Below are 227,430 nucleotides of genomic sequence, written 5' to 3'. Positions count from 1 at the left end.
GGGGTCAAGGGTGGCAAATAACATGTCCTTGGCCATGACATGCGCCCCGGTCATGCGATTGAACAGGGTGGATTTTCCGGCGTTGGTATACCCCACAAGCGCAACAATGGGATACGGAACCTTGGCGCGCGCAGCTCGGTGCAGTTCGCGGGTTTTCACAACCTTTTCAAGTTGTTTGCGCAGGCGGTTCAACTGGTCGTCGATGGCGCGCCGGTCGGCTTCGATCTGGGTTTCGCCGGGGCCGCCGACAAAGCCAAGTCCGCCACGCTGGCGTTCCAGATGGGTCCAGGCCCGCACCAGCCGTGTGCGTTGATAGGACAGCGCGGCCATTTCCACCTGCAACACACCCTCGCGGGTGGCGGCCCGATCCGAGAAGATTTCCAGAATAAGCCCCGTACGGTCCAGAATCTTGACCTTCCACTCTTTCTCCAGATTGCGCTGTTGCACCGGGCTGACGGGGCCGTCGATCAGCACCAGATCGACCTCGGCCGCGTCAAGTTTGGCGTGCAATTCTTCCAGCTTGCCCTTGCCAAAAAGTTTGCCGGGATGGGGCGCTGGCAGGCGCACGATATCAGCCCCCACCACTTCAAGGTGCGGCAGGGCTTGGGCCAACGAAACAGCTTCCACAAGCGCCGGACCGGCATCGCGCCGGTCCCGGTCTGACGTCAGCTCGGGGTGGAAAACCCAGGCCCGCGTGGGGCGTTCTTCCCTGTCGATGAAGTCAGTCAGCTTTCTTCGCCATCATATAGGTTGATGGGCTGCCCTGGCATGATTGTGGAAATCGCGTGCTTATATACAAGCTGCGATTGCCCATCGCGGCGCAGAAGGACGCAGAAATTATCGAACCATGAAATGACGCCCTGAAGCTTCACGCCATTGATCAAGAAGATCGTGACCGGAACCTTGGACTTGCGAACATGGTTCAGAAATACGTCCTGCAGGTTCTTGTTGTCGGCAGCCATCGCTTTTTTCCTTTTTTCTCTCGTGCTGCCGGACCCCGGCAGGATTTCGTCTTTGGGCCACTATGGCGCGGGGGTTTAACCTTTTCCACCCCCTTTTTTGGCGGTTTTATCAAGCTCATGCTGCTCTGACCACCGGCGAAAGCCGCAATGCGGAAGCACGCGCAATGCGTGCATAATGCACATATGTTGCAGCGCGCGTGTCAGCGCCGCCAACTGTCAGGATTCAATAGCGCGACGATCGCCAGCATCTCGAGCCGCCCAAGGATCATCGCCCCTGCCAGAACCGCCTTGGCCGGGTTGCCAAGTTCGCTATAGAAGATCGGTTCCGACGCCGCGATTTGTGCAACGGGTCCGGTGGTGGTCAGCGCCGCGATAGTCAGGGTCATGGCGCTTTCAAAATCCTGCCCCAGCAGCGAAAACAGGCCCATCACCAGTGCGACGGACATCGACATCAGCATGAAAAACACCCACGCCATATAGGCGCCCCGCCCGCGGATATGCCGCGCTTCGTTTCCGGAACCGCCGATCGACGAGGGATAGACCAGCTTCTCCATCTCGCGCAGGCCGTGGACGTATAGGGCATAGACCCGCATGAGCTTAGCGCCGCCCGCAGTGGTGGCGACGCCCCCGCCGACCAAGGCCAACCCCATAAGGATCAGGCCTGGGGTCTGAAGGCCGGACCAGTCGCGGCTGACGCCCCAAGCTGCGCTTTCGAACCCGGTGGTGGTCAGAAAAGACAAGACGGTGAAAAAACTTCCCCAAAGCGAGGCAATGCCGGCCAGCCAGTTTGCCTCCTCGTCGACCTCATACGCGCCCACCCAGTGGCGCAGAAACAGAAACAGCGGGACGGTGACGACGATCGCAAGGGCCATACGCATCTCGGGGTCTTTGTAAAGACGCCGCCGCCGCTCGCCCTCTTGCATGTCCGACGCGAAGGTCAGGCGCGAGATTGCAAAGACCAGAAAAAAAGCCATCAAGACCTCGCCGGGATAGCCCGCGCCGCCACCTGCTGGGCCGCCGACTGGGGATATGCCACTGGTCGACATAATGGACATTGCATGACACAGCGCGACAAACCCGCTGTCACCAGCCACGATAAGCCCAATCCACAAGGCAAGCGTCAGGCCGGTATACACTGGCCCAAGACGCACACCATAGGTGCGGATCCGGTCAGAAAAATCGGCAACGCGGATGATCTGACTGATCCCTGCACCAAACCGCGAATCGCCCGCGGCAGCCATGCCACGCGCACCAAACCGCGCCCGCACCTCGAACCCGCCCAGCGACATGGGCGCCAAAATGGCAATTGCGCCCACCCACATGAACAGCCCGCCAAGCCAGCCAACCAATGCACGCCACAAATGGACCGACCGGGCCATCCGCTCGGTACCCTCAAACAGGGTCGCCCCGGTGGTGGTCAGGGCCGATACCATTTCGACATAGGCGTTCAGAAAAGATGTGGTGCGCACGGCCTGATGAAATGGCACAGCCAGCATAATTGGAAGCAGCACGAACAGGCCCAACAGCGCCATCAGGTGGCGTCGGTGCCGTGTTGATCGCGGCTGATCGGCCATCGCCATCGCAAGAAACGACGTTAGAAACCCAAACAGCAACGCGCCATAGAAGAACACTCGCGCTTCATAGAAGTCTCCGATCACCCAACCAAAGCCCGCTGGCAACAGCATCGCAAGCGAACTGATCCCCATCAGGATCACAAGCAGCGGTAGTTTGGCGATTTGGGTCATCATGACGGTGGCCTTATTCGGGCAGCAGGGTCAGAAAAAATCGATCGAGACCTGAAGCAGGCGTTCGACCTCGGGCACGTCAGCTGCCATTGAGAACAGGACCACCACGTCGCCCTCTTCGATTTGCGTCCTGCCGGTCGGTTTCACCACCTTTTCACCCTTCAAAATCGCCCCGACCAACACACCTTCGGGGAAATCGACATCACGCACGGCCTTGCCCGCAAGCGGCGACGTGGACAGGACCTGCGCCTCGATCACCTCGGCCTCGGCGTCGCCCAGCGAATAGACCTCGCGCACCTTACCGCGCCGGATGTGGCGCAGGATCGAACTGACGGTTTGTGTCCGCGGGTTGATATAGGCGTCAATATTCAAAGGGCCCATAAGACCGACCAACGAGGGGTCATTGATCAAACAGATGGACATCGGGCAGCCCACCGCCTTGGCTCGGACCGAGGCGAGTAGATTCACCTTGTCGTCATCCGTCACGCACAGAATCGCATCAGAACGCGGCACACCGGCTTCTTTCATCAACTCCATGTCCATGCCGTCGCCATGCAGCACGACCGTGCGTTCCAGCGCATCGGCGGCATGTTCGGCGACCGCGCGATCGTATTCGACGACCTTAGCGCGCACGCGGTCAGTGCGGTTTTCAAGCTCACGCGCCACCGCAAGCCCGACATTGCCGCCCCCCAGAATGACAATGCGATCCTGTCGTTTCACGGATTTGCCAAACACCTCTAGTGTGCGATTGACGTCCTCGGTCCGCGTGGTGACATAGATCTGGTCGCCCGCGAAAAGCTGGTCGCCCGCGTCGGGTGCAAACAAGGTACCATCACGGCGGATACCCACCACCACGGCGCTGAGGGTGGAAAACAGGTCCGTCAACTGGCGCAAGGGCGTGTTCACCACAGGGCATTCATCAGTGATCTGCAACCCCATCAGTTGCACACGGTTATCAATGAAGCTTTCGATATCGAAGGCCGAGGGCGCGCGCAGTCGTTTCAAAACCGCCTGCGCAACCTCGCGTTCAGGGCTGATCACAACATCGATAGGCAGGTGATCGCGCCGGTAAAGATCGGCATAGATTGCATCAAGATAGCTTTGCGCGCGCAGCCGGGCGATCTTGCGCGGCACCCGGAAGATTGAATGCGCCACTTGGCAGGTGACCATGTTCACCTCGTCCGAATGGGTGGCGGCGATGATCATGTCGGCATCGGGCGCACCGGCCCGTTCAAGCACATCGGGATATGACGCATGCCCGGCAATCCCCTGCACGTCCAGCGTGTCGGTCGCCCGCGCCACAAGGCTTGCGTTATTGTCGACCACGGTCACGTCGTTTTTTTCGTTTGAAAGGTGACGCGCGATTTGCCAGCCCACTTGGCCTGCACCGCAAATGATGACCTTCATCCGGTTCTCCCTGATGTCACGCAAAATCCATGCCAGATGCCCCGGGCACGGTCAATGCCCGCGCCATGCGCTGGGGCTGGTCGTGCAGCGTTCAGGCGATCATGCCTCTGCCCCCGCGTCTGCATTCGTTTCGTCTTCGTCCCCGGCGACATAAGCCACGCGCGCGCCCGCCTTCGAGCCTGTCACGACCCCCAATGATTTCAGCTTTCGGTGCAGGGCTGATCGTTCCATCCCCACGAAATTCGCGGTGCGCGAGATGTTGCCGCCGAACCGGTTGATCTGGGTCAGAAGATATTCTCGTTCGAATGCCTCGCGGGCTTCGCGCAGGGGCATCATCGCAAGCGCACCCGACACGGTCACGCCCTGATCCCCAACATCGTCGCCCGCGCTTTCCTGCCCGCGAAGGTCAGCGGCTTGGATCGGGCCGGTCCCTTCGCCCAGGATAAGCACCCTTTCGATCATGTTCTTCAACTGACGCACGTTGCCCGGCCACTGCATGGTTTGCAGCATCGCCTCGGCATCCTCGGCCAATTCGCGCAAAGGCAAGCCCTGATCGCGGTTCAACACCTCCAGGAAATACCGCGCCAGAAGGGGGATATCCTCGCGCCGTTCACCCAGCGGCGGCACCGCAATCGGCACCACGTTTAGCCGATGATACAGTTCTTCACGGAACCGCTCTGCTTCGATTTCTGCCAATAAATCGCGATTTGTCGAAGAGATCACCCGCAGATCGACCGACACCTTGTCATTGCCGCCCACACGCTGAAACCGCTGGTCAACCAGAACGCGCAGGATCTTGGATTGCGTGCCCAACGGCATGTCTGCAACCTCGTCGAAATAGAGCACGCCGCCATTGGCCTCTTCCAGCAACCCCGGCTCAACCCCGCGCTCCATACTTTCGCGGCCAAACAAAACCTCTTCCATCCGATCTGCTTCGATGGAGGCCGAACTGACCACCACGAAGGGCGCTGCGGCCCGGTCGGAATTGGCGTGAATGAAGCGTGCTGCAATTTCCTTACCCGCGCCCGCCGCCCCGGACAGAAGCACACGGCCATTGGATTTTGTCACCTTTTCAAGGTTTGATTTCAGGGCCTTAAACGACGTACTTACCCCAACCATCTCGGTCGGGTGAGTGTCCTTGCGCTTCAATTCTGTGTTTTCACGACGCAGGCGGCTGGTTTCCATTGCGCGGGTGATCACCACCATCAACTGGTCGATGTTGAACGGCTTTTCAATGAAGTCGTAAGCCCCCTGTTTGATCGCCGCCACGGCAATTTCGATATTCCCGTGGCCCGAAATGATGACGACCGGCACTTCGGGATGTTCGCGTTTGACCATCTTCAAAATGTCGATCCCATCCATCGCCGAGTCCTTCAGCCAGATATCCAGGATCATCAATGACGGTAATGCGTCCTTGACCGCCGCCACCGCCTCGTCTGACGTTCCCGCAAGACGGGTCGAAAACCCCTCGTCCTCAAGAATATCCGAGATAAGTTCGCGGATATCGCGTTCGTCGTCGACTATCAGAATATCACTCATGCTGCCCCCCTTTTTGACTGCTCTGTTTGCCCGGTATCGGCGGGCAGGAATACACGTGCCATCGCGCCACGATGCGTGTCGTTTGGATCAAAGGCGGGCGCGTCTTCCAATGTCAGGCGCCCGCCATGCTCTTCAATAATTTTCTTAACAATCGGAAGCCCCAATCCAGTGCCTTTGTCGCGCGTGGTCACGTAAGGCTCGAACAGGCGCGCGCGGTCTTCCGGCAGACCGATACCGTTGTCAGCAATCGTAACCTCGATCCCGCCCTTTACGGGCACCATATCCACACGTATTTCGGGCGAATGACCCTCGGGCGCACCGGTTTCCTGCAAAGTTTCAATGGCTTCTCCCGCGTTCTTGATCAGGTTTGTCAACGCCTGCCCGATCATGGTTGCGTCAATCTCGACCTCAATGGGCCCGTCCAGAATACCCGCTCGAATGGCCACGCCTTCCTGCCCGGCCTGTTGCAACACCACCGCATCGCGAACCAATTTTACAATGTCGGTCGAGCGGCGTTCGGGTTCCGGCATTCGCGCAAATTTGGAGAATTCATCGACAATCCGGCGCAAGTCATTGGTCTGGCGCACGATCACGTCGGTGTATTGTTCCAAAGCCTCGACGTCGATCCCGTCCACCCGGCTGAACTTGCGCTTTATGCGTTCCGCGGACAGTTGGATCGGGGTCAGCGGGTTCTTGATTTCATGCGCAATGCGGCGAGCGACATCGCCCCAGGCGGCCATCCGCTGGGCAGACACAAGATCCGTTACATCGTCGAATGCAACCACATATCCTTCTAGCCCACCATCACGATTACGCCGCGTGGCGATCCGCACCAGCAGATTTTCCTGCTTACCGCTGCGCGACAGGCGAAGCTCAGTCTGAGCGGTTTCGCGCCCGCCGGATGCGACCTCGTCCAAGAGGGGTTGGAATTCAGGCACGACCAGCGAAAGCTCATGCGCCTGCACGGCCTCGTCGCTGACCGCCAGCACATCTTCGGCGGCGCGGTTCACGAACGTCACCTGCCCGTCGGCATTCAGCCCGATCACGCCGCCCGTTACCGACCCAAGGACACTGTCAAACAGGCGGCGGCGACGTTCGATCTGTTCGGTGTTTTCCAAAAGGCGTTCGCGCTGCGCTTTCAGCTGAATGGTCATCTTGTTGAAATATCGCCCCAGCATCGCGATTTCGTCGTCGCCCTCTTCTTCAATCACCCGTACGTCCAGATCACCGCGGCCGACGCGCTGCGCGGCACCCGCAAGCCGCCCCACAGGGCGGGCCAGACGTTCGGCAAACGACATTCCCATCCAGATCGCGGCCAAAATCAAAATGACTGCAAAGCCCAGATAAATCAGGCCAAATTGGAACAGGCGCTGCCCGCGCTGGGACTCCAACTGGTTATAGACCCGCGCGGCTTCTTGCGTTTCATCGACAAGATCTAGGATTTCGCCATTTACATCACGGGTCAGTTGGATCAGGTGATCCGGGAAACCGTCCAGCTTCATCAGCACGCGAAACTCGTTGTTCCGCCAGTCTTCGATCACCACGGTTTCGCCTGCCAGCGCGCGGTCAAGGTCGACTTTAGTGGGTTGTTCATAATCAAAAAGGTATGACCCCCCGCCCCGGACCCGGATGATGCCATTGGCATCGATCACATAGGCTTCGCGCAAACCGCGCTGGATGCGCGATTGCCCCTGCGTCAGAAGCGAGCCAAGCTCGGCATCCGTCAATAGCGCCTGAGTTTCCCGCTGGCGTTCCAGAAACTGTGCGATGGCCTGGCCGTCCTGCACCAATCCGTCCCGGCTTTCCTGCTTGTATGCCTGCGCGGCGGAAAGTGAGTTGCCAACGACGGTGCTTACCCGATCAGAAAACCACCCTTCTAACCCCATGTTCAGGGTCAGCATCGCGAAGATGGCCACAAGGATCGTCGGGCTAAGCGCAAGGACCGCGAACACCATCGTCAGCCGCAGATGCAAACGCGACCCCGCGCTTTCCTGTCGGCGTGCGACGATCATGCGACTGACACCCGCCAGCACCAGCCCCGCCGTCAAAATCACATAGACCGCATCGGCCAGAAGGATCAGCCGCAGCGTATTGCTGTCGGCACGTTGGGCAAAGGGACCAAGGGTCATGAAGGTGACGATGACCAGAACCGGTCCCAGCACCACCATTCCAAAGGCACCCAAGGATCTGAACCTGCGCCAACGGCGCATGGACAGGTATTGGTCCAACCTTGACTTCCGTATCGCGCGTCGCGCCACTTGCTCGCCCTTACGCTTCTTGGCCGCGTTACCGCGGCGACCGCCTGTGTGGTCGGGTCTTGTGCCCGATTGCCACGCTATGTTGCCCTTTTACATCAACTTGCGGCGGCGTGTCACCTCGATTTCCAACTCGGTGATCTTTTTTCGCAAGGTATTGCGGTTGATGCCCAGCAAATCGGCAGATCTGGCCTGATTGCCGCCGGTCGCATCAAGGGCAATCTGGATTAGCGGAAGCTCGACTTCGCGCAGAATCCGTTGATACAGACCCGGCGGAGGCAGCGTTCCCTGATGCAGGTCGAAATAGCGTTGCAGATGCCGCCCGACCGCATCCGACAGGCGTTCATCGGCAAGATTGAGCGTATGTGCAGGCGATTGCGCAGCCCCTGTCAGGGCCATTTCCACCTCGGCCGCCGCGATTTCGTCATCCGCGCTGGTCACCGCCAATCGGTTCACAAGGTTCTCAAGCTCGCGCAGATTGCCCGGCCAGACAAAGCGGCGAAGGGCCTTGACCGCGTCGGCTGAAAACTGCCGGGGGGGGCGTTCGTCGCGGCTGGCGTGCGTTAGGAAGTGATCGGACAGCGCCGCGATGTCGTCCAAACGCTCGCGCAGGCTGGGCACGGCGATCACGACACCCGCCAGCCGGTAATAAAGATCATCGCGAAAAATCCCCTGCGCCGCAGCGTCGGCCAGATCCCCCTGCGATATGGCAACCAGTCGCGGCGCATCGGAGTCCATCTTGTCAATCGCCCGCGACAGCCGCGCCTGTAGATCGGGGTCAGAATCTTCCACCCCGTCAAAAACGATAGTTCCGGCCCCGGCGCGGCGCAGGGCAGCTTCGACCCCGCCCGCCGGAGTCAGGTCATCCGGAGTCGCCACGACGAACGGTGCCGCGCGCCTGTCCGAATAATCATGCAGCGCCCGCGCGATCAGGGATTTTCCGGTGCCGCTTTCCCCCGTGATCAGCACCGGCAGATCAGTATTCACCACCCGCGCGACCAGACGATAAAGCGTCTGCATCGCGGGGCTGTGTCCGATCAGGGGCAAGTCGGAGATATCGTCAATCTCGGCGGCGACGCCATCATCCCCCCCCCGCGCACCGGGTCGCAGCCGTTTGCGTTCTAACGCCTTTGCAGTGCGTTTCATCAGGTCGGGCAGATCGAAGGGCTTGGGCAGATAGTCGAACGCCGCGCCCTCGGCGGCCTGAATGGCGGTCATGATCGTGTTCTGCGCCGAGATCACGATTACGGGCAAATCGGGGCGGCGCTGGACGATCTGCGGCAAAGCCTCGAGCCCGTTTCCATCGGGCATCACGACATCCGAGATCACGACATCCCCGCGCCCCTCGTCCACCCAGCGCATCAGCGTAACCATCGAGCCCGTTGCGTGCACCCGGCACCCCGCGCGGGTCAAGGCCTGTGTCAGCACGGTGCGGATCGTGCGGTCGTCATCGGCAACAAGAACGGTTCCGTCCATGGTCAATCCTTCTCGTGGTTGTCCGGGGGTGTCACGGGCAACGAGATCCGAAACACCGTCCGCCCCGGCTGGCTGTCCACCGAGATCAGCGCGCCGTGGTCCCCAAGGATTTTCGACACCAGCGCAAGGCCAAGCCCGGTCCCGTTTTCGCGGCCCGATACGAAGGGGTCGAAGACGTGTTCAGCAATATCGGGCGGCAAGCCGGGGCCGGTATCAGACACCTCGACCTGAAGCGGCAGGCTGGCCTGTGCGCCGCCCGGTCGCCGCAGGCGCAACCCCCCCTCGTAAAACGTGCGCAGGGTGATCTGACCCGTGCCACGACACGCTTCGGCGGCATTTTTAAGGAGGTTCAGAAAGACTTGCTGCATCTGGTCGCCATCCACCCAAACATCCGGCAGCGACGGATCATAGGCGACAGAGATCGTCATGCCCTGCGCAAACCCCACCTGCGCCGTGGCGCGGGCGCGATCAAGAATGTCGTGGATGTTCACGGGTTGGCAAGCGGGCGGGCGCAAATCGCCGAACTGCTCCACTTGGTCAAGCAGCGCCACCACCCGGCGGCTTTCGGCCACGATCAAGTCGGTCATTTCGCGATCCTCGGGCGGCAGCGACATGGCCAGAAGTTGCGCAGCCCCGGTGATCCCGGCCAGCGGGTTCTTGATTTCATGGGCCAGCATCTCGGCCATGCCGATCGCCTGACGTGCCGCCACGGTCGCACCCTGGACCCAGCCCAGATGCTCGGCCCCACTGCGCGGTTGCAACAGGACCAGCACATGTTCCTGCGCCCTATCCTGCGCCCCCGTCGCGTCTGGCAGGCAGGCAATTTGCACGTTCACCTCGCGCGTCGGGCCATCGCCAAGCCGCAGTTGCGCCCCGTCCACGAAATATGACCCGCCCGAGCGGCGCACCCGCGCAATCGCGCCCTCGACATCGCCCGAGAACGCCAGCCGTGCCTGCACCGGCGCCCCGCGCAGGCTGCGTTCAGACAGGTTCAGGAACGCCTCGCCCGCGCCGTTCAGGCGCAGCACATTGCCTGCCCCGTCCAGCTCCAGCGCCGGCACGGGCAGGGCCGCCCAAAGATGCGCGTCGCCCCTCATGCCGCGCGCCGTTCGGTGGTGATGGCGTCGGGCAGCATGGCCTGAACCTCGGCGGTATTGCGCGAGGACAGGATGCGGCGGCGCAGATCCGGATCAGTGCCTGCATCATCCATATACCAGCCCAGATGTTTGCGGATCACCCGCGCGCCCAGATCGGGGCCATAAAAATCAAGACTGGCGCGGTAGTGGTCAGTGACCATTTGCGCCAGCGCGTCACCTTGCGGAATGGTTGGCGAGGGGGTGCCCCAAAGGTCATGCGCGACCTGTGCCAGCAGCCACGGGCGCCCACCTGCGCCGCGCCCGATCATCACCCCATCCGCGCCACTGTCTGCCAGCGCCTGACGGGCGGTTTGCGTGTCCACGATGTCGCCATTGGCAATGACCGGGATGCCTACGGCGTCTTTGACCGCCCGGATCGCAGCCCAGTTGGCCCGTCCCTTGTAGAACTGACATCTTGTGCGGCCGTGAATGGTGATCATCTTGATGCCAGCCGCCTCGGCGCGCTGCGCGAGTGTTGCGGCGTTCAGGCTGTCATCGTCCCATCCCAGCCGGGTTTTCAACGTCACCGGGGTGGACACTGCGCCCACGATTGCCTCGATCAAGCGGAGTGCGTGGTCCAGATCGCGCATCAGCGCCGAGCCCGACATGCCCCCTACCACCTTTCGGGCGGGGCATCCCATGTTGATGTCGATGATCCGGGCGCCGTTCTGTTCAACCATGCGCGCGGCCTCGCCCGCCCAGTAGATATCGCGCGCGGCCAGTTGAACGGCAGTGTTTGCGTGCCCAAAGCCCAGCTCGGCCCGTTCGCGCACGCCGGGTTTGGCCTGCACCATCTCCTGGCTTGCCACCATCTCTGATACCACCAGCCCCGCGCCGAAGCCGCTGACCAGATTGCGAAACGGCAGGTCGGTGATCCCGGCCATCGGGGCCAGAAGAACCGGAGGGTCAAGACACAGGTTATCTGATCCGATCGACATGCCTAATCCTTGTGCAACACGCGCAGGCTGCGTGACACCCTGCGAAATATCAACTCCTGGCACGGTAAGCGAGGACTGGTTTTAAATTCTGCCTATTTTTTGAGCAGTATTTTCGGCCATCCCTGCCCCCATTGTCCTTTTTTTCACCAACGCCTAAACAGTGCCCATGGAAATTGCTGCCATCATCGTCGCCGCCGGGCGCGGCACCCGTGCCGGGACGGGGTTGCCCAAGCAATGGCGCACGATTGCCGGTGCTCCGGTCGCGCTGCACACGTTGACGGCATTTCAACGTCACCCAAGAATTTCTCGCTGCCTGCTGGTCATTCATCCCGACGATCACACCCACGCGCAGGCCGTTCCGGGGGTTCAGGTGATCCACGGCGGCGCCACGCGGGATGCCAGCGTTCTGGCGGGGCTTGAGGCGCTGGCCGATGACCCGCCCGACCTTGTGCTGATCCACGATGTGGCCCGCCCGCTGGTTAGCGCGACCGTGATTGACGGCGTGATCGAGGCGCTGGCGGACGCGAAGGGCGCGGCCCCTGCACTGCCCGTCACCGATGCGCTGTGGCGTGGGGAAGACGGGCGCGTGACCGGCACCCAGCCGCGTGATGGGCTTTATCGCGCGCAAACGCCGCAAGGCTTTCACTTCGCCCCGATCCTTACCGCTCACCGCGCCCACGAAGGCAGCGCGGCGGATGATGTCGAGGTCGCCCGGCTGGCTGGGCTGGACGTTACCATCACGATGGGCGATGAGAGCAACTTGAAGATCACCACGCCCGACGATTTCGCCCGGGCCGAGCGGTTGATCGGCGACAGGACAAAGGAACAGGCCATGGATATTCGTCTGGGCAACGGGTTTGACGTGCATGCGTTTGAAGATGGCGATCACGTCATCCTGTGCGGCATCCGCGTTCCGCATGACCGCGCCCTGAAAGGCCATTCCGACGCCGATGTGGGGATGCACGCCCTGACCGACGCGATCTATGGCGCGCTGGCAGAAGGCGATATTGGCCGACACTTCCCACCTTCGGAGGCGCAATGGAAAGGCGCGGACAGCGAGATTTTCCTGCGCCACGCGGCCGAACTGACCCGCACGCGCGGCTATCGGCTATCCAATGCCGATGTGACCCTGATTTGCGAGCAACCGAAGATCGGGCCCCACGCGGGTGCAATGCGACAACGGCTGGCCGATATCATGGGGGTCGAGGTGGGCCGGGTGTCGGTCAAGGCGACGACCTCGGAACGTTTGGGCTTTACCGGACGCGGCGAAGGCATCGCCGCGATCGCGTCGGCCACGCTGATCGGGGGCTGATCCATGCAAAAAACGACCGCAAAGCTGATCGCGACCTTCTTCTATGCCGGGCTGATGAAACCCGCGCCGGGCACCTGGGGCACCTTGGCCGCTCTGCCCGTTGCGTGGCTTCTGCACCTGATCGGCGGGCCGATTGCCCTGACCGGAGCGACCATCGTCGCCTATTACCTTGGCCTGAAAGCGACCGAGGCTTATACCGCCGGGTCCGACAACCACGACCCCGGCGAGGTTGTGATTGACGAGGTGGTGGGCATGTGGATCACGCTGTTCCCCGTGTCGTTCGGGGCCAAGATGATGGGCGCCGATATTCTGGCCCTGTATCCCGGGTGGATCGTGGGCTTTCTGGCGTTTCGCTTCTTTGACATCACCAAGCTGGGGCCGATTGGCACGGCGGACCGGCGGGGCGACGCCACGGGGGTCATGCTGGACGATGTCTATGCCGGTATCGCGGCCGCGATCACGGTTATTCTTGCAGCCTACGGCGTTCATGCGTTTATGATGTAGGCCATGGAAGACCCTGTCCAACCCGCCGACCTGCTTGAGCTATGCCGCCACAAGGGGCTGACAATCGCCAGTGCCGAAAGCTGCACGGGCGGCATGGTGGGGGCATCGCTGACCGATGTGGCGGGCAGCTCGGACGTGTTTGATCGTGGCTTCATCACCTATTCCAACGCCGCCAAGCGCGATCTTCTGGGCGTCCAACAGGCGACGCTTGAGGCGCATGGCGCGGTCTCGGAACAGGTCGCGGGCGAGATGGCGCAGGGGGCTTTGGCGGCATCGAACGCCGATCTTGCGCTGTCTGTTACCGGCATCGCCGGGCCGGGCGGGTCCGATCACAAGCCCGAAGGCCGCGTCTGTTTCGGGGTCGCGACGGAAGCGGGTTGCGTCACCCAAACGGTCGAGTTCGGCCCGCGCGGCCGGGCTAAGGTGCGCGCCGCAGCTACGCAACATGGGCTGGACCTTCTAGCGCAAGCGGCCAAGAACATCGGCGCAGGTTGACGCCCACGGCCCACATCTCTTGAAAGCGCGCCCATGGCGCGACATAAACAGGCACATATTCAAAAGGTAGACGAGAACATCATGGACACAGGCTTCTGGATCAGCAGCGGGGCGATTGCCGCCCTTTTGGTGCTATCGGCCTTCTTCTCGGGATCTGAAACGGCCCTGACGGCGGCATCGCGCGGCAAGCTTCGGTCGCGTGCGGATCGGGGCCACCGCGGCTCTGAACGCGCCCTGTCCATCACCGAGGATAACGAGCGGCTGATCGGATCAGTCTTGCTGGGCAACAACCTTGTGAACATCCTTGCAACATCGCTTGCGACGGCACTGTTTACCCGGTTGTTCGGTGACAGCGGCGTGGCACTGGCCACGCTCGTCATGACGCTTTTGGTGCTGATCTTCGCCGAGGTTCTGCCCAAAACCTATGCGATCACCATGCCCGAAGATGCCGCAGCGAAGGCGTCGGGGCCGATATCCATTGTGATCTTGCTGTTTTCACCCATCGTGTCCGCCGTGCGTGTTATCACGCGCGGATTGCTCAGCCTATTTGGCGTGAAAACCGATCCTGACAGCCAAATTCTGGCGGTGCGCGAGGAAATCATGGGCGCCATCGCGTTGGGCCACTCGGAAGGCGCTGTCGAAAAAGAGGATCGCGACCGACTGCTGGGTGCGCTGGACCTTGGCGACCGCGCGGTTGAGGAAATCATGCTGCACCGCAGCCAGATCGAGATGGTCGATGCGTCGGCCCCACCGTTGGAAATCCTGGAACAGATATTGGCTTCGCCCCACACACGTCTGCCCGTCTATCGCGACGAGCCGGAAAACATTATTGGCGTGATCCATGCCAAGGACTTAAGCCGCGCCATGTATTCGGCGCAGGCAGAGGGCAAGCCGGTCAACGAATTCGATGTCTTGCAAGTGGCAACCAAGCCATATTTCATTCCCGAGACAACCACGCTTGACGACCAGATGCGGCAATTCCTGCGCCGCCATACCCATTTCGCGCTGGTCGTGGATGAATACGGATCGCTTGAAGGGCTGATCACGCTTGAGGACATTCTGGAAGAGATCGTCGGCGAAATCACCGACGAGTTCGACAACCAATCCGAACTGGACATCGAACGCGCCAATGACGGTAATTATCTGGTCGATGGCGCAGTGACGATCCGCGACCTGAACCGCGCCAATGACTGGAACCTTCCCGATGACGAGGCCAACACCATCGCCGGGCTGGTCATCCACGAAGCCCAGATGATCCCCAACGAAGGGCAGGTGTTTTCCTTCCACGGCTTTAGGTTCGAGGTCATGAAGCGCGATGGTAACCGGGTCGCGATGTTGCAAATCCGCCCGCTGTGAGCTCGGCGTGATGCGCGGGTTTGTCGCTGGAATTACGCTTGCAACTGATAGGCATAAGGCGGTTAGCTGTGGAAAATCGAACTGGTATCGGAGCCTGTCATCATGACCCCCCTCAAAACAACCGCTTTACTGTGTGCGCTTCTTTCAACTGCGCCTGCCGCGCTGGCCCAGAGCGACAGCCAAGATCCACTTTTTAAGCAACTCGCTGGAAAAGCCTTCGTGGGCGAAACGGGCATGGCCATCAAACTTGAAACCGACGGCACCATAAGCGGCGGCAACGACTCGTTCCAATTCGGCGGCACATGGACGGTTGAGGACGGCAAATATTGCCGCACCCTGACAGAACCCACGCCCGAGCCCATGCGCTCGACCGGGTGTCTGGAGATTCAGATCGACGGCGATCAGGCAACTCTGACCAGCGAAGACGGCGTCACGCGCACCTATACATTGCGCTAGCCGTGCGTGATCGGGGCGCTTAGCGCCCCTTGAACAGCGACCCGAAAATGCCACGCACGATGCGCCGGCCTGTGGTGCCTTTCAGCTCTTTCATCACCACGTCGACCACGGCGCCGCCAAGCCCTTCATCGGCCTTTTGGCGCGGCGACCGGCGCGAAGTTGACCGCCCCACCTTCGACCCGGAATAACGACGCCCGGCGCGATATTCGCGTTCCGCGGCGCTTTCGGCTTCTTCTTCCAGCCGCTCAGCTTCTTCGGCAGCTTTCGCAGCGTCCGTCGCGCGTTTGGTCAACACCTCATAGGCGCTTTCGCGGTCCTGCAGGGCTTCGTATTTTCCGGCAATGGGGGATGCGTCGATCAGCGCCTTACGCTCACGCGCCTCAATCGGACCAAGTTGCGAGCTTGGCGGGCGGATCAACGTGCGTTCGACCACCCCCGGCGCGCCTTTGGCTTCCAGAAACGAGGTCACAGCCTCGCCCACACCGACTTCGCGGATGACATCCTCGGTCGAGAAACGCGGATTGTCGCGATAGGTTTCCGCTGCGTGACGCAATTCCCGGCGATCTCTGGCGGTAAACGCACGCAGGGCGTGCTGAATACGGTTACCAAGCTGACCCAAGATATCCTCGGGCACGTCGGCCGGGTTTTGGGTGACGAAATACACGCCTACGCCCTTGGACCGGATCAAGCGCGCAACTTGTTCGACTTTGTTGACCAGCGCCTTGGGTGCGTCGTCGAACAGCAGATGCGCCTCGTCGAAGAAGAATACAAGCTTGGGCTTGTCAGGGTCGCCGACCTCGGGCAATTCCTCGAACAATTCGGACAAAAGCCACAGAAGGAAGGTTGCATACAGGCGCGGGGCGCCCATCAGTTTATCAGATGCCAGGATCGAGATGCGCCCGCGCCCATCGGTGTCCGTTCGCAAGATATCAGCCAATTCCAGCGCGGGTTCGCCGAACAGTTTGTTTCCCCCCTGATTTTCCAGGACCAACAACGCCCGCTGGATCGCCCCCACCGAACTGGTCGAAACATTGCCGTATCGCAGCGAAAGATCTTTCGCGTTTTGTCCCACCCAGACCAACAAGGCTTGTAAATCTTTCAAGTCCAGAAGCGGCAACCCCTGCTCGTCGGACACACGGAAGGCGATATTCAACACCCCTTCCTGCGCTTCAGTCAGTTCCAGAAGGCGCGACAACAGAAGCGGCCCCATCTCGGTGACGGTGGTGCGGATCGGGTGACCCTGTTCACCAAAAAGGTCCCAGAAGGTCACTGGGAATGCGTCATACGAGTAGTCATCAAAGCCGATCTTACCCGCGCGGCTGGTGAAGGCGTCGTGCAACTTGAACCCATCAGACCCGGCCTTGGCCAGCCCCGACAGATCGCCCTTCACATCCGACAAGAACACTGGCACGCCCTGCGCTGCGAAGCTTTCAGCCATGATCTGCAAGGTGACGGTCTTGCCGGTGCCGGTCGCCCCAGCAACCAGCCCGTGACGGTTTGCATATTTCAACAAAAGCCCCTGTTTGGTAGCATAGTCCTTGCCCCCGCCACCAATGAAAATTGCACCGTCCATTTATGTGTCCCCTCGAGCCGGAAAAACCTGTTTGGGGAACAATACTATCTTAACCCATTTGTGCCAGACTGGAGTTGCCCCGAAGATCATGGTCTATCTGGGGTTGACATCCTCCCTGTCAGACTTGCCTCGCCTTCGGGCGGGGCTTTTTTCTAAACAGGTCACTAAAAATACAGCGTTTGGCGGTATCGTGGATTTTCAAGCAAAAACCGACACTTTCAACGAAAATTCCGTCTCAAAAAAACTTGACCCCTGCGACCAAGTGACATAGCGTCTGGGTCAATAAGCCGGTCAGTCCGGCAGGGAGAGAGTGTTGAAAAGGGTCTGCCTCGCGGGCCCTTTTCGACATTTCGCCACTTTGTGCGCAAGATCCCGCCTTCACAATCGGCCCGCAAAGCGTGATTGGTTTTGCACCTGACACTGCTTTCGGGTCGTGATATTCACGCAGTCAATGTGACCTGAAAAGAAACGTAAGGATCGAAAATGAAGGCTGAGCTGATGAAAACCCTACCCGTTGTCGCGCTGCTCGCGCTGGCGACCCCGGTATTTGCACAAGACACAACCGAAACGGAAGGCGCGGCCGATCAACCAGCCGCCGAGGTAACCGAAGACGCCCCTGCACAATCCGCCGACCAACCCAACCTTGATCTGGGCCAGCCAGTCGGTGATGGCAGCCGCCAACCCGGCCAGACTTACATTGAAAAGGTCACTGGTGATTGGGAACGCAAATGCATCACCTTGCCTGAAGGCCAAGGCGATGATCCCTGCCAGATGTATCAATTGCTGAAAGACGACAAGGGCAATTCAGTCGCCGAAATTTCGTTGGGCCGTTTGCCCGAAGGCGGCCAGGCAACGGCAGGCGCGACCGTCGTGGTGCCGCTTGAAACACTTCTGACCCAGCAACTGACAATCTCGGTCGATGGCGGTCAGGGCAAGCGCTATCCGTTCCGGTTCTGCGCGCAGCCCGGCTGCGTGGCCAATATCGGCTTCACACAGGCCGAAATCGACGGCTTCAAGCGGGGCGCCAAAGCCACGGTCAGCATCGTACCAGCCGCAGCCCCCGACCAGAAAGTTAACCTGACCATGTCGCTGGACGGTTTCACACAATCCTACGACGAACTGTCTGTGCCGACGCAGCAAGAGCAGTAAGCATTTAAAGAAACAAGAAAACGCCGCCCGTCAGAGGCGGCGTTTTTTTTGTGGCCCGCGCCGTTTGTTGCGCAACCGGTCAGACCGAGCGCAAAGCCAGCACGGCATTCAAACCGCCAAACGCAAAGGCGTTGGACAGGACCGCATCAACTTTGGCATCCCGCGCGACGTTTGGCACGACATCCAGCGCGCATTCGGGGTCCGGTTCCTGATATCCGATCGTGGGGGCAATCACGCCGTCGCGTAATGCCATGATACAAGCCAGAAGCTCGACCGCACCGGTGCCGCCGATCAAATGTCCGTGCATCGACTTGGTGGACGAGATCATAAGCACGTCGGCGTGGGGCCCGAACGCATCCGCCACTGCCGCGCATTCCGTCTTGTCGTTGGCCGCCGTGCCGGTGCCATGAGCATTGATATAGCCGACATCGCCGGGGTTTAGGCCAGCGTCCTTCATCGCCCCCACAATCGCACGCGAGGCACCTTGTTTGGACGGCATCACAATATCAGCGGCGTCCGACGTCATGGCGAAGCCCACCACTTCGGCCAATATCTCGGCCCCGCGGGCACGGGCGTGATCATAGTCCTCAAACACAAATACGGCCGCGCCTTCACCCTGCACCATGCCGTTGCGGTTGGCAGAAAAAGGTCGGCAGGCGTCCTTGGACATGACGCGCAGCCCTTCCCACGCCTTGATGCCGCCGAAACATAGCATCGCCTCGGAGCCGCCGGTGATCATCACGTCGGCCATTCCTGTGCGGATCGTCTGCATCGCCTGCCCCATCGCGTGGTTCGAACTGGCGCAGGCGGTGGCGACGGTGAAGCTTGGCCCCTTCAGGTTCCATTCCATCGAGACATGGCTGGCCGCCGCATTGTTCATCAACTTGGGCACGACGAACGGATGCACCCGGTTCTTGCCGTCGGCGTAAACGGTGCGATAGTTTTCATCCAACGTATTCATCCCGCCGCCCGACGTGCCCAGGACCACACCCGATCGCGTCGCAAGCTCGCCCGAGAATCCAAGGCCCGACTGGCCGATTGCCTCGCGCGCAGCCAACAGGGTGAACTGGGTGAACCGGTCATAGAGTGCAATTTGTTGGCGGTTGAAGTTCGCCTCGGCCTCATACCCCTTGATCTGCGCACCGATGCGGATGGACAGGCGGTCGACATCCTGAAACTCAAGATCGCCAATGCCACAGCGGCCTTCGCGCATAGCTTCAAGCGTTTCTCGCACATTGCGGCCAAGGGCGTTGATCGTCCCCTGCCCGGTGATAACAACGCGTCGCATTTTTCTTGTCACCTTCAGGTTTTCTGCGCGGCAACCAGCCCCTGCACCGCGTGAACGATGGCCGACACCGACGAGATATCAAAATCCCCTTCGGTCGGATCATTGGCGTTGAAGGGCACTGTGATGTCGAATGCCTCTTCTATCGCGAAGATACTTTCCACGACGCCAAGACTGTCGATGCCGATATCCTCAAGCGATTGATCCATCGAGATATCGCTTGGTTCGATCATCGCCTGTTCGGCCAGAATGACAATCACGCGGTCGTTGATGCTGTCCGACATGACATTCCCTTTCGCGGTCACAAGTATCTAGTTCTTGTCCACAAGCTTTGAAACCGTTTTCTGAAGCTCGCGCAAGGTCTGGGCCAGCCTTGGAAGGCGGCGCAACTCGCGGCGAATGGCCATCTCGGTTTCGATCTTCACAGCGGGGCTTCCCAGAACGGCACGTCCGGCGGGCACATTGGTATAGATGTTGGTGCCACCACCAGCAATCACGTCGTCACCGATGAAGATATTGTCGCTGACGCCGACCTTACCGCCCAGGACGACCCGGTTGCCGATCTTGGCCGATCCCGAAACGCCGACATTGCCACACATCATCACATCCTCACCCACATCGGCGTTGTGGCCGACCTGAACCTGGCAGTCGATCTTGGTGCCACGCCCGATCCGGGTGGCGCGCACCGTGCCTCGGTCGATGGTCGAGGTCGCACCAAGTTCAACATCGTCACCAACCTCGACCCCGCCAAGCGAATGCACGCGCGCCCAGTGGTGACTGCCTACAACCGGCACATCCGTGTCGCGCGCGCCCATGCCACCACGCAGGCTTTCCACCGCGCTTTCCTTCTCTAGCGTCACATAAGAGAACCCGTCGCCGCCAACGACCGAGTTAGACTGCCCAATATAGCGATCTCCGATGGTGCACAGATGCGCAATCCGCGCGCCGGGGTGCAGCACAAGATCCTCTCCGATCTCCGTGCCATAGCCGATAGATGCATGAGCCGCGACCTGCGCGCGCGCGCCGATGGTGACATTCGCCCCGATCACCGCCAATGGCCCGATGCGCGCGCCCGGACCGATTTTTGCGGTTTCGTCAATAACAGCGGTCGGGTGAATGCCCGCGGCAATGCCAAGACCCGGGTCCAACGCGCGGGTCAGAAGCGGCATCGCGGCCTTGCCCCGGTTCAGACAGATCGCACCATCCAGCCCCAGCGCCTGCCAATCGGCCCCGTCCCACAAAAGGGCTGCACGGGCGCTGCCTTGTGCGATGCCATCGGCGTATTTCGGGTCCATCGCCAATGCCAACTGATCCGGCCCGGCTTCGGATGGTTCCGCCGCACCGACCAGAACGATCTCGCCATTACCCATGACCTCAGCCCCCAACGAGGCGGCGATTTCTGAAAGAGTGAACTGCATCTGATCCCCTTGTCCTGATGGGGCGATCCGGCCCACCATCTTTGCGAAAGGATTACCCCTCTGCGCCGCGAAGCGCCACCCCGGCATTTTGCAATGCCTGCCACAATTTGGCGTCACGACCATAGATATCGCGACGATAGTTCACGCGCCCCTTCACGGGCGCAATCGCGGTGCGATAAACCAGATGCACCGGTACGGGCTGATCAAGGTCAATCCGCGTCTCGCGCCCCGTATTCAGCACCGAATGGAACTTGCCTTCAGGGTCCGCAGTCTGCTTGGACAACAGCTCATAGGCAAAGTCGAACGGATCGCTTAGCCGGATGCACCCATGGCTGAACGCCCGCACCTCGCGCCCGAACAGGCTTTTTGACGGTGTGTCGTGCAGATAGATATTGTATTTGTTCGGGAACATGAACTTGACCAATCCAAGCGCATTCCGCTTGGAGGGCGGTTGTTTGATCGCGAACGGAAAGGATTTGGCTGAAAACGCCTTGAAGTTCACCCGCGAACGGTTGACCACCCGGCCCCGACTGTCGATCAGTTTAAGGTGGCTGACAGCGTTAGGGTTGCGTTTCAGCATCGGCAGATACTCTTTCGTGGCGATCGAGCGGGGGACGTTCCAGGTCGGATTCACCACCATGAATTCCATTACATCCGAGAATTCGGGACTGCGAAGGTCATGCTGGTTTTTGCCGATGACCGAACGAGTCGCGAAGGTGACGCGGCCATGATCAACCAGTTCGGCGCTGAAATCGGTCAGGTTCACCCAAACATGACGGTCGCCGCGGTCGAAATTGGTCCAGCGCTCCCGCTCCATCGCGACAACGATTGAGCCAAGGCGGTTTTGCAATGACTGGTTGATCTGGGCCATTGTGCTGGCACCCGCAACGCCGTCGGCAGTCAGACCATGATCTTGTTGAAACAGTTGCACAGCGGTCTGGATCGCCGCGTCATAAGATTGGCTAGCGGATCGGTTCAGATAACCCATACGGATCAACCGGTTGCGCAGAGCAACGACCGCCGCGCCGGATTGGCCGGGCTTCAGCGATTTGGCGGGCACTGTGGGGCCCCAACCGCCATTTGCCATCAGACCTTCAAGCTTCAGTTTTTCCTTCATCAGCCGGGCATATTCCGGCGCTTTGGGCGGCAGTGTCTTGAAGTAATGGTGTGGATCAGCGTCTGCCAATGCCGTCAGAAGTGTGGTGCCACTTTTGCGCGGCACCTTGCGAACGATGCCGCTGTCGACCTTTGATGGGGTCAGAACACCACTGTTGATATCCTGCGCATAAGCCACGAACAGTTGGGACATCGCGACTTCAAGCCGGCCAAGATCGCGCAGACTGGCGACACCTTCCAACTGGCGCATCACGGCGGCTGTGTCATAGTCGGGCAATCCGTGATCCGGCGCCCGCTTCATGGCCCTGAACAACGCGCTGCGCCGCGCGGTGGACGCCTCGTCGTTATCGGTCCAGATCGGTTGAAAACCGGTGCTTCGGTAGTAAGCCGCGATTTCTTCGTTCTGTGCTGCGGCTTCAGCGATGGCTTGCGCAAAGGCAGACACGCTGATGCCTGAGGTCAGGCCATCAAGTTGGGTGTGCGTTTGTATCCGCATTTGAGCCTGCGTCTGTACGGGTACGCCCGTCAGCACGACAGCCAAAATTACAGAAATCCCCGCCGAAGGAAAAAGGCGACGAGCTTGTCGTAGCGTCTTGGAAGTCATGTCCTGCCCAAAATAGTGAACTTGCGATCTAATAGCTGATCATCCACAATTGGTAAGGCTAAGTCCATTCACAATCAGGGTAAAACCCGACCTTTCAACGGTCGACGCGCCACCGCCCAGCCGGTGACGCATTTGCGCCACAATTAACCAATACTTCACGGTTTTCAGCAGTTTTTTGCCGATTTCTCTTGAACAAGTGAAACACCCCAAATCCGCTCTTGGCCCTCGAATCGAGTTGTGCCATAAAGTCCACGAGCCTGGGGAAGAGGCTAAACTACTTGTTAACCCGATGGGACAACGATCCCGTTGAGGGGCTGCAAAACAGGCAAGCGATGGGACACGCTGGAACATGACTATCGACACTTCGGTCGGATCCAATTCCGTTATGACTCGCCGCGGTTTGCTGGGCGCATTTGCCGCCACAGCCGTAAGTGCCGCACCGATGTATGCCAATGCCGCGGGCTTTCTGCGCGGCGGGGGCGATGTGCGAAGACTCGCCATGTATTCGGGACGCACAGGTGAAACGATCAACATGATTTATTGGATCGAAGGCAAATATATCAAAGATGCCTTGAAAGAGATCAATCACTTCATGCGCGATTGGCGCACAGATCAGGCAATTTCGATCGACGCACGCACCGTCGACATCATGGCCGCCGCTCACGGACTTATGGGCGCGCGCGAACCTTACATGATGCTGTCGGGCTATCGCTCGCCCAAGACCAACGCGATGCTGCGGTCTCGGTCGCGCGGGGTTGCCAAGAACTCGCTGCACATGAAGGGGCAAGCCGCCGACCTGCGGCTGAAGTCCCGCTCCGTCAACCAGATGTTCAAGGCGGCTGTGGCCTGCCGTGGCGGCGGTGTTGGAAAATATTCCGGTTCCAACTTCGTTCACATGGATTGCGGCGTGGTTCGCAGTTGGGGACGTTAAGGCAGCTTGCCCTGACCACCGTTCTGTTGAACGCGAAAGGCCCACCGATTTGGCGGGCCTTTTCTTTTGGACGAGTTTAAGTCGGAGAACAGTTTCAGCCTTTCTTTGGCATCAACCGCCCCGGCTCGTTCGTTTCCAGATAGGCTTCCTGCTCTGACGTCAGGTCAATACAGTCGTAGCCCGTCACCATCGGCCGAACATGCGCACGGAAGCCATGGCCGACAGTCAGCAGATAGACATGGATCACCACGAAGGCTGCGATCACATAGGCCGCCAGAAGATGAACATTGGCAATCACGTACAGCATGAAGGTCGACCCTTCGTCCGCCGCCCAGAAGTTATAGGTAAGATACAGCAGACCTGACCCCCAGATTGCCGGGAACACCACCACTTTCAGACCAAAATAAGTCAACGCTTGAAGCGGGTTATGTTTGCGCCAGAAGATCTTTTGATAGGGCGGTTCTTCACCGCGGAACACACCATAGGCATAGAACCGGGCCATTTTGAACAGCCCTTCGATCTGCGGGATGAACTGCCGCCACGTTCCGGTGGTAAACAACCAGAACGTCGCGAAAATCCAAATAGCCAACAAAACCAACGCGGCCAACGTGTGCAACATGACCGCCGGGCCGAACGGCAGCAGTGAATGCAGACCGTTCAAACCAAAGCCCGTGAACATCAGGATCATGATCATCACCATCTGCGTCCAGTGCCATAAGCGTTCAAACCGCGGGTAAACCTTTACGAAGCGTCTAGCCATGATCTGTGCCTCCTTTGCGGCCACCAACGATGCGCAGGATAATGTGGATGCCGACGCCAAGAACGGTCAGCAAAAACAAAGCCATCCCCGCCAAGCCGACCGGCGAGCGGGGGTCGGTCCCCGGCATATAGACCGCCGCGATCCCGTCCAGCCGCCCGTCTTCCGCGTGACAGGACCCGCAATTCAGCGCATCCTTGGCCGGCGCGACCATATGGGTGATTGGCCAATACATCTGCGTGTCGACAAAATCGAAATTCCCGGAATATTCCTGCCCTGCGGCTTTCATCCCGGCCTCGATCGCCTTGGGCCAGTTGAAGTTGGTCCAGAACGCCGTGTCCGTGGTCGGACCCCAGACATGGGAATAGGCCAGCTTGTTGCTGCCGGTGTCATAAGCTTGGCGCCCCTCCATCCGTTTGAAGGGCCAGATCCGGCTGTCGGCGCCATCTGCGGTCCCATTGATACGGTTAACCTCGACCGTGGCGGTCGGGTCAATCACCTCGTCCGTGGCGTATTCCACATGGCCGTTGAACCAGGCATAGTGGGGCACGACATCCTCTTCCCACTCGAAATCACCCTTGGTGGACAGATAGGTGTGCAGCGCTTGGCCATCGGATTGGATGAAATTGCTTTCATGCATCGGCTTGCCCGCCGCATCCAAACGTCCGGCTGTGGACCAGTCCCAGAAGGTCTTGGTAGCTACGCCGCCGCGTGCGAATTCGGGGATGTGGCAGGTTTGGCAGGCCACCTTGTCGGTGTGGTCATTCAGCTTCATCCCCTTGATGTCCATCGGATGCGGGTCGCTGTCATGGCAGCTTTCGCAGGTTGCTGCGGTACGCACAGCGCCGGGCTTACCGCGCCCGACAACGTCTTTGGCCACGGTGTCATAACGTGATCCAGCCCAACTGTGCTGATCTTCCACATGGCAGTTTGAACAGGTGAAGTTCAGCCCGTCCTGCGCCATATGCACGTCCACCTCTTTTGAAGGGGCATACAGAACCGAACTGAGGTCGCCATGTTTTACGTTATCGCCGCCGCCGCCATAGAAATGGCAGTTGCCGCAGTTATCGCGCCCCGGCTTCCCGACCGATTGTGCGGCCTTGGTCAGATCAACCGGCCAAGCCAGCGCGCCGGTGATCGTCGTGGTGCCCGGCTTCACCGGATCCAGTGGTGGGTTGCCAGCACCGGTCGAGGTCTTGGTGTATTGCCCTGATCGGTCGTGACACACCAGACAATCGGGCGCGACGCCCGCCTCGGCCGGTGTGACCGACATATCATCCCAGCCATAGCCTGCGTGACAGGATGTGCAGCGTGCCTCGTTCCCGGCAACGTTGCCACAGAACGCATTGATCACATTGGCTTTCCCTAAGGTCTGCCCACTATCGCTTTCGTAATTCCACGTAAAATGGATTGCGTGCATGATCTGATCATCAGCCGAGTTGTGGCAACTGATACAGGCCTGCGTCACCTCGGTGCCGGTTGCAAATTCCTTTTGCAAGACCTTAAGCTTGGAGTGATCCACCGTCGCCGTCGTCGGGATTGGTGGTGGCGCGGGTGGCGGTGTCGGAGTTGCGTTTTCGCCTTGAGCTTGCGCCGCGTGGCTTATCACGGCAGCAAGGACCAAGGCGAACACAACCGTCAGGTAGTGTCTCATGGCTGATTTCTCCCCTACTCCGGTTCGCGCGGCGGAGGATATATTCGCTATTCTATATCTTTATATATTTAACGCACACAGGGAACGAGCCAAAATGCCGCAGGCAGTCGACAAGGCCCCACCGGGCTGCGTTGATGATTGACCACCCCGCGACCCTTTGGCATCGTCACGCAATATTTGACGAGGTGCCGATGAAACCCTTTCTGATCCTGCAATTACGCCCGGAAGCTGACGCCTCGGACGATGAATTCCGCGCCTTTCTTGAAAATGGCGGTCTGACTGCGGACCAGGTGCATCGCATCCGACTGGATCAACAGGAGATCCCCGCGGATTTGTCGCTTGACGACTATTCCGGCGTGATTGTCGGTGGTGGTCCCGGCTGCGTGTCTGACCCCCCTGCGAAAAAGACCCCGGTCGAGGCCAAGATCGAGGCCGATTGCCTGTCCCTGATGCCGCAGATCACTGACCGTGACATCCCGTTTCTGGGGTGTTGTTACGGCATCGGTATCCTTGGCGCACATCTTGCCCCCGGATCGGTGTCGAAGGAACGGTTCGGCGAACCGGTCAGTGCCAGCGCCTGCCGGGTGACGGATGCTGGCCGCCGCGACCCGCTTCTGGCCAATATTCCCGATGCGTTTGAAGCCTTCGTGGGCCATAAGGAAGCGATGCAACACCTGCCAAAGGGATGCGTGCAGCTTGTCACCTCGGCCACCTGCCCGTTTCAAATGGTTCGCTTCGGCCAAAACGTCTATGCCACCCAGTTTCACCCCGAAGCCGACGCCCAGAGCTTCGAGGCCCGGATCGGCATCTACAAACACCACGGTTATTTCCCACCCCAAACTGCCGAAACGCTGGTCGCGATGGTCCACGCGGCAAACGTGCACGCACCAGCCAATATTCTAAGGAATTTTGTGGTTAGGTACCGAAGATAGACAGCATCATTTCCATTGGCCGGGTGAACCTAACAAGATTGGCGCTGCGCGGCCCCAAACATGACAAAGCAGTCCATCAATCTTCCATCTTTTCATACAAAAGTATTCCATCACTCTCGACCGCCGGACAAACCGTTTCAAGCCCAGCACATTTTTCATACCGTTCAAGATGGACGTCGTTGCTAAGGTGTAGATCAGGATTTCTTGGTAGCCTAGATGCCAGAAGAACCATCTACCGTATCCGCCGTCCGTACCCAGAGACAGTCGCATCACAATAGCTAAATCTACATCGCTGCCAGGTCGATTATCACCTCGCGCCCGACTTCCATAAAGTAGGACTTGCAGTATCTCGGGATGTTTTGACCTGCCAACTGCAGATCGCTTTAATGTCTGACGCTGGAAGAACGTAGGACAGTAACAATGCGCGAGAACACTCGACAGCTCTCTTAAGCGTTTCTAATGAGGTGAATGGTGCACCCGAAATGAGGTGAATGGTGCACCCGAGAGGATTCGAACCTCTGGCCTCTGCCTTCGGAGGGCAGCGCTCTATCCAGCTGAGCTACGGGTGCCAGTGACTTATCGTCTGTCGGGGATATAGGGCATCGACCTACCCCCCGCAACATGAAAAGATCATCGATTCAAGATGCTTTTCGCAAGACACATTTATCTATGCCAGTATGCAAAACGGCGCATCAGCTATCAGAAATGTTACAAGATAAAATCGTTCCAGTGTACGGAATCAACACCCATAATGGCAATTTCGAAGTCATGAATTGCGTCACCATCAACGTCACCGCGAATTAACGAATGCTTACCCGCTTCTTCCACCCAAACAGAATGCGCCCGCGCGCCATTGGTTGAGAAACCGAATTGTTGGTTCCCATCTGCATTTGTGTTCGCATCAATCTTGCGAAGATGTAAATCATCCTCGCCACTATCGAATTGATATACCCGATCACGGAGTTGTCCATTTACGCTGTCGTTTATATTTCGAAAGACAAAGACATCGCGATCGTGATCCACACCTGCGAAAAGGATATCTTTACCGGCCCCACCATCAATAATATCACGCCCGCTACCACCCCTTAGTGCGTCGTCTCCAGCTCCACCATACAGTCTATCATTGCCAGCATTACCAAAAATTTTGTCATTTCCAGCGCCACCGAAAAGTGCATCATTATGTGAACCACCGACCAACTTGTCGTTTCCGGCGCGGCCTACCAGCCGATCATGTCCAGCATTCCCCACCAAAACGTTGTCATCGCTGTTACCCATCAGCCGGTCACTGACATCTCCGCCCCGTATGTGTTCAATGTCGACGATTGTGTCGGTGCCATATCCAGTATTCTGCGGCCCAGTGTGACCTAAGTCGACAAAAACGCGGCTCGCCCCGGAAAACACAATCCAGTCCGACCCCGCCCCTCCATCATACAGGTCGTTCCCGGCCGCCGCATAAAGCTTGTCGTTTCCTGCATTCCCATAAACCTTGTCTGAACCCGATTGCCCGTACAACCGATCATTCCCACCACCGCCAAACAGCCCGTTTGAGGTCTGATTGCCGATAATTTTGTCGTTGCCCTGCCCACCAATGGCCCTTTCAATGACCGTACCGACAGCGAGAGCCAGATTTCCGACCAATCCACCGATATTGGATAATGTGGGGGCGCCACTCGCAGCGGACGAAATTGTAAGGTTAATCAGCTGATTCGCAGACCAGCCCGAAAAATCAAGCGTATCCCAGCCCCCACCATCGGCAATGGTATAGGCTTTCTGCGTGCCGAATTCCGCCATCCGGCCAAACACCGGATCATCTGACGTCGAAATGGTCGAATTGAAGCCATAGATGGTGTGGTCGGTAAACGCATTCGAGGTGCCGAATGTCTTGCCGTCATAAGATTGCTTCCCATACATCCGGTCCAGAGCCAACAAGTCGGCCGCCATGAACGTTTGAACCTCGGCATAACTGGCCCTGATGTTAGGGTTATCGGTTTGAGGGAAATAAGACATGATGCTGTTTTGCCAACTGTCGTTGGAAAAACGCGCGCTTTCAGGGAAACTGGCATCGCCATTGTACAAGCCTTGATGACCCAAACCTAGCGCATGCCCGATCTCATGCAGAATGGTTTGAAAGATATAGTCGTCCTGCGCGTTGGACCAGCCGTCCCAACTGTAGTCGATATTGACATACGCCTTATTTATGAACCCGTCACCGTTCCAATCTTCCCAAAAAGCGAAAGCCCCAAGATAAGAATCACCAAAAACGATGTCGCCATTCGACGAGCCGGTCTCCTTGAAGTTGATCCCAGTCACATTCGACAGATAATCGAATGCCTTGCGCACCAATTGCTGGCGGCCAAACGAAAGGCCCGCGAACTCGTAAGAGCTATATCCAACATTATAGGTGATCGTCCCATATTGCGCACTGCTTCCGCCGCCGGTCAAATTCCATTTTGCGGATGACCCACCAGATTGATGCCAAAACCCGTTTGCCAGATACCCCGACAATGCAAACAACGTCCCATTTGCCATTTTTTCTACCTATCAATCGTTTACTGGCGTCGCGCCGTTGACCACAAAAAAGCCTTTTGCCTCCGTAGGCGTATCCAAGCCGGACACGCAGATGCAGCTGTGACGCACAACACGAACAAATTCAATTTAACGTTGCGAAAACCAGATGGAGGGTCGCCGCGCCATTTTCCCTAGTCATCAGGTATTCTCTTTTTAAATGCCATAGAAAATTACAACTTCTAAATAAGAATATCATCAAACGTCATCGCCCTAGCAACAATGCTATTTTGATCTTGTCATTGCGTATAGCGAAGCCACAACGCAGTTTGATCCACGTTCATCATCGCCAGCATAAATATTAAAAAGAGCGTTTGCATCGGCAAACGCTCTTTTCAAGTTCAATATTCCAAAACGTCGAATTAACGTTTCGAGAACTGGTAGCTCTTACGGGCTTTAGCCTTGCCGTATTTCTTCCGTTCCACAACGCGCGAGTCGCGAGTCAGGAAGCCAGCGGCTTTCAAGGCGCCGCGCAGGCTGGGTTCGTAAAGCTGAAGCGCTTTCGAAATCCCATGTTTCACGGCACCGGCCTGACCAGACAGACCGCCACCTTTGACGGTGGCAACCACATCAAATTCGCCTTCTACGCCGGCAATCTGCTCTGGCTGGCGGACGATCAGTTGCAGAACGGGACGTGCGAAGTAAACGCCCATCTCTTTGCCGTTCACGGTGACCTTGCCGGAACCCGGCTTGATCCATACGCGGGCGACAGCGTCTTTACGCTTGCCGGTGGCATAGGAACGGCCCAACTCGTCGCGAACGGGTTCGCGGGGAGCGGCAATCTCGGCCACGGCCTCGGTGCCTTCGGCAACGGCGTTCAGGTCTTCGAGTGTTTTGATCTCATCAGTCATGATCAGCCCTCACGCGTATTTTTGGAGTTCATGGATTTGACGTCCAGCACTTCAGGGCTTTGCGCCTCGTGGGGATGCTCGGCGCCGGCGTAAATGCGCAGGTTGGTCATTTGCTGACGGCTCAGCGGTCCGCCCGGCAACATGCGCTGCACGGCTTTAGTCAACAGACGCTCGGGATGTTCGCCGTCGAGGATCTGACCAGCGGTGCGGGACTTGATACCGCCCGGATAGCCAGTGTGCCAATAGTGCACTTTGTCGGTGCGCTTCTTGCCGGTCATTTGAACTTTGTCCGCGTTGATCACGATGACATTGTCACCCATGTCCATATGCGGTGTGAATGTGGCTTTATGCTTGCCACGAAGACGCGTTGCGATAATCGACGCAAGACGACCCAGCACGACGCCGTCGGCGTCGATGATGATCCACTTTTTGTCGATATCTGCAGGCGTTGCAGAGAAGGTTTTCATTGATTCAGCCCTGATTGGGTTTCGGATGCGCTGGTTCTAGATGTTTTGGCCGCGGGGTCAAGGGCTGCTTTCGTCAATAAATTATTAAAAAACAAGGGGTTAAAATTAAGGTATCATTATACCCCACAAATATCAGCCAATCGAAGGACCAATCCCGTCTTACTCCGGCAAACAGACCTCGTTTCGCGCGATGGCTTTGCCGGTGCGATAGATCAACCCCAGCACCACAAGCACAAGAACGACCAACACGATCATGCCAATGGTCTGGTGCGCGCGCGACCCGTCCAGTTGTGAAAACCGGAATGACGCAATCGACAATGCCGCCAACGGGAAACTAAGCGCCCACCAGCTGAGTGCAAAGGGCAACTTGGCCAGTCGCGGGACTTGCGCCACAACCAATGCCGCAAAGATATAGCCGGAATTCAGCAGGATACGAGCAAAACCATCCACGACCCCGGTCATGCTGACATAGGCAAGAAACGCGACAGCGGGTGGCGCAATCAGGATCACCATGGTCGGAAACAGCCGCGCGGCAATCGGGTCGTGGAAAATCAGCCGGTTCATCACGAGGGTCAGCAGCACCACCCAGAAGATCAGACAGCCCGAGAAGAATAGCCACGAAATCTCGATATAGCCAAGGCGTGCGCCCAGTATTGGCACGATAACGTTGCCCACCGCGGGAATGAACCATGCAGGCGTCAGGTGGCCCACCTGAAAGCTGCGGTGGCTGATCCAGCCCGTCACCACGGCAATGGTCAGAACACCCTGCCCCACGACGCCAGCCAGCCACACCCATTCCGCCAGCATCGGGTTATAGCTGTGGATCGCGGTTGCCAACAATAACAGCGATATCGTGATGGTGGGAAAGAACGCGACTTTTACCGGGTGATGCCATTCCTCGGCCACCATTGCGGGATAACGCATGGCCTTGGCGATATAAAAACCCGACACGACCAGCAGGATGGCGACCCCGATCAAAAGCACCAGAGACGAGGCATGGGCCAGCCACGGAAAAGCCGGTACGCCTGCGTGCAGCGCAAGTGTCAGCCCGAAAAGCCCCATCAGAATGGCGTAGAACGTAACAGGGAAATGTGCCAGCCGGCTGGTCTCGGCCGGTGGTGTGATGGGATCGGGCGGGGTGGTCGAAGGATGGGACATCGTAGCCTCGTGTCGATATATTCAACTTTTTGGTGCGCCAATCCCCAGCCGCGGTCAACCCCGTTCCGGCGGGATCGAGTAGGTCAAACTGGCGCGGGCAACTGGTGCGTCGTTGCCTTCGGAATGGATCATCACATCCCCCACCGCCAAAACACGGCCCAGCTTGTGCAGCCGGGCATGGGCCACCAAATCAGTGTCGGCGGCAGGTTTGCGCATGAAATCGATGGAACAATTGGTCGTAACCGCCAGCGCCTTTGGTCCGATCATCGCAAGGATCGCCAGATAGATCGACACATCGGCCAGCGCAAACATCGTCGGGCCGGACACGGTGCCACCGGGGCGTAGATGCTTGTCACCAATCCGGGTGCGCACGGTCACTTGCATCGGCGCCAGATCGGCAATCTCGAAATCGGGAGCAACCTGGGGGAAGGCTTCCTCCATAAAGGTTTGCAGTTCATTGCGTGACATTTTCAATTGCATGGTTTCCCCCCGAGATTTTCCCGCCTATCGTGTGCCGGAACGTGACTGGAGGACAAGATGGCAGACCCACTTCTGATCAGAGAGGACGCAGCGTCAGTTGCTCGTTTGACCCTGAACAACCCCGGCGCGCTGAATGCGTTGTCGGACGCAATGCTCGCCGCCCTGAAGGCGGAATTCGAAGCATTGGCCGATGACACCTCGATCCGCGCAGTCGTGATCGAAGGCGCAGGCAAGGTCTTTTGCGCAGGCCACGACCTGAAGGAAATGACTGCCGGACGCCAGGCCGAGGATGGCGGCGCGGCCTATTTCAAAGACCTTTTTGACCGCTGCGCCGAGGTCATGTGCATGATCCCCCGCCTGCCCCAGCCTGTCATTGCCCAAGCGCACGGCATCGCCACCGCCGCAGGCTGTCAGCTTCTGGCAACATGCGACATGGCTGTGGCCGCCGAAGGCACGCGGTTTGGCGTGAACGGCGTGAATATCGGCTTGTTCTGCTCGACCCCCATGGTGGCCCTGACCCGTAACGTGCCACGCAAGGTCGCATTTGAAATGCTGACTACCGGCGAATTCATCGACGCCACCCGCGCGCGCGAAGTCGGGCTGGTCAACCGCGTCGTCCCGCACGATCAGTTGCGCGCGGCAACCGACGAGCTTGCTCAGACAGTGGCCTCGAAGCTCGGCGCGGCGGTCAAGATCGGCAAGGCGAGCTTTTACGATCAGGCCGATATGTCGCTTGAGGCCGCCTATGCCTTCGCCGGTGCCGCGATGGTCGAAAACATGATGCTGCGCGACACCGAGGAAGGCATTAGCGCCTTCATCGAAAAACGCAAACCGGACTGGGATCAATCCCGCTAACCCCCTAATCGCGAAGGCCACCATGCCCTATCTGATCCTCTTGTTGGCGGTTATCGCCGAAACCATCGGCACGACCGCCCTTCAGGCCAGTCAGCAATTTTCACGCCTGTGGCCTTCGGTGACAGTGGTGGTGGCGTATGCGATCAGCTTTATCTTGTTAAGCTGGACGCTGAAATACATGGCGGTTGGCATCGTCTATGCAATCTGGTCGGGGCTGGGGATCGTGTTGATTGCGATCATCGGATATGCGCTTTTTGGGCAAAAGCTGGACCTGCCCGCGCTGCTTGGGCTGTCCATGATCCTTGGTGGTATCCTCATAATTCACCTGTTTTCGCAGGCCGCCCCGCATTGACAGGTGGGCGTGCAGCTCACAGAAATTAACGCGCACCGGATTTTGGGGTGGATTTCATGGCCCAACCAAGCTATGCGCGGCTCCTGACCTCGAACACATTCATTATGTTTCCCCTTTAAGGTGGCCCTATGGACCTGCGCAATATCGCGATCATCGCACACGTTGACCACGGCAAGACGACCCTTGTTGACGAGCTTCTGAAACAATCCGGTGCGTTCCGGGAAAACCAGGCCGTCGCTGAACGCGTCATGGATTCTGACGATTTGGAGCGTGAGCGTGGGATCACCATTTTCGCCAAGCCTACATCGGTCGAATATAAAGGCACACGGATCAATATCGTCGACACCCCCGGACACGCTGACTTCGGTGGCGAGGTTGAGCGGATCCTGTCGATGGTCGATGGCGTTGTTTTGCTGGTGGACGCCGCGGAGGGGCCGATGCCGCAGACCAAGTTCGTGACCTCGAAAGCCTTGGCGCTGGGTTTGCGCCCCATCGTCGTCCTGAACAAGGTCGATAAACCGGACGCGGAACCTGACCGCGCGCTGGACGAATGTTTTGATCTGTTCGCCAGCCTTGGCGCAGATGACGACCAGCTGGACTTTCCGCATATGTATGCCTCGGGCCGCAATGGCTGGGCGGATGCGGAACTGGACGGGCCGCGCAAGGATTTGCACGCGCTGTTCAACCTGATCGTGAACCACGTCCCTGCCCCGCGCCAACTGGCCCATCAGGACGAAGATTTCTCGATGCTGGCGACCACGCTGGGGGCCGACCCATTCGTCGGCCGCCTGCTGACCGGTCGCGTAGAAACCGGGCGGCTCAAGGTTGGTGCCACCGTGCAAGCCCTGTCGCGCGTCGGCCAGAAGATCGAACAGTTCAGGGTCACTCGTATTCAGGCGTTCCGTGGTCTGGGGCAACAAGACATCGACGAAGCACTGGCAGGCGATATTGTATCGCTGGCGGGTATGTCAAAGGCGACCGTGGCCGACACGATCTGCGCGTTGGCCGTGGATGAACCGCTGGATGCCCAACCCATCGACCCGCCCACCATCACCGTGACTTTCGGCATCAATGACAGCCCGCTGGCGGGCCGCGACGGCAAGAAAGTTCAATCGCGCGTCATCCGCAACCGGTTGATGAAAGAGGCCGAAAGCAACGTCGCGATCAAGATCGCTGACACCCCCGGCGGCGAGGCGTTCGAAGTCTCGGGCCGCGGCGAATTGCAGATGGGCGTGCTGATCGAGAACATGCGCCGCGAAGGGTTCGAGCTGTCGATCTCGCGCCCGCAGGTGATCATGCGTGAAGAAAACGGCCAGACCGTAGAGCCAATCGAGGAAGTCACCGTAGACGTGGACGACGAATACTCCGGCGTGGTGATCGAAAAACTGACGGGATCGCGCAAGGGCGAGTTGACCGAGATGAAGCCCGCAGGCGCTGGCAAAACCCGGATCATCGCCCATGTGCCGTCGCGCGGGCTGATCGGCTATCATGGCGAGTTTCTGACCGATACACGCGGCACCGGCGTTCTGAACCGCGTGTTCCACGGCTGGGCACCGCACAAAGGTGATATTCCGGGCCGTCGTGCGGGGGTTTTGATCTCGATGGAAAACGGGACCTCGGTCGCCTATGCGCTTTGGAACCTCGAAGATCGCGGCCGCATGTTCATCGGCGCGCAGGAAAATGTTTATCAAGGCATGATCATCGGCGAACACAGCCGCGAAAATGATCTGGAAGTGAACCCGTTGAAAGGCAAGAAACTGACCAACGTGCGCGCCTCGGGCACGGATGAAGCCGTGCGGCTGACCACCCCGATCACGATGTCGCTGGAAGAGGCTATCGCCTATATCGACAACGATGAACTGGTTGAGGTGACACCGAACAACATCCGGCTGCGCAAACGCTTCCTGGATCCGCATGAACGCAAACGACACGCGCGGTCGACGGATCAGTAAAGCTTACGATTGAAACACGAAAGCCCCGGCGTTTATCCGGGGCTTTTTCGTTTTATCGGCGGGTCATTCGTCCGTCTCGACAATCAACAATTCGCGCTCAGATGCGCCACGGGCATGGCTCAGCGCCTCTTGATAGTCGGGCGAATGATAACAGCCCTCAGCCGCCGCAACGCTGGGAAATTTCGCCACGACATTGCGGGGACGTTCCTTACCCTCCAACTGCACATAACGCCCGCCGCGCGCGATGAAACGTCCGCCATGTTTGGCAATCGCGGGTCCGGCAAGGGCTGCATATTTGCCATAAGCCTCATCATCGGTAACGGTTACATGGGCAATCCAAAGGGCGGGCATCGTGTTTCTCCTGCAATAAAAAAGGCCGCGTAAGTCAGCAGACGATACGCGGCCAATCAGATTTTGCAATGGGGCCTGTCAGCCCGCGATGGCAGCCTCGGCAGCGGCCACAGCGGCCTTGGCCCCGGAGAAATCCTGCCCCCCGCCTTGGGCCAATTCAGGGCGGCCACCACCGCCCTTTCCGCCCAGTGCCGGAACGGCCGCCTTGACGAGATCAACCGCCGACACGCGGTCGGTCATATCCGGCGTCACTCCGGCGGCAACGGCAACCTTGCCGTCATTGTCTGAAATGATCAGAACCGCACCTGATCCAAGCGCGTCTTTCTGTTCATTCACAAGTGTTTGCAGGTCTTTCCCGGCGACACCGGCGATGGTCATGGCAAGGAAGTTCACGCCATTGACGTCCTTGGCTTCCGCCCCGGCCCCCGCAGCTTTTGCCAATTCGCGTTTCAACGCCGAAATCTCGCCCTGCAACGCCTTACGGTCGTCCAACAACGCCTTGACGCGATCCACAACCTCGTCCGGCTTGGCCTTCAACATGCCTTGCAGTTCCGAGGCTCGGGCAGCTTCTGCTTCGATATACGCAACGGCGGTCTTGCCGGTCAGCGCCTCGATCCGGCGAATGCCCGCCGCGCTGGCCCCTTCAGACAGGATAACGCAAACGCCAATGTCGCCAGTCTGTTTGACATGGGTGCCGCCGCACAGTTCAATCGAATAGGTCTGACCGTCCGTGCCCTTGCCCGTGGGCGAATGCCCCATCGACACGACGCGCACCTCGTCGCCATACTTCTCGCCAAACAACGCCTGCGCGCCCATGTCGCGCGCGTCATCCGGCGTCATAATCCGCGTCTCAACCGGCGCGTTTTGCCGGATATAGGTGTTCACCTCGCGCGCGATGTTTCCAAGCTCGCGCGACGACACCGCCTTGTTGTGGCTGAAATCGAACCGCAGACGATCGGGCGCATTCAGCGACCCGCGCTGTGCCACATGATCACCCAACTCGCTACGCAGCGCTTCGTGCAGCAGGTGCGTGGCCGAGTGGTTGGCGCGGATTGCCGTGCGGCGCAGATGATCGACGGCCAGTTCGGCCGCCTGCCCTTTGGCAACCTCGCCCTCGTCAACCTTGGCAAAATGGATAAACACATCCGCAACCTTTTTCGTGTCGGTGATGTGCGCCGATCCGGTGTCGGTACGGATCAGACCGCTATCGCCAACCTGACCGCCCGCTTCGGCATAAAATGGCGTTTGGTTCACGACAATCTGAACTTCGTCGCCCGCCTTTGCGCTGTCGGTCAAACCGCCGTCTGATACAAGCGCAAGCACCTGCCCTTCGGCATGTTCGGTGTCATAGCCCAAAAACTCGGTCACGCCATGCTGTTCGGCCAGATCGAACCAGATGGTCGCATCGGCTGCCTCGCCCGATCCTGACCACGCGGCCCGCGCACGAGCCTTCTGTTCGTTCATCGCTGTGTCAAAACCAGCTTGATCGACCCCACGTCCCTTTTCGCGCAGCGCATCCTGGGTCAAATCCAGCGGGAAGCCATAAGTGTCATAGAGCTTGAACGCCGTTTCACCCGGCAGATCTACGCCTTCAGGCAAGTCCGTTACCTCATCATCCAGCAGCTTCAAACCGCGGTCGAGCGTCTTCTTGAAACGCGTTTCTTCGTTTAGAAGCGTTTCTTCAATCATGGTCTGCGCGCGGCCAAGTTCGGGATAGGCCTGCCCCATCTGCGCCACAAGTTCGGGCACCAAGCGGTGCATGATCGGGTCTTGCGCACCCAGCAAATGAGCATGGCGCATGGCGCGACGCATGATCCGACGCAGCACATAGCCGCGCCCTTCGTTGGACGGCAACACGCCATCCGCCATCAAAAACGAAGTCGAGCGCAAATGGTCCGCAATCACCCGATGATGCACATTCTTGTCGCCATAGGGGTCGACATTGGTCGCGTGGGCCGATGCTTCGATCAGTGCCTTGAACAAGTCAGTATCATAATTGTCGTGGCTGCCTTGCAGAAGTGCGCCGATACGCTCCAGCCCCATGCCGGTATCAATCGACTGCATCTCCAACGTTTTCATCGAGCCATCGTCGAACTGTTCGTTCTGCATGAAGACGATGTTCCAGATCTCGATGAACCGGTCGCCATCTTCGTCGGCGCTGCCCGGAGGCCCACCCCAGATATGGTCGCCGTGATCATAGAAAATCTCGGTGCAGGGACCGCAAGGGCCTGTTGGGCCCATCTGCCAGAAATTGTCGGCCGTATCGATGCGGATGATCCGATCTTCCGGCACGCCGACCTTTTTCCAGAGCTCGAACGCTTCGTCATCTGTGTGATACACGGTCGTCAACAGCCGCTTGGGGTCAATGCCGAATTCTTTCGTGATAAGATCCCACGCAAACGGGATCGCCTCATCCTTGAAATAATCTCCGAAACTGAAATTGCCTAACATTTCGAAAAACGTGTGGTGGCGGGCGGTGTAGCCCACGTTATCCAGGTCATTGTGCTTGCCACCTGCACGCACACATTTCTGGGCTGTGGTCGCACGGGTGTAATCGCGCGTTTCGATCCCCGTAAACAGGTTTTTGAACTGCACCATGCCCGAGTTGACAAACATCAGCGTCGGGTCATTGCGCGGCACCAAAGGCGAGCTGTCGACCACTTCGTGCCCGTTATCTTTGAAATATGTCAGGAAGGTCGCGCGGATGTCGTTAAGGCTGGCCATGATATCTTGTCTCTGAAAGGGCGGTCACCTTCGTTTACAGTCGCCAGCCCCCCCTGTCCACCGGGGCACAGTGCAAAAAGAAAGGCCGGGCAAAAACCCGGCCTTCGTCATGTGCCGTTGGTTTGATCAGGCTTCAAGCAGCCCATCATCATCCGCACCTTTTTCACCTTCGGGCATATCGAAATCCAGCCCGTGGGCGGCACGGATCTTGTCTTCAATCTCAAGCGCGGTGCGGGTATTTTCGCGCAGGTAATTCTTGGCGTTCTCACGGCCCTGGCCGATGCGTTCGTCGCCATAGCTGAACCAAGATCCCGATTTCTCGACCACACCGGCCTTGACTCCTAGATCCAGCAGTTCACCCATCTTCGAGATGCCTTCGCCATACATGATGTCAAATTCAACCTGTTTGAAGGGTGGCGCGACTTTGTTCTTGACGACTTTGACGCGCGTTGCGTTGCCGACAACCTCGTCCCGGTCCTTGATCGCACCGATCCGCCGGATATCCAGCCGTACCGAGCTGTAAAATTTCAGTGCGTTGCCGCCCGAAGTGGTTTCCGGGCTGCCAAACATGACACCGATTTTCATGCGAATCTGGTTGATGAACACAACCGTACATTTGGAACGCGAGATCGAGCCGGTCAGTTTGCGCATCGCCTGGCTCATCAACCGGGCCTGCACGCCCACGCTGCTGTCGCCCATATCGCCTTCCAGTTCCGACCGCGGCGTCAAGGCTGCAACCGAGTCGACCACGACCATGTTCACAGCCCCCGACCGCACCAGCGTGTCCACAATTTCAAGCGCCTGTTCGCCAGTGTCGGGCTGGCTGATCAGCAACTCATCCAGATCAACGCCCAATTTTTTGGCATATTGCGGATCAAGCGCGTGTTCAGCATCGACAAAAGCGCAAACCCCCCCCTTTTTTTGTTCTTCGGCAACGCAGTGCAGCGTCAGCGTTGTCTTACCCGAGCTTTCCGGCCCATAAACCTCGATAATCCGCCCTTTGGGCAATCCACCTATACCAAGCGCGATATCCAGCCCCAAAGATCCGGTCGATGTCGAAGCAATCTCGGCAACAGGATTGTCCGCCCCAAGCTTCATGATCGACCCCTTGCCAAACTGCCGTTCGATCTGCGCCAATGCGCTATCAAGCGCCTTTTGTTTGTCACCGTCACGTTTCATGTCAAAGATATCCGCCGTTGCCATTTCTTATCATCCCTTATTCCACACCCGCGGACGGGCGGCAATCACGCTCGTGTTCTGCTCTTGTTCTCAAATCCGTTATGAGCACAAATCAGGAACATTTCAAGTCTTGTTTTCAGCAACGACTCTTGCACAGGATTGGTAACCGAAGTGTTAACAACAACAAATAGCCCGCAAACCGCTTGTAAATAGGGATCTCAAAATCGTTCAATGCAGTTGTCGTTGGACCGTTGCAGTGAGATCCGTCAACGAAAACGGTTTGGGCAGGAATACTGAATTCGGGATGCGTGATTGGTGTTCTGACACCGAATCCTCTGCGTAGCCCGAAACGAAAACAACCTTCACACCCGGCCGATCTTCCAACGCCTTGGCAACCCAAGTCGGGCCATCCATCCCCGGCATGATCACATCGGTGACGAATATATCAACAGTCAAGGTTGTATCTTCCAGCGTTTTCAATGCCTCTTCGGCATTTTCAGCTTCCAGCACGGTATAGCCCCGCATCCGCAAGGCCCGCGACGCAAACGCACGTACCGGGGCTTCGTCCTCCACCAATAAAACGATACCATCATCACCGTCGGCAAGGTTGTGGGTAGGCTTGGGCACCCCCCGCGTGCCATCAGCATACCCCCGTTGGGTCGACGCGACATTCGGCGCCTCGGTCGTCGTTGGTTTCGCCGATACAAAGGGTCGCCCGTCCGACGCGAAATCACCTTGGGCAGCCCCCCCGTCTGTGAACAATTGATCATCAGTGCTGAGCGAGTCCAGTGTTGCCAGTATCTGCGGTTCCATTGATGCCTCTGACGCACGACTATGGGGGATACCCACGTCGTGGCCAGAATTTCCGAATGCGGCAGGATTATTGTACGCTTCAATCTGTCCGGCGCCATCTTCCGGCGCTAGATCAGAATCGTGGTACGCGGGAAAATACAGGGTAAACGTCGTGCCTGTTCCAGGGATCGAGTCCACGAATATGAACCCTCCCATCTGCTTTACGATGCCGTAGGCCATCGACAGGCCTAATCCGGTGCCTTTTCCGGCCCCTTTGGTGGTAAAGAACGGTTCGAAAATTTTATTGATCTTATCGGTCGGAATGCCGGTTCCCTGATCAATTACGCGGATCGCGACATAGTCGCCGGCGGGAACTGTTGCACGGTCTCTATGCAGCGCCTGTTTGATGCAGACATTTCGGGTTTCAACACGGATCGACCCACCAGCACTCATCGCATCACGCGCATTTACTACAAGGTTCATCACCACCTGATCCAATTGCCGCCGGTCGGCGCGGACAGGCATCAGATCGGGATCGTGATCCAGTTCCAGTGACACCTTTTCGCCCACCAGACGGTTCAGCAGATGCGTCAGGTCCGAGAGGGATTCGGTTAAAGCCAGTTTTTCAGGACACAGCGTTTGCTTGCGCGAGAATGCCAGCAATTGTCCAACAAGTGCCGCGGCGCGGTTAGCGTTCTGATGAATCTGCGACAGGTCCGAGTATTCCGGGTCCTTCTCGTCACGGCCCAGAAGCAAAAGGTCGCAATGGCCTGATATGGCGGTCAGAAGATTGTTGAAATCATGTGCAACGCCGCCGGCCAGTTGGCCGATCGCCTCCATCTTCTGGCTTTGAACAAACTGTGCCTCAAGGGTTTTTAGTTCGGTCGCGTCCTGCAGCACCGCTACCAACGCACGCCCCGCTTCGTCGGCCACTTGCCCTAGCGATATCTGCAAGAATACGTCTTCTTCGGGTTTGACAGCGCGCACGACTTCAGCCCGACCCAAATGGCGGCCTGCATGGGCTTCGCGCAGCCATTCTGATACAGGGCGGCCAAGACCTTCGACCTGATCGGCCAATTGCGTACCGATGGCGGTTTCATCGCCCAGCAACGCCCGTGCGCGACGGTTGGCCATAGTAATGGCGCCCATCGTATCAAGCTTGATCAGCGGCACCGGCAGGCGGTCGATAAAGGACCACTCCTCGCTGGTGATAGCCGGGCCCGAGGGCGGCGGCAAAAGATAGATTTCGCGTCGACCAGCGTTGATTTCAAGCTCGCAGATGAAGGCCGGCACCGGGCCGTCCTTGGCGGAAACCTGCGCGATTGTGCCCGCCTGGATCGGCAATTCGGTAAAGACACGATCCAGTGTCGTTTCACGCCCACCCAACAGGCGGCGGGCGGCCTCGTTCATGAACAGAATAGTACCGGATTTCGACACAGTCATCATCGGCAGGCTGATGTTTTCGCCGGTGCGCCCGCCCGGTCCACGTTCACCGAAACCTTCCAACCGCCAAAGATAGCCACCTTCGCCGACAGCATGGACCGACAGGCGGACATGGCCGCGCCTAAGCACGATGTCTTCGCGCGCTGCTCCCTTGGCCTGTGCCTTGTTTTGCAACCGGAAGAGGACGGACGCGGGCGCGGCAAACAGATCTTTCAACGCGCCTGCGAGCGTCGCGCCCGTCTGATCACCGAATTCCGCGGTCGCCGTGGCATTTTGATAATGGATCATTCCGTCGGCATCAGTCGAAAAAGCCAACGCTGCATCCCTATCCAAAAATTGTTTTACCGTTCGAAACAGGTTTTTTCGCCGCCGGCGATGAAAAGCTGCAACGCCATAGACTGTTGTCGCAAGCGACAGGAACGTCAGACCGATAAGCAGCAGGATCAGTCCCGGCACCGGAAAGCCCACAAACCAGGCAGAGCCGATGAAAAGCACGGCCAAGGTCAACAAATACCCCAACCGCTGCGACAGGCGCAGCGCGATGTCAATCAACGGATTTGGCAACAGATCGGCATGCGACACGGGGGTCCCCTTTTACAGAATCGGCCCCCTATTTGTGTAAGCTCAAGGGTTAAATGCCGATTAACGGGACCAGTTAACAATCTTAGGTTGCTTCTGCCAAGCCCTATGTTCGCCCTAAACGTGCAACGTAGAACCCGTCACCCCCATCCGTCGGCAAAAGCTGACGGTCGAAAGCACACTCGTAATCCGGATGTTCTGCAACGAACCCGTTCACTTGGACACGATTTTCAGACGTCAGGACCGAGCATGTGGCATATGCTACAACCCCGCCTGGTTTGATCAGGGTCGCAAGCAGCGCCAACACCTGTCGTTGTGTCCTGTGCAACGCGGACAGCCGGTCGGGCGTCAGCAGCCATTTCCCCTGAGGCACGCGCCGCCACGACCCGCTGCCCGAACAGGGCGCGTCTGCAAAGGCAAGATCGAAAGGTCCTTGAACGGCAAGAAGCTCGGGCAGGCTGTCCGGTGTGGCGATCTGGATGCGACAGCCTGCGCGTGCAGCCCGTGCGGGCAGGTCTTTCATCCGGGCAGGCGCGATGTCATGGGCAACCACCTCGGCCCCCATTGCTGCCAACGCCAGCGCCTTGCCACCACCGCCCGCACAATAGTCCAAAACACGCATCCCCGGCGTCACCTGCAGCGCAGCGACGACCGCTTGCGATGCGGCGTCCTGAAGCTCTACGGCTCCATCAAGAAAGGCTCTTGAGTTGTTGATTTTACGCGGATTTTCCAAAACTTCCAGCGCAGTATCAGCACCCGCGTGAGGCTGCGTCACGATGCCGTCCCGAGATAATATCTCTTGCGCCTGATCAAGCGTTACGCGGGCCGTGTTGACACGCAGAAAAACCGGCGCGCGATTGCGCAGGGCCAGCAGCACATCCTCGGCCTGCGGGCCAAGACTGTCGTCGAACTGCGGCAACAACCAATCGGGGCAGTCTAGCCGCTCGGCCCGGGTGGGGGCCCGGCCAGCTTGGCCTTCTGCGTCGGTCAAAGGTGCAGGCGCGTGGCCTTCACCGGTAAAAAGCGTGTCTGGATCGCGCCCTTGGCCGCGCAACAACCCGATCATGATCGCCCGCCCGGTATCACCGCCGCCCAAGGCCCTCGAAGATTTGAGTCGACGGAGCGCATCAAACACATGGTCACGGATCGCCGCGCGATCCTTGGAACCGGCGAACCGATGGCGTCGCCCCCAACCCGTCAGGGCCTGTTCGGCGGGGGTGCCGGACAGATAGAGATCAAGAATCTCTATCGCAGCTGCGACGCGGGCGCCGGGCGTCATCGCGTCCGCCAGCTTACATGAATTTCACCGCACAGCACCATGATAACCCTACCCGATCCTATAGTTCGGACTCTCACGTGTGATCTGCACATCATGCACATGGCTTTCCTTCAATCCTGCGCCGGTTATCTTCACGAACTGACACTTTTCGCGCATCTCGGCCACTGTGGCACAACCAGTATAGCCCATGGCGGCCCGCAAACCGCCAACCAACTGGTGAATCACCGTGCCTGCCGGACCGTTATAGGGCACCTGCCCCTCGATCCCTTCGGGAACCAGTTTGTCGGACGCCGCATCCTTCTGGAAATAGCGATCCGCCGAACCGCGCGCCATCGCGCCAATCGACCCCATGCCGCGATAGGCTTTGAACGAACGACCTTGATACAAGATCACCTCGCCGGGGCTTTCATCCGTGCCAGCTATCATCGAGCCGACCATCGCGCAGCTTGCGCCCGCCGCGATCGCCTTGGCGAAATCGCCCGAAAACTTGATACCTCCATCGGCAATCACCGGCACGTCACCGGCGGCAGTCGCGCAATCGTCAATCGCCGTTAACTGAGGCACACCGACCCCCGCCACCATCCGCGTCGTACAGATTGATCCCGGCCCTATGCCGACCTTCACCGCGTCCGCGCCCGCGTCGATAAGGGCACGGGTCGCATCCCCCGTCGCCACATTGCCGGCGATCACCTGAACGCCGCTGGACAGGGCCTTGACGCGCTGCACTGCTTCGATCACACCTTCGGAATGACCGTGGGCCGTGTCGATCACAACGATATCGACGCCCGCATCAATGAGCGCTTCGGAACGTGCAAAACCGGTGTCACCGACCGAACTGGCCGCCGCCACGCGCAGGCGTCCAAGGTCATCCTTGCACGCGGTGGGGTTCAGCACGGCTTGCTCGGTGTCCTTCAGGGTCAAAAGCCCCGTCAGCTTACCATCCGCGTCAGTGACAAGAAGCTTTTCAATCCGGCGGGCCTTCATCAGGCTTTTCGCCTCTTCCAACTCAGCAGGTTCTTGCAGCATTGCCAGGTCGTTCGATGTCATCATCACCTTGACCGGTGTGTCGTCATCACTGGCAAAGCGCATGTCACGGTTGGTCACGATGCCGACAACGCGGCCGCGTGCGTCCACCACCGGAAAGCCCGTGACGCGATAGCGTTCTTGAAGCTGTTTGGCGTCCGCCAGCGTCTGGTCAGGTGTCAAGGTGATCGGGTTATAGACGATCCCGCTTTCAAACCGCTTCACACGGCGCACCTGTTCGGCCTGCTCGTCAATTTCAAGGTTCTTGTGGACCACGCCAATGCCGCCCGATTGCGCCATAGCGATGGCCATGCGGGCTTCGGTCACAGTATCCATTGCCGAACTCAGAAGTGGGATGTTCATGGCAATTGAGCGCGTGACGAACGTGGTCGTGTCCGCGGTGGACGGTAACACGTTGCTGGCGGCCGGAACCAGAAGGACGTCATCGAAAGTGAGCGCCTCGCGAATCTCCATGGGCTTTCTCCTCGGGAGGGTTCGTTTGGCACGTCCCTATCTCACGCCGAAGGGGCTTTGGAAAGAGGCAAGCACGCGTTTTATGCGAATTGCCGCTATCCCGTCCGCGATAGACCGCGTTTGACAACGCCCGCACCGCACGAAAAACTGGGACAGCCGGGCCAACCTGCGGCCGTCATGTGGGACCAAGCAGATGGCCGACCAAAACCGCGGCGCGGCCTTTCGCGCCCTGCACCAGAAGGGCAACCCGTTCATTCTGGCCAACGCCTGGGACATCATCAAGGCCGCCGCCGCCGCTGCGCGCGCCCTTCCCGGTGACTTCGTTTTGGTGGCCCGCGCGGATTGCGTCTATGTCCCCCTGCCCGGCACGATGGCGGATCAAGAGCGTGTGTGTAAAGCAACAACCCTGCCCGGCAACGCACTCGCGGCTGGACCATTTACCAGTATATCGCGCGCCAATTTTGCCAAGGCGGGTGTGGCCCGTATTTCGCTTGGATCGGCACTGGCGCGAGTCACCCACCGGGTGAACCGCGATGCGTCTGAGGCGATGTTTGAAGACGGTGATTTCACAATGCTCGGCGCCGGGATGCAGGGCGACGCTGTCGATGCACTGCTCAAGCAGTGACCTGCGCTAAATCTGCGTCACATCCGCATCGTAAATCCAGCTGAACCGTTTGAAGACCTGTTGCGGGGCAACCCGTCCCGCCAGCCGCAACGCCCCATGTCCCAACCGGCGCGCAAGCGGGTTTGCATAGTGATAGTTGCGCGCGTTCTTGTTCGCCGCTGCGACGATCCGCACACAGCGGTCGCGGCGCACCTTCTGATAGCGTGCGGGGCCCTCGTCCATGCCAAACCGATCAAGGCAGGCGGCCAGAACCCACGCATCCTCGATCGCCATGACCGCGCCTTGGGCCATGAACGGCAGCGTCGGATGCGCGGCATCGCCCAGCAGCGCAACATGCCCGCGATGCCAGTTCTTTGCCACGGGGTGGCGAAACAAACCCCAAAGATGCACCACCTCGACCCTTTCCAGAAAGGCTTGCGCGTCGTCGCAGAACCCTGCAAAGGCCCGGCGCAAATTTGCGGGCTTGTCGATGTGGTTCCAGCCCTCGTCCGCCCAGGTGTCACGCTCCTCGATGGCAACCAGATTAACCAGTTGGCCATCGCGCAACGGATAAGTCACCATGTGCCGACCCGGCCCCATGTAAACCGTCGCCTCGGTCGTTTCGCGACCGGTTGCGGGAACGGTCGCCCGCCACGCCACCTGCCCGGTAAAAAATGGGGTCCGGGGGCCGTTCAAAGCGGGTGCCACGACCGAATGCAGACCGTCAGCACCAATCACAAACCCCATATCCTGACTTGGTGCATCGGCGATTTTCACCGCCGCAGCGCTCTGGCTAGGGATTACAGCCTGCACCTGCACTCCGCAGCGGATATCGACACCCGCAGCGCGTGCCGCGTCTGCCAGCATGTCAATCAGATCGGCACGGTGAAACAGCAGGAATGTTGCCCCAGGCGCAACCTTGTCGAAGTTGAAATCAATGACCTCATGACCCGAGACACCATCACGCAGCCAAACACCGGTGCCGCGCATGGCACGGCGGCGCGCCACATCATTCAACCCCAACGCATCAAGCACACGCACGCCATTAGGGCTGATTTGCAAGCCCGCGCCAACTTCGGCAATCGCGGGGGCTTGCTCCAACACTGTGACCTGTGCGCCCCGGCGCGCAAGCGCTATAGCTGCGGCCAGCCCGCCAATCCCTGCCCCAAGGATCGTGACCTGCTGCCCTGCAATCATGGTTACCGCCCCCTTTTTTGCGCGCCTTTATCATATACGTTCTGCTTGGCGCAGCATTCCCCTGAACGGACAAAAGGCGCCGGATGTCCAGCGCCTTTTGTCATATTTCCGCATGGTCAGCCACGCGACATGATCGCCCACGATATTTGGCAGTGGCAATACGCCAATCAGAACCGCCGCACGCGCGCCTTAATCGTCGCGATGCACCTTTTCACGCCGTTCGTGGCGTTCTTGCGCCTCAAGGCTCAGTGTCGCGATCGGGCGAGCATCCAGCCGTTTCAACGAAATTGGATCACCCGTTTCCGAGCAATAGCCATATTCGCCTTCGTCAATCCGACGCAGCGCCTGTTCTATCTTGCCCACCAGCTTGCGCGACCGGTCCCGCGTGCGCAGTTCCAGCGAACGGTCGGTTTCCTCGGACGCGCGATCTGCAATGTCCGGAATGTTGCGCGTATTGTCTTGCAAGCCCTCAAGCGTATGACGGCTTTCGTCCAGCAACTCTTCCCTCCAAGCCAGAAGCTTGCGACGGAAATATTCCGTCTGACGATCGTTCATGAACGGCTCGTCTTCGGCAGGACGGTAATCGTCGGGCAGGAAAGTCTCTGCTTTCATACCAACTCCCTCACTTACCGGACCATAACCACCTGACAACCTTGTTGCCTCTTAGAAGCCCGGTTTCTTCTGGCGCTCGTTTACACCCGCTATTGCCTGTTGTCACTAGGCAAAGACCATGTGGTATAAAGGTTTTCGCCGAAAGCGGATAAGCGCCTGAAACACAATAAAAACACTCGGATTCAGGCGGCGTGACGGTTCAATTATCTCAGCCGCACTGCATATAGACGGCTTGTGCTGTTGACCCCACATAGACCGTACACTTGCCAAACGCGGCCCATCCCATTACCTCGCCCGGTATGACGCAGCTGTGACCGCAAGGGGATAACAGGATGACGAAACGCTTTGAAGGCACTGAAAGCTATGTCGCGACCGACGATCTTAAGGTCGCGGTCAATGCCGCCGTTACGCTGGAACGCCCACTTCTGGTCAAGGGTGAACCCGGCACTGGCAAGACGGAACTCGCAAAGCAGGTGGCGGGCGCTTTGGGCGCGCGGATGATCGAATGGAACATCAAATCCACCACAAAAGCGCAGCAAGGTCTTTACGAATACGATGCCGTCAGCCGGTTGCGCGACAGCCAGTTGGGCGACGAACGTGTGCATGACGTCAAAAACTATATCAAGCGCGGCAAGCTGTGGGAGGCGTTCGAGGCCGATGAACGCGTCGTTCTGCTGATTGACGAGGTCGACAAAGCCGATATCGAGTTTCCCAACGACCTTCTGCAAGAGCTTGATAAGATGGAGTTTCACGTCTACGAGACCGGCGAAACCATCCGCGCGAAACACCGCCCGATTATCATCATCACCTCGAACAATGAAAAAGAACTGCCCGACGCCTTTTTGCGCCGCTGTTTCTTTCACTATATCCGCTTCCCCGAAGCCGATACGCTGGCCCGCATCGTGGAGGTGCATCACCCCGGCATCAAGCCGCGTCTGCTGACCGAGGCGCTGACCCAATTCTATGAAATCCGCGAGCAACCGGGGCTGAAGAAGAAGCCGTCCACCTCGGAAGTGCTGGATTGGCTGAAGCTGTTGCTGGCCGAAGATATCGACCCAGCAACATTGAAGCGTGATGGGGCATCGGCTTTGCCGACCCTGCACGGCGCGCTTTTGAAGAACGAGCAGGACGTGCATCTGTTTGAACGTCTGGCCTTCATGGCCCGTCGTGAGGGGCGCGGCGGGCGGCAATAATCCCATCTGAACTTGACATTCGGACCATATGACCTTATCTTCTGCTCAACACGACAGGAGATGCACCATGCACGCCGCCCCACAACCCATCACCCCGCCCCCGGCCCGTCCGACCTCGGATCATGCGGCTGTGGCGTTGAAGGCCTATGGCCGGATTGCCGAGGCTTGGGGGCTGAAACTGGATGACGCGGCTGCGCTGGCGGATATGTCCACATCCACTTGGAAACGCGCGCGAAACCCTAACTTCAAGGGCGATCTGACCCGTGATCAAATGCTGCGCCTGTCTGCACTGGTCGGGATCTACAAATCCCTACACCTTTATTTCGACGAATCGCTTGCTGATCAATGGATCACACTTGCCAACACAGGCCCGCTGTTTGACGGCGCCCGCCCGATTGACACGATGATCGAGGATGGATTGCCGCAATTCCTGCGCGTGCGCAATTACGTCGATGCACTACGGGGCGGGATGTGACCGACCCGCTTCCTTTGCGATCTGTCAGTGACCGCGCGCTGGTCCGCCTGATCCCTGCCACGTATCACAAACCACCGGTACTGCGGGGGCTGGTTGATGATGACGAAGAAGCGACCCTTTTGGCCGAGGTCGAGGCGATGACTTCAGCCCGTCACATCGCTGAACGCGGGCGCGATATGGGGGTGAACCGACTGGAACTGGCGTGGGAGCGCCGCGCCGCGGATCTTCGCATCTATGGCCTGAGCCACGTGAATGCGGCGTTCACCTATCGCCGGGCAGGTGGCAACCGGTTCAACGATGACACACGCGGCGCATGGTATTGTAGCTGGAGCGCCATGACATCGCTGGCCGAAGTCGGGTATCACTACACCCGCGAGTTGACCTTTATGGGCATCTTTAACACCAAGGTGCGCTATGTCGAACTGCTGGCCGATTTCATTGGTGACTTCCCTGACCTGACTGGTCAGCCCGACCACCCCGCGTTACATGACGACCCGGCGCGCGGCTATCCGCGCGGGCAAGAACTGGCAAATCACCTGCGCGCCGGTGGGCATCGGGGGCTGGTTTATCCTTCGGTGCGCCATCCAGACGGCACCTGTCTTGTGGCCTTCGACCCATCCGCGGTGCAGAACGTACGTCCCGGCGCGAAGTGGGACATCACATGGTCAGGCGGTCCAGAATACGACGTTGTTGGACTTTGACGGTTCGATTCGTCCTCTTGGCAATGGCCGGGCAACCAGCCTTGTGGTGCATGAATTTTCGCATACAAAATATTGTTATTGTTTAAATAATTTGTCTAAAAACATGCCAAATCTATAGTTTTGCTTGGTCAGAACCTGATCTCCCCTTACACTTTTTGGCTGTGCCGGGCGTATGAAACAGCTTTGGGTGTGGTGTTATGGGAACCAGTGACGACATCTCTGTTCGACCGGTGACGCCGTCTGACAGGGCCGCATGGAATCGCCTTTGGGGTGAGTATCTTAGTATTGAACAGGTTGTGTTAGAGCCGCAGATTCACGATGCCACATTTGCGCGCTTGGTGTCGGGCACCCCAAACGAATTTAACGGGCTGCTGGCCTGCAAGGGCAACCGGCCCGTCGGGTTTGCACATTTCCTGTTCCATCGGCACACTTGGAAGGTGGAGGACGTGTGCTATTTGCAGGATCTCTACACCGACCCCTTGGCGCGCGGCATCGGCGTCGGGCGCGCTTTGATCAAGGCGGTTTATGATACTGCCGATCACGCGGGCGCGCCATCGGTCTATTGGATAACCCACACCGCAAACGAGTCGGCCCAAAAGCTCTATGACCTGATTGGCGTCAAGACGCCTTTCATCCGATATGGGAGAGCGTGACGATGCGGCTGGCCGTCTATGCGTCCTTTTTGACTGCTCTGGCTGTTGGCGCGTGCTCTGTCCCGCGCCCATCCAACATTGCGCAGGACGAGGTCACCGCAAGTCGCATCGGCCTGCCTTCGTCCCTGCCCCCGATGAAGTCCTTCGGCAGCACGCAGATCACCCGACCATCGCGGCCCAATAGCACGATTGCCGGGGATTTTCTGGACCTGTCTTTTCAGTTGGAAAGCGGGCGAACCCTTCCCGTACTGACCCGGTTTGAAGGCCCTGTGACGCTACGCGTCACGGGTGAGCCGCCCCCTTATATGCAGGCGGACCTGAGCCGCCTGTTGGCGCGGCTACGCATTGAGGGCGGGATCAACATCACCCAAGTACCCGAAGCCACGCCCGCATCGATCACATTGCAGATCATCACCAAACGCCAGTTGCAGCGCCTTGTGCCCCATGCTGCCTGTTTTGTGGCCCCAAACGTGTCAAGCTGGCAAGAGTATCGCGCCGCACGCGGCACCGAACGGCTGGACTGGACAAAGCTGCACACCCGCACCCGGATGGCGGTGTTCCTGCCCGGCGATGCAAGCCCGCAAGAGCTGCGTGATTGCCTGCATGAAGAGGTCGCGCAGGCCTTGGGACCGGTCAACGACCTGTATCGCCTGCATGACAGCGTGTTCAACGATGATAATTTCCACACCGTCCTGACAGGGTTCGACATGCTGATCCTGCGTGCCTATTACGCACCGGAACTTGCGTCCGGGATGAGCCGAAACGACGTGGCGGCACGCCTGCCAGCCATACTGGCGCGCCTGAACCCCAGGGGCGGAAGTGGCGCACCGCGCACAGGTGAACACGCGCCCCAGGCATGGAAAGATGCAATAGAAACGGCGTTGGGGGCCGGTTATTCCAACGGGCATCGCAGACAAGCCGCTACGTCTGCCGTGGCCATCGCCCGCCAGATGGGATGGCGCGACACTCGGTTGGCGTTCAGCCTGTTTGCCTATGGTCGCCTTCATATGCGTCAAAACAGCAAAAACGCATTCAGCGCCTTCCGTGAGGCCGAAGCCATCTATCGCAGCCACCCCAAAACCGCTTTGCATGCCGCCCATATGGGCGTGCAACTGGCCGCCTATGCCCTGTCTGCGGGGCGAACAAAAACGGCAATAGCGATTGTGAACACCCACATCCAGCCGGTCATGCGGGCCGAAAACGCCGCCCTTCTGGCCACCCTTCTGATGATCAAGGCCGAGGCCCTGGATCTGTCCGGTCGCAGTGCCGAGGCGCAGCTTGTCAGGCTCGACAGTCTGGGCTGGGCGCGGTATGGCTTCGGCTCGAACGAACAGGTCGGCGCGCGGCTGGGCGACATCGCCGCCATCGCGCCGGGACACAGCAAACAGGGCCGTCCTTGACCGCCCTTAAACAAGGGGGCACGCCTATATGCTGGTTATCGCAGCACTCATTTTCGGGGCTCTGGTCGGTGTTCTGCGCGCCCGCAAACGGGGTGGCAACCGGCTGGATACGGCGCAATATGCTGCCGTTCATGCCATTGTATTCGGGTTGGTCGCGCTGTTCGCCTCGATCATCATAAGTCGCTAGGTCAACGTCATGTTCCTGCCCTTCTTCGACAACCTGCGCGCGAACAAGGTTCCCGTATCCCTGCGCGAATTTCTTGCCTTTCTTGAGGCGATGAAAGCTGGGCTTGTGACCTATGACATCGAAGGGTTTTACTACCTCGCACGCACCGCGATGGTGAAGGACGAACGTAACCTCGACAAGTTCGACCGCGCGTTTTCAATGACGTTCGAAGGGCTTGAAGCGATCTCTGCCGAACAAATGCTAGAGGCCGTCGATATCCCGCAGGAATGGCTGGACAAGATGGCCGAAAAGTTCCTGACCGACGAAGAAAAAGCCGAGATCAAGGCCTTGGGTGGGTTCGACAAACTGATGGAGACCCTGAAAGAGCGCCTGAAAGAACAAGAAGGGCGCCATCAGGGTGGTAACAAGTGGATTGGGACTGCCGGCACGTCGCCCTTTGGCGCCTACGGATACAATCCCGAAGGCGTGCGCATCGGCCAAGACCGCTCGCGCCACCAACGCGCGGTAAAGGTCTGGGACAAGCGCGAATTTCGCAATCTGGACGATCAGGTCGAACTGGGCACGCGCAATATCAAGGTCGCCCTGAAGCGCCTGCGCAACTGGGCACGCGACGGTGCGCATGACGAGCTTGACCTTGACGGCACCATTCGCGCCACGGCGGAACACGGCTATCTTGACGTGAAAACCCGGCCCGAGCGGCACAACGCGGTGAAAGTCCTGTTGTTTCTGGATGTTGGCGGCTCGATGGACCCTCATATTCAAGTGGTCGAGGAGTTGTTTTCCGCTGCCCGCGCCGAATTCAAACATCTGGAGTATTATTATTTCCACAACTGCCTTTACGAAGGCGTATGGCGTGACAATGCGCGGCGTTGGACCGATCAGGTTCCCACTTGGGACGTGCTGCGCACCTACGGCCCGGATTACAAGTGTATTTTCGTGGGTGATGCGTCGATGAGCCCCTACGAGGTAGCCTATCGCGGCGGCGCGAACGAGCATTGGAACGACGAACCCGGCCAGGTCTGGCTGGAACGCGCCCGAGACCATTGGCCCGACAATCTATGGATCAATCCCTTGCCGGAACATCACTGGAAATATACTCAATCCGTGCAGATGATCAGCCAGATTTTCGAAGGCCGCATGGTGCCCATGACACTGGACGGAATTGCGCGCGGGATGAAAGAACTGGGGCGCTAAGCGACGGAAAACTCGGCCTGCATCGTATTGATAGCACCCCAACAAAGGAGCAGCCGTGATCTCATTCCTCAAACGCATGTGGCGCGCCGCGCCTTGGGCCACGACGATCCTTGCGCTTGCGATGGCAGCCGGGGTGTTTTTCGGAACACGCACCGTCGCCAGTTGGGTCTATTGGAACGACCCCGCCCGACGCGACCAGCCGATCGCTGCGTGGATGACGCCGCGCTATGTCACGTATTCCTGGCGCATTCCACGCAAGGTGATGATCGACGCGCTTGGCAGCCCAAATCCAGCCGAGGGATTTCGCAACTTCGAACATCTGGCTCAGGATCGCGGCATCCCGGTAGACGAGTTGATGATGCAGATCGAGGATGCAATTGTGGCTTTCCGTGCCACCCAAGGCTCGTCTGGATCAGTGGATGGGGCGAACAAGGCGACGCGCCAATGACCGACGCTGTCTTTGCCCTTCTATCAAGTTATGGGCCATGGGTGGTCTTCGCCTCGGCTTTTTTGTCGTGTCTGGCGCTGCCTATCCCCACCTCGCTGATGATGCTGGCGGGTGGTGGTTTTGCGGCGGCTGGGGATCTTGTGCTGTCCAACGTGGTGCTGGCGGCGTTTGCAGGCGCAGTGATCGGGGATCAGACAGGCTTCGCCCTTGGCCGCTATGGTGGCGCGCCTTTGCTGGACCGCCTTGCCCGCAGCCCTGCCCGTAAAGCCGTTCTGGCGCGCGCACATGATTTTGTTGACCGCCACGGCGGCAAAGGCGTTTTCCTGTCCACATGGGCTGTCGCACCGCTTGGACCTTGGGTCAATTTTGCCGCCGGTGCGACCGGACTGGGGTGGGCCCGGTTTACCATCTGGGACATCCTGGGCGAAACCATCTGGGTCACGCTTTATGTGGGTCTGGGATATGGCTTTGCTGCACGCATCGAAAGCCTTGCGGATCTTTTGGGAAGCTTGGTGGGGTTTCTTGTGGCATTGGTCGTGGCAGCGGCAATGTTTGCGTGGGTCCGCGCGATGATGCGTGTGCAAGCTCGACAGGAAGATTCTCCGCGCCCGATCCGGTAGCCCCCCTTTCCTGAACGGATATACTTCCCCATATAGATCCCATGTTGAAGCTTCTGCCCATCCTCTTGCCTGTCGCCTATGGCCTGCTGCTCTACCATTTTTCGGTCTGGCGCACGCATCGCGAACTGGACGCCCAATCCACTCAGCTCGCCGACCCCAAATTGAAGGCGCTGACGGACCGGATGGCCGCGTCTTTGGACATTGCCAAAATCCCTGTTCATATCTATGAAATTGATCCCGTTAACGGGCTTGCCGCACCGGATGGGCGAATTTTCATCACGCGGGGATTTTTCAATGAATACCGACAAGGGCGCGTCAGCGCCGAGGAGTTGGCCAGCGTGATCGCCCATGAATTGGGCCATGTGGCGTTGGGGCATTCACGCAAACGGATGATCGACTTTTCAGGGCAAAACGCGATGCGCACGGTGCTGGCCATGGTGCTCTCGCGATTTCTGCCGGGGATTGGCGTGCTGATCGCCAATGCCCTGACGCGCCTTGTGGCCGCCGGCCTGAGCCGCGGCGATGAATACGAAGCTGACGCCTATGCCACTGCGCTGTTGATCAAGTCCGGGATCGGGACTGAGCCGCAGAAAACTCTGTTCGGCAAGCTGGACGCACTGACGAAATCACGGTCTGGCGTGATGCCCGCGTGGTTGATGAGCCACCCGAAAACCGCCGAACGGATCGCAGCGATTGAAAAGAACGAAGCGAAGTGGGTGAGGTGAGGAGGTAAGGGGCTTTGCCCCTCGCGGCGGTGCCGCTCACCCCAGGATATTTATGGCCACGAGAACCACGGCTCAGATAAGCTGATCCAGCGCTTTACCCAATCGCGGCAGGCGCGCTTTTTTCATCAGGCGACGGATGGTCCAGTCTACGTCTGACAAGGTCCGGGCTTGCGTCAGGATGCGCGTGGCGACCGTCTTGATGGCATCCGGGTCTTGGTTCAGGAACGCGAGCAGGAACAGGTCGGGGCTGTCGCGGCGCAGGCCCTCTTCGCTCAGTATATGGCGGGGGAAGTCAGCGTTGTTCATGGTCAACAGCACATCCGCGCGGCCTGCGATGGCCGCGGCAAAAACGTGGATGTCGTTCTGATCCGGTAGCCATAAGCGCCGCAAGTCACCGTCGCGGGGCCGGACGTTCGCGTCAGGCCAGCGTTCCCGCAGCAGCGAAATTTCAGCGCGGGCCACGGCGTCCTGATCGGGACCCATGCGGGCAGCAGCGCGCGCCCATTCTTCGAGAATGCGGGGCGACCAGAGTGGGGTGAACAGCCCCTGCCCCGCCGCGCCCATCACCATTTCGCGCATGACCGTGGGATAAAGGACGCAGGCATCAATCAGCACTCTCATGGTAGCAAATGGACGGACAGCGCTTTCGGATATCCACTTTGGGGCAGTTGCGGGTGTATCGCGTGGTCCGCGTCAATAGTGCCCGTGCGGGTCAACCGGCCTGTTTGGATGGCGCGCGCATTCGTCTTTGGGTTCAGTCTGATCGTCGCGCGATCGGGTGATTGCGGCTTGGTCATATGATATCATTCATTTTCTCGGTGGCTCTTACATAAACCCCGCCCCCACGCAGGGGAACCCGGAAATTGGCCATTGTTAGCGCTATCACTTGCTGATAGATTGCTTTTTGAACCCACCCCTGCGCCATATAATGGAATAAGGACCAGGACAGCAGCCATGACCCTGAACAGCACGCTCATAAAGGTCACGGATCGGATTATCGAACGATCCGCCGACACCCGCCGAACCTATTTGGACAAGATCGATCGCGCCGCCGAAGATGGGCCGCGCCGAGGGCATCTTAGCTGCTCGGGCCAGGCACATGCCTATGCTGGTGCGGGCCCGGATCAGAACCGACTGGCCGAAGGGCGCGCGCCCAATCTGGGCATCGTGACGGCCTATAATGACATGCTGTCAGCGCATGCGCCCTTTGCGACCTTCCCCGACCTTATCAAACGCGTCGCCCGCGACGCTGGTGCCACCGCGCAAGTCGCGGGCGGTGTTCCGGCCATGTGCGATGGCGTCACACAGGGCGAAATGGGGATGGAGTTGAGCCTGTTTTCACGGGATGTGATCGCGCTGGCGTCTTCGGTTGCGCTGAGCCACAACACTTTTGACGCTGCCGTTTTCCTTGGCGTCTGCGATAAGATTGTGCCGGGACTTGTCATCGCGGCGGCAAGCTTCGGGCACATCCCGGCGGTGTTTCTGCCAGCTGGCCCGATGACCTCGGGCCTGCCTAATGACGAAAAGGCCAAGGTGCGCACCCAGTTTGCCACCGGTGAAGTGGGGCGCGATGAACTGATGGCGGCCGAGATGGCGTCCTATCACGGCCCCGGCACCTGCACGTTCTATGGCACCGCGAATACCAACCAAATGCTGATGGAATTCATGGGCCTGCACTTGCCCGGTGCGTCCTTTGTCACCCCTCATACCGACATGCGCGAAGCTTTGACCGCCGAGGGTACGCGGCGGGCGCTGGCGATCACGAAGGACGGTGCCGAAAGCTTCACGCCTGCGGGGCATGTGCTGGACGAAAAGACGTTTGTGAACGGGCTGGTCGGTCTGATGGCGACCGGGGGCTCAACCAACCTCGTGTTGCATCTGCCCGCGATGGCGCGAGCTGCCGGGATCATTCTGACGCTTGAGGATTTCGCAGATATCTCTGCGATTGTGCCGTTAATGGCGCGCGTCTATCCGAACGGGTTGGCGGATGTAAACCACTTCCACGCTGCCGGTGGGCTTGGCTATATGATTGGCGAGTTGCTGGACGCGGGCCTTTTGCATCCGGATACCAAGACCATTATGGGTGATCTGCGCGCCTATACCCAAGAACCGAAACTGGACGGCAACCGTGTACACTGGGAACCCGGCCCGCGCGAAAGTCTGAACGACAAGATTCTGCGCCCGGCCTCGGATCCATTCCAGAAAACCGGGGGGCTAGTGCAACTATCCGGCAATCTGGGTCAGGGTGTCATCAAGGTCTCTGCCGTAGATACCGACCACCGGATCATCGAGGCGCCCGCCCGCGTGTTCCACGACCAAGACAGCGTCAAGGCAGCCTTCAAGGCCGGAGAGCTTGAGGGCGACATGATCGTCGTCGTGCGTTTCCAAGGCCCCCGCGCCAACGGGATGCCGGAACTGCACAGTCTGACCCCGACCCTATCTGTGTTACAGCAACGCGGCCAGCGGGTGGCGCTTATGACCGATGGGCGGATGTCAGGTGCGTCGGGCAAGGTCCCTGCGGCCATCCACGTTGCGCCCGAGGCCGCAAACGGTGGCCCTATCGCGCGCATCCGTGATGGCGATATGATCCGGCTTGACGCCGAGATGGGCACTCTTGAAGTGCTGACCCAAGGCGCAGTCGACCGCCCCGCAGTGCAAGTCGATCTAAGCGCCAATGCCGACGGCATGGGTCGCGAATTGTTTGAAACCTTCCGCCGCGCGGCCAGTACCGCGACCGAAGGCGCAAGTTCTATTTCCGGAAAGAGGGACTGATGACGCCGCAAGACGCAAGCACCGCCGCCGAAAAAATCTGCCGCCTTGCACCGGTCATTCCTGTTCTGGTGGTGGATGATCCATCCCACGCCGCCGCGCTGGCAAACGGCTTGGTGGCGGGCGGTCTACCGGCACTGGAAGTAACCCTGCGCACCGATGCCGCCCTTGAAGTGATCGCCGAAATGGCGCGCATTGAAGGGGGCGCCGTCGGGGCTGGCACGCTTCTAACGCCCCAAGACGTCGAAAACGCCAAGAAAGCCGGCGCAACCTTCGGAGTGTCCCCCGGCGCGACCGACCGGCTTCTGGACGCGTGCGAGGCCAACGATCTGCCGCTGCTGCCCGGTGCCAGTTCGGCGTCTGAGGCCATGCGGCTTCTGGAACGCGGCTATACGGTGCAAAAATTCTTTCCAGCGGAAGCCGCCGGCGGCGCGCCCTTCTTGAAATCTCTTTCCTCTCCCTTGCCGCAAATCCGTTTTTGTCCGACCGGCGGTGTCAGCCTATCGAATGCAAACGATTACCTGTCCCTACCTAACACGCTGTGCGTCGGGGGATCATGGGTGGCACCAGGCGATCTGGTCCAAGCTGGTGACTGGTCGGCGATCACGGCATTGGCTAAGACCGCCGCCGCATTGCCGCGTTAAGATCAGCCCAAAACGGTTTTCACGGCGCGCGCTGTCGCGGCGATCACCGTGTCCGCCTCGTCCCGTGTCAGGCAGAACGGTGGCGCAAAGCCCAGAATGTCGCCTTGCGGCATGGCGCGCGCGATTACCTTGCTTTCTTCAAGCAGCTTGGCCGAAATCTGCGGGCCGATCTTGTTGGCTGCGTCAAAGAAGGTCCGACCATCTTTGTCCTGCACAAACTCGACGGCACACAGCATCCCTTCGCCGCGGATATCGCCTACATTGGCGTGCTCCGAGAGGGCATCATTCAACCCTTGCTGCAAATAGCTGCCCACCGCACCCGCATTTTCAATCAGGTTCAGATCATCAATCAGCTTAAGGTTTGCCACACCCGCCGCCGCCCCGATCGGATGGGCGGAGTAGGTCCAGCCGTGGCCGATCGGGCCGTTTTCGTCCGTGCCTTGCTCCAGCACCTTCCAAACCTTGTCCGACACGATAGAGCCGGACAGCGGCGCATAGGCTGATGTCAGCCCTTTGGCGATAGTGATGATATCCGGGGTCATTCCGTAATGTTCCGACCCGAACATGGTGCCCAAACGGCCAAAACCAGTCACAACCTCATCCGCAATCAGCAGGATGTCATGCTTTGCCAGAACCGCCTGAATGGCCGACCAATAACCGTCTGGTGGGGGCACAATACCGCCCGTGCCAAGAACCGGCTCGCCGATGAATCCCGCGATGGTGTCGGCCCCTTCGCGTTCAATCAGTGCCTCAAGCTCGGCGACACAATGGGCGACGAAATCGGCCTCGCTTTGGGTCAGGTCGTCACGGCGGAAGTAATACGGGGCTTCGGTATGAATGACCTGCGCCAGCGGCAGGTCGAACTTCTTGTGAAACAGCTCAAGCCCCGTCAACGACCCGGTCACAAGCCCTGACCCGTGATAGCCTCGCCAGCGCGAGATAATTTTTTTCTTCTCGGGTCGCCCCAGGATATTATTGTAATACCACAGCAATTTCACGTTGGTTTCATTCGCATCAGACCCGCCTAGCCCGAAATAGACCTTGGACATGTTAGCTGGCGCCCGGTCCAGTATCATCTTGGCTAAGGTGATCGACGCCTCGGTGCCGTGCCCGACATAGGAGTGATAATAGGCCAGTTCGCGGGCTTGTTCGGCGATGGCATCCGCGATCTCGGGCCGGCCATAGCCGACATTGACGCAATAAAGCCCGGCAAATGCGTCCAGCAGCTTGTTGCCGTCTCGATCTTCAATATGCACGCCAGAGGCGGTGCGGATCACGCGGTTCGGGCTTTCACCCCGCGCGTGCTGCGCCAGATGGGTCGAGGGATGAAAGAAGTTCTCGCGATCCCACTGATCTAATTGGTCATTGTGAAGCATGTCTTACCTCAAGCGTTCAGGCGGCGCGCGGCCGGGTTCTGTCATGACAGGAGCCTTGGCGCATGGACCCGTGGCATCGTGCGGCTTCGGGTCGGGCGGGTTGGCTCCGCTCAGCCCCAGCAGCAGCGCGCAATGCCTTTATTGCTTGGGATGTAGATTGGATAGCGTATCAACGCTGCGAAATCCAGCCCTGTCAGACGTCGGCCACACCAATCACGGCCACGCAATCGCCCGCCTTGATCAGCCCCGGATGGTGGCGGCTGATCAAAATGCCATCAAGCCGAGCATGGTAGTTCACCGGCAACTGGCCGGTGCGGTCCAGCGGCCAGCGTCGCGCCACAACATCGCCCTTCTTGACTGGATCGCCAAGCTCAACCATCGCCTCGTACATCCCATCGCCTAGGCTGAACAAATAGCAGTCATCGTCGGGCATTGTCAGCGTGATCGTATCATCAACCTGCATTTCACCTTGCAATATACCGAAATGGATCAACACGTTGCGCACGCCCTTCTTGGCAATCGCATTCGACCGCGCGGTAGATGTGCCGCCCCCGCCCAATTCGGTCGTGACCAGAACCTTGCCCATATCTTCAACTGCCGTGTCATACATGCCCACATTGTCAATTTCGAGCATCTGTACCGAATAAGGCGCATTGAAGGCTTGCATGGCCGCAATGCAGTCAGCCTCAAGCGCCTTATCCTCAAGGAAATGCACGGCAGCGAAATGAACGAAGTCCAGTGTCTTTCCCCCCGAGTGGAAATCGACCGCTACATCGGCCATCGGAAGTAACACGCGTTGAAAAAAATCAGCAATCTTTTCAGTGGGCGTGCCATCGGGGCGGCCCGGAAATATCCGGTTCATATTGCCCCGATCAATCGGTGAGGTCCGCGTGCCTGCGCGAAAGGCGGGATAGTTGAACGCAGGCACAATGATGACACGTCCCGATACATCCTCGGGCTTCAGGGTCACAGTCAGTTCCTGAAGGGCAATCGGCCCCTCGTATTCATCGCCATGATTGCCTCCCGTCAACAGCGCCGTAGGACCGGGGCCGTTCATGATGACCGTGATCGGGATCATGATGGACCCCCACGCACTGTCATCGCGACTGTATGGCAGTCTGAGAAAACCGTGATGCGCGCCGTCCTGATCCAGCGGGATGGTGGGAACAATCGGAGTGTCGATCATGGCCTAATCCTTCACAAACAAACTGCGGGGCACGTTGGACAGGCATTCCGGGCCATCCGTACCGATGCGTATGCTTTCGGTGATTTCGAAACCCCAATCCTCCATCCATAGGCCGGTCATGAAATGGAATGTCATGTTTTTCTGAAGCACGGTGGTGTCACCGGGTCGCAGCGACATGGTGCGTTCGCCCCAATCGGGCGGATAGGACAGTCCGATGGAATAGCCGGTGCGGTTGTCTTTCACGATTCCGTACTTCTTCAACACCCCGAAGAAGGCCAGCGCAATGTCCTCGCAGGTATTGCCCGCGCGCGCCTTGTCCAGCCCCGCCTCCATCCCTTCCAGCACCGCCTTTTCCGCGTCCAGAAAGGTTTGCGTCGGCTTGCCCAGAAAGACAGTGCGTGACAGCGGGCAGTGATAGCGGTGCACGACACCTGCGATTTCGAAAAACGTGCCTTCGCCGGGCTTCATCGGTTGATCGTCCCATGTCAGATGCGGTGCCCCAGCATCCGCCCCCGAAGGCAGCAGTGGCACGATGGCCGGATAGTCACCACCATACCCCAGCGTATTGTCATATCGCAGACCGGCGTCATAGATATCAGCCACCAGATCGCATTTTCGCAGACCCGGTTCGACCTTGTCAAAAATCCGCTGGTGCATGTTGCCGACGATCTGACCTGCTTGGCGCATATACTCTATCTCGGTCTCGGATTTTACGGCGCGCTGCCAGTTGACCAATGCAGTGGCATCGGTGAATTCGGCGTTGGGAAGGTGTGTCTGCAGCGATGCGAAAGCTGCGGCGGTAAACCAGTAATTGTCCATCTCGACCCCGATACGGCCTTGACCACACCCGCGATCCGCCAGTTGGGCCGACAGGTAGTCCATCGGATGGCGCTCGGTGGATTGCACGTAATGATCGGGATAACCGATGATATTGTTTGGCGACATATAACAGGTGCGCAGCGCGCCCGCCGCATCCTGCCCACGACCAAACCAGATCGGCGCGCCGTCCAACGTGACGATGACGCATTGATGCACATAGAACGACCAGCCATCATATCCAGTCAGCCAGTTCATATTGGACGGGTCAGTGACGATCAGCAGATCAATCTCGCGCTGCGCCATCGCCCGCCGCGTCTTGCCCAGCCGGTCGTCGTATTCGTCCTGCGCAAACCAAAGCTTCGCTGCATCCATCCTGTTTACCCCGCAAGACCAGCATTCCCCACCGCCTACCTGACGCAAGGATGTGATTCTTGGCAAGCATTGCGATAAGGAAAACGATCTTTAGATGTCGGGCTGAACGCGTGCGCCGTCACCAGCGCCGCATCATGGTGCGCCACAACAGACCACCGCGCCGGGCAAATTCGGACTGGCCCAAGCCACCTGTCGCGACAAGTCCGGGCTGTTTCGCGGCCTGTCGCAAGATCGCTTTCGCCTGCCAAGCACTGCGCAGGGCCGGGTTATCGCGTCCGTCCAGGACCGCCTGCCCGCGTGAAAGCGCGTTTAAACCGGCTTTGCACAGCGTCGCGATTACAACTTCGTCCGGCATCACATGCCCACGCCCGGCTGCCATCAGCGCTTGCTGCGACATCAGCCAGTTGGCAAGGCCGGACGCCTCGCCAACATCCTCCAACGCCTGATCGGTGTCGTGGTCACCTTCAAAATCCGTAATCCCCGTCGCCTGCCCCGCGGCCAGCATCAACGCCCCCGCCGTTGCGCGCACATACCCACGGATATCATCGACCGACCGGCGTGACAGGCCATGCGCGTCCCCCTCGCGCGCCTCGATCATTCGCAACAAGGGCGCGGGGCGTATATCGCCCCAGACGACCAGTTGCGAGACCGGCTGTCCGACCTCATGGCGCGGAGCCTCTTGCCCGTCGGCCGCGGCCTCAATCAAATCACGCCAGAATTGCAGGCGGATCATCGCGACCATCGGTTCTTGCGTCATGAAGGGCGCGCGGGCGATTTCCAGGTTGAATGCATAGAGCGGGAACAAGCGTTTTCGTTCGGCCACGGCGCCCGTCATGGTCGCCAGAAACCGGTCGGGGTCGCCCTTCTGGACGATCTCGGCACAAGCCGCAATGGGGTCCTGATCCGGGTTGTCTGTCATGCCGGTTGCGCCCCATCGCGCAGAAGCTTCCAAGTGATCGCGTCAAGAAGCGCCTCGAACGAGGCATCGACGATGTTCGGGCTTACCCCCACAGTTGACCAGCGGTGGCCGTCGCGATCTTCGCTGTCGATGATGACGCGGGTCTGCGCCTCGGTCCCGCCTTGGGTGATGCGCACTTTGAAATCGACCAGCCGCAGATCGTCGATGATGTCCTGATACGGCCCAAGGTCTTTCGCCAGAGCCCGCGCCAGTGCGTTTACGGGGCCGCGATCTGTGCCGGTCTCGTCCATGCTTTCGGACACAGACAGCTTTTTTTCATCGCCGATTTTCACGACGACGATGGCTTCAGACAGGCTGACTGTCTGGTTGCGTTTGTTCTTGCGTCGCTCGATCGTGACCTTATAGCGCTTCACCTCGAAAAACTGCGGCAGTTGCCCCAGCACGTCCCGCGCGATCAGCTCGAACGAGGCTTGCGCGCTGTCATAGGCATAGCCCTGATCCTCGCGCTCTTTCACGCGGTTCAGAATGTCGCCGAGACGAGCATCACCCTTGGCTACCTTGATCCCCGCATCCGCCAGTCGGGCACGCAGGTTTGACTGCCCTGCCTGGTTCGACATCGGCACGATGCGCGCGTTGCCCACCGTTTCGGGCGGAATGTGTTCATAGGTGGTCGGGTCTTTCAGAATGGCACTGGCGTGCAGCCCGGCCTTGTGCGCAAAGGCAGATGACCCCACAAAGGGCGAGGCCTTATTGGGCACACGGTTCAGGATGTCGTCCAACTGGCGCGATATGCGGGTCAGCCCCTGTAGTCTTTGGCGTCTAACGCCCGTCTGGAACTGGCTAGCATAGGGTTCTTTAAGCAACAGCACGGGGATCAGCGTCGTGAGGTTCGCGTTACCACAACGTTCGCCCAGCCCGTTCAGCGTGCCCTGCACCTGCCGCGCGCCTGCGTCGATGGCCGCAAGGCTGCACGCGACCGCGTTGCCCGTATCGTCATGGGTGTGGATGCCCAGATGGTCACCGGGAATGCCCGAAGCAATGACCGCCTTAGTGATTTGGTGCACCTCGTGGGGCAGCGTGCCGCCATTGGTGTCACACAGCACGATCCAGCGCGCCCCAGCGTCATGCGCGGCCTTCAGGCACTCCAGCGCGTAGTCCGGGTTGGCCTTGTAGCCATCAAAGAAATGCTCGGCGTCATAGAGCGCCTCGCGTCCCTGCGCGACGAGATGGGCGACCGAGGCGCGGATGTTTTCCACGTTCTCGTCCAGCTCGATCCCCAACGCGGTGGTGACGTGGAAATCATGGCTTTTGCCGACCAGACAGACCGCCGGCGTGCCCGCATTCATCACGCCCGCCAGCACCTCGTCATTCTCAGCCGAGCGCCCGGCCCGTTTGGTCATCCCAAACGCGGTAAAGGTCGCGCGGGTATTGGGGGCGGCCGCGAAAAAGTCGCTGTCGGTCGGATTCGCACCGGGCCAACCGCCTTCGATGTAGTCCATGCCGAGGCTGTCCAGCGCGGTTGCGATCTGCTGCTTTTCCGTCAGAGAAAACTGCACGCCTTGTGTTTGTTGACCATCACGCAGCGTGGTATCGTAGATGTAGAGGCGTTCGGTCATCGGTTGCCCTCGCTACTCGTTACGTCCGGTCGATAGACCGGACAGCGCCCGACCCTCCCCACGGGAGGGCGCTTCGCACCCACCCAAGCTCGTGCGCTGTCCTGTGCGAATGAGGACATCACAAACCCTCCAGTTTGGAATAATCGGAGTCCAATGTTTCCGAAAGTATAGTGCCGTCCTTGGTTGTATGGACTTCAAATCCAGCAGCTTTTGCGGCGTCTCGAATCCGATCTGCCTCATCAAAGTTTTTTTCCGTCCTGGCCGCGTCAATCATTGTGCCAATGCGAGACCATGCAGACGCTTTGTCAAATTGAGCGGCGATCTCTTCAGGAAACGCATTCTGGTCCTTTCTCTTCCCGTCCAGTCCGATCAATCTAAGACTTCGTGAGAACTGCGCTACCATATCCAGTTCAACATTTTCTTCACGCAAGTACTCTCTTTCAAAGCGATCTAGCAGCGTCAAAGCTAGCGACGTGTTTAGGTCATCAGACAGCGCCTCAACGAAACCCGGGATCACCTCGACATTGTCTCCAACACCTTCTCCTCGCTCTCCAAACCCGACTGCTTGGGCGTGAGCCTGCCAGCGCCTAACTGTATTGAAAGCTTGCTCTGCCTTCTTCTCGGTCCAATCCATCGGCTTGCGATAATGCGTGCCAAGAAAGACAAAGCGGATCACCTCGCCCGGCACGCCTTGCTCCAGCAAATCATGGACGGTGAAGAAGTTGCCCAGCGACTTGGACATCTTCTTGCCCTCGACCTGTAGCATCTCGTTGTGCAGCCAGTAATTGGCAAACCCCGCGTCGGGGTGGGCGCATTTCGACTGGGCGATCTCGTTTTCATGGTGCGGGAACTGAAGGTCGTTGCCGCCACCGTGAATGTCGAAGGTTGCCCCCAACAATTCATAGCTCATGGCTGAGCATTCGATATGCCAGCCCGGACGGCCCCGGCCCCAGGGGCTATCCCACCCCGGCAGATCATCAGTGGACGGTTTCCACAGCACGAAATCCATCGGGTTCTTCTTGTAAGGCGCGACCTCGACCCGCGCACCGGCGATCATGTCATCGACCGATCGGCCCGACAGGCGTCCGTAGTTCTTGTAGCTCTCAACCGCGAACAGCACATGGCCCTCGGCTTCATAGGCGTGACCCTTGGCGATCAAGTCCTCGATCATCGCGATCATCGGCCCGACGAACTCGGTCGCGCGGGGCATCTCGTCCGGCTCAAGCGCGCCAAGCGCACCCATGTCTTGCAGATACCAGCCGATGGTCTCGTTTGACCGCTCATGCACCAACTCCTCCAACGTGCCCTCGGCGCCCGCTTCCTTGCGCTGAAGCGCGGTCGCGTTGATCTTGTCATCCACGTCGGTGAAGTTGCGCACGTAGGTTACGTGATCTGGCCCATAGACATGACGAAGCAGCCGATAGAGCACGTCGAACACGACCACGGGCCGCGCATTGCCCAGATGGGCGCGGTCATAGACCGTCGGCCCACAGACATACATGCGGACGTTTTTCGGGTCGATCGGGGTAAAGACCTGCTTTTCCCGCGCCATCGTGTTGTAAAGCTTGATGTCCGTCATAATGTCCTCGCAAACCTGCGCATACGCGTTCCCGCGGCGGGCTTAGCAAGTTCCTGACATGTATGGAATAGAAGAACGGCCCGCCTGACAATGTCAGTGGGTAATGCAGCAGATAATGGTGATGCTGTTCCGTTTCATGACCTGCACGCTAGCACCCTTCCCTGCGCCTGCCAAGCGGGTTATCGTGTCCTTATGACCCGTGACACCGTGAACAAGATATGCGAAGGCCTGCCCGGCGCGGAATGGTCCGAGCCATTTGGGCCGGGTCACGACATCTGGAAAGTCGGCGGCAAGATTTTCACAGCGATTGGCGCCGAAACCCCCGGCGTATCGGTCAAAACGCCGGATGTTGAAACCGCTGCCATGCTGATCGAGGTTGGCGTGGGCGCGAAAGCCCCCTATTTCCATCGCTCATGGGTGCTGTTGCCGTTTGACGCGGGCAAGGACGAATTGATCCACCGCATACACAGGTCCTATGCGCTGATCCGGGCAAGCCTGACGAAAAAGGCGCGAGCCACGCTCGCGCCCTTCGACGTGGACAGCTAAGCGGTCGCCGCGTTGGTCTTGGTGGCCAAGACACCTCGGGTCCACATCTGGATGACCTTATAGACGATGGGCAACACGATAAGTGTGGCCGCGACAAGGCTTAGCCCCGCGATGACCCGCAGCAGATCGTTGCCCGTAATCACCGCCGCCATTTGCATCAGCGTCGAAAACGCCGCAATCGGGAAGGTCAGCGCACCCCAAAGCGGGCTGAACCCGGCGCTCAGCAGCCAGCGGGCGCGAACCACCAGAAGCGTCAGGATCGCAATCGCCGCCACGCTGAACACCAATGCCAACTGGGTGTTTCCCAGAAGATAAGCCGAAGTGCCAAGAACGCTGGCCGGTGCCAGATGAATCGCCAACAGCGGTCGTAGCGGTGCAGGAACGGATTGGCGCAGGACCTGCGCGATACTGGCGCCCCAAATAACCGCCGCCGCAAGACACCCGACCCAGAAGGTCACGGTCGCCAACCCCGTCAGCCCCAATGGCACCGCCGCCAAGGGCACCAGCACAAAACCGGCGAACAATAGGTGCCAAACGGGCGTCACGATCCGCCCCTCGGCCGGGCCGGTAATCAACAAGTGAATGACCCGGCCCGCCAAGAACAAGTGCAACGCAAGAAACAGAAGCAGCACCGCCCCCGCCAGCACAATCGAGTAGTTGAGGATGGTGACAGACAGAAGATAACCCGACAACACCATCGCTGACAGCCCAGCCCGGCCCGGCAGGACGCGCAGATCCTCGACATAGGTGCCGGGACGTTGAATCAGCTTCATGACGTAAGCTGCTATACTGAATAGATAAAGAAGCGTTGTGGCGCCCAGCAAAAGCTCACCGATCCCCGCAGGCGCCGACAATATGTCCACCGCGCGCCGCCACGCCAGCCCCAGCCCGAAGGCCCCCATGATTGGCGTGAACACCGCAGGTGGCATCCGCTGAAACATGCGCGTCTTAGGCGGGATGGGCGGCGGGGGTGGAAAATACGGGGCTTTGGCCATGGGGCGCTCCTTCGTCGGCTCTTGGCTGATGTAACGCGCAAGGAAGCTCAACGGAAGACCCCGGCCCCGGCCCGATTGCCGCAGGCCGTGGATGAGATCGTCGCGCCGCTATTGCAGGTAATCCGACCGTTGCAGCCCGTATTTTGCCATTTTCTCGTTCAGGGTTCGACGCGGAAGGCACAGTTCATCCATCACCCCGACGATCGACCCCTTGTGGCGGCGCATCGTGTTGTCGATCAGCATCCGTTCAAACGCTTCGACATATTCCTTGAGCGGCTTGCCCTCGGTCGTCATGACCGGCTGCACCTCGTCATGGTCCGACATCAGAAGGGACGAAATCGTGCCAGTGCCGCGCCGCGACTGCAACACGGCCCGTTCGGCGATGTTGATCAACTGGCGGATGTTGCCGGGCCACGGCGCTTGCAGAAGCTGGGCGGCTTCCTGCGCGCTGACCGTGGGGGCGGCGCAGCCGTATTCATCAGCGAACTGGTCGGCACAGCCGGTGAACAGCATCAGGATATCTTCGCCCCGCTGGCGCAGGGGTGGCAGGGTGATTTTCATCGCGGCCAGACGATAGAACAGGTCCGGGCGCAGGCAATCTTCGCAGGTCTTGCCTTGTTCCTGAAGGTTGCAGATCGCCACGACGCGGGTTTCGGCTGGCGTGCCCTGATCGTTCATCCAGGTCAGCAGGCGGGCTTGAAGGCCCATTGGCAGCGCCTCGATATCTTCCAGAACCAGTGTGCCGCCGCGCGCCTCTTCGACCAATGGCTGCGTGCCACCTTCTTCCATCGGGCCAAACAGGCGGCGGGTCAGGTCATCTTCGTCTTGGCCTGCACATGTGGCGACAACGAATTTCTTGCCGGCTTTCGCACCAACGGCGTGCAGCGCATGGGCGACCAGCGTTTTGCCGGTCCCGGTTTCGCCTTCGATCAACACATGCCCGTCAGACTGGCCGATATCCAGAATATCCTCGCGCAGTCGCGACATGACAGGCGACGCCCCGATCAACTTCTTCATGATGGTCGAACCGTCGGACAATTCCCGGCGCAAAGCACGCGCATCCATCGCCAGTCGCCGCTTGTGTGTTGCTTTCTTGGCCAAGTCGGTCAGTTGATCGGGGTTGAACGGCTTTTCAAGGAAATCGTATGCACCAACGCGCATCGCCTCGACCGCCATTGGCACGTCGCCATGCCCCGTGATCATGATGACCGGCAGCGAGCTGTCGATGCCCATCAGTTTCTTCAAAAACCCCATGCCATCAATTCCCGGCATCCGAATGTCCGAGATGATAACACCGGGATAATCCTGTCCGATCACCTTTAACGCATCTTCGGCGGATGGATAGGTTTCAGTTTCGAACCCCGACAGCGACAACCATTGAGAAATGGATTGCCTCATATCCTGTTCGTCGTCGACGATCGCGATCTTCATTGCCTGCGCCATGGCGGCCTCCTCGGTGGTATGCATCGTCCCCGCTATTCGGCGGCTTCAACGTCCAGTTCTTCTTCGTCAAGCGCGGGCAGTTCAACCTCGAACACCGCGCCGCCATCCTGTCCGTTTCGCGCGGTCAGACGACCGCCCAGATCGGCAACGATCCCCGACGAGATCGCCAAACCAAGCCCCACACCGTCGCCCGGCGACTTGGTGGTATAAAAGGGCTCAAACAGGTTATCCAAATCCTCGACCCCGTTTCCATTGTCGCGCACCGTGATCAAAACATAGTCGCCACGGCTGACGATGATATCAACTTGTGGCAAATCAACGCTTTTTGTCGCGTCCAGCGCATTCCGCAGCAAATTGATCAACACTTGCTCAAGACGCAAGCGATCACCCATAACCATGACCGGTTCGCGCGGAATATTGCGCGTGATGCGGACCTCGCGGCTTTTCAGTTGAGGTTCCATCATGGACAGCGCGGTGGAGACACTTGCGCGCACATCCATCGGTTCAAACGCCTCACCACCCTTGCGGGCATAGCTTTTCAGCTGGCGAGTGATCGCACCCATACGTTCGATCAGATCGTCGATCCGTTGAAAACTTGACGCGGCTTCATCGGGTCGTTTGCGTTGCAACAGGAGCTTGGCGCCCGCCAGATAGGTCTTCATCGCCGCCAGCGGCTGATTGAGTTCGTGGCTGACCGCGGCGGACATTTCGCCCAATGCCGCCAGTTTCGAACTTTGCGCAAGCGTCTGTTCGGCAACCTGCAGGTTTTCCTCGGCGCGTTTGCGTTCGGCGATCTCGCGTTGCAGGGCGACGTTCAGCTGGCGCAGGTCTGCCGACTCCTGCGCAAACAGGACAGATCGCAACTGCGCCCGGCGGCTGATCAGGTAAAACAAAAGCGACAGCAACATCGCAAAAGCCATGATTTCCAGCGCCAGAACCGCATTCACTTTTTCGCGCACCGATGCGTAGGACGTGAAAGACGCGATTCGCCAGCCTTGAAACGGTACGCGGCTTTCGTGGCGCATCACCTCTTCGCCCAGAAACAACACATCAGACGGCAGGCCAGACCAATCGGCCGCGTCCCGCACGCTGCGCCGGATTGCTTCTGTCGCAGACACGGTCGCCAACGCCTCGCCTTCCGGTTTTCCGCGCCAACGGGGTTCGGTCGCCAGAATCACGTTGCCCTCGCTGTCCGTGACCAGAACCGCATCCGAGATGCCCGACCAGCTTCGTTCAAATTTGCGCAGGTCCACATTGACCACAATCACCCCGATTACGCCGTCTTTGTCGTCAATTTTGCGAGAATAGGAAAATTCATATGCCCCCGCTTCGGTCTGAACCGCAGTGAACACCGTTTCGGAACTGCGTAGCGCATTGACGAAATAGGGGCTGGTGCGGTGCTGCGATCCCAGCATCTCGCGGGTGGTGGCAGCGACCGCGCGCCCATCACCGTCCAACAGCATCAGAGAGGCGGCCTCGATCTCGTCGCGATAAGGGATAAGACGTGCAGTGCTTTGCGAATAATCGCCGGTATTCAACGCGTTGATCAGCGCTGGATCACGCGACAAGAGCAACGGCACGACTGAATTTCGTTGCAATTCGCTGAGCAGGTTACCCGAATACAACGCCACGCGCAGCTCGGCCCGGTTGCGCGTGGTCTCGGTGTAGCGTTCGGTCAGCCAACGGTTCGACACATAAACAACCAACACAGCAAGCGATACCAACGCCACAAGGACGAAACGCGCGCGCAAGCTAACCCCGGGGCGAGGTGGCAAAGCGGGTCGGTTCGAAAGATTGGCCATCCGTCAACGATAGGCCCGAAGGGCCTGCTTCGCAATCACGCCGAAACGACGCTGTCCACCAACGAGCGGAACATCGCCGCGCCATCGGTGCCTCCGTGAACATCGTCCACGCAGCGTTCCGGATGCGGCATCATTCCAAGCACCCGTCGGTTTTTAGAAATCACCCCGGCGATATCCCCGGTCGAGCCGTTGGGATTGTCGGTATAGGTGAACGCGATCCGCCCTTCGTCGCGCAATTGGGTCAGCTTTTCGTCGGTCACCTGATAATTGCCGTCGTGATGCGCGACTGGCACGATAAGTTCCTGTCCCTTCGAATATCCGGCCAGAAAATCGCAATCGGTCGTTTCCACTTTCAAACCAACGGGCTTGCAGATGAACTTGAGGTTCGCGTTGCGCATCAAGGCCCCCGGCAGGATGCCGGTTTCAGTCAACACCTGAAAGCCGTTGCACACGCCCAAAGCATACCCACCGCGTTCGGTGTGACGAATCAGCGACCGGGTGATCGGGGACTGTGCGGCGATGGCACCGCAGCGCAGGTAATCCCCAAACGAAAACCCGCCGGGCACCGCCACCATGTCCAGATCGGACGGCAGCTCGGTTTCCTTGTGCCAGATCATTGAAACTTGCGCCCCGGCCCGCTCAAACGCGACCGCAAGATCGCGGTCGCAATTGGAACCCGGGAAGACGATGACGCCTGCCTTCATCACAGCACCTCGATCCGGTAGTTTTCGATCACCGTGTTGGCCAGCAGCTTTTCACACATCTTTATAACATCCTCCTCGGACGTACCGTCGGCCAGATCCAGCTCGATCACCTTGCCCTGCCGCACGCCTTCAACGCCCGAGAAGCCCAGATTGCCAAGCGCGTGGCGCACAGCCTCGCCCTGCGGGTCCAGAACACCGGTTTTCAGCATCACGTCTACACGAACTTTCATCGGGGCATATCCTCAGTTGATCAGAGTCGGTTTTTGGGGGGTGTGGGTCACGTTGGACGGCATGACGCCCAAGCGGCGGGCGACCTCGGTATAGGCGTCAGCCAAATCACCCAGATCGCGGCGGAACACATCCTTGTCCAGCTTCTGCCCGGTCTCCATGTCCCACAGCCGGCAGCTATCGGGACTGATTTCATCGGCCACGATCAGACGTTGGAAATCGCCCTCATAAACCCGGCCCATCTCGATCTTGAAATCGACCAGCTTGATGCCGACCCCATACATGACGCCAGACAGGTAATCATTGACACGCAGGGCCATTGACACGATCTCGTCCATTTCCTGTTGGCTGGCCCAGCCGAACGCGGCGATGTATTCTTCGGGCACAAGCGGGTCGCCAAGGCTGTCATCCTTATAAGAAAACTCGACAATCGGGCGGGGCAACGGCGTGCCTTCTTCCAGTCCCAGCCGCTTGGCCATAGACCCTGCGGCCACGTTGCGCACGATCACTTCCAGCGGCACGATTTCGACCGCGCGCACAAGCTGTTCGCGCATGTTCAGGCGCTTGATGAAATGGTTGGGAATACCAAGCTGCGTCAACCCCTTCATGAAGAACTCGGACAGCCGGTTGTTCAACACACCCTTGCCGTCGATCACGTCTTTCTTTTCGGCGTTGAAGGCAGTGGCGTCGTCTTTGAAATATTGGACGATCGTGCCCGGCTCGGTCCCTTCATAAAGGATCTTCGCCTTGCCCTCGTAAATTTTCTTTCGCCGTGCCATGGGACCTCCGTCAGGCGGAGCGGGGTGCAGCCTATGGCGGACCCCTGCCCGCGCGACTCCCGCCAATGCCCGCCCTATACGTGAAAGCCTGACGCTGGGCAAGAATATCACCGCTCAGACAGGATTTCCCCGATATTCGAACGATAGCGGAGTTGCAATAACCGTCCGTCATTGGCATATCATTACCTAACAGCGCTATTCGGCACGCCGAAGGTGCCAGTCCATGAAAAAGGGAACGTAATGACCACCTTTGATGAACGCGAAAGTGCCTTCGAGGCCAAGTTTGCACATGATGCAGAAATGATCTTTAAAGCCGAAGCCCGTGCCAACCGGAAACTGGGCCTGTGGGCCGCCGAAAAGCTGGGCAAATCCGGTGAAGACGCCGAAGCCTATGCGCTTGAGGTGCTGAAATCCGATTTTGAAGAGGCCGGGCACGAAGATGTCGTGCGCAAGGTCACGGGCGACGTCAGCAGCACCACCCCCGAGGAAGTTCGCGCCAAACGGGCCGAGTTCTTGGCCATCGCCAAAGGCGAGTTGATCGCCGAGGTCTGATCGACCTACCGCACAAGCACGTTTGAAATGGCGCCCCCACCGGGATCAAGCCACTTGCCGGATGTGTTGAATCGGTCAAGCGACGCACCCAGCGTATAGTTGCTTTGAACAAAAGATACCCTCGCAGTTTTCTGCGAGGGTATCTTGGTTTCATGTACCGGCCCGCAGGGCAAAGTCGCTGATGCAGGCATCAGTTTGAGCGGTCACTTATGAGAGTTCTGTCAGAGCGGGATAACAAAAGCCGAATAAATGACCCTCTAAGAAGCAGACAATTGAGAGGCGTTGGTTCATGTCACATCCACTCAACTCTGCAATCGAAATGGCGATCAAAGCCGCCGACAGGTCGGACGAATTCCAGAACCTTCCGGGGGCGGGAAAGTCGCTGGAGTTTCTTTCCAACCCCAAAGATGCGGTCATTGATCGTCTTATGAAAGAGAACCGGGTCAAGCCGTTGGCTGTGCATCTGAAAAACAAAGTCACAAAGCTTCGACAGGCGCTGCAAGCTGAAACCGATGAGGCTGTTCGCAAATCCTTGATGAAAGAAATTGCTGACCAGCAGCTGAGGTTGGACCTCGAACTGGAAGCCTTGCGCAAATACGGCTGAGTCTGAAACGCCAACTTCACTTTCCGCAACGGCGGCTTCGCGTTCTCGTTGACTCAACTGGTCCAGGTTAGAGAGGCTTCAAAATCCCAAGGCCGAATTTGTGAAACTGACATCCGTGTTGAACGCCGCATTTGACATTTCTTGGGCTCGGAGCGGGTTTTGCCAAACCAGGCCGCGTACACGAGCCGCGACCCTTAACACATCCGCTAAGGGGCTTGCACCGAGACGGCGCCCCTTATTGTTCGGGGATTTGCAAAACCGCCAAAAAATCGACCTGTTAATTCACGCTTTTTATCTTTGCCTGCTGATGCGTAAAGATGAGAGCCAGGACGATTTCTTGCTAGATATTCTTGAGCAATCGGAACCTTCCGACAAGGCCCAACGGAAAGCTGACACGCATCAATGGCCACCCAGAAACAGTCAATCGTATTCAAGCGCGCGGCTTTTCGCGAAAAGGTGCCATTCCGACCTTCTGAAAAACGCTTAAGGTTTGCGCCCACCCGCAATACGTGGCAGGTAGCGCGCAACTCTTTTTCACCTTGCGGGGACCCCAAATGACGGACGCGCTAACCCAACTTTTGATGGACCGCGATTGGCTGATGGCCGATGGCGCGACCGGAACCACATTGTTCAATATGGGCCTGACCTCGGGTGATGCGCCCGAAATTTGGAACGTGGAAAAGCAGGACAATATCCGCGCACTTTATAAAGGCGCGGTCGATGCAGGATCAGATATCTTTCTGACCAACTCGTTCGGTGGCAACGCGTCGCGCCTGAAACTGCACAACGCGCAATACCGCGTGCGCGAATTGAACCGCGCCGCCGCCGAATTGGGTCGCGAGGTGGCAGATGCATCAGGCCGCAAGGTGGTTGTGGCAGGCTCGGTCGGCCCCACCGGTGACATTATGGAGCCGATGGGCAGCCTGACCTTCGACAGCGCGGTTGAGATGTTTCACGAACAGGCCGAGGGCCTGAAAGAAGGCGGCGCCGATGTGCTGTGGGTCGAGACGATCTCGGCCCCCGAAGAATACAAGGCCGCCGGCCGCGCCGCTGAATTGGCCGGGATGCCTTGGTGCGGCACGATGAGCTTTGACACGGCCGGGCGGACCATGATGGGTATGACATCCGCCGATCTGGCCAAGATGGTCGAGACCTTGAGCCTGCCGCCGCTGGCTTTCGGTGCCAATTGCGGCGTCGGCGCATCCGACCTGTTGCGCACGGTTCTGGGTTTTGCCGCCCAAGGCAGCGAACGACCGATCATCGCCAAGGGCAACGCGGGCATTCCGAAATATGTGGACGGGCATATTCATTACGATGGCACACCCGATCTGATGGCGACCTACGCGGTGCTTGCACGCGATTGCGGCGCCACCATCATCGGCGGCTGCTGTGGCACCACGCCTGAACACCTGCGTGCCATGCGCGAGGCGCTGGAAACGCAGCCCCGCAGCGACACGCGGCCCACGCTGGACCAGATCACCGCAGCGCTTGGTGGGTTTTCCTCGGCATCGGACGGCACTGGCGACGATGCGGGGGCGAAGCCCGAGCGGCGATCACGCCGCCGGCGGGGCTGAGACGAGACTGGAAACGAGATTGGAAAACGGGGGCATTTCGCGCTCGTTTTCTGTTCCAGCACGCTCAGATCAGAAAAGCGTGAGCTGATCACCGGGTTTCGGAGGCACCGCGAACAGGTCGCCGCGCAGCTTGGGAAGATGTCCAGGGAAGCCAAGCCGTTTGCGGGTGATCGCGAACCGGTGGCGCAGAAGATCCGCGAATGCGCCCTGCCCGACCATGCGCGCGCCAAACTCTGCGTTGTAATCCCGCCCCCCACGCATTCCGCGCATCCGTCCCATGACGCGTGCCGCGCGGTTGGGAAAATACTCCTTCAACCACTCCTCGAACAATTCCGCGACCTCACCCGGCAGTCTGAGCAGAATATAGCCTGCCGACATCGCGCCCGCGTCTTTTGCCGCGCCCATGATTGCCTCAAGCTCGTGATCGGTCAGGCCGGGTATAACGGGCGCCACCATAACCCGCACAGGCACCCCGGCCCCGGCCAGGCGCTCGATCATCTGTAATCGGCGATTGGGGCTTGGCACGCGCGGCTCCATCCGGCGCGAGACAGTGGCATCCAGCGTGGTCAACGAAATACCGACATGGGCCAGCCCCGCCTGCGCCATGTCAGACAACAGATCAATATCGCGTTCGATCAACGTGCCCTTGGTGACGATGGTGACGATGGTGACGGGATGACGAAACTGCGACAGAACCTCAAGCACACCGCGCATCACGCGATACCGCGCCTCGATCGGTTGATAGGGGTCGGTGTTGGTGCCGATGGCGATGGGCGCAACCTGATAGCGCGGGCGCGACAGTTCCTGCCGCAAGCGGTCCGGCGCACCCGGCCGCGCAATCAGCCGCGTTTCGAAATCCAGCCCGGCAGAATAGCCAAGATAGGCATGGCTGGGCCGCGCGAAACAATAGATGCACCCGTGCTCGCACCCGCGATAGGGGTTGATCGAGCGGTCGAATGAAATGTCGGGCGATGTGTTGCGGGTGATCACGCTGCGCGGGTTTTCGATAGCCACCTGGGTCTGACTGGCGCGCGGCGCATCCTGATGCCAGCCATCATCAAACCCAACGCGGGCGTATGGTTCGAACCGCCCTACCGCATTGGTGACGGCCCCACGCCCGCGCCGCGCCTCGGCCCTGATTTTGCCATTCTGCTCTGACTCCATAAACTGAGTATAAGAACAAAAAGGGAACGTATGAAGCGGATTCACTATCTCATAGCGAATTATTCATTTGCCATTTGGTCGGTCCCAGCGCAATCAATGTCGCAATCGGTCCAGACCAAGCGTGCCAAACGGTCGCATGCTGAAAGTGACCAGAACGAGTTTTATCTAAGGAACGGCAGCCATGTCCGACCAAGACGACGATATCATCCTGAGCGAGCTGAGCGACGAAGAGCTTGTCCTTCAAATGCATGACGACCTGTATGATGGGCTTGCGGAAGAAATAACCGAGGGCGTGAACATCCTGCTTGAGCGCGGGTGGCAACCGTACAACGTTCTAACCGAAGCGCTGGTTGCCGGCATGACCATCGTCGGCCACGACTTCCGTGACGGCATCCTGTTCGTACCCGAGGTGCTTCTGGCCGCCAACGCGATGAAGGCCGGCATGGCGATCCTGAAGCCGCTTCTGATCGCAACCGGTGCGCCGCGGATGGGCAAGATGGTGATCGGCACGGTGAAGGGCGACATTCACGACATCGGCAAGAACCTTGTGTCGATGATGATGGAGGGCGCGGGCTTTGAAGTGGTTGATCTGGGCATCAACAACGCCGTCGAAAGCTATCTTGAAGCACTGGAGGCTGAAGAAGCGGATATTCTGGGCATGTCGGCCCTGCTGACCACGACCATGCCTTATATGAAGGTGGTGATCGACGCGTTGGTCGAAAAAGGCATTCGTGACGACTATACCATTCTGGTGGGCGGTGCGCCCTTGAACGAAGAATTCGGCAAGGCGATCGGTGCTGACAGCTATTGCCGTGACGCCGCCGTTGCTGTTGAGACCGCGAAGGAATACATGGCGCGCAAACACAACCAGCTTGCAGCCGGCTGATCCGGGCCAGATCCAAATCAAGGCCCTGCCCACACGGCGGGGCCCTTTTCTTTTGCAACACCCGCCCCCAGATAGAAAGCATGAGCAAAACACGTTTCTTTCTTCTGATCACGCTGGTGATCTTGTCGGGTGGTCTGACAGTTCTCGTGGGCAGTCTCGCGGCAGCCTCGGGCAAATTCGACGGTCAGGTCGCGATGGCACTTCTGCCATTGGTCATGCTGGCCTCGATCGGCATTCGTGGCCTTTCGAGAGGAGACGAGAAATGAAGCCAAGCGACGAAGATTTGACGCATAAAGGGCTGTTGCCCACCGATACTTCAGCCAAGGTTCTGATCTTGGCATGCGGCGCGCTGGCCAATGAAATTCTTGCGCTGATCCGGTTGAACGGCTGGGATCACATGAGCCTGACCTGCCTGCCAGCGATCCTGCACAATACGCCCGAACGCATCCCTGACGCGGTGCGCGCAGCGTATGACAAGCATCATGCCGATTTCGACCAGATTTTTGTGGCCTATGCCGATTGTGGCACCGGCGGACAACTGGCCGCCTTGTGCGACGACTTGGGGATCGAGATGATCCGCGGCCCCCATTGTTACAGCTTTTTTGAGGGCAATGACGCATTCGCGGCCCACGCGGACGGAGAGATCGACGTCTTCTATCTGACCGATTTTCTGGCGCGCGGGTTTGAAAGCTTCGTCATCAAGCCCTTGGGGCTGGATCGCCATCCCGAACTTCGTGACATGTATTTCCAGCACTACACGCGGCTGATTTATCTGGCACAGACCGACAATCCCGACCTTGACCGAATGGCGCAAGCCGCCGCCGAGCGGCTTGGATTACGCTATGAACGAAAATTCACGGGATTTGGCGATCTGAAAACCGCCCTGAAACCGCTTGCCTGATCAGGCCGCTTCGGCGGCGTGCAGACGGATACGTTCAACCATCGCGCGCAGCCCGTTCGACCGTTGCGAAGACAGGTGTTCATTCAGCCCCAAGCGCGCCAGTTCGGCTGGGGCATCGACGTTCGACACCTCGGACACCGGCAGATCGTTATAAAGCGCGCCCAGAACCGCGATCAGCCCCTTTACGATCATCGCATCGCTGTCACCGCGAAACCGGAAGGTCCCGCCTTCGATTTCCGGATGCAGCCAGACTTGGCTGGCACAACCTTCAACTTTTGTGGCGGGCACTTTTAGCGCGTCATCCATCGGCGGCAGCGATTTACCCATGTCGATGACCGTCGCATAGCGATCCTCCCAGTCATCCAGAAACTCGAAATCCTCGACAATCTCTTCAAATACGGCGCTGGCCATGGTGTGTGATCCTTTTTTTCCGTCGTCATTCAGTTAGGGTGAAGTGCGTCAAAGGTCCAGACCCGGCCGGGTGTGCAGTGTTCTCTTTTCAAAGCGGCGCGCATGGGCTAACCCTTTGTTCAGAAGAAGAGGAGCGACCATGACCCTGCGCCGTTTTGTCCTGCCTGCCGTGATGAGCAGCCTTGTCCTTGGCCTAAGCGCCTGTGGCGGCGGCGCGAGCCTTAATCCCTTCAACTGGTTTCAATCCGACGGCGTGAAAGAGGTCGCCGTGGTGCCCGAAGGCGGGTTTCTGGAAGATCAGGAGTATCGCGGGCTGGTCACGCAGGTGGTGGATTTGCAAGTCTTGCGCAGCACAGGCGGCGCCATTATCCGCGCCAAGGGCCTGCCACCGCGGCTTGGCTATTGGGATGCGCAACTGGTGGCCGAAAACGGCGGGCGGGCCGTCGATGGTGTTCTGACATATATGTTCCGCATATCTGAACCGCCCTATCGCACCAACGCAGGCCGCCCAAAGCAGCGCGAGGTCTATGTGGGGCGCTTCGTCTCGAACGCCCGATTGCAAGGCGTCAGGTCGATCCGCGTGATCGGCGAAAGCAACAGCCGTTCAGCCAGCCGATAAGCTTAGGGCGCACACAGGTCGGGCGCTCTCAGACCTCGAACACCTCGACCCGTTGACCTTTGGCTGCCAGCGCCAGCTTTCCCTCGCACAAGCGTACGGCATCCTGTCCGAAGACCTGCGCCCGCCAACCACGCAATGCTTGCACGTCACGCTTGCCTGCCGCCAACGCATCCAGATCAGCCGCTGATGCGATCAGCTTCTGCGCCACCCTCTCTTGTTCGCACCGCGCCTTTAGAAGCACGCGCAACAGATCGGCAAGCGCGGGGTTCACCTGCAACTTGTCACGAGATTTGTCGGGCGCGCTCGGCAAATCCTCTTGCGCCGTTTCGACACCTGCGGTGACGGCTTGCAGAATACCATCGGCGATCTCACCCTTGCGGGCTTCGCGCAACAGAAGCCGCGAACGGTTCAGATCCTGCAAACTGCGCGGTTTAGTTGATGCCAGTTCCATCAGCGCGTCGTCCTTCATCACCCGGTTGCGGGGGATGTTGCGCGACTGCGCATAAGCTTCACGAAACCGGGCCAGTTCTTTTGCAATACCCAGAAAACGCGATGAATTCGTACGTGTTTTCAAGCGCTTCCACGCGTCCTCGGGTTGAATTGTGTAGGTGGCCGGGTCGGTCAGGATGGAAAGTTCTTCTTCGACCCATGGCCCGCGCCCGCTTTTTTCAAGCTCGGCGGCGAGGTATTCATAAATTTGGCGCAGATGCGTGACATCGCCGATGGCGTATTTCTTCTGTGCATCGGTCAGCGGACGGCGGGACCAGTCGGTGAATCGGCTGGATTTGTCCATCGGCGCCTTTGCGATCTTTCGCACAAGCGTTTCATACCCCGCCTGATCGCCAAAGCCGCAGACCATCGCAGCGACCTGCGTGTCGAAAAGCGGTTTGGGAAAAACACCCGCTTCGACGAAAAAAATCTCAAGATCCTGTCGGGCAGCGTGGAACACCTTGACCACACTCTCGTCACGGAACAGGTCGTGGAGCGGGTCAAGCGATAACCCCTCAACCAGAGGATCAACCAGCACAGCATCTTCATCCGCATCGCCTGGCACAGCCATCTGCACAAGACAGAGTTTGGAATAATAGGTGCGTTCGCGCAGAAACTCGGTATCGACCGTTACGTAAGGATGCGTGGCGGCGCGGGTACAAAATTCGGCCAGCGCCTCGGTCGTAGTAATCGTGATCATACAGGGTCTTTCTGCTCGTTTTCGGGGTGCGCTAGCGTGTTTTGACGGGTTTACGGCGAAAGCACAAAAAAGAAAAGCCTTGGGGTAAGGGGTCAGGACAAACGCAGAAGCGATCTGTCGTCACTTGCAAAACGGCGAAGCACGGCTGGATATAGCAGATGTTCCTGCACCAGCACCCGTGCGGCCAGTGTATCGGCGGTGTCGCCCGGCAAGATCGGCACGCGGGCTTGTCCAACAATCGGGCCACCATCCAGTTCTGCCGTGACCTCGTGCACCGAACAGCCGCCTTCCGCGTCACCCGCGTCGATGGCGCGTTGGTGCGTGTGCAGCCCTTTGTATTTCGGCAAAAGCGACGGGTGGATGTTCAGACAGCGTCCGGACCATTTACTGGTGAAGGTTTCGGTCAGGATACGCATGAAGCCTGCCAGACAGATGATGTCGGGCCGCGCACGTTCCAGCGCTGCATTCAACGCAGCCTCGAACCCTGCGCGGTCGTCTTTGAAATCGCGATGGTCCACAACGGCGGTCGGAATGCCCAGGTCGCGGGCTTTGGTCAGCCCACCGGCATCCGGCACATTGGACAGAACAAGACAGGGCCGCGCGGGGTGGTCGCCGGTCATCGACTTGACCAGCGTCACCATATTCGAACCGCCGCCTGAAACCAAAATGGCGACCCGCTTATGCGTACCGCCCGTGTCGCTCACAGAAGCGACCCCAGATAGCTGACGCCTTCGCCCGACTGGACGCGGCCCATTTGCGTGACATGCTCGCCTGCTTGGGTCAGCTGTTCGGTCAGGGTGGGCGCCTGCTTAGCATCAACGACCAACACCATGCCCTGCCCCGAATTGAAGGTCTTTAGCAGTTCTGCCTCAGACATCTGGCCTGTTTGTGCCAACCATTTGAAAACCGGCGGCAAATCCCATCCATCCAGATCGACCAAAGCGCCCAATCCGTCGGGCAGCACACGCGGCAGGTTTTCGGTCAGGCCACCGCCGGTGATATGGGCTAGCGCGTGAACGCCCCCTGCCCGCACCGCGTCCAACGCCTGACGCACATAAAGGCGCGTTGGGGCCAGAAGCGCCTCGCCCAGCGTGATATCGCCATTCCACGGACAATCCGCGTCCCAGCCAAGGCCCGAGACCTCGACCAGTTTGCGCACCAGCGAATAACCGTTCGAATGCACCCCGTCCGAGGCCAGACCCAGCAACACGTCACCTTCCCGCACACCTTTGGGCAAGTCCTCGCCGCGCTCCATCGCGCCGACCGAGAAGCCGGCCAAGTCGAAATCCCCGTCCTCGTACATGCCGGGCATTTCGGCGGTTTCGCCGCCGATCAGCGCACAGCCGGACAGTTCGCACCCCTTGGCGATACCTTCAATGATCCGCGCGGCCTTGTCCGTTTCCAGACGGCCCGTGGCGAAATAATCAAGGAAGAACAGCGGTTCTGCCCCTTGGCACACAAGGTCATTGACACACATGGCGACCAGATCAATGCCGATCGTGTCCACATTACCCGTGTCAATCGCGATGCGCAGCTTGGTGCCGACACCGTCCGTGGCAGACACCAGAACCGGGTCGGTGAAGCCGGCGCCTTTCAGATCAAACAGCGCGCCAAATCCCCCAAGGCCAGCCATAACGCCCGGACGGTTGGTGCGTTTGGCGGCGGGTTTGATCCGTTCAACCAATGCGTTGCCCGCGTCAATATCCACGCCTGCGTCGGCATAGGTGATGCCCTTGGATGCGTTGCTCATCTGGTCCCCCGGTTGACCTGCATAAAAACTGCGCCTGCGATAGCTTAAGGGGGGCAAAGAGTCCACGCCTCGCTTGACGCCGCGCACCAGTTTGCTAGCAAGGGCAACAGCCGAGTTTGCAGTGGGCCTGTAGCTCAACGGTTAGAGCAGAGCGCTCATAACGCTTTGGTTGCAGGTTCGAATCCTGCCGGGCCTACCATACCGAAACAGCGCCAGTCAGGCGCCGGGTGTCAACGAGGCAAAACCAACTCGACCTTCAAGCCCCCCAGATCAGCGCTGTCGCCCAGTCGAAGATGACCACCATGCCCGCGCGCAATGTCACTGGCGATAGCCAATCCCAAGCCCACACTGGACCCTTTATCCTGATTGCGCGCCTTGTCCAGACGCGCAAATGGCTTCAATGCCTCTTCGCGCGTGTCGGGTGGAATGCCCGGGCCATCGTCTTCTACAACGAAGCGCAAATCACCGCGCCCCATCACCAAAGACAGCCGCACATTCGAACCATAGCGCGTCGCGTTGCCCAACAGGTTTTCCAACGCCCGCTCAAGTGCCGCCCGGCGCACGGGATACTTGCCGGGATCGACCACGTCACCCAACACCACGTTTTGCCCGGCCCGTGCGGCGTTATCGGCCAAGTGTCTGGTCAACGCGGCAAGATCAACGGGTTCGGGGTCGTCTTCCAGCGCATCTGAACGTGCAAAACTCAGGAAACGGTCCACCAGACGCTCCATATCCTTCACGTCCCGCTCCAAATCGTCCCGACTGTCATCGTCAATCATCGCCAGTCCCAGCCGCAACCGGGTCAGCGGTGTGCGCAGGTCATGGCTGACGCCTGACAGCATCAGAGTGCGCTGCTCGATCTGCCGCTCAAGCCGCGAGCGCATGTCCAGAAATGCCTTGCCAGCTGATCGCACCTCGGTCGCGCCCGCCAGTTTGTAGGGCACCACCTGCCCTTTACCAAACGCTTCCGCCGCGCGGGCCAGTTGGCGGATCGGTTTGATCTGATTGCGCAGGAACAGATAGGCGATCAACGTCATCAGAACGCCCGTCGCCACCATTAAAACAAGCAATTGATGAGGGTTTGACGCCGACACGCGGTCGCGCGAAAACTGCACACGCATCGGGCCGTGCCGCGTGTCAACGCCCACCACCACAGCTTCGCGCGACGTTGTCAGATCGACCCCTGTCAATGCGGGCAAACCCGCCTGCAACGTCCGCGCCACCAGCGGCCCGGTGAAATCAGTGAACCGGATCGAAGGCATAACCGGCACGCCCGGAAGCTGCATCTGCATTGCCAGCGGTCCAACCACCTGCGCCCCGCGCGTCTGGGCCGCAGCGGGTGTCGGGGCCGCTTCGACCTCGGCTCGAAGATAGGCAAGCTCCAAAACAATGCCAGAGGTCATCTGCACCGTAATCCGATTGAAGTGTCGTTGAATAAACACGACCGAGACGACAAGCTGCAAGATCACGATCGGCACAATCAAGATCATCGCGGCCCGGCCATACAGACCCCGCGGCATGAACTGTTTCAGCCACGCAAAATCAAGGAAGCGGTTTTTAGGCAGTTGAACCATGACCGGACCCTATGACGCAGCGCCCCGCTTGCCAAGCAGCGACAGCGCAGCGTTACTATCGCCAAGGATTCGATGGACGGAGACGACGATGGCAGACACACCCGATCCCCAAAAACGTCCGCCTGCCGGCGTGATGGTGCAGATAGGCCCCGGCATTCGTCGGATCATCGCCCCCAACCCCTCGCCCATGACATATTGGGGTACGAATACATTTGTGCTGGGCGAAGGCGACGTCGCGGTGATCGACCCCGGCCCCGCCGACCGCACTCATCTTGACGCGATTCTGGCCGGACTTTCCCGTGGTGAACGGGTGACGCAGATCCTTGTGACCCACGCGCATCTGGACCATTCGCCCCTCGCCACACATCTGTCCGACCGCACCGACGCGCCCGTGATCGCCTTTGGCGATGCGCGTGCAGGCCGCAGCCCCATGATGGACGACCTTGTCGCCCGTGGATTGCGGTCAGGCGGCGAAGGCGTTGACGCGCGCTTCGCCCCCGATATCTGCGTATCGGACGGCGAGGTATTCGATGCGGGCGGCTTACAAGTCGAGGCCGTCTGGACCCCCGGCCACTTCTCAAACCACCTTAGCTTTGCTTTGGATAATATTGTTTTTACAGGAGATCATGTTATGGGATGGGCCAGCTCTTTGGTCTCTCCGCCGGATGGTGACCTAACCGCCTTCATGGCATCTTGCACGAAACTCGCCGCCCGCCAGGATCACCTTTTCTATCCAGCGCATGGAGATCCAATCAGCGACCCCGCCCAGCGACTGGCTTGGCTGATCGCCCACCGCACGACACGCGAACACGACATCCTGACCGCCATGTCAAACGGTCATCCCACAACCATTCCCGCCCTGACACGGGCTATTTATACCGACACACCCCCTGCACTGCTGCCCGCCGCCGAACGCAACGTGTTTGCCCATTTGATCGACCTTTCCACCCGAAAAATCGTCACCGCAACCCCACAATTAGAGGCCAACGCGTATTTTCTGAGGATCAGCTGAAAAAACGAGAATAGCCCTTGCAGCCCGGAATCGCTCTTGCTATATCGCCCAAGTGTTCCGGCGTAGCTCAGCGGTAGAGCAGTTGACTGTTAATCAATTGGTCGTAGGTTCGATCCCTACCGCCGGAGCCAAAATCCCCCAAGTGGTTGATTTCATTGGTTGAGCCCCGACCGGAGTCGGAGCCACCCGTGCACGTGCACGAACCGGTGCACAAATGCGTGCACGAAGCGGTGCACGACCAGGTACACGGTCGCGACTCCAGGATGCCCTGAAATTCATTTCGGAGCACCCGGCCATGGCCAGAGTCGCACATATGCCCTACCTCGAAAAACGGCCCTTGGGCTTCTTCTTCCGGCGACGCCTGCCCAGGGCCCTCGCGAGGATTTCGAACCCTGATCAAACTTCGGCCCTCTGTCTTTCACTTCGCACCGACGTCTTTTCTAAAGCGACATGTCTTGTCCGCGCGCTGACCGCGCTCATAGACCTGGCCGTCGCGCTGACGACGGAGAGACCGGTGGATCGTCTGAGTGCGGAACATGTCACGCTGCTGCGGGAGACCCTGACACTCTTGATCCCAAGATGCCGGCCGTTGTCTCGCGCCTGGACAACGGGAAGCGCAGTGAAGGCATTGAGGAGAAAACCTTGCGCCAATATAAGAGCTTTGGGGGCCTGTCTACCACGCTGACGGGCATCAGCGACGCGCGCCCAATCCGGCAAACGGTTGCCAAGGGTTTTAGCGCAGCGCTTTACAAGCAGCCGAAAAGCTGGGGCAAAAGCCCCGCTGACCGCAATGCCACCCGAGAAGAGATCATGGCCCGCGCCGCCAAACTGCCGGCGAAAAAGTCGCGCTGTCCATGGGTACGATCAACCGCCACCTTGAGCATCTGGGCCAGATCGTCGAATGGGCCTCAGATGAGGGGATTGCGATCAATCTCAAGCTCAGATCCGGCAAATTGCGCCGCAAGGACACCTTCCGCAACTGCGATAAGAAACGGGCGTTTACCAAGGCTATGCCGCGCCGTCTGTTCAAATCTCCGGTTTGGTCAGGATCGAAGTCTGAATACCACCAGACCGATCCGGGCTCGAAAAAATTTACCGCAACGGCATCTATGGGTCGCCTATGATTGGCGCTTTTACAGGGGCGCTTCGTAAAGAGATCGCGGGCCTCGCCGCTGCCGATACCGGGTCAGTTCTTAGCGGCGATCAACAGCTAACATCCCACCTCTGAGGTAACCCACAGCATCCTGGCACATCGCAATGCCGTCGGAAGAAGCTATCCAGCCTGTCCCTTTTGAACGCCCACGGGCAAACCAGACCAACCGTGACGTCGCGCTGACACCCAGGCGCAATTGCACCAAGTCTCGCAAGTGACTTCAGGTTTGCGGGCGTTCAGCCCATCCTGCAAATATCTTCTCGAAGATAACGACGAGATAATAGAGAACGATACCAAGGATGGCCAAAGCAATCAGGACTGCAAACATCAGCGGGTAGTTGCCATTGATTTCCCCAGATTTGAAAAGCGCCCCAAGACCGCGCCCGTGGGGTGAAACAATCTCTACGAGGTTCGTTCCGATAAAGGCCAGCGTCACCGACACCTTCAGGGCTCCGAAAAATTCCGGCAGGGTTTTGGGGAGGGCGATTTTTCGAAAAATCGTAAATCTCGATGCGCCGAGGGCCCGCAGAATGTCGCGATACTCGGGTTCCAGCGTGGAAAGGCCGATACTGACCGAGACCGCGATGGGAAAAAACGAGATCATGACCGCCATCAACACGGTATTGAAGTCATGTTGACCGATAAAGATCAGCGCAATGACCGGCACCAATGTCGCCTTGGGGATGGCGTTAAAGCCGACCAGCAAAGGATAGAGTGCGCCCCGGAAGATTTGAGAAAGCCCCATGATCATGCCCAAAGCGCCGCCAACCAACACCGCCAACACCAATCCGATCACGGTACGCCAAAGCGTCTGCCACCCCATTTCAAGGAAAAGCCAGCGGAATTTCCAAAAGGCATCCGGCAGATCAGAGGGTGCCGCCATCTTGTATTTTGGCCAGTCATTGATCCAGACAAGACCCTCCCAAAACAGCAGAAAAATTACGATTGATACGATAGGAACGCCAACTTTTTTAAGAGTGTTCATCACGCTGCCTCGTTACGGTTTTGTGCGATGCGGATCTGGTCGCGCAACTCATGCAACATTTCACCCGCCTCGGGTGTGTACAGAATATCCAGGGTACGGTCGGCAGGCAGGGTCACATCCAACACGTGCTGGGTGCGGGCGGGACGATCGGACAACACGACAACCTGATCGCCAAGAAAGACGCTTTCGCGAAGATCATGGGTAATCAGAACCCCGGTAAATGGTTCGGCGGCGCGCAGGTCGCGCATGGTCTGCCAAAGATCTTCGCGCGTGAACGCATCAAGCGCACCAAAGGGTTCGTCCATGATCAACACTCTGGGCTTGTGGACGATCGAGCGACACAGAGAAGCACGCTGGCGCATGCCTCCTGACAGTTCGCTGGGGCGCTTGTTTTCGAACCCGGTCAAGCCGACCATGTCCAGCAATTCCATTGCGCGATCTACGCGCTGTTTGCGCGGCATACCGGGTGCGACAATTTCCAACGGCAAGATGACGTTTTCCAATATCGTGCGCCACTCCAGAAGCACCGGATTTTGAAAAGCCATGCCAACGGTTTTGCGAGGTGACTTTACTTGCGCCCCATCCAGCCAGACTTCGCCTTCATCCGGGATCAAAAGGCCAGCGATCAGTCGGGTCAAGGTCGACTTTCCGCAACCGGAAGGCCCGACAACGGCACAAAAACTGCTTTCGGGTATGGCGAGGTCCAGACCGGCCAATACCGGAAGCGGGCCCATAGGGGTTTCGTAGGCGTGATGAACGCCCTTAGTTTCGATAAGGTTCATACGAGAAGCTTTCCGGGAAAATACGAGCCCCCACCGCATGAACCGATGGGGGCTGGACGCGATCAGTTGATCTTCAGCGGCTCTTCAGGAAGGAAGCTGTCATCAAAATAAAGCTCCCGGTCGGGTTCGTTGACGAACTCATACACCATCTTCATCTGCTCGATTGATCGATCCATTCGGTCAGCATCGATGCCGCCCATGCCATTTTCCCTGACATAGTCGGTCAAAACGTTGTCATCGATCGACATCTTCAGGCGCCGCGTTTCGAAATCCGTATCCACCGCCGGGTTATGGTTGGCAAGGATCTGGGCGGCCGTGGCGGGATCAGCAATCGCATCTTTCCAGCCCGCAGCGATGGCGCGCACAAAACCCTTGACGGCATCAGGGTTTTCTTCGGCAAAATCGGTATTTACGATCACCGCATTCCCGTAAAGCGCAAGCCCGTGGTTGGCCATAAGAAGCACAGTAATGTCATCTTCGGGAACGCCCAGGCGCATTGTATTCAACGATGACGTGAACGAGAAGCCGGCAATTGCATCGACTTTACCCTCGGCCAGCATGGGTTCGCGCGTCGGGAAACCGACAGGTTCGACGGTCACTTTGGAGACATCGATATTGTTTTCGGCGGCAAAGACAGGAAACTGTGCCCAAGCGCCATCGGGCGGCGGCGCACCCAGAATCTTACCTTCCAGATCAGTTGGCTTTTCGATGCCATGTGATTTGCGTCCGACGATGGAGAACGCAGGTTTGTCGTAGACCATCATAACCGCGGTAACAGGCGCCCCCGGGTTTTGGTCGATGAATTTCATCAAAGATGCCATATCGGCAAAGCCCACAGGGAATGCCCCAGTGGCAACTTTTGGAATCGCATCAAGCGAACCGGCACCCTCCAATACGGTAACCGAAAGCCCCTCGGCTTCGAAGTGGCCGTTCTCGATCGACAGAAAGTAAGGGGCAGCGGGCCCTTCAAACTTCCAATCCAGCGCAAATGGCATCTCCACTTCCGCCAATGCAGCGCTTGAGCAAAGCGCCATGCCAGCAAACGCGCACGCTCCCAAGAAGCGTCCTATCCCCTGATGTTTCATTTCTCTCTCCCTGTTTTTTCTGTACACCCGGATAAAGAGATCTCTACAGTCTCTATTGCACTCCGGTCACACTATTGGAAAACACTGTCCGTCCAGGGAGCCTGCGAAATATAACCCGCGTAATCAAGAGGGTATTATTTTTTCGTTATTCACGTAAAACCTTCAAACTCTGAAGATCTAGCCCGCCAAAAATCTTCAACCCTGATTGTCATATGATAGCCACCAGTTCTCGCAAGATCATCCGTCGGGAGATCCCGAGCTACGATCAACTGGCTACCGCCGAAGCCCACCTGCTGCACGACCGCCTGCCCGAAGATCGACGGGCACTCGCCGGGGACCTGCTGAACGAGGGACTGCGCAGGCTTGAGGAAATGCATGTCGTTGATCTAATCTGGCGCGTCACAGCAGACAACTTGCATCTCACGGAGTTGACGCGCCATCTGCTCAGCGGCGCCGACAACAAACCTTATGGCCAATTAGGGGTTGAGGCGCCCCAAGTTTCTAGATGCCTGCCTTTCGCAGATTGCGCTGGAAAACGGGCTTGTGGCGTTAAGGGCTTTCATGGATTTTCCAGTCAAGGTCATGTTGGTTTTTTTGGGCCTGCGCGATGCTTCATGTGATGACGTCTGCGCTGCTTCGGCCGGTGTGTTTCGTTATGTCTGCAAGGGTTTCTGCCGCTGCGATCACAGGGGCAAGAGCCATTTGTACCTTTTGCTTATGATCGCCGCTGCGGTCGACAAAGCGTTCCAGATAGACGCGAAGCGTGGCCCCTTGGGTGCCCGTGCCCGAGAGGCGCATCACGACGCGAGAGCCGTCTGTGAAACCAATGCGCACGCCCTGTGCCTTGGTCAGGCTTTGATCAATTGGGTCGCGATACGCGAAGTCATCCGCGGTGCTCACTTCCAATCCCGCAACCGCCGTGCCGGGCAGATCAGCGAGGCGTCCGCGCAGAGCCGCCATCAGCGCCTCGGCAGCTTCCGTCGGGATTTCCTCGTAATCATGGCGCGAATAATAGTTCCGACCAAGGTTGCGCCAATGATCGCTTTGCAATTGGACAATGTCGCGCCCGTCACGGGCCAGAATGTTCAGCCAAAGCAGTACCGCCCAAAGCCCGTCTTTCTCGCGAATATGGCTAGACCCGGTGCCGGCACTTTCTTCTCCGCATAGCGTGGCCTTGCCCGCGTCCAGAAGATTGCCGAAAAACTTCCATCCGGTTGGCGTTTCAAAGCATGGAATACCCAAACGCTTGGCGACCAGATCGACCGCCTGACTTGTGGGCATGGAACGTGCCACGCCCGCAAGTTTGCCCGAATAAGCGGGGGCCAGATGCGCGTAAGCCGTCAGCAAGGCAAGACTGTCGGACGGCGAAATGAACGTGCCCTTGCCCATGACCATGTTGCGGTCACCGTCGCCATCCGAAGCAGCCCCGAAATCTGGTGCGTCATCGCTATTCATGATCGCCACCAGTTCGCTGGCCCAGACCGGGTTAGGGTCCGGGTGCCCGCCACCGAAATCCGGTAACGGCACAGCGTTGATGACCGATCCTTTGGGCGCGCCCAATGTGTCTTCGAGGATACGTGTGGCATAAGGCCCGGTAACCGCATGCATGGCGTCGAAACAGATGCGAAACCCACCCGCAAAAAGGCTGCTGATGGCGTCGAAATCAAAAAGATCCTGCATCAGCGTTTCATAGTCATCGACGGGATCAACGACATCGATCCGACAATCACCAAGGGTGAAGGTCCCGACCTTGCCGATGTCTCCGGCTTCTTGGTCGGCAATCTTGTATTCCGTGATCTCAAGCGTCTTGGCAAAGATCGCATCAGTTATCTTTTCTGGCGCCGGCCCCCCATTGGCGGCGTTGAACTTGATACCGAAATCGCCCCTCTCGCCGCCCGGATTGTGGCTGGCTGACAGGATAATCCCGCCATCGGTTTTATACTTGCGGATCAGATTCGAGGCGGCAGGTGTAGACAGAATACCGTTTTGCCCCACGATCAGACGCGCTGCCCCGTTGGCCGCGGCCATCCTGATGATCACGCCGATGGCCTGCGTGTTGAGGAACCGACCATCACCACCAATGACATAGGTCTTGCCCGCCGCGCCGCCCGTGCCGTCAAAGATGCATTGCACGAAGTTTTCCAGATAGCCTGGTTCAAGGAACACGGCCGTCTTCTTACGCAATCCGGATGTTCCCGGCTTCTGCCCCTTAATGGGCCTGGTCTGAACAGTCTTGAAGACCATCGTTTTTCTCCATTCTTCCGGGGTTTGATCGACCTTGCTCTCGCATGTCTTCAGTGTCCATCGTCAAATAAATGAGACATCAAAGCTATTTGAGCATTGTGGGCTCTGGCTCCTCTGTGTGATCGATTATGCGGCTTGTTTTTGATGTTGCAAGCGGCCTTGCGGGATTGTCGGTTTCTTGATCTTTTTCCTTTTCCACAGAATGGCTTTGACGCGCCCTACGCATCCCGATCAACCCGCCTACCGCGTGTTCTGTTTATGTTACCATCGATATCGTTTGGGACGCGCGTTTGGGTTTTGGCGGGGTTCATAAGCAGGATACTGAAAAGCAACGGTAAAAGTGGAACGAACCGCAACGGACGAGGTTCGCCCAAACTGAGACTGCGGGGCACTCTGAGCCCAGCTTCGCTTAGGCGGCGCGGCTATGGGGTTCGGTCATTTTTCGCAAGCCCCTTTGATAACACGTAAAAATCCGTGCCCGTCAGGGCGGTGTTACTGGTTCGCAATTGGGGGATAATGGCGGAGCGGAAGGCAGCCATAATACAGTGCGAGCCGATCCCACAACGTCCATTAATATCCTTTTTATTATAGTTATATAGGTGAGTTCGTGTTCCACTAACGTCTTGCATATTCCCGCTGTATCCGACAATTATTGGGGGATAGATAGGGGGATAGATTGGTGACCACTTCAAACCGACCAGGACCAAATTCAGGGCTCACAGCCGCCTTAGTGAGCAAGGTTCGCGCGCCTGGTAAGTACCATGACGGCAAAGGCACGGGACTTTACCTACGGCTCGACAAGGCGGGCCGCAAGCAATGGGTGCAGCGCGTGGTTGTCGGCGGCAAGCGCGTTGAGCTTGGGCTTGGCAGCTTTCCGATTAGCACTCTGGCGATGGCACGCGAGGATGCGCTTGAGAACAAGCGGATGGTGCGCAATGGCAAAGACCCGCGCGTCGAGCGCAACATAGACAAAGGCAATATGAATTTTGCCAATGCGGTGGATCGCTATCTTGAGATCAAGCTCAAGGAGTTTCGCAACGACAAGCACCGCAAGCAATGGCGCTCGACCCTGGACAATTATGCGATCCCGGCCATCGGGCATATGTCGATGGAAGCGGTGATGGTACAGGACGTGTTGCGCATCCTGGAGCCGATCTGGCTGACTAAGACGGAAACCGCCCGACGCTTGCGGGGCCGGATCGAGAAAGTCTTTGATTGGGCCATTGTCGCCAACCACCGCAAAAGCGACAACCCAGCGCGCTACAAAGGGTTTCTATCTGAGCTTCTGCCCAAACCCGAGAAGATCGTCAAAACCCGCCACCATGCCGCGCTCACGCTCAAGGATGCGCCGGGCTGGTGGGACGCGCTCGCCACGCGGGGCGGCAATTCTGCCCGCGCCTTGCAGTTTCTCTGCCTGACCGCCACGCGCTCAGGTGAGGTGCGCGGTATGACCTGGAACGAAGTGGATTTGGATGAAGCGCTTTGGGTCATACCGTCAAATCGCATGAAGGCGGGGCGAGAGCATCGCGTGCCGTTGCCAGAGGGGGCGGTCAAACTTCTGCGCGACCTGCCGCGTTTGGAAGGCAGCGATTTTGTGTTCTTCGCCCCTCAAGGCGGAATGCTGTCTGACATGTCGCTATCCGCTGTCATGCGCAAAATGCAGAAAGCCGAAGAACAGGCGGGAGGTCCCGGTTATCTCGACGCCCGCTCAGGCCGTCCTGCGGTGCCACATGGGTTGCGATCCACCTTTCGCGACTGGGCGGCTGAACATGGATATGACCATGTTTTGGCCGAGCTTGCCCTGGCGCACACGGTTGGCAGCGAGGTTGAGCGCGCCTATCGCCGGACGGACATGCTGAGTCGTCGTCGTGCGATGCTAGAGGACTGGGCAGCGGTGCTGAACGGCCAATCAAGCGCCTCAGATTGAGCGCGCGAAGGGCAAAAAGTAACTTTATTGGCGGTTTTTCAAATTATTTTTCGCCTATGTATATGTAATCCCCCCAATAGTGGATCAAGGCCTTGTTATAGATCAATAATAACGACAACCTGTAGGGTCATTTGACGCGCGGATTCCACGTGCCTAGATCGGTTCCACGCGGCACTGATGGGCAGTTGTCGTCGCGTGTCGGAACCGACGAGACTTCAGGACGCTTGGAACGGCAATCCCTGACCTTTCAATACTGCCCAAGACGCCCGAGGTCAAAACAAGGATCGACCTAGGGCAAACGGGAGGCGGTCATACATGACGCAGAACAAAATCTATCGACGCCCGGATGTTGAACAACTGGTCGGGCTGTCACGCTCGACCCTTTACGCAATGATGGCCGAGGGGACATTCCCCAAGCCGATCAAGCTGGGCAAACGCGCTGTTGGATGGCGAGCCATCGACATTGAGGCCTGGTTCAAGGCACGCAGCCTGGGCGGGGTGTTTCAATGAATATGCACAATTGCACAGTGGCGCGCTCCGTTGATCTGAGCGTGCGGGAAACCTCGGACAACTACCGCGCCGAGCTGTTCCGTATGGGGCTTTACCGCGTGGTGGTCTGTCGTCACGGGCTGCAATGGGTCTTGCAAAAGCAGCGCTTCAAAATATCCGTGTTGGGGGCGGCTTGGCGCAATCTTGGCTACTGCACCACCAAAACAGCGCTGATCCGGCTTCAACAGGCGCACAACGCGCCTCTGCATCCATGCATGGACGCTTTACCCGCGCGGTTTGCCTGCGAGGTGCGGCAATGATCTTGGCTGAACATATCACCCGCACGCTTGGCGGGACATGGCGCGGACAAAACGGGCTTGCCTGTTGTCCCGCCCATGAAGATTGCGCGCCCAGTTTAAGCCTGGGTGTGGGTGTCGATGGCCGCTTGCTGGTGCATTGCCATGCAGGGTGCGCTTATGGGGCCGTGATGGACGCGCTCAAGACGCGTGGGCTTATGGATCACAAGACGCGCACCACAATCGGCAGCACCCTGGCAAGCCGGGTCGAGATCGCGGCAAATCGCAAAGCAAAGCAGGCCGAGGCGGAGAAGCGTGCACGCCAAGCCCGTATGCTATGGGACAGCGGCCAGCCCATAACATCTACATTAGGGGAGCGTTACCTAAGAGCGCGCGGAATCACGTGCGCCTTGCCGCATAGTTTACGATACGTAGAGAGTTGCTGGCATAAGAGCGCCCAGCGATTGCCCGCCATCGTGGCGCGGGTCGATGGGGTCGCGCGCTTTGCCGTCCACCGCACATATTTACGTAAGGACGGCAGCGCCAAGGCCGAGGTTGAAAGCCCTAAAGCCATGCTTGGATCGGTGCGCGGTGGCGCGGTGCGTCTGACGCCGCCGTCGCCCACGTCAAACCTGGTCGTTGCCGAGGGGATTGAGACAGCCTTGTCTTTGCCCAGCGGATTGATGAACCGCTCCGCCGAGGTTTGGGCCGCGTTGAGCGCGGGCGGATTAGCTAACGTAACGCTTCCCAATCGCGCTGGTGATCTGATCATTGCACCTGATGGGGATGGGCATGGGCGTGAGGCCGCGCAAACGCTCGCGCGCCGCGCACACGCCCTGGGTTGGCACGTAATGATGTTGCCCGCGCCCGAGGGGTTTGATTGGAACGATGTCTTGTTGGGAAAGGCGGTGGCCGCATGACCGTACATCTGAAGCCTATACCTTACGTAGAGGATTGGGCCGAACCATCGCCGCGTTTCTTACGTAAGGGACTGCCGCCCGCGCCCGCTTTACCGCTTGACCGCATCTTTGCCCCGCAATGGGCCAAATGGATCAGCGATGCCGCCGAGGCCAAGTCTGCCCCGCCGGATTACGTTATGGCGGGTCTGCTTGCCACGGCGGGCGCGGCCATTGGCAACACCCGGTGGGTCTCGCCTTGGGCGGGTTGGTCCGAGCCGCCGATCCTCTGGACCATGTTGATCGGTGCGCCATCCTCGAACAAATCACCGGGGCTTGATGCGGTGTTGAGTTCGTTGAAAGAGCTTGAGCGCGATATGCGCAAAGGGGCCGAGGCCGATCTTGCCGAATGGTCTGAACGGGCCGAGGTGGCAAAGATCGCGCAAAGCGCCTGGAAAGAGGCAACCAAGGCCGCGCTCAAGGCCGGTGACGACCTGCCGTCCAAACCGGACGAAGCCGATCCGGGGCAGGAACGCCATTTACCCTGCCTGTCGGTCACAGACAGCACGGTCGAGCGGTTGGGCGTGATCTTGGCAAATCAACCGCGCGGCACGTTGATGGCGCGCGATGAATTGGCCGGGTGGCTGATGGGCATGACGCGCTATGCGGGCGGTGGGTCGGATCGCCCGTTCTGGCTGGAAGCCTATGGCGGGCGGGGCTACCGGGTTGAGCGGATGGGCCGTGAACCGCTTTATATCGACCGGCTTTCGGTGGGTGTGACCGGATCAATTCAGCCGGACCGGTTGCGCAGCCTGTTGATGAAGTCCGATGATGACGGGTTGCTTGCGCGCTTCCTGCCGATCTGGCCCGATCCCGTGCCGATCATGCGCCCACGTTCCGCGCCTGATGACGCGTTTATCCATCGCGCTTTGGGGCGGCTTCACGACCTTCAGCTTATGACCGATGAACATGACCAACAGCGCCCCTGGGTCTTGCCCTTTGATGAGGGGGCCAAGGATCGGCTGGATACGTTTCGCCATAACGTAAGGGACTGGGAGAACGGGGCCGAGGGCCTAATGTTATCTTACATAGGCAAATTGCCTGGGCTGACGGCACGGATTGCCTTGATCCTGGCGCATCTGGACTGGGTTGCCATGGCTTGTGATCAGCCGCACGAGATTGACGCAGAGACCTTCAGCCGGGCGGCGGACCTGGTGGAGCTATACGCGCTTCCGATGGCCCGGCGGGCTTATGCGGACGCCTCTGTCTCGCGCTTGGAGCGGGCCGCCATGCGCCTGGTCGAGATCATCCGTGAGCACGCCTGGCAGCGCTTCACATCCCGCGACGTTCTGCGCCTGGATCGCGCGGGGCTTGGCACCGCCGCCGAGGTGAACCCCGTCTTGCATGTGCTTGAGGAGAATAACCTTTTGCGCAGCGTTGAGATGCAGAAAAACCCACGTGGCGGGCGACCCTCGCGGGCGTACCTGGTCAATCCGGCGGTGTTGAGCGGGTGAGCACTGTCGGGGCGGGTTGCATCAAGACCCGCCCTGACAGAACTGACTTAACTGACAGAATTGAGTACGTGATCCACCAAAGAGGCGTTTTGTCGGTTTTGTCGGTTTGGTCAGGGCGGGGGGGGACGGTTTCCGGACCCTCGCCGCACCGGTCACGAACGGCAGCAGTGCGCGGAAACTGCACTTTGCAAGCCGAGACAGATGCAGCCGTACGTCCCTGCCAAGGATACCGATTGTTCGCATCCGTAACTTCTGCGACGCAAAATGCTACTACCGTTCGCCTTTATATTGCAGATTTCCCGCTTCCGGTCTTGCGGGTCCGGAAGTAGATTCTAAGGAGGCCCGAGAGGTATGGGGCGCATCTTTTCCTTACGGCGGTAACTTATTCGACAAAATTGGGATCAACTTTCACCGCTGTGCGTGCGCCTCTGACGTGAGCAAGCAAGGCGGCGGCGCAGAGCGATGCCACCGCCTATGTCTTGATTTCTATAAAGGGGCGGCCCTGAGGATGACTTCATTGCTGGCCGCGCGCATTTCCGCCTCGTTGATCATGACCAATCCGAGGGCCTGGTAATCTACGCCAAGGATATCGTTGCCCATATCAAGGAGCGCATAGGCATAACGCGGATCATCCCGGATTTCTTCGGCGTTCACGCCCACAAAGACGCGATCGTCGCCGGTATAGCGGAAAGCGTAGAGATTGATGCCATTCTCAAGCTGCTCGACAAAGCGTACATCTGTCTTCACCCGGCTATCCGACGCATTGGATACATTTCCGCCACCTGCGCTGCCGCCGCCACCGCCGCTGCTTGAGGCAAGTGCAATGACGCCGCCCACAACAACGACACCGATCAGCGCGCAAACGGCCGGGCGTTCATCGCAATAGCTGCGATCTCCATTGCTCGAGCTAGATGTGGAGTGCGTTTGAGACGTAGTCTCGCAGGCCGCGAGAGAGGTGCAAAGCAAGGTTGCAAGTAGTGCGCTCCGGTGTTTCAAGTACTTAGTCATCTATAATTCCCCCGTTTATTTTGGCGGTCAGAAATTTAATTGACCCTCTTACCTTTTTGTATCCCCCCGCTTCTGACAGGCGGCCAAAAGTTTGAAGATCGTATCACGTTCTGGAAACTTTGATAGTGGTAAAAGATTGACCGCACTTGGGGGGCACTCCAGCCGGCAAGTAAAACGCGGACTTTTTCATACGACGAGGGGCGAAAGGCCCGCCTTGCTGACCGTGGCGATGCGAACACGCTGCGCGACCGATAAATGGCCGCTCTGGCGAAGCTGCGGCGCGGCATCAGATACGTCGACCAGCGGCCGTTGTGGGCCGTCCGTGAAGACGGCCCAATCGCTTAGATTTCAATAGCCTCAGCGATGGCCAGCGCATCTTCAAGCTCAACGCCGAGGTATCTGACAGTGCTGTCCATCTTGGTATGCCCCAACAGAAGTTGGACCGCTCGCAGGTTGCCGGTCTTCTTGTAGATCTGCGTGACCTTTGTGCGCCGCATTGAATGCGTGCCGTATGCGCTGGCTTCCAGGCCAATGGATTTCACCCATTCTCGCACAATCCGCGCGTACTGGCGGGTCGAGATATGGAGCCGTTCGTGAAAGCGCCCAGGCCAAAGATGTTCAGATCCGATCATAAGAGGTTCCTGCATCCACCGTGCCAGCGATGCACGGGTGCCTTCCGAAATCTCAAACCGCACTGGCTTCTGGGTCTTGCTTTGCAGCACCGACGCGCGTTCCTTGATTTGACCTGACGCCATGACATCGACCACCTTCATCTTCACCAGATCGCAGCCACGCAGCTTGCTGTCGATGGCAAGATTGAAAAGAGCTAAATCACGATGGTTCTCGGCCAGCTCCAGCCGCACCCTTACTGCCCAGACGTGTTTGGGCTTGAGCGGCCGTTTTTGGCCGACGATCCGGCCTTTGTTCCATGCTGGGCGCAGTGCGCGGATGGCCGGTAAGTTTGATGTTTCCATGATGGAATCTCCGATCCACCACGCCCTTCCACATCGACAACCCGACGTTGACAAGGCATCATATCACATGAAGCTGCATTGTATCCGACGTCGGCTCCGAGCCCATTTTGACCGATGCTGCGCTATGGCCGAGTGTAGGCTTCTTCAGTCCTGACCAAAAACCGTGACAATACTACATGGAGTTTTCCATCGGTCTATGGCGCTTGAAATATCAAATGTTCCATTTTGCTGTTGGTTGCTCTTGAGCATTCTCTCAAGGTAGTTGGTGAGCACTTCGTTGGACGCTTTCGTTGTCGCAGAAACAGATTTTCGGCTGGGCGTGACAATCATGATATTCGATGAACGCGTTTGCTGCCAGACAGGTAAGTCCTGCCCAACTGAACCATCAACAAGGTCTCTTTTGCTCGTCCCAAGTAGATTTTAACGCGATTCCCAACCCGGGTTTGCACAAAGGCAGAAAGAGTTTCGACCACTCCGAGACAATAAACACTGCGTTGTCCTTCAGCTACCAGTGGTTGACTATAATGCAACAGTGCCAAGAAAATCCTCTCCAAACATCCTAGCATGACGCCGAAGAAAAGTTCATTCTTGCTCCACAACTTAATTGGAAAATAGGCAGGTTGGATATGCACTTAGCAGTATCTCAAATTCACTCAATTGGCCGTCGTTTTGCTGTGATCGCGGCGTTGGGGGCCGTTGCTTTGACGTCGGGCTGCGGGTCGACCCGTGACGATAACTTCGACCGTTCATCGGAGTTCAGAGATCTCGCGGCGCAGATTGACCTGACTGCGCCGAGCGATGTTAGCAGCCTTCAAGGCAAAGCGACCTATAATGGGGTTGCAACGGCTGATTTTGGGGGGTTCGGCGGGACTGCTGATGCAAAACTCGCGGCTGACTTCGATACACAAGAGATTGAAGGCAAAATGACTTCGTGGAAGGATCTCGATCCCCACAACTATGAGCTTCGCGGACAGATAGATTTGACCAATGGCAAAATAGCCAATGATGGTAGTTTTACTTCTCAGATGGCAGGCAACATTGAACGCGATGTCGCTGGTTCTAATCAATCCGATACGCCTGTTCTGCTGATCTTCGAAGGTGATGCAGATGGTCAGATTTACGATTCGGTGGATGGGGCGTCCGCCAGCCACCTGAAGGGCTCATTCTCAGGCGGAGGTGTAAGCGGAGCCTTTGTAGCTGGCCAATAATGAGGACCGTTCGGCCTGATCCGGCGAGGGGTCTGACAAACGCCTAGGCAATGTCAGTTCCTCGCCACTCGTTATATGGATGATCGGTCAGCCTGATGATACTCCGACCCGGTACGCCGCATATAGCATTAATCATCAGGTTTGCTCAAACTGCCTTCCTGAGTAAGTCGCTATGCGCAAATTTTTGCATATCTATTCTCGTGAATCTCAACGACGAATATTGGGGCAGCGCGGGAGATTGGTTTCTGGCCAGAGCGGCGGGGCGGATGACTGCTGGAATGCCTTGAAGTAGCTATCCGATGTTTATCAATGATTAGGTTGTAACGTCCCCTGCCAACTCAGACCGATTTTGCCCGATAATATCTCCCCCACCGGATCGCTTTTCAGCGGCACAGCTAAGAAATACCGTGACCGCTAGCTCGGGTCAAAAGCGCCAAGCCTTCAGATCAAGGCCCAACAGGATTTGATGCTCCCCGTAGAAGTCGATGTTTGAGTCGTTAACCTGATAACCAACGCTCGCTATGATGTGTTCGTTTATTGGCCGTCTTACCATCAGAGTATATGTATGGTCTGTTCTAGGTTGCCCGAAATGTGTGCCACCCCCCGCTCGGTAGTAATCAAACGAAATTGATGTGGTTTTTCCGAAGACAGGTCGGGTCAGAGCAATGGTAGCCCCGCTTAGCGTGGTGTGACGTTGCTCGATGTGTTCTCCCCATCGGATGCCAGTATGGACGGCGCCCACCCCTTTCACTGCACTCAGCAAACTGAAAGTGGCTCTAGACTTTGTGTAATCTTCACGAAACCCTCTCTCGAACGCAATGCTCGCTTCGTGATGACCCAGAGCTGATGAGAACATCTGAGTACCTCTGATAGAGGCATACTTTTCTTCAGTTTCGGATGTTTTCTTGAGGTAGCGATAGCCACCGCAACTGTTGATCCATGTCCATCTTGCGACATGGGACTGCAAGCAGGTGCTCGCGTTGATACCTGTTTTGTCCAGATCATGTTCCGGCGCATATTCATAGCTTGCCGCAATTTTGAATGTGACAGTTTGTTTGGGTGCTATACTATACAAACTGTAGCCCGACGCAGCTATTCCCAGAGTTATTCCTTTTTTCGCAACACTTTCTTCATCAACAACGAAGTTCAAGTCGCCAATAGCAAATTCGGAACCGGGTAGCCCGTTGTTCAGATTGCTATCATACGCAAGAAGTGGCTTGATTGTGAACTCCGCCGCCAACTTTCTAGGTGATTCACCTTTCCGATGCGCCAATCCGTCACGTTTCATAAAGCTGATCAGATATCGCTCAGCGCCCTTGGGACGGGTTTTTACAAGAGAATAGAATGCCAGCTTCTCGGACCCAGACATCATTGATGACCGCCAAACAGAGAGGTCAGCCCCGAATGCTGGTGCATTGAGCAGGCTGAGGGAAAATACACAAGCGAGGAGGTTTTTTGGTTTCAACTTACTTCTCGGGTGGGCATTCTAAATATACAGCGGAGAAATGACTTCTTAACCGCTCGACCGATTTCGCCATATCTTTAGTCGAACTAATATCATGTCGGTACATGTAAGCCAAGTATCCGGCTAAAACTGTTGATCAGTCCCGCTTAAGCTTGGTGCCGTTGTCGCTGACCACCATGCGGGGATAACGAAGCGCGATAGCGGTCGTTAGCGTAGTAGTAGCGAATTCTCACTTCGTCCCGCACTGCGTGAATTCGCCCGACGCCAGATTTCGCAGGTGCAGCGAATGGCCGCAAAGCCGGGCTGCACCGCAGCATGGCCGGATGGTGGTGAGTGGCCGGTCTGGGCCGGACTTAACAAACGCGTCGAATTGTGCCGAGCCTCATACCCAATGCAAAGCAATCAAAGACATCGGAATTTTTCTGGGGGATGAAGTGGGGGATAAAGATCAATTAAAATAAAAAAGTATTAAATACCAATATCTTACATAGGCAAGTGGCGGAGCGGAAGGGATTCGAACCCTCGAGACGGTTCCCCGCCTACACACTTTCCAGGCGTGCGCCTTCGACCACTCGGCCACCGCTCCGAGGGCGTTGCTACAGCAAAAGGCCAAGCGGGTTCAAGATGTGATTGCGAATTTCGTACATGATCTTATCGCGCGTCGCAGGCGCGCCAAGCAGGTTGTCAAAATTGTGGGGTGAAGGGGCCTCAAGCTTTGGCCGAGAACCGCCTCTCATTTGGGAAATCAGTCATCCAAGTGAATGCTGAATCGCCGGTTAAGGCGGCTTTTCTTTTCGACCTTGCCCAGCCGAACACGCCCGATTTCCGCAGTCTGCGCCACATGGGTGCCGCCACAGGGTTGCAGGTCGATCTGTTCACATTCCGTACCTATGCGCACCAGACGTACGCGCCCTGCCCCCTTGGGTGGCTGAACGGACATTGTTTTCACGAGGTCAGGATTGGCCGCCAGTTCGTCATCCGTAATCCAGCGCTCAGACATCCGCAGATCGCGAGCGATCAGCGCATTCAGGGCGTCCTCGATCGCTTGCTTGTCATCAGGTGGTTTTTCCATTGCGAAATCAAGGCGAGATTTCTCGGCGCCAATCTGGCCGCCGGTGACAGGCAAAGGAATGACAACAGATAACAGATGCAGCGCAGTGTGCATCCGCATATGCCGAAAGCGTAGATCCCAATCGATGGCTTGGGACACCTGCGCGCCCACCGGCGGCAATGCCGCACCGTGATCAGTGACAAGGGCGATCCCCGCGCTGGCCTTACCCGATGTGTCGTTCAAGGTGTTGATGATCTTGATCGTGCCACCATCCCAACTTAACTGCCCGCGGTCACCGGGTTGCCCGCCGCCGGTCGGATAAAAGATGCTGCGGTCCAGAACCACGCCGTGGTCCGTATGCGCCACGACGTGGCCATCGGCCTGTTTCAGATAGGCATCGGTGCGAAACAGAGGCTCAGTCGTCGCCGCCATCACTCTCTCCATCGCTGTCATCAGTACGATGCATATCTTCGACGGTCAGGGCGTCATTGCTGGGCGATCTGGCCGTCGCATCATCGGAGTGGGTCTGTTTTTCATCACCTGCCGCCACGGCCAACGCCTCGGGGTTGCGCAGCCAGATATCGCGCTGTGCATGGGGGATCTCGATCCCTTCTTCGGCAAAACGGCTGGCAATCTCGTGATTTATCTCGCTTTTCACAGACAGCATGTAGTTCACATCGCTTAGGATAGCGCGTATTTCGAACTCAAGACAATCGGCGCCAAAGCCCTGAAACACCACCGATGGCGGCGGGTTCACCGTGACCATAGGGTGGTTTTCGGCAATTTCCATCAAGATCGTTTCAATCCGGCGCGTGTCGTTGCCATAGGCAACCCTGACCGGCACAATCACCCGGCCGATTGAATTGCCGCGTGTGAAGTTCGTCACGACGCCAGACACGAGGTCACTGTTGGGCAGAATGACATCTGTGCGGTCGAACGTCTCGATCCGGGTGGCGCGCACCGAGATGTCGCGCACATAGCCCATTTCGCCCCCCACCTCGATCCAGTCGCCCTCGGAAATCGGGCGCTCGATCAAAAGAATAATGCCCGAGACGAAATTGGACACAATGGTTTGCAGGCCGAAGCCGATACCAACCGACAAGGCACCTGCAACGATGGCGACAGAGCTCAGGTCGATCCCCGCCGACGTGATCGCGATGACCGCAGCCAGAAACAGCCCGACATAACCGACACCAACGGAAATGGCGTTCTGTCCGCCCTTGTCCAGCTTGGTTTTGGGCAGGATTGTGGTGCGCAAAGCGGATTGTGCGGCGCGGGTGGCGGCATAGCCGATCGCGAAGATCAGGGCGAAAACCATCAAAGTGCGCGGCGTGACGCGCGCTTCGCCCAGTTGGAAACCATGTTGGAACGTGGCCCAAAGCTCGGCCAGTTCAGCCGCGCGCACACCCCACAAAAGCGCCAGAAGCGGCAGCGACAGGATCACCATCATGACGGTCATCAACACCGGCAGCAATGCCTGTTGCGCTTCATCTTCGCTGAGGTTCCGCAAGACACCATAGAGGCCCGTCAAAAAACTGTGCAGCAGGGCAAGAACGGCGATGACGGCCATCGTCATGACCGATGGAAACAGGATCGAAGCCGCCAAGTTCGTATACCCGATAGCGGCTGCGATGGGCGCGCCCAGCCCGACACCCTGACAAACGCGCCCCATAAACAATACGGCACGTTCACGGAATGTCATTCCGTCACGATCCGCATGAGCCTGCACGTATTGGCGCAGCGTGCGTCCGGTCCGCGCCAACAGATAGCCGGTCGCCAGAAGAACGGGGAACGCAAGAACTGAAACCGTGCCGCTGGAATATTCTTCGAAAGCAGCCAGGTTGGTCAAAATCGCCCAGACACCCAGTGCCAAACCCAGCAAGCCGACATTAACACGCGCTTCGGTTCGTTGGGTGCCGTTGGGCAGGTCGATCAGGGCGCTGCTTCCGGTGTGCGATGTGAACAACCGCGTGCCCAGCCAATGACTGCCGAACAGAACGAAGCCGAAGCCGGGCAGCACATCGGCAATCACTTGGCCGCGCAGCCCCAGCACTCCGGCAAGGTTCAGCGCGGCGATAAAGGCAAAAAGTCCGGTCAGCGGCGCCAGAAACTGACCGATCGAGGTCAGAAACCCGATCACACCGCGGGAAGACCCTTTTCGTTTCGCCCGCATCCGTTTTCCAAGCCGCATGATCCACACACGGCTGCGGAACAGAAGCACCACGGCGATGGCCAGAAGCGTCAGCGTCACCGGCAGGTCGTCGCGCAAATCCTGTCGCTGCGATTCGCTACCCCAGTTGTCGCGCAGCTCGACGATGGACAGGTCCAGCGTGGTTTTCAGGTCCGACAGCGCACGGGGCCACAGCGCGGGGTTCAGCGGGCTTGGGCCAAGCGCAAGGATCTGGTCGGTCTGACGCGCCCGAATTTGCGCGTCAATCTCGCGAATCAGGACATCAGCGCGCGAATACGCTTCTTGCGCTTCCTGAACCGGCAAACGGGCGGCGTTCAACCTTTCGGTCAATTCGCGGCGGCGTTGGGTCAGGACTTCTGGTTCTTCTTCTGGTGCTTCCGGTTCAGCCCCTAACGTCGACAATTGCGTCTTCAGCGTATCGATGCGGATCGAGTTTTCCTTCTGCGCCTCGGAAAACAGATTGCGCCAGTCAATCAACGCCGCGCGCAGTTTCTCTAGATCGGCGTCCGAGGCGCGCTCAAGCTCGATTGCGTCTTCGACCTGGCTTGCCAGTCGCTCCCATGCCTCATAGTCGGGCGAGCCATCGTCAAGGACCTCGTAGGCGGCTGTCCGCGCCTCCTCCGACGAGGCATCGCTATTTTGCCCGACCGCGGCAAACGCGGTCAGCGCAAACAGAAGAGCCGCAAATATAGCGGTTAGGGCGCGAGTCATTCAGTATCCTCAAACGCTTCAGGCAACACAACGGGGCCGCGATCAAGCCAACCGGGGACGGGAAGCTCTTTTTCCCTCAGGAATTCAGGGTTGAACAGTTTCGACTGATACCGCGTGCCGTAATCACACAGAACCGTCACAATCGTATGGCCGGGCCCCATTTCTTTCGCCATGCGGATAGCGCCCGCCACGTTGATGCCGGACGAACCACCAAGACAAAGCCCTTCGTCTTGCAACAGGTCAAAAATGATCGGAAGCGCCTCTTCATCGGGCACCTGCCAAGCCATATCGGGGGTGAACCCCTCAAGGTTCTTCGTGATCCGCACCTGCCCGATCCCCTCGGCGATCGAGCCGCCTTCCATCGCGATCTCGCCGGTGGTGTAATAGCTGTAAAGCCCCGCGCCCATCGGGTCCGCGATGCCGATTTTCACGCCTTTGGGTTGCAGCGCCATCGCAACCCCGGCCAGCGTGCCGCCCGACCCCACCGCGCAGACGAAACCATCGACCTTGCCATCGGTCTGCTGCCAGATTTCCGGCCCGGTGGTTTCAATATGCGCCTGACGGTTAGCGACGTTGTCGAACTGGTTGGCCCAGATCACCCCATTGGGTTCGGTGGCCGTCAATTTCTCGGCCAGACGGCGCGAGTAGTGGATGAAGTTGTTAGGGTTGCGATAGGGTGCCGCTGGCACCTGCACCAATTCGGCCCCAGCCAGACGCAACATGTCTTTCTTTTCCTCGGACTGGGTTTCCGGGATCACGATCACCGTCTTGAACCCCATCGAGGCCCCGACCAACGCCAGCCCGATCCCCGTGTTACCTGCCGTCCCTTCGACGATGGTCCCGCCGGGCTTCAAGTCGCCACGCGCAACCGCATCCTTGATGATATAAAGCGCCGCCCGGTCCTTGACCGACTGGCCGGGGTTCATGAACTCGGCCTTGCCTAGAATCTCGCAACCCGTTTCTTCGGACGCTTTTTTCAGTCGAATCAACGGTGTATTGCCGACAGTTGCTTCCAGATCCTGCTTGATATCCATCTTGTGCCCCATGTGTCGCGTTTCCCTCTAATCTGTAGGGGTTGGCAGAAGCGGGTTCAAGGGGGCCAGGTATCAGCTTCCTGCTCGAAACCCGTCACGGTTCAGCGCCAGCCAAAGCGCACACAGGACCAATGGGCCGCAGGCGGCCTCGCCGCTGTTTACCAACTCCATCAGACGCGCAAAGGGGATAACGTGACTGCGGATATCCTCGACCTCATCTGCGGCGCCACCGATCCCGGCGGCAGTATCAGGCAAGTCGCACAGCGCAATGTAGGTATAGAAATATTCCGTGTTCGAACCGGGGCTGGGATAGTGGTGCGGCAGGGCGATCAGACGATCAAGCGCCAACCCCGCCTCCTCGTGCGCTTCGCGGCGCGCGCTGCTTTCCGGTGTCTCGCCTGCATCAATGCGGCCCGCGATGGGTTCCAACGTCCAAGGAAGCGGATCGCCACGTATGTGCGGCCCCATGCGGAATTGTTCGACCAACATCACCCGGTCGCGGATTGGGTCATAGGGCAAGACGATCACCGCGTCGCCACCAACGAAGGCCGCGCGGTTCACAACCTCGCTCATTTCGCCGGAGTAGCGGCGAAATGACAGGTCTTGTTCCTCCATCGTAAAGAACTGCGCGTACGGGCGGGCGCTGGCGTGAACGTCGATGTCTCCTGCCCCGAAATCGGCGCGCACGGTGGTGGGTGTGGTACTTGCGCGGGCGCGCACGCGGCTTGCTGCGCGGGTGCGGATCATTGGGAAGCGTTCGGCGACCACTTGGGCAGAGATCTTACCGAAATAGGACATGACCTCGCCTGCCGCTTCCAACGTCATCTCGCCCCACTGTGCGATCCAATCATCCAGCGACCAAGGTCCGCCGGGGGTCCAAAGACCGGGCGCAGGGAAATAGACCTGTGCAGTCACGGGTGCAGCCGTGCCGTCGGGATGAACCGCAACCTTTTTCAACGCGTAGTCAAACCCGCCTTCATAGAAATCCAGCCGGGCGCGCGCAGTATCGCCTAGTTCTTCCACCAGCAAGCCAATTGCGGATGCACTGGGGTCGGGTTCGATCGTGGGGAATGGCTGGTCTTTAACCCAGCTAACCCGGTGCCCGGGCAGCATCGCGGGGCGCGTGCAATAGTGTTCGCCTGCCAGCACAAGCTCAAGCAGCGGCAAATGGCACAGCGTGCCATAGAAAAACATGGTGGTCACAGGATCAGCCCCATTTGCGCGCAGCGTTAAAGGCGCACCACGATGCCAATCCCCCCCCAAGCAAAACCGCAACCATGACCTCTCCGGTCACGTATTTATGATAAAAGTCTACGCTGATCATAAAGATATCCTGCAACGCCTCGATCGGCCCGTCATAGGCCTTGCGCAGACTTTGTTTGATCATGATCGCAAAGGCAAAGATGAAAAATGTCAGGCCCGCCTGCACCAGAGCGGTGGTAAAGGCGTTTGCCCCCACACTGCCCAACCGTCGGTCCGCACGTGGGCCAAGAAACTTCCACCCAACGAACAAGCCAATCAGCGCACAAATCGGCGACAGTTTTGACAGATCGCGGCCTTCTTCCATCAGCGGCTTGATCAGCTCGGCACAGAACCACCCCGTCGCAGACAGGATCAGGGCGGCAACCAGTTTCGCGGCTGTGGGCATTGGGATCTCCAGCGGTTTCGGCCGTTTGGACGATGTTTCACAGGCTCTTATGGCTATTTTATGGCGAATTCAGCATGAAACAGACGTGTCACGTGCCAAGCGCATCCGATCACGCGGGATTTTCCAGCGTAACCTGCACCACGTCGCAATTGCCCGACTGAAACGCCGCCGCGCATGAGGTCAGATAGAAATTCCACATCCGCCTAAAACGGTCATCGAAGCCCAGATCCGCAACCTGTCCCCAGTGGGCGTTGAACACCTCGTGCCAGCGGCGCAGTGTCGTCGAATAACTGTCGCCGAACGCGATCTGGTCGCGAAACGCAAGACCGGCTTTTTCCACCTCGGCCCGCAGCACCGTTTTGGATGGGAGCATCCCACCCGGGAAAATGTATTTTTGAATGAAATCAACGCCTTTTCGATAGACTTCAAAGCGGCTTTCGGTGATCGTAATGATCTGCAATACCGCCTGCGCGCCGGGTCGAAGACATTTGCGCACGGCGCCGAAATAGATCGGCCAATATCTTTCGCCTACGGCTTCGAACATCTCGATCGAGGCGATGCCATCATATTGCCCTGTTTCGTCGCGGTAGTCTTGCATCTTGATCGTCACCAAGTCGGACAGCCCCGCCTTGCGGATGCGTTCCAAGGCATAATCATGCTGTTCCTGGCTGATCGTCAGGCCGGTGACGCGGATACCCTTGCGCGCTGCGTGTTCGGCAAAACCACCCCAACCGCACCCGATTTCAAGCACATGATCGCCCGGCCCCACGCCCATCTGTTCGATCATAGAGGTGTATTTCTGCTCCTGTGCCGCCTCAAGACTGTCCTGCCCACTGCGAAACAAGGCGGAAGAATAGGTCATCGTATCATCCAGCCAAAGCGCATAGAAATCATTGCCCAGATCATAATGATAGCTGATGTTCTTCTTCGCGCGGCTTTTGGTGTTGGAATTCATCAGGTGGCGCAGCCGTTCATAAGCGCGCAGGAAAATCTGGCCGGGAAACCCGTCATACAGAACGTCATTGTCGTCTTGCAGCAGGTCCAAAAAGGCTTGCAGATCAGGCGACGACCAGCCACCGTCGATATAGGCGTCACAAAAGCCCAGATCACCTTCCCGGATCAGGCGGGCAAACACGTCGTTATCGTGTATGCGCAATTCCGCGACATAGCCCGGCGCTGCGCCCTCGGCACGGAATTTTCGTCCATCAGGCATCACGAAATCCAACCGCCCCCGGTTCATCCGGCAGGCTGTGTCAAAAACAGTGGCAAAATAGCGCGGCAGATCGGGCTGCCCATCCGTGCTGATCAGGATCATATCACCCCCCAAAGCGTCTTGACCCACTGATCCAAGGCTAAGCCGAGCATAGCCGGCCTGACAAGATAGTCACTATGCAGGCGCAGCAGAGCTCGCTGCGACCGCAAAGGCGCGGGTGATACTGCGCGGGGCGCGTGGGCACCTGTCGATCGAGCGATCGCGGCGTACGCACCCATACGCGGGTACATAAATCGCCGGTGTGTCGGGCGTGGGTGGATGCCCGCGCGCAAATGCCCCGCAGGTCAAGGCCGGTTTGACAGATTCATTACTTTACGATTAGACCGTAGGGCATTGATTTAAATAACTTTATCCAGCGCGCTGATCAACTTATCCACCTCGGATTTGGTTGTATAATGGGTAAAGCTAACGCGAAGCACACCTAGTTCTGGATCTACGTCTTGCGCCTCCAACGCGCGGGTAGCATAGAAATCGCCACCACCCGCCATGATGCCAAATCGGGCAAGTTCCGCTGCCAAATCGGGGCCCGCCTGCGCCGCAGCAACCGCCACAGTCGGCGCGCGGTTTTCCGCTTGCGCAGGTCCCAGCAGGTGCGCATTGGCCTTTGATGACAAAAAATCCAGCAAGGGCTGCAAAAGCTGCACCTCGTGCGTGCGCATCAGGTCGTGCACGCCGGCCGTCACCGTCACTGCATCGCCGGTGATGCCATGATGCGCAGCCAATGCCTCGTAATAGTCAGCCATCCCTGCCGAGGCGGCAATCTGCGCGTGATCCGGCCCTGCGGGCGTGAACCGCTTGTAAAGCGCATCAGCGTTGAAATAGTGTCCCTGATTGGGCAACGCGTCGCCCAAGCCCCTGCGAATAACCATGATCCCTTGGTGCGGGCCGTAGGTCTTGTAAGCCGAGAATAGATATATATCGGCGCCCAGCGCGTCCACGTTCACAAACCCGTGTGGCGCATAGCTAACGCCATCGACACAGGTAAAGGCCCCTGCCGCGCGGGCCTTGGCACAGATAGCGACGGCGTCGTTGATCTCGCCCACCACGTTCGAACAATGGGGAAAACACACCAGCCGCACCTTGCCGTCCGCCAGCAGATCGTCCAGCGCCGCTGGGTCCAGATGGCCCGTGTCGGGGTCGATCTTCCATTCACGGATCTCAAGCCCCTCGTCCGCCAGCCGCCGCCACGAGCCGGAATTCGCCTCGTGATCCTGATCGGTGACAACAATCGCGTCGCCCCGCAACAGATAGCCGCGGAATGCTTGCGCCAAAACATAAGTATTTTGCGTGGTCGAGGGACCGAAGCTCACCTCGTCCGTCTCGACCCCCATCATAGCGGCCAGACGGCGGCGTGCCTCGTCCATCTCAAGGCCGGCCAGCGTCGACGCCTCGTAGGGGCCATAGGGCTGGACCTTTCGCTGGTGATAGAACCGCGTCAGCCGGTCAATCACCGGCGCGCAAGTGTAAGACCCGCCCGCGTTCTCAAAAAAGGCCTGCCCTTGCAGGCTTGGTTCGGCAAACGCCGGGAATTGCGCCCGCACCCAGTTGATGTCCAGTTCGCTCATTGGTAACTCCTTCGCATCGTTTGTTGATGGGGGTTGCCTGAGAGATCAGGTTGCGCGAATGACTGCGCTATGGCCCCGGACATTTCTTGGCTATCGGCCCCGTACGGGCAGGTCAAGCGCAGCATCAGGGTCCAAGCGAAGGGTACTGGGGCAAAGCATCGCCCTGCCCCAGCACGGTATGGCATAACCTTTACAGGCTCATCAGCGCGTCGGCGTCCAGCATCGCGGCAGCCATGGCATCGGGGGCGGCAACGGTGATACCGTCCAGCAGCACGTCTTTCTCGGCCCCCTTGTTGGGCAGATAGATCGCGCAGACCTCGACCTTGGCGCCGGGCATCCCCATGATTTTCTGCATCAGCTGCTGAGGGCCAACACCCAGCGGCTTTTGCGGGGCAGTCGCGCCTTCGGGTGCTTCTTTCAGTGCAAGATCGGCCGCCGGGCCACACAACATCACATGGGGTGCGGCACCTTGTTCTGCGGATTTCATCGTCAGCACCATCGCCATCATCTGGGTCTGGGCTTCGGGTGCGGTCAGAATGGTGACGAGGTTGTCGGCGTCATCGGCCTGAGCCGTGCCAGCCAGCCCGGCCAGACCAATGGCGGCGGCGGTCAGGGTCGTCTTGATCGAAAATTTGGTCATGTGATCTGTCCTTGCATAATGGGTAAGCCCGCAATGGATCGCACCGGTCGAACCGGCACAGGCGGGCGGGGCAACAGGCCCTCGATGAAAGAGCTACGCGATACATTCAGAACAAGTAATGCGTCATTTTGCACCGCGACGAACCGCCCCAAGCGCAGGGATCAGCCGTTCACATCAACCACCACACGCCCTTTGACCTGACCGTTCAGGATATCGGCGCCCACCACCGACAGATCGTCCAACGTGGCGGTGCGGATCATCGCTTCCAGCTTGTCCATAGGCAGGTCCGAGGCAATCCGCCCCCACGCCCGCAAGCGGTTGTCATAGGGCTGCATCACTGAATCAATCCCCAGCAGGTTTACCCCACGCAGAAGGAAGGGAATAACCGTCGCGGGCAAGGCCGCCCCGCCCGCAAGCCCCACGGCGGCAACGCTGGCGCCATACTGCATCTGCCCCAGCACACGGGCCAGCATATCGCCCCCCACCGCGTCGACGCACCCCGCCCAGGTTTCGGCCTCAAGCGGGCGCTTGGTTGTCTCATTCAGCTCTTCTCGGGGAACGATCTGTGCAGCCCCCAGACCCTTCAGGTAATCTGCTTGATCGGGGCGTCCAGTGACGGCAGCCACATAATATCCAAGATTGGCCAGAATTGCCGTGGCAACCGAACCCACCCCGCCAGCCGCGCCCGTAACCAGCACCGGTCCCTGTTCGGGACGTAGCCCGTGATCTTCCAGCGCCATCACCGCCAACATCGCGGTGAAACCCGCGGTGCCGACCGCCATCGCCTGCCGCGCCTCTAACCCATCGGGCAGCGGCACAAGCCAGTCAGCCTTCACCCGCGCCTTCTGCGCGTATCCGCCCCAATGCACCTCGCCCACGCGCCAACCGGTCAGAACGACCTTGTCGCCGGGGGTATAACGATCATCGTCCGAGGCCTCGACCGTGCCCGCAAAGTCAATCCCCGGCACATGTGGATAAGCGCGAACCAGGCCCCCGCCCTTGGGCGACAGGCACAAACCGTCTTTGTAATTTACGGTCGAATACTCAACCGCAACCGTCACATCCCCTTCGGGCAGCGCAGCCTCGTCCAGTTCTTTGATCGTTGCAACGGCCCGCCCGTCGGCGTCCTGCTCCATCACCAATGCTTTGAACATCTTCTGTCTCCTGTTTTCAGGCGGCCAGATTGCCGTGCGCATCGTATCCTGTTGCCGCGCCGCGCGAATCTTTGACCAAGACCACATACGACGGCTACCTTGCCACCTCGCACCGCGAATTTCACCCGCAATCGCGGTAAGGCAGAACCGCCCTGAAAGCGGAAATTGGGCCCGCGCCGCGCGGCGAAGCCGAAAACGCATGCGGATACCCCTTTTCAACCGTCGCCCAAGCCCCTACATGTAAGGTGTCCTGCAAGGGACTATGGACATAAACGCGCTCGTAATAAGCGGATCGGACCCGGGGGCGGTACCCGGCGTCTCCACCAAACATCCTTCATTTGGGGATCATGGGGACGAAACAGGATCGACGGACGTCTAAAGGGGTTAGCTTTGTCTCGGTGAGATACCACCGTTATCGGTTCACTTAAGCTAGTTGCAAATGACAACAAAGCTCCGGCTATGGCTCTGGCTGCGTAAGCAGTTCGAGTTGCCGATTTAAGCCCTTGCGCCTAGCAGCGTAAGGCGGGGTTCGCAGGCACCTGGCAACAGAAGCCTGCACTTTCCCGCTCTGATTGTGTTTTATGAAATTCCATTAGGTTGGTCATACATCCTTAAAGGTTTCGGTCTAGCGTCACAGATGTAATGCGAACCCGACACTGGAAGGATCATCAAGTGACCCCTCTTGAGCATCTGAAAAACTGGTACGATCAGGTCTGGGTCCAACAGGACCTTGATGCCATTGATCGTTTTTTCACCCCTGACTTTGAAGCGCAGGGGGTGATGGATTTCGGCATCGGCCCCGAAGATTTCCGCGCACTTGCCGAAGCCTTGCTGGCGCAAGTGGAAATCAACGATATCCGCTTCGATCGCGCGGTCGAGATGGGCGATTGGGTTTGGGCGACATTCACGGTCTTTGCGGTCACGTTGGCCGATCAAACACCTGTGCAGACCACCGGCCAAATCATGGTGCGCACGAAGGATGGAAATGCCGTTGAAGCTTATAACCAGATCGACTTCCTGACCTTCTTCGAACAGCTTGGATACCTGCCTTCCGACAGTCTGGCGCTGTGCCTGTCCGGTGAAGGCATCGCTGCCTAAGGCTTTGCAGGCTTGGCGGGCGTCGCAGGTTTCACTTGCCAAACCAAGCGGATCAAGGCCCTATCCGGACCATGACGCCCGACCTTCCCGATCTGATCCGCGTGTTTACCCGAATTGGCCTGATGTCCTTCGGCGGGGCGGCAAGACATTGCATCGCGCGATCACTGGTTCATCGCGCTGGCATCTTTCCTGGCGCTTTATGCGTTTGAAGCACCTTTCCCCGTGGTGGTCATCAGGTAGCCACCTATGGTCTGATCCGGCAGACCAGCGCCGGTCAAGAAACGACGCATAACACCGCACACCAAAGCATCCTGCGCTCTGCCAGTTTACGCCGAACTTTGGCACGATCCACAGTCTGGCTTATTCTATGGGTGACCCCCATCGCATTGGCAGTCGCGTTAGAGGCGGATATTCTGGCAGAAATCGGGGCGTTCTGCTCGAAACTTGCGGTGGTTAGCTTCGGCGGCGCCTATGGTGTGCTGGCCTATATGACGCAAGTGGTCGTGACCACGCAGAATTGGCTAACGCCGGATCAGATGATGGATGGGCTGGACTTGCGGAAACAACACCCGGTCCGCTGATTTTGGTGACTCAGTGCGTGGGCTATATGACCGGCCACACACTGTCTGGTCCCGGACTTGCATTGGCCACCGCCGCGATAACGCTGTGGATCACCTTCATGCCGTGCTTTCTGTGGATCTTCACGGTCGCATCGCCTTTTCCCCAATCTGCCCGTGCCAAACAGCTTGGATGTTCACGCCATAGGGCTGTGCGCTGTTACTGTGGTTCTGCTCGGGACGCTCCGCCTGTCGCTGTTGATCACACTGACGGTCATGGCGTTGTTAGCGGTGGTCCTGACAATGCTTGGCCTGTGATTATCTTGCGCCTTTTCTTCACTGACGAATCCCGTATTCTGGACGCAGCCACAAAGTGAGATTGTTCATGTCCGACACCATCGACTATGGAAACCTGATGCATGATGCGATGCGCGACCTTATCCGGAGGGTGCTGGAGGGTGTCGCAACCAATGGCCTGCCGGGTGAACATCACTTCTTTATCAATTTCGACACGCATCATAGCGGCGTTGAACTGGCCGACTGGATGCGAGACCGCTTTCCTGACGATATGACCATCGTCTTGCAGCACTGGTTTGAAAACCTCTCGGTTGACGAGAACGGGTTTGGTGTGACGCTGAATTTCGGGGACGCGCCGGAAACACTGTATGTTCCTTACGATGCGATCAACACGTTTGTGGACCCGTCAGTGGAATTCGGCCTGCGGTTCGAGATGGAGGATGCGCACCATCCTGATTTGCACCTTGCCGGTGACGATGCCGATGTGCCGGAAGAAGCAGGGCCTGTCGAAGACCCTGAACATAAAAAGCCCAAATCCGACAAAGGCTCGGACGATGATAAAGCTGACGAAGACTCACACAAAGACGCAGAAATCGTCAGCTTGGACAGCTTCCGCAAATAACCGATCCTGACCACTGAACCGTCATCGCCATTGAATTTGGTGTGCAGTGGTGTACAACGGCGTCGGTTTTGAAAATAAAGGCGCCAAGACATGACCCAGACCCGCACAGAATCCGACAGCTTTGGCCCGCTAGAGGTTCCCGCTGACAAATACTGGGGCGCGCAGACGCAGCGCTCTTTGATGAACTTCCCCATTGGCTGGGAAAAACAGCCCGTCGCCATCGTGCGCGCCTTGGGCGTCATCAAACAAGCCTGCGCCGAGGCGAACAAAGCCGCGGGTGTACTGAACGAAAACATCGCGGACGCCGTCATTCAGGCCGCATCAGAGGTGGTCGCGGGCAAGTTTGACGACAACTTTCCGCTGGTCGTCTGGCAAACAGGGTCCGGCACCCAATCGAACATGAACGCCAACGAGGTCATTGCCAACCGCGCGATTGAAATCATGGGCGGCGAAATTGGATCGAAAGACCCTGTGCACCCGAATGATCATTGCAACATGGGACAATCTTCGAACGATACGTTCCCCACAGCCATGCATATCGCCACCGCGATGAGCGTGCGCGACGTACTTCTGCCCGGCCTTGAAAAGCTACTGGCGGGTCTTGAGGCCAAGCAGGACGAATTCAAGGACATCATCAAAATTGGCCGCACCCATACGCAGGATGCCACGCCTCTGACCTTGGGACAGGAGTTTTCGGGCTATGCTCAGATGGTCCGTCAAGGGATCGAGCGGGTAAAGCTGGCTCTTCCCGGTATCTACGAATTGGCGCAAGGTGGCACGGCCGTCGGCACCGGCCTGAACACGCGCAAGGGTTGGGGCGAAGAGGTTGCCGCCAACATGGCACGCATCACAGACCTGCCCTTCGTCACCGCGCCCAACAAGTTCGAAGCCTTGGCCGCCCATGACGCGATGGTGTTCATGTCGGGCGCTTTGGCGACGGTGGCGGGCAGCTGCTACAAGATCGCCAATGACATTCGGTTCCTTGGCTCCGGCCCCCGTTCGGGTCTGGGTGAATTGATCCTGCCGGAAAACGAACCGGGCAGCTCGATTATGCCGGGCAAGGTAAATCCGACACAGGCCGAAGCGCTGACTCAGGTTGCCGCACATGTGATGGGGAACAATGCCGCGATGACATTTGCCGGTTCGCAGGGGCATTTCGAACTGAACGTCTATAACCCGATGATGAGTTATAACCTGCTGCAATCCATCCAACTTCTGGGTGATGCGGCCGACAGCTTCACCGAACGGATGCTGAACGGCATTCAGGCCAACGAGCCGCGCATTGACAAGCTGATGAAGGAAAGTCTGATGCTGGTCACGGCGCTGGCCCCGACCATCGGGTATGACAACGCGACCAAGGTGGCCAAGACCGCGCACAAGAACGGCACGACGCTGAAGGAAGAGGCCATCGCTTTGGGTTTCGTGGACGCAAAAACCTTTGACGAGGTTGTGCGCCCCGAACAGATGATCGGCCCGAAAGACTGATGGCCGGGTCTGGTTCAGGGCCGGTCAACCTGAACCGGTTTCGAAAAGAAAAAGCACGGGCCGCGACCAAGGCCCGCGCTGACGAAAACGCCTTGAAATATGGGCGCACCAAGGCGCAGAATGCAGCAGAAAGCGCGGATGAAGCCCGCGCGCAACGGCTGCTTGACGGTCACAGGCGCGACCCCGACACAGAATGACCTCGCGCCCCGAAAAACACTCGCTCACCTTGCATGGGCATCGCACATCCGTATCGCTGGAACCTGAGTTCTGGCAAGCCTTTCGTGAGATAGCTAAGACGCGTGGCCTGCCCCTGAACGCACTGGCGGCCGAAGTTGATGCAGCACGCGGTGTGGATCGGGGGCTGGCCTCGGCCATTCGGGTTTATGTGCTCGATCACTACAGACGACCGTCCGAGGGCTGAGGTTCACTCACGCGGCGTCAACGACAGCCAGATCCCTTCCCGGCCCCGCACCGTCAGATGGGCCACCGGCATGGCGGGTTTGTCCGCCACAACCGCGAAGCGATAGGTCCGCACCAGCATGGACAGGATCAACGGCCCCTCGATCATCGCGAACCCGGCGCCGGGGCAGACCCTCTGCCCGCTGGAAAACGGGATATAGGCGTTGCGAAGGCAGGTTTTCCCGTTTGTGGTCTGAAACCGGGCCGGGTCGAAGGCGTCGGGGTCATTCCACAAGCGTTCATGGCGGTGAAGATGCCACGGGCTCAGAACGATCTGGCTGCCCTTGGGCACATCGCGGCCCCTGAACTTTTCCGGGCAGCGCGCCTCGCGCACCATCATCGGCACGGGGGGATAAAGGCGCAGCGCTTCTCGGAACACGTCGCGTGACAGGCGCAGGCGCGACATGACCGAGAAATAGATCTTGTCGGGGTCAATCTGTGCCTGCGCCTCCTCCGCGACCCGGTCCTGCCAGGCGGGATACAGCGCCAGAAGATACAGCGCCCATGCCAGAGCCGATGCGCTGGTTTCATGGCCCGCAAGGAAGAAGATCGCCACCTGATCAACCATTTCATCAGTGTCAAACCGGTCGCCTGTCTCGGGATCGGTCGTCGTCATGATCTTGGTGGCCAGATCGTCGGGCGCCGTGCCCTTCCCGATCTCGGCCATGCGGGCGGCGGTCAGGTCTTGGATCAGCCCGCGGATCTGGCGCGCCGTTTCTTTCGTCTTGCGGCTGTGAAAACGGGGCATCCAGCACGGCAAGGGCAACAGCGCCCCAAGGTTGACCACAGGCTGGGCGCGTTGATGGTCGCGGAACTTCGTAAACACCTGCCCCGCAATCTCATGTTCGATCGGAATCGAGAAAAGTGTGCGAAAAATCACGTCGGCAGCCGCGTGGCTGGCATGGCTTTCAACCTCGACGGGGGTGCCGTCCGCCATGGGGCGCAGGCGGTCCACCGCAGAAACAGCGGCGTCCCACATGGCCGGGAACACCTCTTTCAAGCGCCCCCCCTCAAACGCGGGATCAATGATGCGGCGCTGGCGTTTCCAGACTTCGTCATTGGTGACAAAGACCGAGTTTCCCAAAAGCGGCGCCAGCCCTTCGCGGATGCGGTCGGATTTGGGGAAGTCGTCGGGACGTTCTTTCAGAACCAGATCGACCAGCGACGGGTCATTGCACATATAGCTGCGGAAAAACGGCGTGCGAAACTCGGCCATCCACGCGCGATAGAGCCGCGCGGGCTGGGCCGACAGAATATCGCGGCGAAACAGCTTCGCATATCGCCACAGCGACACCCGCCCGCTTCGCGACGGTGGTTTGGGGGGGATGCGGTCAGTCACGGTGCCATGCTCGTGTATTTCGACACCGGCGTTTCAATTCGGCTGGCCGAAGGGCGGCGGTCGCGATAGCGATCAGCCAAGGTCAACGGACCTGCGGTGATCTGGAAATAATCGTAGTCGCCGGGTTGGTCAAAGGCGCAGAGGTATTGAAAATGAAGCCGGAAAAACCGCCAGCGCAGTTCCTTCCAACGCGCCGGGCTGAGAGTCTTTGAAAACGCAGCAGAAACGACCAGCGGCCAATTTTTGCCGCTGTCCTGTGCCACACCTGACACCGCGACAGGGTCACACAGCGCAAAGGCGCAGCCGTCGCCGGGGGCGGTCACGTCCACCCAAGCAATCCGGCTCTGGACGCTCATATCTTGCAGATCCCGCCGCAGTCGGTGCGCATCAGGCAGGAAACTGACCATCGGCACCACTTGGCCAAGACTGAGAAAGGCCAGCGCCGGGCCATCCTTTGGCACGCGCCCGGCCCGCAACAGGTCGGCCAGAATCGACACCGCAAGATGCGCGCCAGAACTGTGCCCCACGACCAGAACCTCATCCACGTCCGAGCAGAGCGCCTCGGCAATCTGGTCGGAAAACAGCGCAATGCGCGCTTCCAATTCCGGCGGGTTGGCCCCTTTAGAACGTGCCGAATAGGCGTAGTCATGCATGAGGTAATACACGTAAAGTCGGTGATCTATCTTGCGAAACCATCCAAGCAGCACGATGAAGGTCGCAGCGAACACCAGCACATAGGCAATCGCAGCAGCACCCGGCAAGGCCAATTGCCCTGCCAGGAATGCAGCGACATAGCCAAGAATATGCCCAAGCAGAAGCGCAAGGATCAGTTGCAGGATCAACATACCTACCGGATACAGCGCCGCGATGACCGGACCTTTGCGCAGCCGCATCAGCCGCCACAGCGTACCATACGCAATATACGTCCAGGCCGTGCGCGCCATCAGAAGATAGGTCTGCGCAATGTTCAGCTTCATGCTGTCGCGCACGATATCGGCCCAGACCAGCACGTCGAATTCGGCTTCCGTCTCGGTGCCGTCGATCCGGCCCGTCACCTGCCAGCCATAGGTGCCCGGCCCCTGCCGCCCGATCAAATCAATCTGATAGCCCGAGATGGCGGCCTGAGTGGCCCCCTCCTTGCGGTACAGTTCGCGGTATCTGCGGGGATGAATCGGGTCATAACCGGGAATATAGAATACCCTGCGCCGGCGCACCTTCTGGGGGGAATGTGATGACGGCGCGTCGCAATGATCCATTGGCCCAGCCTGACTGCTTCGCCTGCACCCTAGCCCGATCATCCAGCGAAATTAAGCCCCTATCTGACCATGCTCAGGTCAACCGAGCGCGGCAAGTGCCGGGAAAGTTTCCAAGAGCCAGTACGAGAAGCGAGAGAAGCCGCCGGTCAGCATCAGCAGGCCAATCGTCCAAAGAAGAAGGCCCATGATCCGTTCAATCCGCAACATGTGTCGTTTCATGAAATTCATGACCCCGGTCATACGCGGGAAGAAAGCGGCAACCAGCAGGAACGGGATGCCCAGCCCGGCAGCATAGATCGCCAGAAGCGTGGTGCCCCGTGTGACGGACCCTTCGGACGCCGCCAGCGAAAGAATCGCGCCCAGTTGTGGACCGATGCAGGGCGTCCAGCCAAAGGCAAAAGCCAGCCCCAGAACATAGGCTCCAAACGCGCTGCCACCCTGATCGCCTGCGTCCAGCCGTGCGTCGCGGTTCAAGAAGGGGATCGTGATCACGCCTAGAAAATGCGCGCCGAACACCATAACGACAATTCCCGCGAACGTGGAAAAAAGTTGTTGATTTTGCAGGAAAAATGCCCCGAAAGCCGAGGCCGCAAAGCCGAGGAACAGAAAAACGGTGGACAGGCCCATGACGAAGAACAAAGCCGCGAGAGTGGCCTTGCGGGCGGCACTTCTACCCTCGCTCATCTCGCCCATGCTGACGCCGGACATGTAGGCCAGATAGGGCGGCACAATGGGCAGCACGCAAGGGCTGAGAAAGCTCAGAATCCCCGCGACGAAGGCGATGATCAATGCCGGCAGCAGGCTTGCATCTATGAGTTCAAATCCAAACATACCCCCACATAGCGCGCCAAATCTGCGCCGTCACCTGCCTGTTTGTCACAACTGCGCGACATATTGGTGCACCCTGATGGATGGACAGCAAAGCGCCAAGCGCCTAAGGGAAGATATGGAATTTGACGACGATCTGGATGCAATGGGGCTTCTGTGTCCGCTGCCTGTTCTGAAAGCGCGCAAGCGTTTGAAATCGCTTGAAAAAGGCCAGATTTTGCGCCTGCAGGCGACTGATCCGGCTGCGGTGATCGACGTGCCGCATTTCTGTGCCGAACAGGGCCACACCCTGCTGGCCCAGAACAAGGCGGGCAACAGCACCCATTACTTCATCCGCAAGGGCTGATCACAACAAAGGCCGGGCATGCCCCGGCCTTCGTCTTTCTTATCTTGGCAGAAAACTCTTAGCGACCCAGTGACCACCACCCTTTGCGTTTGGGCTTTGACGGCTCGTCCGATGCAGGCTGAGGTTCTGGTGTCACGTCAGGCTTGGCACTTTCCGGCGCAGGCGCAGGCGTCGTGTCCGGCGCAGGCTCTGCGGTTTCAGGCGCGGGCATCGGGGTCACATCTGCGCCGCCTTCGGGAGCGTTTGCCGTTTCGTCAACCTTTTTGCGTTTTGCCGGGGCCCGTTTGCGGGTCGGCTTGGCAGGCTTGGCATCAACCTCAGTTTTAGCATCGTCGGTCGGCGCAGCTTCGGTTTCGTCCGTCTTGGCGTCTTCGACGATCGCCTTCTTGGCGCGAGGTTTGCGTGCAGGTTTCTTGGGGGCCTCGTCCACGTCTGCCTCCGACGCTGCGCCTTGTACGACCGCCTCATCGGAGTTTGCGACAGCTGCAGCCCGCTTGCGAGGCGCGCGCTTGCGCTTGGGTTTCTCGTCAGCCTCGGCCTTTGCATCGGCATCGGCCTTCGCAGTCGCGTCGGCATCCGCCCCGTCCGCAGCCGCGGCATTATCCGCGTTCGTTGCATCATCTGCCCCGGCTTCGGCAACCGCACCGCGCTTGCGGGGTGCGCGTTTGCGCTTGGGCTTTTCATCCGCGTCTGCGGCAGGCGTGTCGGTCTTGTCGTCGGTTGGTGCTGTTTCCTTCACCTCAGGCGACGCGTCCTTCTGTTCCGGGCTGTCACCGTTCTGGCTATCCGAACTCTCATCCCCTCCGTTCGACGGCTTGCGGCGACGACGGCGTGGGCGGCGGCGTTTTTTGGGCTTCGTCTCATCATCCTCGCCATTATCGTGGGGGACAACCTCCGCCTCTTCCACATCGTCGATTTCTTGCATCAAGGATGCGTCTACCGATACGACCGCATCCGAAGATTCCGGCACCGTGCGGGTGGCGGTCTTGAACTTCTCGATCGTGAAATCGGGCGAGACCAGAGAGGGATCACCCTCGACCCGGACGGCCATGCCATAACGCGCCTCGATCTGGGCGATATGTTCGCGTTTGTTGTTCACAAGGAAATTGACGATCCCGACCGGCGCCTTGACCAGAGCTTCGCGCGAACGGCGGCGCACGCCTTCTTCTTCAAGCTGACGCAGGATGGACAGCGCAAGGTTGTCGTCAGACCGGATCAGGCCCGTACCATGACAGTGGTGGCAGGGCTGGGTCGTTGCCTCGATCATGCCGGGGCGCAGACGTTGGCGCGACATTTCCATCAGGCCGAAACCGGAAATCCGGCCCACTTGGATGCGGGCGCGATCGGTTTTCAGCTTGTCCTTCATCCGCTTTTCAACGGCGTTATTGTTGCGCCGTTCGTCCATGTCGATAAAGTCGATCACGATCAGGCCCGCAAGGTCGCGCAGACGCAGTTGGCGCGCCACTTCTTCCGCGGCCTCAAGGTTGGTTTTCAGCGCCGTTTCCTCGATCGAGCCTTCTTTGGTGGCACGGCCCGAGTTCACGTCGATGGCTACCAGTGCCTCGGTCACGCCGATCACGATATAACCGCCGGATTTCAGCTGCACCGTTGGGCTGAACATGCCCGACAAATAGCTTTCGACCTGATAGCGCGCAAACAACGGCATCTGGTCCTGATACAGCTTCACGTTTTTCGCATGGGACGGCATGATCATTTTCATGAAGTCCTTGGCGGTGCGATAGCCGACTTCGCCCTCCACAAACACTTCGTCAATTTCACGCGAATACAAGTCGCGGATCGAGCGTTTGATCAGGTTGCCTTCCTCGTAAATCTTGGCCGGCGCAGTTGAATTCAGCGTGAGTTCGCGGATTTGTTCCCATAGACGTTGCAGATATTCATAGTCGCGCCTGATTTCGGACTTGGTGCGCTTGGCGCCTGCCGTGCGTACAATCAGGCCAGCGCCTGTCGGCACGTCGATCTCGGCGGCAATTTCCTTCAGTTTTTTGCGATCGGGTGCGTTGGTGATCTTGCGGCTGATGCCGCCCCCGCGTGCAGTGTTGGGCATAAGGACGCAATAGCGACCCGCCAGCGACAAGTAGGTGGTCAGTGCGGCGCCTTTGTTGCCACGTTCTTCTTTCACCACCTGCACCAGAAGGATCTGGCGCACTTTGATTACTTCCTGAATCTTGTAACGCTTGGGGCGCGGCTTGCGGCGTGGGCGGATGTCATCGGTTGAATCGTCGTCCGCGACGCTTTCGATCTGGTCGTCCTTTTCGGTTGCATCCAGCGGGGCGTCATCGTCATCGTCGCTGTCCTCATCGTCCGAACTGTCGTCGTCAGAGCTGTCATCCTTGGCCTTCGACGGCTGGTCGTCGCCATTGGGTTCGTCAATCGGTTCTTCGACAGGGGTCTCTTCGACCAACTCCATGGGCGACTGCCCCTCAAGCGGGTCGCCATTGCCGTTTTCATCGCCGTCTTCAAGGTCGATCACATCCATGCTTGAACTGGACGACTCGATCTCCTTCGTGGTAACGGCGTCGTCTGAAATAGCCTCTTCGGCTTTGGACTGGCTGCGCGGGCGGGATCGGCGGCGGCGCGATTTGGGCTTTTCCTCTTCGGCAGCCATAGCTTCGGCATAGGCGCGTTCTTCTTCCAGAAGCGCCTCGCGGTCAGCGACGGGGATTTGGTAATAATCCGGATGAATTTCCGAGAAAGCCAGAAAACCGTGGCGATTGCCGCCGTAATCGACAAAGGCCGCCTGCAACGAGGGTTCGACCCGCGTCACCTTGGCCAGATAAATGTTGCCAGCTAGCTGGCGTTTGTTTTCCGATTCAAAGTCAAATTCCTCGACCTTGTTTCCGTCCACCACCACAACGCGGGTTTCTTCCGCGTGGGTGGCATCAATAAGCATCTTCTTGGGCATATATTCTTTCTGCACCGCGATCGGCGCGCCCTTCCTGGTGGAAGCGCGCGGTTTTCGGGGTGGCTTGTCAGGGCGAAGCGATGCGTGGGACGCAGCAACACGGCAAGAGGCTTGCGCCCTGCCGTCTGTGTTTGCTCGATCCTCTCGCGCATCATCGCGTTTCTTCTCCGGTCGCGGCAAGGGGTGGCTGACTTATCAGAACGCCCCGGCGCGACCCATTCAAGTGCCCGGCCTGTTGTCAGACATCGGGCGTATTTTCCAACCAAAGGCGGCGGCCCTTCCGGCTCGACCGTCGTCGATCTTCAATTTCTCACCGCGGCAGCCAGCCCATAGGGGCGCGTTCCGTGGCATTATCGGACTGTTTTGTCCCGGTCTGCGGCCTTGGCCTACATTCGGTCGACGTAACAGCGAAACTCTTGCGGGTGATCACACATGAGTGTGTGGTCCACCTCATGCTGACCATACGTGGTCCGGGGTTGGAATGACAATGGGCAAAATGCGTCTTGGCACATATGAATGGTTAACGCCCGCCAAGGCTGACGCCCTAGTATAGCCCCCCCGACGACATCGAGCCAAAATCGGCCTTGCCCGGCACCACAACGGTTTTCCCTGTCGAGGTCTGGACCTGCGTTCCTTCATCGTCGGTTTCGCCACGGTCAAACATGGGCAGGTTGGCCCCCATCGCAAAGCCGCCGTCAAACATCACGCCGAACAGCGGTTCTTCCCCATCGCGGAAATATTCGGCGACCACGTGATCGCCCGAAGCGTCGGGCGGCAGGCGCGAGCCGGTAAAGCGATCAATCTTGATGAAATGCCCGCCCGGCGGAACCTTGAATTCACCGCCGCCATATTCCTTGATCGCCTCTAACATGAAACGCTGGAACACAGGGCCACACATACCCCCACCCGACGTGCCAGGCATCGAGCGCGGGCGATCATACCCGATATAGCACCCGGCCACGATGTTCGACGTAAAGCCGACGAACCACGCGTCGCGTTCGTCATTGGTCGTGCCGGTCTTGCCAGCCGTCGGCACCGGCAGGTTGACCACGCTGCGCGCGGTGCCGCGTTCCACCACCCCCCGCAACATCGAGGTCAACTGATAGGCGGTGATGGCGTTCATCACCCGTTCGCGGTCTGATACAATCTCCGGCGCCTGCCCATTGGCAAGCGTGGGGTCGTCGCAATCGGTGCATTGGCGGCTGTCATGGCGATAAATAGTCTTGCCCCAACGGTCCTGTACCCGGTCGACCAGCGTGGGTTCAACCCGCTCTCCGCCATTGGCAAACATCGCGTAGGCGGCGACCATGCGAAAAAGCGTCGTTTCCTCGGCGCCTAAAGAGTTCGCCAGAAACTGGTTCATACGGTCATAGACGCCGAAGCGTTCAGCATAGCCCGCCACCGTGTCCATTCCGATTTCCTGCGCCAGACGTACGGTCATCAAGTTGCGCGACTGCTCGATCCCCGTCCGTAGGGGCGTTGGGCCATAAAAACGATTGGAATAGTTCTTGGGCCGCCAGATTTTACCCCCCGCGACAACCTCGATCGGGGCGTCGATGACGATGGTGGCAGGCGAAAAGCCACTGTCCAGCGCCGCCGCATAGACGAAGGGCTTGAAGCTCGACCCCGGCTGACGCGTTGCTTGCGTGGCCCGGTTGAAGACCGAATGCTGATAGCTAAAGCCCCCCTGCATCGCGATCACCCGGCCGGTGTTCACGTCCATTGCCATGAACCCGCCCTGCACTTCGGGCACCTGTCGCAATGTCCAGCGGATGAAGCTGCCGTCATCATCACGGGTCATTTGGCGAACATGCACGACCTCGCCCACCTTCAACAAATCGCCTGCGACCTGTGCGCGGCGTCCAAGACTGCGGTCTTCCAGACGGCGACGCGCCCATGTCACGTCCTTGGCGGGAATCCAGTGACCGTCTTCGTCCTCGGGCACGCCTTCAATCCCGATGCGCGCATCATTAGCGCCGACGTCCAGCACAACAGCCGGGTACCAGCCTTCGATATCTCGCGGAAAACGAGTGTCCGCCAGTGCCGCGCGCCACGTGTCTTCGTCGGCCAGCGCCTCGTTGGGCAAGGTCACGCCGGTCGGACGCCAGACGCCTCGGCTGCGGTCATATTTCTCAAGCCCTATGCGCAGGCTTTTCGCGGCCACGTCCTGCAAATCCGGGTCGACGGTGGCGCGTACGGCCAAACCGCCGGTAAAAAACTCCTCTTCCCCGAAATCACGGCTGAGTTGGCGGCGGATTTCGTCGGTGAAGTAATCCCGCGGCGGAAGCGCCTCGCGAAAAGCGGGGAAGTCGCCATTCTGAACCGACCTCAGGGGCTTTGCCACCTCGGTGTCGTAAGTCGCCCGGTCCAGATACCCGTTCTGAAACATCTCGCGCAGGACGTAATTGCGCCGCGACAGCAGACGTTCCTTCGCACGAACAGGGTGGTAATTGCTGGGCGCTTGCGGCATCGCGGCCAACGTTGCAGCCTCGTGCGGCTCCAATTCGTCCAGTGTCTTGTTGAAATAGGTCTGCGCAGCGGCGGTCACACCATACGAGTTCTGACCCAGAAAAATCTCGTTAAGATACAGCGCCAGAATCTCATCTTTGGACAAGGTGCTTTCCAGACGCACCGACAGGATCAGCTCCTTGATCTTGCGCTCCGCCGATCGCTCAGAGCTGAGCAGGAAGTTCTTTACCACCTGCTGCGGAATGGTGGACGCGCCACGCAGCTTGCCACCCCGCGCCGCTTCAAGTGCAGCCGCCGCGATCCCACGCGGGTCAAACCCCGCATGGGTATAGAAATTCTTGTCCTCGGCCGAGATGAAAGCGTGCTTCACAAGTGCCGGAACCTCGTCAGCGGGGGTGAACAGGCGGCGTTCGCGGGCGAATTCATCCATCAGTTGACCTTCGCCGGAATACACCCGACTGATGGTTGCCGGCGTATAGTTGGCAAGTTGTTCGTGGCTGGGCAAGTCCCTGGAATACATCCAGAAAACGCCGCCGATCGCCAGCGCAGCCATGAAAATGGCCAACGTAATGCCGGTAAACACGGCACCGAAAATGCCAAGAATGAATCTGATCACGCGCGCGTCCTTTGAATTCTGCTTCCTTCCTATAAAGGGACCGCAGGGCCGGGTCAAAACCCCTTGGCGGGGAAAATCGGCCATTTTGCGCCCTTTGTCGCGGCAAACGTCACACCCTGCGGGGGCGGATTGCAACTGACCTGCCCGCGTCATATGTCTTGACCCACACACAAAACCGGAGGCCCAATGCTTACCACCCTTCCCTTCCCCGCCCGTCCCGTATTTGATGCAAACGCACAAACCGGTGACAAACCGCTTGAGGGATTGCCCGAATGGGATCTGAGCGACCTTTACGCCTCGCAAGATGCCCCTGAACTCGCGCGCGATTTGCAGTGGCTTGAAAAAGCCTGCGCCGATTTTGCCGCGACGTATCAAGATAAACTGGCGGATCTGGATGCCGCAGGCATGTTGGGCTGTATCGAAGATTATGAAAAAATCGACCTGATCGGCGGGCGCATCATGTCTTTCGCCGGTCTGCGCTATTATCAGAAAACCACCGATGCCGACCGCGCGCAGTTTTTGCAAAACTGCCAAGAAAAGATCACTGTATTCACCGCGCCGCTTGTCTTTTTCTCGCTGGAAGTGAACCGGATCGACGACAAGGTGCTGGACGGCTGGTTTGCCGACAATGCGGCACTGGCCCGCTACAAGCCCATTTTTGACCGACTGCGCGCCTTGCGACCATATCAACTGTCCGACGAGTTGGAGCATTTTCTGCACGACAAGTCCTCGGTCGGCGCATCGGCTTGGAACACCTTGTTTGACGAAACCATCGCGGGGCTGGTTTTCACCGTCGATGGCGAAGAACTGGGGCTTGAAGCCACGGCGAACCTTCTGACCGACCAGGACCGCGATATTCGCCAAGCCGCCGCGGAAGAAATTGCCCGTGTGCTGGACGAGAACATCAAGATCTTTTCGCGCGTTCACAACACCTTGGTCAAAGAAAAGGACATCGAGGACACATGGCGCAAGATGCCCAGCCCGCAGACCGGGCGTCACCTTGCAAACCACGTGGAACCCGAAGTGGTCGAAGCCTTGCGCAACGCCGTGGTCGCCGCCTATCCGCGCCTGAGCCACCGGTATTATGAATTGAAACGCAAGTGGCTGGGGCTGGACGTGATGCAGGTTTGGGACCGCAACGCGCCCCTGCCAATGGAGGACGACAAGCTGGTCGATTGGCCTGCGGCTGAGAAGATCGTCATGGACGCTTATGCTGATTTCGACCCACGCATGGCCGAGATTGCAGCACCGTTCTTTTCAAAAGGTTGGATCGACGCGGGCGTAAAACCCGGCAAGGCGCCGGGCGCGTTCGCCCACCCCACAGTGACCAACGTACACCCTTATGTGATGCTGAACTACCTCGGCAAGCCCCGCGACGTGATGACTTTGGCCCACGAACTCGGCCACGGCGTCCACCAGGTGCTGGCCGCAGATCAGGGCGAGATGCTGTCATCAACGCCGCTGACGCTGGCCGAAACTGCCTCGGTCTTCGGTGAAATGCTGACCTTTCGCAAACTGCTGAGCGAAGCGAAAACCACGGCTGAGAAGAAGGTTCTTCTGGCAGGCAAGGTCGAAGACATGATCAACACGGTCGTGCGCCAAATCGCATTTTATGACTTCGAATGCAAACTGCACGAAGCTCGTGCGGGCGGCGAGTTGACCCCCGACCAGATCAACGACATCTGGATGAGCGTTCAGGGTGAAAGCCTTGGCCCGGTATTCGAATTCATGGACGGTTATGAAACCTTCTGGGCCTACATCCCGCATTTCGTCCATTCGCCCTTCTACGTCTATGCCTACGCGTTTGGCGACGGTCTCGTGAATGCGCTTTACGCGGTCTATGAGGAAGGCGGCGACGACTTTCAGGACAAGTATTTCGAGATGCTGAAAGCGGGCGGATCAAAACACCACAAAGAGCTTCTGGCTCCGTTCGGTCTTGATGCCTCGGACCCGAAATTTTGGGACAAGGGGCTGGCGATGATCGAAGGCTTCATTGATGAATTGGAAGCGATGGAAGACTGATCAAGAACGCGGGGGGCATTTTCGGCCCCCCGCTTCCTTGTTGCTGCCACTTACTGGACTACAATCTCTCCGCTGGGCTGCGGCGTGGTTGCGGTTTCGACGGGCAGCAGCGGATAGGTGACTTCCGGCATGGTGCCAGTCAAACTTTCCATGAACGCCACAAGCTGATCGGCGGTCGCATCATCAATCTCTTCACCCAACTGGCTTTCGGCCATGATCTGGACGGCGACTTTCAGATCCCAGACCTTACCAGAGTGGAAATAGGGCGCGGTCAGCGCGATATTCCGCAACGGCGAAGCGCGGAAGACATATTCATCATCCGCCGTTTCGGTGACCGCAAATCGCCCCTTGTCACCTTCCGGCAGAATATCCGCACCGGGCTTTTCGATCAGGCCGAACGGATAATATCCATGTCCGCCCAGGTTAACGCCCGAATGGCACGACGAGCAGCCCAGATCCACGAACTGCTCAAGCCCGGCCAGTTGCTGTTCGGTCATGGCATTGTCATCGCCGTTTAGCCAAGAATCGAACGGTGCGGGGGTGATCAGCGTGGCTTCGTATGCCTCGATCGCCTTGGCGAAGTTGTCGAAGGTGACCGGATCGGCCTCGCCCTCGAACGCATCTTTGAACCAGGTGACGTATTGCGGCATGGAATTCAGCGTCGCGACCACGTTGTCGGGTGTGTTGGCCATTTCGACCCCCGCCTGCACCGGACCCTTTGCTTGCTCGGCCAAGTCTGCGGCGCGACCGTCCCAGAACTGCGCCTCGTTAAAAACCGAGTTCAACACCGTGGGCGAGTTGCGTGGCCCCTTCTGCCAACCATGCCCGATCGAGGTTGGCATGTTGTCGTCCCCCCCGGTTGCCAAGTTGTGACATGAGTTGCATGAGAAAACGCCCGATGCCGACATGCGCGGGTCAAAGAACAGGGCTTTACCCAGCTCAATCTTGGCTTCGGTAATCACGTTGTCCTTCACTGCCGGCACCGTCGAGGGCAGCGGCTTGAAGGTTTCAAGCGCCACCGCGCGCAGATCATCGGCATATGCCATATTTGCGACCGTCAGCAGCGACCCAGCGGCAAGTGTCAGTTTTCCAAACATCTTTCCATTCTCCTAATACCTCGCGCGTAACACGACACTAGGATCAGGATGGGCCACTGCACTGATCTGGATCAATTCTAAATTAGAATTACTCTAAACACGTTCAGAAGTCGGAAGGTCTGACTATGTGACCAAGTAAACACAAAGTCAGTCAGTCGCTTGGTAAATCAAAGGATGAAACAGGTTTAAAAAGAAAGGTGCTTCCTCAAAGTATCGCGTTTTCCTAAACGCATTTGCCTTTTTACCGTTCCGAAAAATAGCGGACCAAATGATCCTGGTCTCACCGTTAGAGCCACATTGTGTCCCTTTACTTCAACTGGCTGTCCTTTGATCCACGCCGGTTGAACCCCGGTCGTGATTTGAATGCAGCATCTCGATCATGCATGCAGTCGATACACAACTTCACACCTGGAATGGCTTTGCGCCGGGCTTCGGGGATTTCCTCTTCACATTCCGCGCAATGGGTGCGGCTTTCGCCGGCCGGCGCCTGATTAGCACGCAACCGCGCCAGTTCGTCCTGAACCGAGGCGTCAATCTGTTCCTGAACCGCGCCGTCGCGCGCCCAACCACCTGCCATTTTGCCCTCCGTCAGCTAATATCAACGGCCACGTCGAATACGCGGTCGATCATGGCTTGCGTGTCGCGGGAAAATTTAAGCGCGCAAGGATATGTCGCGCCCCCGGACACCGTGCGGCCGAAGTTGTCGACCTGACCGACCCAGCGTATCGCGGGTCGGTCAAGTCGGAAACAACAGGGCCTCAGCATCAGACCTCTTCCAATAGCCCCTTCTCGGAAGCAAGATCCTGCATCCTTTTTTGTAGCTTTTCAAAGGCGCGCACTTCGATCTGGCGAATGCGTTCGCGGCTGACATCATAGACACCCGAAAGTTCTTCCAGCGTGATTGGTTTATCTTTCAAACGACGCTGATTCAGGATGTCTTTCTCTCGCTCATTCAGCACGTCCATAGCTTGCGCCAGAAGCTCGCGCCGGACCTCAAGCTCGTCCTGCTCGGCGTAATCGCCAGCCTGATCGGCACCCTCGTCTTCCAGCCAGTCCTGCCACTGCATCGAGCCTTCGCCGTCTGCCGAAACGGTCGCGTTCAGTGACGCATCGCCCCCCGACAGGCGACGGTTCATCGATATGACCTCCTCCTCGGTCACATTCAGATCGCTGGCAATACGCGCCACGTTGTCCGGGCGCAAATCGCCGTCTTCCAAAGCGCCGATGCGGGCCTTCGCCTTGCGCAAGTTGAAAAACAACTTTTTCTGCGCAGAAGTCGTGCCCAGTTTCACCAAAGACCACGACCGCAGAATATACTCCTGAATCGAAGCCCTGATCCACCACATCGCATATGTCGCCAGACGGAAGCCTTTTTCCGGGTCAAACCTTTTGACAGCTTGCATCAGGCCCACATTAGCCTCGGAGATCACCTCGGCTTGCGGCAGGCCATAGCCGCGATAGCCCATCGCAATCTTGGCCGCCAACCGCAGGTGCGAGTTCACCATCTGGTGCGCCGCATCGCGGTCCTGATGGTCGACCCAGCGTTTGGCCAGCATGTATTCCTCTTCGGGTTCCAGCATCGGGAACTTCCGAATTTCCTGCATATAGCGGTTCAAACCGCCTTCCGGCGTCGGAGCCGGTAGATTTTTCAAGTTGCTCATGGTGTCAGTTCCTTTCCCACCTGCCCGCACGGGTTAGGGGATTGGCATGATAACAACCCCCGCGCTTCCTTCCCAACATGCAGACAAACGAAATTGACCAGTCGTGTTGAGATAAATATGCCCGCACACCTTGCGAAAGTGAAGAGCGTGTCATGAAAACTCACGCGGTCGTGCATTAAATTGCGAGTAATTTACAACAAAGGCGCCAACATCCCAATACTATTAAACAAAAGCCGTCGTGGAACGGTCCAGCCGGCCACCACTTCACGCTGAACTTTATCGGACATGGACAGAAACACCTTCTGCTTTTCACGCAGCGTGCCGACGGTTGCCTCATCAACCAGCATCATACTGTTCTCATAGTTCAGATCAAAGCTGCGCTGGTCCAGATTGGGCGAACCGACCAGCGCGGCGGTGCCGTCAACGCTCAGTATCTTTGCGTGCAGCAGACCGGGCTGAAATTCGTAGACATCAACCCCGGCTTTCAAGAGCGACCGATAGAAGCTGCGCGACGCAAAGGCGACGATCAGGCTGTCATTCGTGGCTGGCACGTTCAGGCGCACATAGACACCCCGCAAAGCAGCCGCGCAAATCTGCTGATGCAGCGCCTCGGACGGGACATAATAGGGCGTGGTGATAATCACCTCTTTCTGCGCCGAGGCCAAAAGCATCTGCATCATATCGGGCACCGCATGGACGCTTTCGGTCGGTCCCGTGCCCGCCATCACTGCGGGAAAACCGCCTTTGGGCATCTCGGGCTCGTGGTCAAGATAGCGTGCGATATCGTCGCCGCCATGCACCATCCAGTCCGACACGAACAGACGCTGTGCCTGCCATGCCACAGGCCCGCCAACGCGCAGCATCACGTCGACCCAAGGCGCAAACTTCTTCTTCACGCGAAACGCAGCATCGGCACAGTTCTGGCTGCCCACATATGTAATCGCGTGGTCAATCACGACAATTTTGCGGTGATTTCGAATGTCCAACCTGCGGATAAAGGCCGAAAGCAGTGGAAACCGGAACGCAAATGCAACGACCGTTTCCACCCCGCCCTCATTCATCCGCATCCACAGCGGATCGGACAACAGCTTGCGAGATCCCAGCCCATCCACGATCACCCGCGCCTTGATGCCGCGTCGGGCAGCACGGATCATCGCCTCGGCCACTCGCGTGCCGTTATCGTCGGCCAGCCATATATAGAACAGAAGATGCGCGTGGTCCGTCGCCGCATCTATATCGGCCACCAGCCAGTCGATGCTTTCATTGCTGTCGATCGTCACGTCAGCACGGTTGCCCGCCAACGGCAAGAATCCATTGACGGAAGCGGCCCGCGCGAAGGCCTGCCGATACAGCAAAGGAAGCGCAGCACGCGGCTGGTCGTTCGGCTGTTTGGGAAGCTCGCGGCGCAAATCCTTGAGTTTTCGATCAGATTTCCGGTCCGCGCTGGTGTCCCCAAGGAAGAAATAGGCCACCACACCGACCACTGGCAAGGTCATGATCACCACGCTCCACGCCAATCGAGATGCAGGCGACCGATGTTCACGCGTTACCGCCCGCGCGATCGTGGCCAGGTCCAGCAAAATCAGCAGAACCGCCCAGATCGCCCCCCAGGATCCCCAAGATACCGTCGTCATGACCCGCCTGCCCCGCTCCGTCCAGCGGGTTTATGCCCCCGCCCGCAATGTTTCGATCAAGGCCACCATATCGGCGGGCAAGGGCGCGTCAAACCTCAAGTTCTCGCCGGTCACGGGATGTTCAAATCCCAGCGTTGCCGCATGAAGCGCCTGTCGCGGGAAGTTTCGCGCCGATTGGGCGCCTGCCTCGCCGATAGCTTTCACGTTCAGTTTGCGTTTTCCGCCATAGGTCGCATCCCCGATCAGGCCATGCCCTGCATGAGCCATATGCACGCGAATCTGGTGGGTGCGACCGGTTTCCAACCAGCATTCGATCATCGCAGCCTGCGCCGGGTCGCCGAAAACCTCGATGGTGCGCACGCGCGTGATGGCATGCCGCCCGCCAGAAAACAGCACCGCCTGCTTTTGCCGATCCGTCTTGTGCCGCGCCAGTTGCGTCGTGATTTTCAGGATATTGCCAGCCTCGAAACTGGTGCCGCGAATGCCGCCCAACCGCGGATCGCCCTTGTCGGGCGCACCATGGGTGACAGCGCTGTACCGACGTTCGACGCTATGCGCCTCGAACTGCTTGGCCAATCCGTGATGGGCCGCGTCCGACTTTGCCACAACCAACAGACCCGAGGTATCCTTGTCGATCCGATGCACGATGCCGGGCCGCTTTTCCCCACCCACGCCTGACAATTCACCGCCAAAATGGTGCAAAAGCGCGTTGACCAAGGTGCCCGTCGGCGTGCCCGGGGCTGGATGCACCACCATACCGGCAGGCTTGTTCACCACGATCAGATCGGCATCCTCATAGACGACATCCAACGGGATATCCTCGGGGCCGATATGGCTCTCCTCGGCTTCGGGCACGTGGATTTCGAACTGGTCGCCTTCGACCACCTTGGCCCGCGGGTCATCCATGACCTGCCCGCCACACCGCACCGCCCCTGCTGCGATCAACCGTGCCAGGCGCGAGCGCGACAGGTTCGCCTCCTCTGGCACATCGCGTGCAATCGCCTTATCAAGGCGCTTGGGCGGGTTCTCTGCAATGGTGACCGCGACGATACGGTGCGAGGATGACATGAACGATACTCCTGAACAGGATCTGGACGCAGCACTCGAGGCTACCGTGGGCCAAGGCACCGTGCGTTATCTGAAAACTCTGGTGACGGCCATGACCCTCACCACGATTGTGGGCCTTGTAGTGCTGGTGAGCGTCGTTGTCATGCGTTTCTCGCAAACCACGCCCGATCAGACGCGGGCCCCCGCCCTGCCCGACCAGATCACCCTGCCCGACGGCATGACGGCCGACGCAATCACCTTCGGCCCGGATTGGTATGCGGTGGTGGCGGGCGACGAAATCCTCGTCTTCGACCACGGCACCGGCGACCTGATCAAACGCATTACGGTTCGTTGAACGCAGAGGGTGATTTCGCAGTTTTGGGGGATGGTACCGACACCCCGGCTCGAACGGGGGACCTCTTGATCCACAATCAAGCGCTCTAACCTACTGAGCTATGTCGGCACGCTGGTTGCATTTACCCCCCCATGCAGACCAATGCAAGAGGTGGCGGCTTGAAAAATGTGCGAAAGACCACTAACCCGAAGCAACACGTTTCAGGAGGCCAGACATGGGCATCAACGACGAAAGCGACATCGACGCCAACCTTCAGATCGGGCCCACCTCACTGGGAATGGTGCGGCTTTACATCGAAGGTGGCGGGGTCGAATTGCCGATGGACTTTGAGCCGGAAGAGGCCGAGGAAATCGCCGAAGAACTCCGCACTGCCGCCGCACAAGCCCGCGCCTTGGCTGACAGCGCCAAGTCGAAAAAGAAAAAATAGTCCGTTTCTTCTGGCCCAAAATATCCCGGGGGTGAGGGACGAAGTCCCGAGGGGGCAGAGCCCCCTTTCCCTCAGATATTGACAAGGCCTGCCACGCCTGGATCGCGAAAGCCCTGCAACCTGCGCGCCGCATGGGTGGCGAATTTCTGCACCATCATCTTACGGCGCGCAGGTGGCAGCTTGTCCTCGGGCGCCATGCGGATGATCTCGGCGTCAAAGCTGTCGGCAATAATCAACCCCGTGCCCTCCGGCAACAAATCGGTCGGGAAATCTCCGTCCACGGCCCAGAAATAGCGGTCGCACCATTCCAGATAACCCTGCCATTTCTGGTCCGACATGAAGTCCACGCGAGAGGATTTGCACTCGATCACCCAAATCTCACCTTTCGGTCCAAGCGCCATCACATCCACCCGCAACCCCCGCGTCGGCACAAGCTCTTCCACCGTGACGAAGCCGTGGGCCAGCATGTGGCGACATACGCCGCGCGCCAGCAATTGGCCGGGCATCAAGGTTTGGCTTGGCATCTCCATAGGTCCAACATGAACAATTCATGAACATTTTGTCAATGCACCGCAATTCAGCCCGATCTCTCCCCTTGTAAGGCCCTTATCGGCCGCTTATCTAGGCCGTGGCGGCTTCTGCCCTTCTCGTCCCACGTGGGTACAATTCCAGTGGCCTTAAGCAATTCCGAGGGAGCTGGCTCTGTCCGGACCCTGGTTCGGTTACCCGGCGCCCACCTGTAAATACAGGTCCTCGGGAATTCTGACCCCGACGGATGCGTGCGGTTCCGCCAACTTTTCCCTGATCCGACCACCGTATGTTCACGCGGTTTTGTTCCCGGTCGCGTGCCGGTTTGGCGTAGGCTAAGCGGGAAGCGAAACAATCTGTTTGGGAGGATACTGTGAAACATCTGCTTTTGGCCCTTACCCTTGGCCTTGCCCCCATCGAAGCGATTGCCCAAAACGATGATGCCTTCAACGTCGAAGGGTCAGCGGGCAGCGCGGTTCAGGCCACGCCGGTCGCCCGGTTCGACCAGCCATGGGCGATCAGCTTCCTTGACGACAGCCAGCTTCTGGTAACCACCAAACCGGGCAAGCTCTGGCTTGTCTCGACCGATGGCAGCAAGCGCGCGGTCGATGGTGTGCCAAACCCGGTGGTCGGCGGTCAGGGCGGTTTGGGCGATGTGGTCCCCCACCCGGATTTCACCGAGAACAAACTGATTTACCTGTCTTATGTCGAAAGTCAGGATGGTGGGGCGACGCGTGGCGCCGTGGTGGTGCGCGCAACATTGATCCAAGACGATCCGCCCGCCCTGACGGATATCGAACGGATCTGGAGCCAACAGCCCCACCGCCCCGGGGCCGGTCATTTCTCGCACCGGATCGCCTTCGGTCCCAAGGGGTCAGCGCAGGAGGGCAAGCTGTTCATCACCTCGGGTGACCGGCAGGAACAAACCCCGGCCCAACGATGGGACATGGCGCTTGGCAAGATCATCCGGTTGAATGACGACGGCACGGTGCCCGCCGACAATCCGGTTCAGGATCAGGGCGAACTGGCCAAGACCTTCTGGACGCTCGGGCATCGCAACCTTCTGGGCATCGCCTTCGACGCTGACCAACAGCTCTGGACCCACGAAATGGGCCCGCGCCACGGGGACGAGTTGAACCTGATCAAACCCGGCTTGAACTATGGCTGGCCGGTGGTGTCGATGGGTGACAATTACAGTGGCAAAGCCATCCCCGACCACGACACACGCCCCGAGTTTGCCGCCCCCGCCGCGTTCTGGGTGCCCAGCATCGCGCCATCGGGTCTGGTGATCCATTCCGGTGAGATGTTCGCCGATTGGCAGGGCAACGCGCTGATCGGTGGCCTTGTCAGCCGCGCGCTGATCCGCGTCGCGATTGACGGCGACACGGCGCGCGAGGTCGAACGGTTCAGTTGGAACGTCCGCCTGCGGGATCTGGAGGAAGGGCCGGATGGCGCTTTGTGGGTGATCGAGGACGGGGGCGACGCAAGGCTGATTCGTTTGACGCCGCGCTAGGTTCAAGCCCTGCACGATGTGTCAGCTTGCCGGCCGTTACTTCTGCGAGGTCGCTTCCACACGCACCGGGATATTGGTGGCCACCGGCTCACGCTTGCCGCCCTTGGGCGTGTCGTCATGTTCCATCCGCATAACAGCGATGGCAAACTGGACGCCAGCAAACACAATGCCGTTGAACATGAACAACATCAGTACGGCAATCCAACCAATGTCCGACGTGGACACAAGATGCCACAAATTGCCGACATTGGTGTAAAGCAAAAGCGCAACGAAAGTCGCTGACAGACCGAACCCGATCAGCACTTGTTTGATATAAAGGCGAACGAGGCGTGGCATGGTTTTTCCTTTCCGTTTCACCTTCAACTTAACGCAGTTGAGCGGAAATTAAAGGGGCGACGGTGCGCAAGGTACAACTCAGCACCCTCGCGCCGCATGTTTGCAGGTATATTCGGCGATAATCTGACCCCCGATCAAAACGCCTCCGGGCGAGCTTCGCGGGCCATGTGATCCAGAACGGCGTTCGAAAATTTGCCCTCGTCGCTTTCCGGGAAGAAGGCTTTGGCGATATCCACAAACTCGGTGATCACAACTTTGGGCGGCGTCTCGCCCTGCGTCAGTTCGGCACCGGCAGCACGGAACAGGGCGCGCAAGGTCGGGTCGATGCGCCCCAAGGGCCATTTGGCCACCAGCGCGCGGTCAGTCATCTGGTCGATCTTCGCCTGATGGTTCACCGCATCCTCGATCAGTTTGCGAAACAGGCGACTGTCGCCTTCGGCCATTGCATAGTCGTCGAATTCCTCGCCAAAACGGTGGTCTTCGAATTCGACCATCACCCGATCGGCTGTTTGCCCCGAGGCTTCCATCTGGAACAGTGCCTGTACCGCAAAAAAACGGGCGGCGGATTTCATCTGGCGTTTCTGGTTGCCGGAAAGCGTCATGCGGTAGGGGTATCCTTCGTGTCACCTGCAAGCTTGATCGTGTCCGAGATCGACTTGAACCCGATACCTTTGCTTGCGCCGGCCCATTTGCGCGAAAGCGCGACCAGATGCAAGGCCGCAGCCGCAGCCCCACCGCCTTTATTTTGATCCTTGGTGTCCGCGCGCACCTCGGCCTGCTTGCGGTTTTCCACCGTCAGGATGCCGTTGCCAATGCACAGCCCTTGCAGCCCCATCATCTGGATCGCGCGCGAGCTGTCGTTGCAAACGGTTTCGTAATGCGTTGTCTCACCCCGGATCACACAGCCCAGCGCCACGTAACCGTCAAAGTTCGACAGCCGGTCGGCCATCGCGATGGCGGTGGGCACTTCCAGCGCGCCGGGCACCTCGACCAGGTCCCATGTGCCGCCTGCCGCTTCGATTTCGGCCTTGGCGCCGGCGACCAGATTGTCGGCGATGTCCTTGTAATAGGGCGCGACGACGATCAGAAGTTTCACGGGCTTGTCAAACTCCGGGCGGTCGAGCACGTAATGCTGTTCAGCTTTGGCCATGTCTCAATCCTTCTGAATGGGTCGGGTGCCGGTGATGGTCAGCCCATAGGCGTCAAGACCCACATATCGGGTATCCGGGCTGTCGGTCAAAAGAACCATGTCATGCAGGCCGAGGGCGGACAGGATTTGCGAGCCAAGCCCGATCTGGCGCACCGTGCGCGGCCCGTCGTCATCATCGTTGGCATGAAGCGTCTTGCGTGGTTCACGGAACAGGCAGACAACGCCCCTGCCCTCATCCGCGATGATCTGCATGGCGCGGGGCAACTCATCAGCGGGGCGCGGGCCAAGGCCCAGCACATCTTGCGCCTCTTGCAGCGCATGGGTGCGCACCAGCACCGGGTCCGGCGTGGTAATGTCGCCCTTGATCAGCACCACGTGCTCGATCTCATGGGTCAGGTCGGTGAAAATCCGCATCTCCCAATCGCCACCATATTGCGAGGTGACGTGTTCGCGCGAGGTTTCGCGCACCAGATTGTCGTGGCGGCGGCGATAGGAGATCAGGTCCGAGATGGTGCCGATCTTCAGCCCGTGCTTTTGGGCAATGTCCACCAGTTCCGGCAGACGTGCCATCGTCCCGTCTTCGTTCATGATCTCGCAGATCACGCCCGCGGGGGTGCGCCCAGCAAGGCGCGAGATGTCAACGGCGGCTTCCGTATGCCCTGCCCGCACCAACACGCCGCCATTGCGGGCGCGCAAGGGAAAGACGTGACCGGGGGTGGCGATGTCCGCGGGGCCGTTGGCAGGGTCGATGGCGGTGGACACCGTCAGTGCACGGTCGGCGGCGGAAATGCCGGTTGTGACGCCTTCACGCGCCTCGATCGAGGTGGTGAACGCCGTTTCATGGCGCGAGGAGTTGTGCGTGGACATCATCGACAGACCCAATTCCTGAATACGCGCGGCCTCCATCGGCAAACAGATCAATCCGCGTCCGTGGGTGGCCATGAAGTTGATCGCCTCTGTGGTGCAGGCATCGGCGGGAATGACAAAATCGCCCTCGTTCTCGCGGTCTTCGTGGTCGACAAGAATATACATCCGGCCCGCGCGGGCGTCTTCGATGATCTCTTCGGCGGACGAGATGGCGTCCGACAAGCTGGCCTCGACCGGGCCGGGCGTTTCATATGTGCTGCGATCAGGCATGGCGCGTTCCCTTCAGGTTCGCGCCCGTGACTAGCGCAGGCGGGATGCGTTTGCCAGCGCAAAGGCGGCGCGCGGGCATTCTAACGCGCCGTAATCCTGGTCTGCTGCCCGTCCCCCGTGATCTTGAACGTGTCGAGGCGTTTTTCGAAATACTTGCGCCAAGTCTTTTCTTCCAGATCAGACAGGGTGACGCCCAGCGCCGCGCGCAAGGTCGGGCTGACGCGACCGATCAACAACCCGTCCTTCTGCTTGCGCATCTCGGCCAGAATCTTCTGATCCATATCCTTGGGGTTGGTGTCCAGCGTCAACCAACTGGAACAGGACTTGCGATAATTCACCGGGGCTTTCCCCTCGCCCATCCCGGCAACCACATGGCCGCGTTCACGCAAGAAGGTCGCAAGGTGCGAGAAATCGCCATCTGAACTGACCAGAACAATGGTCCTGACCTTCGCCTCGAAGCTCAGTTCTGCCGCGTCAAGCGCCAGCGCAATATCGGCCGCGTTCTTGCCAAGCCCGGTATGCACCAGCTTGATGCCCGGTGCCTCGTCCCAGCCACGAATACGCGCGGCGTTGCCATAGACTCGTTTGACCAGAAGCTCGCCCAACTTCCCCGCTTCGACGATGATCTTGCCCGCCAACGCGCTTGAGATGTTTTCGCCATCAATCAGCAACGCGACGCGGTCGTCGTCAATGGGCGACCCTAACCCGTTATTATTCATCAACAATCCTTTCTTACCTGAAAGGTTTAGTTAGGCATCGCAGCGCACAGATCAAGTCATCAGGTCAAAACTGCCACAGCGCGGGCACAAACTCGAACGCATCCGCCGTGCGGCGTACGTGCCCCACGCCGGGAAACGGGAAGTGATAGCCCAGCACAGCAATCCGGTCAGACGCGGCCATGTCCAGAATCTTGCGGCGGCTGACCACCGTCATCTCGCCATCCGTGTCAGTGTCGTTGAACCAGTCGGGATGAGCGAAATTGGTATAGGCGTTGGTCAGCGCGTCGCCGGTGGCGATCAACTGTTGCCCGCCGCTGTCGATCATCACCGACAGATGGCCGGGCGTATGACCGGGGCTGTCCAGCAGCCGCACACCCGGCACCACCTCGGCGCCCCCGCCCACAAGCGTCCATTCCAATCCGTCCGCATTGATCGAGTTCACGGCACCCACCACGAATTGCTGTCGCTCTGGCGCGACTTGGTCCACCAGACCGTCTTGCAGCCAATAGGCCTGCTCGGCCTCGCCCATGAAGTATTCAGCGTCCGGGATCAGCGGTTCGTCAAAGTCGTCACGAATGCCCCAGATATGGTCCGGGTGGGCATGGGTGATCACCACATGAGTGATGCCCATCGGGTCAATCCCGGCGGCCTCAAGGTTGCCCATCAGCCGCCCGGTCGTATCCAGCCAGCGGGTGCCAGAACCGACGTCGATCAGCACCCGCGCATCGCCGATTTCGACATACAAGTGGTTGGTGTGGGAATAGCCACGCTCGGGATCAAGAAAATGATCTTTCAGAAACGCGATCTTCTCGTCCTCGGGCGCATTCACCGCCAACCCACTGCCGGGCAGCGAGAAATAGCCATCCGATACCACGGTCAGCCGCGCCTCGCCCAGTGTGAAGCTGAAATGCGCCGGGTTGCCAGCGGTGGGCGCGCCCAGCATGGCGCGGGCGGTGGCAGGCATGGCGAAAGCCGGCGCGATTGCGGCAAGGCGCAGAAGGTCACGGCGGGTCGGGCGGATCAGGGTCATGGGTGGCTCCGTCTTGGGTCAGGCGTTTCGGCCAATCATATGCCCGCACCCGAATATGTCAAAGACAACAACCACACCCGCGCGTTCCAATCACCCATATTCCGCCAGCCGCGCCACATAGCGCGCCAGCGTGTCGATTTCCAGATTCACCCGGTCGCCGATCTTTGCCTGCCCCCAGTTCGTCACCTCTTTGGTGTGCGAAATCAGGTTCACGCCAAATTCATCACCCTCAACTTCGTTCACGGTCAGCGATGTGCCGTTCAGCGCGACAGACCCTTTCGGCGCGATGAAGCGCGCCAACTCAGAGGGCGCACGGAACCGAACGCGAGTGCTGTCACCTTCGATTGTCATACCGATGATCTCGGCCACGCCGTCCACATGACCTGACACGATATGCCCGCCAAGCTCGTCACCGACCTTCAACGCGCGCTCAAGGTTCACCTTATGGCTCACCGTCCACGAGCCTAGATTGGTTTTCGATACCGTTTCGGCGGATATATCAACGTCATACCAGTCTTCACCCAGCGCCACGACCGTCAGGCAAACCCCGTCCGACGCGATCGAGGCACCGATGTCGATGCTGCTGGTGTCATATGCGGTCTCGATCCGGGCGCGCATGTCGCCGGATTGCTCCAAGGCTGCGACGCGCCCGATATCGGTGATAATACCTGTGAACATGACCTCTCCTTGCCGTCGGACTGCGTTGCCTTTGACCTAGCGCGACACGACGGTCTTGCCAAGCGCTTCGCGGGCCACATCATGGGTTACGGAACTGAAAGGTTCCCCTTTCATTATAAAGGAAGGCGGGCCAGAAAGGGAAATCCTCGGGGCCACCGAGGTTGAGGGTAAGATACAGTCACACGGAATACGCCATGAGCAAAATGACCAGCCAAGAACGACGTTTCTTGCTGTTGCAAGGCCCCCACGGCCCGTTTTTCTGGCAATTGGGGCGAATGCTGCGGGCGGCGGGCGCGCACGTTTGGCGCGTGGGCTTCAATATGGGCGATCAGGTGTTTTGGCGTGATCGCGCCAGTTACATTCCTTTCACCGCACCGCACGACACCTGGCCCGCGCGGTTTTCCGCTTTGCTGGATCGGCACAAGATCACCGATATCGTGCTTTATGGCGACACCCGCCCGATCCATGCACAAGCGATCGAGATCGCCCGCACCCGTGGTTTGACCGTGCATGTGTTTGAAGAAGGCTACCTGCGCCCTTATTGGGTAACATATGAGCGTGACGGATCGAACGGCCATTCCCGTCTGATGCAGATGACAGTGAAGCAGATGCGCGCGGCGTTGGCAGATGCCGAACTTGATATACCAGAAGCGCCGGCCCATTGGGGCGACATGCGCCACCATGTCTTCTATGGCGCGCTGTATCATTGGTTCGTGATGTTCGCAAACCGCCGCTATGGCAATTTCCGCCCTCATCGGGCACTGAGCGTTGGGCAAGAGCTGAAGCTCTATCTGATCCGGCTGTTATTGATGCCATACATTGCCGCCAACCGGATTGCAGCGACGGGCCGCATCAAATACGGTGGCTTCCCCTATCATCTTGCCCTGCTTCAACTTGAGCACGACTCCAGCTTTCAAAAACACAGCCCTTTCAACACGATGACAGAGTTTCTTGAGGCGGTAGTTGAAGGTTTTGCCACGGGCGCCCCGCCCCATCACCACCTTGTCTTCAAGGCTCACCCGCTTGAGGACGGGCGCGTGCCGCAGCGCGCCCAGATCCGCCGCCTTGCTGCGCAATACGGCATCGCCGACCGGGTACATTACGTGCGCGGGGGCAAGCTGGCACGGCTGCTGGACGATGCGCGATCTGCGGTGACGGTAAATTCGACCGCCGCCCAACAGGTGTTATGGCGCGGGCTACCGTTAAAGGTGTTCGGCACCGCGGTTTTTGACAAACCGGAATTCACCTCGTCCCAACCCCTTACGGAATTCTTCGACCAACCGACCCGCCCCGACAGCCGCGCCTATCGCGATTATCGCCACTACCTGTTGGAAACCAGCCAGGTGACAGGTGGTTACTACTCATCGCGCGGGCGGCGACAATTGCTTCGTCAGGTGGTGGACATGATGCTGGCCATGGATGACCCTTATCAGGCGCTGGAACGCGGAACAGCGGCACCTCGGCAACAATTGCGAAGCGTAAATTAGCACCCCTTGCGGGAAATGCTGGATATACGGCGCGCCTCAAACTAGGTTCGCGTCAAATATGGGTCCGGTACGCCGGCAGTTACAAGGAGCCCGAGCATTGAGCATCGTTGGCAATAAATGGGTGCGCGCAGCGGCCGCATGTGCATTGGTCGTGTCGCTTGGTGCCTGTGGCCTGCCCCGATCCGGCCCAAGCAAGCAGGAATTGTTCGCAAGTTCGGAAAATCAGGCGCGCGATGCCATCGTCGTTTTGGTGAACGACCGCGTCAACCGGGCCACCGCTGTTGTACCCGAGCTCGGTTTTTCCAAGGCCTTCGCCAACGCGGGGCTGGTCGGATCAGACACAATCCAGCCGGGCGACACGCTGGGCATCTCGATTTGGGAAAACGTCGAAAAGGGCATTCTGACGACCGCAGGCGCACCCGCCGCGTTGGAAGAGGTGCAGGTGGACGGCTCGGGCTTCATCTTCATTCCCTATGCTGGCCGCATCAAAGCCGCTGGCAACTCGCCCGAAGCGATCCGCCGGATCATAACCGGCAAACTAGCCGAACAAACTCCAGACCCGCAGGTTCTGGTCCGCCGTCTGGCTGGTGACGGGTCCACCGTGACGATCACCGGGGCTGTCAGCGGTCAGGGTGTCTATCCCATTGAACGCCCCACACGCACGCTGAATGCCATGCTGGCACGCGCGGGTGGCATCGCCATTTCGCCCGAGATCGCGAAGATCAAGGTCAACCGCGGAAACCAGACCGGCGAGGTGTGGTTCCAGGATCTATTCAACCACCCCGACACCAACATCGCCCTGCGCGGCGGCGACCGTATCCTGGTCGAAGAAGACACACGATCCTATACCGCCATCGGCGCGACCGGGGGCCAAGCACGCGTCCGGTTCGAGACCCAAACCCTGTCGGCGATGGAGGCACTTGCGCAAGTGGGCGGTCTGTCGACCTCGTCTGCGGATCCCAAAGGCATCTTCATCCTGCGCGATGAACGCGCCGAAATCGCCAACACCGTGCTGGGCCGCAACGACATCAGCAGCACCCAGCGCATGGTTTACGTGCTGGACCTGACCGAACCCAACGGCATGTTCGAAGCCCGCGATTTCATCATTCGCGATGGCGACACGGTGTACGTAACCGAAGCACCTTACGTCCAATGGACAAAGCTTTTGTCGGCCCTGACCGGGTCGCTGGCCACCGCGGGGTCGATTTCGTCACTGAACCAATCGCTGTCCGGATCCTGATCCAGACGGCATGATGGCCCAGATACCAGAGATGGACAAAGCCGCTGGCGGGGCATCCCCCCGGCGGCTTTACGTTTATAACGGAGGCTTCCTGACCCAGCCCCGCATCCGCCGTATTCTGGCGCTGGCGGGTTGGGACGTGCGGCTTGGTCTGCCCAAAGATGGCGACTGCGTGGGCACTTGGGGAAAAAGCCCGACCTCGGGCCGGGGCGAGACCATCGCCGCCCGCCGTGGCATCCCCCTGATTCAGGTCGAGGATGCCTTCCTGCGGTCCGTCACGCCCGGCCGATCGGGCGAGCCACCTCTAGGCCTTCTGATCGACGACATGGGCGTGCATTTCGACAGCGCACAACCCTCGCGGCTGGAACATATCCTTGCCACGGACCCGCTGGACCACAGCGATACGTTGCGCCGGGCGCGCGACGCGATGGACCGTATGCGACACGCCCATCTATCGAAGTATAACGCCTTTGACCCCGCCCAGCCTGTGCCAGATGCGCCCTATGTGCTGGTGATCGACCAGACGCGCAATGACGCCTCGATCGCTCATGCTGGTGCATCGGAAAACACGTTTCGTGAAATGCTGGTCGCCGCGCGTCTGAACCACCCCGACACGCGCATCCTGATCAAGACACATCCAGAGACTTCGCTGGGTCATCGCGAAGGTCACTACGGTGTTGAGGATGAAAATGATCAGGTGCGCCTGATCTCGGACCCCGTCAGCCCCTGGGCGCTGCTGGAAGGCGCGCAGGCGGTTTATACCGTCAGTTCCGGCATGGGGTTCGAAGCGATTCTGGCGGGGCACAAACCCAATGTGTTCGGGCAGCCCTTCTATGCGGGTTGGGGGCTGACGGTGGACGACCGGCCGGTGGATCGGCGGACGCGCACACTTACCCGCACGCAGCTTTTTATGGGGGCGATGATCCTCTATCCCACATGGTATGATCCGTATCGCCACCAACTGTGCGAGATCGAGACCGTGCTGGACACGCTTGAAGCCCGCGCCCGCGCGTGGCGCGAGGATCAACGCGGCTATGTCGCCAGTGGAATGCGCCTGTGGAAGCGCCGCCCACTGGCGCAGTTCTTCGCAGACGGCCCAGCGATGATCTTCGACGACAATGCCGCCCGTGCTGCCAAGGGGGCTACTGACATCGAACGCCCGCTGATGATCTGGGCCGGAAAAGAGCAACCTGACCACCAGACCCACGCCCCGCTTCTGCGGATCGAGGATGGGTTCCTGCGTTCACGCGGGTTGGGCGCGGAACTGGTGCCCCCGCTGTCCTTGGTGCGCGATGATCTTGGCATCTATTACGACCCCACCCGCGAATGCCGGTTGGAACGCCTGATCGCTGCATCACACAGCCTGCCCGATTACGCCCGCGAACGAGCCGAAGGGCTAATCGCGCGGCTGGCGACAGCGGGGATTGGCAAATATAACCTCGACCGCCCGCTGCCCGAGGGGCTGGATCGTCTGGCCAAGGGGCACCGCATCCTGGTACCGGGACAGGTCGAAGACGATGCCTCGATCCGGTTAGGCACTGATACAGTCGCCACCAATCTGGCCCTGCTCGAACAGACCCGTGCGGAAAACCCTGACGCCGTGATCATCTACAAACCCCATCCGGATGTCGAAGCGGGGCTACGCGCGGGCGCCGTCCCGCCTGACCAAGCCTGCATACTTGCCGATCTGGTCGCGGACAATGCCGATCCCATCGGGTTAATCGACGCGGTGGACGAGGTTTGGACCATGACCTCGACCCTTGGGTTCGAGGCGCTGTTGCGCGGCTGCAAAGTCACCTGTCTTGGCACGCCCTTCTATGCGGGTTGGGGGCTGACCCACGATCTTGGAACAATCCCCGCCCGCCGCACCGCGCGGCCCGACCTGATCGCACTGTCCCATGCCGTATTGATCGACTATCCACGCTACCACGATCCCGTGACCGGCACCGCCTGCCCGGTTGAGGTGGTGGTGGACCGTCTGGCCAGCGGCACACCGCCCAAGATCACCCCGGTCACGCGGATATTGTCGAAATTGCAAGGATTGTTCGCCAGCTACGCCTATCTTTGGCGCTGACGCCAGCGGTGCAAGACGTCGCTGCCGATCGCGCGCGCCTCGACCAGATCGAAGCGGGGGGCAGAAGACAGCCGATCCAGCCCCATCGCGGCAAGCGACGGCCTTCCTTCGGCCCCCAGTGCGACCCCGGCGGTATAGCCCACAAGCTCGTCCACAACCCCTGCAGACAGAAGCGAAGCGGCCAGACTGCCGCCCCCTTCGCAATAGACGCGGGTCAGGCCACGGTCGCCAAGGGCTCGCAGCACAGCACTTGCATCAAGTGCGCCTTGCGTCTCGCCCACTTCGATCATTTCGACCCCTATGCCAGCCCAAGCCGAGACAACTTCCGGCGCGGCGCGGCGGCCGTGACAAACCCAAACCGGCACCTCGCGGGCCGTGCGGGCCAGTTGGCTGTCCAACGGCAGGTCCAGATGGCGTGACAAGACAACGCGGATGGGTTGGTGTTCGACACCAAGCCCCCGCACGGTCAGAGACGGATCATCCGCCCGCGCCGTGCCTGCCCCGATCATCACCGCATCATGGGTGGCGCGCATCGCGTGAACATGGCGGCGCGCCTCGGCGCCGGTGATCCACTGACTGTCACCCGAGGCCGTGGCGATCCGCCCGTCAAACGAGCTGGCCAGTTTCAGCGTCACCATCGGGCGGCCTTGCGTGACACGGGTCAGGAAGCCTGCCTGATCAACGCGGGCTTCATCTGCGCACAGACCGGTTTCAACCTCGACCCCAGCCTGGCGCAACATGGTTAACCCGCCCCCGTCCACACGCGGATCAGGATCGCCAAGCGCGACCACCACCCGCGCAACGCCTGCGTCAATCAACGAGGTCGCGCAGGGCGGCGTTTGTCCGTGATGGGCGCAGGGTTCCAGCGTCACATAGGCCGTCGCCCCGCGCGCCGCCGCCCCGGCTTGCGCCAGCGCCACCGTTTCGGCATGGGGCCGTCCGCCGGGTTGCGTCCAGCCACGACCCACGATCCGTGCGCCCTGCACGATCACGCAGCCCACAGCGGGGTTCGGCGCACAACGCCCAAGACCCCGTCGCCCAAGCGACAGGGCCAAACGCATATAACGCGTGTCAGATTGGGTCACTCGTCTTCCGGCGCGACGTCCGGTCGAAGCTCGCTTACAAACTTGTCGAAGTCATCGGCAGCCTGGAAGTTCTTGTAAACACTGGCAAAGCGCACATAGGCCACAGTGTCGATCCGGGCCAGACTTTCCATCACGATCTCGCCGATTGTCTTGGACGGAATATCGGTTTCACCCATGCTTTCAAGCCGACGCACGATGCCCGAGATCATCTGGTCGATGCGTTCCGGTTCAACCGGGCGTTTTTGCATCGAAATGCGGATCGAGCGTTCCAGCTTCTCGCGGTCGAAATCCTCGCGCCGGCCGTTGGTCTTGACCACCACAAGGTCACGCAACTGCACGCGTTCATAGGTTGTGAACCGCCCGCCGCAGGCCGGACAAAACCGCCGCCTGCGAATGGCAACGTGATCTTCGGCCGGACGGCTGTCTTTTACTTGGGTATCAATATTTCCGCAAAACGGGCAGCGCATCGGCGTCCTCTTTCCTTGTTCGGGCGTTGACCGGGCCTTGGCTCGTCGGTCGGTCGCCCAGTTATCCACAGGCACTATAGGGCAGCCCATAGGTCTTGTGTAGTCAGAAATACGCACCGCAAGATACGCGATTCATTGCCATTTGGGGAAAGAGTGTTTCCGAATGACGGCAAGACACGGTTAGACTTAAACCATCTGCCAGCCAACAAAAGGGAGAGAACAGATGACTATCGCACGTGTGACCGAAATTTCAGCCACCTCGCCAGACAGCTTTGACGACGCCGTCGCAAAGGGGGTTGAGCGCGCGGCAGACACCCTGCGCAATGTCGTCAGCGCATGGGTCAAGGAACAGTCGGTCAAGGTCGAGAACGGAAAGGTCGCCCATTATCAGGTAAATCTGATGGTGACCTTCCTTCTGGAAGACTAAGCCCTCTCTAAGGACCAAGATGCGCCGCCACCTGCCGGGTGTGCGGCGCGTCTCGATGTTCAAAAAGATAGATCCCCTGCCATGTTCCTAACGCCAGCCGCCCCGACTGCACCGGAATGGACAGATTGACCGGCAACAGGGAGGCCTTGATATGGGCGGGCATATCGTCCGGGCCTTCATAGGTGTGGGTCAGGAAGGACATGCTGGGATCAGAGGTCGGCGGCACCAGCCGATGAAAGAAGTTTTGCAGATCGGTCTGCACCTCGGGGTCGGCGTTTTCCTGAATGAGCAGCGAGCAGGAGGTGTGGCGCACGAAGAGGGTCAGCAGGCCGTCCTGGGCGCCCTGTTTGGACAGCCAGCCCGTCACGTCGTGGGTGAATTCAAAAAGGCCGGGGCCGTGGGTAGATATCCGAAATTCCGTCTGCATGACCAATATTATGCGGGTGCGGTGCAGCAACGACAACCCGATGACTACTCAGTAACGACGCAACCACCAGCGTTGTGCGCAGCGTTCCTCGTAAGCGTCCTCGAACGCGCCCTTCTGGAAACGCGCCAATCTTGCCCGATCGACTTGGGCAAACCGTTCTTCGTGCGCCTTCGAGACCTTGAACCATTCTTCCATCAATTCGTGCACCTGCGCAGGCAGCGGCGTATTGAAGGCTTGCTCCTTGGACAGTCCGGGGCGCGGTTTGCGCCCCGTCAACTGTTCCAGTCGCTTTTCAATCTCTTTCTTGCGAGAATAGATCGCCGAAAGATGGTCATCGGTTTCAAAGACATTACGACAAGGTTGCACCACTATGCGCTTCCTGCCCTATTGATCCAAGAACGATCGAAGCTTCCGGCTTCGGCTCGGGTGCTTCAACTTCCTCAACGCCTTCGCCTCGATCTGGCGGATGCGTTCGCGGGTGACGCTGAACTGCTGGCCGACCTCTTCCAGCGTGTGGTCGGTGTTCATCCCGATGCCAAACCGCATACGAAGCACACGTTCTTCGCGCGGCGTCAGTGAGGCCAGAACCCGCGTTGTCGTTTCCTTGAGGTTTTCCTGAATGGCGCTGTCCAGTGGCAGCACGGCGTTCTTGTCCTCGATGAAATCGCCAAGCTGGCTGTCTTCCTCGTCCCCAATGGGGGTTTCAAGGCTGATCGGCTCTTTGGCGATTTTCATCACCTTGCGCACTTTTTCAAGCGGCATTTGCAGCTTTTCGGCCAGTTCTTCCGGCGTCGGCTCGCGGCCGATTTCGTGCAGCATCTGGCGGCCTGTGCGCACCAGCTTGTTGATCGTTTCGATCATGTGCACCGGAATACGGATCGTGCGCGCTTGGTCCGCGATCGAGCGGGTGATCGCCTGCCTGATCCACCACGTCGCATAGGTCGAGAACTTATAGCCGCGACGGTATTCGAATTTGTCCACCGCCTTCATCAGGCCGATGTTACCTTCCTGAATAAGATCAAGGAATTGCAAGCCGCGGTTCGTGTATTTCTTGGCGATCGAAATGACCAGACGCAGGTTGGCTTCCACCATTTCCTTCTTGGCCTGACGCGCCTCTTTTTCGCCCTTTTGAACTTGCTGCACGATGCGGCGGAATTCGGGGATGTCGACGCCGACATATTGCCCGACCTGCGCCATGTCACCGCGCAGTTTTTCAACCTTGTCGGTCGACCGCTCGATAAAGCCCTGCCAAGCCCGCCCGGACTGGTTGCCCATATCGTCAAGCCAAGTGGGGTCCAATTCACGCCCGCGATATGCTTCGATGAATTCGCGGCGGTTGATGCGGGCTTGGTCGGCCAGCTTCACCATCGCCGAGTCGATCGACATGATGCGCCGGTTGATGCCGTAAAGCTGGTCCACCAGTGCCTCGATCCGATTGTTGTGCAGGTGAAGCTCGTTCACCAGCATAACAATTTCAGAGCGCAGTTTCTGATACGCGCCCTCTTCTTTCTTTGAGAAGCTGTCGTCTTCGTTCAGGGTCGCAGACATCCGCTGATCCTGCATTTCCGACAGTTTGACATAATCACGCGCGATCAGGTCCAGCGTCTCAAGCACGCGCGGCTTCAGCGCGGCTTCCATCGCGGCAAGCGACATATTGGCCGCTTCATCTTCGTCGTCATCATCGTCATCGGTGGCAATGGGATTGCCATCAGCGTCCAGTTCAGGCTCAGTCTTCTTCTTTTCGCCGGATTGGGTCGCGCTGTCAGCACTGGGGGTGGCGGCGACGCTTTCTTCGTCCTCGCCGTCCTCCTCCATCGCGTTGCCAAAGGTGGCGTCAAGGTCGATGACGTCGCGCAGAAGGATGTCTTCGCTCAGCAGTTCGTCGCGCCAGATCGTGATGGCTTGAAAGGTCAACGGGCTTTCGCACAGCCCGAGGATCATCGTATTGCGCCCGGCTTCAATCCGTTTGGCGATGGCAATCTCGCCCTCACGGCTCAGAAGTTCGACCGATCCCATTTCGCGCAGATACATGCGCACAGGGTCGTCGGTGCGATCCAACTTCTCAGTCGCGGTGGTGGCGACAGTGACTTCGCGCGCGCCGGCTTGCGTGACCAGTTCGGTCGAGCCCTTGTCTTCCTCGTCCGCTTCTTCGTCTTCGATAATGTTGATGCCCATTTCAGACAGCATCGACATCACGTCCTCGATCTGTTCCGAACTTACATGTTCGGGCGGCAGCACTTGGTTGAGCTGATCATAGGTGATGTAGCCCTTTTCCCGCGCATCGGCGATCATCTTTTTGACCGCTGTCTGGCTTACATCGACCATCGGTTCGTTGTCTTGGTCGTCCTTGCGGTCGCTGGCAGTATCCTTGGCGGCCATGGGCCCTCCTTGCGCTTGGCTTGGCGGATCGGGACATCGGCGTGTTCGCCTAAGTGATGCCCCACCTCATAGGTGATTCGCGTTGGCCGAATCATCACTCCGAATCAGTGATTCGCCAACCCGTTTATCGCGTATTCTTTGCCGGGTCTTTACCAAAAGGCCAGATCGTCCGGCAGTGTTGCTATTTCTTCTTACCCTTCGTGGGGTCGATCTGCGCCAACAATGCGTCCAGCGCGTCGCGTTCATCGCGGTTCATAAGCGTTCCGTTATCGGCAACCTCATAGGTGGCCTTATCCTCGGTCTGGCTGCGCTGCGCGTTTTGCTGCGCCTGTGCGGCCTGCCCCAGACGCCATGTCACCCCTTCATCGGGCAATGTATTCATATCTTCGGCGGCATCTGCAACCTCGCGTCGCAGACCGCGCGATGCCTCAAGCTTCATCAACTCCTGATCAAGGCAAGCCTCGACGGTTTCGTCATCATCGGGATGGCGCATCGCAGGGGTGATTTGCACATGGTTGAGCGCAAACAGCTTTTCAAGGGCAGAGGTCCCTAATCCTTCTGCAATGCTGCGTTCCAGCACATCCGTGCCTTCGTGGGCGTGGCGTAAAATGAACCGCTGAAGCGCTGCGTGATCGGGTCCGATCATATCCAAACGCTCCACCCGGCTTTCAACCTGTTCCAGCTTGTCAGGGCAGCGGATCAGCACTGCCAGGATCACCGCCTCACGCAGCACTTCCTGTCCCTGATCATCCGCCATCGCCAAAAGCGAGGTCTTGGTTGATTGCAGCACCGGCGGCGTTGGCGCCCAACCGCGGCCCTGCCCCTTCTTCCACGGGCTGGGCTTCCACGGTGCGCGGCCTGCCCCCTGTCCCTTGGGACGTGCGCGGAACAAATCCCATCGCTTATCTTTGATCGCCTGCCCATAATGCGACTTGATCGAGGGGTCCTTGATGCGCGCAATCACTGTGCGCAGATCTTTGTCCAGCGCAGCACGGCGTTCGGGGCTGTCAAAGACCTTGCCTTCAGTTTCACGCCGCCACAGCAGGTCGACCATCGGTATCGCCGCGTCGATCAACGCCCGCATGGCATCCGGCCCGCTTTCCTTCAGCAGGTCGTCGGGGTCCTTGCCTTCGGGCATCAACGCGAAGCGCAGGCTTTGCCCCGCCTCAAGCAAAGGCAGCGCGGTGTCGATCACCCGCATCGCGGCCTTCAGGCCCGCCTGATCCCCGTCCAGCGCGATGATCGGCTCGGGCGCGATGCGCCACAGAAGGCGCAACTGGTCTTCGGTGATTGCGGTGCCAAGGGGCGCGACGGTGGCGCCAAACCCGGCCTCGGACAGCGCGATCACATCCATATAGCCTTCAGCCACGATCAAAGGCTGGCCCTTCCCCGCCGCCTCGCGGGCGGGGCCGTGATTGAACAGGCTGCGGCCCTTGTCGAACAGATCGGTTTGCGGCGAGTTCAGGTATTTTGCGCTTTCCTCGGGGTCCATCGCGCGGCCCCCGAATGCAATTGCGCGGCCACGGGCGTCACGGATCGGGAACAGGATGCGACCCCGGAAAGTGTCATAGGGTTTGCTGCCCTTATTGCTGGGTTTGGCCAGCCCTGCGCCAAGGATCAGGTCGTCCTCGACCCCCTTGCTTTTCAGGTGGTCCCAAAGCCCCTGCCACGCATCGGGCGCAAAGCCGATTTCCCAGCGATCCAGCGCGGCATCGCTTAACCCCCGGCGGGTCAGATATTCGCGCGCCGCGGTGCCCGCACCGGTTTTCAGCATCAGTCGGAAATGGTTTACCGCCATTTCCATCACCTCAACCAACTGCGTGCGGTGGTCGGCCTTTTCCTTTGCCTTGGGGTCGCGGGCGGGCATCTGCATTCCGGCCTCGCCCGCCAGAATCTCGACGGCCTCCATAAAGCCGACATTCTCGGTCTCGCGCACGAACGAAATCGCGTCGCCCTTCTGGTGACAGCCAAAGCAATAGTAATAACCCTTGCGGTCATCTACGTGAAACGAAGGCGTTGCTTCCTGATGGAACGGGCATGGCGCCCACATATCACCCTTGGCCTGATTGGATTTTCGCTGGTCCCATATGACCTTGCGCCCGACAACCTGCGACAGGCTCAGACGATTGCGCAATTCATCTAGGAAACCGGGTGGAAGCGACATGTTCTATATATCGGCGCGAAGGGCGTCAGAGTCCAGTGGCCGCGCGCCGTATCATGCCCCGACTGCACCGCGCACCATGTCCCAATAGATGTCCGCCACCGCATCGCGCGACAGCCGCCCCCCGTCCCGATACCAGGTGTTGACCCCGGTCAGCATGGCAATCAGTGCCATAGTGGTCAGCCGGATATCAGGCGCGTGGATCACACTTTCGGCGTGCCCTGCGCGCAGGATCGCCTCCAACTCGCCCTCATAGGTCCGGCGCAGCGCCTCGATCGCCGCGAAGTTGTCGTCCGAGAGGTTGCGAAGCTCCATATACGCAATGAACACCGCGTCGGGGCGTTCAAGGTGAAAGCGGATGTGAAACCGGGCGAAGGCTTCAAGATGTGCCAGCGCGCCATCGCCTTTGGGCTCGGCCTGCCACGCGGCCAACAGATCATCCATATGCGACTGCATCAGGTCAAACAGCAGGCTTTGCTTGTCTTTCGTATAAAGATAAAGCGCCCCGGCCTGCACGCCGACCTCAGCCGCGATCTGGCGCATCGAGACGGCAGCGAACCCATGCTGCGCAAACAGGGCAAGGGCCGCCTCGCGCACCTTGGGGCCTGTGATTTCGCTATGTGATCCGGTTTTACGTGCCATGGCGCCTTGATAACTGAACGTTTGTTCAAATCCAACCGCACAATGCGCCCGACCTTGCGGCGGAGCGGGCGTGGGGGTATCGTCCCCCAGCCCCACGGGCCAGAACCGGAGACTGCACCATATGCCACCGCGCCCCCTGATCCTTCCCATGATCCTGCCCGCGATCCTGCTGGCCTGTGCACCTGCGCCGGATTTTCCCGAAGGCGCAGCGGCAAACGCGCCGTTTCCGAAGATCATCCCGACCAGTGAAATTCAGGCACAGGCGGCAATACCGCCGACGGATGATGGCATTGATGATCTGGCCACACGGGCCGCGGACCTGCGTGCGCGGGCGACCCAGTTGCGCGGCACGTCGGTGGTGGACACCGAGACCGAGGATCAGATGCTGGATGCGCTGGACGCGTCCTGACGGCTTGCCCGAAAATTTCACCCAACCCACGCCCTGCGGATTGCACCCTTGGCGGCCATTGGCTACACGTCGCTGAACGATCAAACAGCCGACGGAGAGCGACATGAGTGACAACAGCCCCCTGCGCCTTGGGATTGCAGGTCTTGGCACCGTCGGCACCGGCGTGATCAAGATCATCCGCCGCCAAGCCGCACTTTTGCAGGATCGCGCCGGGCGTCCGATCACGATCACCGCCGTTTCAGCCCGCACGCGCGACAAGGATCGGGGCGTTGATCTGTCCGATTACGCGTGGGAGGATGATCCCGTAGCACTGGCAAAACGCGACGATATCGACGTGTTTGTTGAGTTGATGGGCGGCCACGAAGGCCCCGCCAAAGACGCCTGCGAGGCTGCGATTGCCGCAGGCAAAGACATCGTCACCGCCAACAAGGCACTTCTGGCCCATCACGGGCAGGAATTGGCGCTGGCCGCCGAAGCCGCTGGCGTGCGCCTGCGCTATGAAGCCTCTGTCGCCGGGGGTATCCCGATCATCAAGGCTCTGACCGAAGGGCTGGCAGGCAACGAGATCACCCGCGTCATGGGTGTCATGAACGGGACCTGCAACTATATCCTGACCCAGATGCAGGCCACCGGGCGTGGCTATAACGCCTTGTTCGAAGAATGTGCCGAGCTTGGCTATCTTGAGGCCGACCCCAACCTTGACGTGGGCGGCATCGACGCGGGCCATAAGCTGGCGATACTGTCCTCCATCGCCTTTGGCACACAGGTCAATTTCGACGCGGTCGAGCTTGAAGGCATCCAGCGCATCCAGTTGGAAGACATCGAACACGCAGCCGAAATGGGCTATCGCATCAAACTTCTGGGTGTCGCGCAAATGACGGGTCGCGGGCTGGAACAACGCATGACCCCCTGCCTTGTGCCCGACAGCTCGCCCTTGGGCCAGTTGGAAGGCGGCACCAATATGGTCGTCGTTGAAGGCGACGCCATCGAACAGGTGGTGCTGCGCGGACCCGGTGCCGGCGAAGGCCCGACCGCCAGCGCGGTGATGGGCGACGTGATGGACATCGCGCGCGGTTTCCGGCTTGCGACCTTTGGCCAATCGGCCTCAACCCTGCGGCCAGTCACGGGCGTAAAAGCGATGAAGCCCGCGCCCTATTATCTGCGGATGTTGCTGTTGGATAAACCGGGCGCAATGGCGAAAATCGCGGCAGTTTTGGGCGATGCCGGGATCTCGATCGACCGGATGCGGCAGGTTAGCCATGACCAGAAGCTGGCCCCGGTGCTGGTCGTGACCCATAAATGCACCCGCGACGGGCTGGACACTGCCTTGGCCGGGCTGGGCAAAACCGGCGTGGTCGAGGGCGAGCCGGTCGCCATCCGCATCGAAGAGGTCTGAGCCAGTCGATGGACTGGTTCGCGGCCATCGACATCTATTGCGAACGCACCGGGCCGGAGTTCTGGGCCGAGCCGCTGAACGCCCTGTCCAACCTGTCCTTCATCCTCGCCGCTGTCTGGGGCTGGGTCGAGGCGTCCAAGCGTGATCGCACCGACCTTGTGATCGTGGTCCTGATCGCGCTGGCCGCCCTGATCGGGCTGGGCAGCTTCCTGTTTCACACCTTCGCCAACGCGTGGTCCAGCCTTGCCGACGTGATCCCGATCTGGATCTTTGTTGCCCTGTTCGTGCTGGTCGCCATCCACCGGATCGGGGGCGTGCGGCCCGGTCGCATCGGGATCGGGCTGGCTGTGACCGTGGGCCTTGTCGCCATCCTGTTCGCGTTCGGCGGCGATGGCAGCGGCAGCCAGACCAGCACCGAGCCCGCGTCTGATACGTATGACCATACCACCCCGGCGAACACGCTTCTGAACGGGTCCGAGCAGTACTTGCCCGCCGTTCTGGCCCTTTTGGCCTTCGCGGCCCTTAGCCACCGCAAGAGCCACCCGATTGCGCCGTGGGTCGCAGCCGCGACGGGGACGTTCATGGTATCCTTGACCCTGCGCACGCTGGACATGCACCTGTGTGCGGTCTGGCCATTTGGCACGCATTTCCTTTGGCACATTATGAACGGCCTGACGATCGCGCTTTTGTTTCAGGGATTGATCCGCAGCCCTCGCGCCCTGACCGCAAATCCGGGTTAAGCGCTAACACCGCGCGCAAGTCCCTTGCCCCTGCCCCAAGCGGGCACTAAACCCTTAATCAAACATAGACAGTAAGGATTTCCCGCCATGGCCGATAAAGTCGTTTTTCTGGACCGTATGCTTTCGCTCGGTCTGGCCCGTGTGTCCGAGGCCGCCGCGATGGCCAGCGCCAATCTTATCGGACGCGGGGACGAAAAAGCCGCCGATCAGGCGGCTGTCAACGCCATGCGCGATCAGCTGAACCTGCTCGACATTCAAGGCACCGTGGTGATCGGCGAAGGCGAACGCGACGAAGCCCCGATGCTGTTTATCGGGGAAGAGGTCGGCACCGGAGACGGCCCCGCCGTGGACATCGCGCTGGACCCGCTGGAAGGCACGACACTGACCGCGAAAGACATGCCCAATGCCTTGACTGTCATCGCGATGGCCCCGCGCGGCACCCTGCTGCACGCGCCCGATGTTTATATGGATAAATTGGCCATCGGGCCGGGCTATCCCAAAGACGTGGTCAGCCTTGACATGAGCCCTGCCGACCGCGTCAAGGCACTGGCCAAGGCGCGCGGGTGCAATACATCAGACATCACTGTTTGCGTTCTGGAACGCCCCCGCCATGAAGGCATGATCGAAGGTATCAGATCAACTGGCGCGGCGATCCGCCTGATCACCGATGGTGACGTGGCCGCCGTGATCCACTGCGCCGAAGCCGAGATCACAGGCATCGACATGTATATGGGCAGCGGCGGCGCACCCGAAGGCGTGCTGGCTGCCTCGGCGTTGAAATGCATGGGTGGGCAGATTTGGGGCCAACTGACCTTTCGCAACGATGACGAACGGGGCCGTGCCGCCAAGGCAGGCATCACCGATCTGGACCGTATTTATAACCGCGACGAGATGGTCACCGCAGACGTCATTTTTGCCGCCACCGGTGTCACCGATGGGTCGGTCGTCTCGGGCATCAAGCGCGAGCCGGGCTTCCTGACCACCGAAACCCTGCTGATGCGATCCAAGACCGGGTCTGTGCGACGGATGATCTATCGCAATCCCGTCGGCAGGCGCTAAGGAACCGCACGCCTTGCCGCCAAGGGTGGTGCTACTCGGACGCAGGACGCGGTAGATCAGGGACATGATGGATATGGGCAGTTTTCTGGGGGTGGACAAGTCTATCACGGGCCGCCGTTGGGTGGGGCCCACATCCGACATCGACAGACATGCGCAAGCCCTGGCCCAGCAGACCGACCTGCCCGCACCCCTGTGCAATGTCCTTGCCCGCCGCGCCATACCCGCGGACGAGGCCGCAGATTTTCTGGACCCTACCTTACGCAACCTGTTGCCCGATCCACGGAAGCTGAAGGATATGGAGCCCGCCGCCGCCCGTGTCCTGCGCGCCCTTGACGGCGGGGAAAACGTGGCGATCTTCGCTGATTACGACGTGGACGGCGCGACCTCGGCCGCGCTGCTGATCGACTGGTTTCGTCATTTCGGGCGCGCGGTCACGCTGTATATTCCCGATCGGATCGACGAAGGCTATGGCCCCAACGTGCCCGCGATGGAGGCGCTGGCGAAGGATCACAGCCTGATCATCTGCGTCGATTGCGGCACCCTCAGCTTCGAGCCCATTGCAGCTGCGCGCGCAATGGGCGCCGATGTCGTCATTCTGGATCACCATTTGGGCGCCGAAACCCTGCCCGACGCGAACGCCGTGGTGAACCCCAACCGGCAGGACGAAATCGACGCGCCAGGATATCTGTGCGCGGCGGGTGTCGTCTTTCTGCTGCTTGTTGAACTGCGGCGCCAGTTGCGCGAGGCCGCACACCCCGGACCCGATCTGATCACAATGCTCGATCTTGTGGCGCTTGGCACGGTCGCTGATGTGGCGCCACTGATCGACGCCAACCGCGCTTTCGTGCGGCAAGGGCTGAAGATCATGGCCCGACGCACGCGCCCCGGAATGGTGGCGCTGGCCGATGTCGCGGGCCTGAATGAAGCGCCGCGCGCCTATCATCTGGGCTATCTGATGGGTCCGCGCGTGAATGCCGGCGGCCGGATCGGAAAAGCTGACCTTGGCGCGCGACTTCTGTCGACCACGGATATGAACGAAGCCCATTCGATTGCAGCAAAACTGAATGAACTCAATGCAGAACGGCGCGAAATTGAAGCCCGCGTTCAAGATGCCGCGATGGCGCAAGCCGAGGAACGAGGGCTGGACAGGTCGCTGGTTTGGGCCGCCTCCGATGGCTGGCATCCGGGGGTCGTCGGCATCGTCGCGAGCCGTTTGAAAGAGGCCACAAACCGACCCGCCATCGTCATCGGATTTGATGGCGACGAGGGCAAGGGTTCGGGCCGATCAGTCACAGGCATCGATCTGGGCGCAGCGATCCAGCGCCTTGCGACCGACGGGCTGATCACCAAGGGCGGCGGTCACAAGATGGCCGCCGGGCTGAGCCTGACCCGCGATCAGTTGGAACCGGCCATGGACCGGCTGGCACAGCTATTGGCCAAACAAGGCGCAGGAGAGTTGGGCGCGGCGGACCTAAAGATTGACGGGCTGTTGATGCCGCCTGCCGCAACCGTGGATTTGATCGAAACGCTGGAACAGGCGGGCCCATTCGGTGCCTCTGCCCCCGCACCGCGCTTTGTCTTTCCCGATATGCAGATCCTGTTTGCCAAACAGGTTGGGCAGAGCCACCTGAAGGTCAGCTTTGGCGACGGGTTGGGCGCACGCATCGACGCCATCGCTTTCGGCGCGTTCGACGGCCTGCTTGGTTCGACGCTCCAGCAACACGGAGGCCAGCGTTTCCATCTTGCGGGGCGCCTTGAAATCAATCAATGGCAAGGCCGCACCAGCCCCCAATTGCGCCTGGAGGACGCGGCAAAAGCCTGATTTTATGGCCGTTCCAGTTTTTTCAAAAAAGCTGAGAATACCTCTTGCACGGCCCGAACCTTTCTCCTAGAACCCCCTCACCAACAGAGTGGCCCGTTCGTCTATCGGTTAGGACGCCAGGTTTTCAACCTGGAAAGAGGGGTTCGATTCCCCTACGGGCTGCCACCTTCCAATTAAATATGACAGCTTTGTGCGGATGCAGCCGGAACTGCGCTATGGATATCGCTATGACATCTGCGCGTCTGCGACTGGCCTATAGCCCTTTGGAAAACTGGCACACTCCGCGTTTGACGACATGCACCAGAATTGTGCGACGCGCATTTCTAGGCGTTGAGAGACCCTAAATCCCTATGTGCTAAGGCCACCTGCGGTCGCTACGTAATCTGCGCCGGCGGACAGACCTCCGGTCGGAAAATCGTCATGCAGGCCCGACCCTTACCCTTGGACATATAAAGCGCGAGATCGGCATCGGCGATCATTTGCGCGGCATCCGGTGCGGCGTAGTCACTGCTACGCACAATGCCGATGCTGGCTGAAATTTGACAGGCTTTACCGGCGAAATCGACCGGGTGTTCCAACCGCAAAATAATACGCCGCGCAAGACTTTCTAACCTGTTCTCATCAGTCAGACGATTCAGCAAGATGATAAACTCATCACCACCGACACGCGCCACCATGTCACCATCACGCGTCATGTTAGACAGAACCTGCGCCACTTCGCGCAAGACGGCATCACCCGCCGCATGACCCAGCGTATCGTTCACAGTCTTGAAAAAATCCAAGTCGATATGCATCAACGAAAACTGACTGCGTGTGCCAATGTAGCGTTTCAACGTCGCATCAAAGGCGCGGCGGTTGCGCAACCCCGTCAGGCCATCGGTCATCGCTTCAACCTGCGCTTCGGCTTTTTCACCATGCAGACGGTGCGCAAGCTTGGTTGTCGCCGTCATTGCAGCGGTTTTCGCCTCCATCAAATACAGCATCTCGACCGTCAGGTCTGTTGGCGCGAAGTCCGACCCGGCCAGCTGATAGCGCGCCACTGCATCGACCATCGAATATCCGAATGACAGGTTCAAAAGCACCAGATTCGTGCCAGGCATTACGGCAAAAGCCCCGACCATGTTGGTGCCTGAGCCATCTTTCAGCCGCAGATGAACCTTGGCTCCGCCCAATTCTCGCACATGCTCCATTGATCGAACAACTCGTGGACGCCGGAGTTCAAACAACGAGAATGCACTGCGCCCAACCAATTCACCACCAAGAACCTTGACGATGGTCGGACCTGCATGGGTGATGCGGGCGGCATCGTTGATCAACAGATGCATTGGCATCATCTGATCCAGCGTGTGAAACGCTATCGAAATTGCCATATCGTCCGTCATGTCGCCCCCGGCGCCGCAAGGTGGAACGTACGGCCCACGCCATGACGCATCTTCAACAACCGAACCGAGATCTTTTCGGTCGTCCCTTCGCGCCCCAGATGTTCCAGATAGGCAAGCGCGCCGTAATCATCGGCCAGTGCGCGCAAAATGCCCAACAGAATGAAACCAACGCCGGGGGCGACATCTCGGCAGGTCACCAAGAACTCTTCTGTCGAAAACTCGTCCAGCTCGATCACCGGCAGGTCCAGATCGGGCACTGCCAGTTGCGCGCGACCGCGCAGATCTTCAAGCGAGTGAAGGAAATCCGGGTAATCGACCCCACCAAAGCGCAAAAGCCGGCGCACACGTTCGACCCTTTGATCTGTCACCAGAAACGTCCCAAAGTCTTCCAGAAACGTGTCTGGCGGCTTGTTCAACTGCCGCGCGGCTTCTGCAATAATTGCATTCGCGAGGCTTACTTCATATCGAAACAAAGGCTCGAAACTGTCATGTTCCGTGTCCACCTCTCGCATGATTGCGCGCCATCGTTCGGCCCCGTAGGTGAAAATCAGGAACCCTTCGAAACACCAAAAAATCAAACCATGTATCGTCATAATGCACTCGTTTCCCCGCCACACTAGAAGCCGAGTGTAAATAAACTACAAACGCGCGGCGGTATTATTGCCCCTCGCGGTCCAGCCACGCTGGTATGTAGCCGATATCATCAAGCACGACATCGGCAAACGGGGCCAGTTCGTCTGCAGTTGCAAGGCCCGTCAGCACGGCGATGGTTTTCATTCCCGCTGCCCGCCCGGCGTGCAGGTCATGCAGGCTGTCGCCCACCATCGCAACACGCTCTGGCGCAAGGTTCATGGCCCGCGCAAACGCCAGACAGGGGCCCGGGTCGGGTTTCGCGCCGTGGCCGCTGTCATAACCGGAGATAAAGTCTAAAAGGTCAGTGATCCCCGCACCGTCCAGATGCGCGCGCGCGGGTCGCTCTGCATCGTTGGTTGCGACCCCGACCCGCAATCCGCGCTGGCGCAGGACATTCAGAAAGGGCACAAGCGCAACCGCTTCGACCTGGGGGGCGACAGCGGCCTGTTCGTTAAGAAGTGTTTCCAAATCTTCGGCAGAATAGGCGGTATGTTGCCGAAGTGCTGATACGATCTGCGAGGGGGTGCCAGCAATCACCACGCTGTCGCGCCGGAATTTTTGGGCGTCGACATCGAACCCGATCTCGTGACCAATCTGGCGCGCACGGATCAGGTTGCTGTCGGTCAGACGCAAGAGCACCGACAAAGCCCAACTTTCCCAAGTCGCTTCGAACAGAAACAACGTACCATCCTTGTCAAAAAGCAGTCCATCAACCGGCATGGTGCGTCCTTTCTGTTAAAACCTTATCATATTGATATGTAATAAATTTATGGCTTAGGTCCAGTGCATGTGTGCGCCACCAGGCAAAGCCTGTCGTGCCACTGCTATATGCTGATACGGCATATTCAGCGCATCGCAAGCCCGTACCACCCACGCATCATCCATCAGCATAAAATCCAGAACCGAACCAAGGAACGCCGGATCCCCCGCCCCTTGGCGCAGCGCGTCCTGATCGGCCCCTGTCGAGCCCATAAAAACCGGCAGCAGGTCTTCGTCAGACACAAGCCACGCCAGCACATTCAGGGCCGTGGCCTCGGCGGTTTCTGGGGTCATGCTCATTCTCCTTAACGTTTGGAAAGGTTTTATTAACCAATATGGCAGCAAAGTGGAAAGGCAATCCAAACCGGCATCGTGCCGCAATGACAAGGGCGATTTGACGACATGAGTGAGAGAATCCTGATCGCGGATGACCTTGCGACCAACCGGATCGTGTTGAAGGTAAAGCTGACCGTCGCCTGTTACGAGGTGATACAGGCTGACCGCTGCGCCGATGTGGTAACCCTTGCCCGTGATACGCGACCCGACCTGATCATTTTGGGTCGTGGTCGCAACGATTGCAGTCTGGCCACCTGTCGCAATTTGAAGGCGGACCCCACACTTGGCTCGATCCCGATTATCATGGTGTCCGATCAGGACGACCAGCGTACGCGACTCGAAGCAATCATGGCGGGGGCTGATGACGTTTTCTCGAAGCCCTTGAACGAGGCGACGTTGATGGCGATGGTGCGCAGCCTGATCCGGGCGCGGGGTACCGACGACGAGGTGCTGCGCAGGCGGGATCTGTCGCGCGATTTCGGCTGTGCCGAGGCACCTGCCCTGTTTGCGCGCCATGCCCGGATCGCGTTGATCGCGCCGGATGCGGAAACAGGCATTTACTGGCGGATGCACCTTGCCACGGAAATCCGCCACAAGATTGATATCATGACACAATCCCAAGCGTTAGAGGATGTCAGTGCGTTGGGCGGCGTGCCCGACGCCTTCGTCATCGCCTCGACCCTCAGCGAAACCTCGGACGGTCTGCGATTGGTCAGCGAATTGCGCTCGCGCCAGACCACCCGTCATTCGGTGATCGTCGTGCAGGATTGCGGAGAGACACCGTCGCCCTCGTCGATGGCGCTGGACCTTGGGGCTCACGCGGTGTTGCGGCCGGGCTTTGACGCGCGGGAACTGGCACTGCGATTGACCCGGTTGCTGGCCCGGAAATTCGAAGGCGACGACCTGCGCGCAAGCTTCAACACCAGCCTGGCGCTGGCTGTCCGCGACCCGCTGACCGGGCTGCACAATCGCCGCTTCGCCCAGAGCTATCTGGATCGGCTGGAGCGCGAGGCGCGCCAGAAGGATCAATCCTATGCCATAATGCTTCTGGACCTTGATCGGTTCAAATCCATCAACGACCGCTTCGGCCATCCGATCGGTGACGAGGTGCTGGTCGAAGTGGCCCGGCGTCTGAAAGAAAAGCTGCGCGATCTGGACCTGCTGGCAAGATATGGGGGCGAGGAGTTTTTAATCGCTCTGCCGGGCGTTACCCGCCTTCAGGCACAGGCCATGGCCGAACGCTTGCGCCGGGCGGTCGGTGATCGTCCAATTGGCGCCGGGGTGTTGCCCAAAGGTATTCCGGTGACCATATCCATCGGCGTTGCGGTATCTGGTGGGCTACCCGGTGGCACGCATGAACTGCTGCAACTCGCCGATCAGGCACTGTACCGGGCCAAGGCGGATGGGCGCAATCAGGTCACGTTCGTATCGGACGCTGCCTGATCACCGCGCACGTTTGCGGACCGAGCGTTCAAGTCGATCGGCGAAAATCGAACGCTCGTCCGGGGTCATCTGGTCAATCCGCTCGATCAAAACCGAACGCGCCAGCGCACCGCGGGTTTGCAGGCGTTCGGCCTGACGGTCCATGACCGAAGACAGCACATCAGGATCGAACGGGTTAGCACGCAGGGCTGATAGAATTGTTTGGAATTCATCCGCCAGCGCCTTACGGTTATCGCCAAACGAACCGCTGCGCTGGCGAAGGACCTTGCCGATCTGGCGCCGGTCGTCACGGTCCAACGCGCCGGCAAGTGGCGCAAAGCCCATATCGCGGATTGCAGCGTGATTGGGGCCGCGCATGTCGAACCCGTGGTCACGATGATAACCCCACTTGGCCCCCGCAATCATACCGACGATCAGAAGATTGAAAGTCAACGAAACCGCCAACAGCACGCGCGGCCATTTGCGTCGGCGGGGCGGGGACGCGGAAGTTTGAGGGGTGTTAGAGTCGCTCATCCCTCATCCTCCAGCAAAATATCAATGTTCAGATATCCCGGGGTCAGATCTTCCAGCGCATAAAGGTCGGCGGCCAAGCTGATCTCGGTGCCCGCGATCAGCCCACCGGACAGGGCCTCGACCTCGGTCGGGGCGGCAATGCCGATCCAAAGCCCCGCAACGGTCGCTGTTGCCATCCCTGCCAGCGCAGGCCAGCCGCCAATGGCGGCAACCAGATCGCCCCAGATACCCCGCGCGGCGCGCGCATCATCCGAGCGCAAAATCGGTGCATCCGACATAATGCTGCCTTGCGGCCGATGCGCGGCAGCATCATCAAGGATCGCTGCCACAAGCGCATCGGACGTTTGCGGTGATTCGCGCCGGGCTGCGTCGAAAAACGCATCCAGCGCCTTATCGTCCAGCATGGGTTTGTCAGTCCGTGTCATATCCCAACTCCTCTCGCTGGTCTGCAAGTGCGATTGCCAGCGCTTTCTTGCCTCGGGCCGTCAGACTTTCGACCGCCTCGGTGCTGATGTCCATGATCTGCGCAATCTCGGGGTTCGCCATGCCTTCGATATGGCGCAGGGTCACGGCCATTCTCTGGCGCTCCGGCAGGTTGTTCAGCGCGGATTGCAAGGCGACCGCCCGATCTGCCTGGATCATTCCATCGACGGCAGCGGGCGCGTCATCGGTGGGCTCTTCTATCGCGTCGATATCCACAGTGCGCCGTTTGCGCAATCGGTCGGTGCACAAATTCGACACCACCCGAAACAACCAAGTCGACACCTTCGCCTCGCCCGTGCGCCATTCCGGTGCGATCTTCCACAGACGCAACATGGCCTCTTGCGTCACGTCTTCGGCCTCGGCCCGATCACCACCCAAAAGACGGGTTCCATAACCCAGAACCCGCGGCGCAAGCCTGCGGGTCAGAAGCTCTGCCGCCATCGGATCGCCGTTCCCGTACAAGACGAGAAGCGCGTCATCCGTGGCTTCTGCATACGCGTCCAAGGCCATTTCCATCCGTCCTGCCTAGCCGCTCTGCCACGCAGTGACAACGGGCGCATGTGCCCCCACGAAACGCAGGGGCACGGGCGAACCTTATCCGCCGTTACGTTTGCCGTAGCCACCTTTGCCATGTCCACCTTTGCCGTGACCGCGCTTACCTTTACCGCGCATGAAGGCTTCCTTTTGCGCCGCATCAAACTCGGCTTGCGAGAGCGCGTTATCATCATCGGTGTCAAACCGGTCAATCATGCGGTCCATACGGGCCTGATCCGGTGCCACCTCATCAAGGCTGAGCGTGCCGTTGCCGTTACTGTCCCGCTTGGCGATCATGTTTTCCATCATCCAACGCATCCGCTTTTCTGCCATCGGACCTTTTTCTTTACCTTGACTTTGAGTTTGACGCTGGCCCTTGCCCTGATTGCCAGCTTTGGCTTGGCGTTCAGCCATCTTTGCGGCCCGCTGGGCCTGCATTTCTTCGATCGACAGCTCGCCGTCGCCGTCCGTATCAGCGGCTGAGAAGCGGGCTTCGGCATGAGCTTTCAAATCTTCAGCAGTGATTTGACCGTTGGCATCAATGTCCAGATCAGTGAATTCCATTTGCATGAAACCGCGTCCCATACCTTGCATGCCGCGCGCATCCTTGCCGCCAAATGCTACTGCAGAGGTCGCGCCAAATGTCAAAGCCGCGCCCAATGCCAGTGCGATTGCCGTTGCCGTCTTTGCTTTCATAGCAGTCATAATCTGTTCCTTTTTTCTTTTGCCTGTACCCGCCGAGCCTGTATTTGATCGGCGTTACAAACATTGAACGCGGCTGGGGCGGGTTTCCGTCGCGGTTTTGCAAAAAAATTGCGGCATCCCGCCGCAAAAGCAAAACGGGGCATGGTTTTCTTGGTTTCATTCCATAGAATGGCTTGGTGCGCGACAAAGGAAATATGAATGACCGACGTGACGACACTGAACACCCCGCCCGTGTCTGATGACGGGCTGCAACGCGAGTTGAAGCCCGCGATCAGGAAAGGTTGGCGCAAGCTGTGCCCAAGCTGCGGTACCGGCAAGATGTTCAAAGGATACCTGAAGGTGCAGGATACCTGCACGGTGTGCGGCGAAGACCTGTATCACCACCGCGCCGATGACGGCCCTGCTTACCTAACAATCCTTGTGGTGGGCCATTTGATGGCCCCCCTTCTACACATCACCTATGTGAATTTTGTGCAGGAACCGATGATGCTGGCGTCAATCTTTACGGTGGGGACGGTGGCGACATCACTCTATTTGCTGCCCCGCTTCAAAGGGTTCATGGTCGGTTTCCAATGGGCCAAGCGAATGCACGGTTTCAAGCTTGACGGCGACGTATAGGGGACATCATGGACAAGTCGAAGATCCTGCGGGATGCGGCCACGGTTATTCTGATCCGCGACAAGGCAACGCGGCCGCAAGTTCTGATGGGACAACGCGGGGCCAAAGCGGCCTTCATGCCCAACAAGTTCGTCTTTCCCGGCGGGGCGCTTGATCTGGACGACCAACACATTCCCTTGGCCGAAGGCGGGGCCGAGCCGTGTTTGACCCGTCTGGGCGAAGATGCCGACCCGGCCATCGCGTCGGCACTTCTGGTGACAGCCATTCGCGAATTGTGGGAAGAAACCGGCCAGATGCTGGGCGCACCGGGTGATTGGGGCGGAACTATTCCCAATGGCTGGGAAGGCTTTGCGGATGCGGGCCTGATCCCATCCGCCCGCGGCATGGCCTTCGTCTTTCGCGCCATCACGCCCAAGGGCCGCACACGTCGGTTCGATGCACGGTTCTTTGCAGTGGATGCGGGCGAATTACGCACCGATATCGACGATTTCTCGCGCGCCTCGGACGAGTTGAGCAACCTGCAATGGATACCGCTGGACAACGTCCGCCGCTTCGATTTGCCCTTCATCACCGAGGTCGTTCTGGCCGAGATCGTCGGCAACCTGCCCGATCTGGGCGCACCACCACAGGTGCCGTTCTTTAACAACTCGGACGAAGAAAGCCTGTTTAAACGTCTGGGCGGGGTTGGGCCATTGACCGCCGCTGGCTGACGGCTATTTCAGAAACAAGACCAGCACTAGGACCGAGGTCAGGATCAACGCGGTCCCCGCATATTCGCGCCCTGTAACCGTCTCGCGGAACACAAACAGCGTAGCGGCGTACGAGAACAGAAGTTCGACCTGCCCCAACGCTTTGACCAGCGCGGCGTTTTGCAACGCGAAGGCCGTAAACCAACAGAAACTGCCGATCATCGAGCTGAGCCCGACCAGCGCCCCCACCCGCCAAGCGGCCAGAACGCGGCTGATCTGGCCTGCTTCACGCAGTGACATCCAAATCAGCATGACCACCGACTGAAACGCCGTGACCACCGCAAGGGTGAAGCCCGCCCGCGCCACCACGTCCTGAACCGGAAGCGACAGCGCCGCGCCGCGATAGCCAATCGCCGAGACCGAGAACAAAAAACCCGCCCCCAGCCCCAGAGCGGCGGCGCGGTTGAAAAAGCGTCTGAGACCGGGTTTGCCGCCGGTTGGCGGGTCCGACAGCAGGATCAAGCCCAGAAACCCGACCGCGATTGCCAGACCGCCCGCCAGACCGACTCCTTCGTCCAACACCGCAAGCCCGACAAGTGCGGTCAACACGACCTCGGTCTTTTTGAACGTGATGCCGACGGCAAAATTGCGTTCGGAAAAAAGGGCAATGACGCAGATCGTGGCAAGGATTTGCGCAATGCCTCCGGTAAAGGCAAACAGGAAGAACCGCCCGTCCGGCACCGGCGCGGATTGATCCGTCACGCCCAGATAGGCCACCAGGATCACCGCCACCAGTGGTGCGGAATAGACAAACCGCGCCAGCGTCGCACCCGTGGCTGACAGCCGCGTGTCCTTCAGCCGCTTTTGCAGCATGAAGCGCAGGTTTTGCGAAAACGCCGCGGCGATGGTGATGGGGATCCAGGCTTGCATCCCTGCCCTTTGCCACGGGCCGGGCGAAAACGCCAGCGCGCTTAGACGGTCTTCAACCTCGACAGGTCATAGCCGTTGAACCCCAACACATCCCGCGCGGCTGTGATGCGATCATCCCCACCGGTCTTGGCACGGTCGATGATCCAGCCGAAACTGCCCGACGGCGTGCCAATCGCTGCGGTGCGGTAATCGGCATCGACCCAAAGCACCCAATATTGTGTATCAAACGGTGCCGCGCCCACCTTGATACGGCCCGGCGCGGGTTGGGTCGCCCGATAGTGATCTAGCAAACCGGATGGCCCATAGACATCCAGCGCGATGATCTTGCCGCCCGCTTGCGTAAAGACGACAGCACCAAAAGACGGCACTTCGCCGGGATAGACGAATTCGCCCCGGATCACCCAGCGCCCGGCAAAGCGCGCTGCGTCAAACCGCGTGGTAGAGTTCAGCCCCCGCGAGGTTTTGCGGTGAAAGCGCACGCCACCTCCGCCGCCCATGCAAGCGGCCAGCCCGGTGCCTGCCGCCAGCGCCACCGCACCAGTCAATAGCCGCCGCCGATCCATACGCTTGCTCCTTTTGGTTAACGTTCCCGATCCTAACCGCTTTCGCCGCCCGGCGTCAAAACGGCATCGGGTGGGCGCGGTGTGCGCGGTCGATGTCGTCCAACACCTCGTCCGACAAGGTCAGGTCCTTGCCATCAAGGATTCGTGTCAACTGCTCCTTGGACGAAGCACCAAAGATGGTCGACCCCATGAACGGGCGCGAAACGGCAAAAGCCAGCGCCATATGAACAGGGTCAAGCCCGTGTTTCCGCGCAACATCGTGATAAGCGGCAACCGCGTCAAACGCGCGCGGAGTAGCCCGCCCGCCAAGCCCCGGTGTCCGGTCCAACCGTGATCCTTTGGGCACCACGTTGTTTTGATATTTCCCGGTCAAAAGACCCGCCGCCAAGGGCGAATAGGACAGCACGCGCACGCCTTCGTTCATACACAGCTCGGCCAAATCAGTATCGGCCAACCGGAACAGAAAACTGTATTCATTCTGAACCGAGATCACCTCGGGCGCGCCCATCTCGCGCGCGATGCGCAGCCATTCTGCCGTGCCCCAAGCGCTTTCGTTGGACAGCGCAAAGTGACGCACCTTGCCTTCGCGCACCAGATCGGCCATCGCGCCCAGCACGTCGCGCATATGCGCCTCGACCTCGCGCTTGTTCTGGCCCGAAGGGTCAAACCTCCAGTTCTGCCGAAACGCATAGCTGCCACGTACCGGCCAATGGGTCTGATAGATATCGATGTAATCAGTGTTCAGCTTGGTCAGGCTATCCTCGACCGCCTCGCGGATGATGGCACCATCATAACCCTTGCCGTCCCGCTTCCAACCTTCATTATTGCCCGAGACTTTGGTCGCGATCACCACGTCACCTCGCCGCCCGGTCTTGGCGATCCAACTGCCGATCACCTGCTCGGACCGCCCGCAGGTTTCGGCGCGGACGGGGGCGACGGGATACATCTCGGCGGTGTCGATGAAATTGATGCCGTGATCCAGTGACTGGTCGATCTGGGCGTGACCCTCGGCCTCGGTGTTGATAGTGCCCCATAGCATCGAGCCAAGGCACAGGGCGCTGACCTCCAACTGTCCGCCTGCCAGTTTGTTCATCCGCATCGACACATCCTTTCTGTCTGTTCGCCGCGGCAAGGTTGCCCATCGCACTACTTAGGGCAACCCCAAAACGCCGCCTGCGAAACAGTGTCAGAATGTCGTGTTTACCGCACCGCCATCCAGCAGGATATTCTGCCCCACCATGAAGCCCGCATGTTGCGAGCACATGAAAGCGCAGGTGGCGCCGAACTCGTCAATCGTGCCGTATCGCCCGGCCGGAATGGTCCCCTGACGGGCGGCGCGGGCATCGTCCATGGTGACGCCCTGTGCCTCGACCACGCCTTTGTCCAGCGCGGTGGCGCGGTCGGTATCGTGGATGCCCGGCAGCAGGTTGTTGATGATCACACCTTGCCCAGCCACCTGACGCGCGGTGCCCGCGACGAAGCCGGTCAGCCCGGTGCGCGCGGTGTTGGACAGGCCAAGAACCGCGATCGGGGATTTCACCGACTGGCTGGTGATGTTCACCACCCGCCCCCAGCCGCGGTCGGCCATGCCGGGGATAAGCGCCTGCATCAGGGCAATCGGCGCCAGCATGTTGGCGTCAAAAGCGGCGATGAAATCTTCACGGTTCCAATCTGACCACATACCCGGCGGCGGCCCGCCTGCATTGGTGACCAGGATATCCACATCGCCTGCCGCCTCAAGCAAAGCCGCACGTCCATCTTCTGTCGTCACATCGGCGACGACCGTTACCACGTCAACGCCGGTCTTGGCCCGGATGGCCTCAGCGGCGGCCATAAGCGGCCCCTCGGTCCGGGCATTCATCACCAACGACACACCCTCACCCGCCAATGCCCGCGCACAGCCCAACCCCAAGCCTTTGGATGATGCACACACCAGCGCCCGCTTGCCTGTAATACCCAGATCCATCAGTCTCTCCTATTTTTCCGGCAACCCGTGTTCAGTTCGGTCCAGACCTAGCAGGGGCGCCGCGACAGGGGAAGCGCATCGTTGTTGCGCCGCCCCGCCCCCGTCGCTATATGCCATTCCATGTTGGACACCGCATCAAACCGCCCCGAACTGCCGCCCGAGATTGCGCGCCGTCGCACCTTTGCGATCATCAGCCACCCGGACGCCGGCAAAACGACCCTGACCGAGAAATTCCTGTTGTATGGCGGCGCCATCCAGATGGCCGGACAGGTGCGCGCCAAGGGTGAAGCGCGACGCACGCGGTCAGACTTCATGAAGATGGAGCAGGATCGGGGCATCTCGGTCTCGGCATCCGCCATGTCGTTCGATTTCGGAAAATACCGTTTCAATCTGGTCGACACGCCCGGCCACTCGGACTTTTCCGAGGATACCTATCGTACGTTGACCGCCGTGGACGCCGCCGTGATGGTGATCGACGGGGCGAAAGGTGTCGAAAGCCAGACGCAGAAATTGTTCGAGGTCTGCCGCCTGCGCGATCTGCCCATCCTGACCTTCTGTAACAAGATGGACCGCGAAAGCCGGGACACCTTCGATATCATTGATGAAATTCAGGAAAACCTTGCCATTGACGTTACGCCCGCCAGTTGGCCTATCGGTGTGGGTCGCGATTTCCTGGGCTGTTATGACCTGCTGAACGACCGGTTGGAACTGATGGACCGCGCCGACCGCAACGTGGTGGCCGAAACGATCGAGATCAACGGCCTGGACGACCCCAAACTGGCCGAACACGTCCCCGAACACCTGCTTGGAAAGTTCTTGGAAGAGGTCGAAATGGCGCGCGAATTGCTGCCGACCCTCGACCCTCAGTCCGTTCTGGAAGGCCACATGACCCCGATCTGGTTCGGCTCGGCGATCAATTCGTTTGGCGTGCAAGAGTTGATGCAGGGCATTGCGGATTATGGCCCCGAACCACAGCCACAGCAAGCCAACCCCCGCGCCATCGCGCCCGAAGAAAAGAAGGTCGCAGGCTTCGTCTTCAAGGTGCAGGCCAACATGGACCCCAAACACCGCGACCGCGTTGCGTTCATGCGGCTGGCGTCGGGCCACTTCACACGGGGCATGAAGCTGACCCATGTCCGCACGAAAAAACCGATGGCTGTGTCAAACCCGGTCTTGTTCCTTGCCTCAGACCGCGAACTGGCAGAGGAGGCCTGGGCGGGCGACATTATCGGCATCCCCAACCACGGCCAGTTGCGGATTGGCGATACCTTGACTGAAGGTGAGTTGATCCGTGCCACTGGCATCCCGTCTTTCGCACCTGAGCTTCTGCAAGTTGTCCGTGCAGGCGATCCGATGAAAGCCAAACATCTTGAAAAAGCCCTGATGCAGTTCGCCGAGGAAGGCGCAGCCAAGGTGTTCAAGCCCAATATTGGGTCAGGTTTCATCGTCGGCGTTGTCGGCGCACTTCAGTTCGAAGTGCTCGCCAGCCGGATCGAGTTGGAATATGGCCTGCCCGTGCGGTTTGAGGCGTCACAATTCACCTCGGCCCGCTGGATCATCGGCGACAAACCCGAAGTCGAAAAACTGGTCGAAGCGAACAAGCAGCACATCGCCCATGACAATGACGGAGATCCCGTATTTCTGACCAGACTTCAATGGGATATCGACCGTATTGAACGTGATTATCCAACATTAAGATTGGCTGCGACGAAGGAAATGATGGTCTGAATGGTGATGCAGAGGCTGGGCCGGAAGGCGACATATGTCGGTCTAACCGCTCAACAACGGCAATACGAGTGCAGGATTGTTCACAAACTCACCCATGTTGTTGACCACGCCCCCATTTTTCTTTACCTCAAGAGGATATTGAAGGGGCGTTATATTTGCGCACCGGCCATACGGGCCTTCCCTTCCCATCCGCACGGGCGAAGATGTCCGTGAAACAGGACATGCATGATTAAATTTTCTGACCTAAAGCTCAGCCCTAAAGTGCTGAAAGCCGTTGAAGAAACCGGCTACACCAGCCCCACCCCTATTCAGGAAGGCGCCATCCCGCCCGCGCTTGAAGGGCGCGATGTGCTGGGTATCGCCCAGACCGGCACCGGCAAAACCGCCAGCTTCACCCTGCCAATGATTACCGCCCTTGCGCGCGGCCGTGCACGGGCGCGCATGCCGCGATCACTGGTGCTATGCCCTACGCGGGAATTGGCCGCGCAGGTGGCGGAAAACTTTGACACCTATGCCAAACACGTCAAACTGACCAAAGCGCTTCTGATCGGCGGTGTCAGCTTCAAGGAACAGGATCAGGCGATCGACCGCGGTGTTGATGTGCTGATCGCAACCCCCGGCCGCCTGCTGGACCATTTCGAACGTGGTAAGCTGCTGCTTACTGGTGTGCAGATCATGGTGGTGGACGAAGCCGACCGTATGCTCGACATGGGGTTCATCCCTGATATCGAGAAGATTTTCTCGCTTACCCCTTTCACCCGGCAAACCCTGTTCTTCTCGGCCACCATGGCGCCCGAAATCGAGCGGATCACCAACACCTTCCTTTCAAACCCCGTCAGGATCGAAGTCGCGCGCCAAGCCACAGCGTCCGAGACGATCACTCAGGAATTGTGCATGTTCAAAGCCTCGCGCCGGGACCGTGCCGCATCGGAAAAACGCAATTTGCTGCGCGCTCTGATCGACCGCGAAGGCGACGCCTGCACCAACGCGATCATCTTCTGCAACCGCAAGACCGACGTTGATATCACTGCAAAATCGCTTGCGAAACACGGCTATGATGCCGCGCCGATCCATGGCGATCTGGAGCAGTCCAAACGAACCGAAGTACTGGACGGCTTTCGCGCCGGAACACTTCGGTTCCTATGTGCTTCCGATGTCGCGGCCCGTGGGCTCGACATTCCGAATGTAAGTCACGTATTCAACTATGATGTGCCTGGCCACGCCGAAGACTATGTTCACCGTATTGGCCGGACAGGTCGGGCTGGACGCGACGGCAAAGCAATCATGATCTGCGAGCCGCGAGATGAAAAGAATCTGGACGCCGTCGAACGCCTGATTGATGGCAAGATCCCGCGCGTCGAAAGCCCGCTGCCTGACAAACCTGCGCGCGGCCGGAAAAAAGACGACGAGGAACAACAGGACGTCGCCCCCAAACGCGAGCGCAAACCCAAGGACGAACAATCCGCTAAACCACGCGATGACGCTGAAAAAAAGCCGCAAAAGGACCAGAAATCAGCGCAAGAAAAGTCCGGGCGCGGGCAACGCGGCGGACGCCACGACAACAAACAGACCGTCGGCATGGGCGACCATCTGCCCGACTTCATCGCAAAAAGCTTTGCCGAACGCCGCACCGGCTAAAACGCTTCACATAACAGAAAGCCCGCAGCACTGCTTGCGGGCTTTTCTTATGAACCAACCGTCCTTCCTCTGGCCAGAAATATCCCCGCCAGAGGCCGGCGCGCGCAGCGCGGCCCCTTATTCCAAACGGCTAACCACAACAGTGACTTCGGGTTTGCGCCCGATCTCATCATTGGCCGTTTTGCGCGCGATCCGTTTAAGTTCTTCGCCGATCTTGTCATCGTCACGCAGTGTTTTTCGCCCGGCGCGCATCAGGAACTGGCCCAGATCCTCCTCCAGCACATCAACCAGCGGTGCTTTTGATGAACCAGTTTCTGGCAGGCCCATAAGCTCGACCCATGGATCGCCCAGCGGCTCGTCACCCTCGACGATCACGTTAACGATGACATGGCCGTTCAGGGCAAGGCGGATGCGGTCGCGCACCACACCGTCCAGCGCCCCGATCAGGATATCGCCATCCAGATAGACGCGGTCGGCCTCGACATGTTCGACCACGTGGGGAGTATCGCCGGTCAGATCACACACGGCGCCGTTCACCACAACCAAGGACCTGCGTCCGCACTCTTCCGCAATCTTTGCGTGTTCGCGCAAGTGGCGGTGTTCGCCATGCATCGGGATGACCATCTTGGGGTCGATTATATCATGCGCCCGTTGAAGATCGGGCCGGTTGGCGTGACCTGACACGTGATAGCGATCATTTTCGGCCACGATATCAACACCCATCTCGGAAAACGCGTTCATGATGCGGATCACGCCACGTTCGTTGCCCGGAATGGTCTTGGACGAGAACAGGAACATATCCCCTTCTGCCATCGACATCCCCAAATATTTGCCACGCGCGAGTTGCGCCGACGCGGCACGCCGTTCGCCTTGGCTACCAGTCACGATCAGCATCAGGTTTTCACGCGGAATATCGCGGGCATCTTCCACCGTGACGGTCGTCGGGAAATCCACCAGAACGCCCGTTTCCACACCGGCTTGGATCATCCGGCGCATAGCACGACCCAAAAGACAGACAGAGCGGCCCGCCGCCTTACCGGCATCTGCAAGCTGCTTTACCCGCGCTACGTTCGAAGCAAAGGTGGTCGCCACCACCATATGCGGCGCATCTTTAATCAACGTCACCAGTTCCGGGCCGACCTCGGCCTCGGATCGGCCGGGATGGGTTGAAAATACGTTGGTGGAATCGCAAACCAGAGCTTTGACCCCTGGCGCGGCGACCTCGCGCCACAGCGCCTCGTCAAACGGATCGCCCAGCACCGGCGTTTCGTCCAGCTTGAAATCACCCGTATGCACGACGCGCCCAGCGGGTGTGTCGATCACCAACCCCGCGCTCTCCGGGATCGAGTGGCTCAGCGGTAAGAAACCAACCTTGAAGGGCCCGGCTTCAATCATCTTCGGGAAGACATCGGCGGCAATCACAGCCTCGGGCACCTGGCCTGCCTCCTCCATCTTGCGCTGCGCATGATAGCGGGTGAAGGGGCGCGCATGGATCGGCGCCTTCAGCCGGGGATAAAGCCGCCCGATGGCGCCCACGTGATCTTCGTGGGCGTGAGTGATGAAAATCGCCTCTAACCGGTCGGCGTTGTCAGCCAGCCAAGTAACGTCCGGCATGATGAGGTTCACACCCGGCGAAGTGTCCATATCGGGAAAGGTGACACCCAGATCAACAAGGATAAGACGTTCCTTACCCGGCTTGCCATAGCCATAGACATAGGCGTTCATGCCGATCTCGCCGGCGCCCCCCAATGGGAGGTAAATCAGACGATCAGCGGTCATATGTTGCCCTGTTCCTTGTTGTATTCATAAATGTGGACCAGACCGTGCATGGTCAGGTCGTGGTCAATTACGTCATAAAGATGGTCGCCCTGCTCAAACAATGGGGCAAGGCCACCGGTCCCGACGACTTTCATCGGCAGGCCGTATTCATCTTTCACCCGCTGCACAAGCCCCTTCACAAGGCTGACGTAGCCCCAAAAGATGCCCGACTGAATGCAGCCGACCGTATTGGTGCCGATCACCTTGTCAGGCTGGGTCACGTCCACATGCGGCAGCGCCGCCGCGCCCTGGTGCAGCGCCTCAAGCGAGAGGTTCACGCCGGGCGCGATTACACCGCCGATATAGGCGCCATCATGGGCCACGACATCGATGTTTGTGGCGGTGCCGAAATCGACAACCATTGAATCCCCCCCGTGGCGAGCGTGGGTCGCAACGGCATTGGCCAACCTGTCGGGGCCGGCCACAGTACCCAGATCAATGCGCGGCGCCACTGGCAGAAGGCAGTCGGGTTTGCCAACCACCAGCGGACGGCAATCGAAAAATCGGTCCGCAAAGACGCGCAGATTCCAAACAACGCGCGGCACGGTGGAACTGACGACCACGCCGGTAATATTCGGCTCGATCCCATAATGATTGATCAGGGTCGCGAACCAGGTGAAATAGGCGTCCGCCGTGCGCGCATGGTGGGTCGAGGTCCGCATCGTGCACAAAAACTTCTCACCATCCCAAATCGAGAATGCGGTGTTCGTGTTGCCAGCGTCGATTGCCAAAAGCATCTGGTCCCCTCTCAGAAAAAGATCTCGGCCGCGGGGATCACCTCGCGGGATGTGGCTGTTGATAGAACAAGGTTGCCGTCCGCGTCCACCGTGTCAAACCGTCCGACATATTCATGGCGGGTGGTGCGCGCGGTGATGGTCTGCCCCAGCCGGGCAGCGCGGGCCAGCCACGCTTCGCGAATGGGTGCAAAACCGTAGGTGGTAAAGGTCGCTTCGTGCCGGGCATAGGCGGGGGCTAGCAGGTTCAAAAAGGTTTCGGGCTCCAGCACAACCCCGGTCTCAGCTGCCAGGCTGACCGGCGGCGTTGCCGCGGCTTCGACAGTTGTGCCGGGCGGGGCGTCGATCAGGTTCACACCTATGCCGACGGCCAAATGCCCGACCTTGGTTCCCAGCCCGCTGCTTTCCAGAAGAATGCCTGCGACTTTCCCCTCGTTCAACAGCACATCATTAGGCCATTTCAGCGCAAAAGCATCGCCGCGTCCGGTCGCCATCGCAAAGGCATCGAAAAGTGCTAGTGAGGCCACAAAACTTCTGAGCGCCACCTGTGCGGGCGGTTCGGTCGGGCGCATGACCACCGTGGCGGCAAAGTTTCCGGTGGGGTCCACCCAAGCCCTGCCCCGCCGTCCGCGACCGCTGGTCTGCCGGTGAGCCATGATCCATGTCGGACCCAATAGACCCGACGCGATGCGCCGGGCCTCTTCATTGGTGCTGTCGACCTGATCCAGAACGCGTTTTTCCACGCCTTTGGGCCAGGTTGGCACGACCTTATTTGACAAGGGCTTCAGCAGCCGCAGCGGCGGCGGTTTCAATGCCGAAGAAGTTCACGATACCCAGAACGACAATTGCTGCCGAACCGACCAGCGCAACCCAAGCGGCGGGCGACATGTTGACTTCGATCCCTTCGCCCTCATCTCCGAAATACATATAGTAAACGATGCGCAGATAATAAAACGCCGCGATCACCGACGCCACAACACCGGCCACAGCCAGCCAGGTCAAATCCGCCTGAACAGCGGCGATCAGAACGCCGTATTTGGCAAAAAAGCCCAGCATTGGCGGCACACCGGCCAACGAGAACAGAAGAACCAGCATCGCCAGCGCCTTCAGCTTGTCAGTTGTGGCAAATTGGTTCAGGGACGCAATATCCGTGACCGGGCGGCCATCACGCTCCATCGACATGATGAAAGCGAAGGTGCCGATATTCATCGCAAGATAGACCGCCATATATAGCAGCATTGCCTGCACACCATAAGCGGTGCCCGCAGCCAAGCCCAGAAGCGCAAAGCCCATATGCGTGATCGACGAGAAGGCCATCAGACGCTTGATATTGGTCTGACCGATCGCCGCAATTGCGCCAACGAACATGGACAGAAAGGCCAGAAACGCGATGATCTGTTGCCAGTCGGCAATGGCCCCACCATAGGCGTCAAACAGGATGCGACCCAACAGGCCCATCGCTGCCAGCTTTGGTGCGCTGGCAAAGAAGGCCGTCACAGGGGTCGGCGCGCCTTCATAGACGTCCGGCGTCCACATATGGAACGGCACAGCCGAAACCTTGAAGGCCAGACCGGCGGTCACGAAAACCAGACCGATCAACATGCCAAGCCCCACCCGGCCGTCATTGGCCGCCTGGATGATCTCGGAAAACAGGGTCGTGCCGGCATAGCCATAGGTCAGCGACGCGCCGTAAAGCAACAAACCCGAGCTAAGCGCGCCCAGCACGAAATACTTCAGACCGGCCTCGGTCGACTTCACGCTATCACGGTTCGAGGACGCCATGACGTAAAGCGACAGCGACTGAAGCTCCAGCCCCATGTATAGGGTCATCAGATCGCCTGCGGACACCATCACCATCATGCCGACGGTGCAAAGCGTCACAAGGATCGGATACTCGAACCGCAAAAGGCCGCGTCGCGACATCGTCGCCTCGCCCATCACAAGAACGGCGGCGGCGGACAGCAGAATCGCGACCTTGGCAAAGCGGGCATAGGCATCGTCCAGGAACATGCCACCAAAGGCGGCGGTGGACCCATCGCCCCCGGCCACCACCAGCGCGACCACAACCATCACTGCTGCGGTGATCCAGGTGATCGGTTTTGCCAGCGCATCCTTGCCAGTATAGACCGCACCCAGCAGCGCCACCATCGCATAGATGGCCAGCGCCAGCTCGGGCAGAACCGTTTGAATATAAACAGAGCTCATCTGTGCTCTCCCTTAATGCGATGCGGTCTGGGCCATCTCTGCAGCTTCGGCAGGAATGGCGGCGTGGAAGTTGGTCAGTAGGGCCTCGACCGAGGGACCGATCAGATCGGTCACAAGACTTGGATAGACGCCCAACAGCAGGGTCATGAACACCAGTGGTGCGAAGATCATCTTCTCGCGCGCGTCCATATCGGTAATTGACTTCAAGCTTTCCTTGATCAGATCGCCGAAGACAACGCGGCGATACAGGTAAAGCGCATAAGCCGCCGAGAAGATGACACCAGATGCGGCAACCAAGGCGACCCAAGTGTTGGCTTGGAACATACCTACCATCGTCAGGAATTCCCCCACGAAGCCCGACGTACCCGGAAGACCCACGTTGGCCATAGTGAAGAACATGAAAATCAACGCATAGGCCGGCATCCGGTTCACAAGACCACCATAGGCGTCGATATCGCGGGTGTGCATGCGGTCATAGATAACGCCCACACACAAAAACAGCGCGCCCGAGATGAAGCCGTGGCTGAGCATCTGGAAGATCGCCCCATCCAAACCTTGTTGGTTCAGCGAAAAGATACCAGCGGTCACGAACCCCATATGCGCAACCGATGAATAAGCAATCAGCTTCTTCATGTCCTCTTGCACCAGCGCCACCAGCGAGGTGTAGACGATGGCGATCACTGACAGCCACAGAACGAAAGTCGCCATGACGTCCGACCCAACCGGGAACATCGGCAAGCTGAAGCGCAGGAAGCCATAGCCGCCCATCTTCAAAAGGATCGCGGCCAGCACGACCGAACCAGCAGTCGGTGCCTGAACGTGTGCGTCCGGCAACCAGGTGTGCACCGGCCACATCGGCATTTTCACCGCGAAGCTGGCGAAGAAGGCCAAAAACATCAGCGTCTGTGCGCCGCCGACAATCTGGATACCCAAAATGCTGAACGTGTCAGACCCGAACGAATGGGTCATTAGCGTCGGAATATCCGTCGTGCCTGCGTCCACATACATGTAGACCATCGCGACCAACATCAGGACTGAGCCGAGGAAGGTATAAAGGAAGAACTTGAAAGCGGCATAGATACGCTCTTTCCCGCCCCAGATCCCGATGATCAGGAACATGGGGATCAGGCCTGCTTCGAAGAACAGGTAGAACAGCACCAGATCCAGCGCCATGAAGACGCCCAGCATCAGCGTTTCAAGTAGCAGGAAGGCGATCATGTATTCCTTCACGCGGGACTTGACGCCCCAACTTGCCCAGATGGTCAGCGGCATCATGAAGGTGGTGAGCATCACAAACAGAACCGAAATCCCGTCGACGCCCATCTTGTATTTCAGGCCCATGATCCAGCTTCCCTCTTCCACGAACTGAAAGCCCGTGTTGGCGGAGTCAAACCCCGTCAGAAGAAGAAGCGAGAACAGGAAGGTCGCCAACGTCGCCGCAAGCGCAAGCCACTTGGCGTTGCGGGTGGCTGCTTCGTCATCCCCGCGCAGAAATAGCGCAAGGATAACCGCCGCAACCAGCGGCAGGAAGGTGATGATGGAAAGCAGGTTGTTCATTATTGCGCTCCACCGCTGAAGAGGATCATGATTGTGACCAGTGCGACGATGCCGATGACCATCGCGAAGGCATAAGTGAAGACGTAACCGGATTGCGCACGGCCCGCCTGTCTGGTGAACCAGGGGACGACCCCCATCGCGACGCCGTTCAGGAAGCCATCAATGACATTGCCGTCGCCGCGCTTCCAGAAGAACCGACCAATGGCAAAAGCGGGCTTTATAACGACAATGTCGTAAAGCTCGTCGAAATACCATTTGTTCAGCAGGAATTGATAGACATGCGGGAACGTCGTAGCGAGTTTCTTGGGCATGTTCGTATTCACCATGTAGAACCAGAAGGCTGTGGCGAAGCCGATCAGCATCGCAATGAAGGGCGACACCTTGACCCAAGCGGGCGCGTGGTGTGCGTCGTCAATCACGTGGTTGTCGGGCGCCATGAAGATCGCACCTTTCGGGGCTTCGCCTACATGCATGCCTTCCTCAGCCGGTTGCGCGGTTTCATCAGCCAGCGCGGAGTCGTCGCCATTTGCAGCCTCGGACGGCGCGTCTGCGGCTGCCTCGGCGTGCGCTTCGATCCCGAAGAAGTGGTTGACCTTGTGGTGATCACCGAAGAACGAGCCATACCAGATCATACCCGCAAAGATCGACCCCAGCGCCAGAACACCAAGCGGGACCAACATGACCATCGGGCTTTCATGCGCGTGGTCATGCGTGTGCTTGTCACCGCGCGCCTTGCCGTAAAAGGTCATGAACATCAGCCGCCAGCTATAGAAGCTGGTAAACAGCGCCGCGATAACCAGCATCCAGAAAGCGTAGCCTCCGCTGGTGCCAGCATAGGCGCTCTCGATAATCGCGTCTTTCGACAGGAAGCCAGCAAAACCAATCGCAGTCAACGGAATGCCGACCCCGGTGATCGCTAGCGTGCCGATCATCATTGCCCAGAAGGTCACCGGCAACTTTTTACGCAGGTTGCCATAGTTTCGCATGTCCTGTTCGTGGTGCATCCCATGGATGACCGAACCCGCCCCAAGGAACAACATCGCCTTGAAGAATGCGTGGGTCAGCAGGTGGAACATCGCAACCGAATAAACACCGACGCCCGCGGCCACGAACATGTAACCAAGCTGCGAACAGGTCGAATAAGCGATCACGCGTTTGATGTCGTTCTGCACAAGGCCCACCGTGGCCGCGAAGAAGGCGGTCGTGGCGCCGATGAAGACTATGAAGCCCGTGGCTTCCGGCGCGTATTCCATCAGTGGGGACATGCGGCACACAAGGAAGACACCCGCCGTCACCATGGTCGCGGCGTGGATCAGCGCCGACACCGGCGTCGGGCCTTCCATCGCGTCCGGCAACCAGGTGTGAAGGAACAGTTGCGCCGATTTACCCATCGCACCGACAAACAGAAGGAAGGCCAGCAAGTTGGCGGCGTTCCAGTCGCGCCAGAGGAAGTGAAGCTCGGTCTCGGCCAGCAGGGGGGCGGCGGCAAAGATATCGTCCAACATCAAGGAGTCGGTCAGATAATACAACCCGAACAGCCCCAGCAGGAAACCGAAATCACCGACACGGTTGACCACGAAGGCTTTGATCGCGGCCGCATTCGCCGACGGTTTCTTGTAGTAGAAACCGATCAGAAGATACGACGCGACGCCCACGCCTTCCCAACCGAAGAACATCTGCAGCAGGTTGTCGGCTGTGACCAGCATCAGCATCGTGAAGGTGAAGAAGCTGAGATAGGCGAAGAACCGGGGGCGATAGCTTTCGCCCTTGAACTGCGGATCGTCGGCCATGTAGCCCATCGAATACAGGTGAACCAGCGACGACACGGTGGTCACCACAATCAACATGATCGCGGTCAGACGATCCAGACGGATCGACCAGTCAACGCTCAGCGTGCCGGACTGCACCCAGTTCATCAGGTGGATCTGCTGGGTCTCGGACCCAAGGCTCAAAAACACGGCCCAGGACAGAAGCGCGGACAGGAACAACAGCGCGGTGGTCAGAACCTGCGCGCCCTTGTCACCAATGACCCGATGGCCGAAACCCGCGATCAGCGCACCAATAAGCGGGGCAAAAAGGATGATCTGTACCATTTGCCGTTAGCCTTTCATCACGTTGACGTCTTCGACATCAATCGTGCCACGATTGCGGAAGAAGCTGACAAGGATTGCCAAACCGATGGCTGCCTCGGCGGCGGCCACGGTTAGAACGAACAGGGTAAACACCTGCCCGACAAGATCCCCAAGAAAGCTTGAGAACGCGACAAGGTTGATGTTCACTGCCAGAAGCATCAGTTCAATCGACATCAGCAAAATGATGATGTTCTTGCGGTTCAGGAACAGGCCGAAAATGCCGATGACAAAAAGGGCCGCCCCGACCGCGAGATAATGTTCAAGTCCTACCATGTGCTTGCGTCCCTTCGTTCCGGGCCTGGCTGCCGGTGCAGCGCGCCCAAGTCTTTATTTTCGTATTCATGACGGTTTCGCTTTCAGATCCGCTCAAAGCCCCTGCCCCGGTTTCACGTCGATGACCTCCATCGCTTTCGCGGGGTCGCGGTGCATCTGGGCAATTACGTTCTGGCGTTTGATGTTCGGACGGTGGCGCAGCGTCAGGACGATCGCGCCGATCATGGCGACCAGCAAGATCAGGCCAGCCAGCTGGAACAGCAAGATGTAATCGGTATAGAGGATGCGCCCCAGCGCCAGCGTATTGTGCGCTTCGGACAGGGCCGGAGTGACGGCCCCGCGCGCGGCCTGCGCCCCGTCGGCAAACTGCCATGTGCCGAAGATCGTCGCCAGTTCCAGAAGCAGGATCACACCGATCAGAAGCGCCAGCGGAAGCGACTTCGCGATCTCGGCCTTAAGCGCCGCGAAGTCCACGTCCAGCATCATCACGACGAACAGGAACAACACCGCGACCGCACCCACATAGACGATCATCAACAGCATCGCCACGAATTCGGCCCCCAACAGGACAAACAGGCCCGTTGCGCCCACAAACGCGGTGATCAGCCAAAGGACCGAGTGGACGGGATGCCTTGCCATCACGGTAAAAAACCCGCCCACAACAGTGGTTAGGGCAAAGAGGTAAAATGTGAAATCGGCAACGCTCATGCGTCCCCCTCCTCGTTGTCGTCAAACACGGCTTGCGCCAGTTCCAATGCACGTGTCATGGCCGGAAGACCACCCAGCATCGACATTTGATAGATCACCTCGGCGATCTCTTTCTCGGTCGCGCCCGCTTCCAAAGCATGGCGCACGGTGAACTTGATCTGCGCATCCGCCTGCGCGCCCAGAACGGTCAGCCCCGCCAGCGTGATCAGCATCCGCGTCTTGGAGTCCAGCCCATCCTTGTTGAAGGCATTGCCAAACATCATGTCCATCATGTCTTTCGGCATGGTGGGCATAAGCTTGTCAAACCCCTGGGGCTTGAATGTCTCCAGCGCAGGGTTGAAGTTACGGAGCATTTCCTGCCCCTGCTCCATCATTTGCGCGTACATTTTGGAGAAATCGTTCATCGGCTTTCCTTAGCGATCACTTAGCGATACGGGGCATCAAGTTCGATGTTGCGGGCAATCTCGGCTTCCCAACGGTCGCCGTTCTCAAGCAGCTTGGCCTTGTCATAGAACAACTCTTCGCGCGTTTCGGTCGCGAACTCGAAATTCGGGCCTTCTACGACTGCGTCCACCGGGCAGGCTTCCTGACAGAAGCCGCAATAGATGCACTTGGTCATGTCGATGTCATAGCGCGTGGTGCGGCGTGATCCATCCTCGCGGGGTTCCGCGTCGATGGTAATTGCCTGCGCGGGGCAGATCGCCTCGCACAGTTTACAGGCGATGCAACGCTCTTCCCCGTTGGGATAGCGACGCAGCGCATGTTCACCGCGAAAACGCGGGCTAAGCGGACCCTTTTCATGCGGATAGTTCAGCGTTGCCTTGGGCGAGAAGAAGTATCTTAACCCCAGCCCGAACGCTTTTATGTAATCCGTCAGCAGGAAGTATTTCGTTGCGCGTGCGTAATCAAATGCCATTAATCAGCCCCCCACAGTCCAGCGGGCATAAGTGCCCCAGAATGCCCCGTATTGGGCAAAGAATGCGACCAGAACAACCCATGCCAGCGACACCGGCAGGAACACTTTCCAACCAATGCGCATCAACTGGTCGTAACGATAGCGCGGTGTGATCGCCTTGATCATCGAGAACACGAAGAAGAAGAAGAAAATCTTTGCAAACAGCCAGAAGATACCATCGGGCAGCGCCTCGACCGGCGACAGCCAACCACCGAAGAACAGGATCGAGATGAGCGTGCACATCAGAACGATCGCGATGTATTCACCGATCATGAACAACAGGAACGGGGTTGACGAATATTCAACCTGATAACCTGCCACCAATTCTGACTCTGCTTCCGGCAAGTCGAACGGCGGGCGGTTGGTTTCCGCCAGTGCCGAGATCAGGAACAGAAACACCATCGGGAAGTGCGGTAGCCAGTACCAGCTGAGCAGCCCTTTGCCGTCTTGCGCCATGACGATGTCACCGAAGTTCATCGAACCGGTGGTCAGGATCACGCCGATGATGATCAGGCCAATCGACACCTCGTAAGAGATCATCTGTGCCGCCGACCGCAACGACCCAAGGAACGCGTATTTCGAGTTCGACGCCCAGCCGCCCATGATCACGCCGTAAATCTCAAGCGAGGATACGGCGAAGACGAATAGGATCGCCACGTTGATATCCGCCAGCACCCAGCCGTCATTGAACGGGATCACGGACCACGCGATCATCGCCAGAACGAAGCTCATCATCGGGGCAAGAAAAAAGACGAAGCGGTCCGCGCCGGCCGGCACCACAACTTCCTTCAGCACATATTTGATAAAGTCCGCGAAGGATTGCAGCACGCCGAATGCACCCACCACGTTGGGGCCTCGGCGCATCTGTACCGCCGCCCAGACCTTGCGATCAAAATACAGCAGGAAGGCCAGCGCCACCAGAAGCGGGACCACGATCAGCAAGCACTGACCGAGGATCAAAAGGGCAATGCCCAGATTTGTTGTCGTGAAGAATTCAATCATTTCTCTTCATGCCCTCAGACCGTCGGTATTCGTTTTCTTTCGCAGGACCAGTGGGATACACAGCCACGCCGAACAGACCTGCAAAAAGGCCTTCTCGTGGGTTCGTGCTGATCGTTTGTTTAACCATTTCCCGGCCCTGCCCCTATTTTCACTCGGCCGCCAGCGTCGAAGACGCGCGTGCACGCGCTTGCGCCGAAAGCTCTGCCATCACCTCTGACGCCCGTGCAATGGGGTTGGTCAGATAAAAATCGCCAATTGTGTACCGGAAGCTCGCCGTTCCCATTTTTTCGACCGGCAGCGGTTGCCATTCGTTGTCGGCCACCTGATCGACGCCCCCCAGCACGGGCGCAGCTTCGACCATCGCGCGGCGCAGACCCGCCAAGGTGTTCCACGGCAGGGTCGCGTCCAGTTCCGCCGACAGAGCCCGCAGGATGGCCCAGTTTTCCTTGGCGTCGCCCGGTGCAAAATTCGCACGCAGCGCCAATTGGGGTCGCCCTTCGGTGTTGACGAACAGCCCGCCTTCTTCGGTATACGCTGCGCCCGGCAGGATCACATCCGCGCGCATCGCACCTCGGTCGCCATGGCTGCCCTGATAGATCACGAAGGGGCCAGCGTCGATATCGATTTCATCGGCACCCATGTTGAAGATCACGTCGGCCCCGGCAGTAGCGGCCTCCATGCCGCCTTCGGTTACGGCGCCTACATCCATCGCACCCACGCGGCCCGCCGCCGTGTGAAGAACCATTAACTTGGAATTTGTCTCGTCCGCCAGCTTCATCGCGTTGGCCAAAACAGCCAATCCATCAGCCTCGCGCACAGCGCCCATGCCCACAACGATAACCGAGGGGACATCTTTCACCGGGCCGTAGTCCTTGCACACAAGCGCATCAAGCGCCGCACGGTCATTGCCAAGATGCTTGTAATCATAGGTCAGATCGACGGCACTGCCGACCAGACCAACCTCGGCCCCTTTCAGCCACGCTTTGCGGATGCGGGCGTTCAGAACCGGGGCTTCGACCCGCGGGTTGGTGCCGATCAGTTGGATGAATTTCGCGTTGTCCAAATCTTCGACCCGCGCCGTTCCGACATAGCCCGAGCGGTTATCAACGGGCAGTCGCGCATTGTCCGTGCGGCATTCAACATTGCCACCCAAGCCTTCGATCAGAGTTTTCAGGCTGAACGCAGCTTCGGTCGAGGCCAGATCACCGACCAGACCGGCGACCTTCTTGGCGCCCTTCATGGCTTCAGCCGCTTTGGCCAACGCTTCGCCCCAAGTGGCCTTGCGCAGTTTGCCATTTTCGCGAACGTAAGGCACGTCAAGACGCTGGCGGCGCAGACCGTCCCAGATGAAGCGCGTCTTGTCGGAAATCCATTCCTCGTTCACACCGTCATGGTTGCGCGGCAAAATACGCATCACTTCACGGCCCTTGGTATCCACACGGATGTTTGACCCAAGCGCATCCATCACGTCGATGGTTTCGGTCTTGGTCAGTTCCCAGGGGCGGGCGGTGAAGGCATAGGGTTTCGAGGTCAGCGCACCAACGGGGCACAGGTCGATGATGTTACCCTGAAGGTTGGAACCCAGCGTTTCGCCAAGGTAATTGGTAATTTCAGCGTCTTCGCCACGGCCCGTCTGGCCTAGTTCGGGGATACCGGCAACCTCGGTGATGAAGCGCACACAGCGCGTGCAACTAATGCAGCGGGTCATTGTCGTGCTGACCAGCGGCCCCAGTTCCAGATCGTCCACCGCGCGCTTCTGTTCCTTGAAGCGCGAGCCGGACAATCCGTAGGCCATCGCCTGATCCTGCAAATCACATTCGCCCCCCTGGTCGCAGATCGGGCAATCCAGCGGGTGGTTGATCAGCAGAAATTCCATCACGCCTTCGCGCGCCTTCTTGACCATGGGCGAGTTGGTTTTCACAACAGGCGCTTGGCCTTCGGGACCAGGACGCAAATCGCGCACCTGCATGGCGCAGGATGCTGCCGGCTTGGGTGGGCCGCCCACGACCTCGACCAAACACATGCGGCAGTTGCCGGCGATCGACAGGCGTTCATGATAGCAGAAGCGCGGAACCTCGATCCCGGCCACTTCGCAGGCCTGAATCAGCGTCATTGCGCCGTCTACTTCAATTTCCTTGTCGTCAATGACGATCTTTTTCAGGTCGCTCATCACGGTCCCTTTTTCGTTTCGCTAGCCGGGGTTTCGCCCCTGACTCGCACGTGTCTGCCCTTAACGTTCGAATAACAACGAACCTACGAAAGAGCGTTTCTTGATTTCGGCCCGGCCTATCTTGCAATAGCTTTCCGGGTCTTTTGCCGTCACGCCGCGTTTTTCCAACAACGGTTGCGCGATGGCTCGAAACCGGTCCTGTTCGGCCTTGCTGTCGACATAGGCCATCACCTCTTTCGATGAAAACCCCAGCGACATGGCATAATTGCGCAGCGAAAGCCCCTTGGTCAGAAGCCGAAACTTGCGCAAATGCAACGTCGTGCAGTTTTCGTCGATCAGATAGGCAACCGAAGCGCCCAGAAGCTCGGCATGGACGCGGCGATCTTCGCGCAGTGCGGTGTAGTCTTGCGCAGATGCCAGCCCGGTCGTCGCGGTCATCGCTAGAACCGAAGCTAGCGTTATAGTGCGTAGTTTCTTCATGACAAATCTCCTTTGGTCATGAAGCAGATGGGGGTGTCGGTGCGTGTCATACAATAACAACACGCGAAAACCGGCGTTTTACCGCCTGTTTTCAATATGTTGTTATGTTGACCCATAGTTGTCACCGTCTGATACCCCTTACGCGCCTTATTCCGCCGCGATGCCGGCTTTGCCGTGTTTGTTCACTTGAATCCGGTCTTCGATTTCGTCTCGGAAGTTACGGATCAGGCCCTGGATCGGCCAAGCGGCGGCATCGCCAAGCGCGCAGATCGTGTGGCCTTCAACTTGCTTGGTCACGTCCCACAGCATGTCAATTTCGTCAACCTCAGCCTCGCCGCGCATCAAGCGTTCCATCACGCGCATCATCCAGCCAGTGCCTTCGCGGCATGGCGTGCATTGACCGCAACTTTCGTGCTTATAAAAGGCCGCCAGACGCCAGATCGCCTTGATGATATCCGTCTGCTTATCCATCACGATTACGGCGGCGGTGCCAAGGCCCGAGCCAAGCTCGCCGCGCAGATAATCGAAATCCATAATCGCATCGCGCATGTTTTCACCGCGCACGCAGGGCACGGACGATCCACCGGGGATCACGGCCTTCAGATTGTCCCAACCGCCGCGAATACCGCCGCAATGCTTTTCGATCAGCTCTTCGAAGTTGATCGACATCGCTTCTTCGACGACACAGGGGTTGTTCACATGGCCCGAGATCGCAAACAGCTTCGTGCCCGAATTGTTCTTGCGACCAAAGCCCGCGAACCATTCCGGCCCACGGCGCAGGATGGTCGGCACAACCGCAATCGATTCCACGTTGTTCACTGTGGTTGGGCAACCATACAGTCCGGCGCCCGCCGGGAAGGGCGGCTTCATGCGCGGCATACCCTTCTTGCCTTCAAGGCTTTCAAGCAGCGCGGTTTCTTCGCCGCAGATATACGCGCCGGCCCCGTGGTGCAGGAACAGGTCGAAATCCCAACCGGATTTCGCAGCGTTCTTGCCCAGAAGGCCCGCGTCATAACATTCGTCGATGGCCGCCTGCAGCGCCTCGCGCTCGCGAATATACTCGCCACGCAGATAGATATAGCAGGTGTTCGAATTCATCGCGAAAGACGCGATCAGCGCGCCTTCGATCAGCGTGTGCGGATCGTGGCGCATGATTTCGCGGTCTTTACAGGTTCCGGGCTCGGATTCGTCGGCGTTGATCACCAGATAAGCTGGACGCCCATCACTTTCCTTGGGCATGAAGGACCACTTCAGCCCGGTCGGGAACCCCGCACCGCCACGACCACGCAGGCCGGATGCCTTCATCTGCTCGACGATCCAGTCGCGGCCCTTTTTGATGATACCGGCGGTGCCGTCCCAATGGCCGCGTTGTTTCGCGCCCGCAAGGGTGCGGTCGTGCATGCCATAAAGGTTGGTAAAGATCCGGTCTTTATCCTGCAGCATTCTTTCTTATCCTTCATCCGTCCGGCGTTTGCGCCAGACCCGATACGTTACCATCAGGCCGAATACGAACCCGGCCAAAGCGCACAAGTCCAGCAAACCCCTGATTGATTGGGACCAACCAAAATAATTACCGGCCCAAGTGCCACCGACCCACAGCACACCGGTGACGGCGATGACAAGACCTGCCAAGCGCCCTTCCCGCTGTAAGCTGTTTTTAGGATCGGTGTGCATGATCTGTGTCATCCCTTATAAACATCGCCCTTCTTAACCTTTTTCGAGAACGCGGTTTCCCCGCCCTCGGCCAAGGTCTTGGCTTGTTCTACCCAGCCGTCGCGCTCGATCCGGCCCTTGAAGCTCAGGTTGTCATCCACCCACGCGATTTCGTCCGCAGTCCACTTGGCGATTTGATCGAAATGCCAGAAGCCAAGCGCATTCAACTGCGTTTCCAGTTTCGGCCCGACGCCCTTCAGCTGTTTCAGATCGTCTGCCCCGGCCTTGCGCGGCGCTTTCATCGTGCGTGGCTTTGTTGAAACGCCGGACTGCACCTTTTGCCCAGACGCTTTAGCAGGCGCCTTGGCGGGCTTGGGCTGATCGTCGATCTTGGTGTCGTCAACCGGGGCATCTGCAGTGGATTTCGGTGCGGGATCAACAGGCGCGGTCGCCGCCTCGACAGGCACTGGCGCGCCATCCATCGCAGCTGCGGGAATATTGGCAGCGTTTGCGGCAACCTCGTCCGATCGGGTTGTGTCCGCGGAATCCGTCGAAGCAGAGGCCCCTTTTTCGCCCAAAAGTGCGGTCGGCGCATCCGCGCATAGCAGCTTTTGCAGGCCCAACGCCGCCCCTATGAAGACGATAATCCCGATGATCAGGCTGACAAAGAAGCCCGGGATCATCAGGAAAAAGGCAAACCCCACAAGCGCGCCGATAATCCAGCAGATCCGCTGACAGGTGAAAAATCCGGTCGAGTCAGTCATTGTCGTCCCCCAAATTATTCGGTGCAGACACACCTGACGGGCGCACGAATGCGTTGGCAGTTGGCTGCCTTTTGAAACGCTTATGTTCGTTGTGACCCGTCATCATTCTTACTCGACCCTAGCGACCTCGACCTTACTTGTTCTTGCGCGAAAATGCGGTTTCGCCGCCGTCGGCAAGAATTCTGGCTTGCTCAACCCAGCCGTCACGTTCGATCCGGCCTTTGAACGACAATTGTTCGTCCACCCAAGCGACCTCTTCCGCACCCCATTTGGCAATCTGGTCGAAATGCCAGAAACCAAGCTGGTTCAGCACGCCTTCCAGTTTCGGCCCAACGCCCTTCAGAAGCTTCAGGTCATCCGCACCCGCTTTGCGCGGCGCTTTCATGGTGCGGGGTTTCTTTGTTTCCTGACCCTCAACCGGTTCGGCAGCCGGTTTTACCGGAGGTTTGGCGATTTTGTCGCTATCATCCTCAGGCACTTCAAGATCAGGTTTTTGTTTGTTTGCAGGCTTGGCATCCACTGCAAGCTTGGGCGGCTGCGCTTTACCGCTGACCGCATTCTTGCCCAGCCACGGGGTCAGCAGAGGCACCTCGGTCCCATCAATGCGCTTGATTGTGTCACCCAAATCGGTGGCCAATTGCACGCTTGCGTTATATTGCGTCTTGCCACTGTCATATTCCTTGAGGCTGGTCAGCCCCGACAACGGTTCGGACGCGTAACGCCCGTTTTGGGGGCCCGGCACCGGCACCTTGCCAGCGGCCAGATCATCCAACAGCTTCGACAAGCTTTCAGCGGTCAGGTCTTCATAGTAATCCTTGCCGATCTGCGCCACCGGAGCGTTGGCACAAGCGCCAATGCATTCGACCTCTTCCCAGCTGAACTTGCCATCGGCCGACAACGTATGCGGCTTGTCCGCAATCTTTTCGCGACACACCGCAACCAGATCTTCCGCCCCGCAAATCATGCAGGATGTCGTGCCGCAAATTTGAATATTTGCTACAGATCCAACTGGTTGAAGCTGGAACATGAAGTAAAATGACGCCACTTCTAGCACGCGGATATCAGCCATATTCAGCATAGTGGCGACATATTCGATGGCGGGCTTGGTTAACCAGCCCTCCTGTTCCTGCGCGCGCCACAACAGCGGAATCACAGCCGAGGCCTGACGACCTTCAGGATATTTGGAAACCTGCCCTTCGGCCCAAGCAAGGTTGGCGGGCGTGAAAGCGAAGCTTTCGGGTTGTTCATGATGCAAACGGCGCAGCATTAGCGGTCGATCTCCCCAAACACGACGTCCATTGTGCCGATAATGGCGGCGACGTCGGCCAGTTGGTGGCCACCGGCCACGTGGTCCATAGCTTGAAGGTGCAGGTAGCCCGGCGCGCGTATCTTGGCGCGATAGGGGCGGTTGGTTCCGTCCGCCACCAGATAGACGCCGAATTCGCCTTTGGGGGCTTCGACGGCAGCGTAGACTTCGCCTGCAGGTACCTTGAAACCTTCGGTGTAGAGTTTGAAGTGGTGGATCAACGCTTCCATCGAGCGTTTCATCTCGCCACGTGGCGGCGGCGACAGCTTGCCGCGCGCAATGACGTCGCCCTGCCCGTCCGGCGCGCGCAGTTTTTCGATCGCCTGGTGCATGATTTTCAACGACTGACGCATTTCCTCCATCCGGACAAGGTAACGGTCATAGCAGTCGCCGTTCTTGCCAACAGGGATTTGGAAATCAAACTCGTCATAGCACTCGTAAGGCTGCGAGCGACGCAGATCCCACGCAAGGCCAGACCCGCGGACCATCACGCCCGAGAAGCCCCAATTCAGGATGTCCTCTTCAGTCACGATGCCGATATCGGCGTTGCGCTGTTTGAAGACGCGGTTTTCGGTAAGCAACAGGTCGATATCGTCGATCTTCGACGGAAACGTATGCGCCCAAGCTTCGATATCGTCGATCAATTCGGGCGGCAGATCCTGGTGGACACCGCCGGGGCGAAAATAGTTGGCGTGCAAACGCGCACCGCAAGCGCGTTCATAGAAGATCATCAGCTTCTCACGCTCTTCAAAACCCCACAGCGGCGGGGTCAGCGCGCCCACGTCCATCGCCTGCGTGGTAATATTCAGAAGGTGGTTCAGGATGCGCCCGATTTCCGAGAACAGCACACGGATCAACGAACCGCGACGCGGAACTTCGATCTCACACAGTCTTTCGATCGCCAGACACCAAGCGTGTTCCTGGTTCATCGGAGCAACGTAATCCAGCCGGTCAAAATACGGCAGGTTCTGTAGATAGGTGCGGCTTTCCATCAACTTTTCGGTGCCACGGTGCAAAAGCCCGATATGCGGGTCGACGCGTTCGACGATCTCTCCGTCCAGCTCAAGCACCATGCGCAGCACGCCGTGGGCGGCCGGGTGTTGCGGGCCAAAGTTGAGGTTGAAGTTGCGGATCTTCTGTTCGCCGGTCAGGGCGTCGTTGAAGTCCTTGGTTCCGTCCATCATGCGCTCACCATCTTCTGGGTCCATTCCGGCGGAAGCTCACCCATGAACTTCTCGACGAAATTATATTGCGGTTTGAGTGCTGCCTGAAGCTGGGCACGTTGGCCCGTGGGCAGGTCGGCTTTCACACTTTGATGCACCACGCGGTCAAATGATGCGGGCTGGGGCGTGATCCCCAGAAATGCACACAGACGCTCGATGGCGGCAGGCGTGAACAGCTGTTCGTAGAATTCGATATGCAATGCCTCGCGCGGGATGGCACGGGTCAGCCGGTTCAGCGTCCGACGATAATTCGAGCGATCAAGGATGTTTTCGGCGGTCCCATTCAGCACACCGTCAACTTTCGCATCCAAAGCGGCCTGACCATCGTTGCCCGCCATCATGCGAATATTCGACCAGATACGGTCAACGGGGTCACGCATCAGATAAACAAACCGCACATTGTCGGTCAGCGCCGACATGGCCTGCAGCGTCTTTTCCTTCAACAACCCATAGGCCGGGGTGAAATCACCAATCACGCGCGCCTTGGCTCCGCCCTCTCGCAGATAACGCAAATACGCAGCATCATCGCGCGTCTCGCCGTCAAACACCGACAGCCAGCGTTCCAGATCAGCCATAAGCCGCTTCTGCCAGGCGCTTGATTGGTCCTTGCGGGCGGCGTCAAGACGGGCCTGAGCCTGCTTGCGATAATAGCCGCCGGTGCCTTGTTCAAGCGCATCAAAATAATGCAATTCCTTCATCGCCGGAAGATGACACTGCCGGTGGCCCGACAAATAGTCGAACAACCAGCTTGTGCCAGCTTTCGTTGCCCCAAGGCAGAATATGAAGGTTTGGTTGCGCATCACCCTCAGCCTTTGGCCTCGTCGGACTTCTCGTCACCCGGCAGGATATAATTGGCACCTTCCCAAGGCGACATAAAGTCGAACTGGCGGTATTCCTGCGTCAGTGACACGGGTTCGTAAACCACGCGCTTTTCGACCTCATCATAGCGAACCTCGGTATAGCCGGTGGTCGGGAAGTCTTTGCGCAGTGGATGGCCGCGGAAACCATAGTCGGTCAGGATGCGACGCAGGTCCGAGTGGCCCGAAAACAGAATACCGAACATATCGAAAACTTCGCGCTCAAACCACCCCGCGGACACGTGAACGCCGGTGATCGAAGGAACCATATCATCCTCGCGCACAGCGACCTTAACGCGGATGCGCTGGTTCGTGTACATCGACAGGAAGTGATAGACCACATCGAAGCGTTCGTCGCGCGACGGGTAATCCACCGCGGTGATGTCCACCAAGCTGGAAAACTTGCAAGCGCTGTCCGTCTTAAGAAACTCGATAAACGCGGGAATGGCTGACAGAGGCACATTCACCGTCAGTTCGCCAAAAGCAATGTCCCAGCTGAGCACGCACTCGGGACGTTTGACTTCCAGCAAGGCGCCAAGTTCTTTCAGGGCGTCACTCATCACTTACCTCACAATCGTGCCGGTGCGGCGGATTTTGCGTTGCAGTTGCAGGATGCCGTAAACCAGCGCTTCAGCAGTTGGGGGGCAGCCGGGCACATAGATGTCGACCGGTACCACCCGGTCACAGCCACGCACCACCGAATACGAATAATGGTAATACCCCCCACCATTCGCACATGACCCCATCGATATCACATAACGCGGCTCAGGCATCTGGTCATACACCTTGCGAAGCGCAGGTGCCATCTTGTTGGTCAGCGTCCCGGCCACAATCATCACGTCCGACTGGCGTGGCGAGGCGCGCGGCGCGATTCCGTACCGTTCAAGATCATAACGCGGCATCGAGGCCTGCATCATCTCGACCGCGCAACAGGCCAGACCGAAGGTCATCCAGTGCAGCGACCCGGTGCGCGCCCAATTGATGATGTCATCGGTGGTGGTCAGCAAAAAACCCTTGTCGGCCAGCTGATCATTCATCAGACGGGTTCCATGTTCGCGATCACCTTGCGCGGTGTTCGCTCCGGTTTGAATGCCTTCGCGCATCACTCCCATTCCAAGGCCCCCTTCTTCCATTCATAGGCAAAACCGATCGTCAGAACGGCGAGGAACACCATCATGGACCAGAACCCGACCATGCCCACATCTTGGAACGCGACCGCCCAAGGGAACAGGAACGCGATTTCCAGATCGAAGATGATGAATAGGATCGCCACCAGATAGAACCGGACGTCGAATTTCATCCGCGCGTCATCAAAGGCGTTGAACCCGCATTCATAAGCGCTGAGTTTTTCTGGATCAGGACTGCGCACTGCCAGCACGACGGCTGCAAGGATCAGAACAAGTCCGATAACAATGGCTAATCCAAGGAAAATGATAATGGGGAGATATTCTCTGAGAAGGTCTTCCACGTATGGCTCCTTTGAACGGTTAAACCGCCTATCGCTAGCTATCAGCGGTTTACCGGTGCGGGTGCGCAGGGTCAACCGAGAGCAGATCTCATTCAAGATATCGAATGCGTCGTAAAAACCCACTCATAGTCCCGCAGCGAGCCTTTGTTTATAAGGGTTTTCAGCACAAGTTAAGCGTTTTGCACGCGCAGAATTTGCTCACTCGTTAAGCAAAATTCACTCGTGTTTCGCGACCGCATCAAGAAATGGCGCATGATGCTACGCGAAAAAGAGACTCACCCAAGATGAACACGCCATGCGCGCGACGGCTGCACCGTGTGATCAAGCCCAGCCCGGTTTGCGCTTGTCGAAGAAGGCCGCGATGCCTTCCTGCGCCTCGGCGCTTTCCCAGCGCGCGACCAGTCCAGCGATGGTTTCGTCGATGATCGCCTCGGTGATCGGCGGGCCCAGACGTCGGGCAAGAGCCTTGGCCTCGGCCACCGCGCCGGGGGCGACGGACAGGTAAGGCGTCACCTCGGCCTCGACCGCCGCATCCAAATCCTCGGGCGCGACAGCTTTTGCCAACAATCCCAGCGTTACAGCCTCGTCCGCGTCAAATATACGTGCCGACATGAACACGCGGCGTGCCATCGCCTCGCCCAGACGCGCCAGCACATAGGGGCCGATGGTGGCCGGAATCAGACCCAGCCGCGTTTCGGTTAGGCCAAATTTCGCGCCGGTGACGCCGATGGACACATCGGACACCGACGCCATCCCGACCCCGCCGCCAAACGCCTGCCCCTGCACCTTGGCAATCAGAGGTTTCGGCATTTCATTCAACGCATTCAGCATCATCGCCAGTTTCTTGGCCTCTATCCCGCGCGTCACCGGGTCCGCCGCCATCTGGTCCTGCATCCAGCGCAGATCGCCCCCCGCGCAGAAGCTTTTGCCCGCGCCTGTCAGGATCACCACACGCACCGCTTCATCTGCGCCCAACGCGTGGGCGGCGTCGGTCAGTTCCTCGATCATCTGCGCTGACATGGCGTTGTGCTTGTCGGCGCGATCCAGAAGCAGTGTGGCGACTCCACGGTCGTCCACAGAAATGGAGATCGTCTCGTAACCCATTATCATTCCCCTGCCCGCATTTGCCGCGCCATCAGCGCGGCCTTGTCCAGAATGTCCCGGTCCAACCCGGTCGAATAGCCCAGCGCCGTCACGCGGTCATGCACCGCCTCGGTCGCCACGTTGCCTTGCGCGCCGGGCGCATAGGGGCACCCGCCCAGACCACCCACGGCGGCGTCAAACACGCGCAGCCCCTTTTTCAACGATGCCTCGATATTGTCGCAGGCCCGACCCGCCGTGTCGTGGTAGTGGCCCGCGAACATGTCTGGCCCCGCAACGCTCAGCACCGCATCCAGCATCGTGTCGATTGTCTCGGGCGTGGCCTGTCCAATCGTATCGCCCAAGGATATTTCATAGCACCCCATCGCGATCAGTTGCTCTGCCACCCATGCGACCTTGTCCGGCGGTGTCGGTCCATCGAACGGGCAGTCCGTCACGCAAGAGATATAGCCCCGCATCATGATCCCCGCCTCAGCCGCCGCATCCGCCACGGGCTGAAACCGTTCAAGGCTTTCGGCGATGGTGCAGTTGATATTGGCCTTGGAAAACCCTTCCGAGGCTGAACCGAATATCGCGATCTCGTCCGCCTTGGCGGCCACCGCGCCTTCGAACCCGCGCAGGTTCGGGGTCAATGCGGCGTAAGACACATCCTTCACCCGCTTAATCCCCGCCAGTACATCCGCTGAATCCGCCATTTGCGGCACCCATTTGGGGCTGACGAAGCTCGCAACCTCGATCCGTTTGAACCCGGCAGTGGACAGAAGATCGACCAGCGCGATCTTGTCCTCGGTCGGGATCTGGCGTTTCTCGTTCTGCAGCCCGTCACGCGGGCCGACTTCGAAAATCTCGACATATTCCATCGGGGTTACTCCTGTGGAACGGGATAGAAATCACGGTCATAGAAGCGCTGCTCGCCTTCGCGCTCGATCACCCGCTGATAGGACGGCATCGCCTCGACCCGCGCCTTGTAGGTCAGAATGTTCGGGAACTCGTCCAGTTTCACATAGTAAGGCACGGCGAACAGGTTGAAGGCCAACATGATGTCAGCGCCCGAGAACCCCTTGTCCAGCAGCCAGTCGCGCCCCTCCAATCGCGCCTCAAGCCCCACGAGTGTATGACGCAACCGAGCCACGTTCAGCTTGACGACGATGGGGCTGGGTTTGGCAGGCGGGCGCAGGAACACCATTTGCAGGTTCAACTGCTCGACCAGGCTGGCCATGGTTTCCGAGTAGTGAATCCATTGCAGGTAATCCGTCCGTTCAGCCCCGCCGGGATCGACACCCAGTTCGGGGGCAAACTCCTCGATCAAATACTGAACGATGGCGCCACTTTCGCTGATCCGCTTGGAGCCGATTTCCAAGGCGGGCACCCGCGACGCAGTCGAGACTTTGGGCAATTCGCCCTCATACATCTGCTTCGAGCCGATCTTGTATTCTACCACATCAAGCGTGCGGCCCAGCTTTTCTTCCAGCCCGATCTCTTCGATCAGCCACAGCACTCGGATCGACCGGGCATATTGCACGTGATGCAGACGGAAGGTCATCAGCTTTCCTCTTCTTCCTCAAGACGCACAAGGGGCGCACCGGCTTCGACCTGATCGCCATCGGCCACCAGAACCTCGGCGACCACGCCATCGCGCGCGGCGGTCAGGCTGTGTTCCATCTTCATGGCTTCCAAAACGGCCAGCCGGTCGCCCTGTTTGACTTCTTGGCCCGCCTTGGCAAAGACCGCTTTCACAAGACCCGGCATCGGTGCCTCAACGACCCCTGCCCCGGCCCCTGCGCCCGCGTCCTGGTCCAACGGATCAACCACGTGGAATTCCAGCCCGGATTGCGCAAAAACGGTCACGACATTGCCAGCTTTAGCAACGCGCGGGCCACGGTCACCGCCCATTTTCCATTGGCCGTGGATGCATGTGGCCTCGATGCTGTCATCGCCGACAGTGATCACATGACGATCGGCCCCGTAAGAGGTCACGACGACTTCGTAAGTATCCTCGCCGTGGGTCAGGGTCACAAAGTGGTTGAGCCCGCCCCAAAGCGTAAAGCCCGACCCTTCGCGCTTTAGCAAATCCAGGGCACACAATGCGGCAGCCCCCACATCAGCCATGCTTGGGCCGGGGTCGGCTGTCAAAGCTTCCAGATCACGTTCGATCAGGCCAGTGTCCACATCGCCTGCCGCGAACCCTTCGTGCCGCGTTAGCGCGCCCAAGAACGCAAGGTTCGTGACAGAGCCTGCCACTTCGGTATGAGTCAGCGCCGAAGACATCTGGCGCAGCGCCGCCGCACGAGACCCGGCATGCACTGTAATCTTCGCGATCATCGGGTCATAAAACGGGCTGATCGTGTCGCCCGCCCGCACGCCGGTATCGGCCCGCGCGCCGTCGGGGAATTTCAGATGGGTCAGCGTGCCGGTGGCGGGCAGGAAGCCCTTGGGCACATCCTCGGCATACAGCCGTGCTTCAAACGAGTGGCCGTTGATGGTCAACTCGTCCTGTTGCTTGGGCAGCCCTTCTCCGCTGGCCACGCGCAATTGCCATTCCACCAGATCAACGCCAGTGATCGCTTCGGTCACGGGGTGTTCCACCTGCAGGCGGGTATTCATTTCCATGAACCAGAACCCGTCGGTGCGCAGGCCATTCGCACCATCGACGATGAACTCCACCGTGCCCGCGCCCTTGTAGCCAATCGCCTCGGCAGCGCGTACGCCCGCCTGCCCCATCGCCTCGCGGACCTCTTCTGTCATGCCGGGGGCTGGCGCTTCCTCGATCACCTTCTGGTGGCGGCGTTGCAGCGAGCAGTCACGTTCAAACAGGTGCACGGCTTGGGTGCCGTCGCCGAACACCTGCACTTCGATATGACGGGGGGATAGGATATATTTCTCGACCAACACATCCGCATTACCGAAGGCGGTTTTCGCCTCGCCCTGCGCCGAGGCCAGAGCGTCCGCGAAATCCTTGGGGTCATCGACGCGGCGCATGCCCTTCCCGCCGCCGCCCGCAACAGCCTTGATCAACACGGGATAGCCCATCTTGTCAGCTTCAGAGGCCAGCAGCGCGGGGTCTTGATCTGCACCATGATAGCCGGGCACGACGGGCACGCCAGCCTCGACCATCAGCTTCTTGGCAGCGTCTTTCAGACCCATCGCGCGGATTGCATCCGAGGACGGACCGATAAAGACCAACCCGGCCTTTTCAACCGCATCCACGAAATCGGGGTTTTCCGACAGGAACCCATAACCCGGATGGATCGCCTGCGCGCCCGCATCCAGTGCGGCCTGAATGATGACATCACCTTTCAGATAGGACTGCGCAGGCTGCGACGGGCCGATATGCACCGCCTCATCCGCCATCTTCACATGGCGGGCGGCCGCGTCGGCGTCGGAATAGACCGCCACTGTGGCCACACCCAGCTTGCGGGCGGTGTCGATCACGCGGCAGGCAATTTCGCCCCGGTTGGCAATCAGGATTTTCGTGAACATTTCTCTGTTCCTTTTGTCGGGCGGAGGAACCGGGGGCTGTCTGCCCCCGGACCCCCGAGGATATTTCCGGCCAGAAGAACCAGGCCGGTTCTGATTACATCCGGAAGACGCCGAATTTCGTCGGTTCAATCGGGGCATTCAGGGCGGCCAGTAGCGACAGATACAGCACCTCCCGCGATTTACGTGGGTCGATCACACCGTCATCCCACAACCGCGCGGACGCATAGAGGGGATGAGACTGTTCCTCGAACATATCGATGGTGGGTTGCTTGAACGCAGCTTCTTCTTCCGCCGACCATTCCCCGCCCTGACGTTCGATCGCGTCGCGTTTCACCGTCGCCAACACACCCGCCGCCTGCTCGCCGCCCATCACGGAGATCCGCGAATTGGGCCAGGACCACATGAAACGCGGCTGATAGGCGCGCCCGGCCATGCCGTAGTTACCGGCCCCGTAAGAGCCGCCAACGACCATCGTCACCTTCGGCACATTGGTGGTGGCGACAGCGGTCACCATCTTGGCGCCGTGGCGCGCGATACCTTCGTTCTCATACTTGCGGCCCACCATGAAGCCGGTGATGTTTTGCAGAAAAACCAAGGGGATATTACGCTGGCTGCACAGTTCAACGAAATGCGCGCCCTTTTGCGCGGCTTCCGAGAAGATCACGCCATTGTTGGCGATGATCCCGATGGGGCAGCCTTTCAGATGCGCAAACCCCGTGACCAAAGTGTCGCCAAAGCGCGGCTTGAACTCGTCAAAGCGCGAGCCATCGACGATGCGCATGATCACCTCGCGGATGTCGTACGGCGTCTTGAGGTCGGCAGGCACAACGCCCAGCAACTCCTCAGCATCATAAGCCGGTTCTTCCGGTTCCTGCCACTTCACCGTCAGCGGTTTGATGCGGTTCAGGCTTTCCACCGCGCGCCGTGCCAGTGCCAGCGCATGCGCGTCATCCTCGGCCAGATAATCCGCCACACCAGACAGGCGCGTGTGCACATCACCACCACCAAGGTCTTCTGCGGTGACGACCTCACCCGTCGCGGCCTTGACCAAGGGCGGACCGGCAAGGAAGATCGTCCCTTGTTCCTTCACGATAATGGTCACGTCCGACATGGCGGGCACATAGGCCCCCCCGGCGGTACAAGACCCCATCACCACGGCGATTTGCGGGATGCCCTTGGCGGACATGCGGGCTTGGTTATAGAAAATGCGGCCAAAGTCGTCGCGATCCGGGAACACCTCATCCTGATTGGGCAGGTTCGCGCCGCCGCTATCGACCAGATAGATGCAGGGCAGATTGCATTCCTCGGCAATCTCCTGCGCGCGCAAGTGTTTCTTCACGGTCATCGGGTAGTATGTGCCACCTTTGACGGTCGCATCATTGCAGACGATCATGCATTCCTGCCCGTGCACCTGACCGATACCGGCAATCACACCGGCCGCGGGGGCCGCGCCGTCATACATGTTATGTGCCGCCGTCGCGCCAACCTCCAGAAACGGCGATCCGGGATCAAGCAGGTTCGACACCCGGTCGCGCGGCAGCATCTTGCCCCGGCTCAGGTGACGATCACGCGATTTCTGCCCGCCGCCCATGACAGCAGCCTCGGCGGCCTCCGCCACGACCTTCAAGGCCTCAAGGTGACCCTCGCGGTTCGCTTTATACGCCTCGGATCCGGGCGTGGCTTGGGAAGTCAGTTTCATCTCAGCATCCTTCGTGGTTGCAGATTTGTTCGCCGTAACGGTTCAGATCGGCCTCCAGCGCAAGCGACTGGCGGGCGGTCAACTGCAGCATGCAGGCGACAGACGCAGGGCCTCCGCCTGTGCCTCCACCCCATTTCGAGCGTTCGTAATCGCACGACGCATCGCGAAACGTGATCCACGCGCGTTGCATCGCCAAAAGCGCAGGGGCTTGTTTGGGGTCAGCAGACCCGAGGGTCGCCATCTCTTCATCTTCGGCCTTCAGCCGGGTCATCAACAGACCATAGGCGCGGTTCAGTCGGCGATCCCAGTCTTCGTATTCCAATCCAAGACAGGACGACATGCCCGCCGTGCTTGATCCGCCTTCGGTCGCTTCCATGCAGTAATTGGCCGCCGATCCGACACACAGCATCGGATCGCCATCGTCGCCCATGGCAGACAAGCAGTCCGTGGTCGGATGGAAGCTATATGTCATGTTCTGCGCAATGGCCGGCGTGGTGGCCGTCAGAACAAGGGTGAAGGCAAACGAACGAATACGCATCACATCTTGCCCATCAACTCGCGCCCGATCAGCATCCGGCGGATTTCCGAGGTGCCCGCGCCGATCTCCATCAGCTTGGCGTCGCGGAACATGCGGCTGACAGGGGTTTCGTTCATGTAGCCCGAGCCGCCCATTGCCTGCACAGCCTGATGCGCCTGCTTCATCGCTTCTTCCGAGGCATAGAGCACACATGCGGCTGCGTCCTGACGGGTCACCTGACCGCGGTCGCACGCCTTCGCGACCTCATACACATAAGCGCGGGCCGAGTTCATCGCGGTATACATATCCGCGATCTTGGCCTGCATCAGCTGGAAGTCCCCGATGGGGCGGCCGAACTGTTTGCGCTCCTTCATGTAGGGCATGATTTCATCCATGCAGGCGGCCATGATGCCGGTGCCGATGCCCGACAACACGACGCGCTCATAATCCAGCCCGGACATCAGCACGTTCACGCCTTTGCCTTCTTCGCCCAACACGTTCTCAAACGGCACTTCGACGTCTTCAAAGATCAGCTCGGCAGTGTTCGACCCGCGCATCCCCAGCTTGTCGAAATGCGGGCTTGTGCTGAAGCCCTTCATATCCTTCTCGATGATGAAGGTCGTGATACCCTTGGGACCTGCGTCCGGGTCGGTCTTCGCATACACCACCAGCGTATCGGCATCCGGGCCGTTGGTGATCCAGAACTTGGTGCCGTTCAGCACATAGTAACCATTGCGCTTCTCGGCTCGCAGCTTCATCGAAACAACGTCCGACCCCGCACCCGCCTCGGACATCGCCAAGGCACCCACATGTTCACCCGAAATCAGCTTGGGCAGATATTTCTGTTTCTGTTCTTCGGTCGCATTGCGGCGGATCTGGTTCACACACAGGTTTGAATGCGCCCCGTAGGACAGCGAGACTGAGGCCGACGCCCGCGCTATCTCTTCCACGATCACCACATGCGCCAAGTATGACATGCCCGCGCCGCCGTATTCCTCGGGCGTGGTCACACCCAGAAGGCCCAGCTCGCCGAACTCTTTCCACAACTCGTTGGGAAATTCGTTCTTTGCATCGACCTCGCCCGCGATCGGCTTGATGCGGTCCTGCGAAAACCGATGCACCATCTCGCGCAGGGCGTTGACGTCCTCGCCAAGGTCAAAATTCATGCTGTGGTTGAACATCCGGTGATCCTCCGTTTGGCCGGCCCAACCGCCCGCCGTTATTGAACGCTTGTTCAGTTAATCGCGCAATGCTCGATTCGCGTCAACACGCCTGCAAACTCACGCAGCGTCACAAACCTGTCCGCCCGTTTCTTCTGGCCCCAAAATATCCTGGAGTGAATGCGCGCAGCGCAGAGGGGCAAAGCCCCTACGCCGCCCGCTGATACACCCGCAAAACCACATCACGAATGATCCGCGCAATCTGAGCGCAGTCGCCCAGACTGAAGGTCAGCGGCAGGCGCAGGTCCAGAATACCACGCAAGACCCGATCCGTCTTCGGCATACGTGGCACATCTGCATAGCGCCAACTGTCATAGCGACTGGTGAACCCCGCAGGCTCGGCCCCGCCGAACCACTTCAACTCCACCCCGCGCTCCGCACAATGGCGCACCACATCCTGCACATCGCCCTCGGTCCAATCCAGTAACAGAAACTGGAACGACGACATGACATATCCTTCTTTCGCGGGCCGTTCGATCACGGTCAGACCGGGCGTGTCGCGCAGCCCCAACTCTACCACGCCATAACGCGCGTTCCACGCAGCACACCGCTCCGCCAACCCCGCAAGCTGAGGCCGCAAGATCGCCGCGCGCAAATTGTCCATCCGGCCCGAGATGTTGGGGGTCACATATTTCACCCGCTCGAATGCTTCAGGCGGCGGCCCTGCCAAGTGTCGTTCATACAGCATATAACTGCCCGACAGCACGATCGCTCGCGCCATCAGGTCGGGATCGTCCGAAATCAGAAGCCCGCCTTCACCCGAGTTCGCGTGTTTATAGGTCTGGGTCGAGTAGGCCGCCATCGCCCCATGCCGTCCCGACAAGGTGCCATTCCAGCGCGCGCCCATCGTATGCGCACAATCCTCGATCACCGTCACGCCCGCCGCGTCCGTGATCTCCATCAGCCGGTCCATGTCGCAGATGTGACCGCGCATGTGGCTGAGCAGCAGGACCTTTGGCGCGTCTGGTTCCGCGACCTTGGCCGCCAGATCGTCCAGATCAATTGTCAGCGCCTCGGTCACCTCGACAAAGACGGGCGCAGCCCCAACCGACGCGATTGCGCCCGGCACCGGGGCCAGCGTGAAGGCGTTGGTCAGAACGCGGTCGCCTGGCCCAACATCAACGGCGCGCAACGCGGTCGCAATAGCATAACCGCCCGACGCCACCGCCAGCGCGTATTTCGACCCCATCAGGGCGGCGAATTCCTGCTCCAGAAGCGCGGTTTGCGAGACCTCGCCCTCGGCAACGTTATAGCGGTGCAAGCGCCCATGCCGCAGCACGTCCAATGCTGCCGCGATCCCCTCGTCCGGGATCGGTTCCTGCTGGGTAAAATTACCGGTGAATCGCTCTGTCATGCTTCGACCCTGCGCGGGCGCGGGCGTGGCGTCAATGGGCGGCGCGTGCCCCTAGCCGATCAGCCGCGCGACCACCGCATCCAGATCGTCGAAATGATCCAGCATCGCCTCGGGTTCCAGTCGCGACACACCCGGCCCCTCTGGACCAAACCCCACCAGAATGCAGGGCACGCCTGCGGCACGGGCCGTCAAGCGGTCCGTTTCGGTGTCGCCGACCAACAGCGCGCGGGTCGGATCGCCACCGGCACCGTGGGCTGCGGCGACGAAGGGGGCTGGGTCGGGCTTGCGGGTCGGCAGTGTATCGGCCCCGATGATCGACGTGAAACGATTCAGAATGCCAAGGCGGGTCAGCAACAGCCGTGCCAGCCCCTCGGGCTTATTGGTACAAATCCCCACCGCATAGTCGCCCGCGTGCAGTCGCGCGACCGCCTCCATCGCACCGGGATAGAGGCGCGTGTGGCGGTCGATATCGTCCTCGTAGGCGATCAACAGATTGGGAAACTCGCGCTCGATGTCCGCGTCATCTACCGCCCCACCATTCACGCGCGAAAAGCCAAGGCGCAGCATTGCACGGCCACCGTGAAAAGCGGTCAACTGGTCGGCGTTTGGATCCAGAACTTCACCATGCCCCAGCGCCGAGAAACACGTATTCGCCGCTGCAATCAGATCGCCGGACGTATCCGCCAACGTGCCGTCCAGATCGAAAATCACCGTTCGCCGCCCTAGCGATGCTTTGGTTGTCATATTGTTTTCCGCCTTTGGCATATCCACGCAAAGCCTGTAACCTCGCGTAAGGTTAATTGAACAGCTTTCGCTTGCGAGCCGCGCCGCAAGAGGTAAAACGGGCGAAAAGAAATTGAAAGAGCAGATAGATATGGCGACCGCCCTGATTGTCCTTGCCGCCGGCATGGGAACACGGATGAATTCAGACCTGCCGAAAGTCATGCATGAAGTTGCAGGTGCCCCGCTATTTGCCCATGCGCTGGCATCGGGGGCAGCTTTGTCGCCGGATCGCGCGGTGCTGGTGGTCGGTCACGGCGCCAAGATGGTCGAGGCGGCGGCGAAAGACATCGACCCCGAGATATCGATCGCGGTGCAGGACGAACAACTTGGCACCGGTCACGCGGTGCAGCAGGCGCAGCCCGCTCTTGACGGGTTCGAAGGCGACGCCATCGTCCTTTACGGCGACACGCCCTTCATACGCCCCGAGACGCTTGAGGCGATGGCAGCGGCGCGCGCGAATGGCGCGGACGTGGTTGTGCTTGGCTTTGAGGCCGCAGACCCCGGCCGCTACGGTCGCTTGATCGTCAAGGATGGCGGGTTGGATCGCATCGTAGAATTCAAGGATGCATCAGATGAAGAACGCGCCGTAACACTTTGTAACAGTGGCGTAGTTGCTGCAGATGCAAAACTTCTGTTCGACCTGTTGGACGGGGTTGGAAACGACAATGCAGCAGGCGAATACTACCTGCCCGATATCGTGTCGGTCGCCCGAGCGCGCGGTCTGACCGCATCAGTCGTCACCTGTGACGAGGCCGAGACCCTCGGCATTAACTCCCGCGCCGAACTGGCCGCTGCGGAAGGCGTTTTCCAGACCCGCGCCCGCGACGCCGCACTGGAAGATGGCGTGACCCTGATCGCCCGCGACACGGTCTATTTCGCCCATGACACCGTCATCGGACGCGACACGGTCATCGAGCCGAACGTGGTCTTTGGCCCCGGCGTCACCGTGGAAAGCGGCGCAACGATCCGGGCATTTTCGCATCTGGAAGGCTGCCACGTCTCACGCGGCGCGGTGGTCGGCCCCTATGCTCGCCTGCGCCCCGGTGCCGAACTGGCCAACGACGCCAAGGTTGGCAATTTCGTCGAGATCAAGAACGCCCAGATCGAAGAAGGCGCGAAGGTCAACCACCTGTCCTATGTGGGCGATGCGCGCGTGGGCGAGCACGCCAATATCGGCGCAGGCACCATCACCTGCAATTATGACGGTGTCTCGAAGCATCATACGGATATCGGCGCACGGACCTTTATCGGGTCAAACACCTGCCTTGTGGCGCCGGTCGCGGTGGGCGACGAGGCGATGACAGCCACGGGAACGGTCGTTACGAAAGATGTGCCTGCCGGAGCCTTGGCTGTTGGCCGCGCGAAGATGGAGGTCAAACCCGGCCTCGCCATCAAATTATTTGAAAAACTGAAGGCCGCGAAGGCCCGACGTCAGAAAGGTTCCTGATCATGTGTGGTATTGTTGGGGTTCTGGGCAATCACGAGGCCGCGCCCATCTTGGTCGAGGCGCTGAAACGGCTGGAATATCGCGGCTATGACAGCGCTGGAATTGCGACGATCAACGACACAGGCACATTGGATCGTCGCCGCGCGGTCGGCAAGCTGGTGAATTTGTCAGATATGTTAGTACACGATCCGTTGGCGGGAAAATCGGGCATTGGTCACACCCGTTGGGCCACCCATGGCGCGCCCAGCACTGCCAATGCGCACCCGCATCAGGCAGGTGCAGTAGCCGTAGTTCATAACGGCATCATCGAAAACTTCCGCGAACTTCGCACGAAGCTTGCAGCAGAAGGTATTGATTTTTCAACGGAAACCGATACTGAAACCGTTGCTCTTCTGGCTCAAAGCCATATCGCGCAGGGCAAACCCCCTAAAGACGCCGTCGCCGCCACACTTGACGAACTCGAAGGTGCCTTTGCCCTTTGTTTCCTGTTTCATGGGGAAGGCGACCTAATGATTGCCGCCCGCAAAGGCAGCCCCCTAGCCATCGGGCATGGCGACGGTGAGATGTTCGTCGGCTCTGACGCCATCGCGCTGGCCCCGATGACCGACCGCATCACCTATCTGGAAGAAGGCGACTGGGCCGTCATCACCCGTGACGGGGCCGAGATTTATGACGAGAAAGGCCGCCTTGCCAACCGCCCCGTGAAGCAGGTCCATCTTGACGCCGCCCGGATCGAGAAGGGCGGATACAAGCACTATATGGCGAAGGAAATCGCACAGCAGCCCTCGGTCGTGGGCGAGGTGTTGAATGCCTATCTGCGCGACGATCAGATCGTCATGGACTTGGGCGGCATCGACTTTGCGGATGTTGACCGCTTGTCCATCGTCGCCTGTGGCACCGCTTATTATGCCGGGCTGGTCGCGAAATACTGGTTCGAACGCTACGCCCGTCTGCCCATCGACATTGACGTGGCAAGCGAGTTTCGGTATCGCGAAGCGCCCTTTGCGCCCAAAACGCTGGGCGTCTTCGTCAGCCAATCCGGCGAAACCGCCGACACGCTGGCCGCCCTGCGGTATTCGGCGGGCAAGGTCGACAAGATCGTTAGCCTGATCAACGTTCCCGAAAGCTCAATCGCGCGCGAAAGCGACGTAGCGGTAGAAATTCATGCAGGGCCAGAGGTCTCGGTTGCGTCCACCAAGGCCTTCACCTGCCAGCTGACCTGCTTTGCCATCATGGCCCTGAAAGCCGCCCATGATCGCGGCCATCTGGACGACGCGGGTCTTGCTGCGCATCTGGCCGATCTGCGCCAATTGCCGGGATTGATGAGCCACGCTTTGACCATCGACACCGCCACGAAAAAGATCGCCGGGAAATTGGCCGAGGCACGCGATGTGCTGTTCCTGGGCCGCGGACAGATGTTTCCCCTGGCGCTTGAGGGAGCGCTTAAACTGAAAGAAATCAGCTATATACACGCCGAAGGTTATGCATCGGGTGAACTAAAGCACGGCCCGATTGCGCTGGTCGACAAGGCCACGCCGACCGTGGTCATGGCCCCACATGACGGGCTGTTCGACAAGACCGTATCCAATATGCAAGAGGTCATGGCGCGCGGTGGGCGCGTGGTGCTCGTGTCAGATGCACGCGCCGCGAAAGAGGCCGGCGACGGTGTTTGGCAATCCCTCGCCCTGCCCGAAGCGCCCGAACTGATACAGCCGATCCTTTACGCGATCCCGGCGCAGCTTCTCGCCTATCACACGGCGATTGCCAAAGGCACCGACGTGGACCAGCCGCGTAATCTGGCGAAATCGGTCACGGTCGAATGACACTGGACGAGGCGCTGGCGGCCCTGCGTACGCAGGTGGAAGACGGCCGCGCCGAAGGCATGGCCGCCTATCACAAGCAAACACGCGAGGTGCTGGGCATCCCCAACCCCGCGCTAAACGATCTGACCAAAACATGGCGACAGAACCTCTCGGTCGAGGACCGCGTGACACTGGCCGACCAGCTCTGGCAGACTGACATCTTTGAAGCCCGCATCGCGGCGGCCAAACTGCTGAGCCAAGCGCGCTTGCGCCCCGACGAGGCCGCTTGGGCCCTGATCCAAAACTGGGTGCCCGATTTTGACAGTTGGGCGATTGCCGATCACGTCTGCATGGCCGGTCAAAAGCGGCTGGTCGCCGACCCTGCGCGCATCGACACGGTCGAGGGTTGGACGAAATCTGACCACATGTGGACCCGCCGCGCCGCGCTGGTCATCACCCTGCCCTGGACCAAGCAAAACAACCCCAAGCCGGAAGACCTGGCCATTCGCGACCGGGTGCTTGGATGGGCGGGGGCGTATGTCGATGACCACGACTGGTTTATCCAAAAAGCTGTGGCGTGGTGGCTGCGTGATCTGTCCAAACACGACCCTGCCCGCACCCGCGATTTTCTGGAGGCCCACGGCGACAGGATGAAGGCGTTCGCCCGGAAGGAAGCGGGAAATCTCTTGGCCTAACGGCTGTCTCACCGCGCTGCTAGCGTTTTGGCTTCACAGCGAAGGACGCCACAAGACTGATCAACCCAATCACACCAAGAAAGTAGGTCATCGGCAGGAACGCGCTTTCTTGCAGGGTGCCATCGGGGTCGATGCCGCCAAAAAGCGCTTTCTCGGCGTACCAGAACGCAATCGCGAAGGTAATCGCGACAATCCCGAAGGTTCTGAGCAGATGTCTCATCGTGCCTCTTGTCGCTTTCCCAGATGGCTCTCGCCGATCAATCCTGCGGGGGCCGCAATTCGCGGCGCATGATCTTTCCAGTCGCGGTCATCGGCAGTTCGTCGACGAACTCGACCAGTCGGGGCGCGACATGGGGGCTGATGCGGTCGCGCACAAGCTGGACCAACTGATCCGCCATGCCGGTCTGGTCCACGCCGGGGCGCAGGACGACCACGGCCTTCACCGCCTCGGTGCGCAGTGGGTCGGGCACGCCGATCACTGCGGCCAAGATCACGTCGGGATGGGTCTGCAAGCAGTTCTCGATCTCGGACGGGCCGATACGATAACCGGCCGAGGTGATGACGTCGTCATCGCGGCTGGCGAAGGTGAAATACCCCTCCGCGTCGCGCACCGCCAGATCACCGGTGCGCATCCAGTTGCCGTCGAATTTCGCCGCCGTCTGCTCGGGCAGGTTCCAATAACGCAGGAACATCACCGGGTCGCCCGCGCGCACCGCAATCTCGCCCATCACGCCCGGCGGACATGGCTTGCCATCCTCATCCAGCACGGTCACATCATGGCCGGGAACGGGCTGGCCCATACTGCCGGGTTTGACTTTCATCGCGCCCGCGACCGAGGACAGGACAAGGTTACATTCGGTCTGGCCATAGAACTCGTTCACACGCACGCCCAGCACATCGCGCGCCCAGTCAAGCAGCCCCGCGCCAAGGCTTTCGCCCCCCGACCCGATCGAGCGGATATTGACCGCCGCAGTGGGGGCGTCGGATTGGCGCAGCAGTTTCAGGGCCGTGGGTGGCATAAACATATTGCGAATCTTGTGGGTTGCGATCAGGTCATAGGCCGCTTCGGCCTCGAACTTGCGCATGCGGTGGCTGACAATCGGAACGCCGAAATACAGAAATGGCAAGGCCAGATCCATCAGCCCGCCGATCCACGCCCAGTCGGCTGGAGTCCAGCCCTTGTCCTGCGCCTGCGGAAAATCCTCGTTAAAGGTCTCGACGCAGGGCAGATGGCCCAGCAAGAAGCGTTGCGCGTGCAACACGCCTTTGGGCGGACCAGTGGTGCCCGACGTATAGATCATCACCGCGGGGTCGTCGGCTGCGGTGCGCTCGGGGTCTGACAAGGGGGCAGCGGCCGAAATCTCGGCCCAGAACTCGCGCGCGCCTTGCGATGGAGCGGTCGCAAACACATCCTTCAAGTCGGGCAAGTCCGGCGCAAGTATCTGGACTTTCGAAAGGTTTTGCGCATCCGTCACCACAACCCGCGCGCCGCTATCGGACAGGCGATAAGCCAAAGCGTCGGCACCGAACAGCGTGAACAGCGGCAGCACGACCGCGCCCAGCTTATAGGCTGCAAAATGGGTGATCAGCGCTTCGGGCCCTTGCCCCAGAAGCACCGCGATCCGGTCGCCCTTGCACACGCCGCTGGCGCGAAACACCGCCGCCAGCCGGTCCGAGGCGTCTTTCAGCGCACCAAAGCTCCAATCGGTGCTGGTGCCATCTTCGGCCACATGGGTCAGCGCTACACGGGCGGGATCAAGCGCAGCCCAACTGTCGCAGCAGCGTTCAGCGATATTGAACTCGTCGGGGATATCCCAGGTAAACTGGTCCCGCATGTCAGCCCACGCACCCCAAGGCGCGACAAGCTTGCGCGACCGACCTTCGGCCAGCCAATCCGTGTCAGACAGTCGTGCCGTCACGACCCAAAGACAACCAGTTCATGCAGTCCCGAGATATCAAGATCCAGCAATTGCAGTGTGGACAGCGACACGCGGCTGCCACCCCCTGAACTGGGGCGCAGCGTCACCTTGACTGTGCGGCCGGTTGCCTTGGACTGGACGCGACCGCTGCTTTCGGACGAGACCAGTGATGTCTCAAGCCAAAAGCCCGGCGCGGTGGGGTCGCCAAGGCTGGCAACCGTGACGCCCAAAGACCCCGCCGCGGTGTTGGGTGGCGTCGTTGCGGCGGCCATTCGGTCATCGTCGGTGGCGGTGTCCAGTTCGTCCACCGTAATCGCATCGTCGCGCGGTGGCGGCGGCAGATTGCGGTCATAGCTGGGTTGAGATTGAAGGTGGGGTGGGCGGGGCATCAAGTTGTCCAGCCCCATGTCGGAACATCCGGCAAGGGCCACACAAATTGTCGGTATCACAATGAATTGTTTCATGAACTCAGCGTGGCGCAAATTGTCACAGCTTTCAACGACTGAATTTGTCGACCCATGCCTTGCGCGCCCGACCGCTCGCCCTTACCTTCGGGGTATGAATACGCCGCAACTTGTTGACCCGTTCATGCGGGCTGTCACCTATTTGCGCCTGTCCGTGACGGACCGGTGCGATTTCCGCTGCACCTATTGCATGGCCGAAAACATGACCTTCCTGCCGAAGAAAGACCTGCTGACGCTGGAAGAACTGGACCGCATCTGCACCGCCTTCATCGGCCTTGGCGTGCGCAAGCTGCGCATCACCGGGGGCGAACCCCTGGTGCGCAAGGGAATCATGGGGTTCTTTCAGGGCATGGGCCGGCATCTGGACAGCGGCGCGCTGGACGAGTTGACGCTGACCACCAACGGTTCGCAACTGCACCGCTTCGCCGATGATCTGTATGCGGCGGGTGTGCGGCGGGTGAACATCTCGCTCGATACGTTGGACGAAGAGAAATTCGCCCGCATCACCCGTTGGGGCCGCCTGCCTCAGGTCATGCGCGGCATCGATGCGGCACTGGCGGCCGGGCTGAAGGTCAAGATCAACGCGGTTGCCTTGAAGGGCTTTAACGACAGCGAGTTGTTCGATCTTGTCGATTGGTGCGCCCAAAAGGGACTGGACCTGACCTTTATCGAGGTCATGCCGATGGGTGATATGGGCGAAGAAGATCGGCTGGACCAATACTGGCCGCTCTCCGACCTGCGCGCCCAACTGGCCAAGCGTCTGACGCTGACCGATCTGGACCTGTCCACCGGCGGCCCCGCGCGATATATGCGGGTCGAGGAAACCGGCCAGAAAATCGGTCTGATCACCCCGCTGACCCATAATTTCTGTGAAAGCTGCAATCGCGTGCGGATGAGCTGCACCGGCCAGTTCTACACCTGTCTGGGCCATGACGGCATGTCGGACCTGCGCGCGCCGCTGCGCGCATCCGAAAGCGATGCGGTGCTGATCGATGCCATTCATGCCGCCATCGGGCGCAAGCCCAAGGGGCATGATTTCGACTATTCCCGGCAAGGCGTGCAGGGCCAGACCATCCGCCATATGAACCACACGGGCGGCTGATCGCGCCCGGCGGCTCAGGTCGCCGGCATCCGCTGCTCAATGACTTCAACCCACCACGAACAGCCCTGCGGGATGATCTCGTCGTTGAAATTGTATTCGGGGTGGTGAACCATCGCCGTGTCGCCGTTGCCGACAAGGATGTAGGCGCCGGGGCGTTCTTCCAGCATGAAGGCGAAATCCTCGCCGCCCATGATCAGCGGGGCGTTGTCACAGCTTCCCGCAACCGTCGCGGCTGCATTCGCTGCGAACTTGGTTTCATCTTCGTGGTTCACCATCACAGGATAGTTGCGATCATAGCGCACGTCGACCAAGCCTCCGAACGTGGCCGCGATGCCGTTGCAAATCTCGTTCACCCGGCGTTCCGCCAGATCACGCAGCGCCGGCGACAGGGTGCGCACCGTCCCTTTTAGATGAACACCCTGCGGTATCACATTGAACGCGTTGGAACTTGTTTCCACAGACGTGATCGAAACAACAACCTGCAAGGTCGGATCGGCATTGCGCGAGGCAATCGTCTGCAATGCCTGCACGGCCTGTGCGGCCATCACCACCGGGTCAATCGTGTCATGCGGTTTCGCCGCATGTCCGCCGCGCCCTTCAAGCCGGATATCCAGCAGATCAGCGGCGGCAAAGAAAGGTCCGGGCCGGATTGCGAATGTGCCCGCATCGTGGCCCGGCCAGTTGTGCATGCCGTAAACCTCTTGAATGCCGAAGCGATCCATCAACCCATCTTCGCACATCACGCGGCCGCCCCCGCCGCCTTCTTCTGCAGGCTGAAATATCACCACGCAAGTGCCATCGAAGTTCCGGGTTTCCGCCAGATACTGCGCGGCGCCCAGCAGCATCGCGGTGTGTCCATCGTGGCCGCAAGCATGCATCTTGCCCGGCTGGGTCGAGGCATAATCCAGCCCTGTCGCCTCTTCAATCGGTAGCGCATCCATGTCCGCGCGCAGACCAATCACCCGCCCGGACGTATCAGCGCGCCCCTTGATCACGCCCACCACGCCGGTGCGCCCGATACCTTCCACCACCTTATCACAGCCGAAGGCGCGCAGTTTGTCAGCGACGATCCCCGCCGTGCGGTGGGTGTCGAACATCAGTTCGGGATGCGCATGAAAATCGCGACGCCATGCGGTGATGTCGTCTTTCAATTCGTGAAATCGGTTTTTGATAGGCACGTTCTGATCCTTGGCAGTGGGGCGCGTGCTATGCGCGTCATGCGGATCACCATGCGCCGATTAACCCGGCGGTTCAATGGGTGCGGCGCTGGTGAAAAAGAACGCCAGTTGGCCCGGCCCGCACCCAGCGCGGGCCAATCTTCATTCTGACAGACAAGAGCCCGCACAACATTCGTCCATCAAGACACATGATGGAAAAACGTTCTACGGCTGGTCTGATTTCGTCTGTATTATACCCTTGTCACAACGCAATCCGCACGCCAGATGGAACATATTCCCAAATGCGGAGACATGAAGATGTTTGAGACCCTTGGCTTTGAGACCCTGACCCCACGCACTGCCTCGATCCTGTTCGGATTGGGACTGGGCGCGGCTTTTGGTGTGCTGGCGGAAATCACACGCTTCTGCCTCAGGCGCGGCCTGATCGGGGGCGGTCAAGACAACCGGTCGGCCCTTGCGATCTGGTTAACGGCGCTGGCCGTGGCCGTCCTTGGCACGCAAGCTCTGGTGCACGCCGGATGGGTCGAGTTTTCGGCCCATCGCTTCCACGCCGCCAACCTGCCCTATCTGGCGATCATCGTCGGCGGGCTGCTGTTTGGCGTTGGTATGGTCATGACGCGCGGCTGCCTGTCGCGGCTAACGGTTCTGGGCGCGTCGGGCAATCTGCGCGCTCTGGTCGTCTTGTTTGTGGCCGCCTTGGCGGCGCTTGCGACGCTCAAGGGCTTGCTGGCCCCGGCCCGCGTGGCGCTTGAGGCGGTCGTGATCCCCGCCCCATCCCTGCCCCTCTGGACCGCCATTCTGCCGATGGCGCTGGCGGGTGTTCTGATCATCCGGTCGCGTCCCGGCGCGCGCATGCTGGTTCTGGCCGCCCTTCTGGGCGCGCTGATCCCGCTGGGCTGGCTGGCAACCGGGTTTGTGCTTCTGGATGAATTCGATCCGATCACGTTTGAAAGCATCTCGTTCACCGCACCTTTGGCGGACACGTTGTTCTGGACCGGTGCATCCTCGGCTATTGGCGCCAATTTCGGCACCGGCCTGATCGGCGGCGTGGTGCTGGGCGCGCTAGTGTCGGCCCTGATCGCGGGGCGCTTCCAGTGGCAAGGCTTTGAGGAACCAGCCCAGATGGGGCGTTACCTAGTTGGCGGCGCTTTGATGGGCTTTGGCGGCGTTCTGGCCGGGGGCTGCACGGTGGGCGCAGGCATCTCGGGCGTGGCGACGCTGTCGGTGGCTGCTGCTTTGGCACTGGCGACGATAGCGGCAGGGGCGTGGGTCGCAGGGCGCGTGGATGCGCGCCTCACTTCTCGATGGAATGGCGTATCCGACGCACGCCCAACCACACAAGGCCAACCACAGGCAGCGTAAGCGCAGCGGTCAGCATTCCCTTAGAGATACCCAGCATTTCGGTCAGCGGATAGGCCAGATAGCCCGCCAGCGAAACGGCGTAATAGCTGATCGCGACGACTGACAGCCCCTCGACCGTTTCCTGAAGGCGCAGCTGCATATCCGCGCGCCGGTTCATGCTGGCCAGAAGCGATTGGTTCTGCTTGGACCGCTGCACATCCACCCGCGTGCGAAGAAGATCGCCCGCACGCATCGCGCGCTGCGCCATCCCCGTCAACTGACGTTCGGCGCTTTTGATGGTGCGCATGGCGGGGTCATAGCGGCGCATCATGAATTCGCTCAAGGTCTGGCGATCCATGAAGCGTTCTTCGCGCAGAAAGGTGATACGCTGATGCACGATGGCCTCGTAAGCGGTCGTGGCGCTGAGCCGGAACGAGGTCGCAGCGGTCAGATCCTCAAGCTTAGACGAGATTTGAAGCAACTCGTCCAGCGTTGCCTCGGGGGCTTCATCGCCTTGTGACATGGCCCCGACCAGATGCGTCAGTTCTTTGTCCAGCAGGCCCAACTTCGCTTGCAGGTTGCGGGCTTGCGGCAGGCCCAACATAGACATCGCCTTATAGGTCTCGATCTCGCATAACCGCTGCACGATACGCCCGATGCGCCGTTCGCCGACACCCTTGCCGATGAAGGCGACGAAGCGCATATGGCCCGCCGGGTCGATGCGGAAATCACCGGCCACCAGCGCCGCGCGGTCCAAGACCCAGGTCGCCGCGACGCTTTCGGCGACGAACCAGTTGTTGATCGCGTCATTCATCTCAACCTCAGAGCCAGGCATGGTGTCGACACGAATATGGGCCGAGGTCACGCGCTTGCCCGGCGCCTGCCGCAGCCAATCGTCGGGAAACACATCAAAGGCCGCCGGATCGAATGCGCGCGAGCCGATGCCGTCGGCAAAAACGGTATAGGTCACGAATTCCGTGTGCTGTTCCCATTTCAAGTGATAGCGACCCATCGCCCCGAAATAGTGGTTTGCATCCGGGCTGGGATGGGGGGCGCCGAACCGGTCGAGCAGGTCCAACAGATGCGCGCGGTCGGCCTCGCGATCCCGGCTGGCCGCGTTATCGGGACGCTTCACCGCCAGAAACACCGCCGTTGTGGGCGCGGTCAACGCAGGCGACGGACGCGCGTGCAGCTCGTTTGCCAGCGCGTAACGCTGCGGGTGATCATCCAGTGAAAACATCTGTCCCCTTTCCTGCTGCGCCAAGGGGTAGCAGAGCGTGCATGTCTTGCAAACCCTTTATAACAAGGGCTTTTCGCAGCCTACCGTATGCTGCGGGATACCATGCGCGTCAGCCACCCACTGATAGGGCTGCAACGTGCCGGGTAAAATCTTCGCCCCGCTTTTCAAAATCGGGATACTGGTCGAAACTGGCGGCGGCAGGCGCCAGAAGCACGGTGTCACCGGGCTGGGCATCAACGGCGGCGCGCGCAACGGCTTGCTCCATCGTCTCGAATACCTCGTGCGGCACGTCACCCAGTTGCAGTGCAAAATCCCGCGCGGAATTGCCGATCAAATAAGCCTTGGTGACACCTGCCAGATCATCCGCCGACAGGCTTTCGATCCCGCCATCCTTACCCAGCCCCCCTGCAATCCAGCGAATATTCTTGAAGGCCGACAGGGCGGCGCGGGCACTGTCCACATTGGTGGCCTTGCTGTCATTGACGAAGGCAACCCCGTTCAGTTCCCGGACCAATTGCGAGCGGTGTGGCAGACCCTTGAAGGCATGAAACGCGGCCTCGATCTGTTTGGGGGCCAGCCCCAACGTGCGGCACGCCGCATAAGCGGCGCAGGCGTTCTGGTGATTATGTGTGCCCGGCAAGCCTTTGATCTTGCGCAGATCAATCGAACCGACCTGCCGCCCTTTGCGATATTCCGACAAAAACCCCTTGCGCGCAAAGACCTGCCAGCCCGACCCGGACAATTTGCGATCAACCGAAATACGGATCACGCGATCATCCGAAGGCCCTTCCGAGAGTTGCCCGGCCAGATACACGCCTTCGGGTTCGTCCACACCGATCACAGCGCGATCCGGGCCACCTTCGGCAAAAAGGCGTCTTTTAGCGGCGAAATAACCGCCCATGCCCCCGTGACGGTCCAAGTGGTCGGGCGACAGGTTGGTGAACACAGCGACATCCGGGGTCAGCGCCCGCGCAAGGTCGGTTTGATAGCTGGACAATTCCAATACCACGACCTCGCCATCATGAGCGGGGTCGATGTCGAGCGCGCCACGCCCGATATTGCCCGCCAATTGCGAGGGGCGCCCGGCTTCCTCCAACACATGATGGATCAGGGCCGAGGTCGTGGACTTCCCGTTCGACCCGGTGACCGCGATCACTTTGGGCATGGTGTCGAAGCTATCCCAGTCCGACCCGGCAAAGCTGCGGAAGAACAGGCCAATGTCGTTGTCGACCGGCACGCCCGCCTCCATCGCAGCGGCGATGATCTTGTTGGGGGTGGGATAGAGATGCGGAATGCCGGGGCTGACGATCAGGGCGGCGACGTCCTGCCAGGCATCTGCGCGGGTCAGGTCGTACACGATCAGGGCCTGGCCTTCAGCGCGGTCGCGGGCCTCACTGCTGTCGTCCCAGCAAAGCGCCTCGGCCCCGCCTTCTTCCAACGCATGAGCGGCGGCAAGGCCGGACCGGCCCAGTCCCAGCACTGCAACCTTTTGGCCGTCATAACCTTTGACCGGGATCATCCTTGCCTCCGAGTTCGTTTCATAATGGCTAGACCACAGCGCGTGGAAACAAAAGCCCCCGCTTGGGGTTCAGGAAAGGGGCGCTGCCCCTCGGCCCGCTTTGCAAGCGCGCCTCACCCCGGGATATTTCAGGCCAGAAGAAACGGGCGGTCAGCGCACTTTCAGTGTTGCCAGCCCGATCAGCGCGAGAATCAGCGAGATGATCCAGAAGCGGATGACGATCTGCGGTTCCTGCCAGCCCTTGTGTTCGAAATGGTGATGGATCGGCGCCATAAGGAACACGCGTCGCCCCGTGCGTTTGTAATAGAGCACTTGAATGATGACCGACAGCGCCTCGACCACGAAAAGGCCGCCGACGATGGCCAGCACGATCTCGTGTTTGGTGGCGACTGCGATGGCACCCAGCGCGCCACCCAAGGCAAGCGATCCGGTGTCGCCCATGAACACGGCGGCGGGCGGGGCGTTATACCAAAGGAAGCCGAGCCCCCCACCAATAAGCGCCGAGGTGAAGATGAACAGTTCGCCCGTGCCAGGCACATAGTGCACCTCTAGATACTCGGTGAAGTCGACGCGACCAACAGCATAGGCGATTACGCCCAGCGTGCCCGCAGCAATCATAACTGGCATAATCGCCAGTCCGTCCAGACCATCGGTCAGGTTCACCGCATTCGCCGCCCCCACGATCACGATCATCACAAAGGGAACGAAGAACAGACCCATGTTCAGGAGTGTGTTCTTGAAGAACGGCAGCGCCAGCTGAAATTGCAGTTCTTCGGGGTGAAAAATTGATGCAAGATACCCGGCAATTGCCGCGATCAACAGTCCCAGCGCCATGCGCAGCCTGCCCGACACTCCCGCAGTCGTCGCTTTCGAGACCTTGGCATAATCGTCAGCAAAACCAATCAGACCAAAGCCATAAGTGACAAACAGCGTGATCCAGATATAAGGGTTATCCAGCCGCGCCCACAAAAGGGTCGAGACCAGAAGCGCCGACAGGATCAGCAGACCGCCCATCGTCGGCGTGCCCTGCTTTTCCTTGTGGCTTTCCGGGCCATCGTCGCGGATCGGTTGCCCCTTGCCCTGCCTGCGGCGCAGGATGTTGATCAGGGGTTGGCCGAAGATGAAGCCGAAAATCAGGGCCGTGAAGAATGCGCCGCCCGCCCGGAAGGTGATATAGCGAAACAGGTTGAAAACATCGCCACCGTCCGAAAACTCGGTCAGCCAATACAACATGTGGTAGGTCCCTTTTTGGAATTATCGAAGCGATTGACCCATTTTTCGCAGGACGTCAACCGTCTGAGACACCAGAGATCCCTTTGAGCCCTTGACCAACACCACATCGCCCGCATCCACAATCCGGCGCAAGTGAGGGGCCATTTGGGCGGCATCTTCTACCCACACGCCCTGTTGATCACCCGCCAACCGCCCCCACAGGGCGTGCATCCGCGGCCCGACGCAATGAATCTGGTCGATGGCGGCAATGAACGGCAGGTCGGCCAGCCCCGCGTGAAGTGCCATTTCGTCGGGGCCAAGCTCCAGCATGTCGCCCAGGATTGCGATGCGGCGCCCCTTCTGGATAAGGCCGACACCATCCACAGGCGCCATCGCCCCAAGCACCTCGAGCGCGGCGGCAACCGAGGTGGGGTTAGCGTTGAACGCATCGTCGATCAGGGTCAGGGTCAGACCCTCGGCCGGGTCCAGGACCACGTCTTCGCGCGTGCCGCGACCGGCCGGCGGTTGCCATTGGTTGATCGTGCGGGCGGCCAGCGTTGCATCGGCCCCCAGCGCGCGCGCTCCGACGATTGCGGCTAGCGCGTTCATAGCAAAGTGCCGCCCCGGCGCGGTAATCTTGAACAGTTGTTCATCCCCGCCGATCATGGCCTTGCAAATCGTGGCCTCGGGGGTCAGCGTGACATGGGTTAGCCGGTGATTGTTGGCAGCGCCCTCGCCGAAACTTTGCAGATCAAAGCCGTTCGCAGCCAAAGCCAGCGCCGGCGAGGTGTCGAGGTCCCCATTGACGATGGCGGTCCCGTCCGGCTGTAACCCTTCAAAGATCGCGCCCTTCTCGCGTGCAATACCGGCAAGGTCGTCGAACGCCTCAAGATGCGCAGCGGCGACGGTCGTCACCAGTGCCACATCAGGCCGGGCCATGCGGGCCAGGGGGCCAATTTCACCGGGGTGATTCATACCGATCTCGATCACCGCGAAATCAGTGTCCTGCGGCATTCGGGCCAACGTCAGCGGCACGCCCCAGTGATTGTTATAACTCGCTTCGGCGGCATGGGTGCGGCCTTGTGGCGATAAGATTGCACGCAGCATTTCCTTGGTCGAGGTTTTGCCGACCGACCCCGTCACAGCGATGACGCGTGCCTGCGTGCGCGCCCGACCAGCCCGGCCAAGCGCCTCTAGCGCGGTCAGCACGTCGTCAACGATCAATAAGGGCGCATCGGGGGCCACCCCATCCGGAATGCGACTGACCATCGCCGCACCAGCACCTTTTTCAAACGCCGCGACGACAAAATCATGGCCATCACGGGCGTCTTTCAGCGCTACGAACAGATCATCGGGCTGGATGGTGCGGGTGTCGATGGACACGCCGTCCACCGCCCAATCGCCGCGCACCTGCCCACCGGTCGCGCGGGCTGCGTCGGTGGCGCGCCACAAGCTCATGCCAGCCGCCCGTCCAATGCGGCCACCGCGACCGAGGCTTGTTCGGCGTCGTCAAACGGCAGCACGGTTTCGCCCACGGTTTGCCCTGTTTCATGCCCTTTGCCGGCGATCAACAGCGCGTCGGCGGGGCCAAGCGCATCGACGCCGCGCAGGATCGCCTCGGCCCGGTCGCCGACATTCATGGCTTCGGGGCATCCCTCCATCACCATGGCGCGGATGGCGGCGGGGTCTTCGGTGCGCGGGTTGTCGTCCGTGACGAACACAACATCGGCATTCTCGGCCGCCGCCTGCCCCATCAGTTTGCGTTTCGTTGTATCGCGGTCTCCGCCAGCGCCGAACACAACGACGATCCGGCCCATCACATGCGGGCGCAGGGCGCGCAGGGCCGATTTCAACGCATCTGGCGTGTGGGAAAAATCGACGAACACCGCCGCGCCATTGTCGCGGGTTGCGGCATGCTGCATTCGGCCACGCACGGTTTCAAGGTCGTCGAATGTCTCGAACACCCGCGCGGGGTCGGCGCCGCACGCAATGGCCAGCCCAGCTGCCGCCAGCACGTTGTCGGCCTGAAACCCGCCAATCAGCCGCAGCTTTGCCGTGTGGGCGGTGCCGCTCCAAGAAAACATAACCTCTTGTCCGTTTGCATGAAAACGTTGCGCGGTCAGGCGCAGGTCGCATTTATCGCTCTGCCCCACGCGGATCAGATGCTGCCCACGCGCCTGCGCAATCGTCGCCATTTCGCCGCCTCTGGGGTCGTCCAGATTGATCACTGCCGTACCGTTTTCAGGCAGGACGCGCGCGAACAGCCCGGCCTTGGCCGCGAAGTATTCATCGAAACTTGCGTGATAATCCAAGTGGTCTTGGGTGAAATTGGTAAACGCCGCCGCTGACAAGCGCACACCGTCCAGACGGCGTTGGGCAAGCCCGTGGCTTGACGCCTCCATCGCTGCATGGGTCACACCCGCGCCTGCCATCTTGGCCAGCATATTGTGAAGGGTGATCGGCTCAGGCGTCGTGTGTTTCAGCGGCGCGGTATAGGCGCCTTCGACCCCCGTGGTGCCCAGATTGGCCGCCTCGATCCCCAGTAAAGTCCAGATCTGGCGAGTAAAACTGGCGACCGAAGTCTTGCCGTTGGTGCCGGTGACCGCCACCATGTTATCGGGCTGCGCGCCAAACCAAAGTGCCGCAGCATAGGCCAACGCCATGCGCGGGTCTTCGGTCACAACTAGGGCCGCGTCGGATGCCTCTAACTCGGTCTTGGCGATCTTGGCCCCTTCGGAGTCAGTCAGGATGGCGGCCGCCTTCATGCGAAGCGCATATTGGATGAATTCGCCGCCATGCATTCGCGACCCCGGAAGGGCGGCAAACAGATGGCCGGGCTTGACGTTGCGGCTGTCAACCGACAGGCCCGTGATGTCTGCCCTTTGGCCACCGCGGGCGCTTAGCCCCAGCTCCGCCAGGCTTTTCGTCGTCATCTCAGCGCCCATGATATTCCGTCCCTTGTGATCAGTTCGCCGCCAGTGTTACCCCACTTGCCGCAAAGGATTCAACGATCGGTTCGGGTTCGGGCTTCAACCCCAGTAACGGGGCCACCCGGCGCACGATTTCAGCGGCAACCGGCACTGCGGTCCACCCGGCGGTGCGGCGGGGTTTCGGGCCTGATGTCTCGACTGGTTCATCCAGCGTCACAACCAGCACGTATTTCGGCTTGTCAGCCGGAAACATGCTGGCGAATGTATTGATCACCTTGTCCTTGTAATACCCACCGCCTTGTTCTTTCGGCTTGTCAGCGGTGCCCGTCTTACCCGCCACTTTATATCCTGCCACCTCGCCAAAGGATGCGGTGCCTTCCGTCACCACCTTGCGCAGCATATCACGCGCCGCCGCAGCCGATGCAGCCGACATCACCCGCGGGCCGCGTGCCAGTCGGTGCTGTTTCAACACTGTGGGTTTCACGCCAAATCCGCCATTGGCAATCGCCGCATAGCCCGCCGCCAGATGCATCGGGGTCGAGGACAGCCCGTGCCCATAGGAAATCGTGACCGTGCTAAGCGTGCCCCAGCGCTTGGGCAGCAGGGGGGTCGAGCCGCGCGCCTCGACGATTTCGAACGGCGTGCGGTCGAACAGGCCAAGCGTGCGCAAGAATTCCTGCTGGCGTTCGGGGCCGATCTCAAGCGCCATGCGTCCAGTGCCCCGGTTCGAGGATTTCACGATGATATCGGCCACGCTGAGCTTGCCGTAATTCTTGCCCCTGAATTCACCGATCCGATAGCCGCCAATTTTCATCGGAACCCCGGTGTCAATGATTGTGTTTTCGTTGACCAGCCCCAGGTCCATCGCCTGAATGGCGGTGAAAATCTTGAAGGTCGATCCCAGTTCATAAACCCCCTGCACCGCGCGGTTGAACAAGGGGCTGTCAGATTGGTCGCCCTTGGTCAGCACCCGGGGACGCTTGTTGGGGTCGAAATCGGGCAGCGACACGACCGATATCACCTCGCCGGTATGCACATCCATCAGGATCGAGGCCGCGCCCTTGGCGTTCATCAGCTTCATCCCACCATAGAGCACGCGTTCAACCGCAGCCTGAATGGTCAGATCCAGCGAAAGCTCAAGCGGCTTGTCGCCATTGGCAGGGTCGCGCAGGTATTCGTCGAACTGTTTTTCGACGCCAGCCACGCCGATCACCTCGGCGGCGCTGACCCCTTCACGACCGAAACTTGCCCCGCCCAGAACATGTGCGGCCAGTTTGCCGTTGGGGTACAAGCGCATCTCGCGCGGGCCGAACAGAAGACCGGGCTCGCCGATATCGAACACGGCCTGCTTCTGCTCGGGGCTGAGTTTCTTCTTGATCCACAGGAATTTGCGCTTGCCGGTAAAGTCCTTGACCAGTCGCTCGCGTTTCAGGTCTGGGAAGATCTTGACCAGTTCATCCGCCGCACGCAGCGGATCGACCATCTGCGGGGGCTGCGCATACAACGCATGCGTCACAAGGTTGGTGGCAAGGATACGCCCCTGCCTGTCCACGATATCGGCGCGTGCGGTAGCGATGGATGCCCCCGGCGCATAGGCGCGCGGCTCGCGCGGATCAGTGGCCGACAGCGCGGCCATCCGTCCGCCAACCACAAGGAAGGCGCACAGGAACAAGCCCGCCAGCACCAAAAGTCGCCCCTCCGAGCGCAGGCGTGACCGGTCCCGGATTTCGTCGTGGCGGTGGAGCAGGTTCTCACGCTCGATCGCATCGGGATTTTCACCTTTGGCACGGGCGTCAAGAATGCGGGCAAGCGGGCGCAGTGGGACGCGGGTCATTGGTCAATCTCCCCAAAGACATCGAAGGTTTCGGTGATTTCCGGCATATCATCGGGGGGATAGGCCACCTGATCGACCCGCCCGAATTGCTCAGGCGCCAGCGGCAACAGGCCAAGACGCCCATAGTTCAGCTCGGCAAGATCGCGCAGCCGATCAGGGCGGTTCAGATAGGCCCATTCCGCGCGTAGGACGGCCAGTTGTTCCTGCATCTGGCCGATCTCGCGTTGCAACTGCTCGACCCGATCCAGCGAGGCCTGCGTTTTATAGTTCTCGGAATAAGCCCAGTAGGCCAACGCCATGACGACCAAGGCGGATGTGATGTAAAGCAAGCTGCGCATTATGATTTTTCCTTGAAAACAAGGGGTGGAAGGCCAAGTTTACGCCGGTCCGAGGGGCCAGCAGGCGCGTCAGTCCGGGTGGCCACGCGCAAGCGCGACGACCGGGCGCGCGGGTTTACGGCAAGCTCGTCCGCGTCGGGCGCGATGGCTTTGCGCGGGGTCAGCTTGAAGCGTGGCGTCTCTGCCGCCTCTTGCGGGGCATAGCGCGACCCGCCGCCGCCTTCAGACGCGCGGGATTGCAAGAATCGCTTCACCACGCGGTCCTCCATCGAATGGAAGGTGACGACCGCCAGCTTGCCGCCGGGCTTCAAGGCCCGTTCGGCGGCCTCCAGCCCGTCGATCAACTGCCCAAATTCGTCATTCACCGCGATGCGGATGGCCTGAAACGACCGGGTGGCCGGGTGGCTCTGGCCGGGCTTTGAGCGCGGCAGGCATTTCTCAACGACACCAGCCAGTTGCAGCGTCGTCTCAAACGGTGCCTCAGCCTTTGCCCTGACAATGGCCCGCGCAATTCGGCGCGAGGCGCGTTCTTCGCCATAGTGATACAGAATGTCAGCCAGCGCCTCTTCGTCCGCCTGATTGACGATATCGGCAGCGGTGGGGCCGGATTGGCTCATCCGCATATCCAGCGGCCCGTCGCGCATGAAGGAAAAGCCACGATCGGCCAGGTCAAGCTGCATCGAGCTGACGCCAAGATCCAGCACCACGCCGTCCAAGGGGCGGCCTGCCAGTTCGTCCATGTCGGAAAATGTGCCTTCGCGCAGTGTCAGCCGGTCGCCGTAGTCCGCCGCCCAGTCGGCAGCCATGTCGAACACCATCGGATCACGGTCGATGCCGCAGACCCAGTCGGCGCCCGCGTCTAACAATCCGCGCGTATACCCACCTGCCCCGAATGTGCCATCGACCCAGCCACCAGAAACAGGCGCGACCGCTTGCAAAAGCGGCCGTAGCAAAACTGGGATATGAGGGCGTTTTTCGGTGGCAGCCGGGTCGGTCATGTCAGCCATCCCTTTCGGGTTTCGGCGCCCCGCCCAGCAAGGTCAAGGGGTCGAAATCATCCGGTTGCGCGTCCAGCCACGCCTCGGCCTTGGCCATTTCGACGTTTTCGTACGTCTCGGGCTTCCAGATCTGGAATGTGTCGCCGGTGGCGATGAAGAAGGCTTCATTCTCAAGCCCAATCTTCTGGCGCAACTTCGCGGGCAGCACAAGGCGACCGGTGTCATCCACCGTTGTCGGCAGAGACTGACCGTTGAACATGCGTTCAAGCGAGCGGCGCTCGACCGAACCACGTGGCAGGTCGGCTATCTGTTCGTCAACCTCGTCGATAGCTTCGATCGTATAGCATTCAAGGAAATTGCGACGGTGATCGCCATACACAATGACAATGTTGGGGTTCAAACCATCGGTCCAGTCCGGGTCGCCAGCTTCTAGCACACGGCGAAACAGGGCTGGGATCGAAACCCTGCCCTTTGCGTCCACCTTGTGGCGGCTTTCACCTCTGAATCTGCGTGCCACTTTCGCGGCTCCTTCACTGTCCCGTTTTCCTGCCCCGATCTGTCGCCGGGGCTGAAATAGAAACGGCGGATTGAGCTGCTGCCACTGCCCAATCCGCCGCCTGTCCCGTTTCCGGGTGTCCAGCTGCGCGCGCCACCTGGGGGGATGTCTGCTCGCGTTCGCGCCGGATCTCTTTCTTGGGATGAAGCGGGTGCCTGTATGAAACCTGACTTGGGAGTGTCTGGAGGTCTTG

General features: G+C 59.3%; 219 protein-coding genes, 6 tRNA genes and 1 other RNA gene (1 of these 226 only partly in view). 76 read left to right on the top strand and 150 right to left on the bottom strand.

Annotated elements, in window-relative coordinates; all coding sequences use genetic code 11:
* The 9 genes from hflX to dusB form a co-directional block, all read right to left on the bottom strand.
* On the bottom strand, positions 1–717 hold the 5' portion of the coding sequence (gene hflX, locus MN186_RS01765) for a GTPase HflX (protein WP_242111213.1). It extends 582 nt beyond the left edge of the window; only the first 717 of its 1,299 coding nucleotides appear in the window; the start codon lies at positions 715–717; its stop codon lies off the left edge, out of view.
* 8 nt (positions 718–725) lie between these two features.
* Entirely contained in the window at positions 726–962 is a 237-nt protein-coding gene (hfq, locus tag MN186_RS01760) for an RNA chaperone Hfq (protein WP_242111109.1), read from the bottom strand.
* 200 nt (positions 963–1,162) lie between these two features.
* Positions 1,163–2,710, bottom strand: a complete 1,548-nt coding sequence (locus tag MN186_RS01755) for a TrkH family potassium uptake protein (RefSeq protein ID WP_338024978.1) — start codon at positions 2,708–2,710, stop codon at positions 1,163–1,165.
* 27 nt (positions 2,711–2,737) lie between these two features.
* Entirely contained in the window at positions 2,738–4,114 is a 1,377-nt protein-coding gene (gene trkA, locus MN186_RS01750) for a Trk system potassium transporter TrkA (protein ID WP_242111108.1), read from the bottom strand.
* Between the two features lie 99 nt (positions 4,115–4,213).
* Positions 4,214–5,653 carry a nitrogen assimilation response regulator NtrX gene (ntrX, locus tag MN186_RS01745; protein ID WP_242111107.1) on the bottom strand — a complete coding sequence of 480 codons (1,440 nt, stop codon included), beginning with the start codon at positions 5,651–5,653 and terminating at the stop codon, positions 4,214–4,216.
* Positions 5,650–7,863, bottom strand: coding sequence for a sensor histidine kinase NtrY-like (locus MN186_RS01740; protein ID WP_242111211.1), 2,214 nt, complete (start codon positions 7,861–7,863; stop codon positions 5,650–5,652). The genes ntrX and MN186_RS01740 overlap by 4 nt, the downstream gene beginning before the upstream one ends.
* Positions 7,864–8,001: 138 nt before the next feature.
* Positions 8,002–9,384, bottom strand: a complete 1,383-nt coding sequence (locus MN186_RS01735; protein ID WP_242111106.1) for a response regulator — start codon at positions 9,382–9,384, stop codon at positions 8,002–8,004.
* 2 nt (positions 9,385–9,386) lie between these two features.
* Entirely contained in the window at positions 9,387–10,481 is a 1,095-nt protein-coding gene (locus MN186_RS01730) for a two-component system sensor histidine kinase NtrB (RefSeq protein WP_242111105.1), read from the bottom strand.
* Positions 10,478–11,458, bottom strand: a complete 981-nt coding sequence (gene dusB, locus MN186_RS01725) for a tRNA dihydrouridine synthase DusB (RefSeq protein ID WP_242111104.1) — start codon at positions 11,456–11,458, stop codon at positions 10,478–10,480. Before dusB ends, MN186_RS01730 begins: the two co-directional genes overlap by 4 nt.
* A gap of 166 nt (positions 11,459–11,624) precedes the next feature.
* Here dusB and MN186_RS01720 point away from each other — a divergent pair, with 166 nt between their 5' ends.
* The 5 genes from MN186_RS01720 to MN186_RS01700 all read left to right on the top strand — a co-directional run bounded on the left by MN186_RS01720 (position 11,625) and on the right by MN186_RS01700 (position 15,581).
* Positions 11,625–12,770, top strand: coding sequence for a bifunctional 2-C-methyl-D-erythritol 4-phosphate cytidylyltransferase/2-C-methyl-D-erythritol 2,4-cyclodiphosphate synthase (locus tag MN186_RS01720; protein WP_242111103.1), 1,146 nt, complete (start codon positions 11,625–11,627; stop codon positions 12,768–12,770).
* Between the two features lie 3 nt (positions 12,771–12,773).
* Entirely contained in the window at positions 12,774–13,274 is a 501-nt protein-coding gene (locus tag MN186_RS01715; RefSeq protein ID WP_242111102.1) for a phosphatidylglycerophosphatase A family protein, read from the top strand.
* A gap of 3 nt (positions 13,275–13,277) precedes the next feature.
* On the top strand, positions 13,278–13,769 hold the full coding sequence (locus tag MN186_RS01710) for a CinA family protein (protein ID WP_242111101.1): 492 nt from the start codon (positions 13,278–13,280) through the stop codon (positions 13,767–13,769).
* Between the two features lie 33 nt (positions 13,770–13,802).
* Positions 13,803–15,125, top strand: coding sequence for an HlyC/CorC family transporter (locus MN186_RS01705; RefSeq protein WP_242111100.1), 1,323 nt, complete (start codon positions 13,803–13,805; stop codon positions 15,123–15,125).
* 102 nt (positions 15,126–15,227) lie between these two features.
* On the top strand, positions 15,228–15,581 hold the full coding sequence (locus MN186_RS01700; protein ID WP_242111099.1) for a hypothetical protein: 354 nt from the start codon (positions 15,228–15,230) through the stop codon (positions 15,579–15,581).
* Positions 15,582–15,600: 19 nt separating this feature from the next.
* Here the strand turns inward: MN186_RS01700 and MN186_RS01695 are convergent, their stop codons facing one another.
* Positions 15,601–17,154 (bottom strand): helicase HerA-like domain-containing protein, encoded by a 1,554-nt coding sequence (locus MN186_RS01695; RefSeq protein WP_242111098.1) that lies wholly within the window; start codon positions 17,152–17,154, stop codon positions 15,601–15,603.
* Positions 17,155–17,637: 483 nt separating this feature from the next.
* On the opposite strand from MN186_RS01695, the gene MN186_RS01690 reads away from it, so the two are divergent.
* Positions 17,638–18,303, top strand: a complete 666-nt coding sequence (locus MN186_RS01690) for an invasion associated locus B family protein (protein WP_242111097.1) — start codon at positions 17,638–17,640, stop codon at positions 18,301–18,303.
* Between the two features lie 79 nt (positions 18,304–18,382).
* Here the strand turns inward: MN186_RS01690 and MN186_RS01685 are convergent, their stop codons facing one another.
* From MN186_RS01685 to MN186_RS01670, 4 genes are read right to left on the bottom strand one after another with little or no spacing between them, the layout of a single operon-like run.
* Entirely contained in the window at positions 18,383–19,591 is a 1,209-nt protein-coding gene (locus MN186_RS01685; protein WP_242111096.1) for a beta-ketoacyl-[acyl-carrier-protein] synthase family protein, read from the bottom strand.
* A 14-nt stretch (positions 19,592–19,605) separates the two neighbouring features.
* The gene (locus MN186_RS01680) at positions 19,606–19,872 is read right to left on the bottom strand and encodes an acyl carrier protein (protein WP_242111095.1); all 267 of its coding nucleotides are present in this window, start codon (positions 19,870–19,872) and stop codon (positions 19,606–19,608) included.
* A 27-nt stretch (positions 19,873–19,899) separates the two neighbouring features.
* Positions 19,900–21,006 (bottom strand): UDP-3-O-(3-hydroxymyristoyl)glucosamine N-acyltransferase, encoded by a 1,107-nt coding sequence (locus MN186_RS01675; RefSeq protein WP_242111094.1) that lies wholly within the window; start codon positions 21,004–21,006, stop codon positions 19,900–19,902.
* 52 nt (positions 21,007–21,058) lie between these two features.
* Complete coding sequence (locus tag MN186_RS01670) at positions 21,059–22,618, bottom strand: L,D-transpeptidase family protein (protein ID WP_242111093.1); 1,560 nt, start codon at positions 22,616–22,618, stop codon at positions 21,059–21,061.
* A 493-nt stretch (positions 22,619–23,111) separates the two neighbouring features.
* On the opposite strand from MN186_RS01670, the gene mepK reads away from it, so the two are divergent.
* A complete protein-coding gene (mepK, locus tag MN186_RS01665) occupies positions 23,112–23,657 on the top strand; it encodes a peptidoglycan L,D-endopeptidase MepK (protein ID WP_420838883.1) in 546 nt (181 codons plus the stop codon).
* 94 nt (positions 23,658–23,751) lie between these two features.
* Here mepK and MN186_RS01660 read toward each other — a convergent pair whose 3' ends face one another.
* On the bottom strand, positions 23,752–24,417 hold the full coding sequence (locus tag MN186_RS01660; RefSeq protein WP_242111091.1) for a cytochrome b/b6 domain-containing protein: 666 nt from the start codon (positions 24,415–24,417) through the stop codon (positions 23,752–23,754).
* On the bottom strand, positions 24,410–26,068 hold the full coding sequence (locus MN186_RS01655) for a tetrathionate reductase family octaheme c-type cytochrome (RefSeq protein ID WP_242111090.1): 1,659 nt from the start codon (positions 26,066–26,068) through the stop codon (positions 24,410–24,412). The genes MN186_RS01660 and MN186_RS01655 overlap by 8 nt, the downstream gene beginning before the upstream one ends.
* A 191-nt stretch (positions 26,069–26,259) precedes the next feature.
* Here MN186_RS01655 and MN186_RS01650 point away from each other — a divergent pair, with 191 nt between their 5' ends.
* Positions 26,260–27,000, top strand: coding sequence for a glutamine amidotransferase (locus tag MN186_RS01650; RefSeq protein WP_242111210.1), 741 nt, complete (start codon positions 26,260–26,262; stop codon positions 26,998–27,000).
* 6 nt (positions 27,001–27,006) lie between these two features.
* On the opposite strand, the gene MN186_RS16595 is transcribed toward MN186_RS01650, so the two are convergent.
* The 7 genes from MN186_RS16595 to MN186_RS01620 form a co-directional block, all read right to left on the bottom strand.
* Complete coding sequence (locus tag MN186_RS16595; protein WP_353890307.1) at positions 27,007–27,441, bottom strand: nucleotidyltransferase domain-containing protein; 435 nt, start codon at positions 27,439–27,441, stop codon at positions 27,007–27,009.
* 51 nt (positions 27,442–27,492) lie between these two features.
* A tRNA-Arg gene (locus MN186_RS01645) sits at positions 27,493–27,569 on the bottom strand.
* Positions 27,570–27,708: 139 nt separating this feature from the next.
* Positions 27,709–29,529: a M10 family metallopeptidase gene (locus tag MN186_RS01640; RefSeq protein ID WP_242111089.1), complete on the bottom strand. Its 1,821-nt coding sequence runs from the start codon at positions 29,527–29,529 to the stop codon at positions 27,709–27,711.
* A gap of 398 nt (positions 29,530–29,927) precedes the next feature.
* Positions 29,928–30,416 (bottom strand): 30S ribosomal protein S9, encoded by a 489-nt coding sequence (rpsI, locus tag MN186_RS01635; RefSeq protein ID WP_242111088.1) that lies wholly within the window; start codon positions 30,414–30,416, stop codon positions 29,928–29,930.
* A gap of 2 nt (positions 30,417–30,418) precedes the next feature.
* Positions 30,419–30,883 (bottom strand): 50S ribosomal protein L13, encoded by a 465-nt coding sequence (gene rplM / locus MN186_RS01630; RefSeq protein WP_242111087.1) that lies wholly within the window; start codon positions 30,881–30,883, stop codon positions 30,419–30,421.
* Between the two features lie 159 nt (positions 30,884–31,042).
* Positions 31,043–32,041, bottom strand: a complete 999-nt coding sequence (locus tag MN186_RS01625; protein ID WP_242111086.1) for an SLAC1 anion channel family protein — start codon at positions 32,039–32,041, stop codon at positions 31,043–31,045.
* 54 nt (positions 32,042–32,095) lie between these two features.
* Positions 32,096–32,521: a PaaI family thioesterase gene (locus MN186_RS01620; RefSeq protein ID WP_242111085.1), complete on the bottom strand. Its 426-nt coding sequence runs from the start codon at positions 32,519–32,521 to the stop codon at positions 32,096–32,098.
* A 57-nt stretch (positions 32,522–32,578) separates the two neighbouring features.
* On the opposite strand from MN186_RS01620, the gene MN186_RS01615 reads away from it, so the two are divergent.
* From MN186_RS01615 to typA, 3 genes are all read left to right on the top strand, one after another.
* Positions 32,579–33,376 carry an enoyl-CoA hydratase gene (locus MN186_RS01615; RefSeq protein ID WP_242111084.1) on the top strand — a complete coding sequence of 266 codons (798 nt, stop codon included), beginning with the start codon at positions 32,579–32,581 and terminating at the stop codon, positions 33,374–33,376.
* Between the two features lie 22 nt (positions 33,377–33,398).
* Positions 33,399–33,728, top strand: a complete 330-nt coding sequence (locus MN186_RS01610) for an SMR family transporter (protein ID WP_242111083.1) — start codon at positions 33,399–33,401, stop codon at positions 33,726–33,728.
* 128 nt (positions 33,729–33,856) lie between these two features.
* A complete protein-coding gene (gene typA / locus MN186_RS01605) occupies positions 33,857–35,680 on the top strand; it encodes a translational GTPase TypA (RefSeq protein WP_242111082.1) in 1,824 nt (607 codons plus the stop codon).
* A 63-nt stretch (positions 35,681–35,743) separates the two neighbouring features.
* On the opposite strand, the gene MN186_RS01600 is transcribed toward typA, so the two are convergent.
* From MN186_RS01600 to guaB, 6 genes are all read right to left on the bottom strand, one after another.
* Complete coding sequence (locus tag MN186_RS01600) at positions 35,744–36,031, bottom strand: DUF1330 domain-containing protein (RefSeq protein ID WP_242111081.1); 288 nt, start codon at positions 36,029–36,031, stop codon at positions 35,744–35,746.
* Between the two features lie 78 nt (positions 36,032–36,109).
* Positions 36,110–38,755 (bottom strand): alanine--tRNA ligase, encoded by a 2,646-nt coding sequence (gene alaS, locus MN186_RS01595; RefSeq protein ID WP_242111080.1) that lies wholly within the window; start codon positions 38,753–38,755, stop codon positions 36,110–36,112.
* Between the two features lie 126 nt (positions 38,756–38,881).
* Positions 38,882–39,958: a recombinase RecA gene (gene recA, locus MN186_RS01590; protein ID WP_275066112.1), complete on the bottom strand. Its 1,077-nt coding sequence runs from the start codon at positions 39,956–39,958 to the stop codon at positions 38,882–38,884.
* A gap of 204 nt (positions 39,959–40,162) precedes the next feature.
* Complete coding sequence (locus MN186_RS01585; RefSeq protein WP_420838880.1) at positions 40,163–42,751, bottom strand: hybrid sensor histidine kinase/response regulator; 2,589 nt, start codon at positions 42,749–42,751, stop codon at positions 40,163–40,165.
* Positions 42,752–42,854: 103 nt separating this feature from the next.
* Positions 42,855–44,027: an RsmB/NOP family class I SAM-dependent RNA methyltransferase gene (locus MN186_RS01580; RefSeq protein ID WP_242111079.1), complete on the bottom strand. Its 1,173-nt coding sequence runs from the start codon at positions 44,025–44,027 to the stop codon at positions 42,855–42,857.
* Between the two features lie 48 nt (positions 44,028–44,075).
* A complete protein-coding gene (guaB, locus tag MN186_RS01575) occupies positions 44,076–45,524 on the bottom strand; it encodes an IMP dehydrogenase (RefSeq protein ID WP_242111078.1) in 1,449 nt (482 codons plus the stop codon).
* A gap of 193 nt (positions 45,525–45,717) precedes the next feature.
* On the opposite strand from guaB, the gene MN186_RS01570 reads away from it, so the two are divergent.
* On the top strand, positions 45,718–46,149 hold the full coding sequence (locus tag MN186_RS01570) for an isocitrate lyase/phosphoenolpyruvate mutase family protein (protein WP_242111077.1): 432 nt from the start codon (positions 45,718–45,720) through the stop codon (positions 46,147–46,149).
* Positions 46,150–46,155: 6 nt separating this feature from the next.
* Here the strand turns inward: MN186_RS01570 and MN186_RS01565 are convergent, their stop codons facing one another.
* Entirely contained in the window at positions 46,156–47,325 is a 1,170-nt protein-coding gene (locus tag MN186_RS01565; RefSeq protein ID WP_242111076.1) for an FAD-dependent oxidoreductase, read from the bottom strand.
* Between the two features lie 189 nt (positions 47,326–47,514).
* Complete coding sequence (dksA, locus tag MN186_RS01560) at positions 47,515–47,937, bottom strand: RNA polymerase-binding protein DksA (protein ID WP_242111075.1); 423 nt, start codon at positions 47,935–47,937, stop codon at positions 47,515–47,517.
* Positions 47,938–48,269: 332 nt separating this feature from the next.
* Between dksA and MN186_RS01555 the strand changes: the two genes are divergently transcribed.
* The 10 genes from MN186_RS01555 (at position 48,270) to MN186_RS01510 (ending at position 55,533) form a co-directional block, all read left to right on the top strand.
* Positions 48,270–49,130 (top strand): AAA family ATPase, encoded by an 861-nt coding sequence (locus tag MN186_RS01555; protein WP_242111074.1) that lies wholly within the window; start codon positions 48,270–48,272, stop codon positions 49,128–49,130.
* Between the two features lie 67 nt (positions 49,131–49,197).
* On the top strand, positions 49,198–49,605 hold the full coding sequence (locus MN186_RS01550) for an antitoxin Xre-like helix-turn-helix domain-containing protein (protein WP_242111073.1): 408 nt from the start codon (positions 49,198–49,200) through the stop codon (positions 49,603–49,605).
* Positions 49,602–50,306, top strand: coding sequence for an RES family NAD+ phosphorylase (locus tag MN186_RS01545; protein ID WP_242111072.1), 705 nt, complete (start codon positions 49,602–49,604; stop codon positions 50,304–50,306). Before MN186_RS01550 ends, MN186_RS01545 begins: the two co-directional genes overlap by 4 nt.
* Positions 50,307–50,503: 197 nt before the next feature.
* Positions 50,504–50,959, top strand: coding sequence for a GNAT family N-acetyltransferase (locus tag MN186_RS01540; protein ID WP_242111071.1), 456 nt, complete (start codon positions 50,504–50,506; stop codon positions 50,957–50,959).
* Positions 50,960–50,961: 2 nt separating this feature from the next.
* A complete protein-coding gene (locus MN186_RS01535) occupies positions 50,962–52,359 on the top strand; it encodes a DUF2927 domain-containing protein (RefSeq protein WP_242111070.1) in 1,398 nt (465 codons plus the stop codon).
* A gap of 28 nt (positions 52,360–52,387) precedes the next feature.
* Positions 52,388–52,546 carry a hypothetical protein gene (locus tag MN186_RS01530; RefSeq protein ID WP_242111069.1) on the top strand — a complete coding sequence of 53 codons (159 nt, stop codon included), beginning with the start codon at positions 52,388–52,390 and terminating at the stop codon, positions 52,544–52,546.
* Positions 52,547–52,555: 9 nt separating this feature from the next.
* Positions 52,556–53,740 carry a vWA domain-containing protein gene (locus tag MN186_RS01525; protein ID WP_242111068.1) on the top strand — a complete coding sequence of 395 codons (1,185 nt, stop codon included), beginning with the start codon at positions 52,556–52,558 and terminating at the stop codon, positions 53,738–53,740.
* A 55-nt stretch (positions 53,741–53,795) separates the two neighbouring features.
* Positions 53,796–54,188 carry a hypothetical protein gene (locus MN186_RS01520; protein ID WP_242111067.1) on the top strand — a complete coding sequence of 131 codons (393 nt, stop codon included), beginning with the start codon at positions 53,796–53,798 and terminating at the stop codon, positions 54,186–54,188.
* Positions 54,185–54,808 (top strand): DedA family protein, encoded by a 624-nt coding sequence (locus tag MN186_RS01515; RefSeq protein WP_242111066.1) that lies wholly within the window; start codon positions 54,185–54,187, stop codon positions 54,806–54,808. The genes MN186_RS01520 and MN186_RS01515 overlap by 4 nt, the downstream gene beginning before the upstream one ends.
* A gap of 41 nt (positions 54,809–54,849) precedes the next feature.
* On the top strand, positions 54,850–55,533 hold the full coding sequence (locus MN186_RS01510; RefSeq protein WP_242111065.1) for a M48 family metallopeptidase: 684 nt from the start codon (positions 54,850–54,852) through the stop codon (positions 55,531–55,533).
* A 72-nt stretch (positions 55,534–55,605) separates the two neighbouring features.
* On the opposite strand, the gene MN186_RS01505 is transcribed toward MN186_RS01510, so the two are convergent.
* Positions 55,606–56,154, bottom strand: a complete 549-nt coding sequence (locus MN186_RS01505) for an RSP_2648 family PIN domain-containing protein (protein ID WP_242111064.1) — start codon at positions 56,152–56,154, stop codon at positions 55,606–55,608.
* 333 nt (positions 56,155–56,487) lie between these two features.
* Between MN186_RS01505 and edd the strand changes: the two genes are divergently transcribed.
* On the top strand, positions 56,488–58,305 hold the full coding sequence (gene edd, locus MN186_RS01500; protein WP_242111063.1) for a phosphogluconate dehydratase: 1,818 nt from the start codon (positions 56,488–56,490) through the stop codon (positions 58,303–58,305).
* Complete coding sequence (gene eda / locus MN186_RS01495) at positions 58,305–58,946, top strand: bifunctional 4-hydroxy-2-oxoglutarate aldolase/2-dehydro-3-deoxy-phosphogluconate aldolase (protein ID WP_242111062.1); 642 nt, start codon at positions 58,305–58,307, stop codon at positions 58,944–58,946. Before edd ends, eda begins: the two co-directional genes overlap by 1 nt.
* A 2-nt stretch (positions 58,947–58,948) precedes the next feature.
* On the opposite strand, the gene MN186_RS01490 is transcribed toward eda, so the two are convergent.
* The 6 genes from MN186_RS01490 to cysS all read right to left on the bottom strand — a co-directional run bounded on the left by MN186_RS01490 (position 58,949) and on the right by cysS (position 66,813).
* Entirely contained in the window at positions 58,949–60,322 is a 1,374-nt protein-coding gene (locus MN186_RS01490) for an aspartate aminotransferase family protein (RefSeq protein WP_242111061.1), read from the bottom strand.
* Between the two features lie 193 nt (positions 60,323–60,515).
* Positions 60,516–61,508 carry a N(2)-acetyl-L-2,4-diaminobutanoate deacetylase DoeB gene (gene doeB, locus MN186_RS01485; protein WP_242111060.1) on the bottom strand — a complete coding sequence of 331 codons (993 nt, stop codon included), beginning with the start codon at positions 61,506–61,508 and terminating at the stop codon, positions 60,516–60,518.
* A gap of 3 nt (positions 61,509–61,511) precedes the next feature.
* Positions 61,512–62,699, bottom strand: coding sequence for an ectoine hydrolase DoeA (gene doeA / locus MN186_RS01480; protein WP_242111059.1), 1,188 nt, complete (start codon positions 62,697–62,699; stop codon positions 61,512–61,514).
* A gap of 118 nt (positions 62,700–62,817) precedes the next feature.
* A complete protein-coding gene (locus MN186_RS01475) occupies positions 62,818–63,618 on the bottom strand; it encodes a squalene/phytoene synthase family protein (protein WP_242111057.1) in 801 nt (266 codons plus the stop codon).
* Positions 63,615–65,234, bottom strand: a complete 1,620-nt coding sequence (gene cimA, locus MN186_RS01470) for a citramalate synthase (protein ID WP_242111055.1) — start codon at positions 65,232–65,234, stop codon at positions 63,615–63,617. Before cimA ends, MN186_RS01475 begins: the two co-directional genes overlap by 4 nt.
* Before the next feature lie 118 nt (positions 65,235–65,352).
* The gene (gene cysS / locus MN186_RS01465) at positions 65,353–66,813 is read right to left on the bottom strand and encodes a cysteine--tRNA ligase (RefSeq protein WP_242111054.1); all 1,461 of its coding nucleotides are present in this window, start codon (positions 66,811–66,813) and stop codon (positions 65,353–65,355) included.
* Between the two features lie 192 nt (positions 66,814–67,005).
* Here cysS and MN186_RS01460 point away from each other — a divergent pair, with 192 nt between their 5' ends.
* Complete coding sequence (locus MN186_RS01460) at positions 67,006–67,359, top strand: MmcQ/YjbR family DNA-binding protein (protein WP_242111053.1); 354 nt, start codon at positions 67,006–67,008, stop codon at positions 67,357–67,359.
* Here the strand turns inward: MN186_RS01460 and MN186_RS01455 are convergent.
* From MN186_RS01455 to purC, 6 genes are all read right to left on the bottom strand, one after another.
* Complete coding sequence (locus MN186_RS01455) at positions 67,356–68,354, bottom strand: TDT family transporter (RefSeq protein WP_242111052.1); 999 nt, start codon at positions 68,352–68,354, stop codon at positions 67,356–67,358. The two genes, MN186_RS01460 and MN186_RS01455, sit on opposite strands and share 4 nt — an antisense overlap.
* A 108-nt stretch (positions 68,355–68,462) precedes the next feature.
* Complete coding sequence (locus MN186_RS01450; RefSeq protein WP_242111051.1) at positions 68,463–69,797, bottom strand: sigma-54-dependent transcriptional regulator; 1,335 nt, start codon at positions 69,795–69,797, stop codon at positions 68,463–68,465.
* Positions 69,798–69,829: 32 nt separating this feature from the next.
* Positions 69,830–71,599, bottom strand: coding sequence for a sensor histidine kinase (locus MN186_RS01445; protein ID WP_242111050.1), 1,770 nt, complete (start codon positions 71,597–71,599; stop codon positions 69,830–69,832).
* 35 nt (positions 71,600–71,634) lie between these two features.
* On the bottom strand, positions 71,635–72,303 hold the full coding sequence (gene purQ / locus MN186_RS01440) for a phosphoribosylformylglycinamidine synthase subunit PurQ (RefSeq protein ID WP_242111049.1): 669 nt from the start codon (positions 72,301–72,303) through the stop codon (positions 71,635–71,637).
* Positions 72,303–72,533 (bottom strand): phosphoribosylformylglycinamidine synthase subunit PurS, encoded by a 231-nt coding sequence (purS, locus tag MN186_RS01435; protein ID WP_242111047.1) that lies wholly within the window; start codon positions 72,531–72,533, stop codon positions 72,303–72,305. The genes purQ and purS overlap by 1 nt, the downstream gene beginning before the upstream one ends.
* A 12-nt stretch (positions 72,534–72,545) precedes the next feature.
* Positions 72,546–73,310, bottom strand: a complete 765-nt coding sequence (gene purC / locus MN186_RS01430) for a phosphoribosylaminoimidazolesuccinocarboxamide synthase (RefSeq protein WP_242111045.1) — start codon at positions 73,308–73,310, stop codon at positions 72,546–72,548.
* Between the two features lie 240 nt (positions 73,311–73,550).
* On the opposite strand from purC, the gene MN186_RS01425 reads away from it, so the two are divergent.
* The 3 genes from MN186_RS01425 (at position 73,551) to bmt (ending at position 76,040) form a co-directional block, all read left to right on the top strand.
* Positions 73,551–73,862, top strand: coding sequence for a DUF1476 domain-containing protein (locus MN186_RS01425; protein WP_242111044.1), 312 nt, complete (start codon positions 73,551–73,553; stop codon positions 73,860–73,862).
* A 289-nt stretch (positions 73,863–74,151) separates the two neighbouring features.
* Complete coding sequence (locus MN186_RS01420) at positions 74,152–74,466, top strand: DnaJ family domain-containing protein (RefSeq protein ID WP_242111043.1); 315 nt, start codon at positions 74,152–74,154, stop codon at positions 74,464–74,466.
* A 554-nt stretch (positions 74,467–75,020) separates the two neighbouring features.
* The gene (bmt, locus tag MN186_RS01415) at positions 75,021–76,040 is read left to right on the top strand and encodes a betaine--homocysteine S-methyltransferase (RefSeq protein ID WP_242111042.1); all 1,020 of its coding nucleotides are present in this window, start codon (positions 75,021–75,023) and stop codon (positions 76,038–76,040) included.
* Between the two features lie 69 nt (positions 76,041–76,109).
* Here the strand turns inward: bmt and MN186_RS01410 are convergent, their stop codons facing one another.
* The gene (locus MN186_RS01410) at positions 76,110–77,204 is read right to left on the bottom strand and encodes a PA0069 family radical SAM protein (protein WP_242111041.1); all 1,095 of its coding nucleotides are present in this window, start codon (positions 77,202–77,204) and stop codon (positions 76,110–76,112) included.
* 181 nt (positions 77,205–77,385) lie between these two features.
* On the opposite strand from MN186_RS01410, the gene MN186_RS01405 reads away from it, so the two are divergent.
* The 3 genes from MN186_RS01405 to MN186_RS01395 all read left to right on the top strand — a co-directional run bounded on the left by MN186_RS01405 (position 77,386) and on the right by MN186_RS01395 (position 78,991).
* On the top strand, positions 77,386–78,090 hold the full coding sequence (locus tag MN186_RS01405; protein WP_242111040.1) for a corrinoid protein: 705 nt from the start codon (positions 77,386–77,388) through the stop codon (positions 78,088–78,090).
* An 80-nt stretch (positions 78,091–78,170) separates the two neighbouring features.
* On the top strand, positions 78,171–78,356 hold the full coding sequence (locus MN186_RS01400) for a hypothetical protein (RefSeq protein WP_242111039.1): 186 nt from the start codon (positions 78,171–78,173) through the stop codon (positions 78,354–78,356).
* A complete protein-coding gene (locus MN186_RS01395) occupies positions 78,353–78,991 on the top strand; it encodes a DUF1638 domain-containing protein (RefSeq protein ID WP_242111037.1) in 639 nt (212 codons plus the stop codon). The genes MN186_RS01400 and MN186_RS01395 overlap by 4 nt, the downstream gene beginning before the upstream one ends.
* Here the strand turns inward: MN186_RS01395 and MN186_RS01390 are convergent, their stop codons facing one another.
* Complete coding sequence (locus MN186_RS01390) at positions 78,992–79,402, bottom strand: SufE family protein (protein WP_242111035.1); 411 nt, start codon at positions 79,400–79,402, stop codon at positions 78,992–78,994. It abuts the gene before it with no gap.
* 139 nt (positions 79,403–79,541) lie between these two features.
* Here MN186_RS01390 and MN186_RS01385 point away from each other — a divergent pair, with 139 nt between their 5' ends.
* Complete coding sequence (locus tag MN186_RS01385) at positions 79,542–80,021, top strand: hypothetical protein (RefSeq protein ID WP_242111034.1); 480 nt, start codon at positions 79,542–79,544, stop codon at positions 80,019–80,021.
* Between the two features lie 28 nt (positions 80,022–80,049).
* Here MN186_RS01385 and rnd read toward each other — a convergent pair whose 3' ends face one another.
* The 3 genes from rnd to purM all read right to left on the bottom strand — a co-directional run bounded on the left by rnd (position 80,050) and on the right by purM (position 82,960).
* Positions 80,050–81,210, bottom strand: a complete 1,161-nt coding sequence (gene rnd, locus MN186_RS01380) for a ribonuclease D (protein ID WP_242111033.1) — start codon at positions 81,208–81,210, stop codon at positions 80,050–80,052.
* 92 nt (positions 81,211–81,302) lie between these two features.
* Positions 81,303–81,914, bottom strand: a complete 612-nt coding sequence (gene purN, locus MN186_RS01375) for a phosphoribosylglycinamide formyltransferase (protein WP_289069411.1) — start codon at positions 81,912–81,914, stop codon at positions 81,303–81,305.
* Positions 81,911–82,960, bottom strand: a complete 1,050-nt coding sequence (purM, locus tag MN186_RS01370; protein ID WP_242111032.1) for a phosphoribosylformylglycinamidine cyclo-ligase — start codon at positions 82,958–82,960, stop codon at positions 81,911–81,913. Before purM ends, purN begins: the two co-directional genes overlap by 4 nt.
* A 123-nt stretch (positions 82,961–83,083) precedes the next feature.
* Between purM and MN186_RS01365 the strand changes: the two genes are divergently transcribed.
* Positions 83,084–83,159, top strand: a tRNA-Ile gene (locus tag MN186_RS01365).
* A 31-nt stretch (positions 83,160–83,190) separates the two neighbouring features.
* Here MN186_RS01365 and MN186_RS01360 read toward each other — a convergent pair.
* Positions 83,191–84,534 (bottom strand): ATP-binding protein, encoded by a 1,344-nt coding sequence (locus tag MN186_RS01360; protein WP_242111031.1) that lies wholly within the window; start codon positions 84,532–84,534, stop codon positions 83,191–83,193.
* 88 nt (positions 84,535–84,622) lie between these two features.
* Between MN186_RS01360 and MN186_RS01355 the strand changes: the two genes are divergently transcribed.
* The 3 genes from MN186_RS01355 to MN186_RS01345 all read left to right on the top strand — a co-directional run bounded on the left by MN186_RS01355 (position 84,623) and on the right by MN186_RS01345 (position 86,670).
* Complete coding sequence (locus MN186_RS01355) at positions 84,623–85,546, top strand: MBL fold metallo-hydrolase (RefSeq protein WP_242111030.1); 924 nt, start codon at positions 84,623–84,625, stop codon at positions 85,544–85,546.
* 56 nt (positions 85,547–85,602) lie between these two features.
* Positions 85,603–85,677 (top strand) — tRNA-Asn (locus MN186_RS01350).
* 723 nt (positions 85,678–86,400) lie between these two features.
* Entirely contained in the window at positions 86,401–86,670 is a 270-nt protein-coding gene (locus tag MN186_RS01345) for a hypothetical protein (protein ID WP_242111029.1), read from the top strand.
* Positions 86,671–86,919: 249 nt separating this feature from the next.
* Here MN186_RS01345 and MN186_RS01340 read toward each other — a convergent pair whose 3' ends face one another.
* The 3 genes from MN186_RS01340 to MN186_RS01330 form a co-directional block, all read right to left on the bottom strand.
* On the bottom strand, positions 86,920–87,684 hold the full coding sequence (locus MN186_RS01340; RefSeq protein WP_242111028.1) for an ABC transporter permease: 765 nt from the start codon (positions 87,682–87,684) through the stop codon (positions 86,920–86,922).
* Positions 87,684–88,466: an ABC transporter ATP-binding protein gene (locus MN186_RS01335; RefSeq protein WP_242111026.1), complete on the bottom strand. Its 783-nt coding sequence runs from the start codon at positions 88,464–88,466 to the stop codon at positions 87,684–87,686. The genes MN186_RS01340 and MN186_RS01335 overlap by 1 nt, the downstream gene beginning before the upstream one ends.
* Positions 88,467–88,528: 62 nt before the next feature.
* Complete coding sequence (locus MN186_RS01330; RefSeq protein ID WP_242111206.1) at positions 88,529–89,500, bottom strand: ABC transporter substrate-binding protein; 972 nt, start codon at positions 89,498–89,500, stop codon at positions 88,529–88,531.
* A gap of 263 nt (positions 89,501–89,763) precedes the next feature.
* On the opposite strand from MN186_RS01330, the gene MN186_RS01325 reads away from it, so the two are divergent.
* The gene (locus MN186_RS01325) at positions 89,764–90,171 is read left to right on the top strand and encodes a hypothetical protein (protein WP_242111025.1); all 408 of its coding nucleotides are present in this window, start codon (positions 89,764–89,766) and stop codon (positions 90,169–90,171) included.
* On the opposite strand, the gene MN186_RS01320 is transcribed toward MN186_RS01325, so the two are convergent.
* The gene (locus tag MN186_RS01320) at positions 90,164–91,795 is read right to left on the bottom strand and encodes an alpha-D-glucose phosphate-specific phosphoglucomutase (RefSeq protein WP_242111024.1); all 1,632 of its coding nucleotides are present in this window, start codon (positions 91,793–91,795) and stop codon (positions 90,164–90,166) included. The genes MN186_RS01325 and MN186_RS01320 overlap by 8 nt on opposite strands.
* A gap of 679 nt (positions 91,796–92,474) precedes the next feature.
* On the opposite strand from MN186_RS01320, the gene MN186_RS01315 reads away from it, so the two are divergent.
* From MN186_RS01315 to MN186_RS01295, 5 genes are all read left to right on the top strand, one after another.
* Entirely contained in the window at positions 92,475–93,722 is a 1,248-nt protein-coding gene (locus tag MN186_RS01315) for a tyrosine-type recombinase/integrase (RefSeq protein ID WP_476726579.1), read from the top strand.
* A gap of 315 nt (positions 93,723–94,037) precedes the next feature.
* On the top strand, positions 94,038–94,232 hold the full coding sequence (locus MN186_RS01310) for a helix-turn-helix transcriptional regulator (RefSeq protein ID WP_242111022.1): 195 nt from the start codon (positions 94,038–94,040) through the stop codon (positions 94,230–94,232).
* 17 nt (positions 94,233–94,249) lie between these two features.
* A complete protein-coding gene (locus tag MN186_RS01305) occupies positions 94,250–94,531 on the top strand; it encodes a hypothetical protein (RefSeq protein ID WP_242111021.1) in 282 nt (93 codons plus the stop codon).
* Entirely contained in the window at positions 94,528–95,427 is a 900-nt protein-coding gene (locus MN186_RS01300) for a DUF7146 domain-containing protein (RefSeq protein ID WP_242111020.1), read from the top strand. The genes MN186_RS01305 and MN186_RS01300 overlap by 4 nt, the downstream gene beginning before the upstream one ends.
* A complete protein-coding gene (locus MN186_RS01295) occupies positions 95,424–96,917 on the top strand; it encodes a DUF3987 domain-containing protein (RefSeq protein ID WP_242111019.1) in 1,494 nt (497 codons plus the stop codon). Before MN186_RS01300 ends, MN186_RS01295 begins: the two co-directional genes overlap by 4 nt.
* Before the next feature lie 486 nt (positions 96,918–97,403).
* Here the strand turns inward: MN186_RS01295 and MN186_RS01290 are convergent, their stop codons facing one another.
* From MN186_RS01290 to MN186_RS01280, 3 genes are all read right to left on the bottom strand, one after another.
* A complete protein-coding gene (locus MN186_RS01290) occupies positions 97,404–97,925 on the bottom strand; it encodes a hypothetical protein (RefSeq protein WP_242111018.1) in 522 nt (173 codons plus the stop codon).
* 341 nt (positions 97,926–98,266) lie between these two features.
* Complete coding sequence (locus MN186_RS01285; RefSeq protein ID WP_242111016.1) at positions 98,267–98,899, bottom strand: tyrosine-type recombinase/integrase; 633 nt, start codon at positions 98,897–98,899, stop codon at positions 98,267–98,269.
* A gap of 144 nt (positions 98,900–99,043) precedes the next feature.
* Positions 99,044–99,229: a hypothetical protein gene (locus MN186_RS01280; protein ID WP_242111014.1), complete on the bottom strand. Its 186-nt coding sequence runs from the start codon at positions 99,227–99,229 to the stop codon at positions 99,044–99,046.
* 290 nt (positions 99,230–99,519) lie between these two features.
* Here MN186_RS01280 and MN186_RS01275 point away from each other — a divergent pair, with 290 nt between their 5' ends.
* Positions 99,520–100,107, top strand: coding sequence for a hypothetical protein (locus MN186_RS01275; RefSeq protein ID WP_242111012.1), 588 nt, complete (start codon positions 99,520–99,522; stop codon positions 100,105–100,107).
* A gap of 424 nt (positions 100,108–100,531) precedes the next feature.
* Here the strand turns inward: MN186_RS01275 and MN186_RS01270 are convergent, their stop codons facing one another.
* From MN186_RS01270 to acuI, 11 genes are all read right to left on the bottom strand, one after another.
* On the bottom strand, positions 100,532–101,572 hold the full coding sequence (locus tag MN186_RS01270; protein ID WP_242111011.1) for a hypothetical protein: 1,041 nt from the start codon (positions 101,570–101,572) through the stop codon (positions 100,532–100,534).
* 496 nt (positions 101,573–102,068) lie between these two features.
* A tRNA-Ser gene (locus MN186_RS01265) sits at positions 102,069–102,158 on the bottom strand.
* A gap of 159 nt (positions 102,159–102,317) precedes the next feature.
* The gene (locus tag MN186_RS01260) at positions 102,318–103,055 is read right to left on the bottom strand and encodes an alanyl-tRNA editing protein (protein WP_242111010.1); all 738 of its coding nucleotides are present in this window, start codon (positions 103,053–103,055) and stop codon (positions 102,318–102,320) included.
* Positions 103,039–105,525, bottom strand: a complete 2,487-nt coding sequence (locus MN186_RS01255) for a DUF3772 domain-containing protein (RefSeq protein WP_242111009.1) — start codon at positions 105,523–105,525, stop codon at positions 103,039–103,041. Before MN186_RS01255 ends, MN186_RS01260 begins: the two co-directional genes overlap by 17 nt.
* Positions 105,522–106,559 carry a cysteine synthase A gene (locus MN186_RS01250; protein WP_242111008.1) on the bottom strand — a complete coding sequence of 346 codons (1,038 nt, stop codon included), beginning with the start codon at positions 106,557–106,559 and terminating at the stop codon, positions 105,522–105,524. Before MN186_RS01250 ends, MN186_RS01255 begins: the two co-directional genes overlap by 4 nt.
* Before the next feature lie 72 nt (positions 106,560–106,631).
* Positions 106,632–107,753 (bottom strand): NUDIX domain-containing protein, encoded by a 1,122-nt coding sequence (locus MN186_RS01245; RefSeq protein ID WP_242111205.1) that lies wholly within the window; start codon positions 107,751–107,753, stop codon positions 106,632–106,634.
* Between the two features lie 13 nt (positions 107,754–107,766).
* A complete protein-coding gene (locus tag MN186_RS01240; RefSeq protein WP_242111007.1) occupies positions 107,767–108,207 on the bottom strand; it encodes a TrgA family protein in 441 nt (146 codons plus the stop codon).
* A gap of 109 nt (positions 108,208–108,316) precedes the next feature.
* Entirely contained in the window at positions 108,317–109,522 is a 1,206-nt protein-coding gene (locus tag MN186_RS01235; RefSeq protein WP_242111006.1) for an SAM-dependent methyltransferase, read from the bottom strand.
* A gap of 296 nt (positions 109,523–109,818) precedes the next feature.
* Entirely contained in the window at positions 109,819–111,045 is a 1,227-nt protein-coding gene (locus MN186_RS01230; protein ID WP_242111005.1) for an aminotransferase class V-fold PLP-dependent enzyme, read from the bottom strand.
* Positions 111,046–111,235: 190 nt separating this feature from the next.
* A complete protein-coding gene (locus tag MN186_RS01225; RefSeq protein WP_242111004.1) occupies positions 111,236–111,685 on the bottom strand; it encodes a DsrE family protein in 450 nt (149 codons plus the stop codon).
* Between the two features lie 161 nt (positions 111,686–111,846).
* Positions 111,847–112,839, bottom strand: coding sequence for an acryloyl-CoA reductase (gene acuI / locus MN186_RS01220; RefSeq protein WP_242111002.1), 993 nt, complete (start codon positions 112,837–112,839; stop codon positions 111,847–111,849).
* A 208-nt stretch (positions 112,840–113,047) separates the two neighbouring features.
* On the opposite strand from acuI, the gene ssrA reads away from it, so the two are divergent.
* The 8 genes from ssrA (at position 113,048) to MN186_RS01180 (ending at position 117,319) form a co-directional block, all read left to right on the top strand.
* Positions 113,048–113,399: a transfer-messenger RNA gene (gene ssrA / locus MN186_RS01215) on the top strand.
* A gap of 112 nt (positions 113,400–113,511) precedes the next feature.
* Positions 113,512–113,937 carry a nuclear transport factor 2 family protein gene (locus tag MN186_RS01210; protein ID WP_242111001.1) on the top strand — a complete coding sequence of 142 codons (426 nt, stop codon included), beginning with the start codon at positions 113,512–113,514 and terminating at the stop codon, positions 113,935–113,937.
* A 71-nt stretch (positions 113,938–114,008) separates the two neighbouring features.
* The gene (locus MN186_RS01205) at positions 114,009–114,146 is read left to right on the top strand and encodes a hypothetical protein (RefSeq protein WP_242111000.1); all 138 of its coding nucleotides are present in this window, start codon (positions 114,009–114,011) and stop codon (positions 114,144–114,146) included.
* Positions 114,147–114,308: 162 nt separating this feature from the next.
* The gene (locus MN186_RS01200; protein WP_242110999.1) at positions 114,309–114,518 is read left to right on the top strand and encodes a chromate transporter; all 210 of its coding nucleotides are present in this window, start codon (positions 114,309–114,311) and stop codon (positions 114,516–114,518) included.
* Between the two features lie 361 nt (positions 114,519–114,879).
* Entirely contained in the window at positions 114,880–115,413 is a 534-nt protein-coding gene (locus tag MN186_RS01195; protein ID WP_242110998.1) for an SspB family protein, read from the top strand.
* Positions 115,414–115,503: 90 nt separating this feature from the next.
* Entirely contained in the window at positions 115,504–116,898 is a 1,395-nt protein-coding gene (gene fumC / locus MN186_RS01190; protein ID WP_242110997.1) for a class II fumarate hydratase, read from the top strand.
* On the top strand, positions 116,898–117,095 hold the full coding sequence (locus MN186_RS01185; RefSeq protein ID WP_242110996.1) for a DUF4169 family protein: 198 nt from the start codon (positions 116,898–116,900) through the stop codon (positions 117,093–117,095). The genes fumC and MN186_RS01185 overlap by 1 nt, the downstream gene beginning before the upstream one ends.
* Complete coding sequence (locus tag MN186_RS01180; protein WP_242110995.1) at positions 117,092–117,319, top strand: ribbon-helix-helix domain-containing protein; 228 nt, start codon at positions 117,092–117,094, stop codon at positions 117,317–117,319. The genes MN186_RS01185 and MN186_RS01180 overlap by 4 nt, the downstream gene beginning before the upstream one ends.
* 3 nt (positions 117,320–117,322) lie before the next feature.
* Here MN186_RS01180 and MN186_RS01175 read toward each other — a convergent pair whose 3' ends face one another.
* The 3 genes from MN186_RS01175 to MN186_RS01165 all read right to left on the bottom strand — a co-directional run bounded on the left by MN186_RS01175 (position 117,323) and on the right by MN186_RS01165 (position 120,783).
* Positions 117,323–118,696, bottom strand: coding sequence for a cytochrome P450 (locus MN186_RS01175; protein WP_242110994.1), 1,374 nt, complete (start codon positions 118,694–118,696; stop codon positions 117,323–117,325).
* A complete protein-coding gene (locus MN186_RS01170) occupies positions 118,693–119,952 on the bottom strand; it encodes a hypothetical protein (protein WP_242110993.1) in 1,260 nt (419 codons plus the stop codon). The genes MN186_RS01175 and MN186_RS01170 overlap by 4 nt, the downstream gene beginning before the upstream one ends.
* Before the next feature lie 78 nt (positions 119,953–120,030).
* Positions 120,031–120,783 carry a cytochrome c biogenesis CcdA family protein gene (locus MN186_RS01165; RefSeq protein WP_242110992.1) on the bottom strand — a complete coding sequence of 251 codons (753 nt, stop codon included), beginning with the start codon at positions 120,781–120,783 and terminating at the stop codon, positions 120,031–120,033.
* A gap of 115 nt (positions 120,784–120,898) precedes the next feature.
* Here MN186_RS01165 and MN186_RS01160 point away from each other — a divergent pair, with 115 nt between their 5' ends.
* Complete coding sequence (locus MN186_RS01160; RefSeq protein ID WP_242111204.1) at positions 120,899–121,126, top strand: sulfurtransferase TusA family protein; 228 nt, start codon at positions 120,899–120,901, stop codon at positions 121,124–121,126.
* Between the two features lie 58 nt (positions 121,127–121,184).
* Here MN186_RS01160 and MN186_RS01155 read toward each other — a convergent pair whose 3' ends face one another.
* Both MN186_RS01155 and MN186_RS01150 read right to left on the bottom strand, forming a co-directional pair.
* Positions 121,185–124,049, bottom strand: a complete 2,865-nt coding sequence (locus tag MN186_RS01155; RefSeq protein WP_242110991.1) for an Rne/Rng family ribonuclease — start codon at positions 124,047–124,049, stop codon at positions 121,185–121,187.
* Between the two features lie 544 nt (positions 124,050–124,593).
* Complete coding sequence (locus MN186_RS01150) at positions 124,594–127,134, bottom strand: penicillin-binding protein 1A (RefSeq protein ID WP_242110990.1); 2,541 nt, start codon at positions 127,132–127,134, stop codon at positions 124,594–124,596.
* Between the two features lie 186 nt (positions 127,135–127,320).
* Here MN186_RS01150 and MN186_RS01145 point away from each other — a divergent pair, with 186 nt between their 5' ends.
* The gene (locus tag MN186_RS01145) at positions 127,321–129,156 is read left to right on the top strand and encodes a M3 family oligoendopeptidase (RefSeq protein ID WP_242110989.1); all 1,836 of its coding nucleotides are present in this window, start codon (positions 127,321–127,323) and stop codon (positions 129,154–129,156) included.
* 50 nt (positions 129,157–129,206) lie between these two features.
* Here the strand turns inward: MN186_RS01145 and MN186_RS01140 are convergent, their stop codons facing one another.
* The 5 genes from MN186_RS01140 to MN186_RS01120 all read right to left on the bottom strand — a co-directional run bounded on the left by MN186_RS01140 (position 129,207) and on the right by MN186_RS01120 (position 134,616).
* Positions 129,207–130,253, bottom strand: coding sequence for a cytochrome-c peroxidase (locus MN186_RS01140; protein ID WP_275066111.1), 1,047 nt, complete (start codon positions 130,251–130,253; stop codon positions 129,207–129,209).
* 307 nt (positions 130,254–130,560) lie between these two features.
* Complete coding sequence (locus MN186_RS01135; protein ID WP_242110988.1) at positions 130,561–130,830, bottom strand: DksA/TraR family C4-type zinc finger protein; 270 nt, start codon at positions 130,828–130,830, stop codon at positions 130,561–130,563.
* A gap of 187 nt (positions 130,831–131,017) precedes the next feature.
* Entirely contained in the window at positions 131,018–131,914 is an 897-nt protein-coding gene (gene rpoH / locus MN186_RS01130; RefSeq protein ID WP_242110987.1) for an RNA polymerase sigma factor RpoH, read from the bottom strand.
* Between the two features lie 191 nt (positions 131,915–132,105).
* Positions 132,106–133,548, bottom strand: a complete 1,443-nt coding sequence (cls, locus tag MN186_RS01125) for a cardiolipin synthase (protein ID WP_242110986.1) — start codon at positions 133,546–133,548, stop codon at positions 132,106–132,108.
* A 30-nt stretch (positions 133,549–133,578) separates the two neighbouring features.
* Positions 133,579–134,616: an RluA family pseudouridine synthase gene (locus MN186_RS01120; protein WP_242110985.1), complete on the bottom strand. Its 1,038-nt coding sequence runs from the start codon at positions 134,614–134,616 to the stop codon at positions 133,579–133,581.
* On the opposite strand from MN186_RS01120, the gene MN186_RS01115 reads away from it, so the two are divergent.
* Positions 134,615–134,950 carry a DUF6476 family protein gene (locus MN186_RS01115; RefSeq protein ID WP_242110984.1) on the top strand — a complete coding sequence of 112 codons (336 nt, stop codon included), beginning with the start codon at positions 134,615–134,617 and terminating at the stop codon, positions 134,948–134,950. The genes MN186_RS01120 and MN186_RS01115 overlap by 2 nt on opposite strands.
* 31 nt (positions 134,951–134,981) lie before the next feature.
* On the opposite strand, the gene MN186_RS01110 is transcribed toward MN186_RS01115, so the two are convergent.
* Positions 134,982–135,058, bottom strand: a tRNA-His gene (locus tag MN186_RS01110).
* 106 nt (positions 135,059–135,164) lie between these two features.
* Between MN186_RS01110 and MN186_RS01105 the strand changes: the two genes are divergently transcribed.
* A complete protein-coding gene (locus MN186_RS01105) occupies positions 135,165–135,377 on the top strand; it encodes a DUF6324 family protein (RefSeq protein WP_242110983.1) in 213 nt (70 codons plus the stop codon).
* A gap of 71 nt (positions 135,378–135,448) precedes the next feature.
* Here the strand turns inward: MN186_RS01105 and MN186_RS01100 are convergent, their stop codons facing one another.
* Positions 135,449–135,907, bottom strand: a complete 459-nt coding sequence (locus MN186_RS01100) for an MmcB family DNA repair protein (protein WP_420838878.1) — start codon at positions 135,905–135,907, stop codon at positions 135,449–135,451.
* A 371-nt stretch (positions 135,908–136,278) separates the two neighbouring features.
* Here MN186_RS01100 and MN186_RS01095 point away from each other — a divergent pair, with 371 nt between their 5' ends.
* Positions 136,279–137,418: a PQQ-dependent sugar dehydrogenase gene (locus MN186_RS01095; RefSeq protein WP_242110982.1), complete on the top strand. Its 1,140-nt coding sequence runs from the start codon at positions 136,279–136,281 to the stop codon at positions 137,416–137,418.
* Positions 137,419–137,454: 36 nt separating this feature from the next.
* Here MN186_RS01095 and MN186_RS01090 read toward each other — a convergent pair whose 3' ends face one another.
* The 7 genes from MN186_RS01090 to MN186_RS01060 all read right to left on the bottom strand — a co-directional run bounded on the left by MN186_RS01090 (position 137,455) and on the right by MN186_RS01060 (position 142,468).
* Positions 137,455–137,754 carry a hypothetical protein gene (locus MN186_RS01090; protein ID WP_242110981.1) on the bottom strand — a complete coding sequence of 100 codons (300 nt, stop codon included), beginning with the start codon at positions 137,752–137,754 and terminating at the stop codon, positions 137,455–137,457.
* 134 nt (positions 137,755–137,888) lie between these two features.
* Complete coding sequence (nusB, locus tag MN186_RS01085; protein WP_242110980.1) at positions 137,889–138,356, bottom strand: transcription antitermination factor NusB; 468 nt, start codon at positions 138,354–138,356, stop codon at positions 137,889–137,891.
* On the bottom strand, positions 138,353–138,904 hold the full coding sequence (locus tag MN186_RS01080; RefSeq protein WP_242110979.1) for a 6,7-dimethyl-8-ribityllumazine synthase: 552 nt from the start codon (positions 138,902–138,904) through the stop codon (positions 138,353–138,355). The genes nusB and MN186_RS01080 overlap by 4 nt, the downstream gene beginning before the upstream one ends.
* Positions 138,905–138,907: 3 nt before the next feature.
* Entirely contained in the window at positions 138,908–140,041 is a 1,134-nt protein-coding gene (gene ribB / locus MN186_RS01075) for a 3,4-dihydroxy-2-butanone-4-phosphate synthase (protein ID WP_242110977.1), read from the bottom strand.
* An 80-nt stretch (positions 140,042–140,121) separates the two neighbouring features.
* The gene (locus tag MN186_RS01070; RefSeq protein WP_242110975.1) at positions 140,122–140,760 is read right to left on the bottom strand and encodes an NYN domain-containing protein; all 639 of its coding nucleotides are present in this window, start codon (positions 140,758–140,760) and stop codon (positions 140,122–140,124) included.
* Positions 140,761–140,824: 64 nt separating this feature from the next.
* Positions 140,825–141,790, bottom strand: a complete 966-nt coding sequence (locus MN186_RS01065) for an MBL fold metallo-hydrolase (protein WP_242110973.1) — start codon at positions 141,788–141,790, stop codon at positions 140,825–140,827.
* A 90-nt stretch (positions 141,791–141,880) separates the two neighbouring features.
* A complete protein-coding gene (locus tag MN186_RS01060) occupies positions 141,881–142,468 on the bottom strand; it encodes a riboflavin synthase (RefSeq protein WP_242110972.1) in 588 nt (195 codons plus the stop codon).
* Positions 142,469–142,662: 194 nt separating this feature from the next.
* On the opposite strand from MN186_RS01060, the gene MN186_RS01055 reads away from it, so the two are divergent.
* The 3 genes from MN186_RS01055 (at position 142,663) to MN186_RS01045 (ending at position 147,269) form a co-directional block, all read left to right on the top strand.
* A complete protein-coding gene (locus MN186_RS01055) occupies positions 142,663–143,955 on the top strand; it encodes a capsule biosynthesis protein (protein WP_242110970.1) in 1,293 nt (430 codons plus the stop codon).
* Between the two features lie 97 nt (positions 143,956–144,052).
* Entirely contained in the window at positions 144,053–145,195 is a 1,143-nt protein-coding gene (locus MN186_RS01050; RefSeq protein ID WP_242110968.1) for a polysaccharide biosynthesis/export family protein, read from the top strand.
* Between the two features lie 13 nt (positions 145,196–145,208).
* Positions 145,209–147,269 (top strand): capsular polysaccharide biosynthesis protein, encoded by a 2,061-nt coding sequence (locus MN186_RS01045; RefSeq protein ID WP_242110967.1) that lies wholly within the window; start codon positions 145,209–145,211, stop codon positions 147,267–147,269.
* Here the strand turns inward: MN186_RS01045 and ribD are convergent.
* Complete coding sequence (gene ribD / locus MN186_RS01040; RefSeq protein WP_242110966.1) at positions 147,254–148,354, bottom strand: bifunctional diaminohydroxyphosphoribosylaminopyrimidine deaminase/5-amino-6-(5-phosphoribosylamino)uracil reductase RibD; 1,101 nt, start codon at positions 148,352–148,354, stop codon at positions 147,254–147,256. The genes MN186_RS01045 and ribD overlap by 16 nt on opposite strands.
* A complete protein-coding gene (gene nrdR / locus MN186_RS01035) occupies positions 148,351–148,821 on the bottom strand; it encodes a transcriptional regulator NrdR (RefSeq protein ID WP_242110965.1) in 471 nt (156 codons plus the stop codon). Before nrdR ends, ribD begins: the two co-directional genes overlap by 4 nt.
* A gap of 223 nt (positions 148,822–149,044) precedes the next feature.
* Between nrdR and MN186_RS01030 the strand changes: the two genes are divergently transcribed.
* Positions 149,045–149,248, top strand: a complete 204-nt coding sequence (locus MN186_RS01030; RefSeq protein ID WP_242110964.1) for a dodecin family protein — start codon at positions 149,045–149,047, stop codon at positions 149,246–149,248.
* Between the two features lie 7 nt (positions 149,249–149,255).
* Here MN186_RS01030 and MN186_RS01025 read toward each other — a convergent pair whose 3' ends face one another.
* The 5 genes from MN186_RS01025 to MN186_RS01005 form a co-directional block, all read right to left on the bottom strand.
* A complete protein-coding gene (locus MN186_RS01025; protein WP_242111201.1) occupies positions 149,256–149,675 on the bottom strand; it encodes a secondary thiamine-phosphate synthase enzyme YjbQ in 420 nt (139 codons plus the stop codon).
* A 48-nt stretch (positions 149,676–149,723) separates the two neighbouring features.
* Positions 149,724–150,044 (bottom strand): DUF1195 domain-containing protein, encoded by a 321-nt coding sequence (locus MN186_RS01020; protein WP_242110963.1) that lies wholly within the window; start codon positions 150,042–150,044, stop codon positions 149,724–149,726.
* Positions 150,045–150,059: 15 nt separating this feature from the next.
* Entirely contained in the window at positions 150,060–152,054 is a 1,995-nt protein-coding gene (gene rpoD, locus MN186_RS01015) for an RNA polymerase sigma factor RpoD (RefSeq protein WP_242110962.1), read from the bottom strand.
* A gap of 181 nt (positions 152,055–152,235) precedes the next feature.
* The gene (gene dnaG, locus MN186_RS01010) at positions 152,236–154,218 is read right to left on the bottom strand and encodes a DNA primase (RefSeq protein ID WP_242110961.1); all 1,983 of its coding nucleotides are present in this window, start codon (positions 154,216–154,218) and stop codon (positions 152,236–152,238) included.
* A 51-nt stretch (positions 154,219–154,269) separates the two neighbouring features.
* Complete coding sequence (locus MN186_RS01005) at positions 154,270–154,857, bottom strand: TetR-type transcription factor C-terminal domain-containing protein (protein WP_242110959.1); 588 nt, start codon at positions 154,855–154,857, stop codon at positions 154,270–154,272.
* Positions 154,858–154,978: 121 nt separating this feature from the next.
* On the opposite strand from MN186_RS01005, the gene MN186_RS01000 reads away from it, so the two are divergent.
* From MN186_RS01000 to MN186_RS00975, 6 genes are all read left to right on the top strand, one after another.
* Positions 154,979–155,266, top strand: coding sequence for a hypothetical protein (locus tag MN186_RS01000; protein ID WP_242110957.1), 288 nt, complete (start codon positions 154,979–154,981; stop codon positions 155,264–155,266).
* A gap of 103 nt (positions 155,267–155,369) precedes the next feature.
* Positions 155,370–156,662 carry a homoserine dehydrogenase gene (locus MN186_RS00995; protein ID WP_242110956.1) on the top strand — a complete coding sequence of 431 codons (1,293 nt, stop codon included), beginning with the start codon at positions 155,370–155,372 and terminating at the stop codon, positions 156,660–156,662.
* Positions 156,663–156,670: 8 nt separating this feature from the next.
* Entirely contained in the window at positions 156,671–157,402 is a 732-nt protein-coding gene (locus tag MN186_RS00990) for a ceramidase domain-containing protein (RefSeq protein WP_242110955.1), read from the top strand.
* An 87-nt stretch (positions 157,403–157,489) separates the two neighbouring features.
* The gene (gene glpX / locus MN186_RS00985) at positions 157,490–158,461 is read left to right on the top strand and encodes a class II fructose-bisphosphatase (RefSeq protein ID WP_242110954.1); all 972 of its coding nucleotides are present in this window, start codon (positions 157,490–157,492) and stop codon (positions 158,459–158,461) included.
* Between the two features lie 73 nt (positions 158,462–158,534).
* Positions 158,535–160,283, top strand: coding sequence for a single-stranded-DNA-specific exonuclease RecJ (recJ, locus tag MN186_RS00980; protein ID WP_242111199.1), 1,749 nt, complete (start codon positions 158,535–158,537; stop codon positions 160,281–160,283).
* Positions 160,284–160,373: 90 nt separating this feature from the next.
* A tRNA-Glu gene (locus MN186_RS00975) sits at positions 160,374–160,448 on the top strand.
* A gap of 209 nt (positions 160,449–160,657) precedes the next feature.
* Here the strand turns inward: MN186_RS00975 and MN186_RS00970 are convergent.
* The 4 genes from MN186_RS00970 to MN186_RS00955 all read right to left on the bottom strand — a co-directional run bounded on the left by MN186_RS00970 (position 160,658) and on the right by MN186_RS00955 (position 163,357).
* Entirely contained in the window at positions 160,658–161,665 is a 1,008-nt protein-coding gene (locus tag MN186_RS00970; protein WP_242110953.1) for a GGDEF domain-containing protein, read from the bottom strand.
* Positions 161,662–162,258 (bottom strand): heme NO-binding domain-containing protein, encoded by a 597-nt coding sequence (locus MN186_RS00965; protein WP_242110952.1) that lies wholly within the window; start codon positions 162,256–162,258, stop codon positions 161,662–161,664. Before MN186_RS00965 ends, MN186_RS00970 begins: the two co-directional genes overlap by 4 nt.
* 64 nt (positions 162,259–162,322) lie before the next feature.
* Complete coding sequence (locus tag MN186_RS00960; RefSeq protein ID WP_242110951.1) at positions 162,323–163,018, bottom strand: HAD family hydrolase; 696 nt, start codon at positions 163,016–163,018, stop codon at positions 162,323–162,325.
* A 54-nt stretch (positions 163,019–163,072) separates the two neighbouring features.
* Positions 163,073–163,357 carry a DUF3572 domain-containing protein gene (locus MN186_RS00955; RefSeq protein ID WP_242110950.1) on the bottom strand — a complete coding sequence of 95 codons (285 nt, stop codon included), beginning with the start codon at positions 163,355–163,357 and terminating at the stop codon, positions 163,073–163,075.
* Between the two features lie 102 nt (positions 163,358–163,459).
* Between MN186_RS00955 and MN186_RS00950 the strand changes: the two genes are divergently transcribed.
* A complete protein-coding gene (locus tag MN186_RS00950; RefSeq protein WP_242110948.1) occupies positions 163,460–164,836 on the top strand; it encodes a diguanylate cyclase in 1,377 nt (458 codons plus the stop codon).
* Here the strand turns inward: MN186_RS00950 and MN186_RS00945 are convergent, their stop codons facing one another.
* The 4 genes from MN186_RS00945 to MN186_RS00930 form a co-directional block, all read right to left on the bottom strand.
* Positions 164,837–165,349, bottom strand: coding sequence for a periplasmic heavy metal sensor (locus MN186_RS00945; RefSeq protein ID WP_242110946.1), 513 nt, complete (start codon positions 165,347–165,349; stop codon positions 164,837–164,839).
* Positions 165,346–165,774, bottom strand: coding sequence for a hypothetical protein (locus MN186_RS00940; protein ID WP_242110944.1), 429 nt, complete (start codon positions 165,772–165,774; stop codon positions 165,346–165,348). Before MN186_RS00940 ends, MN186_RS00945 begins: the two co-directional genes overlap by 4 nt.
* Positions 165,761–166,348, bottom strand: a complete 588-nt coding sequence (locus tag MN186_RS00935) for an RNA polymerase sigma factor (RefSeq protein WP_242110943.1) — start codon at positions 166,346–166,348, stop codon at positions 165,761–165,763. Before MN186_RS00935 ends, MN186_RS00940 begins: the two co-directional genes overlap by 14 nt.
* Positions 166,349–166,426: 78 nt before the next feature.
* The gene (locus tag MN186_RS00930) at positions 166,427–167,071 is read right to left on the bottom strand and encodes an EF-hand domain-containing protein (RefSeq protein WP_242110942.1); all 645 of its coding nucleotides are present in this window, start codon (positions 167,069–167,071) and stop codon (positions 166,427–166,429) included.
* Between the two features lie 198 nt (positions 167,072–167,269).
* On the opposite strand from MN186_RS00930, the gene MN186_RS00925 reads away from it, so the two are divergent.
* Positions 167,270–167,689, top strand: a complete 420-nt coding sequence (locus tag MN186_RS00925; RefSeq protein WP_242110941.1) for a DUF983 domain-containing protein — start codon at positions 167,270–167,272, stop codon at positions 167,687–167,689.
* A gap of 8 nt (positions 167,690–167,697) precedes the next feature.
* Entirely contained in the window at positions 167,698–168,399 is a 702-nt protein-coding gene (locus tag MN186_RS00920; protein ID WP_242110940.1) for an NUDIX hydrolase, read from the top strand.
* 3 nt (positions 168,400–168,402) lie between these two features.
* Here the strand turns inward: MN186_RS00920 and MN186_RS00915 are convergent, their stop codons facing one another.
* The 4 genes from MN186_RS00915 to MN186_RS00900 form a co-directional block, all read right to left on the bottom strand.
* Positions 168,403–169,308, bottom strand: coding sequence for a DMT family transporter (locus MN186_RS00915; protein WP_242110939.1), 906 nt, complete (start codon positions 169,306–169,308; stop codon positions 168,403–168,405).
* Positions 169,309–169,349: 41 nt separating this feature from the next.
* Positions 169,350–169,871, bottom strand: a complete 522-nt coding sequence (locus MN186_RS00910; RefSeq protein ID WP_242110938.1) for a lipocalin family protein — start codon at positions 169,869–169,871, stop codon at positions 169,350–169,352.
* 55 nt (positions 169,872–169,926) lie between these two features.
* A complete protein-coding gene (locus MN186_RS00905) occupies positions 169,927–170,970 on the bottom strand; it encodes an aldo/keto reductase (RefSeq protein WP_242110937.1) in 1,044 nt (347 codons plus the stop codon).
* An 87-nt stretch (positions 170,971–171,057) separates the two neighbouring features.
* Complete coding sequence (locus MN186_RS00900) at positions 171,058–171,837, bottom strand: SDR family oxidoreductase (protein ID WP_242110936.1); 780 nt, start codon at positions 171,835–171,837, stop codon at positions 171,058–171,060.
* 120 nt (positions 171,838–171,957) lie between these two features.
* Here MN186_RS00900 and MN186_RS00895 point away from each other — a divergent pair, with 120 nt between their 5' ends.
* Both MN186_RS00895 and MN186_RS00890 read left to right on the top strand, forming a co-directional pair.
* Positions 171,958–173,565 carry a peptide chain release factor 3 gene (locus MN186_RS00895; RefSeq protein WP_242110935.1) on the top strand — a complete coding sequence of 536 codons (1,608 nt, stop codon included), beginning with the start codon at positions 171,958–171,960 and terminating at the stop codon, positions 173,563–173,565.
* Between the two features lie 225 nt (positions 173,566–173,790).
* Positions 173,791–175,203 (top strand): DEAD/DEAH box helicase, encoded by a 1,413-nt coding sequence (locus tag MN186_RS00890; protein WP_242110934.1) that lies wholly within the window; start codon positions 173,791–173,793, stop codon positions 175,201–175,203.
* 117 nt (positions 175,204–175,320) lie between these two features.
* On the opposite strand, the gene MN186_RS00885 is transcribed toward MN186_RS00890, so the two are convergent.
* The 31 genes from MN186_RS00885 to MN186_RS00735 all read right to left on the bottom strand — a co-directional run bounded on the left by MN186_RS00885 (position 175,321) and on the right by MN186_RS00735 (position 206,623).
* The gene (locus tag MN186_RS00885; RefSeq protein WP_242110933.1) at positions 175,321–176,982 is read right to left on the bottom strand and encodes a ribonuclease J; all 1,662 of its coding nucleotides are present in this window, start codon (positions 176,980–176,982) and stop codon (positions 175,321–175,323) included.
* Entirely contained in the window at positions 176,979–177,758 is a 780-nt protein-coding gene (locus MN186_RS00880; RefSeq protein WP_242110932.1) for a type III pantothenate kinase, read from the bottom strand. Before MN186_RS00880 ends, MN186_RS00885 begins: the two co-directional genes overlap by 4 nt.
* 11 nt (positions 177,759–177,769) lie before the next feature.
* Positions 177,770–178,519, bottom strand: a complete 750-nt coding sequence (locus tag MN186_RS00875; protein WP_242111197.1) for a biotin--[acetyl-CoA-carboxylase] ligase — start codon at positions 178,517–178,519, stop codon at positions 177,770–177,772.
* A 4-nt stretch (positions 178,520–178,523) separates the two neighbouring features.
* On the bottom strand, positions 178,524–179,960 hold the full coding sequence (gene nuoN, locus MN186_RS00870) for an NADH-quinone oxidoreductase subunit NuoN (protein ID WP_242110930.1): 1,437 nt from the start codon (positions 179,958–179,960) through the stop codon (positions 178,524–178,526).
* Between the two features lie 12 nt (positions 179,961–179,972).
* A complete protein-coding gene (locus MN186_RS00865; protein ID WP_242110928.1) occupies positions 179,973–181,517 on the bottom strand; it encodes an NADH-quinone oxidoreductase subunit M in 1,545 nt (514 codons plus the stop codon).
* Positions 181,517–183,610, bottom strand: coding sequence for an NADH-quinone oxidoreductase subunit L (gene nuoL, locus MN186_RS00860; RefSeq protein ID WP_242110927.1), 2,094 nt, complete (start codon positions 183,608–183,610; stop codon positions 181,517–181,519). Before nuoL ends, MN186_RS00865 begins: the two co-directional genes overlap by 1 nt.
* Positions 183,611–183,616: 6 nt before the next feature.
* Positions 183,617–183,922, bottom strand: a complete 306-nt coding sequence (nuoK, locus tag MN186_RS00855) for an NADH-quinone oxidoreductase subunit NuoK (RefSeq protein WP_242110926.1) — start codon at positions 183,920–183,922, stop codon at positions 183,617–183,619.
* Between the two features lie 93 nt (positions 183,923–184,015).
* Positions 184,016–184,630, bottom strand: coding sequence for an NADH-quinone oxidoreductase subunit J (locus MN186_RS00850; protein ID WP_242110925.1), 615 nt, complete (start codon positions 184,628–184,630; stop codon positions 184,016–184,018).
* Positions 184,627–185,034: a carboxymuconolactone decarboxylase family protein gene (locus tag MN186_RS00845; protein ID WP_242110924.1), complete on the bottom strand. Its 408-nt coding sequence runs from the start codon at positions 185,032–185,034 to the stop codon at positions 184,627–184,629. Before MN186_RS00845 ends, MN186_RS00850 begins: the two co-directional genes overlap by 4 nt.
* Positions 185,035–185,054: 20 nt before the next feature.
* Positions 185,055–185,546 carry an NADH-quinone oxidoreductase subunit NuoI gene (gene nuoI, locus MN186_RS00840; protein WP_242110923.1) on the bottom strand — a complete coding sequence of 164 codons (492 nt, stop codon included), beginning with the start codon at positions 185,544–185,546 and terminating at the stop codon, positions 185,055–185,057.
* Between the two features lie 3 nt (positions 185,547–185,549).
* Positions 185,550–186,587 (bottom strand): NADH-quinone oxidoreductase subunit NuoH, encoded by a 1,038-nt coding sequence (nuoH, locus tag MN186_RS00835; RefSeq protein WP_242110922.1) that lies wholly within the window; start codon positions 186,585–186,587, stop codon positions 185,550–185,552.
* A gap of 148 nt (positions 186,588–186,735) precedes the next feature.
* On the bottom strand, positions 186,736–188,757 hold the full coding sequence (gene nuoG, locus MN186_RS00830) for an NADH-quinone oxidoreductase subunit NuoG (protein ID WP_242110921.1): 2,022 nt from the start codon (positions 188,755–188,757) through the stop codon (positions 186,736–186,738).
* Between the two features lie 60 nt (positions 188,758–188,817).
* A complete protein-coding gene (locus MN186_RS00825) occupies positions 188,818–189,237 on the bottom strand; it encodes a DUF5333 domain-containing protein (protein ID WP_242110919.1) in 420 nt (139 codons plus the stop codon).
* 147 nt (positions 189,238–189,384) lie between these two features.
* The gene (gene nuoF, locus MN186_RS00820; protein WP_242110917.1) at positions 189,385–190,680 is read right to left on the bottom strand and encodes an NADH-quinone oxidoreductase subunit NuoF; all 1,296 of its coding nucleotides are present in this window, start codon (positions 190,678–190,680) and stop codon (positions 189,385–189,387) included.
* Positions 190,681–190,686: 6 nt separating this feature from the next.
* Positions 190,687–190,923 (bottom strand): DUF5337 domain-containing protein, encoded by a 237-nt coding sequence (locus MN186_RS00815; RefSeq protein WP_242110916.1) that lies wholly within the window; start codon positions 190,921–190,923, stop codon positions 190,687–190,689.
* Positions 190,920–191,654, bottom strand: coding sequence for an NADH:ubiquinone oxidoreductase (locus MN186_RS00810; RefSeq protein WP_242110914.1), 735 nt, complete (start codon positions 191,652–191,654; stop codon positions 190,920–190,922). The genes MN186_RS00815 and MN186_RS00810 overlap by 4 nt, the downstream gene beginning before the upstream one ends.
* Positions 191,655–191,787: 133 nt before the next feature.
* Positions 191,788–192,921, bottom strand: coding sequence for an NADH-quinone oxidoreductase subunit E (locus tag MN186_RS00805; RefSeq protein ID WP_242110912.1), 1,134 nt, complete (start codon positions 192,919–192,921; stop codon positions 191,788–191,790).
* Positions 192,921–194,144, bottom strand: coding sequence for an NADH-quinone oxidoreductase subunit D (locus MN186_RS00800; protein ID WP_242110910.1), 1,224 nt, complete (start codon positions 194,142–194,144; stop codon positions 192,921–192,923). Before MN186_RS00800 ends, MN186_RS00805 begins: the two co-directional genes overlap by 1 nt.
* Positions 194,141–194,983: a sulfotransferase family protein gene (locus tag MN186_RS00795; RefSeq protein WP_242110908.1), complete on the bottom strand. Its 843-nt coding sequence runs from the start codon at positions 194,981–194,983 to the stop codon at positions 194,141–194,143. Before MN186_RS00795 ends, MN186_RS00800 begins: the two co-directional genes overlap by 4 nt.
* Positions 194,984–194,988: 5 nt before the next feature.
* The gene (locus tag MN186_RS00790) at positions 194,989–195,600 is read right to left on the bottom strand and encodes an NADH-quinone oxidoreductase subunit C (RefSeq protein ID WP_242110906.1); all 612 of its coding nucleotides are present in this window, start codon (positions 195,598–195,600) and stop codon (positions 194,989–194,991) included.
* Between the two features lie 3 nt (positions 195,601–195,603).
* Positions 195,604–196,143 (bottom strand): NuoB/complex I 20 kDa subunit family protein, encoded by a 540-nt coding sequence (locus MN186_RS00785; RefSeq protein ID WP_242111196.1) that lies wholly within the window; start codon positions 196,141–196,143, stop codon positions 195,604–195,606.
* A complete protein-coding gene (locus MN186_RS00780) occupies positions 196,143–196,508 on the bottom strand; it encodes an NADH-quinone oxidoreductase subunit A (protein ID WP_242110905.1) in 366 nt (121 codons plus the stop codon). The genes MN186_RS00785 and MN186_RS00780 overlap by 1 nt, the downstream gene beginning before the upstream one ends.
* 321 nt (positions 196,509–196,829) lie before the next feature.
* Positions 196,830–197,612, bottom strand: a complete 783-nt coding sequence (locus tag MN186_RS00775; protein ID WP_242110904.1) for a crotonase/enoyl-CoA hydratase family protein — start codon at positions 197,610–197,612, stop codon at positions 196,830–196,832.
* Positions 197,613–197,614: 2 nt separating this feature from the next.
* A complete protein-coding gene (locus tag MN186_RS00770) occupies positions 197,615–198,469 on the bottom strand; it encodes a hydroxymethylglutaryl-CoA lyase (RefSeq protein ID WP_242110903.1) in 855 nt (284 codons plus the stop codon).
* 5 nt (positions 198,470–198,474) lie between these two features.
* Positions 198,475–199,152 (bottom strand): glutathione S-transferase family protein, encoded by a 678-nt coding sequence (locus MN186_RS00765; RefSeq protein WP_242110902.1) that lies wholly within the window; start codon positions 199,150–199,152, stop codon positions 198,475–198,477.
* Positions 199,152–201,089: an acetyl/propionyl/methylcrotonyl-CoA carboxylase subunit alpha gene (locus MN186_RS00760; RefSeq protein ID WP_242110901.1), complete on the bottom strand. Its 1,938-nt coding sequence runs from the start codon at positions 201,087–201,089 to the stop codon at positions 199,152–199,154. The genes MN186_RS00765 and MN186_RS00760 overlap by 1 nt, the downstream gene beginning before the upstream one ends.
* Before the next feature lie 94 nt (positions 201,090–201,183).
* Positions 201,184–202,788: a carboxyl transferase domain-containing protein gene (locus tag MN186_RS00755; protein ID WP_242110900.1), complete on the bottom strand. Its 1,605-nt coding sequence runs from the start codon at positions 202,786–202,788 to the stop codon at positions 201,184–201,186.
* A 1-nt stretch (position 202,789) separates the two neighbouring features.
* On the bottom strand, positions 202,790–203,326 hold the full coding sequence (locus MN186_RS00750; protein ID WP_242110899.1) for a lysozyme inhibitor LprI family protein: 537 nt from the start codon (positions 203,324–203,326) through the stop codon (positions 202,790–202,792).
* A complete protein-coding gene (locus tag MN186_RS00745; protein WP_242110897.1) occupies positions 203,326–204,486 on the bottom strand; it encodes an isovaleryl-CoA dehydrogenase in 1,161 nt (386 codons plus the stop codon). Before MN186_RS00745 ends, MN186_RS00750 begins: the two co-directional genes overlap by 1 nt.
* A 187-nt stretch (positions 204,487–204,673) precedes the next feature.
* Positions 204,674–205,879: a DegT/DnrJ/EryC1/StrS family aminotransferase gene (locus MN186_RS00740; RefSeq protein ID WP_242110895.1), complete on the bottom strand. Its 1,206-nt coding sequence runs from the start codon at positions 205,877–205,879 to the stop codon at positions 204,674–204,676.
* Between the two features lie 51 nt (positions 205,880–205,930).
* Positions 205,931–206,623: an HAD-IA family hydrolase gene (locus tag MN186_RS00735; RefSeq protein ID WP_242110894.1), complete on the bottom strand. Its 693-nt coding sequence runs from the start codon at positions 206,621–206,623 to the stop codon at positions 205,931–205,933.
* Between the two features lie 130 nt (positions 206,624–206,753).
* Here MN186_RS00735 and glmU point away from each other — a divergent pair, with 130 nt between their 5' ends.
* The 3 genes from glmU to MN186_RS00720 are packed head-to-tail and all read left to right on the top strand — an operon-like array spanning position 206,754 to position 210,606.
* The gene (gene glmU, locus MN186_RS00730) at positions 206,754–208,109 is read left to right on the top strand and encodes a bifunctional UDP-N-acetylglucosamine diphosphorylase/glucosamine-1-phosphate N-acetyltransferase GlmU (RefSeq protein ID WP_242110893.1); all 1,356 of its coding nucleotides are present in this window, start codon (positions 206,754–206,756) and stop codon (positions 208,107–208,109) included.
* A gap of 2 nt (positions 208,110–208,111) precedes the next feature.
* Positions 208,112–209,932 (top strand): glutamine--fructose-6-phosphate transaminase (isomerizing), encoded by a 1,821-nt coding sequence (glmS, locus tag MN186_RS00725; protein WP_242110891.1) that lies wholly within the window; start codon positions 208,112–208,114, stop codon positions 209,930–209,932.
* Positions 209,929–210,606, top strand: coding sequence for a DNA alkylation repair protein (locus MN186_RS00720; protein ID WP_242110889.1), 678 nt, complete (start codon positions 209,929–209,931; stop codon positions 210,604–210,606). Before glmS ends, MN186_RS00720 begins: the two co-directional genes overlap by 4 nt.
* 19 nt (positions 210,607–210,625) lie before the next feature.
* Here the strand turns inward: MN186_RS00720 and MN186_RS00715 are convergent, their stop codons facing one another.
* The 3 genes from MN186_RS00715 to MN186_RS00705 are packed head-to-tail and all read right to left on the bottom strand — an operon-like array spanning position 210,626 to position 212,989.
* A complete protein-coding gene (locus MN186_RS00715; protein WP_242110888.1) occupies positions 210,626–210,826 on the bottom strand; it encodes a DUF3955 domain-containing protein in 201 nt (66 codons plus the stop codon).
* A 37-nt stretch (positions 210,827–210,863) separates the two neighbouring features.
* Entirely contained in the window at positions 210,864–212,525 is a 1,662-nt protein-coding gene (locus tag MN186_RS00710; protein WP_338024977.1) for an AMP-binding protein, read from the bottom strand.
* Positions 212,522–212,989: a D-galactarate dehydratase gene (locus MN186_RS00705; protein ID WP_242110887.1), complete on the bottom strand. Its 468-nt coding sequence runs from the start codon at positions 212,987–212,989 to the stop codon at positions 212,522–212,524. The genes MN186_RS00710 and MN186_RS00705 overlap by 4 nt, the downstream gene beginning before the upstream one ends.
* A 94-nt stretch (positions 212,990–213,083) precedes the next feature.
* Between MN186_RS00705 and moaA the strand changes: the two genes are divergently transcribed.
* Positions 213,084–214,091, top strand: a complete 1,008-nt coding sequence (gene moaA / locus MN186_RS00700) for a GTP 3',8-cyclase MoaA (RefSeq protein ID WP_242110886.1) — start codon at positions 213,084–213,086, stop codon at positions 214,089–214,091.
* A 14-nt stretch (positions 214,092–214,105) separates the two neighbouring features.
* Here moaA and MN186_RS00695 read toward each other — a convergent pair whose 3' ends face one another.
* Entirely contained in the window at positions 214,106–215,269 is a 1,164-nt protein-coding gene (locus tag MN186_RS00695; protein ID WP_242110885.1) for a M20 aminoacylase family protein, read from the bottom strand.
* 297 nt (positions 215,270–215,566) lie between these two features.
* Here MN186_RS00695 and MN186_RS00690 point away from each other — a divergent pair, with 297 nt between their 5' ends.
* Positions 215,567–216,631, top strand: coding sequence for a YeeE/YedE family protein (locus MN186_RS00690; RefSeq protein WP_242111194.1), 1,065 nt, complete (start codon positions 215,567–215,569; stop codon positions 216,629–216,631).
* Here MN186_RS00690 and MN186_RS00685 read toward each other — a convergent pair.
* The 9 genes from MN186_RS00685 to mraZ form a co-directional block, all read right to left on the bottom strand.
* Positions 216,564–217,850: a DUF3422 family protein gene (locus MN186_RS00685; RefSeq protein ID WP_242110884.1), complete on the bottom strand. Its 1,287-nt coding sequence runs from the start codon at positions 217,848–217,850 to the stop codon at positions 216,564–216,566. The genes MN186_RS00690 and MN186_RS00685 overlap by 68 nt on opposite strands.
* A gap of 109 nt (positions 217,851–217,959) precedes the next feature.
* Complete coding sequence (murD, locus tag MN186_RS00680) at positions 217,960–219,369, bottom strand: UDP-N-acetylmuramoyl-L-alanine--D-glutamate ligase (RefSeq protein ID WP_242110883.1); 1,410 nt, start codon at positions 219,367–219,369, stop codon at positions 217,960–217,962.
* A gap of 150 nt (positions 219,370–219,519) precedes the next feature.
* The gene (gene mraY / locus MN186_RS00675) at positions 219,520–220,602 is read right to left on the bottom strand and encodes a phospho-N-acetylmuramoyl-pentapeptide-transferase (protein WP_242110882.1); all 1,083 of its coding nucleotides are present in this window, start codon (positions 220,600–220,602) and stop codon (positions 219,520–219,522) included.
* A gap of 21 nt (positions 220,603–220,623) precedes the next feature.
* On the bottom strand, positions 220,624–222,039 hold the full coding sequence (locus MN186_RS00670; protein ID WP_242110881.1) for a UDP-N-acetylmuramoyl-tripeptide--D-alanyl-D-alanine ligase: 1,416 nt from the start codon (positions 222,037–222,039) through the stop codon (positions 220,624–220,626).
* On the bottom strand, positions 222,036–223,514 hold the full coding sequence (locus MN186_RS00665; RefSeq protein WP_242110880.1) for a UDP-N-acetylmuramoyl-L-alanyl-D-glutamate--2,6-diaminopimelate ligase: 1,479 nt from the start codon (positions 223,512–223,514) through the stop codon (positions 222,036–222,038). Before MN186_RS00665 ends, MN186_RS00670 begins: the two co-directional genes overlap by 4 nt.
* Before the next feature lie 31 nt (positions 223,515–223,545).
* On the bottom strand, positions 223,546–225,345 hold the full coding sequence (locus MN186_RS00660) for a peptidoglycan D,D-transpeptidase FtsI family protein (RefSeq protein ID WP_242110879.1): 1,800 nt from the start codon (positions 225,343–225,345) through the stop codon (positions 223,546–223,548).
* Entirely contained in the window at positions 225,342–225,683 is a 342-nt protein-coding gene (gene ftsL / locus MN186_RS00655) for a cell division protein FtsL (protein ID WP_242110878.1), read from the bottom strand. Before ftsL ends, MN186_RS00660 begins: the two co-directional genes overlap by 4 nt.
* Complete coding sequence (gene rsmH / locus MN186_RS00650; protein WP_420838877.1) at positions 225,683–226,681, bottom strand: 16S rRNA (cytosine(1402)-N(4))-methyltransferase RsmH; 999 nt, start codon at positions 226,679–226,681, stop codon at positions 225,683–225,685. The genes ftsL and rsmH overlap by 1 nt, the downstream gene beginning before the upstream one ends.
* 1 nt (position 226,682) lies before the next feature.
* Complete coding sequence (gene mraZ, locus MN186_RS00645) at positions 226,683–227,198, bottom strand: division/cell wall cluster transcriptional repressor MraZ (protein ID WP_242110876.1); 516 nt, start codon at positions 227,196–227,198, stop codon at positions 226,683–226,685.
* Between the last annotated feature and the right edge of the window lie 232 nt (positions 227,199–227,430).

This window comes from Aliiroseovarius sediminis (assembly GCF_022678485.1).
Lineage (GTDB): Bacteria > Pseudomonadota > Alphaproteobacteria > Rhodobacterales > Rhodobacteraceae > Aliiroseovarius > Aliiroseovarius sediminis.
This window is presented reverse-complemented; position numbering and strand designations above follow the sequence as displayed.

Excerpts from the sequence above, each read along its gene's own strand:
- nuoF (WP_242110917.1), bottom strand. The coding sequence starts at position 190,680 with ATGCTGCAGGATAAAGACCGGATCTTTACCAACCTTTATGGCATGCAC.
- MN186_RS00760 (WP_242110901.1), bottom strand. The coding sequence starts at position 201,089 with ATGTTCACGAAAATCCTGATTGCCAACCGGGGCGAAATTGCCTGCCGC.
- MN186_RS00750 (WP_242110899.1), bottom strand. The coding sequence starts at position 203,326 with ATGCGTATTCGTTCGTTTGCCTTCACCCTTGTTCTGACGGCCACCACG.
- MN186_RS01160 (WP_242111204.1), top strand. The coding sequence starts at position 120,899 with ATGGAATTTGACGACGATCTGGATGCAATGGGGCTTCTGTGTCCGCTG.
- MN186_RS00755 (WP_242110900.1), bottom strand. The coding sequence starts at position 202,788 with ATGAAACTGACTTCCCAAGCCACGCCCGGATCCGAGGCGTATAAAGCG.
- MN186_RS01335 (WP_242111026.1), bottom strand. The coding sequence starts at position 88,466 with ATGAACCTTATCGAAACTAAGGGCGTTCATCACGCCTACGAAACCCCT.
- MN186_RS01005 (WP_242110959.1), bottom strand. The coding sequence starts at position 154,857 with ATGGCACGTAAAACCGGATCACATAGCGAAATCACAGGCCCCAAGGTG.
- typA (WP_242111082.1), top strand. The coding sequence starts at position 33,857 with ATGGACCTGCGCAATATCGCGATCATCGCACACGTTGACCACGGCAAG.
- MN186_RS01100 (WP_420838878.1), bottom strand. The coding sequence starts at position 135,907 with ATGGAGATGCCAAGCCAAACCTTGATGCCCGGCCAATTGCTGGCGCGC.
- MN186_RS01355 (WP_242111030.1), top strand. The coding sequence starts at position 84,623 with ATGGCAGACACACCCGATCCCCAAAAACGTCCGCCTGCCGGCGTGATG.
- doeB (WP_242111060.1), bottom strand. The coding sequence starts at position 61,508 with ATGATCGACACTCCGATTGTTCCCACCATCCCGCTGGATCAGGACGGC.
- MN186_RS01185 (WP_242110996.1), top strand. The coding sequence starts at position 116,898 with ATGGCCGGGTCTGGTTCAGGGCCGGTCAACCTGAACCGGTTTCGAAAA.
- MN186_RS01260 (WP_242111010.1), bottom strand. The coding sequence starts at position 103,055 with ATGGCGGCGACGACTGAGCCTCTGTTTCGCACCGATGCCTATCTGAAA.
- cimA (WP_242111055.1), bottom strand. The coding sequence starts at position 65,234 with ATGACCGAACGCCTCTACATCTACGATACCACGCTGCGTGATGGTCAA.
- MN186_RS01360 (WP_242111031.1), bottom strand. The coding sequence starts at position 84,534 with ATGGTTCAACTGCCTAAAAACCGCTTCCTTGATTTTGCGTGGCTGAAA.
- MN186_RS00905 (WP_242110937.1), bottom strand. The coding sequence starts at position 170,970 with ATGCGGATGAACAAACTGGCAGGCGGACAGTTGGAGGTCAGCGCCCTG.
- MN186_RS01225 (WP_242111004.1), bottom strand. The coding sequence starts at position 111,685 with ATGACCAAATTTTCGATCAAGACGACCCTGACCGCCGCCGCCATTGGT.
- murD (WP_242110883.1), bottom strand. The coding sequence starts at position 219,369 with ATGATCCCGGTCAAAGGTTATGACGGCCAAAAGGTTGCAGTGCTGGGA.
- MN186_RS00965 (WP_242110952.1), bottom strand. The coding sequence starts at position 162,258 with ATGACGATACATGGTTTGATTTTTTGGTGTTTCGAAGGGTTCCTGATT.
- MN186_RS01345 (WP_242111029.1), top strand. The coding sequence starts at position 86,401 with ATGGGTACGATCAACCGCCACCTTGAGCATCTGGGCCAGATCGTCGAA.
- MN186_RS00935 (WP_242110943.1), bottom strand. The coding sequence starts at position 166,348 with ATGGAAATGGCCTTGGACGCGTATGCAGAAGCCACGGATGACGCGCTT.
- MN186_RS00765 (WP_242110902.1), bottom strand. The coding sequence starts at position 199,152 with ATGACCTTCCGTCTGCATCACGTGCAATATGCCCGGTCGATCCGAGTG.
- MN186_RS00900 (WP_242110936.1), bottom strand. The coding sequence starts at position 171,837 with ATGGATCTGGGTATTACAGGCAAGCGGGCGCTGGTGTGTGCATCATCC.
- recA (WP_275066112.1), bottom strand. The coding sequence starts at position 39,958 with ATGGCAACGGCGGATATCTTTGACATGAAACGTGACGGTGACAAACAA.
- purQ (WP_242111049.1), bottom strand. The coding sequence starts at position 72,303 with ATGAAGGCAGGCGTCATCGTCTTCCCGGGTTCCAATTGCGACCGCGAT.
- MN186_RS01390 (WP_242111035.1), bottom strand. The coding sequence starts at position 79,402 with ATGGCCAGCGCCGTATTTGAAGAGATTGTCGAGGATTTCGAGTTTCTG.
- MN186_RS01740 (WP_242111211.1), bottom strand. The coding sequence starts at position 7,863 with ATGCGCCGTTGGCGCAGGTTCAGATCCTTGGGTGCCTTTGGAATGGTG.
- MN186_RS01460 (WP_242111053.1), top strand. The coding sequence starts at position 67,006 with ATGACCCGTGACACCGTGAACAAGATATGCGAAGGCCTGCCCGGCGCG.
- MN186_RS01535 (WP_242111070.1), top strand. The coding sequence starts at position 50,962 with ATGCGGCTGGCCGTCTATGCGTCCTTTTTGACTGCTCTGGCTGTTGGC.
- rnd (WP_242111033.1), bottom strand. The coding sequence starts at position 81,210 with ATGATCACGATTACTACGACCGAGGCGCTGGCCGAATTTTGTACCCGC.
- MN186_RS01165 (WP_242110992.1), bottom strand. The coding sequence starts at position 120,783 with ATGTTTGGATTTGAACTCATAGATGCAAGCCTGCTGCCGGCATTGATC.
- MN186_RS01540 (WP_242111071.1), top strand. The coding sequence starts at position 50,504 with ATGGGAACCAGTGACGACATCTCTGTTCGACCGGTGACGCCGTCTGAC.
- MN186_RS01070 (WP_242110975.1), bottom strand. The coding sequence starts at position 140,760 with ATGAATAATAACGGGTTAGGGTCGCCCATTGACGACGACCGCGTCGCG.
- MN186_RS01515 (WP_242111066.1), top strand. The coding sequence starts at position 54,185 with ATGACCGACGCTGTCTTTGCCCTTCTATCAAGTTATGGGCCATGGGTG.
- nrdR (WP_242110965.1), bottom strand. The coding sequence starts at position 148,821 with ATGCGCTGCCCGTTTTGCGGAAATATTGATACCCAAGTAAAAGACAGC.
- MN186_RS01640 (WP_242111089.1), bottom strand. The coding sequence starts at position 29,529 with ATGGCAAATGGGACGTTGTTTGCATTGTCGGGGTATCTGGCAAACGGG.
- purS (WP_242111047.1), bottom strand. The coding sequence starts at position 72,533 with ATGAAAGTTCGTGTAGACGTGATGCTGAAAACCGGTGTTCTGGACCCG.
- MN186_RS00660 (WP_242110879.1), bottom strand. The coding sequence starts at position 225,345 with ATGACCCGCGTCCCACTGCGCCCGCTTGCCCGCATTCTTGACGCCCGT.
- MN186_RS01720 (WP_242111103.1), top strand. The coding sequence starts at position 11,625 with ATGGAAATTGCTGCCATCATCGTCGCCGCCGGGCGCGGCACCCGTGCC.
- MN186_RS01325 (WP_242111025.1), top strand. The coding sequence starts at position 89,764 with ATGATAGCCACCAGTTCTCGCAAGATCATCCGTCGGGAGATCCCGAGC.
- recJ (WP_242111199.1), top strand. The coding sequence starts at position 158,535 with ATGGGCAGTTTTCTGGGGGTGGACAAGTCTATCACGGGCCGCCGTTGG.
- eda (WP_242111062.1), top strand. The coding sequence starts at position 58,305 with ATGACGCCGCAAGACGCAAGCACCGCCGCCGAAAAAATCTGCCGCCTT.
- MN186_RS00880 (WP_242110932.1), bottom strand. The coding sequence starts at position 177,758 with ATGCTTTTGGCAATCGACGCTGGCAACACGAACACCGCATTCTCGATT.
- ribB (WP_242110977.1), bottom strand. The coding sequence starts at position 140,041 with ATGCCTGATCGCAGCACATATGAAACGCCCGGCCCGGTCGAGGCCAGC.
- MN186_RS01555 (WP_242111074.1), top strand. The coding sequence starts at position 48,270 with ATGACGAAACGCTTTGAAGGCACTGAAAGCTATGTCGCGACCGACGAT.
- MN186_RS00925 (WP_242110941.1), top strand. The coding sequence starts at position 167,270 with ATGACCGACGTGACGACACTGAACACCCCGCCCGTGTCTGATGACGGG.
- MN186_RS00825 (WP_242110919.1), bottom strand. The coding sequence starts at position 189,237 with ATGAAGAAACTACGCACTATAACGCTAGCTTCGGTTCTAGCGATGACC.
- MN186_RS01310 (WP_242111022.1), top strand. The coding sequence starts at position 94,038 with ATGACGCAGAACAAAATCTATCGACGCCCGGATGTTGAACAACTGGTC.
- dksA (WP_242111075.1), bottom strand. The coding sequence starts at position 47,937 with ATGAAAGCAGAGACTTTCCTGCCCGACGATTACCGTCCTGCCGAAGAC.
- MN186_RS01065 (WP_242110973.1), bottom strand. The coding sequence starts at position 141,790 with ATGACCCTGATCCGCCCGACCCGCCGTGACCTTCTGCGCCTTGCCGCA.
- MN186_RS01425 (WP_242111044.1), top strand. The coding sequence starts at position 73,551 with ATGACCACCTTTGATGAACGCGAAAGTGCCTTCGAGGCCAAGTTTGCA.
- MN186_RS01060 (WP_242110972.1), bottom strand. The coding sequence starts at position 142,468 with ATGTTCACAGGTATTATCACCGATATCGGGCGCGTCGCAGCCTTGGAG.
- rpoD (WP_242110962.1), bottom strand. The coding sequence starts at position 152,054 with ATGGCCGCCAAGGATACTGCCAGCGACCGCAAGGACGACCAAGACAAC.
- dusB (WP_242111104.1), bottom strand. The coding sequence starts at position 11,458 with ATGTCGATCGGATCAGATAACCTGTGTCTTGACCCTCCGGTTCTTCTG.
- MN186_RS01550 (WP_242111073.1), top strand. The coding sequence starts at position 49,198 with ATGCACGCCGCCCCACAACCCATCACCCCGCCCCCGGCCCGTCCGACC.
- MN186_RS00705 (WP_242110887.1), bottom strand. The coding sequence starts at position 212,989 with ATGAAACAATTCATTGTGATACCGACAATTTGTGTGGCCCTTGCCGGA.
- MN186_RS01505 (WP_242111064.1), bottom strand. The coding sequence starts at position 56,154 with ATGAGAGTGCTGATTGATGCCTGCGTCCTTTATCCCACGGTCATGCGC.
- MN186_RS01670 (WP_242111093.1), bottom strand. The coding sequence starts at position 22,618 with ATGCGGATACAAACGCACACCCAACTTGATGGCCTGACCTCAGGCATC.
- MN186_RS00940 (WP_242110944.1), bottom strand. The coding sequence starts at position 165,774 with ATGACACGGACTGACAAACCCATGCTGGACGATAAGGCGCTGGATGCG.
- MN186_RS00670 (WP_242110881.1), bottom strand. The coding sequence starts at position 222,039 with ATGAGCTTGTGGCGCGCCACCGACGCAGCCCGCGCGACCGGTGGGCAG.
- MN186_RS01755 (WP_338024978.1), bottom strand. The coding sequence starts at position 2,710 with ATGATGACCCAAATCGCCAAACTACCGCTGCTTGTGATCCTGATGGGG.
- MN186_RS01530 (WP_242111069.1), top strand. The coding sequence starts at position 52,388 with ATGCTGGTTATCGCAGCACTCATTTTCGGGGCTCTGGTCGGTGTTCTG.
- guaB (WP_242111078.1), bottom strand. The coding sequence starts at position 45,524 with ATGGAGATTCGCGAGGCGCTCACTTTCGATGACGTCCTTCTGGTTCCG.
- MN186_RS01255 (WP_242111009.1), bottom strand. The coding sequence starts at position 105,525 with ATGACTCGCGCCCTAACCGCTATATTTGCGGCTCTTCTGTTTGCGCTG.
- MN186_RS01115 (WP_242110984.1), top strand. The coding sequence starts at position 134,615 with ATGAACGATACTCCTGAACAGGATCTGGACGCAGCACTCGAGGCTACC.
- MN186_RS01525 (WP_242111068.1), top strand. The coding sequence starts at position 52,556 with ATGTTCCTGCCCTTCTTCGACAACCTGCGCGCGAACAAGGTTCCCGTA.
- MN186_RS00895 (WP_242110935.1), top strand. The coding sequence starts at position 171,958 with ATGTTGGACACCGCATCAAACCGCCCCGAACTGCCGCCCGAGATTGCG.
- purC (WP_242111045.1), bottom strand. The coding sequence starts at position 73,310 with ATGGCACGGCGAAAGAAAATTTACGAGGGCAAGGCGAAGATCCTTTAT.
- MN186_RS01285 (WP_242111016.1), bottom strand. The coding sequence starts at position 98,899 with ATGGAAACATCAAACTTACCGGCCATCCGCGCACTGCGCCCAGCATGG.
- nusB (WP_242110980.1), bottom strand. The coding sequence starts at position 138,356 with ATGACGCTTTCCGGCAACCAGAAACGCCAGATGAAATCCGCCGCCCGT.
- MN186_RS00960 (WP_242110951.1), bottom strand. The coding sequence starts at position 163,018 with ATGCCGGTTGATGGACTGCTTTTTGACAAGGATGGTACGTTGTTTCTG.
- nuoI (WP_242110923.1), bottom strand. The coding sequence starts at position 185,546 with ATGGCATTTGATTACGCACGCGCAACGAAATACTTCCTGCTGACGGAT.
- MN186_RS01475 (WP_242111057.1), bottom strand. The coding sequence starts at position 63,618 with ATGACAGACAACCCGGATCAGGACCCCATTGCGGCTTGTGCCGAGATC.
- MN186_RS00805 (WP_242110912.1), bottom strand. The coding sequence starts at position 192,921 with ATGCTGCGCCGTTTGCATCATGAACAACCCGAAAGCTTCGCTTTCACG.
- glmS (WP_242110891.1), top strand. The coding sequence starts at position 208,112 with ATGTGTGGTATTGTTGGGGTTCTGGGCAATCACGAGGCCGCGCCCATC.
- fumC (WP_242110997.1), top strand. The coding sequence starts at position 115,504 with ATGACCCAGACCCGCACAGAATCCGACAGCTTTGGCCCGCTAGAGGTT.
- MN186_RS01105 (WP_242110983.1), top strand. The coding sequence starts at position 135,165 with ATGGGCATCAACGACGAAAGCGACATCGACGCCAACCTTCAGATCGGG.
- MN186_RS01710 (WP_242111101.1), top strand. The coding sequence starts at position 13,278 with ATGGAAGACCCTGTCCAACCCGCCGACCTGCTTGAGCTATGCCGCCAC.
- MN186_RS01340 (WP_242111028.1), bottom strand. The coding sequence starts at position 87,684 with ATGAACACTCTTAAAAAAGTTGGCGTTCCTATCGTATCAATCGTAATT.
- MN186_RS00930 (WP_242110942.1), bottom strand. The coding sequence starts at position 167,071 with ATGACTGCTATGAAAGCAAAGACGGCAACGGCAATCGCACTGGCATTG.
- MN186_RS01395 (WP_242111037.1), top strand. The coding sequence starts at position 78,353 with ATGAAGCCAAGCGACGAAGATTTGACGCATAAAGGGCTGTTGCCCACC.
- MN186_RS00735 (WP_242110894.1), bottom strand. The coding sequence starts at position 206,623 with ATGACAACCAAAGCATCGCTAGGGCGGCGAACGGTGATTTTCGATCTG.
- MN186_RS01080 (WP_242110979.1), bottom strand. The coding sequence starts at position 138,904 with ATGGCCAAAGCTGAACAGCATTACGTGCTCGACCGCCCGGAGTTTGAC.
- MN186_RS01655 (WP_242111090.1), bottom strand. The coding sequence starts at position 26,068 with ATGAGACACTACCTGACGGTTGTGTTCGCCTTGGTCCTTGCTGCCGTG.
- nuoG (WP_242110921.1), bottom strand. The coding sequence starts at position 188,757 with ATGAGCGACCTGAAAAAGATCGTCATTGACGACAAGGAAATTGAAGTA.
- MN186_RS00865 (WP_242110928.1), bottom strand. The coding sequence starts at position 181,517 with ATGAACAACCTGCTTTCCATCATCACCTTCCTGCCGCTGGTTGCGGCG.
- nuoN (WP_242110930.1), bottom strand. The coding sequence starts at position 179,960 with ATGAGCTCTGTTTATATTCAAACGGTTCTGCCCGAGCTGGCGCTGGCC.
- MN186_RS01295 (WP_242111019.1), top strand. The coding sequence starts at position 95,424 with ATGACCGTACATCTGAAGCCTATACCTTACGTAGAGGATTGGGCCGAA.
- MN186_RS01320 (WP_242111024.1), bottom strand. The coding sequence starts at position 91,795 with ATGGTCTTCAAGACTGTTCAGACCAGGCCCATTAAGGGGCAGAAGCCG.
- MN186_RS01410 (WP_242111041.1), bottom strand. The coding sequence starts at position 77,204 with ATGGAGTCAGAGCAGAATGGCAAAATCAGGGCCGAGGCGCGGCGCGGG.
- rplM (WP_242111087.1), bottom strand. The coding sequence starts at position 30,883 with ATGAAAACCTTCTCTGCAACGCCTGCAGATATCGACAAAAAGTGGATC.
- MN186_RS01055 (WP_242110970.1), top strand. The coding sequence starts at position 142,663 with ATGAGCAAAATGACCAGCCAAGAACGACGTTTCTTGCTGTTGCAAGGC.
- edd (WP_242111063.1), top strand. The coding sequence starts at position 56,488 with ATGACCCTGAACAGCACGCTCATAAAGGTCACGGATCGGATTATCGAA.
- MN186_RS00910 (WP_242110938.1), bottom strand. The coding sequence starts at position 169,871 with ATGGATCGGCGGCGGCTATTGACTGGTGCGGTGGCGCTGGCGGCAGGC.
- MN186_RS01045 (WP_242110967.1), top strand. The coding sequence starts at position 145,209 with ATGGCCCAGATACCAGAGATGGACAAAGCCGCTGGCGGGGCATCCCCC.
- MN186_RS00990 (WP_242110955.1), top strand. The coding sequence starts at position 156,671 with ATGGACTGGTTCGCGGCCATCGACATCTATTGCGAACGCACCGGGCCG.
- MN186_RS01715 (WP_242111102.1), top strand. The coding sequence starts at position 12,774 with ATGCAAAAAACGACCGCAAAGCTGATCGCGACCTTCTTCTATGCCGGG.
- nuoH (WP_242110922.1), bottom strand. The coding sequence starts at position 186,587 with ATGATTGAATTCTTCACGACAACAAATCTGGGCATTGCCCTTTTGATC.
- MN186_RS01140 (WP_275066111.1), bottom strand. The coding sequence starts at position 130,253 with ATGTTTGGAAAACTGACACTTGCCGCTGGGTCGCTGCTGACGGTCGCA.
- trkA (WP_242111108.1), bottom strand. The coding sequence starts at position 4,114 with ATGAAGGTCATCATTTGCGGTGCAGGCCAAGTGGGCTGGCAAATCGCG.
- MN186_RS00685 (WP_242110884.1), bottom strand. The coding sequence starts at position 217,850 with ATGTTTTCACTGGATGATCACCCGCAGCGTTACGCGCTGGCAAACGAG.
- MN186_RS00785 (WP_242111196.1), bottom strand. The coding sequence starts at position 196,143 with ATGCGCGAAGGCATTCAAACCGGAGCGAACACCGCGCAAGGTGATCGC.
- ftsL (WP_242110878.1), bottom strand. The coding sequence starts at position 225,683 with ATGCGCAGCTTGCTTTACATCACATCCGCCTTGGTCGTCATGGCGTTG.
- MN186_RS01120 (WP_242110985.1), bottom strand. The coding sequence starts at position 134,616 with ATGTCATCCTCGCACCGTATCGTCGCGGTCACCATTGCAGAGAACCCG.
- MN186_RS00850 (WP_242110925.1), bottom strand. The coding sequence starts at position 184,630 with ATGAGCGTTGCCGATTTCACATTTTACCTCTTTGCCCTAACCACTGTT.
- MN186_RS01625 (WP_242111086.1), bottom strand. The coding sequence starts at position 32,041 with ATGTCCCATCCTTCGACCACCCCGCCCGATCCCATCACACCACCGGCC.
- MN186_RS01090 (WP_242110981.1), bottom strand. The coding sequence starts at position 137,754 with ATGCCACGCCTCGTTCGCCTTTATATCAAACAAGTGCTGATCGGGTTC.
- MN186_RS01000 (WP_242110957.1), top strand. The coding sequence starts at position 154,979 with ATGCCACCGCGCCCCCTGATCCTTCCCATGATCCTGCCCGCGATCCTG.
- MN186_RS01205 (WP_242111000.1), top strand. The coding sequence starts at position 114,009 with ATGACGCCCGACCTTCCCGATCTGATCCGCGTGTTTACCCGAATTGGC.
- MN186_RS01250 (WP_242111008.1), bottom strand. The coding sequence starts at position 106,559 with ATGGATATCAAGCAGGATCTGGAAGCAACTGTCGGCAATACACCGTTG.
- rpoH (WP_242110987.1), bottom strand. The coding sequence starts at position 131,914 with ATGAGCAACTTGAAAAATCTACCGGCTCCGACGCCGGAAGGCGGTTTG.
- MN186_RS00665 (WP_242110880.1), bottom strand. The coding sequence starts at position 223,514 with ATGACGACGAAAAGCCTGGCGGAGCTGGGGCTAAGCGCCCGCGGTGGC.
- MN186_RS01170 (WP_242110993.1), bottom strand. The coding sequence starts at position 119,952 with ATGGATCATTGCGACGCGCCGTCATCACATTCCCCCCAGAAGGTGCGC.
- MN186_RS01025 (WP_242111201.1), bottom strand. The coding sequence starts at position 149,675 with ATGCAGACGGAATTTCGGATATCTACCCACGGCCCCGGCCTTTTTGAA.
- bmt (WP_242111042.1), top strand. The coding sequence starts at position 75,021 with ATGACGGACGCGCTAACCCAACTTTTGATGGACCGCGATTGGCTGATG.
- nuoK (WP_242110926.1), bottom strand. The coding sequence starts at position 183,922 with ATGGTAGGACTTGAACATTATCTCGCGGTCGGGGCGGCCCTTTTTGTC.
- MN186_RS00790 (WP_242110906.1), bottom strand. The coding sequence starts at position 195,600 with ATGAGTGACGCCCTGAAAGAACTTGGCGCCTTGCTGGAAGTCAAACGT.
- MN186_RS00740 (WP_242110895.1), bottom strand. The coding sequence starts at position 205,879 with ATGACAGAGCGATTCACCGGTAATTTTACCCAGCAGGAACCGATCCCG.
- MN186_RS01600 (WP_242111081.1), bottom strand. The coding sequence starts at position 36,031 with ATGCCCGCCCTTTGGATTGCCCATGTAACCGTTACCGATGATGAGGCT.
- MN186_RS01300 (WP_242111020.1), top strand. The coding sequence starts at position 94,528 with ATGATCTTGGCTGAACATATCACCCGCACGCTTGGCGGGACATGGCGC.
- MN186_RS01510 (WP_242111065.1), top strand. The coding sequence starts at position 54,850 with ATGTTGAAGCTTCTGCCCATCCTCTTGCCTGTCGCCTATGGCCTGCTG.
- MN186_RS01695 (WP_242111098.1), bottom strand. The coding sequence starts at position 17,154 with ATGGACGGTGCAATTTTCATTGGTGGCGGGGGCAAGGACTATGCTACC.
- ntrX (WP_242111107.1), bottom strand. The coding sequence starts at position 5,653 with ATGAGTGATATTCTGATAGTCGACGACGAACGCGATATCCGCGAACTT.
- MN186_RS01615 (WP_242111084.1), top strand. The coding sequence starts at position 32,579 with ATGGCAGACCCACTTCTGATCAGAGAGGACGCAGCGTCAGTTGCTCGT.
- MN186_RS00715 (WP_242110888.1), bottom strand. The coding sequence starts at position 210,826 with ATGAGACATCTGCTCAGAACCTTCGGGATTGTCGCGATTACCTTCGCG.
- MN186_RS01490 (WP_242111061.1), bottom strand. The coding sequence starts at position 60,322 with ATGCTTCACAATGACCAATTAGATCAGTGGGATCGCGAGAACTTCTTT.
- MN186_RS01685 (WP_242111096.1), bottom strand. The coding sequence starts at position 19,591 with ATGCGACGCGTTGTTATCACCGGGCAGGGGACGATCAACGCCCTTGGC.
- moaA (WP_242110886.1), top strand. The coding sequence starts at position 213,084 with ATGAATACGCCGCAACTTGTTGACCCGTTCATGCGGGCTGTCACCTAT.
- MN186_RS01660 (WP_242111091.1), bottom strand. The coding sequence starts at position 24,417 with ATGGCTAGACGCTTCGTAAAGGTTTACCCGCGGTTTGAACGCTTATGG.
- MN186_RS01445 (WP_242111050.1), bottom strand. The coding sequence starts at position 71,599 with ATGGCCAATCTTTCGAACCGACCCGCTTTGCCACCTCGCCCCGGGGTT.
- MN186_RS01195 (WP_242110998.1), top strand. The coding sequence starts at position 114,880 with ATGTCCGACACCATCGACTATGGAAACCTGATGCATGATGCGATGCGC.
- MN186_RS01650 (WP_242111210.1), top strand. The coding sequence starts at position 26,260 with ATGAAACCCTTTCTGATCCTGCAATTACGCCCGGAAGCTGACGCCTCG.
- rpsI (WP_242111088.1), bottom strand. The coding sequence starts at position 30,416 with ATGACTGATGAGATCAAAACACTCGAAGACCTGAACGCCGTTGCCGAA.
- dnaG (WP_242110961.1), bottom strand. The coding sequence starts at position 154,218 with ATGTCGCTTCCACCCGGTTTCCTAGATGAATTGCGCAATCGTCTGAGC.
- MN186_RS01145 (WP_242110989.1), top strand. The coding sequence starts at position 127,321 with ATGCTTACCACCCTTCCCTTCCCCGCCCGTCCCGTATTTGATGCAAAC.
- MN186_RS01180 (WP_242110995.1), top strand. The coding sequence starts at position 117,092 with ATGACCTCGCGCCCCGAAAAACACTCGCTCACCTTGCATGGGCATCGC.
- purM (WP_242111032.1), bottom strand. The coding sequence starts at position 82,960 with ATGAGCAACGCATCCAAGGGCATCACCTATGCCGACGCAGGCGTGGAT.
- MN186_RS01400 (WP_242111039.1), top strand. The coding sequence starts at position 78,171 with ATGAGCAAAACACGTTTCTTTCTTCTGATCACGCTGGTGATCTTGTCG.
- MN186_RS01135 (WP_242110988.1), bottom strand. The coding sequence starts at position 130,830 with ATGGCAGGTGGTTGGGCGCGCGACGGCGCGGTTCAGGAACAGATTGAC.
- MN186_RS00885 (WP_242110933.1), bottom strand. The coding sequence starts at position 176,982 with ATGACCGCTGATCGTCTGATTTACCTCCCATTGGGGGGCGCCGGCGAG.
- cls (WP_242110986.1), bottom strand. The coding sequence starts at position 133,548 with ATGACGACGGTATCTTGGGGATCCTGGGGGGCGATCTGGGCGGTTCTG.
- MN186_RS00720 (WP_242110889.1), top strand. The coding sequence starts at position 209,929 with ATGACACTGGACGAGGCGCTGGCGGCCCTGCGTACGCAGGTGGAAGAC.
- MN186_RS01565 (WP_242111076.1), bottom strand. The coding sequence starts at position 47,325 with ATGATTGCAGGGCAGCAGGTCACGATCCTTGGGGCAGGGATTGGCGGG.
- MN186_RS00815 (WP_242110916.1), bottom strand. The coding sequence starts at position 190,923 with ATGACACAGATCATGCACACCGATCCTAAAAACAGCTTACAGCGGGAA.
- MN186_RS01735 (WP_242111106.1), bottom strand. The coding sequence starts at position 9,384 with ATGGACGGAACCGTTCTTGTTGCCGATGACGACCGCACGATCCGCACC.
- MN186_RS01450 (WP_242111051.1), bottom strand. The coding sequence starts at position 69,797 with ATGGCGCAGGCAATGAAGATCGCGATCGTCGACGACGAACAGGATATG.
- doeA (WP_242111059.1), bottom strand. The coding sequence starts at position 62,699 with ATGGATGCAGCGAAGCTTTGGTTTGCGCAGGACGAATACGACGACCGG.
- MN186_RS01030 (WP_242110964.1), top strand. The coding sequence starts at position 149,045 with ATGACTATCGCACGTGTGACCGAAATTTCAGCCACCTCGCCAGACAGC.
- MN186_RS01235 (WP_242111006.1), bottom strand. The coding sequence starts at position 109,522 with ATGATCCTGATCAGCACGGATGGGCAGCCCGATCTGCCGCGCTATTTT.
- MN186_RS00810 (WP_242110914.1), bottom strand. The coding sequence starts at position 191,654 with ATGACTGACTCGACCGGATTTTTCACCTGTCAGCGGATCTGCTGGATT.
- MN186_RS01155 (WP_242110991.1), bottom strand. The coding sequence starts at position 124,049 with ATGCCCAAGAAGATGCTTATTGATGCCACCCACGCGGAAGAAACCCGC.
- nuoL (WP_242110927.1), bottom strand. The coding sequence starts at position 183,610 with ATGGTACAGATCATCCTTTTTGCCCCGCTTATTGGTGCGCTGATCGCG.
- MN186_RS01405 (WP_242111040.1), top strand. The coding sequence starts at position 77,386 with ATGTCCGACCAAGACGACGATATCATCCTGAGCGAGCTGAGCGACGAA.
- MN186_RS01700 (WP_242111099.1), top strand. The coding sequence starts at position 15,228 with ATGACCCCCCTCAAAACAACCGCTTTACTGTGTGCGCTTCTTTCAACT.
- MN186_RS00890 (WP_242110934.1), top strand. The coding sequence starts at position 173,791 with ATGATTAAATTTTCTGACCTAAAGCTCAGCCCTAAAGTGCTGAAAGCC.
- MN186_RS01610 (WP_242111083.1), top strand. The coding sequence starts at position 33,399 with ATGCCCTATCTGATCCTCTTGTTGGCGGTTATCGCCGAAACCATCGGC.
- MN186_RS00995 (WP_242110956.1), top strand. The coding sequence starts at position 155,370 with ATGAGTGACAACAGCCCCCTGCGCCTTGGGATTGCAGGTCTTGGCACC.
- MN186_RS01330 (WP_242111206.1), bottom strand. The coding sequence starts at position 89,500 with ATGGCGCTTTGCTCAAGCGCTGCATTGGCGGAAGTGGAGATGCCATTT.
- MN186_RS01385 (WP_242111034.1), top strand. The coding sequence starts at position 79,542 with ATGACCCTGCGCCGTTTTGTCCTGCCTGCCGTGATGAGCAGCCTTGTC.
- MN186_RS01455 (WP_242111052.1), bottom strand. The coding sequence starts at position 68,354 with ATGGCCAAAGCCCCGTATTTTCCACCCCCGCCGCCCATCCCGCCTAAG.
- MN186_RS00950 (WP_242110948.1), top strand. The coding sequence starts at position 163,460 with ATGAGTGAGAGAATCCTGATCGCGGATGACCTTGCGACCAACCGGATC.
- cysS (WP_242111054.1), bottom strand. The coding sequence starts at position 66,813 with ATGACGGACATCAAGCTTTACAACACGATGGCGCGGGAAAAGCAGGTC.
- MN186_RS01730 (WP_242111105.1), bottom strand. The coding sequence starts at position 10,481 with ATGAGGGGCGACGCGCATCTTTGGGCGGCCCTGCCCGTGCCGGCGCTG.
- mraY (WP_242110882.1), bottom strand. The coding sequence starts at position 220,602 with ATGTTGTATTGGCTGACCGAGTTTTCGGACGGTGGCGATGTTTTCAAC.
- MN186_RS01620 (WP_242111085.1), bottom strand. The coding sequence starts at position 32,521 with ATGCAATTGAAAATGTCACGCAATGAACTGCAAACCTTTATGGAGGAA.
- rsmH (WP_420838877.1), bottom strand. The coding sequence starts at position 226,681 with ATGACCGACCCGGCTGCCACCGAAAAACGCCCTCATATCCCAGTTTTG.
- MN186_RS00795 (WP_242110908.1), bottom strand. The coding sequence starts at position 194,983 with ATGCGCAACCAAACCTTCATATTCTGCCTTGGGGCAACGAAAGCTGGC.
- MN186_RS01280 (WP_242111014.1), bottom strand. The coding sequence starts at position 99,229 with ATGATTGTCACGCCCAGCCGAAAATCTGTTTCTGCGACAACGAAAGCG.
- MN186_RS01420 (WP_242111043.1), top strand. The coding sequence starts at position 74,152 with ATGTCACATCCACTCAACTCTGCAATCGAAATGGCGATCAAAGCCGCC.
- MN186_RS00945 (WP_242110946.1), bottom strand. The coding sequence starts at position 165,349 with ATGAGCGACTCTAACACCCCTCAAACTTCCGCGTCCCCGCCCCGCCGA.
- MN186_RS01680 (WP_242111095.1), bottom strand. The coding sequence starts at position 19,872 with ATGTCGGACAGCATCAACGACCGCGTGATTGTCATTCTGGCCGAACAG.
- MN186_RS01580 (WP_242111079.1), bottom strand. The coding sequence starts at position 44,027 with ATGACGCCCGGCGCCCGCGTCGCAGCTGCGATAGAGATTCTTGATCTC.
- MN186_RS01675 (WP_242111094.1), bottom strand. The coding sequence starts at position 21,006 with ATGCAGTTCACTCTTTCAGAAATCGCCGCCTCGTTGGGGGCTGAGGTC.
- mepK (WP_420838883.1), top strand. The coding sequence starts at position 23,112 with ATGACTCGCCGCGGTTTGCTGGGCGCATTTGCCGCCACAGCCGTAAGT.
- MN186_RS00970 (WP_242110953.1), bottom strand. The coding sequence starts at position 161,665 with ATGACGGACGATATGGCAATTTCGATAGCGTTTCACACGCTGGATCAG.
- hfq (WP_242111109.1), bottom strand. The coding sequence starts at position 962 with ATGGCTGCCGACAACAAGAACCTGCAGGACGTATTTCTGAACCATGTT.
- MN186_RS00800 (WP_242110910.1), bottom strand. The coding sequence starts at position 194,144 with ATGATGGACGGAACCAAGGACTTCAACGACGCCCTGACCGGCGAACAG.
- MN186_RS01290 (WP_242111018.1), bottom strand. The coding sequence starts at position 97,925 with ATGACTAAGTACTTGAAACACCGGAGCGCACTACTTGCAACCTTGCTT.
- glpX (WP_242110954.1), top strand. The coding sequence starts at position 157,490 with ATGGCCGATAAAGTCGTTTTTCTGGACCGTATGCTTTCGCTCGGTCTG.
- MN186_RS00915 (WP_242110939.1), bottom strand. The coding sequence starts at position 169,308 with ATGCAAGCCTGGATCCCCATCACCATCGCCGCGGCGTTTTCGCAAAAC.
- acuI (WP_242111002.1), bottom strand. The coding sequence starts at position 112,839 with ATGTTCAAAGCATTGGTGATGGAGCAGGACGCCGACGGGCGGGCCGTT.
- MN186_RS00745 (WP_242110897.1), bottom strand. The coding sequence starts at position 204,486 with ATGTTCAACCACAGCATGAATTTTGACCTTGGCGAGGACGTCAACGCC.
- MN186_RS00955 (WP_242110950.1), bottom strand. The coding sequence starts at position 163,357 with ATGAGCATGACCCCAGAAACCGCCGAGGCCACGGCCCTGAATGTGCTG.
- MN186_RS01705 (WP_242111100.1), top strand. The coding sequence starts at position 13,803 with ATGGCGCGACATAAACAGGCACATATTCAAAAGGTAGACGAGAACATC.
- MN186_RS00775 (WP_242110904.1), bottom strand. The coding sequence starts at position 197,612 with ATGGGTTACGAGACGATCTCCATTTCTGTGGACGACCGTGGAGTCGCC.
- MN186_RS00845 (WP_242110924.1), bottom strand. The coding sequence starts at position 185,034 with ATGAACGATTTCTCCAAAATGTACGCGCAAATGATGGAGCAGGGGCAG.
- MN186_RS01570 (WP_242111077.1), top strand. The coding sequence starts at position 45,718 with ATGGCCGACCAAAACCGCGGCGCGGCCTTTCGCGCCCTGCACCAGAAG.
- glmU (WP_242110893.1), top strand. The coding sequence starts at position 206,754 with ATGGCGACCGCCCTGATTGTCCTTGCCGCCGGCATGGGAACACGGATG.
- MN186_RS00770 (WP_242110903.1), bottom strand. The coding sequence starts at position 198,469 with ATGGAATATGTCGAGATTTTCGAAGTCGGCCCGCGTGACGGGCTGCAG.
- MN186_RS00920 (WP_242110940.1), top strand. The coding sequence starts at position 167,698 with ATGGACAAGTCGAAGATCCTGCGGGATGCGGCCACGGTTATTCTGATC.
- MN186_RS01245 (WP_242111205.1), bottom strand. The coding sequence starts at position 107,753 with ATGTTTTTCTATGGCACGCTGTGCCATTTGCCGCTGCTTGAGCTTGTG.
- MN186_RS01690 (WP_242111097.1), top strand. The coding sequence starts at position 17,638 with ATGAAGGCTGAGCTGATGAAAACCCTACCCGTTGTCGCGCTGCTCGCG.
- MN186_RS01240 (WP_242111007.1), bottom strand. The coding sequence starts at position 108,207 with ATGCCCACAGCCGCGAAACTGGTTGCCGCCCTGATCCTGTCTGCGACG.
- alaS (WP_242111080.1), bottom strand. The coding sequence starts at position 38,755 with ATGGCCAGCCTTAACGACATCCGCGCGACCTTCCTGACATATTTCAAA.
- MN186_RS00690 (WP_242111194.1), top strand. The coding sequence starts at position 215,567 with ATGTTTGAGACCCTTGGCTTTGAGACCCTGACCCCACGCACTGCCTCG.
- MN186_RS01230 (WP_242111005.1), bottom strand. The coding sequence starts at position 111,045 with ATGAGCGAACTGGACATCAACTGGGTGCGGGCGCAATTCCCGGCGTTT.